193 protein-coding genes and 8 tRNA genes (2 of these 201 cut by a window edge) are annotated in these 223,896 nt (G+C 70.6%); 96 read left to right on the plus strand and 105 right to left on the minus strand.

What is annotated here, in order from left to right; translation table 11 throughout:
- Nucleotides 1-46, minus strand: the start of a protein-coding gene (gene recC, locus TMZ1T_RS09160; protein WP_041589640.1) for an exodeoxyribonuclease V subunit gamma. The gene continues 3,599 nt to the left of window position 1, outside the view; the window shows 46 of its 3,645 coding nt (coding positions 1-46); it begins with the start codon at nucleotides 44-46; the stop codon falls past the left edge of the window.
- A gap of 383 nt (nucleotides 47-429) precedes the next feature.
- Between recC and TMZ1T_RS09165 the strand changes: the two genes are divergently transcribed.
- The 7 genes from TMZ1T_RS09165 (at nucleotide 430) to TMZ1T_RS09195 (ending at nucleotide 7,274) form a co-directional block, all read left to right on the plus strand.
- Entirely contained in the window at nucleotides 430-1,473 is a 1,044-nt protein-coding gene (locus TMZ1T_RS09165; protein ID WP_004308542.1) for an ArsJ-associated glyceraldehyde-3-phosphate dehydrogenase, read from the plus strand.
- A 3-nt stretch (nucleotides 1,474-1,476) separates the two neighbouring features.
- Complete coding sequence (arsJ, locus tag TMZ1T_RS09170) at nucleotides 1,477-2,808, plus strand: organoarsenical effux MFS transporter ArsJ (RefSeq protein WP_012585221.1); 1,332 nt, start codon at nucleotides 1,477-1,479, stop codon at nucleotides 2,806-2,808.
- Between the two features lie 23 nt (nucleotides 2,809-2,831).
- Entirely contained in the window at nucleotides 2,832-3,728 is an 897-nt protein-coding gene (locus TMZ1T_RS21780; RefSeq protein ID WP_012585222.1) for a metalloregulator ArsR/SmtB family transcription factor, read from the plus strand.
- Between the two features lies 1 nt (nucleotide 3,729).
- The gene (gene arsB, locus TMZ1T_RS09180) at nucleotides 3,730-4,794 is read left to right on the plus strand and encodes an ACR3 family arsenite efflux transporter (protein ID WP_004308547.1); all 1,065 of its coding nucleotides are present in this window, start codon (nucleotides 3,730-3,732) and stop codon (nucleotides 4,792-4,794) included.
- A gap of 36 nt (nucleotides 4,795-4,830) precedes the next feature.
- Nucleotides 4,831-5,385, plus strand: a complete 555-nt coding sequence (locus TMZ1T_RS09185) for a sigma-70 family RNA polymerase sigma factor (protein WP_004308549.1) — start codon at nucleotides 4,831-4,833, stop codon at nucleotides 5,383-5,385.
- Between the two features lie 174 nt (nucleotides 5,386-5,559).
- A complete protein-coding gene (locus tag TMZ1T_RS09190; RefSeq protein WP_012585223.1) occupies nucleotides 5,560-7,029 on the plus strand; it encodes a permease in 1,470 nt (489 codons plus the stop codon).
- 2 nt (nucleotides 7,030-7,031) lie between these two features.
- Nucleotides 7,032-7,274, plus strand: a complete 243-nt coding sequence (locus TMZ1T_RS09195; protein WP_012585224.1) for a thioredoxin family protein — start codon at nucleotides 7,032-7,034, stop codon at nucleotides 7,272-7,274.
- A gap of 63 nt (nucleotides 7,275-7,337) precedes the next feature.
- Here the strand turns inward: TMZ1T_RS09195 and TMZ1T_RS09200 are convergent, their stop codons facing one another.
- The 29 genes from TMZ1T_RS09200 to TMZ1T_RS09330 all read right to left on the minus strand — a co-directional run bounded on the left by TMZ1T_RS09200 (nucleotide 7,338) and on the right by TMZ1T_RS09330 (nucleotide 45,996).
- Nucleotides 7,338-8,399 (minus strand): NAD(P)-dependent alcohol dehydrogenase, encoded by a 1,062-nt coding sequence (locus TMZ1T_RS09200; protein WP_012585225.1) that lies wholly within the window; start codon nucleotides 8,397-8,399, stop codon nucleotides 7,338-7,340.
- 358 nt (nucleotides 8,400-8,757) lie between these two features.
- Nucleotides 8,758-10,110, minus strand: coding sequence for a UDP-glucose dehydrogenase family protein (locus TMZ1T_RS09205; protein ID WP_004308556.1), 1,353 nt, complete (start codon nucleotides 10,108-10,110; stop codon nucleotides 8,758-8,760).
- A 328-nt stretch (nucleotides 10,111-10,438) separates the two neighbouring features.
- Entirely contained in the window at nucleotides 10,439-11,017 is a 579-nt protein-coding gene (locus TMZ1T_RS09210) for a YceI family protein (protein WP_004308558.1), read from the minus strand.
- Nucleotides 11,018-11,102: 85 nt separating this feature from the next.
- The gene (locus TMZ1T_RS09215) at nucleotides 11,103-11,663 is read right to left on the minus strand and encodes a YceI family protein (RefSeq protein WP_004308560.1); all 561 of its coding nucleotides are present in this window, start codon (nucleotides 11,661-11,663) and stop codon (nucleotides 11,103-11,105) included.
- Between the two features lie 35 nt (nucleotides 11,664-11,698).
- Nucleotides 11,699-12,235: a cytochrome b gene (locus tag TMZ1T_RS09220; RefSeq protein WP_004308561.1), complete on the minus strand. Its 537-nt coding sequence runs from the start codon at nucleotides 12,233-12,235 to the stop codon at nucleotides 11,699-11,701.
- 229 nt (nucleotides 12,236-12,464) lie between these two features.
- Entirely contained in the window at nucleotides 12,465-15,725 is a 3,261-nt protein-coding gene (locus TMZ1T_RS09225; protein WP_012585226.1) for an eCIS core domain-containing protein, read from the minus strand.
- A 115-nt stretch (nucleotides 15,726-15,840) separates the two neighbouring features.
- Complete coding sequence (locus TMZ1T_RS09230) at nucleotides 15,841-18,111, minus strand: eCIS core domain-containing protein (RefSeq protein WP_012585227.1); 2,271 nt, start codon at nucleotides 18,109-18,111, stop codon at nucleotides 15,841-15,843.
- The gene (locus tag TMZ1T_RS09235; protein WP_012585228.1) at nucleotides 18,108-20,144 is read right to left on the minus strand and encodes an ATP-binding protein; all 2,037 of its coding nucleotides are present in this window, start codon (nucleotides 20,142-20,144) and stop codon (nucleotides 18,108-18,110) included. Before TMZ1T_RS09235 ends, TMZ1T_RS09230 begins: the two co-directional genes overlap by 4 nt.
- Complete coding sequence (locus TMZ1T_RS09240; protein WP_012585229.1) at nucleotides 20,141-21,829, minus strand: hypothetical protein; 1,689 nt, start codon at nucleotides 21,827-21,829, stop codon at nucleotides 20,141-20,143. Before TMZ1T_RS09240 ends, TMZ1T_RS09235 begins: the two co-directional genes overlap by 4 nt.
- 5 nt (nucleotides 21,830-21,834) lie before the next feature.
- Nucleotides 21,835-23,727 carry a hypothetical protein gene (locus TMZ1T_RS09245; RefSeq protein ID WP_004323128.1) on the minus strand — a complete coding sequence of 631 codons (1,893 nt, stop codon included), beginning with the start codon at nucleotides 23,725-23,727 and terminating at the stop codon, nucleotides 21,835-21,837.
- Nucleotides 23,724-25,463: a hypothetical protein gene (locus tag TMZ1T_RS09250; RefSeq protein ID WP_004323129.1), complete on the minus strand. Its 1,740-nt coding sequence runs from the start codon at nucleotides 25,461-25,463 to the stop codon at nucleotides 23,724-23,726. Before TMZ1T_RS09250 ends, TMZ1T_RS09245 begins: the two co-directional genes overlap by 4 nt.
- A 768-nt stretch (nucleotides 25,464-26,231) precedes the next feature.
- Nucleotides 26,232-27,710, minus strand: a complete 1,479-nt coding sequence (locus TMZ1T_RS20240; RefSeq protein ID WP_012585231.1) for a hypothetical protein — start codon at nucleotides 27,708-27,710, stop codon at nucleotides 26,232-26,234.
- Between the two features lie 9 nt (nucleotides 27,711-27,719).
- Entirely contained in the window at nucleotides 27,720-28,658 is a 939-nt protein-coding gene (locus tag TMZ1T_RS09260) for a hypothetical protein (protein ID WP_004323132.1), read from the minus strand.
- 22 nt (nucleotides 28,659-28,680) lie between these two features.
- Nucleotides 28,681-31,110 carry a hypothetical protein gene (locus TMZ1T_RS09265; RefSeq protein ID WP_012585232.1) on the minus strand — a complete coding sequence of 810 codons (2,430 nt, stop codon included), beginning with the start codon at nucleotides 31,108-31,110 and terminating at the stop codon, nucleotides 28,681-28,683.
- A 14-nt stretch (nucleotides 31,111-31,124) separates the two neighbouring features.
- Nucleotides 31,125-33,317 (minus strand): putative baseplate assembly protein, encoded by a 2,193-nt coding sequence (locus tag TMZ1T_RS09270; protein ID WP_012585233.1) that lies wholly within the window; start codon nucleotides 33,315-33,317, stop codon nucleotides 31,125-31,127.
- Nucleotides 33,318-33,434: 117 nt separating this feature from the next.
- Nucleotides 33,435-33,824, minus strand: coding sequence for a GPW/gp25 family protein (locus TMZ1T_RS09275; RefSeq protein WP_004323173.1), 390 nt, complete (start codon nucleotides 33,822-33,824; stop codon nucleotides 33,435-33,437).
- Nucleotides 33,825-33,843: 19 nt separating this feature from the next.
- Nucleotides 33,844-35,496, minus strand: coding sequence for a hypothetical protein (locus TMZ1T_RS09280; protein WP_004323174.1), 1,653 nt, complete (start codon nucleotides 35,494-35,496; stop codon nucleotides 33,844-33,846).
- Nucleotides 35,490-36,128 carry a phage baseplate assembly protein V gene (locus TMZ1T_RS09285; protein WP_004323175.1) on the minus strand — a complete coding sequence of 213 codons (639 nt, stop codon included), beginning with the start codon at nucleotides 36,126-36,128 and terminating at the stop codon, nucleotides 35,490-35,492. Before TMZ1T_RS09285 ends, TMZ1T_RS09280 begins: the two co-directional genes overlap by 7 nt.
- 13 nt (nucleotides 36,129-36,141) lie before the next feature.
- Entirely contained in the window at nucleotides 36,142-37,191 is a 1,050-nt protein-coding gene (locus TMZ1T_RS09290) for a phage late control D family protein (protein ID WP_012585234.1), read from the minus strand.
- Nucleotides 37,178-37,342, minus strand: coding sequence for a hypothetical protein (locus tag TMZ1T_RS21315; protein ID WP_004323177.1), 165 nt, complete (start codon nucleotides 37,340-37,342; stop codon nucleotides 37,178-37,180). The genes TMZ1T_RS09290 and TMZ1T_RS21315 overlap by 14 nt, the downstream gene beginning before the upstream one ends.
- Nucleotides 37,342-38,061 carry a CIS tube protein gene (locus TMZ1T_RS09295; RefSeq protein WP_004323179.1) on the minus strand — a complete coding sequence of 240 codons (720 nt, stop codon included), beginning with the start codon at nucleotides 38,059-38,061 and terminating at the stop codon, nucleotides 37,342-37,344. The genes TMZ1T_RS21315 and TMZ1T_RS09295 overlap by 1 nt, the downstream gene beginning before the upstream one ends.
- A 14-nt stretch (nucleotides 38,062-38,075) precedes the next feature.
- Nucleotides 38,076-38,540 (minus strand): phage tail protein, encoded by a 465-nt coding sequence (locus tag TMZ1T_RS09300; protein WP_004323182.1) that lies wholly within the window; start codon nucleotides 38,538-38,540, stop codon nucleotides 38,076-38,078.
- On the minus strand, nucleotides 38,533-40,140 hold the full coding sequence (locus tag TMZ1T_RS09305) for a hypothetical protein (protein ID WP_012585235.1): 1,608 nt from the start codon (nucleotides 40,138-40,140) through the stop codon (nucleotides 38,533-38,535). The genes TMZ1T_RS09300 and TMZ1T_RS09305 overlap by 8 nt, the downstream gene beginning before the upstream one ends.
- Before the next feature lie 4 nt (nucleotides 40,141-40,144).
- Nucleotides 40,145-40,603, minus strand: a complete 459-nt coding sequence (locus TMZ1T_RS09310) for a phage tail protein (RefSeq protein WP_004311674.1) — start codon at nucleotides 40,601-40,603, stop codon at nucleotides 40,145-40,147.
- 17 nt (nucleotides 40,604-40,620) lie between these two features.
- On the minus strand, nucleotides 40,621-42,795 hold the full coding sequence (locus TMZ1T_RS09315; RefSeq protein WP_004311672.1) for a phage tail sheath family protein: 2,175 nt from the start codon (nucleotides 42,793-42,795) through the stop codon (nucleotides 40,621-40,623).
- A gap of 44 nt (nucleotides 42,796-42,839) precedes the next feature.
- Complete coding sequence (locus TMZ1T_RS09320) at nucleotides 42,840-43,607, minus strand: hypothetical protein (protein WP_004311671.1); 768 nt, start codon at nucleotides 43,605-43,607, stop codon at nucleotides 42,840-42,842.
- A complete protein-coding gene (locus TMZ1T_RS09325; protein WP_012585236.1) occupies nucleotides 43,604-44,200 on the minus strand; it encodes a DUF4255 domain-containing protein in 597 nt (198 codons plus the stop codon). The genes TMZ1T_RS09320 and TMZ1T_RS09325 overlap by 4 nt, the downstream gene beginning before the upstream one ends.
- Before the next feature lie 89 nt (nucleotides 44,201-44,289).
- Nucleotides 44,290-44,979 (minus strand): glutathione S-transferase family protein, encoded by a 690-nt coding sequence (locus TMZ1T_RS21415; protein ID WP_222702385.1) that lies wholly within the window; start codon nucleotides 44,977-44,979, stop codon nucleotides 44,290-44,292.
- A 117-nt stretch (nucleotides 44,980-45,096) separates the two neighbouring features.
- On the minus strand, nucleotides 45,097-45,996 hold the full coding sequence (locus tag TMZ1T_RS09330; protein ID WP_012585237.1) for a LysR family transcriptional regulator: 900 nt from the start codon (nucleotides 45,994-45,996) through the stop codon (nucleotides 45,097-45,099).
- 279 nt (nucleotides 45,997-46,275) lie between these two features.
- Between TMZ1T_RS09330 and TMZ1T_RS09335 the strand changes: the two genes are divergently transcribed.
- Complete coding sequence (locus tag TMZ1T_RS09335; protein ID WP_004311667.1) at nucleotides 46,276-47,103, plus strand: dioxygenase family protein; 828 nt, start codon at nucleotides 46,276-46,278, stop codon at nucleotides 47,101-47,103.
- Nucleotides 47,104-47,112: 9 nt separating this feature from the next.
- Complete coding sequence (gene ypfH, locus TMZ1T_RS09340; protein ID WP_004311665.1) at nucleotides 47,113-47,733, plus strand: esterase; 621 nt, start codon at nucleotides 47,113-47,115, stop codon at nucleotides 47,731-47,733.
- Nucleotides 47,734-47,887: 154 nt separating this feature from the next.
- Here ypfH and TMZ1T_RS09345 read toward each other — a convergent pair.
- The 6 genes from TMZ1T_RS09345 to TMZ1T_RS09370 form a co-directional block, all read right to left on the minus strand.
- A tRNA-His gene (locus tag TMZ1T_RS09345) sits at nucleotides 47,888-47,963 on the minus strand.
- Nucleotides 47,964-48,006: 43 nt separating this feature from the next.
- Nucleotides 48,007-48,083 (minus strand) — tRNA-Arg (locus tag TMZ1T_RS09350).
- Between the two features lie 27 nt (nucleotides 48,084-48,110).
- Nucleotides 48,111-48,187, minus strand: a tRNA-Pro gene (locus TMZ1T_RS09355).
- Between the two features lie 71 nt (nucleotides 48,188-48,258).
- On the minus strand, nucleotides 48,259-49,557 hold the full coding sequence (locus tag TMZ1T_RS09360) for a hypothetical protein (protein WP_004311663.1): 1,299 nt from the start codon (nucleotides 49,555-49,557) through the stop codon (nucleotides 48,259-48,261).
- Nucleotides 49,554-49,772, minus strand: a complete 219-nt coding sequence (locus TMZ1T_RS09365; protein ID WP_004362914.1) for a DUF2249 domain-containing protein — start codon at nucleotides 49,770-49,772, stop codon at nucleotides 49,554-49,556. The genes TMZ1T_RS09360 and TMZ1T_RS09365 overlap by 4 nt, the downstream gene beginning before the upstream one ends.
- Nucleotides 49,769-50,227: a hemerythrin domain-containing protein gene (locus TMZ1T_RS09370; RefSeq protein ID WP_004311660.1), complete on the minus strand. Its 459-nt coding sequence runs from the start codon at nucleotides 50,225-50,227 to the stop codon at nucleotides 49,769-49,771. The genes TMZ1T_RS09365 and TMZ1T_RS09370 overlap by 4 nt, the downstream gene beginning before the upstream one ends.
- A gap of 182 nt (nucleotides 50,228-50,409) precedes the next feature.
- On the opposite strand from TMZ1T_RS09370, the gene TMZ1T_RS09375 reads away from it, so the two are divergent.
- Nucleotides 50,410-51,678, plus strand: a complete 1,269-nt coding sequence (locus TMZ1T_RS09375; RefSeq protein ID WP_261789189.1) for an MFS transporter — start codon at nucleotides 50,410-50,412, stop codon at nucleotides 51,676-51,678.
- A gap of 169 nt (nucleotides 51,679-51,847) precedes the next feature.
- Nucleotides 51,848-55,648, plus strand: coding sequence for a DUF748 domain-containing protein (locus TMZ1T_RS09380; protein WP_012585239.1), 3,801 nt, complete (start codon nucleotides 51,848-51,850; stop codon nucleotides 55,646-55,648).
- Nucleotides 55,649-55,980: 332 nt separating this feature from the next.
- On the opposite strand, the gene sufT is transcribed toward TMZ1T_RS09380, so the two are convergent.
- The 7 genes from sufT to TMZ1T_RS09415 all read right to left on the minus strand — a co-directional run bounded on the left by sufT (nucleotide 55,981) and on the right by TMZ1T_RS09415 (nucleotide 62,628).
- Nucleotides 55,981-56,550: a putative Fe-S cluster assembly protein SufT gene (gene sufT, locus TMZ1T_RS09385; RefSeq protein WP_012585240.1), complete on the minus strand. Its 570-nt coding sequence runs from the start codon at nucleotides 56,548-56,550 to the stop codon at nucleotides 55,981-55,983.
- Between the two features lie 18 nt (nucleotides 56,551-56,568).
- Nucleotides 56,569-57,033: a Fe-S cluster assembly sulfur transfer protein SufU gene (gene sufU / locus TMZ1T_RS09390; protein WP_012585241.1), complete on the minus strand. Its 465-nt coding sequence runs from the start codon at nucleotides 57,031-57,033 to the stop codon at nucleotides 56,569-56,571.
- Entirely contained in the window at nucleotides 57,030-58,313 is a 1,284-nt protein-coding gene (locus TMZ1T_RS09395; RefSeq protein WP_004311650.1) for a cysteine desulfurase, read from the minus strand. Before TMZ1T_RS09395 ends, sufU begins: the two co-directional genes overlap by 4 nt.
- On the minus strand, nucleotides 58,310-59,674 hold the full coding sequence (gene sufD, locus TMZ1T_RS09400; RefSeq protein ID WP_012585242.1) for a Fe-S cluster assembly protein SufD: 1,365 nt from the start codon (nucleotides 59,672-59,674) through the stop codon (nucleotides 58,310-58,312). Before sufD ends, TMZ1T_RS09395 begins: the two co-directional genes overlap by 4 nt.
- On the minus strand, nucleotides 59,671-60,456 hold the full coding sequence (gene sufC / locus TMZ1T_RS09405) for a Fe-S cluster assembly ATPase SufC (RefSeq protein WP_004312930.1): 786 nt from the start codon (nucleotides 60,454-60,456) through the stop codon (nucleotides 59,671-59,673). The genes sufD and sufC overlap by 4 nt, the downstream gene beginning before the upstream one ends.
- 148 nt (nucleotides 60,457-60,604) lie before the next feature.
- Nucleotides 60,605-62,113 carry a Fe-S cluster assembly protein SufB gene (gene sufB, locus TMZ1T_RS09410; protein WP_012585243.1) on the minus strand — a complete coding sequence of 503 codons (1,509 nt, stop codon included), beginning with the start codon at nucleotides 62,111-62,113 and terminating at the stop codon, nucleotides 60,605-60,607.
- Nucleotides 62,113-62,628 carry an SUF system Fe-S cluster assembly regulator gene (locus tag TMZ1T_RS09415; protein ID WP_004312934.1) on the minus strand — a complete coding sequence of 172 codons (516 nt, stop codon included), beginning with the start codon at nucleotides 62,626-62,628 and terminating at the stop codon, nucleotides 62,113-62,115. Before TMZ1T_RS09415 ends, sufB begins: the two co-directional genes overlap by 1 nt.
- 540 nt (nucleotides 62,629-63,168) lie before the next feature.
- On the opposite strand from TMZ1T_RS09415, the gene TMZ1T_RS09420 reads away from it, so the two are divergent.
- Nucleotides 63,169-63,354 (plus strand): hypothetical protein, encoded by a 186-nt coding sequence (locus tag TMZ1T_RS09420; RefSeq protein WP_004312935.1) that lies wholly within the window; start codon nucleotides 63,169-63,171, stop codon nucleotides 63,352-63,354.
- Nucleotides 63,347-63,898, plus strand: coding sequence for a sterol desaturase family protein (locus tag TMZ1T_RS09425; protein ID WP_004312938.1), 552 nt, complete (start codon nucleotides 63,347-63,349; stop codon nucleotides 63,896-63,898). The genes TMZ1T_RS09420 and TMZ1T_RS09425 overlap by 8 nt, the downstream gene beginning before the upstream one ends.
- A gap of 82 nt (nucleotides 63,899-63,980) precedes the next feature.
- Here the strand turns inward: TMZ1T_RS09425 and TMZ1T_RS09430 are convergent, their stop codons facing one another.
- The 5 genes from TMZ1T_RS09430 to TMZ1T_RS09450 all read right to left on the minus strand — a co-directional run bounded on the left by TMZ1T_RS09430 (nucleotide 63,981) and on the right by TMZ1T_RS09450 (nucleotide 70,337).
- The gene (locus TMZ1T_RS09430) at nucleotides 63,981-64,355 is read right to left on the minus strand and encodes a DUF423 domain-containing protein (protein ID WP_004312939.1); all 375 of its coding nucleotides are present in this window, start codon (nucleotides 64,353-64,355) and stop codon (nucleotides 63,981-63,983) included.
- 168 nt (nucleotides 64,356-64,523) lie between these two features.
- Nucleotides 64,524-65,129, minus strand: a complete 606-nt coding sequence (gstA, locus tag TMZ1T_RS09435) for a glutathione transferase GstA (protein ID WP_004312941.1) — start codon at nucleotides 65,127-65,129, stop codon at nucleotides 64,524-64,526.
- 172 nt (nucleotides 65,130-65,301) lie between these two features.
- Entirely contained in the window at nucleotides 65,302-65,775 is a 474-nt protein-coding gene (gene dtd, locus TMZ1T_RS09440) for a D-aminoacyl-tRNA deacylase (RefSeq protein WP_004312942.1), read from the minus strand.
- A gap of 141 nt (nucleotides 65,776-65,916) precedes the next feature.
- Nucleotides 65,917-67,188: a bifunctional O-acetylhomoserine aminocarboxypropyltransferase/cysteine synthase gene (locus TMZ1T_RS09445; RefSeq protein ID WP_004312943.1), complete on the minus strand. Its 1,272-nt coding sequence runs from the start codon at nucleotides 67,186-67,188 to the stop codon at nucleotides 65,917-65,919.
- A 107-nt stretch (nucleotides 67,189-67,295) separates the two neighbouring features.
- Nucleotides 67,296-70,337, minus strand: coding sequence for a diguanylate cyclase (locus TMZ1T_RS09450; RefSeq protein WP_012585244.1), 3,042 nt, complete (start codon nucleotides 70,335-70,337; stop codon nucleotides 67,296-67,298).
- A gap of 154 nt (nucleotides 70,338-70,491) precedes the next feature.
- Here TMZ1T_RS09450 and TMZ1T_RS09455 point away from each other — a divergent pair, with 154 nt between their 5' ends.
- Entirely contained in the window at nucleotides 70,492-70,992 is a 501-nt protein-coding gene (locus TMZ1T_RS09455; protein ID WP_004312945.1) for a hypothetical protein, read from the plus strand.
- 47 nt (nucleotides 70,993-71,039) lie between these two features.
- Here TMZ1T_RS09455 and TMZ1T_RS09460 read toward each other — a convergent pair whose 3' ends face one another.
- Nucleotides 71,040-71,684: a pyridoxamine 5'-phosphate oxidase family protein gene (locus TMZ1T_RS09460; protein WP_012585245.1), complete on the minus strand. Its 645-nt coding sequence runs from the start codon at nucleotides 71,682-71,684 to the stop codon at nucleotides 71,040-71,042.
- 93 nt (nucleotides 71,685-71,777) lie between these two features.
- On the opposite strand from TMZ1T_RS09460, the gene pdxR reads away from it, so the two are divergent.
- The 13 genes from pdxR (at nucleotide 71,778) to TMZ1T_RS09525 (ending at nucleotide 83,620) form a co-directional block, all read left to right on the plus strand.
- On the plus strand, nucleotides 71,778-73,262 hold the full coding sequence (gene pdxR, locus TMZ1T_RS09465; protein WP_004312947.1) for a MocR-like pyridoxine biosynthesis transcription factor PdxR: 1,485 nt from the start codon (nucleotides 71,778-71,780) through the stop codon (nucleotides 73,260-73,262).
- Between the two features lie 106 nt (nucleotides 73,263-73,368).
- On the plus strand, nucleotides 73,369-74,559 hold the full coding sequence (locus tag TMZ1T_RS09470) for a class I SAM-dependent rRNA methyltransferase (RefSeq protein WP_004312949.1): 1,191 nt from the start codon (nucleotides 73,369-73,371) through the stop codon (nucleotides 74,557-74,559).
- 580 nt (nucleotides 74,560-75,139) lie between these two features.
- Nucleotides 75,140-75,460: a PepSY domain-containing protein gene (locus TMZ1T_RS09475; RefSeq protein ID WP_012585246.1), complete on the plus strand. Its 321-nt coding sequence runs from the start codon at nucleotides 75,140-75,142 to the stop codon at nucleotides 75,458-75,460.
- 3 nt (nucleotides 75,461-75,463) lie between these two features.
- Nucleotides 75,464-76,129 carry a response regulator transcription factor gene (locus TMZ1T_RS09480; protein WP_004312952.1) on the plus strand — a complete coding sequence of 222 codons (666 nt, stop codon included), beginning with the start codon at nucleotides 75,464-75,466 and terminating at the stop codon, nucleotides 76,127-76,129.
- A 27-nt stretch (nucleotides 76,130-76,156) separates the two neighbouring features.
- Nucleotides 76,157-77,512 (plus strand): sensor histidine kinase, encoded by a 1,356-nt coding sequence (locus TMZ1T_RS09485; protein WP_012585247.1) that lies wholly within the window; start codon nucleotides 76,157-76,159, stop codon nucleotides 77,510-77,512.
- Between the two features lie 123 nt (nucleotides 77,513-77,635).
- Complete coding sequence (locus TMZ1T_RS09490; protein ID WP_012585248.1) at nucleotides 77,636-78,238, plus strand: TetR/AcrR family transcriptional regulator; 603 nt, start codon at nucleotides 77,636-77,638, stop codon at nucleotides 78,236-78,238.
- A complete protein-coding gene (locus TMZ1T_RS09495) occupies nucleotides 78,235-79,389 on the plus strand; it encodes an efflux RND transporter periplasmic adaptor subunit (protein ID WP_012585249.1) in 1,155 nt (384 codons plus the stop codon). Before TMZ1T_RS09490 ends, TMZ1T_RS09495 begins: the two co-directional genes overlap by 4 nt.
- Nucleotides 79,386-80,591 carry an ABC transporter permease gene (locus tag TMZ1T_RS09500; protein WP_012585250.1) on the plus strand — a complete coding sequence of 402 codons (1,206 nt, stop codon included), beginning with the start codon at nucleotides 79,386-79,388 and terminating at the stop codon, nucleotides 80,589-80,591. Before TMZ1T_RS09495 ends, TMZ1T_RS09500 begins: the two co-directional genes overlap by 4 nt.
- Nucleotide 80,592: 1 nt before the next feature.
- A complete protein-coding gene (locus tag TMZ1T_RS09505) occupies nucleotides 80,593-81,327 on the plus strand; it encodes an ABC transporter ATP-binding protein (RefSeq protein WP_012585251.1) in 735 nt (244 codons plus the stop codon).
- A 157-nt stretch (nucleotides 81,328-81,484) separates the two neighbouring features.
- Nucleotides 81,485-81,982, plus strand: coding sequence for a hypothetical protein (locus tag TMZ1T_RS09510; protein WP_004305383.1), 498 nt, complete (start codon nucleotides 81,485-81,487; stop codon nucleotides 81,980-81,982).
- A 48-nt stretch (nucleotides 81,983-82,030) separates the two neighbouring features.
- Nucleotides 82,031-82,627, plus strand: coding sequence for an RNA polymerase sigma factor (locus tag TMZ1T_RS09515; protein WP_004305381.1), 597 nt, complete (start codon nucleotides 82,031-82,033; stop codon nucleotides 82,625-82,627).
- Nucleotides 82,628-82,691: 64 nt separating this feature from the next.
- Complete coding sequence (locus TMZ1T_RS09520) at nucleotides 82,692-83,159, plus strand: anti-sigma factor (protein WP_261789190.1); 468 nt, start codon at nucleotides 82,692-82,694, stop codon at nucleotides 83,157-83,159.
- Nucleotides 83,156-83,620, plus strand: coding sequence for a periplasmic heavy metal sensor (locus tag TMZ1T_RS09525; protein ID WP_012585253.1), 465 nt, complete (start codon nucleotides 83,156-83,158; stop codon nucleotides 83,618-83,620). Before TMZ1T_RS09520 ends, TMZ1T_RS09525 begins: the two co-directional genes overlap by 4 nt.
- Here the strand turns inward: TMZ1T_RS09525 and TMZ1T_RS09530 are convergent.
- From TMZ1T_RS09530 to TMZ1T_RS09545, 4 genes are all read right to left on the minus strand, one after another.
- On the minus strand, nucleotides 83,617-84,945 hold the full coding sequence (locus TMZ1T_RS09530) for a ferredoxin reductase family protein (RefSeq protein WP_012585254.1): 1,329 nt from the start codon (nucleotides 84,943-84,945) through the stop codon (nucleotides 83,617-83,619). The genes TMZ1T_RS09525 and TMZ1T_RS09530 overlap by 4 nt on opposite strands.
- Nucleotides 84,946-84,960: 15 nt before the next feature.
- Entirely contained in the window at nucleotides 84,961-85,452 is a 492-nt protein-coding gene (locus TMZ1T_RS09535; protein WP_004305375.1) for a diheme cytochrome c, read from the minus strand.
- A 21-nt stretch (nucleotides 85,453-85,473) separates the two neighbouring features.
- Nucleotides 85,474-85,890, minus strand: coding sequence for a DUF1924 domain-containing protein (locus TMZ1T_RS09540; protein ID WP_004305373.1), 417 nt, complete (start codon nucleotides 85,888-85,890; stop codon nucleotides 85,474-85,476).
- A gap of 175 nt (nucleotides 85,891-86,065) precedes the next feature.
- Entirely contained in the window at nucleotides 86,066-87,406 is a 1,341-nt protein-coding gene (locus TMZ1T_RS09545) for a ferredoxin reductase family protein (RefSeq protein ID WP_012585255.1), read from the minus strand.
- On the opposite strand from TMZ1T_RS09545, the gene TMZ1T_RS09550 reads away from it, so the two are divergent.
- The 7 genes from TMZ1T_RS09550 (at nucleotide 87,396) to TMZ1T_RS09580 (ending at nucleotide 93,600) form a co-directional block, all read left to right on the plus strand.
- Entirely contained in the window at nucleotides 87,396-87,584 is a 189-nt protein-coding gene (locus TMZ1T_RS09550) for a hypothetical protein (protein WP_041589642.1), read from the plus strand. The two genes, TMZ1T_RS09545 and TMZ1T_RS09550, sit on opposite strands and share 11 nt — an antisense overlap.
- A gap of 48 nt (nucleotides 87,585-87,632) precedes the next feature.
- Nucleotides 87,633-88,085: a hypothetical protein gene (locus TMZ1T_RS09555; protein ID WP_012585256.1), complete on the plus strand. Its 453-nt coding sequence runs from the start codon at nucleotides 87,633-87,635 to the stop codon at nucleotides 88,083-88,085.
- A gap of 4 nt (nucleotides 88,086-88,089) precedes the next feature.
- The gene (locus tag TMZ1T_RS09560) at nucleotides 88,090-89,007 is read left to right on the plus strand and encodes a cation diffusion facilitator family transporter (RefSeq protein WP_004305368.1); all 918 of its coding nucleotides are present in this window, start codon (nucleotides 88,090-88,092) and stop codon (nucleotides 89,005-89,007) included.
- A 23-nt stretch (nucleotides 89,008-89,030) separates the two neighbouring features.
- Nucleotides 89,031-89,699, plus strand: coding sequence for a response regulator transcription factor (locus TMZ1T_RS09565; RefSeq protein ID WP_004305366.1), 669 nt, complete (start codon nucleotides 89,031-89,033; stop codon nucleotides 89,697-89,699).
- Between the two features lie 43 nt (nucleotides 89,700-89,742).
- Entirely contained in the window at nucleotides 89,743-90,987 is a 1,245-nt protein-coding gene (locus tag TMZ1T_RS09570; RefSeq protein WP_012585257.1) for a sensor histidine kinase, read from the plus strand.
- Nucleotides 90,988-91,100: 113 nt separating this feature from the next.
- Nucleotides 91,101-92,849, plus strand: coding sequence for a phosphoethanolamine transferase (locus TMZ1T_RS09575; RefSeq protein WP_012585258.1), 1,749 nt, complete (start codon nucleotides 91,101-91,103; stop codon nucleotides 92,847-92,849).
- A 4-nt stretch (nucleotides 92,850-92,853) separates the two neighbouring features.
- The gene (locus TMZ1T_RS09580; RefSeq protein WP_012585259.1) at nucleotides 92,854-93,600 is read left to right on the plus strand and encodes a phosphatase PAP2 family protein; all 747 of its coding nucleotides are present in this window, start codon (nucleotides 92,854-92,856) and stop codon (nucleotides 93,598-93,600) included.
- Between the two features lie 36 nt (nucleotides 93,601-93,636).
- Here TMZ1T_RS09580 and TMZ1T_RS09585 read toward each other — a convergent pair whose 3' ends face one another.
- Together TMZ1T_RS09585 and TMZ1T_RS09590 are read right to left on the minus strand one after the other, a co-directional pair.
- Entirely contained in the window at nucleotides 93,637-94,194 is a 558-nt protein-coding gene (locus TMZ1T_RS09585; protein ID WP_004305357.1) for a cytochrome b/b6 domain-containing protein, read from the minus strand.
- A gap of 63 nt (nucleotides 94,195-94,257) precedes the next feature.
- Nucleotides 94,258-94,515, minus strand: coding sequence for a PepSY domain-containing protein (locus TMZ1T_RS09590; RefSeq protein ID WP_012585260.1), 258 nt, complete (start codon nucleotides 94,513-94,515; stop codon nucleotides 94,258-94,260).
- Between the two features lie 199 nt (nucleotides 94,516-94,714).
- Here TMZ1T_RS09590 and TMZ1T_RS09595 point away from each other — a divergent pair, with 199 nt between their 5' ends.
- The 12 genes from TMZ1T_RS09595 to TMZ1T_RS09650 all read left to right on the plus strand — a co-directional run bounded on the left by TMZ1T_RS09595 (nucleotide 94,715) and on the right by TMZ1T_RS09650 (nucleotide 105,764).
- Nucleotides 94,715-95,383 carry a thermostable hemolysin gene (locus TMZ1T_RS09595; RefSeq protein ID WP_004305353.1) on the plus strand — a complete coding sequence of 223 codons (669 nt, stop codon included), beginning with the start codon at nucleotides 94,715-94,717 and terminating at the stop codon, nucleotides 95,381-95,383.
- Nucleotides 95,367-96,887, plus strand: coding sequence for an AMP-binding protein (locus tag TMZ1T_RS09600; protein WP_012585261.1), 1,521 nt, complete (start codon nucleotides 95,367-95,369; stop codon nucleotides 96,885-96,887). Before TMZ1T_RS09595 ends, TMZ1T_RS09600 begins: the two co-directional genes overlap by 17 nt.
- Nucleotides 96,884-97,537, plus strand: a complete 654-nt coding sequence (locus TMZ1T_RS09605; RefSeq protein WP_012585262.1) for a TenA family transcriptional regulator — start codon at nucleotides 96,884-96,886, stop codon at nucleotides 97,535-97,537. The genes TMZ1T_RS09600 and TMZ1T_RS09605 overlap by 4 nt, the downstream gene beginning before the upstream one ends.
- Before the next feature lie 11 nt (nucleotides 97,538-97,548).
- Complete coding sequence (locus TMZ1T_RS09610) at nucleotides 97,549-98,355, plus strand: SDR family oxidoreductase (RefSeq protein ID WP_012585263.1); 807 nt, start codon at nucleotides 97,549-97,551, stop codon at nucleotides 98,353-98,355.
- Nucleotides 98,352-99,068, plus strand: a complete 717-nt coding sequence (locus tag TMZ1T_RS09615; RefSeq protein ID WP_004305345.1) for a tetratricopeptide repeat protein — start codon at nucleotides 98,352-98,354, stop codon at nucleotides 99,066-99,068. Before TMZ1T_RS09610 ends, TMZ1T_RS09615 begins: the two co-directional genes overlap by 4 nt.
- A gap of 61 nt (nucleotides 99,069-99,129) precedes the next feature.
- Nucleotides 99,130-99,789, plus strand: coding sequence for a response regulator (locus TMZ1T_RS09620; protein ID WP_004305343.1), 660 nt, complete (start codon nucleotides 99,130-99,132; stop codon nucleotides 99,787-99,789).
- On the plus strand, nucleotides 99,789-101,333 hold the full coding sequence (locus tag TMZ1T_RS09625) for an ATP-binding protein (protein ID WP_012585264.1): 1,545 nt from the start codon (nucleotides 99,789-99,791) through the stop codon (nucleotides 101,331-101,333). The genes TMZ1T_RS09620 and TMZ1T_RS09625 overlap by 1 nt, the downstream gene beginning before the upstream one ends.
- Before the next feature lie 124 nt (nucleotides 101,334-101,457).
- Complete coding sequence (locus tag TMZ1T_RS09630) at nucleotides 101,458-101,976, plus strand: pyridoxamine 5'-phosphate oxidase family protein (protein ID WP_012585265.1); 519 nt, start codon at nucleotides 101,458-101,460, stop codon at nucleotides 101,974-101,976.
- Nucleotides 101,973-102,920 carry a radical SAM protein gene (locus TMZ1T_RS09635; RefSeq protein ID WP_012585266.1) on the plus strand — a complete coding sequence of 316 codons (948 nt, stop codon included), beginning with the start codon at nucleotides 101,973-101,975 and terminating at the stop codon, nucleotides 102,918-102,920. The genes TMZ1T_RS09630 and TMZ1T_RS09635 overlap by 4 nt, the downstream gene beginning before the upstream one ends.
- Nucleotides 102,921-103,065: 145 nt before the next feature.
- Nucleotides 103,066-103,599 carry a hypothetical protein gene (locus TMZ1T_RS09640; protein WP_086014416.1) on the plus strand — a complete coding sequence of 178 codons (534 nt, stop codon included), beginning with the start codon at nucleotides 103,066-103,068 and terminating at the stop codon, nucleotides 103,597-103,599.
- Between the two features lie 375 nt (nucleotides 103,600-103,974).
- The gene (locus TMZ1T_RS09645; protein WP_004305335.1) at nucleotides 103,975-105,156 is read left to right on the plus strand and encodes an MFS transporter; all 1,182 of its coding nucleotides are present in this window, start codon (nucleotides 103,975-103,977) and stop codon (nucleotides 105,154-105,156) included.
- Nucleotides 105,153-105,764, plus strand: coding sequence for an acyl carrier protein phosphodiesterase (locus TMZ1T_RS09650; protein ID WP_012585268.1), 612 nt, complete (start codon nucleotides 105,153-105,155; stop codon nucleotides 105,762-105,764). The genes TMZ1T_RS09645 and TMZ1T_RS09650 overlap by 4 nt, the downstream gene beginning before the upstream one ends.
- Nucleotides 105,765-105,850: 86 nt before the next feature.
- On the opposite strand, the gene TMZ1T_RS09655 is transcribed toward TMZ1T_RS09650, so the two are convergent.
- Together TMZ1T_RS09655 and TMZ1T_RS09660 are read right to left on the minus strand one after the other, a co-directional pair.
- Complete coding sequence (locus TMZ1T_RS09655; protein ID WP_012585269.1) at nucleotides 105,851-106,099, minus strand: hypothetical protein; 249 nt, start codon at nucleotides 106,097-106,099, stop codon at nucleotides 105,851-105,853.
- 74 nt (nucleotides 106,100-106,173) lie between these two features.
- Nucleotides 106,174-109,401, minus strand: a complete 3,228-nt coding sequence (locus TMZ1T_RS09660; RefSeq protein WP_012585270.1) for an error-prone DNA polymerase — start codon at nucleotides 109,399-109,401, stop codon at nucleotides 106,174-106,176.
- A 195-nt stretch (nucleotides 109,402-109,596) separates the two neighbouring features.
- Between TMZ1T_RS09660 and TMZ1T_RS09665 the strand changes: the two genes are divergently transcribed.
- From TMZ1T_RS09665 to gltX, 4 genes are all read left to right on the plus strand, one after another.
- On the plus strand, nucleotides 109,597-110,568 hold the full coding sequence (locus TMZ1T_RS09665; RefSeq protein ID WP_012585271.1) for an ABC transporter substrate-binding protein: 972 nt from the start codon (nucleotides 109,597-109,599) through the stop codon (nucleotides 110,566-110,568).
- A gap of 98 nt (nucleotides 110,569-110,666) precedes the next feature.
- The gene (locus TMZ1T_RS09670; protein WP_004323767.1) at nucleotides 110,667-111,557 is read left to right on the plus strand and encodes an ABC transporter permease; all 891 of its coding nucleotides are present in this window, start codon (nucleotides 110,667-110,669) and stop codon (nucleotides 111,555-111,557) included.
- Between the two features lie 3 nt (nucleotides 111,558-111,560).
- Nucleotides 111,561-112,355: an ABC transporter ATP-binding protein gene (locus tag TMZ1T_RS09675; RefSeq protein ID WP_004323766.1), complete on the plus strand. Its 795-nt coding sequence runs from the start codon at nucleotides 111,561-111,563 to the stop codon at nucleotides 112,353-112,355.
- A gap of 115 nt (nucleotides 112,356-112,470) precedes the next feature.
- A complete protein-coding gene (gene gltX / locus TMZ1T_RS09680; RefSeq protein WP_012585272.1) occupies nucleotides 112,471-113,889 on the plus strand; it encodes a glutamate--tRNA ligase in 1,419 nt (472 codons plus the stop codon).
- Between the two features lie 340 nt (nucleotides 113,890-114,229).
- Here the strand turns inward: gltX and TMZ1T_RS09685 are convergent, their stop codons facing one another.
- The 5 genes from TMZ1T_RS09685 to lysS all read right to left on the minus strand — a co-directional run bounded on the left by TMZ1T_RS09685 (nucleotide 114,230) and on the right by lysS (nucleotide 120,128).
- The gene (locus TMZ1T_RS09685; RefSeq protein ID WP_012585273.1) at nucleotides 114,230-114,670 is read right to left on the minus strand and encodes a phasin family protein; all 441 of its coding nucleotides are present in this window, start codon (nucleotides 114,668-114,670) and stop codon (nucleotides 114,230-114,232) included.
- Nucleotides 114,671-114,807: 137 nt separating this feature from the next.
- Nucleotides 114,808-115,470 carry a response regulator gene (locus TMZ1T_RS09690; RefSeq protein WP_012585274.1) on the minus strand — a complete coding sequence of 221 codons (663 nt, stop codon included), beginning with the start codon at nucleotides 115,468-115,470 and terminating at the stop codon, nucleotides 114,808-114,810.
- Complete coding sequence (locus TMZ1T_RS09695; RefSeq protein ID WP_012585275.1) at nucleotides 115,467-116,591, minus strand: PAS domain-containing sensor histidine kinase; 1,125 nt, start codon at nucleotides 116,589-116,591, stop codon at nucleotides 115,467-115,469. Before TMZ1T_RS09695 ends, TMZ1T_RS09690 begins: the two co-directional genes overlap by 4 nt.
- Nucleotides 116,588-118,522: a bifunctional tRNA (5-methylaminomethyl-2-thiouridine)(34)-methyltransferase MnmD/FAD-dependent 5-carboxymethylaminomethyl-2-thiouridine(34) oxidoreductase MnmC gene (gene mnmC / locus TMZ1T_RS09700; protein ID WP_012585276.1), complete on the minus strand. Its 1,935-nt coding sequence runs from the start codon at nucleotides 118,520-118,522 to the stop codon at nucleotides 116,588-116,590. The genes TMZ1T_RS09695 and mnmC overlap by 4 nt, the downstream gene beginning before the upstream one ends.
- Nucleotides 118,523-118,586: 64 nt before the next feature.
- Nucleotides 118,587-120,128, minus strand: coding sequence for a lysine--tRNA ligase (gene lysS, locus TMZ1T_RS09705; protein ID WP_012585277.1), 1,542 nt, complete (start codon nucleotides 120,126-120,128; stop codon nucleotides 118,587-118,589).
- 323 nt (nucleotides 120,129-120,451) lie between these two features.
- Here lysS and TMZ1T_RS09710 point away from each other — a divergent pair, with 323 nt between their 5' ends.
- A complete protein-coding gene (locus tag TMZ1T_RS09710) occupies nucleotides 120,452-122,248 on the plus strand; it encodes a methyl-accepting chemotaxis protein (RefSeq protein ID WP_012585278.1) in 1,797 nt (598 codons plus the stop codon).
- 107 nt (nucleotides 122,249-122,355) lie between these two features.
- Here TMZ1T_RS09710 and TMZ1T_RS09715 read toward each other — a convergent pair whose 3' ends face one another.
- The 5 genes from TMZ1T_RS09715 to prfB all read right to left on the minus strand — a co-directional run bounded on the left by TMZ1T_RS09715 (nucleotide 122,356) and on the right by prfB (nucleotide 129,431).
- Nucleotides 122,356-125,148: an AAA family ATPase gene (locus TMZ1T_RS09715; RefSeq protein ID WP_012585279.1), complete on the minus strand. Its 2,793-nt coding sequence runs from the start codon at nucleotides 125,146-125,148 to the stop codon at nucleotides 122,356-122,358.
- Nucleotides 125,149-125,169: 21 nt separating this feature from the next.
- Complete coding sequence (gene trmA / locus TMZ1T_RS09720; RefSeq protein ID WP_012585280.1) at nucleotides 125,170-126,276, minus strand: tRNA (uridine(54)-C5)-methyltransferase TrmA; 1,107 nt, start codon at nucleotides 126,274-126,276, stop codon at nucleotides 125,170-125,172.
- Nucleotides 126,277-126,280: 4 nt separating this feature from the next.
- The gene (locus TMZ1T_RS09725; RefSeq protein ID WP_004322461.1) at nucleotides 126,281-126,991 is read right to left on the minus strand and encodes a hypothetical protein; all 711 of its coding nucleotides are present in this window, start codon (nucleotides 126,989-126,991) and stop codon (nucleotides 126,281-126,283) included.
- 33 nt (nucleotides 126,992-127,024) lie between these two features.
- On the minus strand, nucleotides 127,025-128,308 hold the full coding sequence (locus TMZ1T_RS09730) for a hypothetical protein (protein ID WP_012585281.1): 1,284 nt from the start codon (nucleotides 128,306-128,308) through the stop codon (nucleotides 127,025-127,027).
- An 18-nt stretch (nucleotides 128,309-128,326) separates the two neighbouring features.
- Nucleotides 128,327-129,431, minus strand: a protein-coding gene (gene prfB / locus TMZ1T_RS09735) for a peptide chain release factor 2 (protein ID WP_012585282.1) whose coding sequence is annotated in 2 segments (ribosomal slippage) — nucleotides 128,327-129,349 and nucleotides 129,351-129,431 — 1,104 coding nt in all. Because the reading frame shifts where the segments join, the coding sequence is not laid out codon by codon here.
- A gap of 248 nt (nucleotides 129,432-129,679) precedes the next feature.
- On the opposite strand from prfB, the gene TMZ1T_RS09740 reads away from it, so the two are divergent.
- A complete protein-coding gene (locus TMZ1T_RS09740; RefSeq protein ID WP_012585283.1) occupies nucleotides 129,680-132,334 on the plus strand; it encodes a bifunctional diguanylate cyclase/phosphodiesterase in 2,655 nt (884 codons plus the stop codon).
- A gap of 8 nt (nucleotides 132,335-132,342) precedes the next feature.
- Here the strand turns inward: TMZ1T_RS09740 and TMZ1T_RS09745 are convergent, their stop codons facing one another.
- The 6 genes from TMZ1T_RS09745 to TMZ1T_RS09770 all read right to left on the minus strand — a co-directional run bounded on the left by TMZ1T_RS09745 (nucleotide 132,343) and on the right by TMZ1T_RS09770 (nucleotide 139,494).
- Nucleotides 132,343-133,455, minus strand: coding sequence for a dihydrolipoamide acetyltransferase family protein (locus TMZ1T_RS09745; protein ID WP_012585284.1), 1,113 nt, complete (start codon nucleotides 133,453-133,455; stop codon nucleotides 132,343-132,345).
- Nucleotides 133,452-134,432 carry an alpha-ketoacid dehydrogenase subunit beta gene (locus TMZ1T_RS09750; RefSeq protein ID WP_004300082.1) on the minus strand — a complete coding sequence of 327 codons (981 nt, stop codon included), beginning with the start codon at nucleotides 134,430-134,432 and terminating at the stop codon, nucleotides 133,452-133,454. Before TMZ1T_RS09750 ends, TMZ1T_RS09745 begins: the two co-directional genes overlap by 4 nt.
- Entirely contained in the window at nucleotides 134,425-135,528 is a 1,104-nt protein-coding gene (gene pdhA / locus TMZ1T_RS09755; RefSeq protein ID WP_012585285.1) for a pyruvate dehydrogenase (acetyl-transferring) E1 component subunit alpha, read from the minus strand. The genes TMZ1T_RS09750 and pdhA overlap by 8 nt, the downstream gene beginning before the upstream one ends.
- A gap of 189 nt (nucleotides 135,529-135,717) precedes the next feature.
- Nucleotides 135,718-136,398 (minus strand): histidine phosphatase family protein, encoded by a 681-nt coding sequence (locus TMZ1T_RS09760; RefSeq protein WP_012585286.1) that lies wholly within the window; start codon nucleotides 136,396-136,398, stop codon nucleotides 135,718-135,720.
- 16 nt (nucleotides 136,399-136,414) lie between these two features.
- Nucleotides 136,415-138,106, minus strand: a complete 1,692-nt coding sequence (recJ, locus tag TMZ1T_RS09765; RefSeq protein WP_012585287.1) for a single-stranded-DNA-specific exonuclease RecJ — start codon at nucleotides 138,104-138,106, stop codon at nucleotides 136,415-136,417.
- A gap of 317 nt (nucleotides 138,107-138,423) precedes the next feature.
- Entirely contained in the window at nucleotides 138,424-139,494 is a 1,071-nt protein-coding gene (locus tag TMZ1T_RS09770) for a hypothetical protein (RefSeq protein ID WP_012585288.1), read from the minus strand.
- Nucleotides 139,495-139,674: 180 nt separating this feature from the next.
- Here TMZ1T_RS09770 and TMZ1T_RS20245 point away from each other — a divergent pair, with 180 nt between their 5' ends.
- Complete coding sequence (locus tag TMZ1T_RS20245; RefSeq protein WP_012585289.1) at nucleotides 139,675-142,986, plus strand: AMP-binding protein; 3,312 nt, start codon at nucleotides 139,675-139,677, stop codon at nucleotides 142,984-142,986.
- Between the two features lie 44 nt (nucleotides 142,987-143,030).
- The gene (locus tag TMZ1T_RS09780) at nucleotides 143,031-144,815 is read left to right on the plus strand and encodes an acetate--CoA ligase family protein (RefSeq protein WP_012585290.1); all 1,785 of its coding nucleotides are present in this window, start codon (nucleotides 143,031-143,033) and stop codon (nucleotides 144,813-144,815) included.
- Between the two features lie 18 nt (nucleotides 144,816-144,833).
- On the opposite strand, the gene TMZ1T_RS09785 is transcribed toward TMZ1T_RS09780, so the two are convergent.
- The gene (locus tag TMZ1T_RS09785; protein WP_012585291.1) at nucleotides 144,834-145,748 is read right to left on the minus strand and encodes a class I SAM-dependent methyltransferase; all 915 of its coding nucleotides are present in this window, start codon (nucleotides 145,746-145,748) and stop codon (nucleotides 144,834-144,836) included.
- On the minus strand, nucleotides 145,745-146,722 hold the full coding sequence (locus TMZ1T_RS09790) for a tripartite tricarboxylate transporter substrate binding protein (RefSeq protein ID WP_012585292.1): 978 nt from the start codon (nucleotides 146,720-146,722) through the stop codon (nucleotides 145,745-145,747). The genes TMZ1T_RS09785 and TMZ1T_RS09790 overlap by 4 nt, the downstream gene beginning before the upstream one ends.
- Nucleotides 146,723-146,810: 88 nt before the next feature.
- Here TMZ1T_RS09790 and TMZ1T_RS09795 point away from each other — a divergent pair, with 88 nt between their 5' ends.
- The 4 genes from TMZ1T_RS09795 to TMZ1T_RS09810 all read left to right on the plus strand — a co-directional run bounded on the left by TMZ1T_RS09795 (nucleotide 146,811) and on the right by TMZ1T_RS09810 (nucleotide 150,381).
- Nucleotides 146,811-147,338, plus strand: coding sequence for a tripartite tricarboxylate transporter TctB family protein (locus TMZ1T_RS09795; protein ID WP_012585293.1), 528 nt, complete (start codon nucleotides 146,811-146,813; stop codon nucleotides 147,336-147,338).
- The gene (locus TMZ1T_RS09800; protein ID WP_004300026.1) at nucleotides 147,326-148,813 is read left to right on the plus strand and encodes a tripartite tricarboxylate transporter permease; all 1,488 of its coding nucleotides are present in this window, start codon (nucleotides 147,326-147,328) and stop codon (nucleotides 148,811-148,813) included. Before TMZ1T_RS09795 ends, TMZ1T_RS09800 begins: the two co-directional genes overlap by 13 nt.
- 144 nt (nucleotides 148,814-148,957) lie before the next feature.
- A complete protein-coding gene (locus TMZ1T_RS09805) occupies nucleotides 148,958-149,473 on the plus strand; it encodes an invasion associated locus B family protein (protein WP_004300025.1) in 516 nt (171 codons plus the stop codon).
- A gap of 35 nt (nucleotides 149,474-149,508) precedes the next feature.
- Nucleotides 149,509-150,381 carry a hypothetical protein gene (locus TMZ1T_RS09810; RefSeq protein WP_012585295.1) on the plus strand — a complete coding sequence of 291 codons (873 nt, stop codon included), beginning with the start codon at nucleotides 149,509-149,511 and terminating at the stop codon, nucleotides 150,379-150,381.
- On the opposite strand, the gene TMZ1T_RS09815 is transcribed toward TMZ1T_RS09810, so the two are convergent.
- Nucleotides 150,342-151,235 carry a hypothetical protein gene (locus tag TMZ1T_RS09815; protein ID WP_012585296.1) on the minus strand — a complete coding sequence of 298 codons (894 nt, stop codon included), beginning with the start codon at nucleotides 151,233-151,235 and terminating at the stop codon, nucleotides 150,342-150,344. The genes TMZ1T_RS09810 and TMZ1T_RS09815 overlap by 40 nt on opposite strands.
- Nucleotides 151,236-151,452: 217 nt before the next feature.
- Here TMZ1T_RS09815 and TMZ1T_RS09820 point away from each other — a divergent pair, with 217 nt between their 5' ends.
- The 5 genes from TMZ1T_RS09820 (at nucleotide 151,453) to TMZ1T_RS09840 (ending at nucleotide 160,909) form a co-directional block, all read left to right on the plus strand.
- Nucleotides 151,453-152,070 (plus strand): ESPR domain-containing protein, encoded by a 618-nt coding sequence (locus TMZ1T_RS09820; RefSeq protein ID WP_012585297.1) that lies wholly within the window; start codon nucleotides 151,453-151,455, stop codon nucleotides 152,068-152,070.
- Entirely contained in the window at nucleotides 151,983-155,783 is a 3,801-nt protein-coding gene (locus TMZ1T_RS09825; protein ID WP_144312154.1) for an autotransporter outer membrane beta-barrel domain-containing protein, read from the plus strand. The genes TMZ1T_RS09820 and TMZ1T_RS09825 overlap by 88 nt, the downstream gene beginning before the upstream one ends.
- Nucleotides 155,784-155,919: 136 nt before the next feature.
- Nucleotides 155,920-156,657, plus strand: a complete 738-nt coding sequence (locus TMZ1T_RS09830; protein ID WP_261789191.1) for a class I SAM-dependent methyltransferase — start codon at nucleotides 155,920-155,922, stop codon at nucleotides 156,655-156,657.
- Nucleotides 156,658-156,743: 86 nt separating this feature from the next.
- Nucleotides 156,744-158,648 carry an ATP-binding protein gene (locus TMZ1T_RS09835; RefSeq protein ID WP_041589835.1) on the plus strand — a complete coding sequence of 635 codons (1,905 nt, stop codon included), beginning with the start codon at nucleotides 156,744-156,746 and terminating at the stop codon, nucleotides 158,646-158,648.
- Nucleotides 158,649-158,848: 200 nt separating this feature from the next.
- Nucleotides 158,849-160,909: a YgiQ family radical SAM protein gene (locus TMZ1T_RS09840; RefSeq protein ID WP_041589836.1), complete on the plus strand. Its 2,061-nt coding sequence runs from the start codon at nucleotides 158,849-158,851 to the stop codon at nucleotides 160,907-160,909.
- On the opposite strand, the gene TMZ1T_RS09845 is transcribed toward TMZ1T_RS09840, so the two are convergent.
- Nucleotides 160,906-162,825 (minus strand): CHASE domain-containing protein, encoded by a 1,920-nt coding sequence (locus TMZ1T_RS09845; RefSeq protein WP_012585302.1) that lies wholly within the window; start codon nucleotides 162,823-162,825, stop codon nucleotides 160,906-160,908. The genes TMZ1T_RS09840 and TMZ1T_RS09845 overlap by 4 nt on opposite strands.
- A 227-nt stretch (nucleotides 162,826-163,052) precedes the next feature.
- Here TMZ1T_RS09845 and TMZ1T_RS09850 point away from each other — a divergent pair, with 227 nt between their 5' ends.
- The 3 genes from TMZ1T_RS09850 (at nucleotide 163,053) to TMZ1T_RS09860 (ending at nucleotide 167,134) form a co-directional block, all read left to right on the plus strand.
- The gene (locus tag TMZ1T_RS09850; protein WP_012585303.1) at nucleotides 163,053-164,309 is read left to right on the plus strand and encodes a lipoprotein-releasing ABC transporter permease subunit; all 1,257 of its coding nucleotides are present in this window, start codon (nucleotides 163,053-163,055) and stop codon (nucleotides 164,307-164,309) included.
- Nucleotides 164,302-165,003, plus strand: coding sequence for a lipoprotein-releasing ABC transporter ATP-binding protein LolD (gene lolD / locus TMZ1T_RS09855; RefSeq protein ID WP_004325086.1), 702 nt, complete (start codon nucleotides 164,302-164,304; stop codon nucleotides 165,001-165,003). The genes TMZ1T_RS09850 and lolD overlap by 8 nt, the downstream gene beginning before the upstream one ends.
- Before the next feature lie 106 nt (nucleotides 165,004-165,109).
- Nucleotides 165,110-167,134 (plus strand): methyl-accepting chemotaxis protein, encoded by a 2,025-nt coding sequence (locus tag TMZ1T_RS09860; protein ID WP_012585304.1) that lies wholly within the window; start codon nucleotides 165,110-165,112, stop codon nucleotides 167,132-167,134.
- Nucleotides 167,135-167,240: 106 nt separating this feature from the next.
- Here the strand turns inward: TMZ1T_RS09860 and TMZ1T_RS09865 are convergent, their stop codons facing one another.
- Entirely contained in the window at nucleotides 167,241-167,777 is a 537-nt protein-coding gene (locus tag TMZ1T_RS09865) for a DUF2062 domain-containing protein (RefSeq protein WP_004301288.1), read from the minus strand.
- 170 nt (nucleotides 167,778-167,947) lie between these two features.
- On the opposite strand from TMZ1T_RS09865, the gene TMZ1T_RS09870 reads away from it, so the two are divergent.
- Both TMZ1T_RS09870 and TMZ1T_RS09875 read left to right on the plus strand, forming a co-directional pair.
- Complete coding sequence (locus TMZ1T_RS09870) at nucleotides 167,948-170,395, plus strand: DNA internalization-related competence protein ComEC/Rec2 (protein ID WP_041589643.1); 2,448 nt, start codon at nucleotides 167,948-167,950, stop codon at nucleotides 170,393-170,395.
- Between the two features lie 82 nt (nucleotides 170,396-170,477).
- Nucleotides 170,478-171,449, plus strand: a complete 972-nt coding sequence (locus TMZ1T_RS09875) for an alpha/beta fold hydrolase (protein ID WP_012585306.1) — start codon at nucleotides 170,478-170,480, stop codon at nucleotides 171,447-171,449.
- 33 nt (nucleotides 171,450-171,482) lie between these two features.
- Here TMZ1T_RS09875 and rsgA read toward each other — a convergent pair whose 3' ends face one another.
- Both rsgA and TMZ1T_RS09885 read right to left on the minus strand, forming a co-directional pair.
- Nucleotides 171,483-172,427: a ribosome small subunit-dependent GTPase A gene (rsgA, locus tag TMZ1T_RS09880; protein WP_012585307.1), complete on the minus strand. Its 945-nt coding sequence runs from the start codon at nucleotides 172,425-172,427 to the stop codon at nucleotides 171,483-171,485.
- A gap of 5 nt (nucleotides 172,428-172,432) precedes the next feature.
- Nucleotides 172,433-173,719, minus strand: a complete 1,287-nt coding sequence (locus TMZ1T_RS09885) for a M48 family metallopeptidase (RefSeq protein WP_004301279.1) — start codon at nucleotides 173,717-173,719, stop codon at nucleotides 172,433-172,435.
- 185 nt (nucleotides 173,720-173,904) lie between these two features.
- Between TMZ1T_RS09885 and orn the strand changes: the two genes are divergently transcribed.
- Nucleotides 173,905-174,453, plus strand: a complete 549-nt coding sequence (orn, locus tag TMZ1T_RS09890) for an oligoribonuclease (RefSeq protein ID WP_004301277.1) — start codon at nucleotides 173,905-173,907, stop codon at nucleotides 174,451-174,453.
- Between the two features lie 16 nt (nucleotides 174,454-174,469).
- The gene (locus tag TMZ1T_RS21320) at nucleotides 174,470-174,631 is read left to right on the plus strand and encodes a hypothetical protein (protein ID WP_004301276.1); all 162 of its coding nucleotides are present in this window, start codon (nucleotides 174,470-174,472) and stop codon (nucleotides 174,629-174,631) included.
- A 248-nt stretch (nucleotides 174,632-174,879) separates the two neighbouring features.
- On the opposite strand, the gene TMZ1T_RS09895 is transcribed toward TMZ1T_RS21320, so the two are convergent.
- Nucleotides 174,880-176,538: an ArnT family glycosyltransferase gene (locus TMZ1T_RS09895; RefSeq protein ID WP_004301274.1), complete on the minus strand. Its 1,659-nt coding sequence runs from the start codon at nucleotides 176,536-176,538 to the stop codon at nucleotides 174,880-174,882.
- Nucleotides 176,539-176,720: 182 nt separating this feature from the next.
- Nucleotides 176,721-176,939 (minus strand): 50S ribosomal protein L31, encoded by a 219-nt coding sequence (gene rpmE / locus TMZ1T_RS09900; RefSeq protein ID WP_004301272.1) that lies wholly within the window; start codon nucleotides 176,937-176,939, stop codon nucleotides 176,721-176,723.
- 181 nt (nucleotides 176,940-177,120) lie between these two features.
- Here rpmE and TMZ1T_RS09905 point away from each other — a divergent pair, with 181 nt between their 5' ends.
- The 4 genes from TMZ1T_RS09905 to TMZ1T_RS09920 all read left to right on the plus strand — a co-directional run bounded on the left by TMZ1T_RS09905 (nucleotide 177,121) and on the right by TMZ1T_RS09920 (nucleotide 180,365).
- On the plus strand, nucleotides 177,121-178,131 hold the full coding sequence (locus TMZ1T_RS09905) for a tRNA dihydrouridine synthase (RefSeq protein ID WP_004301270.1): 1,011 nt from the start codon (nucleotides 177,121-177,123) through the stop codon (nucleotides 178,129-178,131).
- A 10-nt stretch (nucleotides 178,132-178,141) separates the two neighbouring features.
- Nucleotides 178,142-178,819: a tRNA (guanine(46)-N(7))-methyltransferase TrmB gene (gene trmB / locus TMZ1T_RS09910; protein ID WP_004301267.1), complete on the plus strand. Its 678-nt coding sequence runs from the start codon at nucleotides 178,142-178,144 to the stop codon at nucleotides 178,817-178,819.
- Between the two features lie 78 nt (nucleotides 178,820-178,897).
- Complete coding sequence (locus TMZ1T_RS09915) at nucleotides 178,898-179,668, plus strand: YecA/YgfB family protein (RefSeq protein WP_041589837.1); 771 nt, start codon at nucleotides 178,898-178,900, stop codon at nucleotides 179,666-179,668.
- Nucleotides 179,669-180,005: 337 nt separating this feature from the next.
- Nucleotides 180,006-180,365 carry a YkgJ family cysteine cluster protein gene (locus TMZ1T_RS09920; RefSeq protein ID WP_004301263.1) on the plus strand — a complete coding sequence of 120 codons (360 nt, stop codon included), beginning with the start codon at nucleotides 180,006-180,008 and terminating at the stop codon, nucleotides 180,363-180,365.
- A 22-nt stretch (nucleotides 180,366-180,387) separates the two neighbouring features.
- On the opposite strand, the gene TMZ1T_RS09925 is transcribed toward TMZ1T_RS09920, so the two are convergent.
- Nucleotides 180,388-181,374 (minus strand): ATP adenylyltransferase family protein, encoded by a 987-nt coding sequence (locus TMZ1T_RS09925; protein WP_004301262.1) that lies wholly within the window; start codon nucleotides 181,372-181,374, stop codon nucleotides 180,388-180,390.
- A 79-nt stretch (nucleotides 181,375-181,453) separates the two neighbouring features.
- Here TMZ1T_RS09925 and TMZ1T_RS09930 point away from each other — a divergent pair, with 79 nt between their 5' ends.
- The gene (locus TMZ1T_RS09930; protein WP_004301260.1) at nucleotides 181,454-181,678 is read left to right on the plus strand and encodes an RNA-binding S4 domain-containing protein; all 225 of its coding nucleotides are present in this window, start codon (nucleotides 181,454-181,456) and stop codon (nucleotides 181,676-181,678) included.
- Between the two features lie 77 nt (nucleotides 181,679-181,755).
- Here the strand turns inward: TMZ1T_RS09930 and TMZ1T_RS09935 are convergent, their stop codons facing one another.
- From TMZ1T_RS09935 to acnA, 4 genes are all read right to left on the minus strand, one after another.
- Nucleotides 181,756-183,495: an NAD-binding protein gene (locus tag TMZ1T_RS09935; protein WP_004301258.1), complete on the minus strand. Its 1,740-nt coding sequence runs from the start codon at nucleotides 183,493-183,495 to the stop codon at nucleotides 181,756-181,758.
- 25 nt (nucleotides 183,496-183,520) lie between these two features.
- Nucleotides 183,521-183,904 carry a DUF6394 family protein gene (locus tag TMZ1T_RS09940; protein WP_004301257.1) on the minus strand — a complete coding sequence of 128 codons (384 nt, stop codon included), beginning with the start codon at nucleotides 183,902-183,904 and terminating at the stop codon, nucleotides 183,521-183,523.
- A 208-nt stretch (nucleotides 183,905-184,112) separates the two neighbouring features.
- Nucleotides 184,113-184,502, minus strand: a complete 390-nt coding sequence (locus TMZ1T_RS09945) for a YchJ family protein (protein ID WP_012585309.1) — start codon at nucleotides 184,500-184,502, stop codon at nucleotides 184,113-184,115.
- 100 nt (nucleotides 184,503-184,602) lie between these two features.
- Nucleotides 184,603-187,302 (minus strand): aconitate hydratase AcnA, encoded by a 2,700-nt coding sequence (acnA, locus tag TMZ1T_RS09950; RefSeq protein ID WP_012585310.1) that lies wholly within the window; start codon nucleotides 187,300-187,302, stop codon nucleotides 184,603-184,605.
- A gap of 407 nt (nucleotides 187,303-187,709) precedes the next feature.
- Here acnA and acnB point away from each other — a divergent pair, with 407 nt between their 5' ends.
- Nucleotides 187,710-190,307: a bifunctional aconitate hydratase 2/2-methylisocitrate dehydratase gene (gene acnB, locus TMZ1T_RS09955; protein ID WP_004301251.1), complete on the plus strand. Its 2,598-nt coding sequence runs from the start codon at nucleotides 187,710-187,712 to the stop codon at nucleotides 190,305-190,307.
- A gap of 128 nt (nucleotides 190,308-190,435) precedes the next feature.
- Here acnB and TMZ1T_RS09960 read toward each other — a convergent pair whose 3' ends face one another.
- Nucleotides 190,436-191,152, minus strand: a complete 717-nt coding sequence (locus TMZ1T_RS09960; RefSeq protein ID WP_012585311.1) for an RES family NAD+ phosphorylase — start codon at nucleotides 191,150-191,152, stop codon at nucleotides 190,436-190,438.
- 12 nt (nucleotides 191,153-191,164) lie between these two features.
- Nucleotides 191,165-191,560 carry an MbcA/ParS/Xre antitoxin family protein gene (locus TMZ1T_RS09965; protein WP_012585312.1) on the minus strand — a complete coding sequence of 132 codons (396 nt, stop codon included), beginning with the start codon at nucleotides 191,558-191,560 and terminating at the stop codon, nucleotides 191,165-191,167.
- Nucleotides 191,561-191,865: 305 nt separating this feature from the next.
- Between TMZ1T_RS09965 and TMZ1T_RS09970 the strand changes: the two genes are divergently transcribed.
- The 9 genes from TMZ1T_RS09970 to TMZ1T_RS10010 all read left to right on the plus strand — a co-directional run bounded on the left by TMZ1T_RS09970 (nucleotide 191,866) and on the right by TMZ1T_RS10010 (nucleotide 197,574).
- Nucleotides 191,866-192,675, plus strand: coding sequence for an ABC transporter substrate-binding protein (locus tag TMZ1T_RS09970; protein WP_004301246.1), 810 nt, complete (start codon nucleotides 191,866-191,868; stop codon nucleotides 192,673-192,675).
- A gap of 252 nt (nucleotides 192,676-192,927) precedes the next feature.
- Nucleotides 192,928-193,179 (plus strand): hypothetical protein, encoded by a 252-nt coding sequence (locus TMZ1T_RS09975; protein ID WP_004301244.1) that lies wholly within the window; start codon nucleotides 192,928-192,930, stop codon nucleotides 193,177-193,179.
- A gap of 144 nt (nucleotides 193,180-193,323) precedes the next feature.
- A complete protein-coding gene (locus tag TMZ1T_RS09980) occupies nucleotides 193,324-193,908 on the plus strand; it encodes a DUF5610 domain-containing protein (protein WP_004301243.1) in 585 nt (194 codons plus the stop codon).
- Between the two features lie 218 nt (nucleotides 193,909-194,126).
- On the plus strand, nucleotides 194,127-194,399 hold the full coding sequence (locus TMZ1T_RS09985) for an HU family DNA-binding protein (protein WP_004301241.1): 273 nt from the start codon (nucleotides 194,127-194,129) through the stop codon (nucleotides 194,397-194,399).
- Nucleotides 194,400-194,438: 39 nt separating this feature from the next.
- Nucleotides 194,439-194,514: transfer RNA gene (locus TMZ1T_RS09990), tRNA-Val, on the plus strand.
- Between the two features lie 370 nt (nucleotides 194,515-194,884).
- On the plus strand, nucleotides 194,885-195,991 hold the full coding sequence (locus TMZ1T_RS09995; protein ID WP_004301239.1) for an HPP family protein: 1,107 nt from the start codon (nucleotides 194,885-194,887) through the stop codon (nucleotides 195,989-195,991).
- Between the two features lie 76 nt (nucleotides 195,992-196,067).
- On the plus strand, nucleotides 196,068-196,418 hold the full coding sequence (locus tag TMZ1T_RS10000; RefSeq protein WP_004301237.1) for a cupin domain-containing protein: 351 nt from the start codon (nucleotides 196,068-196,070) through the stop codon (nucleotides 196,416-196,418).
- Nucleotides 196,419-196,510: 92 nt separating this feature from the next.
- Complete coding sequence (locus tag TMZ1T_RS10005; protein ID WP_004301235.1) at nucleotides 196,511-196,723, plus strand: DUF3079 domain-containing protein; 213 nt, start codon at nucleotides 196,511-196,513, stop codon at nucleotides 196,721-196,723.
- Nucleotides 196,724-197,025: 302 nt separating this feature from the next.
- A complete protein-coding gene (locus TMZ1T_RS10010; protein WP_004301234.1) occupies nucleotides 197,026-197,574 on the plus strand; it encodes a phasin family protein in 549 nt (182 codons plus the stop codon).
- 135 nt (nucleotides 197,575-197,709) lie between these two features.
- Here TMZ1T_RS10010 and TMZ1T_RS10015 read toward each other — a convergent pair whose 3' ends face one another.
- On the minus strand, nucleotides 197,710-198,150 hold the full coding sequence (locus TMZ1T_RS10015; protein WP_004301232.1) for a GatB/YqeY domain-containing protein: 441 nt from the start codon (nucleotides 198,148-198,150) through the stop codon (nucleotides 197,710-197,712).
- Between the two features lie 295 nt (nucleotides 198,151-198,445).
- Here TMZ1T_RS10015 and TMZ1T_RS10020 point away from each other — a divergent pair, with 295 nt between their 5' ends.
- The 3 genes from TMZ1T_RS10020 (at nucleotide 198,446) to TMZ1T_RS10030 (ending at nucleotide 201,848) form a co-directional block, all read left to right on the plus strand.
- Nucleotides 198,446-199,846: a sigma-54 interaction domain-containing protein gene (locus tag TMZ1T_RS10020; RefSeq protein ID WP_012585313.1), complete on the plus strand. Its 1,401-nt coding sequence runs from the start codon at nucleotides 198,446-198,448 to the stop codon at nucleotides 199,844-199,846.
- A gap of 265 nt (nucleotides 199,847-200,111) precedes the next feature.
- Nucleotides 200,112-200,627 (plus strand): ubiquinol-cytochrome c reductase iron-sulfur subunit, encoded by a 516-nt coding sequence (gene petA / locus TMZ1T_RS10025; RefSeq protein WP_004301228.1) that lies wholly within the window; start codon nucleotides 200,112-200,114, stop codon nucleotides 200,625-200,627.
- A 204-nt stretch (nucleotides 200,628-200,831) separates the two neighbouring features.
- Nucleotides 200,832-201,848, plus strand: coding sequence for a TIGR01212 family radical SAM protein (locus TMZ1T_RS10030; RefSeq protein ID WP_012585314.1), 1,017 nt, complete (start codon nucleotides 200,832-200,834; stop codon nucleotides 201,846-201,848).
- 226 nt (nucleotides 201,849-202,074) lie between these two features.
- Here TMZ1T_RS10030 and TMZ1T_RS10035 read toward each other — a convergent pair whose 3' ends face one another.
- A complete protein-coding gene (locus TMZ1T_RS10035; protein WP_004301224.1) occupies nucleotides 202,075-202,533 on the minus strand; it encodes a c-type cytochrome in 459 nt (152 codons plus the stop codon).
- A gap of 237 nt (nucleotides 202,534-202,770) precedes the next feature.
- Here TMZ1T_RS10035 and TMZ1T_RS10040 point away from each other — a divergent pair, with 237 nt between their 5' ends.
- The 3 genes from TMZ1T_RS10040 (at nucleotide 202,771) to TMZ1T_RS10050 (ending at nucleotide 207,227) form a co-directional block, all read left to right on the plus strand.
- On the plus strand, nucleotides 202,771-205,416 hold the full coding sequence (locus tag TMZ1T_RS10040) for a PEP/pyruvate-binding domain-containing protein (protein WP_012585315.1): 2,646 nt from the start codon (nucleotides 202,771-202,773) through the stop codon (nucleotides 205,414-205,416).
- A gap of 70 nt (nucleotides 205,417-205,486) precedes the next feature.
- Nucleotides 205,487-205,942, plus strand: coding sequence for a hypothetical protein (locus TMZ1T_RS10045; protein ID WP_012585316.1), 456 nt, complete (start codon nucleotides 205,487-205,489; stop codon nucleotides 205,940-205,942).
- A gap of 25 nt (nucleotides 205,943-205,967) precedes the next feature.
- Complete coding sequence (locus tag TMZ1T_RS10050; protein ID WP_004301220.1) at nucleotides 205,968-207,227, plus strand: hypothetical protein; 1,260 nt, start codon at nucleotides 205,968-205,970, stop codon at nucleotides 207,225-207,227.
- A 1-nt stretch (nucleotide 207,228) separates the two neighbouring features.
- On the opposite strand, the gene TMZ1T_RS21325 is transcribed toward TMZ1T_RS10050, so the two are convergent.
- The 3 genes from TMZ1T_RS21325 to pgi all read right to left on the minus strand — a co-directional run bounded on the left by TMZ1T_RS21325 (nucleotide 207,229) and on the right by pgi (nucleotide 210,263).
- Entirely contained in the window at nucleotides 207,229-207,399 is a 171-nt protein-coding gene (locus TMZ1T_RS21325; protein ID WP_187282999.1) for a hypothetical protein, read from the minus strand.
- A gap of 115 nt (nucleotides 207,400-207,514) precedes the next feature.
- Complete coding sequence (locus tag TMZ1T_RS10060; protein ID WP_004301217.1) at nucleotides 207,515-207,907, minus strand: DUF6858 family protein; 393 nt, start codon at nucleotides 207,905-207,907, stop codon at nucleotides 207,515-207,517.
- A 703-nt stretch (nucleotides 207,908-208,610) separates the two neighbouring features.
- A complete protein-coding gene (gene pgi, locus TMZ1T_RS10070) occupies nucleotides 208,611-210,263 on the minus strand; it encodes a glucose-6-phosphate isomerase (RefSeq protein ID WP_004324893.1) in 1,653 nt (550 codons plus the stop codon).
- A 206-nt stretch (nucleotides 210,264-210,469) separates the two neighbouring features.
- On the opposite strand from pgi, the gene pgsA reads away from it, so the two are divergent.
- The 5 genes from pgsA (at nucleotide 210,470) to TMZ1T_RS10095 (ending at nucleotide 212,820) form a co-directional block, all read left to right on the plus strand.
- Nucleotides 210,470-211,042, plus strand: coding sequence for a CDP-diacylglycerol--glycerol-3-phosphate 3-phosphatidyltransferase (gene pgsA, locus TMZ1T_RS10075; protein ID WP_012585317.1), 573 nt, complete (start codon nucleotides 210,470-210,472; stop codon nucleotides 211,040-211,042).
- Nucleotides 211,043-211,114: 72 nt separating this feature from the next.
- Nucleotides 211,115-211,190: transfer RNA gene (locus TMZ1T_RS10080), tRNA-Gly, on the plus strand.
- A 72-nt stretch (nucleotides 211,191-211,262) separates the two neighbouring features.
- A tRNA-Cys gene (locus TMZ1T_RS10085) sits at nucleotides 211,263-211,336 on the plus strand.
- Nucleotides 211,337-211,408: 72 nt separating this feature from the next.
- A tRNA-Gly gene (locus TMZ1T_RS10090) sits at nucleotides 211,409-211,484 on the plus strand.
- 148 nt (nucleotides 211,485-211,632) lie between these two features.
- The gene (locus tag TMZ1T_RS10095) at nucleotides 211,633-212,820 is read left to right on the plus strand and encodes an alkaline phosphatase family protein (RefSeq protein WP_012585318.1); all 1,188 of its coding nucleotides are present in this window, start codon (nucleotides 211,633-211,635) and stop codon (nucleotides 212,818-212,820) included.
- A gap of 84 nt (nucleotides 212,821-212,904) precedes the next feature.
- Here TMZ1T_RS10095 and TMZ1T_RS10100 read toward each other — a convergent pair whose 3' ends face one another.
- The 11 genes from TMZ1T_RS10100 to TMZ1T_RS10150 form a co-directional block, all read right to left on the minus strand.
- Nucleotides 212,905-213,363 carry a DUF1178 family protein gene (locus tag TMZ1T_RS10100; protein ID WP_004324898.1) on the minus strand — a complete coding sequence of 153 codons (459 nt, stop codon included), beginning with the start codon at nucleotides 213,361-213,363 and terminating at the stop codon, nucleotides 212,905-212,907.
- A 69-nt stretch (nucleotides 213,364-213,432) separates the two neighbouring features.
- Nucleotides 213,433-213,517 (minus strand) — tRNA-Leu (locus TMZ1T_RS10105).
- A 9-nt stretch (nucleotides 213,518-213,526) separates the two neighbouring features.
- Complete coding sequence (minE, locus tag TMZ1T_RS10110) at nucleotides 213,527-213,787, minus strand: cell division topological specificity factor MinE (RefSeq protein WP_004324900.1); 261 nt, start codon at nucleotides 213,785-213,787, stop codon at nucleotides 213,527-213,529.
- Between the two features lies 1 nt (nucleotide 213,788).
- Complete coding sequence (gene minD, locus TMZ1T_RS10115; protein WP_004324902.1) at nucleotides 213,789-214,601, minus strand: septum site-determining protein MinD; 813 nt, start codon at nucleotides 214,599-214,601, stop codon at nucleotides 213,789-213,791.
- 31 nt (nucleotides 214,602-214,632) lie between these two features.
- The gene (gene minC, locus TMZ1T_RS10120) at nucleotides 214,633-215,409 is read right to left on the minus strand and encodes a septum site-determining protein MinC (RefSeq protein WP_012585319.1); all 777 of its coding nucleotides are present in this window, start codon (nucleotides 215,407-215,409) and stop codon (nucleotides 214,633-214,635) included.
- 96 nt (nucleotides 215,410-215,505) lie between these two features.
- Entirely contained in the window at nucleotides 215,506-216,369 is an 864-nt protein-coding gene (gene hslO / locus TMZ1T_RS10125; RefSeq protein WP_012585320.1) for an Hsp33 family molecular chaperone HslO, read from the minus strand.
- Nucleotides 216,366-216,758, minus strand: a complete 393-nt coding sequence (locus TMZ1T_RS10130; protein WP_004318245.1) for an arsenate reductase — start codon at nucleotides 216,756-216,758, stop codon at nucleotides 216,366-216,368. Before TMZ1T_RS10130 ends, hslO begins: the two co-directional genes overlap by 4 nt.
- A gap of 10 nt (nucleotides 216,759-216,768) precedes the next feature.
- Complete coding sequence (locus TMZ1T_RS10135) at nucleotides 216,769-219,156, minus strand: Tex family protein (protein ID WP_004318243.1); 2,388 nt, start codon at nucleotides 219,154-219,156, stop codon at nucleotides 216,769-216,771.
- A 223-nt stretch (nucleotides 219,157-219,379) separates the two neighbouring features.
- Nucleotides 219,380-220,228 carry a D-hexose-6-phosphate mutarotase gene (locus tag TMZ1T_RS10140; protein WP_012585321.1) on the minus strand — a complete coding sequence of 283 codons (849 nt, stop codon included), beginning with the start codon at nucleotides 220,226-220,228 and terminating at the stop codon, nucleotides 219,380-219,382.
- Between the two features lie 3 nt (nucleotides 220,229-220,231).
- Nucleotides 220,232-222,919, minus strand: coding sequence for a bifunctional acetate--CoA ligase family protein/GNAT family N-acetyltransferase (locus TMZ1T_RS10145; protein ID WP_004318240.1), 2,688 nt, complete (start codon nucleotides 222,917-222,919; stop codon nucleotides 220,232-220,234).
- A 198-nt stretch (nucleotides 222,920-223,117) separates the two neighbouring features.
- Nucleotides 223,118-223,896, minus strand: partial view of a sensor histidine kinase gene (locus TMZ1T_RS10150; RefSeq protein WP_261788880.1) — the 3' portion only. It continues 733 nt past the right edge of the window; 779 of the gene's 1,512 nt are visible here — the last part of the coding sequence; its start codon lies beyond the right edge, outside the window; the stop codon is at nucleotides 223,118-223,120.

Here is a 223,896-nt window from a genome sequence, read left to right on the forward strand (position 1 = left end):
CGATGAAGCCGGGGGGGAGGGAGGCGGCGGGGGCAGGGGCGGTCATCTTGGAGGGCATCGTTCAGTGCGCAGCCGTGCGGGATGGTTTGGCGTATTCGTCCGCATGCGCCGCGAGTCGTGCGCAGATTATGCCTCGTCCCACCGGACCGGCTGGGGGCGGCGCAGTCCGGTGCATCGCGACTCGCGTCGCTCCTGCGGAGAGTCGTGGCGTGACGGCAAGAGCCTTGATCGCGACTTGCGTCGCTCCTGCGGAGAACTGCTGCGACTGCGGAGGTCGTTGCAGGCGCGACGCGCGTCGCGATCACATGCGCCGCGCGTACGCTTCGCCTCAAGCGCCTTGACGCTTCCGCCTCCGAATCTTCACACCGTCGTAACGTCGCCTCGTTATAATTCAACAATTCTAAAAATGTTGATCAGTAGGGGTGCGAGATGAAAGTCGGCATCAACGGCATGGGTCGGATCGGTCGCCTGGCGCTGCGCGCCGCAATGGGCGCGGCGGAGCGGCAGGCGGACGACCCGCGTGCGGACAATCGCCTCGAGGTGGTCCATCTGAACGAGATCAAGGGCGGCGCGGCGGCGAGCGCGCATCTGCTCGCCTTCGACAGTGTGCAGGGACGCTGGCGGGCGGACATCCGCGCCGACGGCGAGGACGCGATCCGCATCGACGGCCGGCGCCTGTCCTTCTCCGCCCACGCCAGCCCGGCCGACATCCCCTGGGGCGAGCTGGGCGTCGATGTCGTGCTCGAATGCACCGGCAAGATCCTCACCCCCGAGGCGCTGCAGGGCCACCTCGACCGCGGCGCCAGGCGCGTGATCGTCGCGGCCCCGGTGAAGACCGGCGGCGTGCTCAACATCGTCGTCGGCATCAACCACGAACTCTACGATCCGGCGCGCGACCGCATCGTGACGGCGGCCTCGTGCACCACCAACTGCCTCGCGCCGGTGGTCAAGGTCGTGCATGAAAACCTCGGCATCCGCCATGGCCAGATCACCACCATCCACGATCCCACCAACACCAACCTGGTGGTCGACGCGCCGCACAAGGACCTGCGCCGCGCGCGCAGCTCGCTGCTGAGCCTGGCGCCCACCACCACCGGCAGTGCCACCGCGATCGCGCTGATCTACCCGGAGCTGAAGGGCAAGCTCAATGGCCACGCGGTGCGCGCGCCGGTCCTCAACGCCTCGCTCACCGACTGCGTGTTCGAGCTGCGGCGCGCGACCACGGTGGAGGAGGTGAACGCGCTGTTCAAGGCCGCGGCGGAAGGCCCGCTCGCCGGCATCCTCGGCTACGAGGAGCGCCCGCTGGTGAGCATCGACTACGCGCGCGACACGCGCAGCGCCATCGTCGACGCGCTGTCGACCATGGTGACCGACGGCACGCTGCTCAAGGTGTACGCCTGGTACGACAACGAGATGGGCTACGCCTGCCGCATGGTGGATCTGGCCTGCCACATGGAAGCCGTGGGCCTCTGAAACATGAACGAGCCCCCACGCGCGCTGCGTTCGCTGCCCCCCGAGGGGGCTGGATCCTCCGTGGGGCGGCCCGGCGGAGGCCCGCAACACGCCGCGCGCAACTACGCCGTCGTCACCGCCGCCTACTGGGGCTTCACGCTCACCGACGGCGCGCTGCGCATGCTGGTGCTGCTGCATTTCTATCGCCTGGGCTACTCGCCGTTCACGCTCGCCTTCCTGTTCCTGCTCTACGAGGCGGCCGGTGTGCTGGCGAACCTGGTCGGCGGCTGGCTGGCGACGCAACACGGCATCGCGCGCATGCTGGCGGTGGGGCTGGTCACGCAGATTCTCGGCTTTGGCCTGCTGTCCGCGCTCGACCCCGGATGGACAGCAACGATGGCGGTGGCCTGGGTGGTGGTGGCGCAGGGCATCTGCGGCGTGGCCAAGGACCTGACCAAGACGGCCAGCAAGTCGGCGATCAAGCTCACTCAGGCCCAGTTCCAGGCCGAGGCCAACGAGCAGGGCGCGGGCCAGCTCTTCAAGTGGGTGGCCTGGTTCACCGGCAGCAAGAACGCGATGAAGGGCATCGGCTTCTTCCTCGGCGGGGTGCTGCTGGAGGTGCTCGGCTTTCGTGGTGCGCTGTGGGCGATGGCGGGCTTGCTGGCGTTGGTGCTCGCTGGCGTGCTGCTGGCGCTGCCGCCGATGATGGGCAGGAAGAAGGCGTCGGGCTCGGTGCGCGAGCTGTTCGCCAAGAGCCCCGGCATCAACGCGCTGGCCGCGGCGCGCGTGGCGCTGTTCGGCGCGCGCGATGTGTGGTTCGTGGTCGGGGTGCCGGTGTTCCTGTACTCGGCGGGGTGGACCTTCACGATGGTCGGCACCTTCCTCGCCGGGTGGACGATCGCCTACGGCCTGGTGCAGGCGCTGGCGCCGCAGATCGTCCGCCGCAGTGCCGATGGCCTGAGCCGCGAGGTGCCGGCGGCACGGCTGTGGTCGGCGCTGCTGGCGCTGATTCCCGCCGCGCTCGCGGTGGCAGTGTGGCTGCAGGTGCCCGGCCTGGAGTGGGTGGTGGTCGGCGGCCTCGGCCTGTTCGGCTTCGCCTTCGCGGTCAACTCCTCGGTGCATTCCTACCTGGTGCTGGCCTACGCGGGCTCGGAGAAGGCGGCGGAGGACGTCGGTTTCTATTACGCTGCGAACGCGCTCGGGCGCTTCATCGGCACGCTGCTGTCGGGACTGCTGTACCAGTGGGGCGGCTTGCCGTACGCGCTCGTCGGCTCGGCGGCGATGCTGCTGGGGTGCTGGCTGGTGACGCTGGCGTTGCCGCTCGAACGCCATGACGCCGCCCGGGCGGCCCCCTGACTCCGCTTGACGAAGAGATCCGAATGGACAAGAAAGCCGCAGTTTCCGCCTTCGAGGCGCTGTCCTCGGGCATCCGCCTGGATGTGTTCCGCCTGCTGGTGCGTGCCGGGCCGCAGGGCAGGGTGGCCGGCGAGCTCGCCAGCGCGCTCGGTCTGCCGCCGACCAACCTGTCCTTCCACCTCAAGGCGCTCGCGCAGGCGGGGCTGGTCTCGGCCGAACAGGAAGGGCGCTTCCAGCGTTATCGCGCCGACATGGCGCGGATGCGCGGGCTGATCGCCTACCTCACCGAGGAATGCTGCGGCGGTGCGCCCGCACTGTGCGGGCTGGATGGCAGCGCTTCCACGACCGGATCCACCACGCCCGCCGCGCGCCACGCGGCGGGCCAGACACGACGACCGGGGTCTTCCATGTCCGACGAGTGCTACAACGTGCTCTTCCTGTGCTCGGCCAACTCGGCGCGCAGCATCATCGCCGAGGTCATCCTCAACCGGATCGGCCAGGGCCGCTTCAAGGCCTGCAGCGCCGGCAGCGCGCCGCGCGGCGAGGTGCACCCGATGACCCTGCAGGTGCTGCAGGCGCAGGGCTACGACACGAGCCTGCTGCGCAGCAAGAGCTGGGACGAGTTCTCCGATGCCGATGCGCCGCAGATGGACTTCGTATTTACCGTGTGCGACACGATCGCCGGCGAGACCTGCCCGGTGTGGCCGGGTCAGCCGCTGACCGCGCACTGGGGTGTGGCCGACCCGGTGAAGGCCGAGGGCGGCGAGCAGCGCCGGCTCGACGCCTTCAGCCTGACGCTGAACCAGCTCCTCGATCGTCTGCGCCTCTTCACCAGCCTGCCGCTGGCCACGCTCGACCGCCTCGCGGTCCAGCACGAGATCGACCGCATCGGCCAGATGCCGGCCGCAGTGGAGGCCTGAGATGGGACTCTTCGAGCGCTACCTCACCGTCTGGGTGGGGCTGGGCATCCTCGCCGGGGTGGGCCTCGGGCTGCTCGCGCCCGGGGCCTTCCAGGCCATCGCCGGGCTCGAGTTCGCGCAGGTGAACCTGGTGGTGGCGGTGTTCATCTGGGTGATGATCTACCCGATGATGATCCAGATCGACTGGCACGCCGTTCGCGATGTCGGCAAGAAGCCGCAGGGACTCGTCCTGACCCTGGTCGTGAACTGGCTGATCAAGCCCTTCACGATGGCGGCGCTCGGCGTGCTGTTCTTCCAGCACCTGTTCGCGCCCTGGGTGGATCCGGCTTCGGCCAGCGAGTACATCGCCGGCATGATCCTGCTCGGGGTGGCGCCGTGCACGGCGATGGTGTTCGTATGGAGCCAGCTGGTGAAGGGCGACCCCAACTACACCCTGGTGCAGGTGTCGGTGAACGATCTCGTCATGGTGTTCGCCTTCGCCCCCATCGCCGCCTTCCTGCTCGGCGTCACCGATCTCGTCGTGCCGTGGGAGACCCTGCTGCTGTCGACCGTGCTCTACGTGGTGCTGCCGCTGCTCGCCGGCATGGCGACGCGGCATGTGCTGGAGCGTCGCTCGGCGCAGGCGGTGGCCGGGTTCGTCGCTCGCCTCAAGCCCTGGTCCATCGTCGGTCTGATCGCCACCGTGGTGCTGCTGTTCGGTTTCCAGGCGCGCACCCTCGTGGAACAGCCGCTGGTGATCGGCCTGATCGCCGTGCCGCTGCTGGTGCAGAGCTACGGCATCTTCCTCATCGCCTATCTCGCCGCGAAGGTGATGAGGCTGCCGCACGAGGTCGCCGGCCCGGCCTGCCTGATCGGCACCTCGAATTTCTTCGAGCTCGCCGTGGCGGTGGCGATCTCGCTGTTCGGGCTGAATTCGGGGGCGGCGCTGGCGACCGTGGTCGGTGTGCTGGTGGAGGTGCCGGTGATGCTGTCGCTGGTGGCGATCGTCAATCGAACGCGGCATTGGTTTCCGTCCGCGGCAGGGCCGCAGGCGGCTCTCGACCGACCGGGTGGCGCGCGTGGCTGAGCGAGGCGTCGAGCTGCCGCGCGCGGGAGCGCCGGCGTGACCGTCCCCTGCCTGCTCGACGCCTGGTCGGCGCACGAGGCCGAGCTCCTGCGCTACCTGCGCCATCACCTCCGCCAGCCGGGAGAGGCCGAGGACCTGCTCCACGACCTCTTTCTCAAGGCGGTGCGCCAGCGCGAGCGCTTCTGCGCCGTCGGCAACCCTCGTGCCTGGCTCTTCGCGGTGGCGCGCAACCTGGTGATCGACAACGCGCGACGCACGCACGCGAGCGTGCCCCTGCCGGACGATCTCGCCGCGCCGGCGCCCGACCTCGCGAGCGAGGACGGCCCGGCGCCGGTCGACCTGCTCTCGGCCTGCCTGCCGCGCGTCCTCGGCGAGCTCGCCGCGGAGGACCGCGAGGCGATCGAGCGCTGCGACATCGGCGGGATGACGCAACAGGCTTTCGCCGAACTCGAGGGCCTGTCGCTGTCGGGCGCCAAGTCGCGCGTGCAGCGCGCACGGCAGAGGCTGCGCGCGCAGCTGCTGCGCGCCTGCCAGGTGCAGCTCGACGAGCACGGGAAGGTGTGCTGCTTCGTGCCGCGCCCGCCGCTCTAGCCCCCGCCTGCATCCCCCGCCTGCATCCCGCACCTGCGCCTGCATCCTTTTCACCACTCGTGCGTCTTCATGGTTGGAGCCGCTTGCCGGCGACCGCGCAGGCGACTAGGTTTCGTCTTTAGGTCGATCCGATCGCATGGCGGGATGCAGGTTTCTCGAGCTGGAGTTCGTGTCATGGATGCGTTGTCTTCCTGGGTCCTCCCCGTCTTCTATGGCGGCTTGGGCAATCTGGCCGCCTATCTTGCGGCGCACGTGCTGCTGTGCCTGCTGCCGGCCTTCTTCATCGCCGGCGCGATGTCGGCGCTGATCCCGAAGGAGACCATCACCCGCTTCCTCGGGCGCAACTCCAGCAAGACCGTGTCCTACCCGGCGGCTGCCGCGGCGGGCTCGCTGCTGGCGGTGTGCTCGTGCACCATCGTTCCGCTCTTTGCCGGCATCTACAAGAAGGGCGCGGGCCTCGGCCCGGCGATCACCTTCCTGTTCTTCGCCCCGGCCGCCAACATCCTCGCGCTGGTCTACACCGGCGGCATCATCGGGCCCGACCTCGCCGTCGCGCGCTTCCTGCTGTCGCTCACCTTCGGCATCGGCATCGGCCTGATCATGGCGCTGCTCTTCCGTGCCGACGACGCCGCGCACGACCTCGCCACCGACAGCGCCTTCGGCGCGCAGGGGGCGGGGATGGGGCGGATGGCGCTGGTGTTCCTGTTCGTGTGGGTGGCACTGCTGCTGGCCGGCACGCTGAAGCTGGACGTGCTGACCGGGACCTACCTGAACTTCCAGCTTCCGATCGGCGACGCGCAGGGCTGGCAGGCCGCGCTCGACCGCCTGGTGCCCTACGACGCCGCCAAGGGCGAGGAGGGCGTGTCGGTGCAGGGCGTGGTGCTGATCGCGCTGCTGGCCTCGATCGGCTATGCCGCCTGGCGCGGCCTGGAGAACATCGCCGACGGCGCCAACGCGTGGACCTGGGTCAGCCTCGCGCTGATCGCGGCGACGCTGCTGGTGGCGGCGCTGGCGGTGCAGCCGGTGGATGGCGGGCTGCGCATCGGACTCACCGGCAAGTTCTTCGCCGTCGCCGCCGCGCTCGCGGCGCTGGCTTTCATCGTGCGCCACCGCCTGAGCGAGGACGAACTGCGCGACTGGCTGTGGGAATCCTGGCGCTTCGTGAAGCAGATCTTTCCGCTGCTGGTGGTCGGCGTGTTCGTGGTCGGCATGATCCGCGTGCTGATCCGCCCGGAGTGGATCGAGATGCTCGCCGGCACGAACTCGCTCACCGGCAACCTGGCCGGCGTGGTGTTCGGCGTGTTCATGTACTTCCCGACCCTGGTCGAGGTGCCGATCGCCAAGATGTTCCTCGAGCTCGGCATGCACCGCGGCCCGCTGCTCGCCTACCTGATGTCCGACCCCGAGCTGTCGCTGCAGAGCATCCTGATCATCTCGGCGATCATCGGCCGCAGGAAGACCTTCAGCTACGTCGGCCTGGTGGCGCTGTTCAGCGCCGCCGCCGGCCTCATCTACGGCGCCTGGATCGACGGCGCTTCGTTGTTCTCGCTCGCGCTTTACCTGGCGGGCTTCATCGCGGTGCTTGCGGTGTTGCTGGCGGTCGCCAGCCGGCGCGCGACCGCCTCTACCCTCAAAGGAGTCTGATCATGCTCGACATCAAGGTTCTCGGCCCGGGCTGCGCCAACTGCCGCAAGCTCGAAGAGATCGTGCACGAGGCCCTCGCCGCCACCGGCGTGGAGGCGGAAGTCACCAAGGTCACCGACATGGGGCAGATCGTCGCCTACGACGTGCTGAAGACGCCCGGGCTGGTGATCAACGAGAAGCTGGTGTCGTCGGGGAGGATTCCGACCGCGGCGACGATCGCGGAGTGGATCCGCGCGGTGGGGTAGGCGCCGTGCTCGACATGCCGTAACGCGTCGAGCACGGCCTCTTCAGCGGATGAGCGGGGCCGCTCAGGCGGAGCCTTCCCCCGCCAGGCTCGCGCTGTCGATCACGAAGCGGTACTTCACGTCGCCCCTCAGCATGCGCTCGTAGGCCGCGTCGATCTGTTCGGCGCGGATCATCTCGATGTCGGCGACGATGCCGTGCTCGGCGCAGAAGTCGAGCATCTCCTGGGTTTCGGGGATGCCGCCGATCATCGAGCCGGCGAGCTTGCGGCGCTTCATGATGAGGTGGAAGACCTGTGGCGAGGGATGGGGCGAGGCCGGCGCGCCAACCAGGCTCATCGTGCCGTCGCGCTTGAGCAGCGCGAGGTAGGCGTCGAGGTCGTGGGGGGCGGCGACGGTGTTCAGGATGAAGTCCAGCGACTTGCGGCGCGCCTTCATCGCGTCCTCGTCGCGCGACACCACGACCTCGTCGGCGCCGAGCGCGAGCGCGGCTGCACGCTTGGACTCGGAGCTGGTGAAGGCGACCACGTGCGCGCCGAGCGCGTGGGCGAGCTTGACCCCCATGTGGCCCAGCCCGCCGATGCCGACGATGCCCACCTTCTGCCCGGGGCCGACCTTCCAGTGGCGCAGCGGCGACCAGGTGGTGATGCCTGCGCACAGCAGCGGCGCCACCGCGGCAAGCTGGGCTTCGGGGTGGCGGATGCGCAGCACGTAGCGCTCATGCACCACGATGCGCTGCGAGTAGCCGCCCAGGGTGTGGCCGGGGGCGTCGGCAATGGGGCTGTTGTAGGTGCCGACCATGCCGTCGCAGTAGTTCTCCAGGCCGGCGTCGCAGTCCTCGCAGTGCTGGCAGCTGTCGACGATGCAGCCCACGCCGACGAGCTCGCCGGTCTTGAAGCCCTTCACGTGTGCGCCCACCGCCGACACGCGGCCGACGATCTCGTGGCCGGGCACGCAGGGGTAGAGCGTGCCCGGCCACTCCGAGCGCACCTGGTGGAGGTCGGAGTGGCATACGCCGCAGAAGGCGATCTCGATCTGCACGTCGTGCGCGCCGGGCGCGCGGCGGGTGATTTCCATGGCTTCGAGGGGCTGGTCGCCGGCATGGGCGCCATAGGCTTTGACGGTCATCGGGGGGGCCTCGGGTTGGGTTGCGGGATGATAACCAGAGAAAGCCTTCCGGCTCCGGTGTTGTCCCCAGCCGATGGGGAAAGGCATGTGGGCGGGGCTGTGGACAAACGCGCGCAAGCCTCGAGGCACAAGGGTTGCGGGCGATTGCCTCATTGTGAGGCAGAAGGCCCCCGCCACCTCCGGCGGGCCCGACGGTTCTTGCCGGAGCGAGGGGAGGCGGGATCGTGGCTTGCAGCCTGCGCGATCGTTGGCCCGCACGCCGTATCGCGACTCGCGTCGCTCCCACAGCCAGTGCCGCCGTGCCCGGTGGCCCGGCGGTTCTGTAGGAGCGACGCAAGTCGCGATGTCCACGTCTGTTCTACGGGACTGCGGCTTGGGGGCGCTCGGGTCGGCCGATGCCGTAGTAGTGCCAGCCGGCGGCGCGCAGGCGGTCCGGTGGGTACAGGTTGCGCCCGTCGGCGATGACCTTGGCCTGAAGCAGGGACGCCATCTCGTCGAAATCGGGCGCGCGGAACTGCTGCCACTCGGTGCAGATCGCCAGCGCGTCCGCGCCTTCGAGCACGCTGTACTTGTTGCTCGCCAGCGCCAGGTCGGCGCGCGGGCCATAGAGCCGCCGCATCTCGTCCATCGCCACCGGGTCGTAGGCCTGCACGCGCGCGCCGTGTTGCCACAGCGCCTCGATCAGGCTGCGGCTGGGGGCTTCGCGCAGGTCGTCGGTGTTGGGCTTGAAGGCGAGGCCCCAGACCGCGATCGTGCGTCCGGCGAGTCCGCCGGCGCCGCCGAAGTGGTCGGCGAGCTTGGCGAACAAGGTGTTCTTCTGGCGCTCGTTCACGGCCTCCACCGCCCGCAGCAGCGGCGCGTCGTAGCCTACCTGCTCGGCGATGCGACCGAGCGCCCGGACGTCCTTGGGGAAGCACGAGCCGCCATAGCCGCAGCCGGGGTAGATGAAGTGGTAGCCGATGCGCGGGTCGGCGCCGATGCCCTTGCGCACCTCCTCGATGTCGGCGTCGAGGCGCTCGGCGAGGTTGGCGAGCTCGTTCATGAGGCTGATGCGGGTGGCGAGCATCGCATTGGCGGCGTACTTGGTGAGCTCGGCGCTGCGCACGTCGGTGAACAGGGTGCGCTCGTGGTTGCGGTTGAAGGGCTCGTAGATCTCGCGCATACGCTCCTGCGCGCGCGCCGAGCGGGTGCCGACGAGGATGCGGTCGGGCTTGAGGAAGTCGGCGACCGCCGCGCCCTCCTTGAGGAATTCGGGGTTGGAGACGACGTCGAAGGCGACCGTCTCGCCGCGCTCGGCGAGTACCTGCGCGATGCGCTCCTGCACCTTCCCGGCGGTGCCGACGGGTACGGTGGATTTGTTCACGATCACCCGGTAGCCCGGCATGTGACGGGCGATCTCCTCGGCGACCGCGAGCACGTACTGCAGGTCGGCTGAGCCGTCCTCGTCGGGCGGGGTGCCGACGGCGATGAACTGCACCTCGGCGTGGCGCACCGCCTCGGCCGCATCGGTGGTGAAGCGCAGGCGGCCCTCGGCGAGGTTGCGCTCGACGATCGGCTGCAGGCCGGGCTCCCAGATCGGGATGGTGCCGGCGCGCAGCTGGTCGATCTTGGCCTGGTCGACGTCCATGCACAGCACGTCGTGGCCGACTTCCGCGAGGCACGCGCCGCTGACCAGGCCGACGTAGCCGGTACCGAAAATGGCGAGCTTCATGAAGGACATCCCTGTTTGCGCGAATGCGCCAGAAGCTAGGGAGTCCGCGTGAAGCGGTCGTGAAGCTTGCGTGAAGGGGAGGTTGCGAAGCGCCCCGGGAGCGCGTCGGTCGCCGCATCGGCGGATTCGCGGCTTGCGCCGCTCCTACAAAGGATGCGTCGAGTTACGCGGGAATGCCAGGCGCGGATTCTGCGGCCGAGCTCGGGAGCCGCATCGGCCGCGTGCCGGTTCATGCAGGCGCGGCGGCAGGCGCGAATTCGGCGGTCGGGCAACCGATGCAGCTCACCCTCCCGATCGCCGAATTCGCGCCTGCCGCCGCGCCTGCAGCTTAGTTCTGGATGGCTTCCAGCGAGACGGTGATGGTCACGTCGTCGCCCACGTGCGGGGCAAACTTGCCGGCGTTGAACTCGCTGCGCTTGATCACCGTGCTGGCGTTGGCGCCGATGGTGTCCTTCTTGAGCATCGGGTGCGGCATGGTGACGAAGTGGCTCACCTTCAGCGTCACCGGCTTGGTCACGCCCTTGATGGTCAGCTCGCCGTCGATGGTGGCCGGCTTGTCACCGTCGAAGCTCACCTTGGTCGACTTGAAGGTGGCGGTCGGGTACTTGGCGGTGTCGAGGAAGTCCTCGCCCTGGATGTGGCCGTTGAAGGTTTCGTAGCCGGTGTTTACCGACTTCATGTCGATGGTGATGTCGACCGCGCCGGTCTTCGCTTCCTTGTCCAGCGTCACGGTGCCGGTCGTCTTGTCGAACTTGGAGAGCTGGGTCGACAGGCCGAAGTGGCTGTACGAGAAGCTCGGGAAGGTGTGGGTGCCATCGACGACGTAGGTCTGGGGCGCGGCCAGCGCGGGCGAGGCGGCAGCGGCGGAGACGAGGAGGGCGGCGGTGAGGCGGGCGATACGGTTCATGTGGTGGTCCTTTGTGGAGGGCAGATGGGTGGAACGGAAGGGTTGGAACGATGGCGCGGGAACGATGCTGCCCGGCTGCCGCGGCTCAGCGTGCCGCGGCGGTGATGCGGAAGCGGATCACGACGTCGTTGGCGACCACGTCGAAGGCCTTCCAGGCGCCTTCGCCGATCGAGAAGTCGCCGCGCCGGATGGTCAGGGCGCCCTCGAAGACGCCGCTGCCGCCCTGCGGGGTGAAGGTGGCGGGGACCACGACGTCCTTCGTCGTGCCCTTGATGGTGAGCTTGCCGGCGACCTCGTACTGGTTGCCGCCGAGCGGTTTCACCGTGCTCGACTCGAAGCGCGCGACCGGGAAGCCCTTGGTGTCGAACCAGGTCTTGCGGGCGACCTCGTCGTCGCCTTCCTCGCTGCCGGTGTCGACGCTGGCGAGCTCGACCTCGATGCGGGCCGAGGCGGTTTGTGGCGCGGCGGGATCGAAGCGCAGCGCGCTGGCGAACTTGCCGAAGGTGCCCTGCATCGCCACCCCCATCTGCTGGTAGTCGAAGGCGATGCGGCTCTTGTCGGGCTGGACCTCGCCGTATTCCACCGCGTGGGCGGTGGTCGCGGCGAAGGCGAAGGAGGCGAGCAGGGCGAGGGCGATGCGTTTCATGGCGCGGGTTCCTGTGTGCGATGGAGGAGGCCGGTTCAGCCCCGGCGGCGCGGCAGCATGCGGGTCAGCACGTCGTCGCGGTCGATGAAGTGATGCTTGAGCGCGGCGCCGACGTGGCCGAGCAGTACGGCGATCAGCGTGAAGTTGAGCGCCACGTGCACGGTCTCGAGCAGATTGCCGAGCGCCTTGTCCTTGGCGAGCAGGTCGGGCAGCGGCAGCACGCCGAACCACACCGTCTGGAAGCCCTTGGCCGAGCTCATCAGCCAGCCGCTGAGCGGGATCGCGAGCATCAGCAGGTACAGCAGGTGGTGGCCCGCATGCGCGGCCAGGCGCTCGATGGCCGGCATGTGCGCGGGCAGCGCCGGCGGGCGGTGGCCGATCCGCCAGGCCAGGCGCACCAGCACGAGCAGGAACACCGTCACGCCCGCCCACTTGTGCCAGGAGTAGAGCTCCAGCTTGGTGGGCGACAGGTCCAGACCCGTCATGTAGAAGCCGAATCCGAGCATGCCGAAGATCATCAGCGCGATGAGCCAGTGCAGCAGCTTGGCGGTGGCGGTGTAGTGCGTGTCCATGTGCTTGGTCCTTCGGCCGTCGATCGGGGGCGCCGGCCAGATGTTCGTGTTGGTTGCACTTTAGACTCATCCACAAGGCTTAAACAGCCGAAGTCGGGCAAAGGTTCGTTGCTGATTTGGCAACAATTGAGCCTGTTTTCCGCCGAGGCCGGGCCTCGGGTTGCGCGATTCGCTCCCTCCGAGCGGGGGATGGGGTCGGGGCGCTTTCACCTCCCGCCCTCTCCGCGAATCAGAAGATCGTCTCCCCCAGCTGCCTGATCATCGCCGCCGGATCCACCTCGGGGACCTGGAACTCGAGGTCGTCGAGGGAGAGGTCGAAGGGTTCTCCCTCACGGTAGGTGACGGGGAAGCGGACGCCGAACTCGAGGCCAGAGCCGAGCTCATAGGCGGCGAGCTCGATGCGCTCGTCGTAGAGGCTGGCGCCGAGCACGGTGACGGCGACGTAGCCGGAAACGTCGAAGCGGAAGCGCGGCTGGGCGTGGAGCGCGGCCTCGGCGTCGATCTCGAGGCCGCGCGAGGGCATCCAGTCGATGCGCACGCCAGCCTCGGCAGCCCCTGCGATGCCGAGGGCGCCGCCGATCTCGAGGCCCCCGGTGGCACTTGCGCCGGTGATGCCGAGGCCGACGCCGGCACGCGCGCCGAGCCGCAGGCCTGCCTGCGCCGGAACCTCGAGGTGGGCCTCGCCGGTGACGTGGGTGTCATCCTCGTGTGCGGGGTTGTATTCGATGCGGACAGCGAGCCGGTCCAGTGCCCCGGGGCCGACGCTGGCGTTGGCACTGAGATTGCCGCCGACCTCGGCGACCACGCCGGGGACGATGGGGATCTGCGTCGACATGCCGAACAGGCGCTTGTCGTACTCCAGCCGGGAGAAGATCTCCAGCGAATCGGGCAGGGCGATCTCGCCGGACACGGTGAGCTCGCCGTCGGGAGCGACCCGCAGGCCCGCGCTGCCCTGCAGCCAGGGGGCGATCCGCACGGTCGCGGAGCCGCTGCCGTAGACCACGATGGGCGCATCCGGAGCGCTGGGCGGGCCGCCGGGGCTCCCGTCCGCAGCGACGGCGCGGTTGGTGGCGCCGACGCTGAGCTGGCCGGAGAGCATGCCGCGGCGGAAGGCGCCGGAGAAGCGCGCGTCGAAGGCGCCGTCCGCATAGGTGACGGCGAGCTCCGCGTCGACGCCGGGGATCGCAGGCTGAGCGGTGCCGCTCGCCGCGACCTTCCACTCGCCGTCGGTCTGCGCGCATTCGACGTGCAGGGTGCCGGAGCGGATGGCGGGGTTGGTGGCGAGGGCGACGTCGCCCGCGAGCTCGAGTCCGCCCTCGCCCTGGCGGATCGCGATCGAGGCCTGGCTGAGACCGGGCACGGAGAGTTCGGCACTGCCGTTGAACGACCAGCGCCCTTCATCGACACGGACCGAGGCGGTCGCGCTGCGGATGCCACGGATCTTGTCCGGGGTATCGATGCCGATCGTGCCTTCGGCGCCCAGGCGACCATCACGCCACCAGGCGCGGACGCGAGCGCGGTCGAAGAGGGCGGGATCGAAAGTGAAGCCGCCCTCGAAGGCGACGCCCCCGCCGGTCGAGACCGAGGCGCCGAGCTCGCCGCTGCCTGCCCCCTCGATCGAATACAGGATGTCGCCTCCCACGCCCAGTCCGCGGGTGGTCGAATAGAAGACGCTGACCCAGGCGTCGTCGATCGTCGTGCGCGGGATCGGCAGGCTGACCTGTTCCGGACCGTAGTCGAGCGCGAAGCCGAGCTCGCGTCCGCGCAGTTGCACCGTCAGCGGAGCTGCGAGGATGGGGATCGAGGGCGTGAGCGTGCCCTCGGCGTACAGCTCGCCGTCTTCGGTGGAGATGCGGGTGAAACTCACCGGGCTGAGATGGCGGTACTCGAGATCGAGGCCGGGAAGCGCCGACGGGTAGCCGCGGTACTCGCCATCGCCCTGGAGCGAGATCGTGATCGCAGGATTGGCGGGTTGCCAGTCGGCGGGCAGGTCCCATTCTGCCGAGAGCGTACCGACGGGGCCGTCGGGCGTGCCGGTAAGGTCGGTGAGCGCGATCGCCGTGATGCGCAGGCCGGCGAGCGCGCGCGCCTGGGTGGCGCCGATCGTGGGCGCGGCACCGGGGCTGTGGCGGAAGCGGCCCACGGCGATGCCGCCGGGGGCGGCGCTGAGGATGAACTCCTCGGCGCTGCCGGCGCGGTCGCCGTCTTCGGCGGCGGTGGGGGCGCTCGCGGTGCCGAGGGTGTGGGCCTGCTCGATCTCGGCCCTGGTCCACCACGCCGAGCCCGTCGCCGCCGAGCCCGCGCCGGTTGCTGCGACGCTGGTGAAGACGAGGTCGTGTCCGCGCAGGAAGCTTGCTCGGTCGGGTCGAGGCTCCAGGGTATCGAGGAAGCCGTCGAGCTTGCGATAGATGCTGCTGCGGATCGTGCCGCCCGAGCTCGAGTTCGAGGGCTGGTCGAGGAGCTCCATGTTCTCGACGCTGTTGCCCACCCCCGAGCCCATCTGGCCGGAGACCTGCAGTTCGACGATGTGGTCGACCTGGAAATCGCGCCTGCGGCCCTCGCGGTCCCATTCGGGGATGCGCAGCAGGGTCTGCAGCTCGGACAGGCGTTTCGACGTCGTACGTGCGCCGCGATGCAGTTTCAGGCGTACGCGGCCGCTGGGGTCGGCGGGAACCGGGATGCCGCGTTCGGTCAGGCGTTCGCGCACGGCGTCGGCGCCGACCTCGACCTGGCGGCTCCATACCGAGCGCTGGTCGGCGCCCTCGCGTCCGTAGCCACGCACGCGCTTGAGCTGGTGCGCCTGCGCGAGGCCGCTGTAGAGCGGCAGGTGGCGCGCCTTCACCGCGGGGATCTCGAGGCGATCCAGTGCGGCGAGGGCGGCAGCGCTGCGCTCGGTCTCGTGGTAGCGGGCCGGAGGGGGCGGTTCGATCGCGCGCGCGAGTGTCGCCGCGGCCTGGCCATCCTGCTGCACGACGTGGGCGAGTTCGTGCGCGAGGAGGTGACGCCCCTCCTCGGTGTCGGAGGCGACGGTGCCCGGTGCGAGGTAGATGTCGCGCCCCGACGTGAACGCGCGTGCGCCGAGCGCAGCGGTGAGGCGCGCCGCTTCGGCGTCCGAATGGAGGCGCACGTCGGCGAAGTCGCGACCGAAGTGGTCCTCGAGCGGGGCGCGGGCATCGGCCGGCAGCGGATCGCCGCGCCCGCGGCGCGCTTCGACACGGCCGGCGGCATAGGCGGGAAGGCGCGCGGAGGGCGAGTTCGCGTCGGCGGAGGCGGAGGCGGATGCGGGTGGGGGGGTGGAGCCGACGTTCGCAGCCGAGGACGCGCCCGCGCTGTCTTCGGTGCTGCGGGTCGGTACTGGCGCGGGGGCCGAGTCCGGCGTCGGATGGGGCGAGTTCGTCGGGGCGACGGCGGCGGCGTGCGCCTCGGCCTCGCGCTCGATGTTCTCGCCGGGCTGGCTCACGCGTGCGGGGGGACGTGCGTAGGCCGGCATGGACGGTGGAGGCAGGCGGCTCGCGGCCGTCGCGGGTGCCGCCGGGCCGGCACGGCCGGTCGTGGCTGCAGGTCGGGTGGCCGGCGCGGGCCGTTCGGCAGGCCGGTGCGCGAGCTTAGGCGACGGCGCTTCCATCGTCGTTGCCCGGGGTGGTACCCGGCACCGGATTGGCGGGGCCGGCGCCGGGAACCGGCCGGGCCGGGGCCGGCACCGGCCAGTCGCCCGGTGGCGAGGGGGCGCCGCATTCCATTGCAACTTGCCATTTCGGCTTGTGCAATCCCAGCGCCCAGGGCGACTGCGCGGTGACGCTGGCGAGTGCGTGATGGAAGGTCGCGTAGTGCTGCGGACGCACCTCGTTGCCGAAGGACATGATGCCGCCGTTGTGTTCCTTGATCGCACCGGGCAGATGGACGCCGTTGGCGTCGGTCATCGCCCGGGTCATCGCGTCGTGGTCCACCGGGTCGCCGACGCGGGTGGCGCCGGTCACGTACTCGTCGTCCAGGCCGAAGGCGTGTCCCCACTCGTGGGCCGCCGTCACCATCCGCCCGCCGCCATCGACGACGAGGTCGGCGCGCTGGTCGCTGGCGCGTCGGGGCTGCGTCGGATCGGCCTCGGCCTCGCCGCGCGCGCGGATGTGCACACGGTTGGCGGTGTTCGCGAAGCCGTGGCGCTCGAGATGCGTGCGCACGGCCTCGGCGCGCCGTCGCGAGAGGTCGACGTTGTAGTGCTCGCTGCCGGCGGCGCTGGTGTGGCCGACGATCTCGACGCGCACCTCCTGGTGGGCAGCGTTGCCGACTGCACCGTTGAAGCGTGCGATGAAGCCGTTGAGCGTTGCGATCGCGGTGCCCGTGAGCGCGTCCGAGTCGTAGTCGAACTCGACGGACTGGCGCAGCAGGTCGTACTCCTTGGGGCCGGCCGTGGTGCTGGCGAGCCGCATCGTCTGGTCGGCAGGGTCGGTCGTGCTGCCCGAACCGACCTCGTGCGAGATGTCGAAGCTGCGCAGGCTCTCGCCTGGCGGGGTCTTGTAGATCTCCACGACGAGGTGGTCGGTGGCCGCCTTCGCGCGCTGGCCGATGTCGAGGTCCACGCGCACTTCGGCACCGAGCCAGTTCCATCGTGGCCTGTTGAGGAAGAAGCTGTGCCGGCCGCCCCAGGTCGTCTCGATCAGCGATTCCAGGCGGACGAGCCAGGGCGCCTGCTCCGCAGGCGTCCACTGGTAGCGTGCGAGCAGCGCATTGCGCACCACGGCGACCGGGATCGCGTTCATCCGGCTGGCGAGCGTGCGGATCTCCGGCGTGGCGGGGAGGTCGGGGTGCGGCGCGATCACGCCCGCGTTCCGCACCAGGGTGTCCTTGAACTGTGCGGCCACGCCTTGCTCGATCGCGAGCACGCCGTCGCCCGCGAGCGGGTCGGCACGGTACTGGGCATCGAAGCCGCCGATGCCGCCCGCGCCGACGATGCCCCGGGGCGCTGCAGGGTAGGGGCCGGCCGTCGCCCATTGCGCCGACGCGTCGAGCTCTCGACGGCAGCCCGCCATCGGATCGACGGGTGCGCGGCTGTCACCGAAGAGCGTGTCCCAGAAATCGCGCTGCAGCTTGGGCGCGGCACTCTGCGGGCCGCCGGCATCGGCCTGCTGGCCGACGTGGGCGAGCTCGTGGGCGAGCAGCTCGAGGCCGGTGTCGCTCGCAGGGGCGTAGCTGCCGGCGCAAAAATAGACGTCGTTGCCGACCGTGAAGGCGCGTGCCTGCATGCTGGCGCACATCGAGTCGGCTTCGGCGTCGGTGTGGATCCGCACCGCGGACAGGTCGCGACCGAGTCGGGTCTCGAGCTGTGCCCGCAGGCCGGGGTCGAGGGGCGCGCCCTGGCCGCGGCGTGCGGCGATGCGTTGTTCGGTCGCGACGGGCACGTGATGGGGGCCCGCGTCCGCACCCTTCGTGGCGGAAGCCGGGGCAGTCCCCGCAGCGCTCCCTGGCCGGGTCTTGCGCATCAGCCTGGGGGCGAGGGTCGGCTTTCGCGGTGGGGTGATCGCCGGTTCGAGGCTCCCGTGCGGAGCCTCGCCGCTGCAGTCCCTGCACTCCCGCCCGGAAGCGCTGCGGGCCGGCGTGCGCAGGGCGCGGGAGACCTCGCCCGCGATGCGGTCGGCCTCGCGCTCCTCGGCGTCCTGCGGTTGGCTGACGGCGAGCCGGGCCTGCAGGTAGCCGGGCGCACCCGGGCGTTTGCCGGCGGCGCTGTGCGGGGTCCGCTCGGTCACGGCGTCGCCGGCGTGGTCCTGTCGGCTGGCAGGAGCGGTGGCCGCGGACGCGGGGGGGCTGTCCGGCGACTTGTGGGCAGGAGCCGTCTTGTCTGCCGGCGCGAGGCGTTGCGCGGTGGCGGTGGGGTGGTTCATGGCGCACTCCGTGCGTTCAGGAGCTGGGGTGGAGGTGTGCGGCCGATCTTGCGGTACTCCTCGAGCAGCGCCGCCACCAGCCGTTCCGCGGCGATCGGGCGGGCCGGGGCGCCGGCGCCCGCGTCCCCGACCGGATCGAGCGCGGCCGCCTGCAGCACGGCGTTGCGGATGTGGCCGCCGGGGAGCGTGCAATAGCTGGCAAGCTGCCGGCATAGCGCGGCGTCGGGGGCGCGTCCTCCGAGATGCGACTCCCAGAGGCGCAGGCGTTCGTTCGCGCCCGGCGGAGGAAAATCGATGATCACGTCGAAGCGACGGGTGAAGGCGCTGTCGATGCGGCCGCGATTGTTGCTCGTCAGCACGACGATGCCTGGGTGCTGTTCAATGCGTGTGAGGAGGAAGTTGGTGAGCATGTTGGCGTAACGCTCGCCGGTCTCCTTGCCCTCGCCGCGGCGGCCGAAGAGGGCGTCCGCTTCATCGACCAGCAGGATCACGTCCAGAGCCGCGGCTTCGTCCAGCAGGCGTCCGAGGTTCTTCTCGGACTCTCCGATGTACTTGTTCATCACCGCGGACAGGTCCACGCGGAAGAGCGGTGCGCCGAGGATGGTCGCCAGCCGGCTTGCGGCGAGCGTCTTGCCGGCTCCGCTCTCGCCGCAGAACAGCGCCCGCACGCCGCGTGCCGGCTCGGCAAGACTGCTGCCGAGGCCGTCCGAGAGCGTTTCGCGCTGGCGGCAGCGCGCAACCAGGGCCGCGAAACGCTCGAGCAGGTCGTCGGGCAGCACCAGCGCATCGTCGGGCACTTCGCGTGCCACCGGCTGCGCGAGCTGGCGCAGGCGCTCGCTGCCAAAGCCGGCGCGCGCCCGGCGCAGGTGGCCGAGGCCGGGCGCCTCGCCGCGCACCCTGGCGTCGAGGCGCATGCGCCCGGCGAGGGTGCGCACGCTCGGGCCGTCAAGGAGCGCATGCTCGGCGAAGCTGCGCAGGCGGTCCTCGTCGAGGCAGGGGCTGCCGTCCCCGTCCTCGCTGGCGAGGGCTTCGCGCCAGGCCTCGCGGCGTTCCTGGGCGCTGAGCGGGGGAAGGTCGATCTCGATCAGTGCGGACGCCTCGATCGCGCCGTCGCGGCCGCCGACCAGCAACATGGGGACGGCGAGCGCGGGATGCTCGGGAAGGACGTGGCGTTCGCCGGGCCCGAGCTCGAGGGTCAGCACCGGCAGCCAGCCTGCATAGCGGCAGGCGGCGGCGAGGGCGGGCTGGCGTGTCCAGGTCGCCGCCTCCATTTGCAGCGGCGGGCGTCCCGCCGCCGCTGCCAGGCGCGCGGCGGCGGCAAGTCCGGCCGCGCGTGCGCCGCGGAACATCACGTGGCGGGTGGCGCCGCTGCGCAGCATGGTCGCGAGCGTGGGGATCTGTTCGCGGAAGCCGCGCGGCAGCATGGTGTCGCCATCGGCGAGCGGCGCGGTGTCGCGCCACGCGGTGGGGTCGCCGCAGAGCAGCGCCCACAGCTCGGGGGCAACCGCCAGGCTGCGGGTGGGCATCGGCCCCTCGCCCACGATCTCGAGGACCCCCGCCCGCACGAGGCGGTGGTTGGGCAGCGCGAGGGGCGCGAGCGGAGCGCCGAACAAGGCCGCGCTCGCGGCGGAGAGGAGATGAAGGCCGGGGCGGAGCGCACCGGGCGACTGCAACTCGGCGAGCGCCAGGTTGAGCAGGTAGCTCGACTCGTTCTCGCCGCACAGCGCCATGGCGAACCACTCGTGCAGCTGCAGCTTCAGGTCGGCAAGCAGGCGCCCGAGGGGGCCGTGCAGCTCCGGCGCGGCTTGCGCGAGTGCGATGCAGGCGGCTCGCCAGTCCTGAGGCGGGGTACCGAGCAGGGTGGCGAGGTCTTCGCCCCCCTGGCTCGCCGCAAGCGCCTCGAAGACCGCGGACGGGGCGCCGACGCTGAGGCGGGCGAACTCGGCGATGCCGGCATGGACGAAGGCGCGTGACAGGCGCGCGCCCTCGCTCGCCGGGGCGGATTCCGGGCGCAGGCTGGCGGGGGCGTTCATGGTGAGGATCCTCCGCGATCGGCGGCATCGCTGCGGTCGTAATGAAAGCGCACCACCCGCCCTAGCCAGGGCAGCCAGCCAGGGTCGAGGTCGAGGCCGCCCCGACGCAGCTCCAGGTCGACCTCGGCGAGGCGCAGGTGGACGTCGACATGGCTCGGACTTGCGCGCACGCGAGCGGGGCGCTCGGCGTGCAGCGCGCGCAGGGCCGCGTCACCGACGTGACGCAGCACGGCCCGGTCGACCGCGACGGGATCGGCGCGCGCGGGCAGCTTCGCAAGGCCCGCAAGCTTGGCGACGGGGTCTTGCTCGCCCTCCAGTGCGCAGGCCTCGGCCAGGAAGCCGGTGAGCGGGGCGTCGGGAGCGAGCTCGAGCCGGAGCGCGAGACGGACGAGTTCGCGCCAGCCGGCGTGGGGTTCGTGCAGGGTGCCCCGCCAGGCGCGCAATCCCGGATGGTTCAGCACGTTGAGCAGGAAAAAAAGCCCGCCGCGGCCGGTGTGGAAGTCGACCTCGGCCTGCGTCGCCGTCACCGTCACCGCGAACGGGTCGGTGACTTCGCTCGGGGCTCCTGCCCGGGGCGGAGCGGCGGGGCGCGCGTTTACCGCAGCGATGGCGCGGGGAGAGGCTCCGACGCGGATGGAAGCGGGGGGTGCGAACCCTCGGGAGGCGGGGGAGCCGGCGGGTATCGAACCTGCACCGGCGTCGCGCCGCCGTCTGGCGTCGGGTAGGTCCCCGCCTGCAGTGCGCGCGCGACCAGGTCCGGATGCCCGTGCCGTCGCCGACTCCGCATCCTGCCCGCCGCCGAGTTCCGCCAGGGCTGCGGCCGCGCCGCGCAGGACCTCGCCCCCCTGCGGTCCCGCCAGCGCTGCGGGGGTACAGCGCCACAAGGTGAGCAGGGCCTCCAGCACGACGAGCGGATCGCTGGCGGGCAGCGTGCCATGCGCCGCCGCGCCGGGCGGGGCTGGCCGGCGCGGCGAACCCGCCCTTGTCGCCGCCGGCCCGGTGGGCGGGGGCGACGGGCCGGGCTCGGGGCCTGGGCGGATTTCGTCTCCGGATATGCGCTCATGGTGGGTTTGGGCCTCCGTCATGAGGTCCGCGCCGCTCCCTGCCGCCTCCGCGGCACGAGAAGCGAGCGCGTCCGAGATGGCGCCGTGCCAGCCGGTCGCGGCCCCGATCGCGCGCAGGAGGCTGCGTGCCGCGGCGGCATCGAGACGGCACCACAGGGTCGGCAGGCACGCGCGCAGCGGCGGGTGCTCGAGCAGCGCGGGGAGTGCGAGGGCATCCTCGCCGAGCAGCTCGGCAAGCGCGGTCGCGGTGGGGTGGGCGAGAAGGGCCGCTCGATGACGCCATAGCCAGCGGCGTGCGGCGGTGCCGGCGAGGAGGTCGCGAACGAGGCAGGCGCGGTAGTCGCGTGCGTCGCGAAAGCGCACCACCTCGGCGCCATCGGCGCCCGGAGTCCACGGATCGACCGCCCGGCCGGCAAGCTGTCCGGCAAGCGCAGCGGCGCGCGCGGGCAGCTCGGTGCCAGTGCCGCCGACGGCGATGCGCCGCACGACGAGGATCGCTTCCTCGTCGGGCCAGCGCGCGCGGGCGAGTGCGGGCGGCAGGGTCGCGCGTGCGTGCGCGATCGCCGTGGCGCTGCCGCGCAGCGTCAGGCGACCGATGTGGAGGTCGGCGAGCGCGATCATCGGGCTCAGCCTCGATCGACTCCGCTGATGTGCAGTCCCGTGGCGAGCACGGCGCCGGGGTTGCGTTCGAGCTCGGGGTCGAGGATGGAGGCGACCGAGGCGACGGTGCCCTGGTCGTCATGGTCGTCGACACGCAGGGTCGCGATCACGCGCTGGTCGTCGTCGAAGAGCTGGAGCAGGGTGCCGGGCGCGGCCTCGCGGTCGAGCTTCAGGCGCAGCGCCTCGCCGAGGCGGAAGCGCCCCGGGATGCTCTGCAGGCGCCCCTGCACGAGCTGTTGCGGGTCGTCGCTGGCCGCGAGCAGCAGGCAGGCGCGCACCAGGTTGCGCATCGCGCCGTGCGCGGCGGCGGAGGCGTCGGCATCGAGCTGGCGGAACCACCAGGCGACGAGCTCGACCAGCGTGCGCACGCCGTTGAAGTCGCGCTCCTCCGCCTCGGCGAGGCCGGGCCAGCGCTCGGGGGCCTCGACGGCGAGCCGGTCAGCCTCGGCCGCGCTCGCCCAGTTCAGCCGGATCGAGGGAGAGATCGTGCGCAGACGCTCGAGCAGGCAGCCGGCGGCGGTATCCAGGCGCTGGTGCAGGGCACGCGCCGGGTCGCGCAGCTGTGGCGAGGGGATCGCGAGCAGGTCGTCGAGGGCGAGGATCGCGCCTGCCTGGCGCTGCAACTCGCCGAGTGCGCCGGCGCTGAAGGGGCGCGCGGCGATGTCGCGCACCAGGGCCCTGTTCTGCTGCACCAGGCCGGACAGCAAGGCGAGGCCGGCGTCCGGGGGGCGGTTCAGGCGCAGTGCGAGCTTCTGGCGGCGCATCTCGACCAGGCCGGCGAGGATCGTGCGCCCCGGCAGCAGGTGGCCGAGTGGCCGCAGGTGTGCCCAATCGGCCGCCGGGATGTCGTACACCGCCTCGATGAAAGGCGCGAGCGCAGCCGGCAGCGCGGTGTCGCGTCCTGCGCAGCCGGGCACGAGCTCGTCGGGGCTGCTCGGGCGCAGCTCGAGCGGGTCGGGCAGGCTGCGGCCGAGCGGGGTCTCGCGCACCTTCACGTAGAAGAGGCCTTGATGAGCCTCGATGATTCGCCGGCGCTCGGCGTGGGCGGCTTCGACCTCGCGCCAGTGTTCGGCCAGCAGGCGTTGTGCAACCGCGTAGTCGTCCAGGGTCTCGGTGCGTTCGCGCTCCAGGACGTCGAGCCGGCGAAGCTCGCCGGGTAGCTCGGCCTCGAGTGCGACCAGGCGGGTGCGCAGGTCCTCGAGCGCCTCCTGATGGCGGCGGCGCAGCGTGGTCAGGGCGCCGCGCAGCGCCTCGACCTGGCGGATGTCGTCGGCAACGACCTTACCGGCATGGAAGAGCGCCGATTCGTCGTTGTGCTTGACGCCTTCGATGTCGTCCTCGCCCGGGCGGGGAAGGGCGAGGTCGAGTCGGGGGCGCAGCAGCACGCCCTCGGCGTTGTGCAGATCGGGCGCGACGAGCAGGCGGAAGGGACGTGCCTGGGCCTCGTCGTCGATGACGCCGAGCCGGCGCAGCTCTTCCGGCTTGAGATAGTCGTCGAGGAAGTCGCACACGCGGTCGATGAGCGATTTCGCCTGATTCTGGCGAGCGTTGGCCCTGGCGCGCAGCTCGAGGAGGTCGCGGCGCACGTTGAGGAAGCTGTCGTGCACCCGCTCGACATGCGCCAGCATTCCCCTGCCTGTGCTCGTTGCCTTGCTGAAGACCGGCTCGGTGAGCGGCTCGTCGGGCGCGGCCTTCGGCTGCAGGTCGGCGAGGGCGGCCAGCATGCCGGCGGAGATCGTGGCCTCGCCCCGGGTCGCGTCGGCGAGATCGACCGCGGCTGCCGTGCCCTTCGCGTCCACGAACTTGAGTTCGGTGAATGCGCTCGCGTCGGTGGTGAAGCGCTTGAGGATGTCGCTCATGACGGGTTCTCCGTGGGGGGCTTGGGCACGAAGTTCGCCTTCGCCGTCCACCTGACGAGCTGCGAACCGAGGCCGTCGCCCGGTACGCCGCCCGCAAGCGTGCTGAACGACACCGTCAGCGCGTCGAGTTGCTGGCGCTGCAGGCCGAGGAAGTCGCCGACCTCCTCGAGCAGGCGGAAGCTCTTGTCGAGCGCGGCCTCGAGGTGGCGGATGTCGGCGCGCAGCGCCTCGCGCCGGTGCAGCAGGCCGTTGCCGGCGGGCTGGATGTCGGGGACGGGCTGGTAGTCGTCCGGGGCGGGGTGGGGGTCGGCGAGGTGGCTGGCGTAGGGTTCGGGCAGCGCTGCCGTGCCCTCCGTGGCGAGGTCCGCGAGGGGATGGGACGTCGTGCCCTGCGGAGCGGGCCGCAGCGTCTTCGCGCGGTCGGTGACCAGCTTCGTGCGGTATTGCCCGGGCTCGGGGGGAGCCTTGGTGAGCAGCACCGGCGCGCGCAGCGCCTCCAGCTGGGCGCCGCTCAGACCGTGGAAGAGCGCATACCACCGCGCCTTCCACGCTTGGTAGGCGTGCGCCGCGCGTTCGCCGCGGCGGAACAGTTCGTCTTCGAGCCGGGTGTCGCGCTGTGGCAGGTCGAAGAGGTCGCGGCGGTAGTCGAGATCGGGGATTGCCAGCAACAGGCGGAGATGTTCGCCGAGCCCGTGGATCAGGTCGACGGGACCGCGCCCGAGCTCGCCGACGACCACCTCCTCCACGGTGCCCGCCGGCACCGGCGCGAGCTCGACGCGCAGGTCGCCAGGCAAGAAGGCGAGGCTCGGGCTCCGCGCGGCGGGGTCGCGCAGCAGCGCGGCCGGGAGCGGGCCGGCAGCGGGAAGGAAATCGAGCCCGAGGAGTTCGTCGAGCGTCTGCGTCGCCACCGCGGGGAGGGGGGCGGGATGCGCGCGCTGCCAGGTCTCGAGCGTGGCGACGGCATGGGCGAGCAGGCTATGGGCGGCCGCATCCGGCTCGGCGAGCAGGCGTCCGGCGCACGCGTCGAACCAGACCGGCAGCTTGCCGACGATCTTCGCGAGTCCGAGCGGCACGCCCCCCGAGTCCGCGCGGAAGGGCGATTCGCGCAGCAGGCGGACGCCGATGCGGTTGGCGGCGCGCGCCTGCGGCATCGCCATCATGCGCGGGCTGCCCGCGATGCGCTGCAGGCCCAGCAGGCTGACCGTCTCGATGCGGCGCTCGCGCAGCGGATCCGGTTCGCTGCGGGTGCAGGGTTCCGCTGCGGTCGCATCGTCGATCTCCTCGACCGCGCTGCGGATGGTGAGCAGGAAGAGGCCGTCGCGCAGCGGGGCGTCCTGGTCGCGCTCGGCCTGGGCGACGAGCTCGTTCCATGCCTGGTCGAGCGGGTAGAACAGGCGTACGAGCTGGCCGGCCGCGCCGACGGCGAGGCCAGGCCCGACGCGTACGCGGGTGTCGGTGCCGGTGCCGAAGAGCGCGCACGCCAGGCCCTCGACGATGCCTGGCGCGAGGCTCGCCAGCAACGGTGCGATGCGATCGTCGACGTAGGCCTGCAGGCGCTCGAACTCGCGCTCGCCGAGCGCCCGCCCGGGGAAGAGGTTGATCCGGCGCGGGTCGTCCGGGCGTCGCTGCGGCTCGTGCAGGCGGATGGACGGTGGCGTGCGGGGCAGCAGGGCCGCGGCCGGTCGCGACGCGAGCGCGGCGAGGAGGCCGGGCGGGATGAAGGACAGGGTGGCCATGATTGCTCAACGCCTCGTGTGGGTTCGGGATGCGGCGCCCGGAGTGTCCATGGTCGTCAGCCGAGGACGCGTTTCCAGAGTTCGAGGAGCGCACCGGAAAGACCGAGGCCGGGGCCTTCCTCGAGGAAGAACTTCGCAAGATCGAGCTGACCGGCCGCGGCGAGGAAGTGGTCGCGAAGCTTCACGAAGACGGCGGGGTCGAGTCGCGCCAGCGCTGGCAGGGTCGGCCACAGCGCGGGGTCGAGGCGGCGGTCCGCCATGCCCACGATCTGCACTGCGGCGATGCGCGCCCGCGCGTCGGCGCCGATCAGCTTGTCGGCGCCGGTCGCGGCCTTGATGCCGGCGTCGTCCGCGCCGCGGGCCTGTGCGAGCAGCGCGAGGGGAAGCTGGGTGGCGAGGTCGCCGGCTTGCGCAGCCTCGCGCTCGAGCCTGCCGATGGTGGCCTCCGCGACCGCGAGCCGGGTGGAGAGCGCCGTGCGTTCCTGTTCCAGTGTGGCCGCCCGGGTGCGCTCGCTGCCGAGTGCGGCGACGAGCTCCTCGATGCGCGCCTCGAGGGTCTCATCGACCGGGGCGCTGGCGGTCTTCAGGCGCTCGATCTCGGCATTGGCGGCGTCGAGCGCGAGCTTCAGCGCGTCGATCCGGTCGCTCGCCGCCTCGAGCGCGTTGGCGAGGATGGCGGCGTTGCGGTCTTCGGCCTCGAGCGCGGCGATCTCCTTGCGGGCCGTCTCGAGCGCGAGCCCGAGGCGCTCCACCTCCGCGAGCAGGTCGTCAGGTAAGTCGGTGCCGGTTGCGGCGAGGGCCTTCTCGAGCTCTGCGATGTGCAGCCTCAGGCGCGCCGCCTCGTTCTCGAGCGTGGTGCGCGCCTGCGCGGCGGCGTCGACCGCTTCGAGGGCCGCATCGAGCCGTTCCTCGAGTGCTGCGACGTCGGGCGGCAGCGCGCTGCCGGGCGGCGGCAGGCTCGCCCCGAGGGCGAGTACCAGCGCGCTCACCCCGGTTTCCGCGGTGCGCGGCGGGCGGCGTACGTACATCAGCTCGGCCGGATCCGCTTCGGGCCCAGATCGCGCGCCACACGTCCGCGTCGGTGTCCACGCGGTGGATCGGCGGGCGCGGGAGGATGCGCAGGGCGAGGCGGTCGAGGTTGGCGAGCCGCCCGAGGGCGCGCGGGCGGAACTCGGCCGGTGCCTCTAGCTGGCGGGCGCGCAGCGCGAAGGCGCTGTCGCTCATCGGCACGAGCACCATCACGTCGCAGTCGGCGTCGCGTTCGAGGTCGATCGGTGCGAGCCGGGCGGAGTCGGCGAGCACGGCGGCGAGCTCGCTGCGCCGCACCGGGGCGATGGCGACCTCGTAATCCTGCGGGAAGAACTGCTGGCGGCCGCCGACCGGGTCGATCGCTTCCTGCGGCAGCGGCCCCCAGGGGGGGAGCACGCGGAAATACTGACCGGCCGCGAAGGCTCCGCGCAGGCCGGCGCTGCGGCGCGCCGCGAGCACGGCCTGCATCAGCTCCTGATAATGCGTGGCGAGGTCCTGCTGGATCGCGTCGGGGGTGTTCGGCGGGCGCTGCGGCCGGCGCAGCAGGCCGCGGTCGAGCCACAGGATCCGTCCGCGCTCGACCGCGATGAGGCCGAGCGCGACGGCGTCGTCCGAGGGCAGCGCGAGGCGCTCGCCACCGGAGAGCAGCTCGCGCGCGAGGCTGGCGCGCACGGCGATCTCGTCCTGGCGTGGCAGCGGCAGCGGCAGCGGCATCAGGCGCAGCTCGACGCCCTCGGCCCATGCCGCGACATGAGGAACCCGCGCGGTGGAGAGGTCCTTGGGGAAGGCCTCGGCGACGCCATCGACGACCTGGGTGTGGGTCAGCGCGAGGGCGTGTAGGCCGCGTGCGGGGCCGCGGAAGCGGCCGTCGTTGAGGGTCGCGATCAGGCCGCTGTCGAGCAGGTCGATCCTCAGCGCGGTGTTCGAGAGTTGCAGCACGCGGCCCGAGGGCGCGATCGCGATCCCGGGAGAGACTTCCAGCAGGTGGCCCGAATGCAGGCTGGGTTCGAGGCCGCGCACGATGCCGGCGCCGAAGACCTGGCCGAGCTCGAGCAGGCGTTCGTCGAGGTAGATCTGGTCGCGTGCGAGGTCGGCCGCCTTCAGGAGCTGGCCGTCGAAGTAGTTCGTGCGCGACAGCAGGGGATCGACGCTGGAGATGCGCTCGCCGGCGGCGTTGCTCGTGCCGATCCGGAGCGGGGTGAAGTGGATGTTGGCCATGGCGGTTCCTTAGGCGCGGATCAGGCGAGCAAGCGCGACGGCGTTGAAGAGGAAGGGGCGCACGAGGTTGTCGATCTCGATTCGGCGCGGATTGACGATCAGGTCGGGATCGGGCGCGGGCGGCGCGAGGCGGATCGCAATGCGCGCGAGCAGGGTGCGAGCGAGTGCGGCCGGGTCGGTCAGGAAGGCCTGGCGTGCGACCAGGGCCCGGTTGTCGTCGCCTAGCGAATGCAGCAGGCGGGCGCCGAGCTCGAGCTGCGCGCGCGCGCCGCCGGTGGCGGCCTCGACCTGGGCGCGTTCGCGCTCGCCCAGCTTGTCCTCGATCTCGTCGTAGGGGCGGATGCGTGCGTGGGCGGCAAAGAGGTGCTCCTCGGCCGGAGCGTCGTCGGGGCGCTCGGCGACGAGCTCGAACAGCACGCAGTCGGCGACGCGGCTCGGCTGCACCGGATCGGTGCCCGCGTTGAGCTCGGTTGCGAGCACCGGCTGCAGGCCGCTCGCGCAGTCCTGGTAGCGCATCGTGACCTTGAGCCACAGCAGGTTGTCGTCTGCGGCGTAGCCGTCGCGGATCAGCGCGTTCCAGCGCTCGGGCTCCTCGTGCTGGGTGGTGAGCCAGGCGCCGAGATCGACGCAGTAGGGCTCGGCCACGCTCAGCTCGCGTCCGAGGCCGTCGACGCCGATCCCGGGGCTCACCACCAGGCGCACGCGCACGTTTTCGGTGTCGTTGCCGGGATCCTTCGACTGCAGGCTCACGCGCAGACCCGCGACGGTGCCGGCGCCATGCAGCCAGTAGCCGTGGCGGGTGGCGCGGCGGCGGTGGTAATCCTGTTCGGCAAGCGTCGCCTCGATGCCGAGCAGCATGCCGGGTGCGTAGTTTACGCGCTTCAGCATTTCCTCGAAGCGGCCGTCGCTGGCGAGGCTCGTGTCGCGCTTGTCGTCGGGCTCGCTCATGGCCCTTCTCCTGTGTTGTCCTTCACGGTGCGTCCAGGACGGTCGCGTCGATCGGCACGGCGTGCTCGGGGTCGAGGGCGACCGGGTTGTGCAGCAGGTCACCGCGACCCAGCCGTGTGCGGTCGAGCACCACGGGCCGCGCTGGTGGCGAGGCTTCCAGCCAGGTGTCGATGCCCAGCAGCGGCGACAGACCCGGCACGAAGGGGTGCTCGCTGCTGCGGATCGCCCATTGCACGGTCGCGGGCACGAGCGCGGGCAGGGCGTCGCGCACGACGGCTGCGAGCCGTCGCGCCGGTCCGTGCAGGATCACCGTCATGCGCCGCGCGGCTTCTTCGAAGAAGCGTTCGACCACCGCGGCCTCGCCCTTCGCTTCGGCAACCTCCGGGGCGAAGAGGGCGAGGAACTCGCGGGCGAGGTCGTCGGACAGGATCAGGCTGTCACCGACGAGGCTGTTGCCGGAAAGACCGGTGCCCAGGGTCAGCGGGTGGTCGCGGTCATCCATGTCCACACCGAGGATCGTCGCCATCGTGCGGCGCAGGCGGAAGTGCTCGACCGGGATCACCGCGCCCCGCGCCACCGCTCCATCGGTGAGGATGTCGAGCGCGAGCAGCAGGCCGCGGTAGCTGCCGTGGCTCTGCTGAAGCATGCCCTGCGCGCCCAGCCAGCGCCGGCGGCGTGCTTCCGGCCAGTGGGGCGGCAGCGTGGTGCCGAGCATCGCGGCGAGGCCGGGCAGGTGCGCCACGGGCGCGACCGCGGGGTCGAGCAGGATCTCGGCTGCGGCGATGCGGTCCTCGATCGGGGTCAGCAGACCCTCGAAACTCGCCAGCAGACGCTCGCGGAAGTCGGCGCCGTTCGCCTCTGCCTGGTTGGCCTCCGCGCTCGCGAGCGGACGCTCCTGCTGCTGGAAATGCTCGGGGAGGTAGTGGGTCTGCCAGGAGAAGCGCGGGTACTGCACGCGCAGCGCGAAGATCGCCGGGCTGTGGCGGCCGTCGCCGTGCATCGTGATGCGCAGGCGCAGGTAGCGCCCGCGCACCTCGCGCACCGCGCCGCTGGCGCGCTGGATCAGCAGCTCGAACAGGCCGGAACGATCTGCGTGATCCCCACTCCCGGGTGCGCGCCCGGACGCGAAGGGTAGCTCCGACGACACCGCGGTCAGCACCGGCTGCGGCTGCGCGATCCACTCCGCGGGCAGGTTCTCGCGGTCGTCGCCTGCCTGCACGGCGAAATCGATCCGGCAGCCGGGGGGGATGCAGGCGTCGATGAAGATGCGGTCCCACAGCGTGTCGGGCATCGCCGAGTCGAGCGGCGTGCTCAGCGTGACCGTGCCGTTGGGCGCGAAGCGGGCCTGCGCGAGGCGGTAGAGCCGGACCGGGCCGTCTGCGCTCAGGGCGCGTGGCCGGCCGTCGCGGTGTCGCACGAAGCGGTCCGCGGCGGGCAGCGCTGCGGCGGGACGGCGCGGCCAGCGCTCGGGCACCAACTCTGCGGTGGGCGCGTCCTCGCGCAAGGAGATGAGCGGGCAGTCGCGCCGCGTTCCAGGTTCCGCGCCTTCGTCGATGGGCGGCAGGAGCAGGAGCCGGCCCTCGCCGGCCGCGGCGAGGTCGGTCGCGAGCGGCAGCCCGTCCGGCAGGCGCCGGATGTCGAAGCCCTCGCCCGGTGCGGCGCCGAGCGCACGCATGAAGATCTGCATGCGCGGGGCGTCCGCCGTGCTGTCGGGGGTTTCGCCGAGCACGAAGAGATGGTCTTCGTCGGTGCACAGCCCGAGCAGCCCGCCGTGGGGCGGCAGGGCCAGCGTCCACGCCAGGCGCAGCGGATCGGGATTGGTCTGCAGCGGCTCGAAGCGCTCGGGGCGGCCGCGGTAGGGCTGCGGCAGGGGCGCCCCCACGGCGAGGCCCAGCTGCGTCTCGCCGAGCAGCCACACGCGGTCGGTGCCGCTGGCGGCCTCGACCCAGGCGCGGCGCGGCGCGAAGGGCAGCGCGCAGCGGGCCTGCCAGCGCCGGCGCAGATGCACCGCGGTGAGACCATGCTGTACGCCACCGTCGCTCCACGGCAGCACGACCAGGCCGCTGCCGCCGAAGGCGAGGTCGGTGAAGCGGCCCGCCGGCGCATCGACCGGATCGAGCACCAGCACCTCGAGGGCGGAGGCATCGGCGTGCGTTTCGTCGAGCGTGGCGCGCACCGGCTGCCAGGTGCGTGGCGGCCAGGACGGCGCGCACTCCAGGCGCAGGCCGTCGTCCGACAGGCGACCGAGCTGGCCGTGCTCGTCGAGCATCCAGGGCGTCGCCGCGAGCAGGCGCTCGCGTGCGCGCGCGGCCGCCAGGCGTGGCAGGCGCGGGGCGTCCTGGCGGGTCAGCGTGAAGGCGCGCTGCTCGTGGTCCCAGCTGCATTGCCGGCTTGTGTTGTGGAAGTCGGCCGCGCCGTCGAGGAGCAGGAAGCGGGTGCCGTTGCTGTTCATGGACGTGGCCTCGATCAGCACAGATCCGGAATCACCGGTACCGGCACCGGGCGCGGGCCGTCCGCTGCCGCGCCCGCCTCGGGTCCGAAGCCGCGCGGCGGGGCGGGGCGGTCCTCGCCGGGGCGGATGGAGACCGCCATCAGCTCGGGGAGTTCGAAGTCGAGCAGCGTAAGTGCCTGCGCACCGGTGAGCTCGCGCCAGCTCGGCGGGTCCTGCTCCGTCGTCCGGTAGAAGAGGCGCAGCGCATTGACCGCCTCCACGCCCTCGACGCGCCCGGCCTGGGTGCGCAGCTCGTTGATCTCGACGGCCTTGCCGCGTGGCCAGCCCGCACCGCGCGGCCCACCCGGCGGCAAGGCCCACAGGTAGCGCAGCAGGGCGCGCTCGACCTCCGCATGGACCTGCTGCTCGCTCGTCGGATCGACCACCTCGAGCGAGAGTGCGAGCGCGATCGGTACGAAGCGTGGCGAAAGCACGTAGAGCTCGGTGCCGAGCATGCAGCGCGCCGAGAGGTACGCGTGCACGTCCGCGAGCAGCCCGGCGTTCGGACGCGGTGCGGCCGCCATCGCCTGCGGTGCCGGCGGCATCACGAATACGCTGACGACGCCGGGGACGTTGCGCCGCACCGCGGCGAGGCTTGCGCCGGGGAAGAATCCTGCCACGGCCTCGGCGCGCGCGACCGGGTTGATCGGGTTGTCGCGCGCGAGCACGGCGAAGTCCTCCGCCGTGACTGCCCGGTCGCGGTGGGACAGGAAGGCCGGGATGCGGCGCTCGGCTTCGTCCAGCGACTCGGCGTCGACGCCGCCGCGGGTCGGCCACTCGTGGCGTACCGCGAGCTTTTCGCTCGCGCCATGGAGTTCCCGGATGCTGCCGGGTGGAAGGTTTCCGCCGCTGCCGCCGCCGTGGCGGTAGAAGGCGGCGCGGATGCGGGCCCCGGCGGGCGGACGCATGCCGCGGACGCCGTCGCCGAAGTGCACGCTGCGGTCGGCGGAGTCGACGACGAAGACGGTGTCGTCGGGACCGCTGCCGGCGAAATGGGCGACCCGGGTCCAGGCGCGAAAGGCGCGTCGGGCCTCCACCTCGATCTCGACGCTGCGCTCATCCACGTCCGGGTCGGGCAGTTCGAGGCGCTGGTCGGGACGGCCGGTGCCGGCGCCGAGCAGGACGTCGCGCGCGATGCCCTGGCCGATCACCTCGACCGCGTTGAGGCCGAGGTAGCCGAGCGTGAGATCGGCCTCCTCCGCGCAGGACAGGCGCAGCCAGAACAGAAGCTGATCGGGGCGCAGGTCGGCGGGTGCCTCGGGCGGCGTGTCGCCGAGTCCGGCGAACTGGGGATCGAGGGCGCTCGTCGCGCGCAGCATCTCCGCGTCGCGCGGCAGGCGGAGACGTGCGACGCCGGTCCTGCGTCCGCCCGCCGAACTGTCGGCGACGACTTCGAGCGGGAGGTACTGCACCCTTTGCGGTGCATCTTCGGGGTCGGGCCACCATGCCAGCTCCCACGTCAGCCTGCGCGCACGCAGGCCGGTGGCGAGCCCGCCCTCCAGCTCCGTGTCCGGCGCCAGCCCGACGTTCAGGAGGACGCCACCGAGCGCCCGGCGCACGCGTTCGGCCTGCGTCGCCGGGGCTGGTCTGGCGAGGCAGATGCCCAGATGCAGTGCGCCGTCGCAGGTCCCGGCTGCGCTCGGCCGGTCGCGCCCGGGGTGCAGCGTCACCGGCCGGAAGGCGGCCGGCTCTACCCCGTACTGCGCGCGCAACTGGTCGAGGCTGATGCCCTCGGCGGCAAGCGCGGCCTCGTCGAGCCTGCGCTTGACGACGATGCGCAGGGTGAGTGGCGTGGGCTGCACCTCGCCAATGGTCGAGAAACTCGTCGTCCCCGCCTTGAGCAGCGCCTCGGGTGGAATCGGCAGCGGCAGCGCGTGCGCGGTCGAGTCGATGCTGACGATGCCGCTCGCCGGGCGTGCCGGGCGCAGGGGAATCTGCAGCAGGTTGAGGAAGGCCAGGCGCTGGCGGTCCGGAATGCGGTTGGCGCGATAAAGGATGGTTTCGGTGAGCCAGGCGAACAGATCCACCAGCGCGAACACCGGGTCGCCGGGCGCGAGCGGGGCGAGTTCCGGCACGTGGCGCGCGAGGCGTGCCTGCAGTTCGGCGACGAGTTCGTCGAAGCGGCGGTCGTCAAGGTCGGGGACGGGGAACGGCTTGGGGGGCGACATTTGTTCGGTTCCCTCAGGATTCGGGTGCGCGGCGGGCGTGGGCGAAGGCAGCACCCTTCGCCTGGCGGCGTCGAGACGGGGTGGGGGCGATCGACCGGCGTGCGGCGTGCATGGCAGTCATCCCAGGTCCAGCGCCAGTTGCAGCGTCTCGCGCCGCTCGTCGGCAAGCAGCCGGTAGCGCACCTCGAGGTTCACCTGCGACAGGCGCTCGGGGTCGGCCACGGCGCGCACCGCCTCGATGCTCACGCGCGGTTCCCAGCGCCGCAGCGCGCGCAGCGCGGCGTCGGCGATCAGCGCGCGCGTGGTCTCGTTGTTGGGGTGGTGGATGAAGCTGCGGATGCCGGCGCCGAACTCGGGCCGCATCAGGCGCTCGCCGGGGCGGGTCAGCAGGATGTTGAGCATCACTTCGCGCACGCTCGCGTTGCCGGTCTGCCAGTGCTGGCGGCCACCAGCGACCGGGCTGGCGAGGAGGGGGAAGCTCGTGAGCAGGGACTCCGGGGTCGGCATCGCGGTCTCCTCGTTGGTCTCACTTGCCCCGGAGCGCCTTCAGGCACAGGCGCGGCAGCGCGAGGAATACCCGCGGCAGCCAGCCGAGGAAGAGGTTCAGCAGGTTGATCACGACCATCAGCAGCATGGTCGCGCACAGCGTGATCGCCGGCAGGCTGAAGCTGAAGCTCCAGCACGCGCCGCTGCGGTTGCCCGGGCCGTCGCCCTTCATGTCGGCGTCCGGACTGATCTTGCGCAGCACGTCGGCGAGCGACTTGGGCGCCAGCATCGCCACGCCGCGCGGAAGCCCGCGCTTGAGGTCGTCGAGCGCGGGCAGGACCACCGTGGTCGGACGCTGCGCCTCGGGGTCGAAGGGCGAGGCGACGCGGAAGACGTGGCTGGCCGGGCCCCAGGCGACGCGCTCGCAACCGCACTCGTCGTGCCAGCGGATGAAGGGCAGGGCGGTGAAGCGGTCGTCGTCGCCCTGGCCGTAGCGCGGCATGGGCAGGCCGTCGTCGAAGCGCACCTGGGCGCGCGCCAGGCGCAGCCCGACCAGGCTGCGCAGGTTCTCGGCCTGCTGTTCGGAGAGCAGCAGGCGGTCCTTGCGGCTTCCGCCCGTGCCGTCGGGCAGCGCGGTGCGGCCGGCGACGAACTCGCCGCGGTCGATGCGGGCGAAGAACTCGACCAGGGCCGCCGCGCTGCGGTCCAGCCATTCGAGTGCCGTGTCGCCGAACACCGGCACCCGTTGCGGGAAGCCTTCGCCCTCGACGAGGCGGACCTCGAAGTGGTGGAAGCGCATCTGGCCGAGCAGGGTGCGGAGGCCGGCGTTGTCGGGGTCGGTGGCGTCGTCGATGCGGAACTGCGCGACCAGGGTCTGCAGCAGCTCGACGAAGCCGACGCTGGCGACACCCTCGGTGACGACGAGGCCGTCGCCGTCCACCCAGGGCCTGGCGTCGCGGGTGCCGAGCGGCCATGCATGCTCCAGCCCGAAGTCGGGGGCGTCGCCGCCGTCGGTCTGCGGCAGCGGCGCCTCGGCCTGCACGCGGGCGCTGCCCGAGAGCGGCAGGTAGCCCCACAGCAGGGTGTGCTTGCGCTCGACTCCGCGTGCGTCGCGGCGGGTCGCCAGCAGCGTGTGCAGGGGGGCGACCTCCTCTCCGGAATAGGGCGGTTCGGGGAAGCGCACCGGCAGCAGCCCGCGCGCGCGGAGGCGGTGCACGTCGTCGGGGTCGTGATCGGGGATCCTGCCGTCGCGCCAGCCCAATGGCTGGCCGTCGGCGATCATCCAGCGCTGCGCCGAGCCGTCGGCCGCTACCCGGCGCACCACGAGGCCGGCGCCGAGGATCTTGCGCGGATCGAAGGCGGGGCCGCCTGCGGCCATGCAGCGCACCTCGGCGCACACGAGGTAGAAGCAGCGGTGCAGGGGCAGGCGCAGGGTCGGCTCGGCGCCGAAGCGGCCGAAACGGTCGGCGCGGAACCATGGCTGCGCGGCAGTCCCGGTGAGCCGGCCAGCCTGGGCGTCGTTGAGGAAACGCGCGACGAAGTCCTCGTCGAAGTAGCGATGCAGGGTCAGCCCCTCGCCTTCGCCGGCGAAGAAGGGGGCGATGACCTGCGGCTGGTGGGGAGCCGCGGAGGGGGCGCCGCGGGCGGGACGCATCGGGCGCTCGGCGCGCAGGGCGGAATCGATGCTCACCATAGGTTCCCCGCTCCCGGCGAATAGCTCGTCGACACCACCGCGTTGCTGATCAGCGTGTCGCACTGCACGACGCCGGAGAACTTGCTCAGGCCGGCGTCGACCTTGACCAGGCCGGCGGAGATCGTGACCTGGGCGGCCTCGATGCTGACGATCCCCGAGCCGGTGAGCTTGACCGTGCCCGGCGCGATGTCCACCCGCTCGCCGCCCTGTTCGATCGTGACCTTGCCGCCGCCCTGGTCGGTGATCACGAGGCGGTTTCCGGCCGGGGTCTCGATCGTCACGCTCGGCTGCCGGTCGTCGAGCAGAACCTTCAGGCCGGCAGGGCTCTGCACGAGGTAGCGTTCGTCGACCGGGCGCGCGTCCTCGGGCTGGCTGGCGCCACCGCTCCACACCGCGCCGAGCACGATCGGCAGGTCGGGACCGACGAAGGCGACCACGACCTGTTCGCCCACGCGTGGCAGGAGGCTGACGCCGTAGCCGCCGCCCGCGCTCGGCACCATCACGGCGGCCCAGGTCTCCAGGCCGGTCGCCGCCAGGTGCAGCTTCACGCGACCGCGGTCTTCCGGGTCGTCGTTGTCGAGGACGACGCCGAGGTGCAGTTCCTGCAGCGGACCGGGGCTATGGCGCGACATGGCGGGCGCTTCCTCAGGGGGTCCAGTCCGGCCGTTCGACGCGCAGTCGTGTCGACAGGCCCTGGGTGTTGTCGAAGTGATGCCAGCACTCGGCGATGCGGTAACGTCCGGCGAGCCGCGGCGATACCCCGGTGAGTTCGAGCTCGCGCCCGACTCCCAGCTCGGGCGTGCCGGTGCAGACGATCTCGCCGTGGAGGAAGCGTCGTGCATCGCGGCGGAACGCGCCACGCGCGAGCGATTCGGCCTCGGCCTGGGTGCGCGGGAAGGGGTGGGGGCGTGGCGAGCGCCCCTCCCAGCCGAGCTCGGCCAGCGTCGTCGCGGCGCTGCGTCCGGGGGGGGCGGGCGCGAGTGCGGCGCTGCTGCCCTGGGTGCTGGAGTCGGTGGCGAGGTTGTAGCCGTGTGCGAGCACTTCCCGTGGCTGCTGGTTGAGGTCGGCGATGATGCGGATGCGGCGCGCGTTCGCTCCGGCGTCGATGCGGACCGGGTCCGGGTCCGCCTCCTCGGCGCGCGCGTGCAGGCGCCCGTCCTGGATGCGCAGCGGGATGTCGTGCGGGCCCAGCACGCGCAGCAGGAAGGCGAGGTCGCTTTCGTTGTGCTGCAGCCAGTCCGCACTGCCGACCTCGATGCCTACGTCGGCCTGCAGTCCGGCGTCGTCGGCGATCGCACGGACGACCGCGGCCAGGCCACGGTTCTCGAACACCCGGCTGGCGCGCCGGCGCGCCAGCCGGTGCAGCGCATCCTCGGCGAGGATCACGAGTTGCGGCGCGCCGTCGCCGTAACGCTCCTCCAGCGCGGTGATCTCGCCAACGAAGACGGCGCCGCTGGCGTGCTCCCCGAGGAGGATCTCGATGCTGCTGCCCAGGCGCAGATCCTGGAACGCGAAGTCCGGTGCCGCGCCTTCCCCCGCGGCCCAATTGACCACGCGCGCCTCGGCGCTCGCCATGCCGCTCGCGGGCAGATGCACCGAGAGCGCCTGCACCGCGGTGCCGAGCGCGGGGCGGTCGTCTCCATCGACGCGCATGCGCGGACGGACGCTGAGGAGCGCGGCGCTAGTCGATGGCAAGGCGAGCCTCCCGTTCGCCGGCCAGGGCAAGCAGGTCGAGCAGGGTGTCGCCGGGCGGACCGGCCGGTGGGCGCGCCTCGGTGGCCGAAGCTTGCGCGGGGTTCGGCTCGGCCTGCACCTCGGCGACGAGTTCGTCGATGATCAGCGGCATCAGGTGCCTCCAGTCGGAATCAGCAAGGCGCCCGGAACGGTGAAGCGCGGGTTGTCGAGGCGGTTGAGTTCGGCGATGACGCGCCAGTCGCGCGGATCGCGGCCGGCAGACTGCGCGGCACTCGCGGCATCACGGCCTTCGCCGCCGGCAGCGAAGCCGGGCATCGGGCGTGCGTCTGCACGCACCGTGGGGTCGAGCGCGAACTGGTAGCGGTCCTCCTTGAAGGTGAGGGCCAGGGTGGCGCGCAACGGGATGCCCTCGGGCGCGAAGAAGTCGAGGGTCTCCGAGTAGCTCGACAGCATTCCGGTGAACTGGAAGCTGCCCCACTGGAAACGGCAGCGCCCGGGGGCCCGCGGGCGGTTCGACCCGGCGTCCTGCGGCTTCATGAAGGTTTCGGCGATACGTTTGGTGAGCGTCCTCACGTCGCTGTCGGCGGCGACCGTCTCGCGATTCGCCCGGGCGTCGGAGCCGAGCTTCGCGGCCACGCTGGTGTCGAACACGAGCTCGACCGCGAGGGTCGATTCGCTCTTGTCGATGTATTGCGCCGCCGCGCCGCTGCCGCCGCTGCCTGCCCGGTTGTCGGCCTTCAGCGTGTTCGACAGGGTCACGCGCAGCGTCGCAGGGTTGAACTGGACGTCGATGTGCTTCGATTCGTCGGTCTCGACCTGGTCGCCGTTCATCGGGATCAGCTTGGCACGGGCGATCTGCGGGGCAGGCATGTCGTCGTCTCCATTCAGCCGCGCTCGAGCTCCAGCCCTTCGTGTACGAGCTGAAGCTCCTCGATCGCGACCTGGCTCGCGGTGGAGGACAGGTCGGGGCCCTTGAAGCGGGTCGGCAGGGCGTTCGTGATCCGCCAGCGCAGCAGCGGCTTGTCGGGGTCCTGCGGGTGATAGACGTCGATCGTGCCGGACAGGCGCAAGGCATGGTTAGACTGGCGCGTGCTCACGTCGAACCAGTTCCACAGGTCCGCCACCTCGGTGATGCCGCGCTTGAGGATGACGGGCGCGAAGCTCGTGGGGCCGGCGAGCTGCACCTCGCCCCAGTTGCGCCCGCCTTCCCGCAGGGTCTTGGGCGCCATGGTGGCCTCCAGGCCGCTGACCTCGCTGAAGGCGCCGCGGCACAGCAGCCGGCCGCCTTCGCCGTCGTAGAGCGCGACGCGGAAGCGGAAGGGGATGAATTCGCCGGCGGAGTCAGCCATCGATGGCCTCGATGCGGGTTTCCGTCACGGCCGCGTGGCGGTCGTGCAGGAAGGTCAGGCGCAGGTGGTCGATCGGGTAGGCCGGCGCGATCTCGATCTCGAACGCGATCGCGGAATCGACGGCCGGCAATTCGCGGATGCGGTAGGCGTGCTCGGGCTGCGCGCCGCGCAAGGCGCCGGCCTCGTGCAGGCGCCCGAAAAAGCCGCGCAGGGCGAGCTCGGGCCGCGGGTCGCCCGGATCGGTGTCGAACAGCAGCCGCTCGCCCAGGGCCTGCAGCTCGCGCCGCAGCCAGCCCATGAAGCGCATCACCTCGGCCGAACGCCAGTGCTCCAGCCCGCGTTGCGCCTTCGTCATGCGCTGCAGGTCGGCGCCGGGCAGGCAGGGCACGCATAAGGCCTCGTCGTCCACCTGCAGCCGGCCCGCGCGCGTCAGCACCACGGTCGCGCCGGGCGTTGCGCGCAGGGCGGTGGCCGCTTGCTGCGTCGGTGGCGGCCACGGCAGCGCCTTGCCGGGCAGCGGGCGCCCGGCGATCGAGCGCCAGGCGCCGTACCGGAGCGAGACCGCGGCCTGCATGCCGGCGATCAGCCCGCAGGCCGGTGCCAGCGGGCGGTCCGCGCTGCGCAGGTAGGGCCACAGCAGCTGCAGATGGCGCAGCTTGCCGGCCAGCTCGGCGTGCGGAGCGTCGTCCGCTTCGCCCGCGGGTTCCGCGCCGGCGTCGCCGACGATGCGGGCGACGTGGGCGAGGAAGCCGCGCGCGGGCGCGGGCAGCTCGTCCTGCGGCTGGTGGTCCAGCGGCAGGGTCAGCAGGCACTGCACGTCCGGACGCAGCCGCGCCAGCGTGCGCAGGATGGGCGGGACGATGTCGGCGGGCACGCGGGGCGTTTCAGCGGGCGGACGCTCGCCCGCGCGGCGGCGCTCGCGATGGGTGTCGTCGACTTCGGTGCCGCAGGGCAGGAACGCGGGCTCGGGGTTGGCCAGGCGCACGCGCGGCAGGTCCGGCAGGGCGTGCGGGATCAGCAGCCGCTCGAGGTCGGGGAGCGCGAGGATGCCGGCGCGCTCCACCAGCAGCGCGCGTTCGAAGGCGCCCAGCCCGGCGGGCTCGGCCAGGCTCGCGTCGGGGCGTGGCAGGAAGGCGGCGAAGCCCTCGGCCTCGGGCACACGGATCACCCACAGCGCGCGCGTGTCCTCGAAGCCGCGCTCGTCGGTGGCGAAGAAATCCTGCACCGCCATCGGCAGCCACGCCGCATCGCCCGCCAGGGTGCTGCGGTAGCCGCAAGCGACCGCGAAGGCCTCGGGGAAGAGCACCTGGAAGTGGCCGAGCGAGCGGATCGGGATCGGCAGCCGATACAGGGCGAGCAAGGCCTCGTCGCCGGCTTCGCCCGCGGTGGCGCCCGCCGCGAGGGCGCGCAGGCGCTCGACCTCCGCGCCGAAGCCCAGCGCCGCGATCTCGCCGAGCACGGCGGGGTCGCGCGCGAGCCTGTCCCAGCGCGCACGCCCGTCGAGCGAGGGGCAATGGCCGATCAGCACGACCTCGACCGGCGCCAGCCGCCGCGCCGTGGGACGTGCATCGAGCTCGATGCGCTTGTCGGCGAGCAGCACCGCCTCACTCCTGCTCGATGGTCTCGACCGAGAGGACCAGTTCCTCGATGGCGATGTCGCCGCCGCCCTTGGCGGTGAGCGTCGGGCCGGTCCACTTGATCGGCATCGCGCCGCGCAGCTTCCAGCTCACCACGGTGCCGGCGCGATCCTCGGATTGCAGCTTGACGACGATGTCGCGCTTGACCTGGGCGAGCTTGCCGGTGCGCCCGAGCTCGAGCCACTCGTAGAGGTTCTGCGCGCCGATCACGCCGCGCTTGAGGGTCACGTCTCCCGCCTTGTGGATGCCGGGTACCTTGCGCACGTAATTCACGCGGTCGTTTCCGGCACGGTACTCGGCGACCGTGATCTCGGCGTTGAGGCCCGAGACCTCGGAGAAGCCGGCCTGCACCTCTTCGCCTTGCCCGGGTTCGAGGTCGACGAGGAAGTTGAATGCCGAATACGGGGTTTCGCGAAACACGGCCATGACGATCTCTCCTTGTCTCAGGCGTCGGCGGTCTTCTGACCGATGCGGAAGATGACGAATTCGGCGGGCTTGAGCGCGGCGACGCCGACGAGGCACACCATGCGGCCGTTGTCGATGTCGTTCTGGGTCATCGTCGAGCGGTCACAGCGCACGAAGAAGGCCTCCTTCGGCGTGGCGCCCAGCAGGCGACCGTTGCGCCATTCGGCGAAGAGGAAGTCCTCCACGCTGGAACGGATGTTGGCCCACAGTGCCTCGCCGTTCGGCTCGAACACCGCCCACTGGGTGGATTTCTCGATCGAGCGCTCGAGATAGAGGAAGTAGCGCCGCACGTTGACGTACTTCCATTCGGGATCGCTGGAGAGCGTGCGTCCGCCCCACACGCGGTGGCCGCGTCCGGCGAAGGAGCGCAGGCAGTTGATGCCGTTCGGATTGAGGAGCTCCTGCTGGAAGGCGTTGATCTGCTGGTCGAAGCGCAGCGCACCCATGACGATCTCGTTCGCGGGCGCCTTGTGCACGCCGCGGTCGACATCGGTGCGCGCATACACGCCGGCGATGAAGCCGGCGGGCGGCACCGTGATGTCGCGCCGGGTGCGGGTCGGGTCGGGGATCACCACCCAGGGGTGGTAGAGCGCGAGGCGGGAGTCGTCGAAGTTGCCGGCGAAGGCGCGCAGCTCGCCGAGGCTCTGCCCGGCGCGCGCGTCCACGATGCCGATGCGGTAGCGCATGCGCCGGCAGTGCTTCTGCACCTCCATGACGACCGCCTTGTGCACGTCCTCGGCGCTGCCCGCGGCTGCGGGCGTCATCACGATGGCGACGTCCTCGACGTCCTCGAGCGCCTTCAGTCCGGTGCTGCCCTTGGTCTCGTCGGCTTCGCCGGCGTAGTCGATCGCGCCCGGCTCGTCGCCGTCGCTGCCGCCCTCGAGCTCGATCAGGTAGCGCGGTTCGTCGAGCGAGGCCTCGCCCGGGTCGCGCGCGGCGGGGGCACAGATGGACAGCAGCGCGGCGAGGATCGCGTCATCGGTCGCGTTCGCGGCGAGGCGGCAGGCGACCGGCGAGCTCAGCGCCTCGGCGCGACGGTCGGGTGTGACCGCAAGCCCGGCGGCGAGGCTGGTCGGCCCCGTGGCGGCGGTCGTCAGGCCGGGGTAGGTGCGGATCACTTCGCCGTCCTTGCCGCCGTTGCGCACATCGACGTCGAAGCTGCGCAGCACGAACAGCGCGCGCGCGGCACCGGGCGCCGCGGCGAGTGCGGCGAGGGGCAGCGTGACGGCTTCGGCGAGGCCCGGATTGAGCGCGGGTGTGGCCGTGAAGACCTCGCCCGCGGCATTCAGTGTGCCGCGCACTGCCTTGCGGCTGCCCCAGCCCGCACCGCCGGTGAAGGCGGCGAGATCGACGACCTCGGCCAGGCGCAATTCGGCCGGCGTGCCCGCCGCCAGTGCGCCGGATGCGGGCGGACGCGCGAACACGCGGGTGAGCCTCGCGCCGGCGGGCAGCTGGGCCGGGATCAGGCTGGTGATCTGGTTTGCCGCGAGCGCCGCGGGGGCATCCTCGTCGGCCCTCGACACGATCGTGGCGCGCCCGTCCTGGATCGCCAGGTTGGCGCCGTCGAGCCGGACGATGGCCCGCAGGTCGACCGGGAAGGCCGCGTCGTCGATCGGACCGGCTGCCTTCGCGGCGAGCGACACGCCCCGCGCCTCGAGGAAGTAGAGCGCGCCTGCGCGGGCACTTGCCGCGGTCTCGCTGCGCAGCAGGTTCTCGCTGTCGCGCCAGCGCAGCTCGAGGGTGTACCGTCCCATCCGGCCCGGAAAGCGGCTGAAGAACCTCAGCGTGTTTCCGGCGTCGGCCTTCATGGCGGCACCGGGCCACACGCCGGCCGCGTCCGCCGCGAGGCCGTTGACGCCCTGCATGACGCGGGCGACGAAGAGCTGCTTGCCGCCGTTGTCGAAGAAGGCGCGCGCCGCGTGCGCGGTGTGGTTGAGCACGGCCTCGCCGTCCGCGCCGAAGGCCAGGTCGTGCGCGTCGCCGTAGATGCGTTCGAAGTCCGCGTAGCTCGTCAGCACCTCGGGGAGACCGCGGAGCGGGCCGCTGCGGGTGGGGCCCACCAGCGCGGCGACGCTGGTGCCGACCCCCTCGATGGATTTGTTGCGGAAGCTCGTCTCTTCGACAAAGACGCCTGGAGCGAGGTACTCGGGCATGTCGCTTCTCCTTCGTTGCCGGTGAGGCCTGTCCACCCGGCGGGTCAGGGAAACCGCAGGACGAGGGCTTCCCGTCCCGGGCTGGCCAGGGTGGCGATGCGCCCGGGCGCAATGTCCACCACGAGTTGTGTCTTGAATGCGCCGTCGCCGCTGCCGTTGCCGCGGATGCGCGCGACGGGGAGGGTGTCGGGGTTGGTGCCGGCGGCGGCGGCGCGCACCTCCAGCAGGCCGGGGTAGCTCGCCGCCGGGGCGTCCTTGGTGAGCGCCGGGAGCCGCTCGAGCGCCAGCCGGAACTCGCCGCGCGCGTCGCTCTGGGCGACAAAGTCGAAGGGGGGGGCCAGCGGCGGGGTCACGCGGAGCGCGAGCAGGGCCCAGGGCACCGCGCTGCCGTCCTCGAGTGCGGTGCGTCCGACGAGCCCGCCAGCGCGACCGAAGCGCGTGCCGAGCGGCGAGCGGTACAGCCGCAGCTTGTGAGCGGTGCGGCGACCGGCATCGAGCGCGAAACGACGCGGCAGGTAGTGCCCCGCGGGGTCGAGCAGTGCTCCGCTGAGCGCATAGAGCGGCTCGTCCGGAGGCTGCAGTGCCCCCGCGTCCGCTTCACCGTCGATCACCTGCCGCAGCCCGGCCGGCACGCGGCGCCACAGGGCCGTGCCGGTGTTCTTGTGGACCAGCTCGAGATCGGCCGGCGCGTCGTCGAACTGGATGCGGAACGCGCGCACGCACACCGGCCGCCGTGCTCCCCCTTGGGCGCCGCTCGCGTCTTCCCATTCGATGAAGTCGCTGGCATGCAGCACGAGGGTCTCGACGATCATCGCGCGCTCCCGTCGGGCACGTGCATCGGGAAGACGAGGGTCTTCACCGGCGGTCCCTCCTCGCGCTCGAGATCGGGGGCGAGACGCACGGTCTTTACCAGGTAGGGGGCGGACAGCCGGTAGTCGTCCGGCAGGCTGTCCCACAGCCGCATCAGGTCCTCGGTGCTCATCTCCTCCGGGAGCACCTGCACAACGTCCTCGGACCCCCAGTCCGGATCCGCGAGGCTCATGTCGGCGCTCTCGAGCACGAGCCCGGCGCCGATGATCTGGATCGCGGCGGCGAGGTATTCGATCTCCTGCTCGGTGTGCGTGCACCAGGCCACCAGCAGCACGTGCAGATTGACCGGAAGTTCCGGGCGGGGAAGGTGGCGTCCCGGCTGCGGCGGAAGGTGGCGGTTGCGGCTGAAGGGATCGACCGAGATGCGATGCAGATAGAGCCCCAGCGTGTCGGTGTTGGCCTGCGGCTTGCCGGCGAGCGTCTGCGAACCCAGGATCTCGACTTGCGGGTTGCCGCCGAGGCGCACGGCCATGCGGATCGCCAAGCGTTCCCGCAATGCCCGCAAGGCCGACAGGATTCCGAGATGCGACGCCACGCTTACCTCGCTTCGAGGCCGGAGCCTTGGGGGGACGGCGTTGCCGGGTGCAGATCACCGATCAGGAAGGGACCGGCCTGTTCTGCGATTCACTCTGAAACGTGGCACATCGCGCGAAGCGCGCTAAAGGACGAAATGTAAGTAAATGTTTTCAGAGCGGCCTCGCCCGGCCGGGACCTGCATCCGGGCGGGCGTTCGTGCCCACGGCCGGGAAGGTGTCGCGCCGCGGCCGCGCGAAGCTTCAACCGGCTCCGCCGGTGCTGCGCCAGGCGACCTGAGCAAGCCGGGCCCCGAGCCGAGGCTGCAGGCGCACGGTGACGTCGGTTTCGCCCTGGGCGGCTTGACGATCCTGCTCGAGCCGCTTGCCGGACCCGGCGGCGGCCCGGACCAAAAGGCAGGGCGTCATCGCGCCGTGCTCGGGGAAGCGCACTAAGGCTGCCCGCGCAGAGATCGTCGAGGAGCGGCCCTGCCGGCACGATGCCCGTCGGGTTCAGCGCCCGGATGGAGTAATACCCGGCCTTGATGTGATCGGCTCGCGTGCTGCCGGCAAACGCGGGCAGCGCCAGCAAGCGGCGCAGGTAGGCCATCATGTTCGGATCGGCGGAGAGGGGGCGCAGGTCGATGTCGTTGTGTGCCAGGGCGCCGAAATCGCTGTTCAGGATCTGCAGGATGTCGGCAGACTCGTTCTTGACGATGGTGTGGCGCGACCGGTCCCGCAGTACGGGCACGGTTGCACGTCCCGTGTAGGCCGGGTCCGCGCGGGGGTACAACTCGTGCATGTGATGCGCAGCCTTGACGTCGTCGAGGTCGTTGCCGAGTTCTCCGCTGAAGGCCCAGCCCTGTCCGGCGGATGGACTGTTCCGCCGAGCGCAACGACCGCGGCGATCTGCGCGGCCTCACCAGCCCGGCGGCGGCGCGGCGAAGCGTTCGGCGAGGAAGTCGACCAGCGCGCGCACCTTGGGCGGGACGAACTTGCGCGTCGGGTACAGAGCATAGATGCCGAGCGTGACGGATCGATATGCGGGCATCAGCTCCACCAGCGCGCCCGCCGCCAGATCTTCGGCGACCAGGAATCCGGGCTGCAGGATCACCCCTTGGCCGGCGAGTGCCATCGCGCGGCAGGTGTCGCCGCTGTTGGTGTGTACGGCGGGTCTCGTGCGCACGCTCACGCGCCCGTCCGGTCCGTCGAACTGCCACTCGTCGCCTCCGGACCAGTAGCTGTAGGCGATGACCGTGTGGCTGGCGAGGTCTGCCGGCAGCCGGGGCGCGCCATGGGCTGCCAGATAGGCGGGCGCGGCGCACAGCACGATGCGCGTGCGGGCGAGCTGCCGGCAGACGAGGGTGGAACTGGGCAGCGCAGCGATCCGGATCGCGATATCGAAGCCTTCCTCGACGAGATCGACGGTACGGTCCGCCAGCGTCACCTCGAGCCGCACCTGCGGGTGCAGGTCCCGGAACGCGCCCCACAGGGGCGCGAGGTGCCGGATGCCGAAGGTGACCGGGGCGTTGATGCGCAACAGCCCGCGTGCCGCGCCACTGCGCGAATGCAGCTCGGCTTCCGCTTCCTCGAGCCCGGCGAGCACTTCCCGGCTGCGGGCGTAGAAGCGTTCGCCGTCCTCGGTCAATGACAGGCGCCGGGTGGTGCGGTGGAGCAGGCGCACACCGAGTCGCGTCTCCAGTTCGCCCACATAGCGCGAGGCGGTCGCCTTCGACAAGCCGAGCGCCTCGGCCGCGCCCACGAAGCTGCCGGCATCGACCACCGCGCAGAAGGTCTGCATCTCGACAAATCGGTCCATTGTCTCTTCATGTGGAACAGTTTCTCGTCTGGATGGCTGTTTATCTCAATCGCGATGGCCCGTAAAGTGTTGCCATGGTCAGTTCATCGCAACAGGACGCCAGACCCGCACAAGGCGACGGAACCCGCGGAGAAACACCATGACGCCTCGCCCGCTCGAGCGCCTGTTGCCCACCTACGCCGGCTGGGCCGCGCACGCGCTGCGTATCCGGGCCCCCGGGGGCCCGGCACGACAGCGGCCGGTCGGCCCGCGTCATCGCCGTCCGCCTGGAGACCTCTGATGCAAATGCTGCCTACCCTGTTCGTCTCGCACGGCGCGCCCACCTTCGCGCTCGACCCCGGCCTCGCCGGCGCGAATCTCGCCACGCTCGGCCGCCGGCTGCCGCGTCCGCACGCGGTGCTGGTGGCGTCGCCGCACTGGATGACGCGCCAGCCGCAGGTCACGCTGTCGCTTCGGCCCGCGACCATCCACGATTTCGGCGGCTTCGATGCGACCCTCTACACGCTGCAGTACCCGGCCGAAGGCGCCCATCTCGCTGCGCGCCGTGCGCTCGAACTGCTGCAGGCGGCGGGTCTGCCCGCCACCCCGAATGCCGATCGCGGCCTCGACCACGGTGCCTGGGTGCCCCTGTCGCACCTTTACCCCAAGGCCGACATCCCGGTGTTTCAGGTATCGCTGCCGGAATGGCTCGACGCCGATGGCGCCTACGACTACGGGCGGGTGCTCGCGCCGCTGGCCGGCGAAGGCGTGCTGATCGTGGGCTCGGGCAGCCTGACCCACAACCTGTACGAGTTCCGCCTCGGTGATCCACGCGCCCAAGCCTATGCAGCGGAGTTCGCGCACTGGGTGCGTGACGCGGTGCTGGCGGGCGACCACCCGCGCCTGCGCCAGGCGCTCGAGATCGCACCGCACGCCCGCCGTGCGCATCCCACCGCCGAGCATTACCTGCCGCTGCTGGTGGCCGCCGGCGCGGCGGCGCAGGCCGTGCCCGCGAGCGTCATCGAAGGGGGCATCGTGCATGGCGTGCTGTCGATGGATTCCTTCCTGTTCGGTGCCGACCTCGCCGCGATGAAGGGTGCCGACGCAAACCAGGCATTGGCCGACTGAGGCGCGACCATGTCCGATCAGGATCTCATCGTTCAACAAGCGTCCGCCCCGGCGGCGCGCTTGATCCTGCTTTTCCATGGTGTGGGATCACGCCCCGAGGATCTCGTGCCGCTCGGCCGCCTGCTCGCCGAGGCCGACCCGGGCGCCTGGGTGGTCAGCGTGCGCTCACCCGACCCCAGCGACCTGGGCGGCGGCTGGCAGTGGTTCTCGGTACGCGGGGTGACCGAGGACAGCCGCCCGGCGCGTATCGCCGAGGCCATGCCATCGTTCGTGCGCCTGGTGCGCGACTGGCAGGCGAGGGCAGGGGTGGATGCCGCCGCCACCACGCTGGTCGGCTTCTCGCAGGGTGCGATCATGGCGCTGGAGTCCACCCAGTTGCCGGAAACGGTCGCCGCGCGCGTCATCTCGATCGCCGGCCGCTTTGCCTTGCCACCGCGCATGGCGCCGGCGAACACGCAGGTGCATCTGCTGCACGGCGAGCAGGATCCGGTGATCGATGCGCGCTACAGCCTGATGGCCGCCGAGACGATGCAGGCGCTCGGTGCGGCCGTCAGCGTCGAGTTCTTCCCGGATCTGGGGCATGGTGTGGATGCTCGCGTCGCCGGTCGCGTGAAGGCCTTGGCTGCCTGAGTGGCCCGGCGCTGCTCCATGGGGCATGGATGCGGTAGCGAACAGCGTGTCCGGAAACGAAAAAACCCACCGCTTCGGGTGGGTTTTCATGCTTGCAGCGTACCTTTCGGGACTCTTCCGACGTTGGCCGGGTCCCGTCGGGACATCGAATCGATGGGGCGACATACCGGAATCGAACCGGTGACACCTGGAGCCACAATCCAGTGCTCTACCAACTGAGCTAATGCCGCCACTGTGGGACCCCGGAAAACCGGAATCCCGAAAAACTTTTCCTGGCCTGCCCGGCAGGGATCGAACCTGCAACCCCCGGCTTAGAAGGCCGGTGCTCTATCCAATTGAGCTACGGGCAGCTTCCGGCGGGCAGTCGGGATGTGAGCTGGTCGGGGTGGAGGGATTCGAACCCCCGACATCTTGCTCCCAAAGCAAGCGCGCTACCGGACTGCGCTACACCCCGAGAGCCGCGAACTATACAGATGCCTTTTTCGTTCGTCAAACAAAATTCGCGCGTCGCAAAAAAAACCGGAATCACGCGCTGGCGTGGCTTCCGGGGCGCGGCCCGGCGTTTTTCGCTGCATCGCGGCGGGCGCGCACCACACGCAGCAGGTTGGCGAAGAGCCAACCGAACTCGACCGCCAGCACGACGCCGGCGAGCGGGGCGAGCACCGGCACGAAGACCGCGACGCAGAGCGTGGCGAGACTCGTGGTGCGCACGCGCAGCTGGCGGCGGATCGGGGTGTCGGGCAGCAGCTTCTTCATGTTCGGTGCCTTCAGCCCGGCCTGGGTGAGGTGCAGCCAGGCGAGGAAGGGCACGATCTTGTAGAGCATCGCGGTGATGGTGCCGCCGAAACCGCCGTGCAGGATCAGCACGCCGGCGAGGATCGGCCAGCAGTCGGCGTCGGACCACAGCGAGATCGCCAGCACCAGGACGCCGGCGAGCGCCGAGTACATAGCCTCGCGGAAGGCGAGGAAGGGCGTGTCGGGCTTGCTGCGCCGCGAGTGTGCCTGCAGGTACAGCGTGGTGCCCGCGTAGCCGGCGCCGAGCAGCCCGAGTGCGAGGATGGCGATGAAGCGCGCGGCATCGATTGCGAGATACTCGGCGAGGGTCCACAACACGAGGGTGGCGGTGACCGCCGGTGCCCACAGCGTGGTGAAGCGCTGCGGGTAGGCAGCGGTGATCTGGAACATCGGTACCACGACCCAGCTCGCGGCGGCGAGCAGCACTGCGGCCCAGCCCATCCAGCCCCAGCCGGCGTGCAGGTTCACCACGGTCGGCAGCGGCACCGGCAGGGCGACGCCGCGCGTGAGCACGAGCACCAGGCTGAAGCCGAGGACCGCGGTGACGACGAGGCCGGCGAAGGCCATGCGCAGATCGCGCGGGGTGCGGGTGTTGTTGCCCGTGCGTGCGCCGCGGCTGAGGCCCAGCGCGGCGGCGGAGAGGAACACGAAGAGTCCGCCCACGAGCAGCACGGCGCCGCCGAGCAGGACGCCGGGTGCGCCGGCACCCAGTCCGAAGGCGAGCCCCGCGGCGCCGAGCGCCATCGCCAGGTGAGTGATGCCGGCGATGCGCAGCGGCGCGGGCATGCTCGCGCCCGCCACCACCGGCATGACCTGCAGCAACGCGCCGAGCATCACCTGCAACATGAAGCCGGCGGCGAAGAGGTGCGTGATGGCGAGTGCGCCGGGCGTCCACCGCGAGACGAGGATCTCGCCGCCAAAGATCAGCGTCAGCCCCGCCGCCACGCCGAACAGCGGGGCGGTGAGGAAGAAGCGGATCGGTGCCGAGAACGGCGGCGTGTCGTCGTAGGAGAGGCCCGGCCCCATCATCGCTGGCGGATCCGGATCTCGACCGCGCCGTCGTCGCGGAAGGCCTCGGCGTGGCGGTAGCCGTCGCGATCGAGGATGCGTAGCAGCGGGTGCGGCATGCGGTCGAGGATGAGCAGCATTTCCTCGTCCTTGCCGAGGGCCATCAGGCCCTCCATGGCACGCTCGAAGGGCTCGGGCGGCTCGAGGCCGCGGGCATCGACGACACGTCCGCTCATGCTGCGCGGGCCTCGCCGAGGTGCTTGCCGACCGAGGCCGACAGGCGCTCCTGCTCGTCGCCGGGCAGGCGGCTGTCGAGCATCGGGTAGATCACGCTCTCTTCTTTCATGTTGTGCTGCTGCATCATGATCAGCAGCGTCTCGGCCTCGCCGGCGAAGTCGTCGGCGTCCTGCTTGTCGAGGGCGTACTGCAGGGCGGCCAGGGTGTCGCGCATGTTCTGGTGTTCATGGCGCATCACCATGGTGGGACCTTGCGTCATGCCCGTCGCCTGCTCGAAGGCGGGAAAGAGGGTGCTCTCCTCGGCGTCGAAGTGGGCGTTGAGCGCGTCCGCGAACTTCTTCAGCGCTTCGGCAGCGTCGGCCCAGTCGCCGTCGGAGGCGAGCTCCTCGGCGCGGGCGAAGATGCCGTCGCAGTCGCGGTGGTCGTGGGTCATGAGTTCGGAAATGGTATTCATCGGAGTCTCCTCTCTGGCGGGTGTATCGAATTCTCCGCAGGGGGCGACAAACGGCATTGATGCAGGTCAAGGGCATTCCGACTGCGTTGGATTGACAACTGTTTGCCGTGCATCAAAGTCCGCATCGCTTGGGCGGCACGGCGCTTGCAGGCACAATGCGCGCTTTTTCGCAGGGGACGCGGGTGGTCCGGACGAGGCGGTCGGGCGGGGCGGAGAACGGCTGCAAGGGCGGCTCGACGAGCGGCTGGGTACGGGTGTTCGTGCCGTTCGCGCTCGGCTATTACCTGTCCTACCTGCTGCGCACGGTCAACGCGGTGATCTCGCCGCGGCTCACCGACGAGCTCGGCCTGTCGGCGGCCAGCCTGGGCCTGCTGACCAGCGCGTATTTCCTCGCCTTCGGCGCGGCGCAGATTCCGGTCGGGATCGCGCTCGACCGCTTCGGTCCGCGGCGGGTGGAGGCCGCGCTGCTGTTGCTCGCGGCGCTCGGCAGCGCGCTGTTCGCCATGGCCGACTCGCTCGGTGCGCTCGCGGGCGCACGCGCCATGGTGGGCCTGGGGGTGTCGGCTTGCCTGATGGCGGCGCTGAAGGGGTTCACGCTGTGGTATCCGCCCGAGCGCCAGAGTTCGATGATCGGTTTCATCATGGCCTCGGGCTCGCTCGGCGCGCTCACCGCCAGCGTGCCGCTCGCGGCGGTGCTGCCGGTGCTGGGCTGGCGCGGGGCGTTCTGGATCATCGCCGCGGTGTCCCTGTTTGCCGCGGTGCTGGCGCTGCGCGCGCTGCCCGATTCGCCAGCTGCGCGTAGCGAGGCCTCGCTGGCGGCCGCGCTGCGCGTCGTGGCGGGCATCTTCGCCGCGCCCGCCTTCCTGCGCCATGCGGCGGCCTCGGTGTTCTTCGTCGGCGGCTTCATGGCGCTGCAGAGCCTGTGGGTGGTGCCGTGGGTGATGAACGTGAACGGCTTCGACATCGCCGGTGCGGCGACGGTACTGGTGGCCCTCAACCTCGGCAACCTCGCCGGACAGCTCGCGGTGGGCGTGTTCGGCGTGCGCCTGGCGCGAGCCGGAGTCCAGCCGCTCGGCCTGCTGCGCGCGGGCTACGGCATGATGCTGTTGGTGCAGGCGCTGATCCTGTGGTCCGACCTGCCGGTGCTCCCGCTATGGACCGCATTCGGCCTGCTCACCGCGGCCAACTCGCAGATCTACCTGTCGGCGGCGCGCGCCTTTCCGCCCGCGCTGTTCGGCCGCGTCAGCACCGCGCTCAACCTGATGGCGTTCGCCGGCGCCTTCTGCGTGCAGTGGGGCTTCGGCATCGGCCTCGATCTCATGCGAGGCATGGGTGTGGAGCTTGCGCGCGCGCTGGCCTGGGGCTTCGGAGCCTTGCTCGCGCTGCAGGCGCTCGCCTATCTGCCGCTGCTCGGACGCCCGGCGGCGAGGCCGTCCAAGGGCGAGGCTTGAATGCCCGCATGGACCGTCTCACCGTGTTGCGTGTGCACAGCTTCCTTACCCGAGCGCCACAAAGCGGCGCAAAATAACGCCCGGCCGGGCTCCGGCGCATGCCAGGCGGGCTCCCGCCGCATGATGTCCGGGCAGTTCCGGCGACGAATTCATCCTGATGGAGTTTCCCATGTCTGAACCCACGACCGACTCGACCGTGCAGCCGCCTCGGCGCAAGGGGCTGCGTCGGACGTTGTGGACGGTCGCGATCCTGCTCGCGCTCTCGGCCGCCGCTTATCTCGCCGTGCCGCCGGTGGCGCGGCACTACGCGCAGAAGCTGCTCGGCGAGACGCTCGGGCGCGAGGTCGTCGTCGAGCGCGTGCTGATCAACCCCTTCCGCCTTACTGCCGAGGTGGGCGGACTGCGCATCATGGAGGCCGATGGTAGCGCCGAGGCGCTCGGCTTCGAATCGCTGCGCGCCAACCTCGAGCTCGAGTCGCTGCTGCGCAAGGGCATCGTGCTGCACGAGCTCGCCCTCGACAAGCCGCGCGTCCATGTCGCGCTCGAAGCCGAGGGTCGCCACAACTGGACGGACGTGCTCGAGCGCATCGCCGCGCTCGGTGGCGAGGAACCCGCCGAGGACACGCCGCCGACGCTGTTCTCGATCGGCAACATCCGCATCAGCGACGGCCTTGTGCGCGTCGACGACCGCGTGCGCGGCATCACCCACGAGCTCTCCGAACTGGGCGTCGGCGTGCCCTTCGTCTCCAACCTGCCGGTGCGGGTGGATGTCTTCGTGCAACCCTCGCTCTCGGCCAAGCTCAACGGCGACGCGCTGCTGCTCAATGCGCGCACCAAGCCCTTCGCCGAATCGCAAGAAACCATCCTCGACGTCTCGCTGAAGGAGTTCGACCTCACGCCCTGGATCGCCTACCTGCCGATCGAGCCGCGCTTCCGCCTTCCTTCGGCGCTGCTGACGACCAATCTCGAGCTCTCGTTCAGCCAGACGGTGGAGGGTGCGCCGGTGCTCTCCCTGCGCGGTCCGCTGCAGGTTCACAAGCTGGTGCTGCAGGATCGCGAGGGCGCGCCGGTCGCGACCGCGGACGAGGTGGAGCTCGAATTCGCCGACGTGCAGCCGATGATCGGGCGCTGGCACTTCACCCGGCTGCGCCTGGCACGTCCGGAGCTCGACCTGGTGCGGCTGAAGGACGGCGGGCTCAACGTGCTCGGGCTGATATCGCCTCCGGCCGCCGAAGGCGCCAGGAAGGCAAAGGGCAAGGCTGCGAAAGGGGGCAAGGCCGCCGCGCAGGTCGCGCAGAAGGCGGCTTCCGGACCTGCCGCGGGTGCAGCCCAGGCAGACGCAGGCGTCACCACGCCGGCCGCCCCGGCGGACGGCAAGACGGTGGCCGATGCCCGCGACGCAACCCCGGCCGGAGCGGATTTCCTGCTCGCGCTCACGCGCATCCGCGACGGGGTAGTGCGCTTCGAGGACCGCGGCCTGGCCGAGCCCTTCCGCGCGCGCATCGAGGCGATCAACCTCGACATGCGCGATCTCGCCACCGAGGGCGAGCTGCCGGCCGAGATCCGCCTCGATTACGTCACCGATGCCGGCGAGAAATTCACCCACGAGGACGTGCTGCGCCTGGCGCCCTTCGAGTACTCGGGCAGCCTGCAGTTCGAGTCGATCCGCCTGCCGCGCTATGCGCCCTACCTGGCGGCGGCGATGCCCGGCGCCTCGATCGGCGAGGGCAGTCTCAGCGGCGGTGCGCAATACCGCATGACGCTCGGCAAGGACGGCGCGCCGGCGGTGCAGGTCAGCGCCGAGGCGCTCGCACTGCGCGATTTCGCGCTGCTGCTGAAGGATGCGAAGACGCCGGCGCTGAGCCTGCCGGCGCTCGACGTGCGCAGCGCCACGGTCGACCTCGCCGGGCGCAGCGTGCGCATCGGCGGGGTGGCGCTCCAGGGGGCGGCGGTCTCCGCCGTGCGCACCAAGGATGGCGAGTTCGACCTCGTTAGGGCGCTCGTGCCGCCGCCGGCGAAGGGGGCAGCTTCCGCGCCGGCGGCCAAGGACAAGGCCGAGCCCGACTGGGTGATCGCGGTGGACAAGTTCGCGCTGCGCGGCGCCTCGGTGCGGCTGGACGATCGCAGCGTGGCGCGGCCGGTGCTCACCACGCTCGAGGGCATCGACTTCGAGCTCGACGGCTTCTCCACCGCGAAGGGCGACGCCATCCAGTTCAAGCTCGACTCCATGCTGAACAAGCGCGGCAAGGTGGCGGCCTCGGGGCCGCTGACGATCGCGCCGCTCAAGGCCGATCTCGCCCTCGATCTACGCAACGTCGACCTGCTGCCGCTGCAGCCCTACGTGCTCGAGCAGACCAAGATCGCGATCTCGCGCGGCAACCTCACCACCAAGGGCCGGCTCAAGCTCGACACCGACCGCCGCGGCAAGCTGCTCGCGAGCTTCAGCGGCGACGTCGGGGTGGCGAACTTCGCCTCGGTCGATCGCTTGAACGCGACCGACTTCCTGCGCTGGCGCACGCTCGCGATCGGCGGTATCGACGCGCGCCTTGAGCCCCTCTCGCTCGGCGTCAAGCGCATCGCGCTCGACGATTTCTACACCCGCCTGATCCTCGACAGCCAGGGCCGCCTGAACCTGCGCGAGATCGGCGGCGTCAAGGGTGAGTCCGAAGCGGCCGCGAAGCCGGCGGCTGCCGTCGCGCACACGAAGGAGGTCGAGCAGGGCGAGATGCAGGGTGGGGCGGCCGCCGACGGCCAGCGTACTGCCCCGATCGCGCCCCCAGGCCCGCCGCCCCCGCCGGTGCGCATCGACCGCATCGAGCTCAAGCGCGGCAACGTCGCCTTCAGCGACCGCTTCGTCCGCCCCAACTACGACGCCAACCTGACCGGGCTCGCCGGCACCATCACCGGCTTCTCCACGAGTTCGGACAAGCTCGCCAGGGTGGAGATCGTCGGCAAGGTGGACAAGAGCGCGCCGCTGTCGATCACCGGCGAGCTCAACCCCTTCCGCCAGGATGCCCACCTCGACATCCTCGCCTCGGTGAAGGATTTCGAGCTCACCGGGCTGTCGAGCTACTCCGGCAAGTACGTCGGCTACGGCATCGCCAAGGGCAAGCTGTCGGCGGAGCTCAACTACAAGATCATCGACCGCCAGCTCACCGCGACCAACCGCATTTTCCTCGACCAGCTCACCTTCGGTGACGCGGTGGACAGCCCGGATGCGGTGAACCTTCCGGTGCAGCTGGCGGTGTCGCTGCTCAAGAACAGCCGCGGCGAGATCGACCTCAACCTGCCGGTGAGCGGCACGCTCGACGATCCGCAGTTCAGCGTGTTCGGCCTGGTGATGAAGATGCTGTTCAACCTGATCGGCAAGGCGATCACCTCGCCCTTTGCGCTGCTCGGCTCGGCGCTCGGCGGCGGCGAGGAGCTCTCGCAGCTCGACCTCGCCGCGGGCACGGCCACCCTGGGCGAGGCGGAGCAGGGCAGGCTGAAGACGCTCGCGCAGGCGCTGGTCGATCGCCCCACCTTGCGCCTGGACATCGTCGGCCGTGCCGACCCCGCCTCCGACCTCGACGGCCTGCGCCAGGCGGCGCTGACCAACGCGGTGCGCGCGCAGAAGCTCAAGGCGATGATCGCCAAGGGTCAGGCCGCGCCTTCGATCGAGGAGGTCGAGGTGGGGGAGGCGGAGTACGCCGAGCTGCTGAAGAAAGCCTACCGTGCCGCCGACTTCAAGAAGGAGCGCAACCTGGTCGGCATGGTCAAGGACATTCCTGTGCCGGTGATGGAGGCGCTGATGCGCGCCAACGCGAAGGTCGGTGACGACGACTTGCTGGCTCTGGCGCGCGCACGTGCGCAGGTCGTGCGGGATTGGCTGGCGGGCGAGGGGGGCGTGCCCGGCGAGCGCGTCTTCGTGCTCGAGCCGAAGGTGGAGGCGCTCGGCGAGGGCGGCGAGGTGCAGTTCTCGCTACGCTGATCGGCCGTGGAAATCGCGACTTGCGTCGCTCCTACGGGAGGGTGTCCAGGCGTGACGCCTTCCCGACGCGGAGGTTTTCCACGCGCGTGCCGTTTCCTCCATGCGTGCGATGTCTTTTCCACGCTCGATGCTTTCTCCCCGCGCGACGTTTTCGTAGGAGCGACGCAAGTCACGACGCCGCAGTCACGACGCCGCAGGAGCGACGCAAGTCACGATGCCGTAGGAGCGACGCAAGTCACGATGCCGTAGGAGCGACGCAAGTCGCGATGCGGGCATTGACGCAGTGACGACCGACTTCACTCGTACGAACGCCCGAATGCGCCTTGCTGCCCTCAGAACATCCCCATCTCCAGCCGCGCGGCCTCGCTCATCATCTCGCGGCTCCACGGCGGGTCCCAGACCAGGCTGACCTCGGCATCGGCGACGCCGGGAATCTGCAACAGCTTGTCGCGCGCCTCGTCGGCGATCAGGGTGCCCATGCCGCAGCCGGGCGCCGTGAGGGTCATCGCCGCGGCGATACGGAACCTGCCGTCCGCCAGCGGCTCTGCCGTGCATGCATAGACCAGGCCCAGGTTCACGATGTCGATCGGGATCTCGGGGTCGTAGCAGGTGGCGAGTTGCGCCCACGCCGCCTGTTCGACGCGCTCTGCGGTCTGCTCGCCGTCCGCGTCGGCCGGCGGGGCTGCCGACAACTGCGGCTCGAGGCCGAGCGCGTCGGCGTTGCGCTCGTCGATGCGGTAGAGGTTGCCCCCGCTCATCACCGTGATCGAGCCGCCCAGGCGCTGGGTCACCAGCGCGTAGGACCCCTCGGGGAGCGTCTCCGCCTTGCCCCAGGGCACGCTCACCGCCGCGCAGTCGCGCTGCAGCACGCGGGAATCGGTTTCGCCGTAGTGGTCGCCCATGATGTGCTCCTCGAGGTCTTATTCGGTGTGTGCGGTTTCGTGCTCGCCGACGAGCGCGTTGTGCAGGGTGTGCCAGGCGAGCGTGGCGCACTTGACCCGCGCGGGAAACTCCTTGACCCCGGAGAGCACTTCCAGCTTGCCGAAGTCGCGCGCCGGGTCGGTGGCCTCGCGGCCTTCGGTGAGCAGCGCGTGGACGTCGCGGAACAGCGCCTCGACCTCTGCGACCGGCTTGCCCTTGACCGCCTCGGTCATCAGCGACGCCGAAGCGGTGGAGATCGCGCAGCCGTGGCCGACGAAGCTCGCGTCGCGCACGATGCCGTCCTCGACCTGCAGGTACACCGTGAGCTGGTCGCCGCACAGCGGGTTGTGGCCGTCGGCGTGGTGATTGGCGGCGGGCAGCAGGCGGTAGTTCCGCGGGTTGCGGTTGTGATCGAAGATCACCTCCTGGTACAGCTCGCGCAGCGAATCCTGCATCCCGCTCATGCCACTCTCCCGTTGCCAGACGCCGTGCCGCCGCGCGTGCCGAACAGTTCCTGCGCCTTGTGGATCGCCGCGACCAGCGCGTCGAGGTCGGCGAGGCCGTTGTAGAGGCCGAGCGAGGCGCGCGCGGTGCCGGGGATGCCGAAGCGCGTCATCAGTGGCATCGCGCAGTGGTGCCCGGCGCGGATCGCCACACCCTCGGCGTCGAGGATGGTGCCGAGGTCGTGCGGGTGGATGCCGTCGACCAGGAAGGACAGGATGCCGGCTTTGCGCTCCGCGGTGCCGACCAGGCGTACCCCGGGGATGGCGGCGAGCGCGCGCGTGCCGTAGTCGAGCAGGGCCTGCTCGTGGACGTGGATGCGCGCGAGCCCGACGCCTTGGACGTAGTCGATCGCCGCAGCCAGCGCGATCGCCCCGGCGATGTTGGGCGTGCCGGCCTCGAAGCGCTGCGGCGGCGGGGCGAAGGTGGTGTTGTCGAAGGCGACGGTACGGATCATGTCGCCGCCACCCTGCCAGGGGGGCATGTGGCGCAGCAGCTCGGCGCGGCCGTAGAGCGCGCCGACGCCGGTTGGGCCGTAGAGCTTGTGGCCCGAGAAGGCGTAGAAGTCGCATCCGATCGCCTGCACGTCCACCGCCTGGTGGGCCACCGCCTGCGCGCCGTCCACGAGCACGACCGCGCCCATCTCGTGCGCGCGCCGCGTCATCTCGGCCACCGGATTGACCGTGCCGAGCGCGTTCGACACATGGGTGATCGCCAGCAGCCGCGTGCGCTCGCCGAGCAGGCCCGCGAAGGCCGCCATGTCGAGCTCGCCGTTGTCCCGCACCGGAATCACCTTGAGCACCGCGCCGGTCTGCTCGCACACGAGCTGCCAGGGCACGATGTTTGAGTGGTGCTCCATGGTGCTGAGCAGGATCTCGTCACCGGCCGCGAGCCGTGGCCGGCCCCAGCTCTGCGCCACCAGGTTGATCGCCTCGGTGGTGCCGCGGGTGAACACGATCTCGTCGGCGCGCGCGGCGTTGAGGAAGCGCTGCACCGTGGCGCGGGCGCCGTCGTAGAGTTCGGTGGCGTGCTGCGACAGCCAGTGCACGCCGCGGTGGATGTTGGCGTTGGACTCGCGGTAGAAGCGCGCCTCGGCCTCGATCACCGCGGCGGGCTTCTGCGTGGTGGCGCCGTTGTCCAGGTAGGCCAGGCGGCGGCCATGCAACGGCCGCGACAAGATGGGGAAGTCGGCGGCAAGGTCCAGGATGGGCGTCTGCGCGCCGGGGTCACACGGAGCGTTCACAGCAGTTCCTCCAGTCGGGCGCCATCGGGCAGGCGTTCGAGCAGCGCGGCGCGGCCGAACGCGCGCAGCGGCGCGTGGGCGATGCGGTCGAGCACCTCGGCGGCGAAGGCGTAGGTCAGCAGCTGGCGTGCGTGCACCGCGTCGACGCCCCGGCTGCGCAGGTAGAAGAGGGCGTCCTCGTCGAGCTGGCCGACGGTGGCGCCGTGGGCGCACTTGACGTCGTCGGCGTAGATCTCGAGCTCGGGGCGGGCGTCGGCCTCGGCCAGGCGGGACAGCAGCAGGTTGTCGCAGCGTTGCATGGCGTCGGTGCGCTGGGCGTCCTGGGCCACCAGGATGCGCCCGGTGAACACCCCGCGCGCGCTGCCGTCGATCAGGCCGCGATAGAACTCGCGGCTGGTGCCCTGCGGGCGGGCGTGGTCGATGCGGGTGTGGTGGTCGACATGGCGGCGGCCGTCGGCGTGGTAGAGGCCGTTCAGCAGCACCTCGGCGCCCTCGCCAGCGAGCCGGGTGCGGATGTCGTTGCGCGCCAGGCGGGCGCCGAAGGACAGCGAGTGCGAGGCGAACACCGCGCCGCGGGCCTGCTCGGCTTCGATCGTCGCCAGGTGGATGGCTTCGGGCGCCTCCTGCTGCAGCTTGAGGTGGGTGACGTGGCTGTCCTGCGCGGCGAGCACGCGGGTGACGGCGGTGGTCAGCGTGCTGCCGGCGGCGCCGGCCGGGTAGTGCTCGACGATCGTTGCCTGCGCGCCGGGCTCGGTGACGACGAGGTTGCGCAGGTGCTGGTCGGCGACGGTCGCGGTGAGGAAGACGAGGTGTATCGGCGGCTCCACGGCGACGCCGCGCCCCAGGCGGATCCAGGCGCCGTCGGCGGCCAGCGCGGCGTTGAGCGCGGCGGGGGCCTCGCCGTCGCCGGCCTGGCCGAAGGCGGCCTCGACCGCCTCGGGGGTCTGCCCGAGCGCATCGGCCAGGCTGCCGATGCGCACGCCGCCGGGAAGCCCGCCGATGGCGGACAGCGCGGGGGCGAAGTGCCCATCCACGAAGACCACCCAGTGGCCGTCGTCGCCGGCGGACTCCACGGCCTTCCGCGCGGGGTCCTGTGCTGTGCCCAGCGCTGCCCGGTAGCGCGCGCGCAGGTCCGCCACGACCGCCTCGGGCGCGACCGTCTCGCGCACCGCCAGCGCCTGCTGCGCCATGAAGGCGAGCGAGGTGTGTCGCCAGTTCTCGCGCCGTGTCGTCGGCCAGCCTTCGTCGGCGAAGCGGTCGATGGCGTCCTCGCGCAGGCGGACGAGCCAGGGCAGGTCGGCGCCGGGCAGATCGGCAGCGGTGTCGCGCTGGCGTCCGAGCCAGAAGTCGATCGCGCTCATGGCCGCGCTCCCGCGGACGCGCCGCCGGCCTTGTCGCCCTGCGCCGCGTCGATCCAGCCGTAGCCGTGCTCTTCCAGCTCGAGCGCGAGCTCGCGCCCGCCCGAGCGCACGATGCGGCCCTGCGACAGCACGTGCACCTTGTCCGGAACGATGTAGTCGAGCAGGCGCTGGTAGTGGGTGATGACGATCATCGAGCGCGCGGGCGAGCGCAGGCGATTGACGCCCTCGGCGACGATCTTCAGCGCATCGATGTCCAGGCCCGAGTCGGTCTCGTCCAGCACCGCGAGCCTGGGCTCGAGCAGCGCCATCTGCAGCACCTCGTTGCGTTTCTTCTCGCCGCCGGAGAAGCCCTCGTTCACCGAGCGGTAGAGGAATTCCTCCTTCATTCCAACCGCCTTCATCTCGGCCTTCACCCGCGCTAGGAAGTCCATCGCGTCGTATTCCGGCAGCCCGCGGTGGCGGCGCACCGCGTTGACTGCGGCCTTGAGGAAGTAGGCGTTCGACACGCCGGGGATCTCGACCGGGTACTGGAAGGCGAGGAAGAGCCCGGCGCGCGCGCGCTCCTCGGCGGGCAGGGCGAGCAGGTCGGCGCCGTTCCAGTCGACGCTGCCGTCGGTGACGGTGAAGGTCTCGCGTCCGGCCAGTACCTGGGCGAGCGTGCTCTTGCCCGAGCCGTTGGGACCCATGATCGCGTGCACCTCGCCGTCCGCGACCTCGAGGTTCAGGCCCTTGAGGATCGCCTTGCCGTCAATCGCGGCGTGCAGGTTGTTGATTTTAAGCATGTTTGTTCTCCGGATTTCCATCTCGATGTCGCAAGTGGCGCCCCCGTAGGAGCGACACAAGTCGCGATCGTGCTTCTCGGGCCTTGGATCGCGACTTGCGTCGCTCCCACGAAAAAACGCACGGCCCTGTTTCCATGTGGGCGCCGGCTCAGCCGACGCTGCCTTCGAGGCTCACGCCCAGCAACTTTTGTGCTTCCACCGCGAATTCCATCGGCAGCTCCTTGAACACCTCGCGGCAGAAGCCATTGACGATCATCGACACCGCGTCCTCGGCGCTGATGCCGCGCTGCATCGCGTAGAAGAGCTGGTCCTCGCCGATGCGCGAGGTGGTGGCCTCGTGCTCGACGTGCGCCGTGGGGTGGCGGACCTCGATGGTCGGGAAGGTGTGCGCCGCACAGCGGTCGCCGATCAGCAGCGAGTCGCACTGGGTGTAGTTGCGCGCGCCCTCGGCCTTGGGGGTGATCTTGACCAGGCCGCGGAAGGTGTTGCTGCCGCGCCCGGCCGAGATGCCCTTGCTGAGGATGGTGCTGCGGGTGTTGCGCCCCATGTGGATCATCTTGGTGCCGGTGTCGGCCTGCTGCAGGTTGTTGGTCAGCGCCACCGAGTGGAAATCGCCCACCGAATCGTCGCCGCGCAGGATCACGCTCGGGTACTTCCACGTGATCGCCGAGCCGGTCTCGACCTGGGTCCAGGAGATGTGCGAGCGCGCGCCGCGGCAGTCGCCGCGCTTGGTGACGAAGTTGTAGATGCCGCCCTTGCCGTCCTTGTCGCCCGGGTACCAGTTCTGCACGGTGGAATACTTGATCTTGGCGTCGTCGAGCGCGATCAGCTCGACCACCGCGGCGTGGAGCTGGTTCTCGTCGCGCATCGGCGCGGTGCAGCCTTCGAGGTAGCTGACCGAAGCGCCTTCCTCGGCGATGATCAGCGTGCGCTCGAACTGGCCGGTGTCGCGGGCGTTGATGCGGAAGTAGGTGGAGAGCTCCATCGGACACTTCACCCCCTTGGGGATGAAGACGAAGGAGCCGTCGGAGAACACCGCGGAGTTGAGCGCGGCGTAGAAATTGTCGCCCGGCGGCACCACGGTGCCGAGGTACTTGCGCACCAGCTCGGGGTGTTCCTTCACCGCCTCGGAGAAGGAACAGAAGATCACGCCGTGGGCGCCCAGCTCCTTCTTGAACGTGGTCGCCACGCTCACCGAGTCGAACACCGCATCCACCGCCACGCCGGCCAGGCGCGCGCGCTCGTGCAGCGGCACGCCGAGCTTCTCGAAGGTGCGCAGCAGCTCGGGGTCGACCTCGTCCAGGCTCTTGGGGCCGTCCTTCTTCGACTTGGGTGCGGAGTAATAGACGATGTCCTGGAAATCGACCGCCGGGAACTGCACCGCGGCCCAGGTCGGCGGGCTCATCGTCAGCCAGTGGCGGTAGGCCTCGAGGCGCCAGTCGAGCAGCCATTCGGGTTCGCCCTTGCGCGCGGAGATCATGCGGATGACGTCTTCCGACAGACCCTTGGGCACGGTGTCGGTGTCGAGCGTGGTCTCGAAGCCGGCGGCGTAGTCCTGCTCGAGGAAGGCACCGATCGCATCGCCGCGGCGGGCAGGGGAGGCGATGGAGGCCGAGGAAGGGGTCGAAGTGGGGGCAGAGGTGGGGGCGTTCATCATCAGATCTCCTGTTCGTCTGCGCGCGCTGCGGGGAGGCAGGCCGCGGCGCTGCGCGCGGGGCCATGCATGCGGTGTTCGGTGGTGTGCGGGGCGGGGAAGGCGGCGCCGTGGACGGGGTGGACCATGTCGGCAATATTCACCGCCTGCAGCGCCTGGCGCACCACGGTGTTGATCCGCATCCAGTTCTCGCGGATACGGCAGTCGGACTCGATCGCGCACACGCCGCTGCTCGAGCTGCACTCGGTGAGCCCGAAGGCCTGCTCCTCGAGCGCGTCGATCACGTCGGCCACGGTGATTCGGTCGGGCGGACGGGCGAGCGCGTAACCGCCATGCGCGCCGCGCTGGCTGCTCACCAGCTCGTGGCGGCCGAGCGTCTTGAGCACCTTGCTGACCGTGGGCAGACCGAGGCCGAGCGCTTCGGCGAGGCCGGCGGCGCTGTGCAGTCGATCCGGATGCCCGGCCATGTGGGTCAGGATCAGGGTGCCGTAATCGGTGAGTTTGCTGATGCGCAGCATGTCGATGTGCTCGCGTGGGTGGTGTCGGAATTAAAAGTACCAAAACGGTACTGTATAGTCAAGCCGTGGCATCTCGACTGCGGGGACCACGACTTGCGTCGCCCAGGCGTCCCGCGCCCTGCCTGCCGTAGGAGCGACGCAAGTCGCGATTGCAGCGCACCGGGTCTGCGCCAGCGCCGCGGGGCCACCCGATCGCGACTTGCGTCGCTCCTACCGGACGCCCCGGGGCGCGCCGGGGGCTGGAGGTGCGACGGCTTTCGTGGGAGCGACGCAAGTCGCGATCGGGCGGCGCAGTCATGCCCTTGCGCTCGCTCCGCCGCTGCAAGCGCGACTTGCGTCGCTCCTGCCGGACGCCCCGGGGCGCGCCGGGGGCTGGAGGCGCGACGGTTTTCGTGGGAGCGACGCAAGTCGCGATCTGCGCTGCAATCCCCCGCGCAGTGGTTCAGGGGTGCGTCGCGCTGGCGTGGTGGTGCAGCGCGGCTATCATTCCATCAGGGCGCGCGCTTGCGCCGGCATGACGATTGCGAGGACTTCGACACCATGGAACCCGTCGGCGGCTGCAGCTATGTCATCCGCCTGTGCAGCGGCGAACTGCGCCGGTGGCGCTTTGAAGGCGTGGATCAACGCGGATTCGGCTGGTGGCTGGACGAGGAGACCGGACTCGGCTTTTCGGACGCGAGCCTGATGTACGCCTGGGAAATCCTGGAGCGCGCCGACGATGGCTGAACCCTGGACCTTGCGCCTGGCGCTCGCCTATCCGGCCTCGTTGGTGGTGCCGTGCGCCGGTCTGGTCGTGCTGGCGATGAGTTCGCAGCCGACCGCCGCTGCGGGCCCGGGCCTCGCCGCCGTGCTGGTGGTGGCGGGCTTGGCCGCGTGGACGCTGATCGAATACGTCCTCCACCGCTGGATGCTGCATGGGATCGAGCCCTTCCAGCGCTGGCACCTGGCCCATCACCGCCATGCCGGGGTGACGATCCGCGTACCGGTGCTGTTCAGCGTGCTGCTGGTGCTGGCAGTGGTCGGCTTGCCGGCGCTGATTTCCGGTGGCAGCGCATACGCGGCGCCCTTGTCGGCGGGCATGCTGCTCGGCAACCTGCTGCAGGAGGCGGTGCACCACCGCCTGCACGACACCCGCCCGGCGGGGCGCTGGCTGGAGGCGCGGCGGCGGCTGCACGGCTTCCACCATTTTTGCGACGAGCGCCGCGGCTACGGCACGGTGACGGATCTTTGGGACCGCGTCTTCGGCACGCTGCCGCCGCCACACCGCTGAAGAGCGGGCGCTGCAAGCCGCTGCGGCGGCTCCCAAAGTGCCCGTGTCCTTGAAAGACGCTTTCCAAGCTGCGGCCGTGTCCTCAGCGCCGCGGGCGCGCCACTCGCCAGACCAGCACCAGCCAGCCGGCGATCATCAGGCTGCCGCCGATCGGGGTGACCGCCCCCAGCCAGCGCGGCGCACCCAGCGCCATCGCGTAGAGCGTGGTGCAGAAGATCAGCGTGCCGCCGGCGAGCAGCGAAGCCGGGAGGCTGCCGCCCTGCACGCGCGCCGCGCCGATCGCGAGCAGCCCGAGCGCGTGCCACATCTGGTACTGCACCGCGGTCTGCCACCAGCCTTGGGCGGCGGCATCGAGCGCCCCGCGCAGCGCATGCGCACCGAAGGCGCCGAGCGCGACGCCGAGGGCAGCGAGCAGGGCGCCGGCGAGGAGGGGAGCGCGGGAGGCGGGATCGGTCATGGAGAGGGGTGCGAGCTAGCTGTGACGGTGGCGATCATCGAGCCGATGCGAGAGAACGATGGCGGTCTTGGCGCCTTGCGGCGCTCCTGCAGAGACATCGCGGCGTCGGCCCCTGCAGGAGCGCCGGCAGCCGCGCATTCACGATCTGCTGGCGATGCTTCGCGCCACTCAGGCCAGGCCTTCCGCCTTCAGCGCCGCCTGTACCGCCGGACGCGCCGCCACGCGGGCCTGAAAGGCGCTCAGGTTGGGCCACTTCGCCAGGTCGATGCCGACGAACTTCATCCAGCTCAGCACGGTGAACAGATAGCCGTCGGCGACGCTGAAGTCCTCGCCCAGCAGGTAGGACTTGCCATCGATCTGCTCGTTTACATAGCCGAGGCGGCGCTCGAGGTTGGCGCCGGCGATCTCCTTCCACTCCTTGCCCGAGGCCGGGTTGAAGAAGGGGCTGCAGGACTTGTGCAGCTCGGTGCCGATGAAGTTGAGCCATGACTGCAGGCGGTAGCGCTCGATCGTGCCGTTGGCCGGCGCGAGCTTCTTCTGCGGCGCCTGGTCGGCGATGTACTGCACGATCGCCGCGCCTTCGGTGAGCAGCTCGCCGCTGTCGAGCAGCAGCGCCGGGACGTAGCCCTTGGGGTTGCTTTTCCAGAAGTCGGCGCCGCTGGCGGTCACCTTGGTCTTGAGGTCGACCGACTCGGTCTCGTAGGGCAGGCCGGATTCTTCCAGCGCGATGTGGGGCGAGAGCGAGCAGGCACCGGGTTTGAAGTAGAGCTTCATGTTGTCTCCTGGTCGAGGGGTTGGGAGCCACGATTATGCCACGACGCGCCATGAAACAGTCGCGCGCCGCCGGTGGGGCGGGGGGTAGGAGCGACGCAAGTCGCGATTGCAGCGTTCGGACTCCCGCCGGCGTCCTTCGCAGCAGCGAGGCCGATCGCGACTCGCGTCGCTCCTACGCAAAACCGCGGGGGTCGTCCGCTGCGGTCGGGGCGATGCGCAGCGGCACTGTGACCGGGCCGTCGTTGATGAGTTGCACCTTCATGTCGGCGCCGAAGCGGCCGGTCTCCACCTGCGCGTGGGCGGCGCGGGCACGGGCGACGAAATGCTCGTAGAGCGCCTGGCCGGTGTGCGGGTCTGCGGCCTTGGTGAAGCTCGGCCGGTTGCCGCCCGAGGTGTCGGCGGCGAGGGTGAACTGGCTCACCACCAGCAGCCCGCCTCCGACGTCCTGCACCGAGCGGTTCATCTTCCCGGCTTCGTCGGCGAAGATGCGCAGCTTGAGGATCCTGGCGAGCAGCTTGTCGGCCTCGGCGGGCGTGTCGCCGCGCTCGGCGCACACCAGCGCGAGGAGGCCGGGGCCGATCTCGCCGATGGTCTCGCCATCGACGATCACACGCGCTTCGGAGACGCGCTGCAGGACTGCGAGCATCGGGGTTTCTCGTGAAAGCGGTGGTCTGTGCGGAAAGCCGCGGGAAACGGGGAAGGGAAAGGAAACGGGAGGAAACGGGGACAGACCACGATTTCGCAGGAAATGCGCGGTCTGTCCCGGACAGACGCATTAAGAACTACGTCAGACCGCCGCCAGCGCCTGCTCCAGATCGGCAACGATGTCGTCGATGTGCTCGATGCCGATCGACAGTCGCACCATGTCGGGCGACACGCCGGCCTTGGCGAGTTCGGCCGGCGAGAGCTGGCGGTGGGTGGTGGAGGCCGGGTGGCAGGCGAGCGACTTGGCGTCGCCGATGTTCACCAGGCGGGTGATGAGCTTCAGCGCATCCTGGAAGCGGCCGCCGGCTTCAAAGCCGCCCTTGACCCCGAAGGACAGGATGCCCGAGGCGCGCCCGCCCATGTACTTCTGCACCAGGGCGTGGTCGGCGTGGTCGGGCAGGCCGGCGTAGTTCACCCACTCGACCTTGGCGTGCTTCTTCAGGTACTCGGCGACCTTGATCGTGTTGGTGCAGATGCGGTCCATGCGCAGCGCCAGGGTCTCGATGCCCTGCAGGATCAGGAAGCTGTTGAAGGGCGAGATCGCCGCGCCGGTGTTGCGCAGCGGCACCACGCGCGCGCGGCCGATGAAGGCGGCTGCACCCAGAGCCTCGGTGTAGCACACGCCGTGGTAGGAGACGTCGGGCTCGTTGAGGCGCTTGAAGCGCGCCTTGTGCTCGGCCCAGGGGAACTTGCCCGAGTCGACGATCACGCCGCCGATCGAGTTGCCGTGGCCGCCGAGGTACTTGGTGAGCGCGTGCACCACGATGTCGGCGCCGTGCTCGAAGGGGCGGCACAGGTAGGGCGAGGGCACGGTGTTGTCCACGATCAGCGGCACGCCGGCCTTGTGCGCGATCTCGGCGAGACGGCCGATGTCGGTGACGTTGCCGAGCGGGTTGCCCACCGATTCGCAGTAGATCGCCTTGGTACGCGCGTCGATGAGCGCGGCGAAGCTGTCGGGGTCGCGGTAGTCGGCGAAGCGCACCTCGATGCCGAACTGCGGGAAGGTATGCGCGAACAGGTTGTAGGTGCCACCGTACAGCGTCGACGCCGAGACGATGTTGTCGCCGGCTTCGGCGATGGTCTGGATGGCGTAGGTGATCGCCGACATGCCCGAGGCCACGGCGAGCGCGCCGATGCCGCCTTCGAGCTGGGCCACGCGCTGCTCGAGCACCGCGGTGGTCGGGTTCATGATGCGGGTGTAGATGTTGCCCTGCACCTTGAGGTCGAAGAGGTCCGCGCCGTGCTGGGTGTCGTCGAAGGCGTACGAGGTGGTCTGGTAGATCGGCACCGCGACGGCCTTGGTGGTCGGATCGGGCGAGTAGCCGCCGTGCACGGCGATGGTCTCGAGCTTCATGGGTCAGGTCTCCCCTTGGGTGAAAGTGGCGGGGAGTATAGCCAGCGCGGGCGGGATGGCGGAACCGCCGCATGCGCGTGGTGCTTCGATGCCGGCGGCGCGCTGGTCTATCCCGGGGTGCGAACTGCGACGCAGACACGGTTGCGGCCGCCGCGCTTGGCACGGTAGAGCGCGGCATCGGCGTCACCGAGGACGCGGGCGGGATCCCCTCCCGACACGAGGGCAAGACCGAGGCTGATGGTGAGCGACACCGCGCCGGCCGCGGTCGCCGCGGGCGCCGCCTCCACGCTACGGCGCAGGCGTTCGGCGAGGGTGAGGGCGGTGTCGGTGTCGGCGTCGACGTCGTCGAGCAGCACGGCGAATTCCTCGCCGCCGAGGCGGCCCGCCCGGTCGTGCTGGCGCAGGCCGCCGCGGATCAGCCGTGCCGCGTGCTGCAATACCTCGTCGCCGACCGGGTGCCCGTGGGTGTCATTGACGTGCTTGAAGTGGTCGATGTCGATCATCAACAGTGCGCTGCCGCGCGCGGGCTCGCGCCGGGCGTCGTCGAGCGCGGCGTCCAGGCACGCCAGGAAGCTGCGCCGGTTGGGCAGCCCGGTCAGCGGGTCGGTGGCGGCGAGCTCCGCCAGCCGGCGTTCGCGCTCCTTGCGCTCGGTGACGTCGCGCAGCAGCCACACGCGGCCGAGGCGTCGCCCGTCGTGTTCGATCGGCAGCCAGTCGATCTCCAGCGTGCGCCCCTTCACGCCCTCCACTTCGACCGTGGCGCGCTTCTCCGCCGTGAGGTCGGCGTCGGGCCGATGCAGCCACCCCATGCGCTCCGTACCCAGCCGCTCGCACAGCGCCGCGTGCGTGAGGCCGATCAGTTCGTCCGGGGCGGCCGCGAGACCGAGCAGTTCGCAGAACCCCCGGTTCACCGAGCTGATCAGGCCGTCCTGGTCTTCCATCAGGACGCCGCCCGGGAAGCGCTCGAGCACCGTCTTCAGGCGCAGGCGCTCGGTGGCGAGCGCCATCCGCGTGCGGTACTTGTCGGAGATGTCGACCAGGGTCCAGACGGTGTCGCTGTCGGGGTCCTCCGGGTCCAGCATCACGCCATGTACGTCGAACCAGCGTTTCTTGCCACGATTGTCGCGCAAGGGCAGTTCGATGTTGACCTGTCCGCCGGCCCGCAGCGCCGCGTAGTGCTGCGGGATGAAGATGGCCTGGTCCTCGTGCAGGGCGAGGTCGGTGAGCTTGAGTCCGCCGATCGGGGTCGAGGGCGGCGCGAAGATCTCGTGGGCGCGGCTGTTGGCTTCGAGGATGTCGAGGTCGGCGTCGAGCATGGCGATGGCGGCCGCGCTGTGGTCGAGGAGGGCCCGACGCAACTGCGTGGCGGCGACCCGTGCGGTGATGTCGGAGAAGGTGCCCACGAGACGCCGCGGGCCACCCTGCGCGTCGGTCTCCACGACGCTGCCGCGGGCGTGGATCCAGACCCAGCGCCCGGACGCGGCGCGCAGGCGGAGGTCGCCCGCCACGGGAGCGTCGGGCGTCGCGCTCGGCACGGCGCGCAGCATCGCGTCCTGGCGCTGGCGATCGGCCGGATGGACGAGCGCGCAAAAGTCGTCGAAGCACATCTCCGAGCCCAGTTCCGGACGATCGAGCATCTCGAGGATGCGCTCGTCGAGCGCGATGCGGTCGCGGGCGAGATCCCACGACCACAGGCCGTCGCGGACGGCGTCGACCGCCTGGCGCAGGCGCGCCTCGCTTTCGCGCAACTGCTGCGCAGCCACCTGGCGCTCGGTGATGTCGTGCACATAGCCGTGCCACAGCGTGTCGCCTTCGGGCGTGCGCTCGGGGTTGGCTTCGCCGAGCAGCCAGCGCAGCCGGTCGCCCTCGCCCCGCACGCGGAATTCGCATCGCCAGGGCGCGAGGTTCGCGGCCGAGCGGAGGATGCTGTCGCGCAGACGGTCCAGATCGTCGGCGTGGACGCGCTCGAACAGGCGCATCGCCGAATCCTGCAGCCCCTCGGGCCCCACCCCGTAGAGTTCGCGCACGCCCGGGCTGCAGTAGGGCATGGAGGTGCTGCCGTCCGCACGCAGCAGGAACTGGTAGGCCATGCCCGGAAAGTGACCGACCAGCTTCTCCAGCCGCCTGCGGGCGCGGCCGAGCTCTTCGCCCTGGCGGGCGTGGCGGCGCCAGAGCAGGCTGATCAGCAAGGCCGCTGCCAAGAGCAGCAGCGAGCCCAGGCCGCTGCGGAGGCGGTTGTCGCGGATCGTGCCGCGCACCGGGGCGAGCGCGTCCGCCTTGCTCAGCCCGAGCGCGGCGACGACGGGAAAGCCCGCAACGCGGTGCCAGGCGTAATAACGCTCGACGCCGTCCAGTGGCGCGGTCGCATCGAAGTTGCCCTGCAGCGCCACGCGATCGAGCAGATAGGGGCGGTCGGACGGCACCGAGCGCCCGATGGCTCCCGCGGTCCGGTTGGAGTGGGCGAGGAAGTGACCATCGTCGAGCACGAGCGCCGCCACGTCCGAGGTCCCCGGATAGAGTTCCCTCAGTGCCCGGGTGAGATGGGCGACCGACACCGACAGGACGATCACGCCGCGCAGTCGCCCCTCCTCCACGAGCGCACGGGAAAACGGCACGATCCAGGCGCCGGTCATGCGTCCGCGGTAGGGCTGGCCGATGAAGAGGCCCTTGTCCCCTTCCAGATGGACGCGAAAATGCCCGAAGTCCGCGATGCCGTAGCGCTCGAGTTCGAGCGGCAGGCGCTCGCCGACGGTGGAGTAGAGGAGCCGCCCCTCGGCATCGGCGACGTCGATGCCGACCAGGGCGTCTTCGGGAAGCGCAAGGTGCGCACGCACGAGGGCGTCGCGCGCGCCCTGCGGACCTTCCTTCAGCCAATGCTCGCCCAGGTGCAGGGAAAGATAGTCGAGCTTGCGGAACAGCGCTCCGGTGTGCAGCGCCAATGCGTGTGCGGTCTGCAGGGCACGCAACCGGGTCAGGCTCTCGGCCTGGGAGACGAGCGCGGTGTGCGAGTGGTCGAGCTGCAACCAGTAGCCGCCGAGCAGTACCGTGAACGCCAGCCAGGCAACCACCAGCCTGCCCGCGATCCCGTCACTGCGAACGAGGGCGGCGACCGTGGCGCGCGAACGATACAGGAGGGAGGAGAGGGGCAAGTCGGTTTCACCGATCTGTAGTGGTTCAAGTCTATCAAGTTGCGAGGAAATCCGAGCGGACGATTGTTACGCGGCACGACGACTTCCCTTGCGCCGGATCGCCGCGCCTCGGGCATCATGGCGCGCTTCACAACCCGAGAGGCAGGCAAAACCCATGTACCCCATCCACGACACCGACGCGCAGTTGCTGCTGGCGACCCTGATCGCCGCAAAGAGGCGACCCGCCGCGCTGGCCGATATCGTCGCGGCCGCCGAGTTCATGGGCTTTCCGGTCACCGCCCCCGCGGCGTGGGCGGTGGCCTTCGAGCGCTTCGTCACCCACGGCCTGTTGACCACGGCGGGCGAGGGCTACGTGCTGACGCCGCTGGCCGTGCAGCTGGTCGAGGGCCTGCCGAGGAAGGCCGAGGCCGATGAGCGCGTGTTCCTGCTGCGCGAGCGCCTGTCGGCGTACAAGCCGGCCACCGAGCATGCGGCAATCGCGATCGGCGCCGAGCACTTCGAGGCGGCGCTGCGCGAGCATGCCAGGCTGGCGCAGCAGGGCGGCAAGAACCTGCTGATGCCCAAGCCCAAGCGTGACGACGAGGACGAGCGCAGGCGTCCGTACGGCGGCCGGCCCGGCGGCGGCCGCTTCGGCAATGCGCGGCGGCGTCCCTGATGGCGTAGTGGCGGTCCGCGCGAGGCGCTCGCCGCCCGGTTCTTGCCTTAACCGAAGCGGGTCGGCGGTACCGATCGCGCCACGCTGTCGGGCTCGGTCACCGGCTCGCCAGCCAGCGTGCGCAGCGGGATCACGCCCGCCCACACCGGCCAGTCCAGGTCTTCCTCGTCGTCCTTCACGCCCCAGTCGCGCACCTTGGCCGACGCCTCGTCGAGCGCAATCCGCAGCACGCTGGTGGCGTTCAGCTCCTTCTCCGTGATCGGGCGCAGCGTGTCCCAGCGTCCGGGGTAGAGGCCGTCGATGAAGGCGCGCAGGCTGGCGAGCTTGTGTGCGGGCTCGGTCACCGCCTCGAAGCGGCCGTAGACCACCACCGAGCGGTAGTTCATCGAGTGGTGCATCGCCGAGCGCGCCAGCACCAGGCCGTCGGCGAGTGCGATCGTCACGCAGGCCTCGCCCTCGGTCAGCGCCTTCAGCATGCGCGAGGCCTTGGCGCCGTGGAGGTAGAGGTGCCCGCCCTCGCGCCAGTGGATCGTGGGAATGGCATGGACCGCGCCGTCGAGCTGGAAGGCGACGGTGCACAGCATCGCCGCATCGACGATCGCGGCGATGGTGTCGGCGTCGTAGTGCGCGCGCTCGGGCAGGCGGCGCACGCGGGTGCGCGGGGAGGGGGCAGGTCGCGTGGGGCGGGGCATGGCGTCGAGGCTCCGAGGGGTTCGATCACCTTATCCTAGGTTCGTGGTGGTACCTTTCGTAGTGCCACAAGGACCTTCCAGATTGGAGCCACGATGGAGCTCGACTGGCTGCTCGCCCCACCCTTGCCCGCGGCGGTGCCGCGCCAGCGCGTGCTCTATCTCCGCCTGCGCGAGGCCATCCTGTCGGGCCGGCTGGCGGCCGACACGCGCCTGCCCGCCAGCCGCAGTCTCGCGGCGACGCTCGGCATCGCACGCAACACGGTGCTGTTCGCCTATGAGCAGCTCGTCGCCGAAGGCTGCCTGGTGGCGGATCGCCACGGGACGCGGGTGGCACAACTGCCCGCCGCACCGGGCGCCTCGCAGCCCGTGTCCCGCACACAGGGGCCGCCGCCGGTGCTGTCCGCGCGCGCGGCTGCGGCGCTGCAACGCGAGCCGGCGCGCGACGCCGAAGCGCTGCCGTTCTCGCCCGGCGTGCCGGACTTCGGTGCCTTCCCCTTCCGTGCCTGGCGCGCCTGCCTCGAGCGCGCGTGGCGCGACGCCGGCTGGCGTCAGCTCGGTTACGCCGCGCACGGTGGCGATCCGAGCCTGCGTGCGGCGCTCGCGGCCCACCTCGGCAGCGTACGCGGCCTCGCGGTGGATGCCGCGCAGCTCCTCATCACCAGCGGCACGCAGGCGGGGCTCGACCTGTGCGCGCGCCTGCTCGCCGATCACGGCGACACGGTCTGGGTGGAGAACCCGGGCTACCTCGCCGCCCGCGTCGCCTTCGGGCTCGCCGGCCTGCAGGTGCACGACGTCATGGTCGATGACGAGGGGCTGGCCCCCGGCGCGGAAGACTGGCTGCGCCATCCGCCGCGGCTGATCATGACCACCCCCTCGCACCAGTACCCCAGCGGGCGGGTGATGTCGCTGCCGCGCCGGTTCGCGCTCATCGAGCGTGCCCGTGCGGCTGGCACCTGGATCGTCGAGGACGACTACGACAGCGAATTCCGCCGTGCCGGTCCGGCACCGCCCGCGCTGTTCGGCCTGCAGCCCGGCGCCACGGTCGTGTACGCCGGCACCTTCAGCAAGACGCTGTATCCGGGCCTGCGCCTGGGCTATCTCGTCCTGCCGCGCACCATCGCGGCGGACTTCATCCACGCTGCGGCGCGCGCCACGCGCGCCGGGCAGGGCATCGAGCAGCGCGCGCTCGCCGACTTCATCGGGCGCGGGCATTACATCACCCATCTCCGTCGCATGCGGGCGCGCTACAACGCCCGCCAGGCTGCGCTGCGTGCCGCCCTGCGGCAGGCCTTCGGTCCCGGGCTGCTGCTGTCGGGCGGAGAAGCCGGGCTGCATCTGGTGATGTGGCTGCCCGACGAGCTGCCCGATGTCGCGGTGGCGCAGCGCGCCGCGCAAGTGGGGCTGGGCGTGCGCGCGCTGTCCGCCTACGCGCGCCCGCCGGTGCGCTGCAACGGGCTGGTGCTCGGCTATGGGAACCTGGACGAGGGCGCGGTCGAAGGGGCGGTGGCGCGGCTGAAGCGGGCGGTGGAGGATGCGTCTGCAGGGCCGAGGTCGCCGATCGGGGCTGCCCGATGCTGAAAGTGAGCGGCTCTTCGTTTCCGAACTTGGGCGCCGGCCTTGGGTGCGACGATGCGCAGCCGTTACACTCCGCGCCCTGACTCGTTCGCACTCTCCGGAAGCTCCCATGGCCCAACTCGTCCTCCACCCCGGCAAGGAACGCTCGCTGTTCCGCCGCCATCCCTGGATCTTCGCCGGCTCGGTGGACCGGCTCGAGGGCCGCGCGCGGCCGGGCGACACGGTGACCGTGGTGACGGCCGAGGGCAAGGCGCTGGCGCGGGCGGCGTGGTCGCCGTCCTCGCAGATCCGCGCGCGGGTGTGGAGCTTCGATGCCGAGGCGGCGATCGACCACGCCTTCTTCAAGCGCGCGGTGGCGGCCTCGGTGGCGCGCCGCGCGGCGATCCCGGCGCTGCGCGGGCAGGAGGGTGTGCGCCTGATCCACGGCGAGTCCGACGGTCTGCCGGGCGTGATTGCCGACCGCTACGGCGAGGTGGTGGTGCTGCAGCTCACCAGTGCGGGCGCGGACAAGTGGCGCGAGGCCATCGTCGCCGGGCTGGTGCAGGCCACCGGCTGCGCGGCGGTGTACGAGCGTTCCGACTCCGAGGTGCGCGGGCTGGAAGGTCTGGAGTCGCGCACCGGCTGCGCGCATGGTGCGCTGCCGGCGGGCGGGCTCACCATCGTCGAGAACGGCGTGCGCATGGAGGTGGACGCCGAGGGCGGGCACAAGACCGGCTTCTATCTCGACCAGCGCGACAACCGCCTGCTCACCGGCCAGCTCGCGGGCGGGCGCACGGTGCTCAACTGCTTCTGCTACACCGGCGGCTTCTCGCTGCAGGCGCTCGCCGGCGGGGCGGCCTCGGTGCTGTCGATCGACTCGTCCGGCCCGGCGCTGGCGTCGGCGCGGCGCAACCTCGCGCTCAACCCGCAACTCGACGCCGAGCGCGCCGAGTGGCTGGAGGCGGACGTGTTCAAGGCCCTGCGCGCGCTGAAGGACGAGGGCCGCAAGTTCGACCTGATCGTGCTCGACCCGCCCAAGTTCGCGCCCTCGGCCGCGCACGCCGAGCGCGCCGCGCGCGCCTACAAGGACATCAACCTGTTCGGCTTCCGCCTGCTGAACCCGGGCGGCATCCTGATGACCTATTCGTGCTCGGGCGGCATCGGGCAGGAGCTGTTCCAGAAGATCGTCGCCGGCGCGGCCATCGACGCCGGGGTGGATGCGCGCATCCTGTACCGCCTGTCGGCCGCGCCGGACCATCCGATCGGGCTGGCCGTGCCGGAGGGCGAATATCTCAAGGGGCTGGCCTGCCAGGTGGGGTGAGCGGGACTGCCCTGTGGCGCGGCGGGTGCGGCAGGAATCGCATGCTCGCGTTTCTTCACGGTCCGGATCGCGACTCGCGTCGCTCCCACGGCACGCCTCATAGGTGCGGTCGTCCTTGTAGGAGCGACGCCAGTCGCGATTGCGGCCGCCCGGGCGGCGACCGACGGCGGCGAGGGCCGGACGGGGGAATCGCGACTTGCGTCGCTCCTACGGCGCGCTGTGGAGCCGCGGTGGTTCTTGTGGGAGCGACGCCAGTCGCGATTGCGGCCGCCCGGGCGGCGACCGACGGCGGGGAGGGCTGGACACGGGAATCGCGACTTGCGTCGCTCCTACGGCACGCTTCATAGGCGCGGTGGTTCTTGTGGGAGCGACGCCAGTCGCGATCGGGCCGCTGGGCGGCGACCGACGGCGGCGAGGGCCGGACGGGGGAATCGCGACTTGCGTCGCTCCTACGGCGCGCTGCGGAGCCGCGGTGGTTCTTGTGGGAGCGACGCGAGTCGCGATCTGCGTGCTCGTGTTCAGCTTGCATTCAGATTGCGGCGGGCACACTGTCTGCGTCGAAACCCGCCGGAGAATGAAGATGAAGACGCGATTCCGTTCCCTGCTGGCCGCCGCCGCGCTCCTTGTCGCAGGTGGCCTGTCCGTGTCCGGCGCGAGCGCGGGCGAGCGCGTGCGCGTGGAGGAGATCCGCCAGCTGCGCGAGAGCGGGCAGATTCTCTCCGCCGAGGACATTCTCGCGCGCAGCCGCGCCATCCAGCCTGGCCAGGTCGTCGGTCTGGAGCTCGAGCGCGAGGACGGACGCTGGATCTACGAGGTCAAGCTGATCGACGAGCGCAACCGGGTGCACGAACTCGAGCTCGACGCCGCCAACGGGGAAGTGCTCGAACGCAAGGAGAAGTGAGCGATGCGCCTGCTCGTGGTCGAGGACGATGCGGCGCTCGGCGAGCGCCTGCGCACGCGGCTGGTCGCCGAAGGCTATGCGGTGGACCTCGCGCGCGACGGCATCGACGGCGCCCATCTGGGCGCGACCGAGCCCTACGACGCGGTGATCCTCGACCTCGGCCTGCCCGGCAAGCCGGGGCTGACCGTGCTGCGCGAGTGGCGCGCGGCGGCGAACCGCGTGCCGGTGCTGATCCTCACCGCGCGCGACGGCTGGGCCGAGCGTGTCGAGGGCCTGCAGGCCGGCGCCGACGACTATCTCGGCAAGCCCTTCCATGTCGAGGAGCTCCTCGCCCGCATCCAGGCCCTGCTGCGCCGCGCCGCGCCGGTGCCCGACACCGAGTTGCGCGCGGGCGACTGGCGGCTGGACGAGGCGCGCCAGTGCCTGGTCGATCGCGCCGGCAACGAGCAGGCCCTGACCGCCACCGAGTTCCGCCTGCTGCGCTACTTCATGCGCCACCCCGACGAGGTGCTGTCGAAGACGCGGCTCTCCGAGCACGTCTATGACTACGACGCCGAGCGCGACAGCAACGTCATCGAGGTCTACGTCCGCCGCCTGCGCGGCCTGCTCGGCAACGAACGCATCGAGACCCGGCGCGGGCAGGGCTATGTGTTCCGCAGCGGCGACTGAGGCGCGTGCGCGGGGGCGGGCCGGAAGATGAACTCGATCCGCCGTCGCCTCTCGCTCACGCTCGCCCTGGTGCTGCTCGCCGCGGGCGTCCTGCTGGCCTTCGCACTGCGCGACTTTCCGCGCCGCATGGTCGAGGAGCACGTGCTCGCCCGCCTCGACCACGACGCCGACCTGCTCTACGTGCATCTGCTCGACGCGCTCGCACGCCAGGACGGCGAGGCGGGGATGGACAGCGCGCTGATGGGCGCGGCCGGGCCGGCCTACGACCTGCCGCTGTCGGGGCATTACTTCCTCGTGCGCCTCGGCGATCGGCAGTGGCGTTCGCGCTCGACCTGGGACGCCGACCTCGACCTGCCGGAGGGGGCGGAGGGGCTTGTGTCGCCTCGCCTGGCCGGCCCTGCCGGGCAGGCGCTGCTGGTGGTCGCGAAGCGCTTCCCCGACAGCGCCGACGGCCGCGCGGTGAGCATCGCGCTCGCCGAGGACGTCGCCGCGATCGATGCCGCGATCGCGGCCTTCCGCGCGCAGGCGCTGACCGTGCTCGGACTGGCGCTGCTCGTGCTGCTGGTGCTGCAGCGGCGCGTGCTGCTGCGCGGGCTGGCACCGCTGGACGAGGCGGTGGACGCCTGCCGGCGGCTGGAGCGCGGCGAGGCGGTGCAGTTCGAGGCCGACGCGCCCGCCGAGGTGCGCCCGCTGCTCGCCGCCGTCGAGCGCCTGTCGCGCCATCAGGCCCAGCGCCTCGGACGCATCCGCCACGCCGCCGGCAACCTCTCCCACGCCCTCAAGACGCCGCTCGCGGTGCTCGGCCACAGCGCGGACGCGCTTGCGGCGCGTGGCGACGGGGAGGGCGCGGCGGCGATCCGCACCCAGCTCGAGACCATGCGCGCGACCATCGAGCGCGAGCTGCGCCGTGCCCGCCTTGCCGGCGGCGCTGCGGGCGGCGCCGGCTTCGCGCTGCGCGCCCAGCTCGGCGCGCTGGTCGAGGTGTTGCAGCGCCTGCACGCCGGGCGTGGCCTGCGCATCGAGCTGGAGGCGGACGAGCGCACCTGGCCGGTGGATCGCGAGGACATGCTGGAGCTCTTCGGCAACCTGCTCGACAACGCCTGCAAGTGGGCGCGTGCGCGGGTGCGGGTGGTTGTGGCGCCCGACGCGGGGACGGCGCGGCTCGCCTTCAGCGTGGAGGACGACGGCCCCGGCGTGGCGCCCGAGCTGCTCGAGCGCCTCGGCACCGCCGGCCTGCGCGCCGACGAGTCCCGCCCCGGCCACGGCCTCGGCCTGGCGATCGTCGGCGACATCGTCACCCAGTACGGCGGCACGCTCCGCTTCGGGCGCGGCAGCGTGCTCGGCGGCCTGCGCGTGGACGTCGAGCTGCCGCTGGCAGTGTAGGGGCGACCCGTCGGGTCGCCCCTACGTCGGCTACGGATGCGTCGTGATCCGAATAGAAGGGTTTCCCGAAGGACTTTCCTTAGCTAAGATAGTAAGCAATTACTCACTAAAGAGAGCGTTGCCGTGCGTGCCAAACCCCTCCCCGCCGAGACGCGTCGGGCCGTCACCGTCGAGGCGGTGATCGAGCTGGCAGCCGAGCGTGATCCCGGCGAGATCACCACCGCGGCGATCGCCAGCCACATGAAGCTGACGCAGGGCGCGCTGTTTCGCCACTTCCCGAGCAAGGACGCGATCTGGGAGGCGGTCATGGAGTGGGTCGCCGAGCGCCTGCTGGCGCGCGTCGACCGTGCCGCGGCGCAGGCGGCGTCGCCGCTCGCGGCGCTGCAGGCGATCTTCCTCGCCCATGCGGACTTCGTCGCCGAGCATCCGGGCGTGCCGCGCATGCTGTTCGGGGAGCTCCAGCGTGCCGAGGCGACGCCGGCGAAGCGGCTCGCGCGCGCGCTGCTCGAGCGCTACGGCGAGCGCATCCGCGGCCGCCTCGAAGCCGGCAAGGCGGCAGGCGAGGTGTCGGCGGCGCTGGACATCGATGCGGCGGTGATCCTCTTCGTCGGCACCCTGCAGGGGCTGATCATGCAGTCCATGCTCGCCGGCGACCTGCTCCGGATACGGCGGGACGCGCCGCGCGTCTTCGCCATCTACCTGGCCGGGATCCGGAGCGCGACATGAGCCTGCCCAGGATGAAGGCGCGTACGCTCGCGCTGGTCGCGGTGATCGTTCCGCTGCTGGCCGTGTTCGCCAACGTGGCAATGCGCTCGGGTCCGCTCGCCCCGCTCAAGGTGACGGTGGCGCGGGTGGAGGAGGGCGTGGTGTCGCCGGCGCTGTTCGGCATCGGCACGGTGGAGGCACGCCACGTCTACCGGATCGGCCCGACGGCGGCTGGGCGGGTCAAGCGCGTCGACGTCCAGGTGGGCGAGCGTGTGCGCGTCGGGCAGGTGCTCGGCGAGATGGACGCGGTGGATCTCGGCGACCGCATCCGCGCCCAGGAGGCTGCGCTCGAGCGCGCGCAGGCGGCGATGCGCGAGGCCGAGGCGCGCCAGGGCTTCGCGCGCACGCAGGCGCGGCGCTACGACAAGCTGGGCAGCCTGCAGGCCGCGAGCGAGGAGCTTGCGCTCACCCGCCGCCAGGAGCTCGAGGTCGCCGAGGCCGGCCTCGCCGCCGCGCGCGAGGAGCGCACGCGCGCCCGCGCGGAAGGCGCCGCGCTGCAGGCTCAGCTCGCCAACCTGCGCCTGGTCGCGCCGGTCGATGGTGTGGTCACGCTGCGCGAGGTGGAGCCGGGCACCACGGTCGTGGCGGGCCAGGCGGTGCTCGAAGTGATCGACCCGGCGACCCTGTGGGTCGACCTGCGCCTCGACCAGGTCAATGCCGGAGGCCTGGCCGCCGGCTTGCCGGCCCGCGTCGTGCTGCGCTCGCGCAGCGGCGAGGCGCTCGCCGGGCGGGTGCTGCGCGTGGAGCCGAAGGCCGACGCGGTGACCGAGGAGCTGCTCGCCAAGGTGGTCTTCGACCGGCTCCCCGAGCCGATGCCGCCGCTCGGCGAGCTGGCCGAGGTCACCCTGGCGCTGCCGCCGCTGCACGCCGCGGCGGTGATCCCCAACGCCGCGCTGCGGCGCGAGGCGGGTGCGGTCGGGGTGTGGCGGCGCGCGGGGGAGGGCGGTCTGCGCTTCGTGCCCTTAAAGCTGGGCGCGAGCGACCTCGACGGGCGCGTGCAGGTGCGCGAGGGCCTGGCGGCGGGCGACGAGATCGTCGTGTATAGCGAGGCCGGGCTGCGCGCAGGCCGCCGCACCGAGGTCGTCGCGGCACTGGACGGAGCGGGCAAATGATCAGCCTCGCCGGCCGCGACATCCTGCACGGCTGGGGCAAGTTCGTGTTCACCGGCGTCGGCCTGGGGCTGCTGATCGGCGTCACGCTGGTGATGGCGGGCGTGTATCGCGGCATGGTCGACGACGGCAAGGCCTTGCTCGACAACAGCGGCGCCGACCTCTGGGTGGTGCAGCGCGACACGCTCGGCCCCTATGCGGAGTCGTCCAGCGTCCACGACGACCTCTACCGCAGCCTGCTCGGCCAGCGTGGCGTGGCGGGCGCGGCGAACATCACCTACCTGACCATGCAGGTGCGCAAGGGCAGCGAGGACGTGCGCGCGATGGTGGTCGGCATCGCCGCCGGCCGGCCGGGGGCCACGCCGGGCTGGCCGCCGTATCTGGTCGCGGGGCGGCAGATCACGCGCGGGCATTACGAGGCGGTGGCCGACGTCGCCAGCGGCCTGCGCCTCGGCGAGCGCGTGGGCATCCGGCGCAACCAGTACACCGTGGTCGGGCTGACCCGGCGCATGGTGTCCTCGGCCGGCGACCCGATGGTGTTCATCCCGCTCAAGGATGCGCAGGAGGCTCAGTTCCTCAAGGACAACGACGCCATCCTGCAGGGTCGCCGCCGCACTGCGGCCAACCCGGCGCTCAACCGCCCGGGCGTGCCCGGCCTGCTCGACGCGGTGCTCGCCTCGCAGAGCACCAACCCCTATGTGAATGCCGTGCTGCTCACGCTCGCGCCCGGCCACGCGCCCGACGAGGTCGCCGAATCCATCCGGCGCTGGCAGCGCCTCACCGTGTACACCCGGGCGCAGATGGAGGGCATCCTCGTCGGCAAGCTGATCGCCACCTCCGCGCGCCAGATCGGCATGTTCCTGGTCATCCTCGCGGTGGTGAGCGCGGCCATCGTCGCCTTCATCATCTACACGCTGACCATGGACAAGATCCGCGAGATCGCGGTGCTCAAGCTCATCGGCACGCGCAACCGGACCATTGCCGCGATGATCCTGCAGCAGGCGGTGGCGCTCGGGCTGATCGGCTTCGTCGTCGGCAAGATCGCCGCCACCTGGTCGGCGCCCTTCTTCCCCAAGTACGTGCTGCTGGTGCCCGCCGACACGGTGGCGGGCTTCGCGGCGGTGATGGCGATCTGCGTGCTCGCCAGCCTGGTGTCGATCCGGCTCGCGCTGCGCGTCGATCCGGCCGAAGCGATCGGAGGCTGAGATGGACCGACCGACGCGCGCCGGCAAGGGCATCCTGATCGAAGGCCTCACCAAGCGCTACGGCAAGGGCGACACCGCAGTGGATGCCTTGAAGGGCGTGGACATGCGTGTCGCCCCGGGCGAGGTCGTCGGCCTGATCGGCCCCTCGGGCTCGGGCAAGAGCACGCTGCTGAAGTGCCTCGGTGCGGTCATCGACCCTACGGCGGGGCGCATGACCCTGGGCGAGGAGTGCATCTTCGACAACGGCTGGAAGGTGCGCGACCTGCGCGCCCTGCGCCGCGACCGCATCGGCTTCGTGTTCCAGGCGCCCTACCTGATCCCCTTCCTCGACGTCACCGACAACGTCGCCCTGCTGCCCATGCTCGCCGGCGTGCCGAACGCCGCGGCGCGCGCGCGGGCGCAGGAATTGCTGAGCGCGCTCGACATCTCGCACCGTGCCGCGGCCATGCCCGCGCAGCTGTCGGGCGGCGAGCAGCAGCGCGTCGCCATCGCCCGCGGCCTGGTCAACCGCCCGCCGGTGATCCTCGCCGACGAGCCTACCGCGCCGCTCGACAGCGTGCGCGCGATGGCGGTGGTGCGCATCCTCAACGACATGGCGGCGCAGTTCCAGACCGCGATCATCGTGGTGACCCACGACGAGAAGATCATTCCCACCTTCAAGCGCATCTATCACATCCGCGACGGGGTGACGCACGAGGAGGCGGGCGAGGGGCGGCTCGTGCGCGAAAGCGCGTGAGGACCGCTGCGCGGGCCGCCCCGCCGCGCTGCGATGGGGTCGGGCGGCACGGAATGTTCTTGCACCGGGGCATGGAACATTTTCCGCGGCGCTTCGTTTCATTGTCCAGGAAGGCGATTCCGCCCTCTCGAAACCATCACGAAAGGACCTCTTCGACATGCAATCCCGCTCCACCCCCCGTCTGCTCGCCTTCGGCGCCGTCGCGATCCTCGCCGGCCTTCTTGCGGCCGCTCCCGCCACGGCGGCCGACAGCCATCGCCATGACACCCACACGGCGGTCCTCCAGCTCGACCAGGGGGCCAGATGGCAAACCGACGCCGCGCTCCGGACCGGCATGGAGGCGATCCGCGACGCGCTCGCGCGGGCCATCCCGCAGGTGCATGCGGGGCGCTTCGATGCGGCGCAGTATCGTGCGCTGGCCGAAGGGGTCGAAGGGCAGGTCGCCTACATCGTGCAGAACTGCAAGCTGAAGCCTGAGGCGGACGAGGTGCTGCACGCGATCATCGGCAGGCTCGGCCAGGGCGTCGAGGTGATCGGCGGCCACGCCGCCGGAACGAAGCCGGAGGAGGGCGTCGTCCACCTCGCACAGACCCTCGACGACTACGCCGCGCACTTCGACCACCCGGGCTGGAAAGGGCTGGAGACCGGACACTGATTCGACAGCGGCAGCGGAGGAAGGCCTGGTGACGGATCTCCCGCGCGCATGATCGGCGAGCGCCCGAGCAGCGGGGCGGACGCGGGCGCGGACACGGGTGAGGTGCGCGAGCTCGCCCGCGCCCGCGCCGGCGACGTGGCCGCCTTCGGCGCGCTCGTCCGCCGCCATCAGGAGCGCGTGTTCCGCTTCCTCCACCGCATGCTCGATGCCCGCGAAGAGGCGATGGAGCTGACCCAGGACGTCTTCGTCAAGGCCTGGCAGGCCTTGCCCGACTGGCGCCCCGAGGCGGCGTTCTCCACCTGGCTGCTGCAGATCGCGCGCAATGCCGCGCTCGACCAGTTGCGGCGCCGGCAGCTCGTGCGCTTCGCGCCGCTGGAGGAAGGCCTCGAGGTCGCCGACGACGCTCCGGGACCGGAGGCCCGCTATGCCAGCCGACAACGCCAGGCGCAACTGGAGCGGGCGCTGCAGCGGCTTGCCGCGGAGCACCGCGAGATCCTGCTGCTGCGCGAGGTCGAGGGCCTGGCCTACGGCGAGCTGGCCAGCGTCCTCGGCATTGCCGAGGGCACGGTGAAATCCCGGCTCGCACGCGCACGCAGCGCCTTGCTCGAACACTTCGACCCGCACACCGGAGCCTCCCATGAATAGCTCTTGCCCCACAGGATCTTGTGCCCCCGGGCCGTGTCCTCCCGACGAGGCGCTGTCGGCGCTCGTGGATGCGGCCCTGCCCTCCGAGGCCGGCGCCGGACTGCTCGCGCACTGCGCGGGCTGCCCGCGCTGCACGCGCCGGCTCGCCGAATTGCGCGCCCTCAGCGACGCCTTCGCGGCCCTACCCGCGATCCGCCTCGAGGTCGATCTGGCCGCGCAGCTTGTCGACCGCCTGCAGGCGGGCGCCCCGGCGGCCGCGCGCAAGCGCGGGCAGGGCCCCTGGTGGGTGCGCTGGATGGATCGTATCCGTCCGCCGACGCCCTGGCGCTTCGCCTTCTCGCCGTTTGCCGGATCCATTGCGGCCGTCGGGCTCGGGTTGTGGCTGGGCGGGATGCTGATGGAGCTCGAGGAACCGGTGTCGCCGCCTGCGGCGAACACGACGCTGGCCGCCATGAGCGTGTTCGGTTCCGTCCCACCGGGAAATCTCTGTCCGCGGGCCGGGGCCTGCGGCGCAAGCGGGAACGCGCGATGAAAACCACCAAGCCTGGAATGGCGCTGCTCCTGTCGGTCGCGCTCAACGTCGGCGTGCTCGGTGCCGTGGTGCTGGATCGGCTCGGGCCGGGGGCGTCCTCGACATCGGCGCCGCCCCTCCATCGCATCCTGGAACTCGACGAGGCGCAGCGCGCGCGCTGGGACGCGGTCGAAGCGCCCTTCCTGCAGCAGTTCCACGCTGCCAGCGGCCAGTTGGAGGCGCATCGGCGGGCACTCGTCGAAGCCCTCTTTGCCGAGGCGATCGATCCGCTGCGCATCGAGACCGCGCGCGCGGCGATCGCCGAGCTGCAGCAGGACCAGCAGCGCCTGATCATCGAGCAGCTGATCGCCGAGCGCGAGATTCTCGACGCGCGCCAGCGCCAGCAGCTGCTCGGCCTGCTCCTTGCCCAGCCGCCGGCACGCACCACGGTCGAGGACCTGCACGCGCGCCCGACGCGCTAGCGCATCTCGAACGCCTCCTGGTGGAAGCTCGCGCCGCCCATGCCGAGGCCGCGCAAGCCCTTGCGCAGGCTGGTGGCGAGGCCGCGCGGCCCGCAGAACCAGATCTCCGGCGCCGCGCCCGCGCGCGGGCGGTCGCGCAGCGTCGCCGCGGTGAGGCGCTCGTTGCGGGCGCCGCTGATCACGTGCAGGCGCACCGCGGGCAGGTTTGCGCACAAGGCCTGGAGGCGGGCGACGAAGGGGTCGGTCGCATGCTCGCGCACGCTGTAGTAGAAATCGACGTCGGGCGCCTGCTCCGGCCTCGCCTGCAGCGCCTCGAGCCAGGCGAGGAAGGGGGTCACGCCGATGCCGCCGGCGATCCAGATCTGCTCCCGCCCGTCCAGCGACTGCGGCAGATCGAAGCATCCATAGGGGCCTTCGACCTGCATGGGCCGACCCGGCTGCAGGCGCTGCGCGAGGCCGCGGGTGTAGTCACCCAGTGCCTTGATCTGGAAGCGCACCCGACGGTCGCCGCGGTCGGCGCCGGCGATCGTGAAGGGATGCGCGCCCTCCAGACGATCGAAGGTCGCGAAGGCGAACTGCCCCGGCCGGTGTCCGCGCCAGCCCTCGTCGAGCCGGCAGACCACCTCGGTGACGCCCGCGCCGGCGTCGCGGACCGACTCCACCACGCCGCCGACGCGGCGGTCCTGGCCGATGCGCCCGGCCAGCACCCGCACGCTGGCGACGCTGCCGGCGGCGATCAGGCCCGCCAGCAGCACGCCGACCGGTTGCGTCCAGTAGTCGAGCGGCGCGAGGAAGGCGGCATGGAAGGCGAGCGCCAGGTACAGCACCGGCATCCCCTTGTGAACGTAACGCCAGATCCGGAACGGTAAGCGCTTCCACAGCGTCAGCACCAGCATCGCCAGCAGCGCGTAGATCGCGAACTCGCCCAGCTCCTCGGCGACGTCGCGCATGGCTTCGAGCAGGCCGCCGCCGTGATCCTTGGGCAGGCGCCCCTCGCGCCCCCACAGCGTCTTGATGAGGTCGTCGGAGAGCTCGACCAGCCAGTGCAGCACCGCGAAGCCGACCGCGAGGATGCCGGCCCATTTGTGCACACGGTAGATGCGGTCCATGCCGCCGAAAAAACGCTCCAGCCGGGCCGGACGGGTGGCGAGCACCATCGCAAGCGACATCAGCGCGAAGGACCCCAGGCCGGTGAGCGTCAGCGCGTGCTCGCGCACCGCCCAGGGATTGCCCGGCGCGCTGGCGACGGCGCCCGTCGCCGACAGCATTTCCACGCCCCAGGCCAGGCCGACCAGGGCGATGAAGGCGGACAGAAAGCGTTTCATGATCCGGTCCCTCCTTCAGTCGTCCTCGAAGTAGCCCTTCGCGGCGTCGATGTGGCACGCGGTGCAGTTGGCCTTGCTGCCGACGTCCTTGCGGGTCCACTCGGAGCGCGGGACCTCGTCGTGCTCGCGCACCCACTTCGGCAGTTCGGTGATGCGCAGGGGGGCATCGCCGGGGCGCAGGCCGCGCAGCAGCTTGCCCGGCTGCCCGCGCGCGTCGCCGGCGTGATCGACGAGGTAGCGGGTGATCGCGGCGGTGGTGTCGGCATCGACGCTGGCGTCGTCGCCGAAATGATTCTCCAGTTCGCCCATCATGCGTGTCCACGACGCCGCGGGCAGCATCGACGCAGGGAAGGCGATGTGGCAGCTCGCGCACTCCTGCACGGTGAGCGGGTCGGTGACCGGCGGATAGAAGTCGTCGTCGCCGGCCTGGGCGCGGCCGAGCAGCATGAGGGTCACGGCGATCGCGGCGGCACCGAGGGTGAGGGGGCGAAGGGCGGGGGTCTTCATGGCGGGTCTCCGGGGTGGCGCTTACTGGGTGCTCATCCAGGCGAGCCAGTCGCCCTTCTCGCGTGCGCTGCACTCGCGGCCGAGCACCTCGTTGCAGTTGCGCTTGAACCATTTTTCGACCTTCGCCGGGTCGCCGTAGCGTGTGGCCGACACCGACACCGCCATCGGCTCGATGGCCTTGCCGGTGCGGGTCTGGCCGGCTGAGCGCGCGTTCTCGCCATGGCAGGAGGTGCAGGCGGGCGTGTCGGGCTTGCCGAGGCCGTGGCGGGTGCGGTGCAGGGCTTCGCCGCGTGCGGCGGAAAAACCGGCGAAGGCGGGGTCGGTGGCGCGCGCCTCGGCGGCGTAGCGCTCCAGGAGGGCGGCGCTCGGGGCGGCGAGCGCCCCGGCACTGGCGGCGAGGCCGCACAGCAGCGCAAACGCGCGGAATTGGCTGTTCATGGTTCGTTCCTTGATCCGGGCTGAGGACTCGACCGGACGGGCATCGCGGATGCCAGTCGTCCGGAATCGCGAGCCCAGTGTGCAAGCGCGCCACTGAATCGAACCTGAACGGAGAAAGCGCGTGCGCCAAGGAGCGGCGGGGGCGGGCGCCGATGCGCCCGCGCGCTGCCCGCGCTCAGCGCATGTCGAAGAGTTCCTGGTGGAAGTCGGCCGCCGGCAGGCCCCGGGCGACGAAGCCCTCGCGCAGGGACTGGCCGAAGCCGCCCGGTCCGCAGAACCAGACGTCGGCTTCGGCCCATCCCGGCACGGTGTCGCAGATGCGCGCCACGTCGAGGCGGCCGTCGCGCGCGCTCACCAGCACGTGCAGCCTCACCCCCGCCGCCTGCGCATCGCGCTGCAGGCGGGCGATGAAGCCCTGGTCCGGTTCGGCCGTGCTGTAGAACAGATCGACCTCGCGCCCGTCGGGCTCCACCGCGAGCGCCTTCATGCGGGCGATGAAGGGGGTGATGCCGATGCCGCCGCCGACCCAGATCTGGCGGCGCTTGCCGCTGGTGCTGCCGCTGGCGAAATCGAAGCGGCCATAGGGGCCTTCGACGGTCACGAGGTCGCCGACGCGGAGCAGTTCGGGCAGGCGCGCGGTGTAGTCGCCGATGCCCTTGATCAGGAAGAACAGGCGGCCGTCCTCCTTCCAGCCCGAGGAGATGGTGAAGGGATGCGCGCCTTCGTCCCTGGAGAAGGTCACGAAGGCGAACTGGCCAGCCTCGTGCCCCGGCCAGCGGTCCTTGAAGCGGATCGCCACCTTGAGCACGCGGTTGTCGGGGAAGGGCACCAGCTCCTCGATCTCGCCGACCGCCTTGCGCCGGTGGCCGACACGGCCGGACAGGGACACCACGGCGGCGACGCTGCCGCCGGCCATCAGCACGGCGAGCACGATGCCCATCGGCTGCGTCCAGTAGGCGAACGGCGTCAGCAGCACCGAGTGGAAGACCAGCGCCAGGTAGGCGAGGGCCAGCAGGCGGTGGGTCTTGAAGAACAGCCGGTACGGAAAGCGCTTGGCGAGCGCGATCACGATCAGCACCACCGCCGCGTAGAAGGCCCACTCGCCGACCGATTCCGCCAGGCCGCGCTGTGCGCGGAAGAAGCTCTCGACCGGGTCGGTGAGCGGCGGCTTCGGCCCCCGCTCGGGCTTGACCAGCCAGCCCCAGCCCACCGCCCACTTGGTGCCCTGCGCCCACAGCCAGTGGATGACCGAGAACACCAGGCCGGTGATGCCCAGCCACTTGTGCAGGCGATAGGTCTTGTCCAGCCCGTCGAGCAGCGGCTCGACCCGCACCGGGCGCAGCGCCAGGATCATCCCCACGCTCATGACGCCGATGCCGATCACGCCGGTGTAGTTGATCGCCACCGTGCGCAGGGCGAAGTATTCGTAGCCGGCAGGCAGCAGCGGATCGGCCATCCACCACAGCAGGCTGAGCAGCAGCAGGAGTCCCGCGTACGCAAATCGGATGTTCTTCATCGTGCTCTCCCTCGGATCGCATTTCGGCGCCCGCGGCAAGGCGCGGCCCGCACGCCGCGTGGAGCGCCACCTGCGCCGAGTATCCGCGAAAAGCCAGCGGCCCGCCTTGTCGCCGCGCAAGGCCGCCGCGCACCGAATGGCGACGCCGTTCTGGGGCTGGCCGTTCAGGTTCGGTTAAGGATCGCGGCCCCATGCTGCGGGTTGTCCCGACCACGGAGCCTTTCCAATGATGACCAAGAGCTTGATTCCGACGCTGCTGCTGGCGCTTGCCGCCGGGATCGCTACCCACGCCCGCGCCGCCGGGGACGAACCGACGGCGCTGTCGCCGCAGGCCTGCCAGGCGCTGCACCAGGAGCTCGACGCAGTCGCGGCCCATGTGCGCGAGGCGCGCGCGAGTGGCGCCGCACACGCGGACGCGCCCGATCCCTACCCGGCGCTGGCGCAGGCACTGGAGGCCCACCTCGATGCCTTGAAGGCCGGCCTGCCGACGCCGGCGACACCGCGCGCGCAGGCTGGCGAGTTGTTGAGCGACATGCGTGACGCCCTGGTCCTGGTGCGCGGCGCCACCCACCTCGAAGCCCGCCTGCTCGCGGTGCAGCGCCTCGAGGACGATCGACGGCTCTACAATCGCGTCCTGGAGACCCTGGGGTGCTCCGCCACTCGACCCACCGCACTTTGAACCGATGACCTCGATCACGCCGCGCCAGGCCCTGCTGCTCTCGCTCGCCGCAGCGCTGAGCACCATCGCAATGAAGACCGGCGCCTGGTGGCTGACCGGCTCGATCGGCTATCTGTCGGATGCGCTCGAATCGGTGGTCAACCTGGCGGGCGCGGGTTTTGCGCTGTGGATGGTGTCCTACGCGCAGCGCCCGGCGGACGAGGATCACCAGTACGGTCATGGCAAGGCCGAATACTTCTCGGCCGCGTTCGAGGGCGGGCTGATCTTCATCGCCGCGCTGATCATCCTGATCACCGCCGGGGAACGCCTGCTCCATCCGCAGGCGATCGGCGACCTCGGGCTCGGCACCTTGCTGTCCGTCGGCGCGAGTCTGATCAACTTTCTCGTTGCGCGCGTGCTGCTGCAGGTCGGTCGCGCGCACCGCTCGCTCGCGCTCGAGGCCGACGCGCGCCACCTGATGGCCGACGTATGGACCACCGCGGGCGTGGTCTGCGGTGTCGGCCTCGCGGGCGCCACCGGCTGGAGCTGGCTCGACCCGGTGGTCGCCGGTGCGGTCGCGCTCAACATCCTGCGCGAGGGCTGGGAGCTGATGCGGCGCTCGATCGACGGCCTCATGGACCGCGCGCTGTCCGAGACCGAGGTGGCCGCGATCGAACGTACCCTGGCCGAGGCCTCGCCGCCGGGCTGCTTCCACGGCAGGCTCGCCACGCGGGCCGCGGGTGCGCTGCACTTCGCCCACGTCGAGCTGTGCGTTCCCGGGGAGTGGACCGTCGCCGAGGCCCACGCGGTGGCCGATGCACTCGAGGGCATCGTGCTCGAGCGCACCGGCACCCGCCTCTCGACCCACCTCGAGCCCCTCCCGCCGAACCTCCCGCAGGGCGCGGGCGTGGACTTGGGCCGCGTGCCCGACGAAGGGCCATAGACGAACGAGACCCCATCCCGCCGATGCACCTGCTCATCATCGAAGACGACCGCACGATCGCCGAGAACCTCTACGAGTACCTCGAGGCGCGCGGCCACCAGTGCGACTATGCCGGCTCGATCGCGGCGGCTGCGGCCTTGCTCGCGTGCACCGCGTTCGACGCCCTGGTGCTCGACCGCAACCTGCCCGACGGCGACGGGCTCGCGCTCGCACGCCGGCTGCGTGCCGAGGGACGTGCGATGCCGATCCTGGTGCTGACTGCGCGCGACGCGCTCGAAGACAAGCTGCTCGGCTTCGAGGCGGGCGGCGACGACTACCTGGTCAAGCCGTTCGCGCTGCAGGAGCTCGAGGTCCGCCTGCTGGCACTGGCGCGGCGCAGTGCCGTGCGGCCGGCCGACCCGGTGTTGCGCCACGGCGCGCTGGAGTTCAGGGCCGCGACCCAGGAGCTGCGCCTGCAGGGCCGTCTTCTCGCCCTGCCGCCGAAGCCCTTGCGCCTGGTCGCCGAACTGCTTGCCCAGCCCGAGCGCGTGTTCTCGCGCCGCGAGCTCGAGATCGCGGTATGGGGGCACGAGCAGGACAGCAGCGACAACCTGCGCAGTGTGCTGCACACCCTGCGGCGCACCCTCGGCGACGACGCATCCACCCAGGTGGTGAATGTCCATGGCCTCGGCTACAAGCTCGTCAGCCGCTGACTGCGGCGCGCGCCGCGGCGGCCGGCGTTGGCTGCCGGACGGCATGCGGATCCGCATCGCGGTGTCGGTCACGGCCGTGCTGGTCGTGCTCATCGTGGCGCAGTCGCTCGCCCTGGTGCGGCTCAACGAGGAGATGGAGGAGGAGTTCATCGACGGCACACTCGAGGAGCAGCTGCACTACAGCATCGAGCATAGCCGCCGCCTCGGTACCCTGATCGGGCCGCAGACTCCGAACATGACGCTCTACCGCTTCGCGCCGGGTGCGCTGCCACCGCAAGGGCTGAGCCCCGCGCTGGCCGGACTCGCGGTGGGCAATCACGAGGAATGGTCCGCCGGGCGTGAGCTGCACGTTGCAGTGCGAGAGGCCGATGGCCAGCGCTACGTGCTCGTGTACGACGAATCCGAGCATCGCAAGCGCGAGTCGGCCGTGGTCGCCACGGTCGTGATCGGCGGCCTGGTGCTGAGCGCCTTGTCCTTTCTCCTCGTCTACGCCATCGCCGCACGGCTCACGCGCGGGCTGGAGACGCTGGCCGAGCGCGTCGAGGAGGGGGGCGACGGCACGCCCTTCGCCGAGGACGGACTCGAGGCCGAGCTCCGCGTGGTGGCGCGTGCGCTGGACAGGGCCGAGGCGCGCCAGGCCGCCGTGCTGGCGCGCGAGCGCGATTTCAACGCCAATCTGTCGCACGAGCTGCGCACCCCGCTCGCCGGTATCCGAAGCGATGCCGAGATGCTGCTGAACGATCCGGTCCTGTCCGACAAGGCCCGCCGCCGTGCCGAGCGCATCATCGCCACCACCGACCGCACCACCACGCTCGCCCAAAGCCTGCTGCTGCTCGCCCGCGAGGCGCGGCCGCAGGTGCTCGAACCGATCGACCTGAGCGCGGCGGTGCGCGACGCCTGGACGCGCTTGCACCCGGCCGGCGCTGCGGCCGCAGCGCCCAGCATCCGTGTCGACCCCCAGGCCGAGCTCGTCGCCGACCCCGGCCTGCTGGCGCTCGTGCTGCGCAACCTGCTGGAGAACGCCCTGCGTCATGGCGAGGGGCGCGCGATCGAGGTGGTGCTGGAAGGGCGTCGCCTCGAGGTGTGCGATCGTGGCCCCGGCTTCGGCGACGAGGACCCGGCGCGCTGCTTCGAGCGCTTCCGGCGCGGCGGGGCCAAGCCGGGACACGGCCTCGGCCTGGCGCTGGTGCGGCACATCTGCACCGCCTGCGGCTGGGAGGCCCGCGCCGCCAACCGGCCCGACGGCGGCGCCTGCCTGACGATCGACTTCGGGCCCGCGTCGAGATAGCGCGGCTGGCGTGGTTCCGGCTGCCCGCGCTCACACTTTCCTCACACCCGCATCACGCTTTCCTCACGCCCGCCTGGGTAGATTGCGCCGATCCTTTCCGGCTCCGCGCGATCATGTTCAAGTTACGTCTTTCCCACGTCCCGCCCTTCGCTCCCTCGGCCGGCGCATCGACGCCCGTCGGGCGTCGCGCTCTGGGCGCTTCGGCGTTCGCCGCCGCCTGGTCCGGCGCGCGCAGCTGGCGCCCCGAGGTGTCGGGCGAGGGCTTGCTGGTCGGGCTCGGCCTCTATTTCGCGCTCGCCTGCAATACGCCCTTCTGGCGTGCGCTGCTCGCGAGCCGTGGCGGCGAGGGCGGCGGCCTCTTCTATGTGCTCGCGCTCGGCGTGGCGCTCGCCGCGCTCAACGTCGCGCTGCTCGCGCCGCTGCTCAACCGCTGGACGACCAAGCCGCTGCTGGGCGGCCTGATCCTCGTGGCCGCGGTGTCGAGCTACTACGCCGGCCACTTCGGCGTGTACTTCGACCCGAGCATGCTGCGCAACGTGCTGCGCACCGACCTCGCCGAGGCGCGCGAGCTCCTCACGCCCGGCTTCTTCCTGCAGGTCTCCGCGCTGGCCCTGCCGCCCCTCGTCTTTCTTGCGCGAGCGCGCGTGCGCCGGCGTCCGCTGCGGCGCGCGCTGGCGATCCGGGCCGCCGCCGCCGTGCTCGCGCTGCTCGTGGCCGTCGCGGCGCTCGGTAGCGTGTTCAAGGACTTCTCCGGGCAGATGCGCAACCACAAGGAGCTGCGCTACCTGATCACCCCCGCCGCGCCGCTGTGGTCGCTCGCGCGCGTGCTGAGCCGCGACGCGCAGGCGGCCAATCAGCCGCGCCGGCCGGTCGGCGCCGATGCCCGCCTGGGAGCGAGCTGGGCGGCGGCGAAGAAGCCGACCCTGTTCGTGATCGTGGTCGGCGAGACCGCGCGCGCCGCCAACTGGGGCCTGGACCGTGGGGCGGGGCAGTCGCCCGCCCACGACACCACGCCCGAGCTCGCCCGCCGCGCGGTCATCAACTTCCCGGACGTGACGAGCTGCGGCACCAACACCGAGGTGTCGGTGCCCTGCATGTTCTCGCTGCAGGGGCGGCGCAACTACGACGAGGATGCCATCCGCGGCAGCGAGTCCTTGCTCGATGTGCTGCGTCACGCCGGCCTGCGGGTGGTGTGGAACGACAACCAGTCCGGCTGCAAGGGCGTGTGCGCCGGGGTCGAGAGCCTGCGCCCCGACCCCGCCGCCTTGCCCGCGCTGTGCGACGGCGAGCGCTGCCTCGACGAGGCCTTGCTGGAGAGCAGTCGGGCGCTGCTGCGTGATCCGCAAGGCAACCTCGTGCTGGTCCTGCATCAGCTTGGCAACCACGGTCCGGCCTACTTCCGCCGCTATCCGGAAGCCTTCCGCCGCTTCACGCCGACCTGCGACGACGAGGACCTGTCGAAGTGCACCCGCGAGCAGGTGGTCAACAGCTATGACAACGCGCTGAGCTACACCGACCACGTGCTCGCCCGCGGCATCGACCTGCTGAAGGAGCTGGAGCCGCGCTACGACGCCGCGCTGCTGTATGTCTCGGACCATGGCGAGTCGCTCGGCGAGAACGGCCTCTACCTGCACGGGCTGCCGTACTCGATCGCGCCCGCGGAGCAGACCCGCGTGCCGATGCTGATGTGGCTGTCGTCCGGCTTCGCCGCGCGCAACCGGGTCGATGCGGCGTGCCTGCGCGGGCAGGCCGCCCGGCCCGCCAGCCATGACAACCTCTTCCATACCGTCCTGGGCCTGCTCGACGTGCGCACCGCGGTCCGCGACGACGCACTCGACCTGACCGCCCCCTGCCGGAGCTGAGCACATGCACGCCAGCGAACTCTTCACCCCGCTGCCGGTGCCCGCGCTCGATGCGTCGCGGCGCTGGCTGCTCGCGCAGTCCGCACTGCTCTTCCTCGGTGCACTGCTGCTCTACGGGACATTCGAGCGAACCGATCTGGATCGCCGCCTGGCGCACGCGCTGTTCGATGCGGAGCTCCGCCTCTTTCCCCTGAGGCACAGCTGGTTCCTCGAGGCGGTGATGCACAAGGCGGCCAAGCAGGCCACCTACGTGCTGGTGGCGGCCAGCCTGTACCTGTGCTGGCAGGGCTGGCGCGGCCGGCTGGCGTGGCTGCCCGCGCGCAATGCACTGCTCGCGGCGATCGGCATGCTCGCGATTCCGCTCGCGACCTCGACCGCCAAGCTGCTGACGGCGCGCTACTGCCCCTGGGACCTCATCGACTTCGGCGGCTACGCACCCTATCTGGGCCTGTTCGAGGCTGCGCCGCCGGGGCTCAAGGCGGGGCAGTGCTTCCCGGCCGGGCACGCGTCGACCGGCTTCCTGTGGATCGTCTGGGCGGTGGCGCTGAAACCGGCCGGGCCGCGTGCGGCGCGCGCCGCGCTCGTGGCGGGCGTGCTCGCCGGCGGCGTCCTCGGTACGGCGCGCATGCTGCAAGGTGCGCACTTCCTGTCGCACACGCTGTGGACTCTGTGGTTGGCGTGGGCCGTGAGCGTGAGCCTGGCGGTGCTCGTGCGCGCCGACCTCGGTCTCGCGGGGCGGCGCGGCGCATGACGCGTCCGCGCTGCGGCGGACCGCAGCGCTGCTCCGTCAGCGCAGGTCGACGCGGCCGCCCCGCGTGCGCTTGATCCCGGTGATCATTGCGCCGACCAGGTTCACCCGCTCCAGCCGGCCCATCACGATGGCCGCCGCGGCATGGATCCCGGCGAGTGCGATCAGGGTGGCGGCGAGCGCCTCGTGGATCTCCTCCAGCCATTCCTCGCCCCAGAACGCGTCCGTGGTCTGCAGGAAGCCGGTGAGGCCGAGTGCGAGGACCAGCGCCATCAGCGCGAGCATCATCAGCGCGCCCAGGGGATTGTGGCCGGGCTGGAAGTCGCGCCTGCCGGTGCGCATCGCCGCGAGGTGGGCGCGCAGCCGCACGGGGGTCGGGAAGAAGTTGGCGAAGCGCGCGTATTCGCTGCCGACGAAGCCCCAGACCAGGCGGGCGACGACGAGACCCGAGGCGGTGTAGCCGACGAACTGGTGCAGCGTCTCGCCGTCATCGACGACGAAGAAGTTCAGGATGACGCAGCTCACCAGGCTCCAGTGGAAGACGCGCACGAACGGGTCCCAGACCCGCAGGGCAAGTTCGGAATCGGGCGGGCGCATGGCAGAGGCTCCTTGTCGGGTGGAGGAGGGCGGCGCGCGGCCGCGCACCGCCCCGATGGCAGGTCACTTGCGTTCGAGTTCGGCGCCGGTCTCGGGATTGAAGTAGATCTCCACCTTCTTTCCGTCCTTGTCGAAGCCGTAGATCTCGTAGCAGTCGTTCTTGGTCACCTTGAAGTTCTTGATCTTGTAGCCCTGGGCTTCGACCTTGGCCTTGAAGTCGGCCTCCTTCATCCACTTCTCCTTGGGGGCGGTGCAGGTCGGGCCGGCGAGGGCCGAGGTGGAAACGAGCGCAGCGGCGGCGAGGGCGAGAATGCGGTTCATGTGTGTTCTCCTGTTTGTCGATCGAGCGCGCCCCGATCCGGAACGCGACCGCAATTTAAGCTTCCGTACATGAAGGGAAGCTGAACAGGCAGGGGCGGTGATCCGGTGCGCGACGCCCGCGGTTGGTTCCTCCTTAAGCTGCACTTAAGCCAGCATGGTCAGGATCCGGTGCAGTTCTCATCAACGGACCCCGACACACATGGACCTCCCATGGCTCGACCACCCAGCCCGCCCAGCGCCGGGCGCACAGCCCGCGGCGCGCAGTCTTCGCCTGCTCGAGGTCGATGACGCCCGCCGCCCCGCCGTGGAGCACTTCGTGCGCGAACGCTTCGCGGCGCATTACCAGGCGCGTGTACGCCACTTCATGCCGCGGCTGTTCGCACTCGAAGCCGCCGACGGCAGCCTGCACGGGGCGGTCGGCTGCCGTGGCGCGGCAGACCAGGGGCTCTTCCTCGAACGCTATCTCGACGAGCCGGTCGAGCGCGTCATCACGCGGCGGGCGGGAGAGCGGGTGGCACGCGACGGGATCGTAGAGGTCGGCAACCTCGCCGCCCACGGGGCCGGCACCGCACGCCTGCTGATCATCGCGCTCACCCGCATCCTGGCCGCTGAAGGCCTGCGCTGGGTGTGCTTCACCGGAACGCCGGCGCTGATCAACAGCTTCCGCCGCCTCGGCCTCGATCCGCTCACGCTCGGCCCTGCCGATCCGCGCCGCATGGGTGCCGAGCTGCCGGAGTGGGGCAGCTACTACGACGCCGGCCCGCTGGTGATGGCGGGCGAGATCCGGGGCGGGGATCGCACCCTCGCGGGCGCCGGCCGCGAGCTCCAATCCGGGCGTGGAGGGCAGCTCCGTGCCGGATGCGTCTGAGTCCTTCCTGGCCGGCCTCGCCCGCCATGGCGGCCGGCCCGCGCTGCGTGGCGAGAGTGGGGAGATTGCCTTCGACCGCCTGCCCGAGGCCGTCGCCGCGTGCAGGGGTGTGCTCGAGTCGGTGGCTGCGCGCCGTGTCGCGCTCGCGCTCGACAACGGCCTACAGTGGGCGCTCTGGGATCTCGCGCTGCTTGCCGACGGGCGGGTGTGCGTGCCGCTGCCGGGCTTCTTCTCGCCGGCGCAGCAGGCTCACGTGCTCGACAGTGCCGGCGTCGATACGCTGATCGTCGACCCAGTGGCCGCCAGCGCGAGCGCGGCGGTGTTCCCGGGCTTCGTGCCGGTCGCACCCGGGATCCTCCGGCGCGTGCCGGCGCAGGTTCCGGCGCTGCCCACGGGCACGGTGAAGATCACCTACACCTCCGGCACCACCGGCCAGCCCAAGGGGGTTTGCCTGAGCGCGGCGGCGCAGCTCGCGGTGGCGCGCAGCGTGGCGCGGATCGGCGAGGCTGGCGCGGTCGAGCGTCATCTGGGCGTGCTGCCGCTGGCGACGCTGCTCGAGAACATCGCCGGCTTGTACGCCGGCCTGCTCGCTGGCGCCTGCGTCGAGTTGCTGCCGATGCGCACGATCGGCTTCAGCGGGGGCGGGGGCTTCGATCCGGCGCGCTTCCTGCAGACCCTGCATGCCCGTCGACCGCACAGTCTGATCCTGTTGCCGCAGATGCTGCTCGCCTTGGTCGGGGCCGCCGAGCAGGGCCACGCGCCGCCCGCCGGGCTGCGCTTCGTCGCGGTCGGTGGCGGGCAGGTGTCGGCGCGGCTGCTGCAGCGCGCCGAAGCGCTCGGTCTGCCTGTGTACGAGGGCTACGGCCTGTCCGAGTGCGCCTCGGTGGTGTGCCTCAACACCCCGGCTGCGCGGCGCGTCGGCACGGTGGGGCGGCCCTTGCCCCATGCCGCGCTGCGCATCGCCGACGATGGCGAGGTGCAGGTGCGCGGCGCGCACATGCTGGGCTACCTGGGCGAGGCGCCGCTGGCAGACCAGCTGGTGGCAGGCGAGTGGCTGGGCACCGGCGACCTCGGCCATTTCGACGATGGTTTCCTCGTTCTGCACGGGCGCAGGAAGCACCAGTTCATCACCGCCTACGGGCGCAACGTGAATCCCGAGTGGGTCGAGGCCGAACTCGTCCAGCAGGGCCCGATCGCCCAGGCCTGGGTGCATGGCGAGGCGCTCGCCGAGAACCTCGCCGTGCTCGTGCCGCGCCGCGCCGACTGCAGCGACGCCGAGCTCGACGCGGCGGTGGCCGCCGCCAACGCGGGTTTGCCCGACTACGCGCGCGCCGGGCGCTGGCTGCGCGCCGACGCGCCCTTCACCCCGGCAAACGGCCTCCTCACCGCCAACGGCCGCCTGCGCCGCGCCGCGCTCGCGGCGCACTACCTGCCACGCAGCGGCGCCGACGGCGCCGCCTCCTGCGCGACCTTCACCTCCTTCAGCGACGAGATCGACACATGAGCTTCTTCCAGCAACTCCAGGACCAGACCGCGGCCGAGCGCGAGACGCTGTTCGCCGCACCGATCATCCAGCAGGCGCTCGCCGGCAAGGTCGCGCTGCCGAGCTACGTCGCCTTCCTCACCGAGGCGTATCACCACGTCAGCCACACCGTGCCGCTGCTGATGGCCTGCGGTGCACGCCTGCCGGCGCGGCTCGAATGGCTGCGCGGCGCGATCGCCGAATACATCGACGAGGAGTACGGCCACCAGGAGTGGATCCTCAACGACCTCGCCGCCTGCGGTGCCGACCCCGAGGCGGTGCGGCGCAGCCAGCCGGCGCTGCCCACCGAGCTGATGCTGGCCTACGTCTACGACCGCATCGCACGCCACAATCCGGTGAGCTTCTTCGGCATGGTCAATGTGCTCGAAGGCACCAGCATCGCGCTCGCCACCCGCGCGGCGGGGACGATCCGCAGCAGCCTGGGCTTGCCCCCCGAGGCCTTCAGCTACCTGAACTCGCACGGCAGCCTCGACCTCGAGCACATGGATTTCTTCGCGACCCTGATGAACCGGCTCGACGAGGATGACGACCGCGCCGCGGTGGTGCATACCGCGCGCGTCGTCTATCGCCTGTACGGCGACATTTTCCGCAGCCTGCCGCTGGCGGCCTGAGGAGCGGCGCGATGGAACTGAACGGAACCCGCGTGCTGGTCACGGGCGCGAGCGGGGGCATCGGCCAGGCGCTGGTCGAGCAGTTGTGCGCAGCGGGCGCGCAGGTGCTGGCGGTCGGTCGCGACGCGGATCGGCTCGCGGACGCACAGGAGCGCTTTCCGCAGGCGTTGCGCCGGGTCGTCGCCGATCTCGCCACGATCGCCGGCGTCGACGCGGTGGCCGCCGCGGCGCGGGAACTCGGGGGCGTCGACTGCGTGGTCCAGGCCGCCGGCCTCAACCGCTTCGGCCTCGTCGAGCAGCAGGACGACGACGCCATCGCGACCCAGGTCGCGCTCAACCTGGTGGCGCCGATGCTGCTCACGCGGCGCCTCCTGCCCCTGCTGCGCGAACGTCCGCGCGCGCTGCTGCTGTTCGTGGGCTCGACCTTCGGCGCGATCGGCTATCCCGGCTTCGCACCCTACAGCGCGACCAAGTTCGGCCTGCGCGGCTTCGCCGAGGCGCTGCGCCGCGAGCTCGCCGACGGCCCGGTGCGCGTGCTCTACCTGGCGCCGCGCGCCACGCGCACCGCGATGAACGCGAGCGCGGTGGTCGCGATGAACCGCGCGCTCGGCGTGGCGATGGACCCGCCGCAGCAGGTCGCGGCCGCGATCGTGCAGGCGCTGCGCGACGAGTCGCCCGAGCGCCATCTCGGCTGGCCGGAGAAGTTCTTCGCCCGCCTCAACCGGCTGCTGCCGCGCGTGGTCGATCGCGCCCTGCGCGGGCAGCTGGCCACCATCCGGCGTTTCGCCCATTCCGAATCGGAGGAAATCCGCTCATGAAGATGCCCGCCCAAGAAACGTTCGCCAGCGGGACGCTCCGGCTCGCCCGCCGCGTGGCGCTCCCGCTCGCCTTCCCGCTCCTCTCCCTGGTGGCCGCGCCGGCCGCCTTCGCGCTCGCCGACGCCGGCAAGCTCGAACTGCAGGCAGTGCAGGGGCGCTGGGCCGAAATCCACTACGGGCTGCCCGAGAAGCAGCGCGAGGCGGCCTTCGCCGAACTCGCCGAGCGCGCCGCCCGGGCGGTTGCCGCGGAGCCGGAGGCGGCCGAGCTGCGCATCTGGCACGGCATCGTCCTGAGCACATTGGCGGGGGCGAAGGGCGGCCTCGGTGCGCTCGGGCTCGTCAAGGAGGCCAAGGCCGAGCTCGAGACCGCCCTGCGGCTCGACCCTCAGGCGCTCGACGGCTCGGCCTACACCAGCCTCGGCAGCCTGTACTACCAGGTGCCGGGGTGGCCGGTGGGCTTCGGCGACGACGCGCAGGCCGAGAAGCTGCTGAAGCAGGCCTTGGCGATCAACCCCGGCGGGATCGATCCCAATTACTTTTACGGCGACTTCCTGGCGCGGCAGAAGCGCTACGCCGAGGCGCGCACGGCGCTGGAGAGGGCGCTCGCCGCCCCCGATCGCCCCGGACGTGCGAGCGCCGACGCCGGTCGGCGCGCGGAAGCGCGGCGCCTGCTCGAGCAGGTGGCCGCGAAGCTGGCGCAAGGCGCGCAGTAGGCGTTCAATATGCGGATGAATGCAGTGCCCATGATTGCCGGGATCACAGGGGAGGAAGGGGATGCGCATCCTGCTCGTCGAGGATGATGCCGCGCTCGGCGAGGGCATCCGCGTCGCGCTCAAGCCCGAGGCCTATACGGTCGACTGGGTGCAGGACGGTGCGAGCGCGCTGCATGCGCTCACCCACGAGGACTTCGCGCTCGCCGTGCTCGACCTCGGCCTGCCGCGCATGGATGGCCTGCAGGTGCTGCAGCGCCTGCGCGCCGCCGCCAACCCGGTGCCGGTGCTGGTGCTCACCGCGCGCGACGCCACCAGCGACCGCATCGCGGGACTGGACGCGGGGGCGGACGACTACCTCGTCAAGCCCTTCGACGTCGACGAGCTCAAGGCCCGCATCCGCGCGCTGCTGCGACGCAGCGCCAATCGTGCGCAGCCGGTGCTGCACCACGGCGAGGTCGTCCTCGATCCGGTGAACCAGCAGGTCAGCTACCGCGGCCAGCCGGTGGTCCTGCAGCGCAAGGAGTTCCTGCTGCTGCACGAGCTGCTCACCCAGCCCGGCCGCGTGCTGACCCGCGATCGGCTGCAGCAGGCCTTGTACGGCTGGGGCGAGGAGGCCGAGAGCAATACGCTCGAGGTGCATATCCACCATCTGCGGCGCAAGCTGTTTCCCGAGCTGATCCGCACCGTGCGCGGCGTGGGCTATCTGGCGGACAAGGCCTGATGGGCTCGATCCGCCGTCGCACCTTACTGCTCGTGCTCGGCCTGCTCGGCGTGGCGCTGGGTGCGATCTCCTACCTCGGTTATCGCGATGCCCGCCACGAGGTGCGCGAACTCTTCGATGCCCGTCTCGCCCAGCAGGCGCGCCTGCTCGCGGGCATGATCCCGGGCGGGATGGCACCGGATGCACGTGCGGCGCTGCAGGACGCGCTCGATGCGGGGGGGCTCGGTGCGGCCGTGGGGGAGGGGACGGACGCGGAACGCGAGGACGGTGACGAGGCGCTGCCGCTGGGCCACGAGTACGAGGGCAAGCTCGGCTTCGTGGTGGTCGACGACCAGGGGCTGGCCTTGCTGCAGTCCGCCGCGGCGCCGATGGGTGCGCTCGACCTGCTGCTCGGCGCACGCACCAGGGGCGCCGAGCAGCAGGGGCTCGGCGAGGTGGGAGAGGATCTTGCGGGCTATCACACGGTGAGTCTGCACGATGGCGCCTGGCGGCTCTTCCTGCTCCGGGATGCGCGCGACCGCCAGTGGATCCTGGTCGGCGAGCGCGAGGACGTGCGGGGAGAACTCCTGGGCAGGATCACCTTGCGCAGCGTGCTGCCCGATCTCGTCGGGTTGCCGTTGGTCGCCGTGCTGGTGTGGCTGGCGATCGGCTGGGGCCTGCGCCCGCTCGCGCGCATCGTCGAATCCTTGCAGGCGCGCGGGCCGGACGACCTCTCCGCCCTCGCGCTGCAGGACGTGCCGCAGGAGCTCGAGCCGATGGTGGCCGCGCTCGACCGCCTGCTGCATCAGGTCAACGAGCTGCTCGAACGCGAGCGCCGCTTCCTCGCCTATGCCGCGCACGAGCTGCGCACGCCGCTGGCCGTGCTGCGCATCCATGCCCAGAATGCGCTGCAGGCGCCTGATCCGGCCGATCGCGAGGAGGCGCTCCGGCTGCTGGGCTCGGGCATCGAGCGTGCCACCCGGGTGGTGGCGCAGTTGCTGACGCTGGCCCGCCTCGAACCCGACGCGAGCCGGCCCAAGAGGCTGCCGATCGAGCTGCTCGCGCTTGTCCGCGAGCAGCTCGCCGAGCTGACCCCGCTCGCCGACGAACATGGTCAGGACCTCGCCCTCGAGGCGGACGAGGGGGCCGACTTCCACCTGCTCGGCGATGCCGGCAGCCTGGGCATCCTGATGCAGAATCTGGTGGGCAACGCGGTGCGGCACACGCCGCCCGACGGCTGCATCCGCGTGCTGCTTGAGGCCACGCCCGCAGCCATCGTGCTGCGGGTGCAGGACAGCGGCCATGGCGTGCCGCCGGAGCTGCGCGAGAAGGTGTTCGAGCGCTTCTTCCGCGCCGGTGGCGGGCAGGGGGCGGGTCTCGGGCTGGCGATCGTCGCGCGCATCGTCGAACTGCATGGCGGCACGATCGCGCTCGACGGCTGTGCGCTCGGCGGGCTGGAGGTGCGGGTGGTGCTGCCGCGGGATGCCGCCGCGCCGCGCCGGGTGCAGGGCGATGAGGGGAAGGTGCCGCCGTGCTCCGCGTCCGGCGGAGCGGCCCGCCCTTAAGCGTCGCTTAAGACGGCGTCCTTACCGTGAACCTGCGCTCCGCGTGGGAGCGCTCGTCGGGTGCAAGTCGGCCCTCCGGCCGTTGCCGAGCGCCCGGCGTGAACCTGCGAGCGGGGACGGGAAGATGCCATCGAATGAAGATTTCCATGCCAGCGAGCGCGCCCTGCAGCAGCGCTGGGGCACCGCATCGCTGTGGGATGCGGCGCGCCGGGAGCGGCTGCTGTGGGATCACCTCCCGGACTGGGTGCAGCCCCGCCTCGCGGCGGCCCCGTTCTTCTTCCTCGCCACCAGCGATGCCACGGGGCGTTGCGACTGTTCCTTCAAGGGGGGCGGCCCCGGCCTGGTGCGCATCCTCGATGCGCGCCGCTTGGCGTTCCCGGATTTCGACGGCAACGGCGCGTTCATGAGCCTGGGCAACCTGCGGCAGAATCCGCAGGTCGGCTGCCTGTTCATCGACTTCGGCGACGGCGCCCGCCTGCGCGTCAATGGACGGGCGACGCTGCTCGAGGGCGAGGCGGCGGCCAGGCTCTTCCCCGGGCAGGACCGCGCCGTGGTGGTGGACGTCGAGCAGGTCGTGCCCAACTGCGCCCGCCACGTCCCCACACTGCACCCCCCCACTGCCGACGCGCGGGGCGCTGCATGAAGATTCCCTACCGCATCGCCGCCAATGTCGAGTGGACCAGCAAGTGCAACGCCGCGTGCGCGATGTGTCCGCGCGAGGCCATCGACCGCCCGCAGTCGATGAGCATGGCGACCTGGCGGCAGGTGCTCGATCGCCTGGCGCCGGACGAAATCTTCCGGGTCGTGCTGGCCGGTTACGGTGAGCCGACCACGCATCCCCGTTTCTTCGAGTTCATCGACGAGCTGCGCCCGCACCCGGTGCGCTTCGACATGGTCAGCAACGGTCACCTGCTCGACGTCGAGCGCCTGCGCCACCTCGACGGTGCGATCGACCTGCTGATGGTGTCGTTCTCCAGCATCGACCCGGACGTCTATGCCCGCGTTCACGTCAATCTCGACCAGCGCCGCGTGATGGACAACCTGCAGGCGGCGAGCCGCGTCCTGCGCCGCACCCGGCTTGCGATCAGCCTCACCCCGATGCCCGACTGCCTGCCCGCGCTGGGCGACACCATCGCGTGGTTGCGCGCGCATGGGATCGAGCGGCTGACCATGTCGCCCACGCTCTACAACCGCGGCGGCAAGCTCGAGGCCCATCGCCTGGCGAGCGCGGAGCTGCGGCGGATGATCCGCCAGCACGGGCTGCGCTCGCAGGAACTCGACTTCGTGCCGAGCGCGGCCGAGATCTTCCGCCAGTGGCGGCGCAACCGCTTCGGCTGCATTCCGCGCAATGTCGACCTGTTCGTCGCCGCGAGCGGTGACTATCTCTACTGCTACAACGATGTCGCGCACCGCCACCCGATCGGCCATGTCGCCGCCGATCCGGTGGCTGCGGTGTTGCGGCGCCGCGAGGGCATGGCGGCGCTCCCGACCTTGTGCGAGGGCTGCAACATGCGCCATCGCTATGGTCCCCGCGAGCTGCTGCGGGCAGGGGTCGGGTTTGCCCGGGCGCGCCTGCGGGAGGGATGAAGGTCTGGCGGGCGGACGTCGTGGCAGTAGTGTGGCGGCTGCCGGGACGGCGATACACTGCGGTACACACGCCCCCCGCGGGAAGACTACATTTGACGCGGACGAGCCTGAGAGCTGCCATGCCCTCCGGGAGGGCCGGCGAGCAATGTCCAACGTCGTAAAGGAGAAGACCATGAAGACGCGTACGCTGATGGCAACGGCAATGGGTGTCCTGTGCGCAGGGCTGACCTTCGCCCAGCAACCCGTCGCGGCGCCGGGGGAGGAGGCGCCCGTCTTCGGCGCCCAGATCATGACCGAGCAGGAGCGCGTGGAACATCGCGAGCGCATGCGTGCTGCGGGTACGCCCGAGGAACGCGAGCAGCTGCGGCTCGAGCATCACAAGCAGATGGTCGAGCGTGCACGCGAGCGCGGCGTCACCCTACCCGACGAGCCGCCGATGCGCGGCGGCATGGGGGCGGGCGGTGGCATGGGGGCGGGAGCCGGGATGGGGGCGGGCGGTGGCATGGGGCCGGGCGGTGGCATGGGGCCGGGCGGAGGACGGGGACCCGGAGCGGGTATGGGGCTCGGAGGGGGGATGGGTCCGGGAGGACGCATGGGATCCGGAGCGGGGATGGGATCCGGAGCGGGCATGGGACCTGGCGGCGGCGCCGCGCCCGGAGGAGACGTTCCCGCGCGTTGAGGCGCGGTCTGCGCCCAAGTCCTCGAGCTGCCGCCCTGCAAGCCGGGGCACGCCAGGCTGGCCCACGAGGGCGCGATCGTGCGCGATCCTGTCGAAACCGCCCTGGCCGTCGGCTTCGAGCCGGGAGCGGGGGGCGGCCGATCGCGACTTGCGTCGCTCCCACGAAAATCGCAGGCGCCGCATGCACGAGATGCGCGAGGGCTCCCGTGTAGGCGCGATGCAAGTCGCGATCATCGCGGACGGATCTGCATGGCGCCGACTGGCAACGCCACGGCCGCCTCCGCGCCGAGCCACCGCTTGGCTTGCGCGCTTGCGGAGGCGTGGCTCGGACAGAACGAGTAGAGTTCAGCCTCTCGTGTACATAAGCATTCAACGATGAAGAAGAATCTCTGGCTGCTCGCGATCGCGCAGGGCCTGTTCCTGACCAACAACGTGGTGTTCATCGCCATCAACGGCCTGGTGGGCTTCAGCCTGGCGCCGGTGGGCTGGATGGCGACGCTGCCGGTGATGGGCTACGTGGTGGGCGGGGCGTTGTCGACCGGGCTGGTGGCGCGCAGCCAGCGGCGCTGGGGGCGGCAGGTCTCCTTTCAGCTCGGCCTGCTGGTGGCCTTCCTGACCGCGCTGCTGTGCGCCTTCGCGCTGTCGCTCGGCAGCTTCTGGCTGCTCGTGGCGGGCACGGTGGTCGCCGGCTACTACAGCGCCAACGGCCAGCTCTACCGTTTCGCCGCCGGCGAGCTGGCGCCGTCGTCCTTCCGCGAGAAGGCGGTGTCGCTGGTGCTGGCAGGCGGCCTCATCGGTGCGGTGATCGGTCCCAACCTCGCCAACCACACGCGCGAGGCGATGGCCGTGCCCTTCCTCGGCTCCTATCTCGCGCTCGCGGTGGTGGCGCTGGTGTCGATGGCGGTGATGGCCGGAATCCGGTTTCCGCCGCAGCCGGTGAAGAAGGCGGGTGCCGACGGCGGACGGCCGCTGGGCGAGATCCTGCGCCAGCCGGTGTTCATCGTGTCCGTGCTGGCCGCGGCGATGAGCTACGGCGTGATGAACCTGCTGATGGCGGCCACGCCGCTGGCGATGGACGTGTGCGGCATGCCCTTCTCGGACGCGGCGCTGGTGCTGGAGTGGCACGTGATCGGCATGTTCGCGCCCGGCTTCTTCACCGGCCACCTGATCAAGCGCTTCGGCGTGCTGCGCATCATGGGCGTGGGCGTGGTGCTGAACTTCGCCTGCGTGGCGGTGGCGCTCTCGGGCCAGGACCTGCACCAGTTCCTGCTCGCGCTCTTCCTGCTCGGCGTGGGCTGGAACTTCCTGTTCACCGGCGCGACCACGCTGTCGATGGAAGCCTACCGGCCGGAGGAGAAGGACAAGGCGCAGGCGGCGATCAATTTCGTGGTGTTCGCGGTGATGGCGTTTACTTCTTTCGCCTCGGGCGCGCTGGTGACGACGCAGGGCTGGAATCTGCTCAACGTGGGCTCGATCGCGCCGCTCGCGCTTACCGCCGCGGCGCTGGGGTGGCTTGCGCTGCTGCGGCGGCGTGCGGCGGACGGGCAGGGCGCATGAACTTCCTCGCCCACGCCTGGCTCGCCGGAGAGTCGCCCGCGCTGGTGGTGGGCGGGGTCTTCGGGGACTGGGTCAAGGGGACACTTCCGGGCGCGCTGCCCGCCGACCTCGCGCGCGGGGTGGCGCTGCACCGCGCGATCGACGCCTTCGCCGAGACCCACCCGGCCTTCCGCGCCAGCCGCGCCCGCGTGTCGGCGGCGCGGCGGCGCTACGCCGGGGTGCTGGTCGACATCTTCTGGGACCACCTGCTGGCGCGCGACTGGGCGGAGCATGGGGAAGGGGCGCTGGCGCCCTATTGCGCCGGGGTGTACCGGCAGCTCGCGGCGCGCAGGGCGGACCTGCCCGCGCCGGCCCACCTTGCGCTGGAGCGGATGGCGCGCGAGGACTGGCTGGGCAGCTACGCCGGGCTGGAGGGCATCGCCGACGTGCTCGCGCGCATGGGCCGGCGGGCGCGCCAGCCCAACCCGCTCGCGGGCGCGGAGGTGGAGTTCGTGGCCGACCCGGCGGGCTTCGCGCAGGATTTCGCCGATTGGGTGCCGGATGCCCGGCGTTTCGTGGCGGAGTGGCGGGACGGGCGCGAGCGCGTGGAGGGCGCCGGGCCGGCTTGAACGACGCGGCGTGAGCGAAGTGCTGCGAGCGAGGTGGGGCGAAGCCACGTCACCACGCGAACTGGGCCGGGTGGTGTCGCGCCGCCTCAGGTCAGGTGCACCGGGCGCGCGGCGAAGGCCTCCGCCAGGGTGGCGAACTCGCGGCTGCGGTCGGCGCTGAGGCGATAGAAAACCCGGTTGTCCTGCGTGCGCCCGCAATAGCTGCGGATGACGACGCGCTCGATGCCGGGGATGCCGCGGTTGGCTTCGACGGTCTTGATCGCTCCCGTGCCGGTGTCGTACACGCCCGGGTGTTCGCGGAATCCGAAGGGGTCGTCGATCTTGTGCGCGTTCATGGAAGAGGCTCCTCGAACCGGAATCGCAACGGGGGAAAGGATAGCACCGGCGGGTAGGAGGCGCGTACGGGCCGTCAGTGAAAATCCCGGCTGCGCGCGGCGAGGCTGCCGAGCAGGGGCGAGTGGTCGACCACCCGGCTCGCCACCAGATGCACGACCCGGCCCTGACGGCGGATCTGGCCGAACACGCCCATCAGGCGCGCCCCGAGCAGGATGCGGCGCTGCTGTTCGAAGAGCTCGGGGCGGACGATCACGTTGGTGAGCCCGGTCTCGTCTTCCAGGGTGAGGAAGAGCGTGCCCTTCGCGGTGCCGGGGCGCTGGCGGCAGGTGACCAGGCCGGCGCCGCGGGCGAGCATGCGGTCGGGCGCGGCGGTGATGTCGGCGGCGGTGAGAAAGCGCAGGCGGGCGAGCTGCTCGCGCACGAAGGCGAGCGGGTGGCGACCGAGGGTGAAGCCGAGGCGGGCGTAGTCGGCGAGCAGGTCTTCGGCCTCGGCGGGGGCGTCCAGCGTGGCGGCGACGTCGCCGCCAGGGGCTTCGGCGAGCAGGCCGGGCAGGGGCGCGGCGCCGCTCGCCTGCCACAGGGCCTGGCGGCGATGACCGGCGAGGCTGGCGAGGGCACCGCCGGCGGCGAGGGTGCGCAGCTCGCCGGTGTCGAGCCGCGCGCGCGCGGCGAGGTCCCGGGTGTCGGCGAAGGCGTGTTCGCCACGCGCGGCGGCGATGCGCGTGGCGGCCTCGCGGCCGAGGCCGCGGATCATGCGCAGGCCGAGGCGCACCGCGGGCTGCGCGCCGTCGGCGGTCTCCAGCATGCAGTCCCACGCGCTGGCGCCGACGTCCGCCGCGCGCACCTCCACCCCATGGCGGCGGGCGTCCTGGATCAGCTGCGCGGGCGCGTAGAAGCCCATCGGCTGGCTGTTCAGCAGCGCGGCGAGGAAGGCCGCGGGCGCGAAGCACTTGAGCCAGGCCGAGGCATACACCAGCAGCGCGAAGCTGGCGGCGTGGGATTCGGGAAAGCCGTAGCTGCCGAAGCCCTCGATCTGCTGGCACAGGCGCTGGGCGAAGTCGGGGTCGTAGCCGTTGTTCGCCAGCCCGTCGAGCAGCTTCTGGCGGTAGCGCTCGAGCTCGCCCTTGCGCCGCCAGGCACCCATCGCGCGGCGCAGCTGGTCGGCCTCGCCGCCGGTAAAGTCGGCCGCGACCACCGCGAGCTGCATCACCTGCTCCTGGAAGATCGGCACGCCCAGCGTGCGCGCCAGCACACCGCGGATCTCTTCGCGCAGGCCGTCCAACGGATCCTCGCCGCGCGCCGCACGCTCGCGCGCCTGCAGGTAGGGATGGACCATGCCGCCCTGGATCGGGCCGGGGCGCACGATCGCGACTTCCACCACCAGGTCGTAGAAGCGTTGCGGCCTCAGGCGCGGCAGCATGGTCATCTGCGCGCGCGACTCGACCTGGAACACGCCGACCGAATCGGCGCGCGACAGCATTTCGTAGACCTCCTTTCGTTCGCGCGGGATGGTCGCCAGCGTCAGCGCCTCGCCGCGCCATGCCGACACCAGGGCGAGGCCGCGACGCAGCGCCGACAGCATGCCGAGCGCGAGCACGTCGATCTTCATCAGGCCGACCGCGTCGAGGTCGTCCTTGTCCCACTGGATCACGGTGCGATCGGACATGGCGGCGTTCTCCACCGGCACCAGCTCGTCGAGCCGGCCGCGCGCGATGACGAAGCCGCCGACGTGCTGGGAGAGGTGGCGCGGAAAGCCGATGAGTTCCTCGGTGAGTGCGACCAGCCTTTGCGTGACCGGGCTGGCGGGGTCGAGCCCGGCCTCCGCGAGGCGCTCGGGCAGGATGTGGCGGCCGTCGAACCAGTGGTGCTCGCGGGTGAGGCGCTCGATCTGCGTCTCGTCGAGGCCGAGCGCGCGGCCGACGTCGCGCAGCGCGCTGCGTGCGCGGTAGCGGATCACGGTGGCGGCGAGCGCGGCGCGTTCGCGGCCGTACTTGCGGTAGAGGTACTGGATGACCTCCTCGCGGCGCTCGTGCTCGAAGTCGACGTCGATGTCGGGCGGCTCGTCGCGCTCTCGCGAGATGAAGCGCTCGACCAGCATGATGCCCAGCTGCGGATCGACCTCGGTGATGCCCAGTGCCCAGCACACCACCGAGTTGGCCGCCGAGCCGCGGCCCTGGCACAGGATGCCGCGCTCGCGGGCGAAGCGCACGATGTCGTGCACGGTGAGGAAGTAGGGCTCGTAGCCGAGCTCGGCGATGAGCGCGAGCTCGTGCTCGATCTGCGCGCGCACCGTGGGCGGGGCGGGGTCTTCGGCCGGTGGCGGTGCGGCCGCGATCGTGGCAGGCGCGGCTGCGCGGCGCTCCTTGCCGGCCTTGCCGTAGCGCCAGGCCAGCCCGCCCTCGACCAGCCGGCGCAGCCAGCGCGTCGGGGTCTCGTCCGCGGGGACGAGCTCGGCGGGGTACTCGTAGCGCAGCTCGTCGAGGTCGAAGCGGCAGCGCGCCGCCACCGCCACGGTCTCGGCGAGCAGCTCGGGAGGATGGCGGCGGGCGAGGGTCGCGCGCTCGTGCAGGCGCAGCTCGGCATTGGGCGCGAGCGCCAGGCCGGCCTCGGCCACGCTGCAGTGCAGGCGCAGCGCGCTCATCACGTCGGCGAGCGGGCGCCGCGCGGCCTCGTGCATGAGCGCGCCGCCGGCGGCGACCGCAGGGACGCCGGTGGCCTGGGCGATGCGCAGGATCCAGTGCAGGCGGGCGGGATCGCGTCCGTCCAGGCGCGGGGTGTGGGCGATCCAGGAGCGTCCGGGGAAGCGCTTCGCCAGCCAGCGCGCTTCGCTGCGCAGGGCGACGGCCGCGTCGCCGGCGGCACCCGGCGGCGGGAATTCCTCGGGTGGGATCAGCAGCGCCAGGCAGCCGGGCAGGGCTTCGGCGGCCGCCTCGTCTGCGCGGGTGGCGTCGAGCATCGCGCGCGTGAGGTGGTAGCGGCCCTTGTCGGCGCTCCGCCTGGCCTGGGTGAGCAGGCGCGAGAGCCGGCCGTAGCCGGCGCGATCGGCGGCGAGCAGGACGAGGCAGGGCCCGTCGGCGAGGCGCAGCTCGCAGCCGACGATCAGGCGCGGCCGGCCGGCTTCGGGCAGGGCCTGCAGCGCGCGGTGGGCGCGCACCACGCCGGCGAAGGAGCATTCGTCGGTGAGGGCGATCGCGCTGTAGCCGAAGGCTGCCGCCTGCGCGACGAGCTCCTCGGGGTGCGAGGCGCCGCGCTGGAAGCTGAAGTTGCTCAGGCAGTGGAGTTCGGCGTAGGCGGGAAGCATGTTTTGACTGTATAAAAATACAGTTCATCAGGCAAGTCGGGCGAGTGTCCTCCACGGCGATTGCGGGTCCACCGCAATCGCGCAATCCGGACCTGCTGTTAAACTCGCGTCCTTTGCAACACCGTGCTGGCCAAGATGCCGGCCTGGTGCCTTTTTCGAAGAATTCCCGGCCGCAAGGCTGCCAAGGAGACCTCCATGTCCTTCCCCCTGTCCCGCAAGGTCCTGTTCGGCGCGCTGGCGCTCGCGTTCGCGATGGCGATGCCGGCGTACGCACAGCAGAAGTCGGTCGCCATCACCGCGATCGTCGAGCATCCCGCGCTCGATTCGGTGCGCGACGGGGTCAAGGAGGCGCTGGCCGCGGCCGGCTACGAGGACGGCAAGAACCTGAAGTGGCAGTATCAGAGCGCCCAGGGCAACACCGGCACCGCGGCGCAGATCGCACGCAAGTTCGTCGGCGACAAGGCCGACGTGATCGTCGCGATCGCCACCCCCTCGGCGCAGGCCGTCGCGGCCGCGACCAAGGACATCCCGCTGGTGTTTTCGGCGGTGACCGATCCGGTGGTGGCCAAGCTGGTGCCCTCGATGCAGCCCTCGGGCACCAACGTCACCGGGGTGTCGGATGCCCTCGAGCTCGGCAAGCAGGTCGAGCTGATCAAGCGCGTCGTGCCCGCCGCCAAGCGTGTCGGCATCGTCTACAACCCGGGCGAGGCCAACTCGGTGGTCGTGGTCGAGCAGCTGCGCGAGCTGCTGCCCAAGCACGGCCTGAGCCTGGTCGAAGCCGCGGCGCCGCGCTCGGTGGACGTCGGCTCGGCGGCGCGCAGCCTGATCGGCAAGGCCGACGTGTTCTACACCAGCACCGACAACAACGTCGTGTCGGCCTACGAGGCCCTGGTCAAGGTGGGCATGGACGCCAAGATCCCGCTCGTGGCCGCCGACACCGACAGCGTGGCGCGCGGTGCGGTCGCGGCCTACGGCATGGACTACAAGGCGCTCGGCGTGCAGACCGGCGAGATCGTGGTTCGCATCCTCAAGGGTGAGAAGCCCGGTGCGATCGCCTCCGAGACCAGCAACAAGCTGTCGCTGCAGGTGAACCCGGCTGCGGCGCAGAAGCAGGGCATCACCCTGGCGGAAGACCTCGTCAAGTCGGCTGCCAAGGTCGTCCAGTAAGCGGGTCGCCCGCATCCCCGCGCGGCCGTCGATGCCCGGCCGCGGGGGACGCGTCCCGGCGCGCGTTCCGCTCGATCCTCACCAACGGTAATCCCCCAATGTCGCTCTACACCTTGCTCGGGGCGCTGGAGATCGGCCTGATCTTCAGCCTCGTCGCCCTCGGCGTGTACATCTCCTTCCGGCTGCTGCGCTTTCCCGACCTCACCGTGGATGGCAGCTTCCCGCTCGGTGGCGCCGTCGCCGCGACCATGATCGCCGCCGGCCACGACCCCTTCACCGCGACCATCGCGGCGACGCTCGCCGGCGCGATCGCCGGGCTGATCACCGGCTGGCTCAACGTCAGCCTCAAGATCATGGACCTGCTCGCCAGCATCCTGATGATGATCGCCCTGTACTCGATCAACCTGCGCATCATGGGCAAGCCCAACGTGCCGCTGATCACCGAACCCACCGTGTTCAACCTGCTGCAGCCCGAGGCGCTCGCCGACTACGTGTTCCGGCCCTTGCTGCTCGTCTTCGTGGTGCTGGCGGTCAAGCTCGCGCTCGACGGTTTCTTCGCCACCCAGAGCGGCCTGGCGATCCGCGCGACGGGCTCGAACGCGCGCATGGCGCGCGCGCAGGGCGTCAACACCGGCATGGCGATCCTGGCCGGCATGGCCCTGTCGAACGCCTTGGTGGGCCTGGCCGGGGCGCTGTTCGCGCAGACCCAGGGCGGCGCCGACATCTCGATGGGCGTGGGGACGATCGTCATCGGTCTCGCGGCGGTGATCGTGGGCGAGAGCCTGCTGCCCTCGCGCAAGCTCTACCTGGCGACGATCGCGGTGATCGTTGGCGCCATCGTGTATCGCTTCTTCATCGCGCTCGCGCTCAATTCCGACTTCATCGGCCTGCAGGCGCAGGACCTCAACCTCGTCACCGCGGTGCTGGTGACGGTCGCGCTGGTGGTGCCGCGCCTGCGCGCGCACTGGTCCGGAAAAAGGGTGAGCTGAAATATGTTGAAAGCAACCGACCTTCGTCTCACCTTCAACCCTGGCACGCCGATCGAGACCCAGGCCCTGCGCGGCATGTCGCTCGAGATCCCGACCGGGCAGTTCGTCACCGTGATCGGTTCCAACGGCGCCGGCAAGTCGACCTTCCTGAATGCCGTCTCCGGCGAGCAGAAGGTCGACAGCGGCACGATCGAGATCGACGGCATCGACATGACCCGCCAGCCGGTGTGGGGGCGTGCGCGCCACGTCGCGCGGGTGTTCCAGGACCCGCTCGCCGGCACCTGCGAGGATCTCACCATCGAGGAAAACATGGCGCTCGCCAAGATGCGCGGTGAGCGCCGGGGTTTTTCGTTCGCGGTCAAGCCGGCGCTGCGCGAGGAGTTCCGCGCGCAGATCGCCACGCTGGGTCTCGGCCTGGAGAATCGCCTCTCGGACCGCATCGGCCTGCTCTCCGGTGGCCAGCGCCAGGCGGTGAGCCTCTTGATGGCGGCGCTGCAGCCCTCGCGCCTGCTGCTGCTCGACGAGCACACCGCCGCGCTCGATCCGCGCACCGCGGCCTTCGTACTGGAACTGACCGTGCGCATCGTCGCCGAGCACAAGCTCACCACGATGATGGTCACGCACTCGATGCGCCAGGCGCTCGACGTCGGCCAGCGCACCGTGATGCTGCACCAGGGCCGCGTCGTGCTCGACGTCTCCGGCAAGGAACGCGAGGGCCTCGACGTGCATCACCTGCTCGACATGTTCGAGAAGGTGCGCGGCGAGAAGATCGACGACGACGCGCTGCTGCTGGGCTGATTCCCCGGGTCGAGTCTCGGGGCCAAGAGCCTGGGGCGGGGCCTCTTCCGCGCACCGGCTGGCCAAGCGACCCGCCTGATCCCCGAATTCAAACGAAACACGACCGAAAGCAACGATGACCTCCGCTTCCCGCCCCGTCCGTACCCCCGTGCGTACCCGCTTCGCCCCCAGCCCCACCGGCTACCTCCACATCGGCGGCGCGCGTACCGCGCTGTTCTCGTGGGCCTTCGCGCGCCGCCATGGCGGCACCTTCATCCTGCGCATCGAGGACACCGACGTCGCGCGCTCCACGCCCGCGGCGGTGCAGGCCATCCTCGACGGCATGCAGTGGCTGGGCCTGGAACATGACGAAGGCCCGTTCTACCAGATGCAGCGCATGGACCGGTACAAGGAGGTCATCGGCCAGATGCTGGCGGCCGGCACCGCCTACCACTGCTACCTGTCGCCCGAAGAACTCGATCGCCTCCGCGAGGCGCAGCGCGAGCGGGGCGAGAAGCCGCGCTACGACGGGCGCTGGCGTCCCGAAGCGGGCAAGGTCCTGCCGCAGCCGCCCGCGGGCGTGCAGCCGGTGGTGCGCTTCCGCAATCCGGCCGAAGGCGTGGTGAGCTGGGACGACCTCGTCAAGGGTCGCATCGAGATCGCCAACGCCGAGATGGACGACTTCATCATCGCGCGCGCCGACGGCACGCCGACCTACAACTTCTGCGTGGTGGTGGACGACTGGGACATGGGCATCACCCACGTCATCCGCGGTGACGATCATGTGAACAACACCCCGCGCCAGATCAACGTGCTGCAGGCGCTCGGCGCCGAGGTGCCGCTCTATGCCCACCTGTCGATGATCCTCGGCGACGACGGCTCCAAGCTCTCCAAGCGCCACGGCGCGGTCAGCGTGATGCAGTACGACGAGGAAGGCTATCTGCCGGAGGCGGTGATCAACTACCTGGCGCGCCTGGGCTGGAGCCACGGTGACGATGAAATCTTCGATCGTCGGCAGTTCGTCGAATGGTTCGACCTCGACCACATCACGCCCTCGGCCGCGCAGTTCAACACCGAGAAGCTCAATTGGCTCAACGCGCAGTACATCAAGAAGGCGGACGACGCCTTCCTGGCCGCCGAGGTCGCCAGCCGCCTCGCGCGCCGCGAGGTGAACCCCGAGACGGGGCCGAGCCTGGAGGCGGTGGTGGCGCTGTACAAGGACCGCGTCGCCAACCTCAACGAACTGGCGGATGCCGCGGAGTTGTTCGTCGCCGACGTGCATCCGGCACCGGAGGTGGTCGGCCAGCACCTGACCGACGTCGCCAAGGCCGCCCTCGCCAGCCTGCGTGGCCGCCTGGCCGCAGCCGAGTGGAACAGGGCCGCGCTGAGCCAGGCGATCAAGGACACCATGGCCGAGCATGGCCTGAAGATGCCGCAGGTTGCGATTCCCCTGCGCGTGGCGGTGCTCGGCGTGCCCCAGACCCCGGCGATCGACGCCGTGCTGGAGGTGCTCGGCCGCGGGCGCGTGCTCGAGCGCCTCGACCGCCGCCTCTGAACGCAGCCGCAGGCGCGAGTTCGTGCGCCGTATCGCGACTTGCGTCGCTCCTACACGCCCCCTTGGAACGACGTGTGGGAGCGACGCAAGTCGCGATCATGTCGGCGCGGCTGCGACGGGTGTCGGCGGGGCATTGCGGGCGCGAATCGCGACTTGCATCGCTCCCACAGGCGCGTCCGCCAGGGCAGCGGGCTGCGTAGGCGTGACCCCAGCGGTGTGCGTAGGAGCGACGCCAGTCGCGATTGCAGCGGTGAAAGCGGGCGCGGGCGCGTGTCCGTGCGCTGCTCCCGCAAAAACAAACCGCCGCGAGTGCGGCGGTCGGGATGGCGGTGCAGGGGGCTCAGGCGGCCTTGCGGATGGCGCGGCTGCGCGGCTCTTCGGCGGCTTCGGACTGGACGACCTCGACGCCGCCCAGCTTGCGCGCCTGTTCCAGCATCGACTGCATCGAGGCCTGGAAGTCCTCGAAGTGGCGGCTGCCGAGTTCGAGCAGCTCGTTTTGCGCGCCCGACACCACCTCGTTCACCTGCTGCAGGTAGTTCCCCAGTTGCTCGAGCACCTGACCCTGGGTCTCGCGCTGCTTCGCGAAGCCGGCCTCCAGGTCGCTGCCCGGTTGGGCGATCGGCGCGGCCGAGGCGGCCTCGCACAGCGCGCGCGCGGCGCCGAAGTTGAGCGCGCACAGCTTCTCGGAGGCGTCGAGCGCGATCAGGGCATAGGCCTGGAACTGCTCGAAGCCGTTGCGGGTCGAGTGGGCGAACTGCTGGAAGGCCGGATGGGTGTTCATGGCGAAGTCTCCGCTAAAGGATGCCGGGTGGATCTCTCAGCCTGTGATGTTAAGCGGCCCCCCGTTTCGGGCATATACAGCGTTCGCAGTGTTTGGACTACCGGTTTCAGGGTAGTCGCGGATGCGGGCGGAGGCGTTCAAGCCGCGCCGCCCGGGCTCGCGCTCGGGCTGATGCCGCTGTGGATCGCGTAGCGGGTGAGTTCGGCAACGTTGTGCAGGTCGAGCTTGCGCATCAGGTTGCGGCGGTGCACCTCGACCGTGGAGGCGGCGATGTGCAGGCGATCGCCGATCTGCACCGAGGTCAGGCCTTCGGCGATCAGCTGCAGCACCTGGCGCTCGCGCGCGGTGAGCCGGGGTGCGGCGGCGTACACCCCGGGGCTGTCGCGCAGTGCATCCGCGACCGTCGCCGCGACCTCGGGGCACAGGTAGCTGCGCCCCTCGCACACGGTGCGGATCGCGCGCAGCAGCTCGTCGCCGGCTTCGCCCTTGGTGATGTAGCCGCGCGCGCCGGCGGCGAGCAGGTCGGTCACGAACTGGCGGTCGGCGAAGGCCGAAAGGCCGATCACGCGCAGCGCCGGATGGCGGGCGAGCAGGCGGCGGGTGGCCTCGATGCCGTCCATGCCCGGCATGGCGATGTCCATGCACACGAGGTCGACCGGCTGGGCATCGGCGATCGCGAGCACCTCCTCGCCACTCGCCGCCTCGGCGACCACTTCGAGCTCCGGGTCGCGGGCGAGCAGCGCCCGCAGCGCGTGGCGGAACATCTGGTGGTCGTCGGCAAGCAGGATGCGCAGGCTCATCGGTTCGTTTCCGCGGGGTGGAGCTCGGCGGGCAGCCGTACCTCGATGACGGTGCCGTCGCCGGGGCGGGTATACAGTCGGAAGTCCCCGCCGGCGAGCTCGACGCGCTCGCGCATCGTGATCAGGCCCAGCCCCGGGGTGCTGCCCGCTTCGCCGAGACGGGAGAGGTCGAAGCCGACGCCGTCGTCGCCGATCTGCAGCAGGACCCCGCCGGCGCAGCCGCCGAGCCCGATGCGCACGCTGCCGGCGCGAGCGTGCTTGGCGCAGTTGGTGAGCGCCTCCTGCACTAGGCGGAAGCAGAGCGTCTGCGTCGCGCGGGAGAGGGCGCACGGGGGGCTGCCGGACGCAGCGTCGACGCGCACGTCCAGCCCGGTGCGGGCGCGGAACTGGGCGACGTATTCGCGCAGTGCGGGTACCAGGCCGGCGTAGTCGAGCGTGGCCGGGCGCAGGTTGGTGCAGATCTCGCGGATGCCGGCGGTGGTGTCGGCGAGCAGGGCCGAGGCGTCCTCCAGCAGCGGGGCGAGCTCATCGCGGGCGGATTCGGGGAGGGCGTCGGCCAGGCTGGAGAACAGGATCTGCAGCGCGGCTAGGTTGGGGCTGGCGCGGTCGTGCAGCGCGCTGGCGAGTTCGCGGCGCTCGCGCTCCTCGATCTCGACCAGGTGGCGGGAGAGCTCTTCGAGGCGTTCCAGATGCTCCAGGCGCTCGGCCTCCAGGCGCCGGCGTTCGGTGATGTCCTGCACCGTACCGTACAGGCGGAACACGCGCCCGGTCTCGTCGGCGACCGGCACGATCACGGTGAAATGGCGACGCTCCTCGCCCGAGGGCAGCAGGACCTCCTGCTCCAGGGCGCAGCGTCGGCCGCTGTCGATCGCCTCCCAGAACAGGTCGCGGGTGCGATTCGTCGACTCCAGGCTGAAGTAGCCGAGCGCCTCGTTGAGGTCGGGCACGCCGAGCGCTTCCGGGCGCTCGAAGAGGCGGAAGAGTTCGCGCGACCAGTACATCCGCCCGGTGTGGCGGTCGAGCTCCCAGTCGCCGACACGGGCGAGGTCCTGGGTGGCGGCGAGGCGGAACTCCGCCTTCTCGAGCGCGCTGCGCAAGGCTTCGAGCCGGGGCGACCTCATTCGCGCACCGCCGTCCTGGCAAGCGGGCGCAGCACGAAGCGCGCCGGATCGATCGCCTCGACCAGGTCGCGCTCGAGCGGGGCGGGGTCGCCTTCGAGCGCGCTGGCGAGCAGCTCGGCGGCGAGCACCGACCACACCAGGCCGCGCGCGCCGTAGCCCGAGAGCGCGTACAGCCCGGGCCGGCGCGGCAGCTCGTCGAGGCCGCGGGCGGCCGAGGCGGGAGGCCGGTCGGGCAGCGGGAGGGCCCCGACCATCGGCAGGCGGTCGGGTGAGGCAGGCCGGAACCCCACCCGGCCATCGAGCCGATCGGGGTCGAAGCCCGCGCCCAGGCCGGCGCCGAAGCCGGGAATCATGGCTTCCAGGCGCTGCAGGTTCTCGGCATGGTCCTGCGGGCGCAGGCCGGGGTCGGGGTCGTCCACCGCGAAGGTGGCGCCGGCGCAGCGCAGGCCGTCCACCGCCGGGCTCACGTAGCCACCGCGGCACACCACCACCCGCGGCGCGCTGCCCGCGACCGCGGGCAGATGGGAGACCTGGCCGCGCGCGCTCACCACCGGCAGGCTGGCCTGCTCGAAGTCGGCGATGCCGGTGCCGGGCGCGAGGATCGCCACGGGGGCGCTCGCGATCGTGCTGCCGTCGGGCCCGTGCGCGTGCCAGGCGCCGCCGTCGTACCCGAGCCGCGCCACGGTGTGGCCGAAGTGCCCACGCAGGCGCCCGCCCGCCGCCTCCAGGCTGGCCGCACACAGGCTGGGCGGCTGCACCCAGCCGCTGCCGGCGAACCACCAGCCGCCGTTGGCGACCGCGCAGCCGGCGATTTCCGCCGCCTCGTCGACGCCGACGAAGCGCAAGTGTTCTGGCGGCAGCGCGAGGCGTTCGACCACCGCGCGCATCTTGACTTCCTGTGCAGCGTCGCGCCCCAGGTGCAGCACGCCGCAGTCGTCGGCGCGCAGCGCCAGGCCGCGCGCGCGCAGCTGATGAATGCGCCGCCAGGCGTACAGGCTGCCGGCGCGGGTGAGCCGGCTCATGCGGTTGTCGTCCAGGCTGGGCAGCGGGCGCAGCACGCCGGCGAGGTTGCCCGAGGCGCCCGTGGCCGGCGCAGGGGCACGGTCGATCAGCTCCACCGTCCACCCGCGCCCGGCGAGGCGCTCGGCCACGGTGCAGCCGGCAATGCCGGCACCGAGCACCAGCGCGTGGCGACCGCTGGTCGCGGCCTCCGGTACAGCGAGCGGGCGGGCCTCGCGTGCGAGGCGGCCGCGCAGCATCTGCCACTTGGTGCCGAAGCCGGGCGCCTTTTCGGTCGTGAAGCCGGCGCGGCGCAGGCCTTCGCGCACCTGGCCGGCGACCGACCAGGTGGCGAGCGTCGCGTCCGGGGCAGCGAGGCCGGCGAGCAGATGGAAGACGCGCTCGGACCACAGCGCGGGATTCTTCGCCGGGGCGAAGCCGTCGAGATAGAGCGCGTCGGCGCGCGCGTCGATGCGCGCGAGGCCGTCGGCGGCATCGCCGAGGAAGAGCGTCAGGGTGACGCGGCCCGCGTCCAGGTTCAGTCGGTGCAGCCCGGGCGCGAGCACCGGCCACTGCGCGCGCAGCTCGGCCGCAAAGGTGGCGAGCTCGGGCCAGGCGGCGTGGATGCGGGCGAGATCCTCGCGGCAGAAGGGGTGCAGCTCGCAGGAGACGAAGTGCAGGCGGGCGCTGCGGCAGGCATCCTCGCGCCACGCCGCCCAGGTGGCAAGGAAGTTCAGTCCGGCGCCGAAGCCGGTCTCGACGATGGTGAAGCGCTCACGCCCCTGCCAGCGCTGCGGCAGGCCGTTGCCCGCAATGAAGACCGCGTGCGCCTGGCCGAGCGCATTGTCGCGCGAGTGGTAGACGTCGCCGAAGGCGCCCGAGTACAGCACGCCCTCGGGCGTGCGCTCGAGGCGGGCGGGATGGATCGGCATGGCGAGGGCAAGCACAGGGCGCCGGCGCGGAGCGTGGGGACGCTCCGCGCGGCGGACGCCGGGATCAGAGCTCGGGTTCCGGGATGACCAGGCCCGCAGCGGCCTCGGGGCGCATCTGCGGGAACAGGATCACGTCGCGGATCGCCGGCGCGTCGGTGAGCAGCATCACCAGGCGGTCGATGCCGATGCCGCAGCCGCCGGTCGGGGGCAGGCCGTATTCGAGCGCGCGGATGTAGTCGGCGTCGTAATACATGGCCTCCTCGTCGCCCGCTTCCTTGGCCTCGACCTGGGCGCGGAAGCGCGCGGCCTGGTCCTCGGGGTCGTTGAGCTCGGAGAAGCCGTTGGCGATCTCGCGGCCGACGATGAAGAGCTCGAAGCGCTCGGTGATCTCGGGGTCGGTGTCGGACGCGCGCGCCAGCGGCGAGACCTCGACCGGGTAGTCGATGATGAAGGTCGGCTCCCACAGCTCGGCCTCGGCGCAGGCTTCGAAGAGCTGCAGCTGCAGGCTGCCCAGGCCGCCCGGCTTGACCTTCTCGCCGAAGGCGACGATCTTTTCCTTCAGCCACGCGGCGTCGGCCAGTTGTTCCGCGGTGAAGCCCGGGTGGTACTTGCGGATCGCCTGCACGATGGTGAGGCGGTGGAAGGGCTTCGACAGGTCGAGCTCGCGGCCCTGATAGACGAAGGATTCGGTGCCCAGCGCCTCGCGCGCGGCGTGGCGGATCAGGCCCTCGGTGAAGTCCATCAGCGTCTTGTAGTTCGCGTACGCCTCGTAGAACTCCATCATGGTGAATTCGGGGTTGTGGCGCGGGCTGAGACCTTCGTTGCGGAAGTTGCGGTTGACCTCGAAGACCTTCTCCAGGCCGCCCACCACCAGGCGCTTGAGGTAGAGCTCGGGCGCGATGCGCAGGAAGAGCTCCATGTCGAGCGCATTGTGGTGGGTGGTGAAGGGCTTGGCCGCGGCACCGCCCGGGATGGGGTGCATCATCGGCGTCTCGACCTCGAGGAAGCCGTGGCCGGTCATGTAGTTGCGGATCGACTGCACCATGCGGCTGCGCGCCACGAAGGTGAAGCGCGACTGCTCGTTCATGATCAGGTCGACATAGCGCTGGCGGTACTTCTGCTCGACGTCGGTGAGGCCGTGGAACTTGTCGGGCAGCGGGCGCAGGCTCTTGGTGAGCAGGCGGATCTCCGCGGCCTTGACGGTGAGTTCGCCGGTCTTGGTCTTGAACACCGTGCCCACGCAGCCGACGATGTCGCCGATGTCCCAGGTCTTGAACTGGGCATAGACGTCCTCGCCCACGCCGTCGCGCTGCACGTAGAGCTGGATGCGGCCGGAGAGGTCCTGGATGGTGACGAAGCTCGCCTTGCCCATGATGCGCTTCAACATGATGCGGCCGGCCACCCTGACCTCGACCGGCGTCGCTTCCAGCGCCTCGGCGTCCTTGTCGCCGTAGAGCTCGTCGAGCTTGCCGGCGGTGTTCTCGCGCGAGAAATCGTTGGGGAAGGCACCGCCGCTCGCGCGCCAGGCGGCGAGTTTCTCGCGGCGCTCGGCGATGAGGTGGTTTTCGTCCTGGGGCTGGGGCGTGGTCTGCGTCTGGTCGGACATGATCTGGGTGTCGAAGCTCTGAAAGGGGATGCGCCGCAGCGGGCCGCGTGCGAAAGGCGTGATTGTGGCAGGGCCGGCAAGGCGGGGCAATTGCGCAACGCGCCCCGGACCCACGGAATCTTCTGGAGATGTCCGCGAATCCGCGGTCCCGCCCCAGGATCGTCCCCGTTTCGAGAGTCTCCGGCAGGCGCGACGCAAGTCGCGATCGGCTGCGGCGGCGTCCATCCGCAGCATGAGTCGGTGATCTCCCGGGCCCGATCCTAAAGTCCCCATTGCGGGGACCGATAAGACAGAGGTCGATTCAAACTCCCCGCGGAACCCCCATGAGCACCTTCCGGCAAATGTACGAAGGCATCGAGAAGACCTTCTGGAACTCGCTGACCAAGAAACTCTTCAGCTTCCTGCTGTTGTTCGCGATCAACCTGGGCTATCTCGTCATCTGGCAGGACCGGCGCGAGGCCGTGGAGAAGGCGCTTGCCAAGGGTACGGTGGCGCCGGAGGTCCTCTCGTCGGTGGTCGCGACCTTCGACGCCGGCCTCTACGCGATGCTTGCGCTCTCGGCCTTGGCGCTGGCGATGCTGCTCGGCCAGATCCTCTATCTGCGCCACCTGGTCGTGCGGCCGATCCGCGTCATCACCGCCATCTTCGACGAGATCGCGCGCGGCGAGGGCGACTTCTCCCGCGACCTCCCGCTCACCACGCACGACGAGCTGCGCGAGCTCGCGGCGAGCTACAACCGTTTCGCCGCCAAGATGCGCGAGATCATCGGCAAGGTGCGCTCGATGAGCGTCAACATCGCACGCGAGGCGGTGCAGGTGAAGCTGGGCGTGGAGAACTCCGCGCGCGATGCGCAGCGCCAGGGCGACATGACCGACACCGTTTTCGAGGCCAGCACGCGCTCGACCGAGGCGATCGGCGAGGTGTCGGTGAGCGCACGCGCGATCGACGCCTCTACGCTGCGCAACCTCGAGATCGCGCGCGAGTCGCTCGGCGAGGTGCAGAACGTCGCCGCCAAGATCCTCGCGGTGAGCGAGAAGCTGCAGCGCTTCAACCACACGGTGGACGAGCTCTCGCAGCGCTCGGAGAGCGTCAAGGAGATCGCCGCGCTGATCCGCGAGATCGCCGACCAGACCAACCTGCTCGCGCTCAACGCCGCGATCGAGGCTGCACGCGCAGGCGAGGCCGGGCGCGGCTTCGCGGTCGTCGCCGACGAGGTGCGCAAGCTCGCCGAGCGGGTCAACAAGGCCACCCAGGAGATCGTCGGCAACATCAACGGCATGCTCGAGCTGGTGGGCGACACGCGCGCCGAGAACGACGTGATCAACGACGACGTCGAGCAGACGCGCGACGTGGTGACGCGCTCGGCCACGCAGTTCGAGCACATGGTGGGCGAGTTCGAGCGCACCGGCGGGCAGCTCTCGCAGATCGCCGCCGGCATGGCCTCGCTGACCGAGACCAACGCCCATGTGCACGCCAACGTCACCGACATCCACCGTCTGTCCGCCGAGGTGGCCGGGCGCATGGAGAACTGCGAGCAGCGCACCCTCGCGCTCACCAAGTCGACCGAGGCGGTGCAGGAGCTGGTGTCGCGCTTCAAGATCGGCACCGGGGTCTTCGACCTGCTGGTCAACGAAACGCGCGGTTTCCGTGACGGCGTCCAGGCTGAACTCGAGCAGATGGCGGCTGCGAGGGTGGACGTCTTCGATCGCACCTACCGCCCCGTGCCGGGCAGCAACCCGCCCAAGTTCCGCGTGGCCTGGGGCGAGGAATTCACCCGCCGCTGCCAGCGCCTCCTCGACGAGAGCCTGGAACGCGCGCGCGGCGCGGTGTTCGCGGTCGCGGTCAATACCGACGGTTACCTCTCCGCGCACAACAGCCGCTACTCGCAGCCGCTGACCGGCGATCCCGCCAAGGATCTGGTCGGCAACCGCACCTGCCGCAAGTTCGAGAACCCCGCCGAGCTGCGCGCCGCGCGCAACACCGAGCCGATGCTGCTGCAGACCTACCTGCGCGACACCGGCGAGGTGCTGTGCGACCTCGCCATGCCGATCGTGATCGGCGGGCGCCACTGGGGCAACGTGCGCGTCGGCATGCCGGCCGAGGCCCTGCTGGAGCGCTGAACGAGCGCCGTGTTCGCGCCTGGCGGCGCTCCTGCGTGAAACAGCGCCCCCTGCAGGAGCGGCGCAAGCCGCGAACGCGGCCGCAGGGTGCTCGACGGCCTTGTCCTTCAATCCACCGCGCGCTGCAGCACCCCGATCGGCGGCGCCCAGTCGGTGCCGGGCTGCTTCTTGCGCGTGACCAGCGTGAGCTGGGCGGGCGCGAAGACGTTGGCGTTGTGGGTCACCGGCGTGGTGATCAGATACTGCGCGCGGGTGGCGCGCAGGAAGGTGCCGACGCGGTCGATGTTGGCGACGTCCAGATGTGCGAAGGGCTCGTCGATGAAGACGAAGCCGCCGGGGCGGGACTCGTCCATCAGCAGGCCGATCAGCAGGATCAGCGACTTCATGACCTGCTGGCCGCCCGAGGCCTCGCCGTCGTTGAGGCCCACCGCGCCCTTGCGGTCGAAGTCGAAGCGCACCTCGAGCCCGGCCTGGGCGAGCGAGAGGTCATCGTTCTCCAGGTGCGGGGTGGGGCAGTCGACGCTGACGTTGGCGAGCTCGCCGAGCGCCTTCAGGTTCTTCGCGTACTGGCGCACGGTGGCGCGCAGCTTGGCGATGTAGGCGGCGCGGGCGTTGTCGGAGTGCAGCCGCGCGGTGGTGCAGTAGCCCTGGCGGTTGAGGTAGTCGCGCTCGCGCAGGGCGACGTCGGCGCCGAGACGGTCGCGCACCACCAGCACGGCGGGGTCGGTGATCCACTCGCCCTCGTCGAGGTGGCGGCGCAGGCGGTCGAGCTGCAGGCGGGCGCCGCGGGCGTCGCCGTATCTTTCGGCGAGCAGGGCCAGCTCGCCGGCGTCCAGCCAGTGCGCCGGCATGCCGCGCCGGCGCCGGCGCAGGGCGAGGATGCGCTCGGCCTGGGCGCGGCGGCGCGGGCCGTGCTCGCGCGCGATGTCGGCCAGGCGCAGGTCGATCGCCTTGAGTTCGCGGGTGCGGCGGTCGAGCTCGATCTGGATGCCGTTCGCCTTCTCGGCGAGGCGGTCGATCTCGCCGCGCGTGTCGCTGCGCTCGGCGATCGCCTCGGTGAGCGCCTTGCGCGCGGCGGGCAGCTCGGCCTCCGCGCTGGCGTAGGCCTCGGCGCGGGCGGCGAGCAGCTGCGCCGACTGCAGGCCGAGCAGGCGCTGGCGCAGCGTGGTGAGGCGGGCGCTCGCGGCGTCGAGCCTGGGGCGCAGGGCCTGGAGCTGCTTGTCCACCCCGCCGATCTCGTCCTGCAGCGCGGCGATGCGCGCCTGGCGGGCGAGCTCGCCGAAGTGGAACTCCTGCGGCCGGCCGAGGTGGCGGGCGCCGCGGCGCTCGCGGTGGTAGCCGTCGCGGGTGATCCACTCCTGCTCGCGCGGCAGATCGCGCGCGGCCTCGGCGTCGTCGACGCGGCGGATGCGGTTCAACAGGTCGGCGAGCCAGCGCGGCACCGGCGCGCCGAATTCCACCACCTCGGCGAGGCTCATCGGGCGCGGCGGAGGTGCGCTCTCGCGCTCGGCCACGATGAAGTGGCGGAAGCGCTCGCGCTCGCCGAGCGCCCAGGCGGCGTGGCGGTCGGCTTCGCGTTCGAGCAGGACGAGGTGGCGGTAGGGGCGCAGGATGGCTTCGAGCGCGGCCTGCCAGGCGGGGTCGGTGACCTCCACCACCTCGGCGAGGCTGCGGTGGGCGATGCCCTCGGCGCTCAGCCGGACGCGGAAGCGCGCGACCTCGGCGTCCCCCGGCGCGCCGGCGCGGTTACGCTCGCCGCGCAGGGTCTCGCTGCGCTCCTCGAAGGCGGCGACGAGCTCGCGCTCCTTGCGGCGCAGCGCGGCGAGCGCGGCGTCGGCCTCCTCGTGCTCCTTCTCCAGCGCCACGGCGTCGGCGCCGTGCTCGCTGGCGAGCTGGGCGCGCAGCATGTCGCGCTCCTCGAGCAGCCTTTCGAGGTCGCGCACGCGGTCGTGGGCGGCGAGGTAGCGCTGTTCGGAGGCGCGGTCGTCCTCCTTCAGGCGCTTGCGCTCGGCCTGCACGGACTCCTGCTCGGCGCGCACGATCTCCAGGCGCTGGCGCGATTCGCGCTGCTCGACGAGCTTGTCGGCGCGCTCGTGGCCGACGCGGAACAAGGTCTCGCGCTCGGCGGCGAGCGCGCGCTCGAGCTCGGCGATCTCCAGGCGCGGCACGATCCCGGCCTCGAGCGCGTGGATCTCGTCGGCGAGCTGTTTCCATTCCAGGAAGCGGTTGGCCTCGGCCTTCTTCTCCTCGGCCTGGGTCTTCAGGCGATCGAGGTCGATGCCGAGCTCGCCGAGCTCGCGCTCGGCCGATTTCTGCTCCTCGCGCGCGGCCTGGTAGTTGTCCAGGACCTCCTTGTCGCCGAAGACGTCGAAGACGAGCTCGAGCAAGGCCTTGGGCGAGTATTCGCACAGCTTGTCGGTGTCGCCCTGCTCGAGCGCCAGCACCTTGGTGATCGCCGGGGTGAGGCCGCCCCAGGCCAGGCGGTGCTGGTAGTCGCGCAGGCCGATCCAGTCGTTGGTGGCTTCCAGCGCCTCGATCGGCTGGTTGCCGTCGACGATGGTGTAATCGCGGATCCAGTCGCCGCCGGCCTTGCGGATGCGGCAGGCGAGCGTGACCTCGTCGGCCAGGCAGGGGAAGAAGGGACGCTTGCCGGTGTGGCCGGGCTGGTTGGCGACCACCGCGCGGATCCACGCGAAGCTGCGGTCGGCGCGGCGCACGTAGCGGCGGAAATCGCGCTTGCCCGAGCAGCGCAGCGCGAAGAGGGTGCGCAGGGCGTCGAGCAGCGTGGTCTTGCCCGAGCCGTTGGGGCCGACGATGGTGATGATCTGGGCATCCAGCGGCAGCGTGAAGCGCCGCCAGAAGTCCCAGTGGACGAGCTCGAGGGTCTTGATGTGGAACATGGGCCGGGGTCGCGGTGAGGCTCAGCGCCGCTGCAGCAGCAGCCCGCATTCGAGGTGGTGGGTGTAGGGGAACTGGTCGAAGGCCGCGGCCGCGGCGATGCGGTGCGTCGTCGCCAGCGCGGCGACGTTGGCGCGCAGGGTCTCCGGGTTGCAGGAGATGTAGAGGATGTGCTCGAAGCCCTTCGCCAGCGCGATCGTGCCTTCGTCGAGGCCGGCGCGCGGCGGGTCCACGAAGAGCGTGGAGAAGCGGTAGCCGGCCAGGTCCACGCCCTGCATGCGGCGGTATTCGCGCCCGCCGGCGAGGGCGTCGCTGATCTCCTCGCTCGCCATGCGCACCATGGTGACGTTGGCGACGCCGTTGTCGGCGAGGTTGGTGTGCGCGGCGCGCACCGAGGTCTTGCTCATCTCGGTCGCGAGCACGCGGCCGAACAGCGGCGCCAGCGCCACGGTGAAGTTGCCGTTGCCGCAGTAGAGTTCGAGCAGGTCACCCGGGCCTTGCGGACGCGCGCCCACGGCCTTCGCCTGCGCGCGCGCCCAGGCCAGCATGTGCTGGTTCACGCCGCCGTTGGGCTGGGTGAAGCTGCCCTCGAACTGCTGGTAGCGCAGACGCTGGCCGTCGACCTCGAGCACCTCCTGTACCCAGTCGCGCTCGAGCACGATCTTCTGCTTGCGGCTGCGCCCGATCACCTGGATGTCGAGCGCGGCGGCGAGCGCGCGCGCGGCGGTTTCCCAGTCTGCGTCGAGCGGGCGGTGGTAGACCAGGCTGACCAGGCACTCGCCGCTCAGGGTGGCGAGGAAGTCGACCTGGAAGATCTTGCGCCGCAGCGCCTCGCTGGCCTGGAGCGCGTCGCGCAGGCGCGGCATCAGCTTGGCGATCGGTTCTGCAGCCGCGGGGAAGGTCTCGAGCAGGATGGGCTGCTTCGGGTCCGCGCTGTCGAACATCGCGTAGTCGATGCGGTCCTCGTGATGCCACAGGCGGAACTCGGCGCGCAGGCGGTAGTGCAGCGGCGCGGAGCGGAAGACCGCCGGCTCGGGCAGGTCGAACTCGGCGAAGTCGCTGCGGTAGCGCGCGAGCTTGGCGGCGAGCTGGTCCTCGTAGCGCGCGGGGTCGATGCAGGGCAGGGGCATGGGCTCAGTCTTCCTCGTCGAGGGCTTCAGCTTCGTCGGGCAGGACCTCGGCGAGTTCGAAGGCGTTGCTCTCCGGCGGCGCGTGGCCGGCGGCTTCGAGGATCTCGCCCAGGGTGCCGTGGATGATGCGGTCGGCCATCACGCGGTAGTCGAGCGCGAGGTCGAGCAGTGGTCCCTCGGTGACGAGCCCGTTGCGGCGCTCGATGAAGCCGAGGCGGGCGAGCTTGCCGAGCATGAAGTTGCGCACCTTGGTGCGCCCTCCCAGGCGCGGGCCGAAGTCGGCGATCAGGGAGGCCTCGGTGAGCGTGCCCGAGACGGCATCGCCATGCGCCACCGGCTTGTCGCCACCGAAGAGATCGGTCTGGCCGTCGTCGACGAGCTCGCGCCGGGTCACCTGGCGCTGCCGCTTGGGCAGCACGATCAGCGCCCAGAGGATCACCAGCAGCGCGACCTCGTCGCGCGTCAGGCCGAGGTTGCTGGCCGCGTACTCGCGCCCGGCGCCGAACACCGGTTCGGCGAGTTCGGGCTGCAGCGCCACGCCGACGTGGGCGGCGTAGGGGTTGTCGAGCAGGCGCAGGCCGACGTCGGCCAGCCGCCGGTCGAGTTCGAGGCGGAAGGTTTCATCCACCAGCGCGCGTCGCACCAGCTTGTCGCCGCGCGGCAGCCAGCGCTGGGCGAGCAGGCGCGCGGTGAGGGTCTTGAGTTCGTGTTCCATGGAAATCCTGGGGGCTCGGGCCGGGGGCGGGGCTCAAGCCGCGGTGGTGGCGCGCGGGCGCACCTCGCCGAGCGTCATCGCGCCGATCTCGTCCTCGCCGACCGCGGTCAGCGTGTCGCCGAACTCGACCTCCACCGGCAGGCGCATGAAGCTGCTCACCGGGCCATCCTCCGGGCCGCCCTCCGGAGCGGTCTCCGCGCCGTCGGCGAGCAGCGCGAGCAGCGACAGGCGGTAGCTCGCCGGGGCGAAACCGCCGCCGGCAATCACGTGGTGCAGGGGCTGCGGCGCGGGCAGGGCCCCGAGACGATGGGTGAAGTGTTCGAGCATGCGCAGGTCTTCGGCCTGTGGGGCGAAGCCGGTCGCGGCGGCGTCGGCCGGGGGCAGGGTGGTGTCGGCCGGGGCCGCGCTGCCGCCGCCCTCGAGCAAGGATTCGGCGCGGTCGAGCAGCTCGTGCCCGCCGGCGAGCAGCGGCAGCTCCGGCACGCTAGCGCAGGCGTCCGCCGCCAGCGTGGCGAGCGCCGCGGCGTCGAGCCCGCGCAGCCAGGCGGCGACGTCCGAGGACGAGATGCCCGAGGCCCCCAGCGTCACGCGCTGCGCCTCGATCTTGTTCAGCGCGCGCTGGAAGGAGGCGTCGGCGCGCGCCAGGCGCGACTGCGCCAGCCCGATGCGCTGCGCGATGCGGGCGATGTCGAAGTCGACCTCGGGGTCGGCGAGCAGCTTGTCGAGGAGCTCGGTGCCGCGCTCGAGCCAGCGCCCGTTGGCAGACAGGCGGCGGCGGGCGTCGAGGATGCGGAACTCGGAGCCGGAGGCGATCGCCTCCTCGAAGTGCCAGGTGAGGTCGTTGAGCTTGGACAGCAGATGGCCGAGCGACTCGGCGGTGATGCCGCCGACTGCCTGCAGGCCGGCGAGCTGGGCGGTGAGGAAGCCGAGCTCGGCGTCTTCTTCCTCGCCGAAGCGCAGCAGCATCGCGATCGCCGCCACCGCGTTGCGACCATGGTCGGAGAGCGCGTAGTGGCCGTCCTCGCCGATCGCGAGCAGGCCGTTCTCGCGCAGGCGCTTCAGGACCGTCTCGAGCTTGACCGGGTCGAGATAGCTGAAGCGTGCGCGCAGCGCCTCGGGCGCCCAGCGCGGCGCGTCGGCTTCGCGGCCGATCTCGCGCAGCACCAGCAGGCGCATCAGCACCTCGGTCTCGGTGCCGCGGAACAGCGTGATGAAGGCGTCGAGCAGCGGGCGCGCCGAAGCCAGCGCCGCGAGCTCGGGCACTTCGTCGGCGTCCACGCCCGCGGCGAGGAAGTCGGAGAGGAAGGGGTCGTTCAAGCCTGCAACGCCCTTTCCTCAGACGCCCTGCTTGAGGCTTGCCCCGATGAAATCGTCGAGATCGCCGTCGAGCACGGCCTGCGTGTTGCCGACCTCGTAGTTGGTGCGCAGATCCTTGATGCGCGACTGGTCGAGCACGTAGCTGCGGATCTGGTGACCCCAGCCGATGTCGCTCTTGGAGTCCTCGAGCTTCTGCTGCTCGGACTGGCGCTTGCGCAGCTCGGCCTCGTACAGGCGCGCCTTCAGCATCGACATGGCCTCGGCCTTGTTCTTGTGCTGCGAGCGGTCGTTCTGGCACTGCACGACGATGCCGGTGGGCTCGTGGGTGATGCGCACCGCGGAGTCGGTCTTGTTGATGTGCTGGCCGCCCGCGCCCGAGGCACGGTAGGTGTCGATGCGCAGGTCGGCCGGGTTGATCTCGATCTCGATCGAGTCGTCGACCTCCGGATACACGAACACCGAGGTGAAGCTGGTGTGGCGGCGCGCGTTGGAGTCGAACGGCGACTTGCGCACGAGGCGGTGGATGCCGGTCTCGGTGCGCAGGTAGCCGTAGGCGTATTCGCCGGAGAACTTGATCGTGCAGTTCTTGATGCCGGCGACCTCGCCCTCGGTCTCTTCCATGAGCTCGACGGTGAAGCCCTTCTTCTCGCCGTAGCGCAGGTACATGCGCTCGAGCATGCCCGCCCAGTCCTGCGCCTCGGTGCCGCCGGCGCCGGCCTGGATCTCGATGAAGCAGTTGTTGGGGTCCATCGGGTTGCTGAACATGCGGCGGAACTCGAGCTTCTCGATCGCGCCCTGCAGCTCGACGAGGTCGGCCTCGACCGCCTCGAAGGTGTCGTCGTCGTCCTCGGCCTCGGCGAGCTCGAAGAGATCCTTGAGGTCGCGCGACTGCGCGTCGATCTTCTGCAGCGTCAGCACCACGTCCTCGAGCTGGCGCTTCTCCTTGCCGAGCTCCTGCGCGCGCTCGGCGTTGTTCCACACCGCCGGGTCTTCGAGCGCGCGATTGACCTCTTCGAGCTTCGATGCCTTCACATCGTAGTCAAAGATACCTCCGTAGTTCGCGACCCCGGGCGGCGAGGTCGGCGAGTTTTTCGGCGATGGCGTTCTGGCGTTCGGCTTCCATGGCGAGGCTCCGGCGGAATCTGGGAAACCGCTCATTATACCGGTTACCGGAGCAGCGCCGTCGGCCGCAGCGCAGCTTCATGAGCAGGGACGTCCCGCCGACTCCGCGCAGACGCAGCGAGAGCCTCGTTCGCCTCCCGCTTCCAGGCTGGAGTACCTGCAGGCGGGACGGTTACAATTACGCCCAATTCAGGATCCGCGTGCCGTCATCGACCCGGGGAACGCGGTAGGAACTCGTCTGGCGGGCACATGCAGCACAACAGCAGGAAGATCCTCGGGGTATTGATCGCCACGGTGCTGGCGCTCAACGCATTCATTGCGGGACTGCTGGGCTATGCGATGCTGGAGGCGAAGGCACGCAAGGAGCGGGAGGTGCGCACCACGGTCGAGAACCTGGCCCTGCTCCTCGACCAGAGCGTCGGTTCCTCGGTGCGCGAGATCGACCTCCTGCTGCGCGGAGCGCAGAACCGGATCGAGCGTGCGTTGCGCGACAAGGGGCGCCTGGAGCGCGACGATTTCGACTCGGTGATCGACGTGCATCGCGACGGGCTGTCGCAGACCGCCCAGGTCCGGGTCAGTGATGCCACCGGCACGGTTGTCCTCGGCGACCAGGTGACGGCCGAGACGCGTACAAGCTATGCCGACCGCCCGTTCTTCATCGATCATCGCGCGCTCGACGATGGCGAGATGCAGGCCAGCAAGCTGCTGCACGGGCGCATTTCAAATACGTGGATCGTGGTGTTCTCGCGCCGCTACAACGCGCCCGATGGCGACTTCGCGGGCGTCGTGACCGCAGCCGTGCCGGCCGATCATTTCCAGCGCCTGCTTTCGGGCCTGCAGCTCGGGCCGCATGGCATCGCCCTGGTGCGCGACCTCGACATGACGCTGATCGCGCGCTGGCCGCGTCTCGATGCCCCGGCCGGCGTGATCGGCAGTCGCGGCGGGTCGCAGGAGCTCAACGAGATCGTCGCCTCCGACGTTCGCGCGCAGTCCTTCTACAGCGCGCGCACGGCCGACGGCGTGGCGCGCATCAATGCCTACCGCCGGCTCGAGCGCCTGCCGGCCTTCGTGGTCGTCGGCTGGGGCGAGAAGGACTACCTCGCGCAGTGGAAGGAGGACGTCGGCAAGGCCATGCTGCTGTGGGCACTTTTCCTCGGCGTGACCGGGCTGGCCGCCTGGCTGCTGTATCGGCTGGTCGACGCCAACGACCGTGCCAACGAGCGCAGCCGCATCCTGCTGCAGAACGCCAGCGACGGCATCCACATCACCGATGCGGAGGGCATCGTCATCGAGGCCAGCGACGCCTTCTGCCGCATGCTCGGGCGATCGCGCAGCGAGGTCATCGGCATGCGGGCGGGGAGCTGGGATGCCTGCCATCCGGAGCCCGACATGCGTGCGCTGATCAGCGAGCTGTTCGCCTCGAGCGAAGTGCACACCTTCGAAACGGCGCATCGGCGCAAGGATGGAAGCGTGTATCCCGTCGAGGTGACCGCGTTCCCGCTCGAGGTGGACGGCAGGACGGTGCTGTTCAACTCCGCGCGCGACATCTCCGCGCGCAAGTCGGCGGAGGCCGAGGTCAGGAAGCTGGCCTACTTCGACGCCTTGACCGGCTTGCCCAACCGGCGGCTGCTGATGGAGCGGCTGGAGCGGGCGCAGGCGAGCTGCGCGCGTCAGGGCACGGTCGGCGCCTTGCTGTTCATCGACCTGGACAACTTCAAGGCGGTCAATGACACCGTGGGCCACCAGGAGGGCGATCGGCTGCTCGTGCAGGTCGCCGCCATCCTCGTACGCTGCGTGCGCAAGGACGATACCGTGGCCCGGCTCGGTGGCGACGAGTTCATCGTCATGCTGGAGGAACTGGGCGGGGAGGGGCGGGAGGCGGCGGAACAGGCCGCGGCGGTGGGCAGCAAGATCCTCGCGGCGCTGAACCAGCGTTTCCAGCTCGGCAGTTCGGAACATCGCACCTCGGTGAGCATCGGCGTGAGCCTTTTCGGCGAGTTGGCCGACGAACCGGTCGACGAGCCCCTGCGACGGGCCGACATGGCGATGTACCGGGCCAAGCTCGGCGGACGCAACGCGGTGTGCTTCTTCGACCCCTCGATGCTGGCCGACGTGCGCGCCCGGGCCGACGTGGAGGCAGGGCTGTGGATCGCGCTCGAGCAGCGCCAGTTCGTGCTGCATTACCAGCCCCAGGTCGCCGCCGACGGTGCGGTGCTCGGCGTGGAGGCGCTGGTGCGTTGGCATCACCCGGTGCGCGGCCTGGTACCGCCGGGTGAGTTCATTCCGCTCGCCGAAGAGTGCGGGTTGATCCTTCCACTCGGGCGCTGGGTGCTCGAGGCCGCCTGCGCGCAGCTGGCGGCGTGGGCGGACGACCCGTGGCGCAGCAGGCTGGTGATCGCGGTCAATGTCAGCGCACGCCAGTTCCTCCATGAAGACTTCGTCGCCGGGGTGGTCGCCGCGCTCGAGCGCTCGGGGGCCGACCCGGGCCGGCTCGACCTGGAGCTGACCGAGAGCTCGCTGGTGACCGACGTCGACAAGGTCAGCGAGAAGATGGAGGCCCTCAAGGCGCTCGGCGTGGGATTCTCGCTCGACGACTTCGGGACCGGCTATTCCTCGCTCGCCTATCTCAAGCGCTTGCCGCTGGATCAGTTGAAGATCGATCGCAGCTTCGTGCGCGACATCCTGGTCGATCCCAACGACGCGGCGATCGCGCGCATGATCATCGTGCTCGCCGACAACCTCGGCCTGCGTGTGATCGCGGAAGGCGTGGAGTGCGAGGAGCAGCGCGACTTCCTCGCCCGCAACGGCTGCTCAAGCTATCAGGGCTACCTTTTCAGTGCCCCGCAGCCGATCGACGCGCTCGAGGCCTTCCTCGACGCCCGAAGGTCTCGGCCGGCGCGCTGAAGGAGCGCTCAGTCGGCGCGTTCCAGATCGTCGATCACCGCCTTCAGGAAGCGCGCGGCCTCGCCGCCGGTGACCACGCGGTGGTCGAAGGACAGGCTCAGCGGCAGCACGCGGCGTACCGCCGGGGCGCCATCGACCGCGAGCACCTGCTCGTGCACCCGCCCGGCGCCGAGGATGGCCACCGTGGGCGGCACCACCAGCGGCGAGGCGTACTTGCCGCCGATCATGCCGAAGTTGGACAGCGTGATGGTGTGGCCGCGCATCTCCTCGGGCGGAATCCTGCGCGCCCTGACGTCGGCGCGCATGCGCTCGAGGCCCTGGCGCAGGTCGTCGGGGCTGCGGTTGGCGACGTCGCGCAGCACCGGCACGAAGAGGCCGTCGGGCAGGTCGACCGCGATGCCGACGTGCACCTGCGGCACCAGCCGGCGCGCCATGGCGTGGCTCTCGTACCAGGCGTTGAGCGCCGGCGCGGCGCGGCAGCCGGCGACCAGGGCGCGGATCAGGCGCACGGTGACGTCGGTACCGGGCGGCCAGGCGTGGATCACCGCGTCGTCGATCACGGTGGCGCCGGCGACCTCGCTCTGCGCCAGGCTCATGTTCTGCGCCATCGCCCGGCGCACGCCGCGCAGCGCTTCGGCGGGGCCGGCCTCGGCGAGCACGCGCGCGGCGCGCTGCACGTCCTCGCGGGTGATCACGCCGTCGGCGCCGGAGGGCGTCACCATCTCGAGCTCGACCTTCAACTGGCGCGCCAGCGCGCGCACCGCCGGGGTGGCGCGGATCCCCGCTCCGCCGTGGGCTGCCGGTGCGAGCGCGGCCGGCGCCTCGGCGCGCACCTCCTGGCCGACCTGCATCTCGCCGACCACGGTGCCGGTGTCGGCGGTCTCGGCGCCGCCCTCGAAGCCGGCCAGCGGTGCGCCCACATGCACGAGCTGGCCGACCTCGCCGTACAGCTTCGCGACCCGCCCATCGTAAGGGGAGGGGATGTCCACGATCGCCTTGGCGGTCTCGACCGATACCAGCGGCTGGTCGGCGGCGATCTCGTCGCCCGCCTTGACATGCCATTCGACGATCTCGGCTTCCTGCAGTCCTTCGCCCAGGTCGGGCAGCTTGAAGATCTTCATGATGCCTCCAGGGTCTTGCGCGCCGCCGCGACGATGCGTTCGACGCTCGGCAGGTACTGGGTTTCGAGCCGCGACAGCGGCATCACCGTGTCGTAGCCGGTGACGCGCTGCACCGGCGCGAGCAGGGAATACAGGCCCTCTTCGGCGAGGCCGGCCGCGATCTCGGCGCCCAGGCCGGCGGTGCGCGCGGCCTCGTGCACGATCACGCAACGCCCGGTGCGGGCGACCGACTCCAGGATGGTCGGCAGGTCGAGCGGCTTGAGCGTGGCGACGTCGATGACCTCGGCCGAGATGCCCTCGGTGGCGAGCGCGTCGGCCGCGGCCTGGGTCTCGTGCAGCATCGCGCCCCAGCTCACCAGGGTGAGGTCGGTGCCGCCGCGCAGGGTGAAGCACACGTCCAGCGGCAGCGCCTCGCCGTCGTCGGCCACCTCCTGGCGGAACAGGCGGTACATCCGCGTCGGCTCGAGGAACATCACCGGGTCGGGGTCGCGGATCGCCGCCAGCAGCAGGCCGTAGGCGCGTGCGGGCGAGGACGGCATGACCACGCGCAGGCCGGGGGTGTGGGCGAGCATCGCCTCCGGGCTCTCGGAGTGGTGCTCGGGCGCATGGATGCCGCCGCCGCAGGGGGTGCGCACGACCAGCGGGCAGGTGAGCCGGCCGCGGGTGCGGTTGCGCAGGCGCGCGGCATGGTTGATCAGGTGGTCGATCGCCGGATACAGGAAGCCGGAGAACTGGATCTCCGCCACCGGCCTGAGGCCCATCGCCGCCATGCCGATCGCGGTGCCGACGATCGCGGTCTCGGCGAGCGGGGTGTCGACCACGCGCCCGGCGCCGAAGCGCTGCTGCAGCCCGACCGTGGCGCGGAACACGCCGCCGTTGGCGCCGATGTCCTCGCCGAGCAGCACGACCGCCTCGTCGCGCGCGAGCTCGTGGGCGAGGGCCAGGTTGACCGCCTCGACGAGATTGATCTCAGCCATGATCGCCTCCCGGTTGTCCGCCCGCCTTGCGCGGCGCGAAGCGCAGGGCCTCGTCGCGCTGGGCCACGAGCGCGGCGGGCAGGGTCGCGAAGAGGTGCTCGAACATCGCCGCGGTGGTGGGCGGCGGGGTGTTCAGATAGGCCTCGACCGCGGTGTTCACGGTCTCGGTACACTCGCGCGCGAGCGCCTCCTCCTTGTCCGGCCCCCAGGCGCCGAGCCCGACCAGGTGGTTGCGCAGCCGGGTCAGCGGCTCGAAGGACCACTGCTCCTGCACCACCGCAGGGTCGCGGTAGCGCGAGGCGTCGTCGGCGGTGGTGTGGTCGCCGAGGCGATAGGTGATCGCCTCGATCAGGGTCGGTCCACCGCCGGCGCGGGCCTTCGCCAGCGCTTCACGGGCAACGTGGTGCACCGCAACGAGGTCGTTGCCGTCGACCTGCACGCCCTCGACGCCGGCGGCGATGGCCTTCTGCGCCAGCGTGGCGGTGGCGCTCTGCGCGCTGCGCGGCACCGAGATCGCCCACTGGTTGTTGCTCACCACGATCAGCAGGGGCGCATTCCAGACGGCGGCGAAGTTGAGCCCCTCGTAGAAGTCGCCCTTCGAGCTGCCGCCGTCGCCGAGGAAGCACACCGCCGCGCGCGCCTCGCCGCGCAGCTTGAAGGCATAGGCCGCGCCCGCGGCGTGGCAGACCTGGGTGCCGATCGGCACGCAGTTGGGAAAGTCGTGGCGGGCCTGGGCGAAGTCGCTGCCGCGCTCGTCGCCGCCCCAGTAGCGCAGGCTCTCCTCGATGCGCACGCCGCGCACGAGCTGGGCGGCGTGCTCGCGATAGGAGGGAAACAGCGCGTCCTCGGCACGCATCGCGCTCGCCACCCCGACCCCGATCGCCTCCTGGCCGAGCGCCGACGCGAAGGTCCCGAGCTTGCCGGTGCGCTGCAGCGCGATCGCCTTGGCGTCGAAGGTGCGCGTGAGGTACATCGCGCGGTACATCGGGACCAGCTGTGCGGGATCGCGCGCGAAGTCGGGCAGCGGCCCGAGCGCCTCGCCCTGCGGGTCGAGGAAACGGACGTGATCGATGTGGAACCGGGCGACAGTGCTCATGGCGCGCTCCCTTCAGGCTCGGTCGGCCCCGCATGCCTGCGCGCCCCGGTCGGGGTTCGTCTCCTTTGGGCGCCGGTGGCATCCGGGCGTGGATGTCGTCGGCGACCGGGTGGCGGCGCCGCGACGTTTTCCGTTTGCGGGATTGGAGCGCGCCCGTGCGCGGATGTTCCCGACGCGGTTGCCGCTTCGTCAGCGCGCGCCGGTGAGGCCGCCGCGGTGGCGGTCGCGATAGCCGGCGTGGAGGCCGTCGTCGTCCTGCCAGAAGAAGGCGGCCTCGAGGTAGCCCGGCCAGCGCTCCGGGCCGGCCGGCGGCGGGCCGAGGAAGCGCGCCGCCGCGATCGCGAGCAGGATGTCGTGGGTGACGAAGACGTGCAGACCGGGCGAGCCCGCGGCGATCGCGAGCATGTGCATGGCGAGGTTCTGCGCGCCCACGCGCGCCGGACGCGTGCCGGGCAGGTCCTCGTCGGTCGTCGCCAACTGCTCCATGATCCCCTCGCTGCCGAGGCGCTTCCAGTTCTCGCCCGCCAGCGCGCGGTCGAGCACCCAGGCGCCGGGGTCGCCGAGCATGCGGTCGGTGACGATCGGTGGCGTGTCGCCGGCCACGCGCGCGAAGACCTCGGCGGTGTGCACACAGCGCTGCAGCGGGCTGGTGTGCAGGCTGCGCAGGCGTCCGTGCAGGCGCTCGCCAAGGCTGCGCGCGAGCTCGACGCCTTCGGCGTTGAGCGCGTTGGCGTAGCCGAGGTCGCCGGGCGGCAAGGGGTCGCGCACCGAATGGCGGACCAGCATGGCCACGCCGCGCTCGGCCGGCACCGCGTCCAGCCAGCGCAGGGTGGCGGCGGGGACCCGCCAGTCCGAGGCTTGCGCGCTCATCGCGATGGCGGCGGGCCTACGCCGCCTCGAAATGTTCGAGCATCAGCTGCACGCTGGCGACGCCGTTGTATTCATTGATGCCGAGGCGGAAGGCGGCGTGGATCTGGCCGGCGGCGCCCTCGGCGTGGTTGAAGCGGATGGCCTCGTAGCGCGTGCTGCCGCGCGCGAGCTCGAGCTTGAGGTGCTTGTCCTTCAACAGGCGCTGGCGCTCGACGCGGAAGACGTCGTCGAACAGCGGCGCCGGGAAGCCCTGGCCCCAGATCTCGTTGTCGAGCATGCGCGCGGCGTCGAGCGCGAAGTAGCCCGATTCCAGGCTGCCGTCGGTATCGATGCGGCGCTCGAGCTGGGCGGGCTCGAGCAGTTCGCCGACGACCTCCTCGAAGGCCGCGTCGAAGCGTGCGAGTTCCGATTCGCGGATGGTCAGGCCGGCCGCCATGGCGTGGCCGCCGAAGCGCACGATGAGGTCGGGCTGGCGCTTGGTGACGAGGTCGAGCGCGTCGCGCAGGTGCAGGCCGGGGATCGAGCGCCCGGAGCCCTTGAGTTCGCCGTCGCTCGCGCGCGCGAAGGCGATGGTGGGGCGGTGCAGCCGCTCCTTGATGCGGCCGGCGACGATGCCGATCACACCTTGGTGCCAGTCGGGTTCGAAGAGCGCCACGGTGGCGCGGTTGCCGGCGTCGAAACCCGCCAGGCGGGCGAGCGCTTCTTCCTGCATGCCGGCCTCGATGCTGCGGCGTTCGCGGTTGAGCTTGTCGAGCTCCTGGGCGATGTTCATCGCCCGGCCGGGGTCGTCGGTGATCAGGCACTCGATGCCCAGGCTCATGTCGGAGAGTCGCCCGGCCGCGTTGAGGCGAGGGCCGATCATGAAGCCGAGGTCCATCGTGCTGGCGCGCGCCGGGTCGCGCCCGGCGAGCCCGAACAGCGCGCGGATGCCGGGCTGCAGGCGCCCGGCGCGCATGCGCGCGAGGCCTTGCGCGACCAGGATGCGGTTGTTGCGGTCGAGCTTGACCACGTCGGCCACGGTGCCGAGCGCGACGAGGTCGAGCAGCTCGGCAAGGTTGGGTTCCTTGGCGCCGGCGAAGGCGCCGCGCTCGCGCAGTTCGGCGCGCAGCGCGAGCATCGTGTAGAACATCGCGCCCACGCCGGCCAGCGCCTTGCTCGGGAAGTCGCAGCCGGGCTGGTTGGGGTTCACGATCACGTCGGCTTCGGGCAGCACGTCGCCGGGCAGGTGATGGTCGGTGATCACCGTGGCCATGCCATGGGCGCGCGCGGCGGCGATGCCCTCGACGCTGGCGATGCCATTGTCGACGGTGATCAGCACGTCGGGCTCGAGGCGCGCGGCGATCTCGACCATGGCCGGGGTGAGGCCGTAGCCGAGCGTGACGCGGTCCGGCACGAGGTAATGCACGTCGGCACCGAAGGCGCGCAGCGCGCGCACGCCCACCGCGCAGGCGGTGGCGCCGTCGCAGTCGTAGTCGGCGACGATGACCATGCGCGCGCCGGCCTCGATGGCGTCGGCGAGCAGGATCGCGGCTTCCGCCGTGCCGGTGAGCGCCTCGGGCGGCAGCAGGTTCTTCAGGCTGGTGTCGAGCTCGTCGGCGCGCGCGATGCCGCGCGCGGCGTAGAGGCGGGCGAGCAGCGGATGCAGGCCGGCGTCGGCGAGGCGGGCGAAGGCTTGCTGCGGGATGGAGCGGGGCTGGATTCGGGTCATCGGTCGAAGAAAGCTTGTAGGTGGCCGGTGTTCATGCACAGGCCGCGGCGCGTCGGCGGCGCGGCAATCGCGGCTCGCGCCGCTCCTACGGAAAGCGCCGCGCATCCGGAGCCGCGGCAATCGCGGCTCGCGCCGCTCCTACAGAACGTGTCGCGCATCCGGACTGCCGCAGGAGCGACGCAAGTCGCGATCACCGGCCTTGCGGTCGGCGCCGCGCATCCGGAGCCGCGGCAATCGCGGCTTGCGCCGCTCCTACAGAACGTGTCGCGCATCCGGACTGTCGTAGGAGCGACGCAAGTCGCGATCATCGGCTGCGCCTATGGGGCGCCATGGGCGGGGCGCGGGGCGTCGGGCATCTGCATCGGCGCGGGGGCGATGGACTTCAGCAGCGCGTCGAAGGCGTAGGGCTTGCGCCAGAACTTCCAGCGTTCGCCGGCGCGCAGCTCGAGTTGCAGCGTGCCGCGATCGCCGGGGGCGGTCAGACGCAGGGTGTCGATGCGACCGGCGCGGAAGGCCTCGGCGAGCGGGCCGAACCAGTCGCGCTCCATCGCCTCGAGGCCGCGCCGCCAGGTGTCGAGGTCGAGCTGCTGTGCGGGCTTGCGCAGCTCGTCGAGGACGACCAGCGTGTCCTGCGCAAGCGCTGCAGCGGGATCCGGCGCACCGAACGCCACCCCGGCAGCGCGCGCGAGGCCGATGCTGACCGGATCGCTCGCCTGGACCTGGCGGGCGGGCGCCCGCGGCGGCGCATCGAGCGCGCCCGCGCCCCATAGCCAGACGCTGTTGACCGCGCGGTGGCCGGCCTCCTCGCGGGCGCGGCTGCGCGCATGGTTGTGCAGCACGATCTGCGCTTCGTTCATGGTGCGCTGCCACAACCGGGCATCTTCGCCTTCGGGCAGGAAGTGCTTGACCGGGCGCCCGGTCACGTCGTCGAGCGGGTAGAGCGTGACCGCGGTCGGGCGGTGCAGGCGCAGGTACCAGCGCGTGGGCGTGCAGGCTTCGAAGCGGCCGAGGTCGGCGAAGATCGCGTTGAGCTCGGCGACCAGCTCGGCGCTCTCCGCCGCGTCCAGCTCTTCGTCCGGAAAAGCCTGCAGCAGCAGGTGTTCGCGGGCGAACGACAGGTTCACCGGATCCGCGCACAGCCAGTGCCTGCCGGGCTCGGGCGCCGGCGCATCGGCCTCGCCCAGGCGGCGCAGGGTCGCCATCGGCAGGGTGTCGCCGTGCACGCCGAACAGGCGCGCGAGCTGGCGATCGTAAGGCTCGAAGGCGGTCAGCTCCCGGCGGCCGCGGCCGAGCAGGGTCGCGAGACCCTCGAGCGCGAGTCCGGAGGCCGGCCCGAGCAAGGTTGCGACAGGCCATAGCAGGCCGGGGATCAGGAGCTGGATCTGCATCGAGGTCGGGTGTCTGAAGGCGGCGCGAGTCTACCATGCGTGGCGCTGCGGGCTCTCCGCCGCGACGGGTCGCCTGCGGTGGCGGTCGCGGCACTCCACCCGGTGGAATGCGCATATGATCGGGCGCTCGGGCTGAGCCGCACGCAGCCTTGTTTTCCCGCTCAAGGATTCGCGCAGGACATGAATGTTGTCGATCTGCTTCTGCAGCAGGCTTCGAGTCGCCCGGAGGCCCTCGCCGTGCGCCATGGCGATGAAGTGCTCGGCTATGGGGCCTTGGGGCGGAGGGTGTGCTCGGTGGCCGCGGGCCTGGCGAACGCCGGAGTGGCGCGAGGGGACGTGCTCGCGCTATGTCTGGACGACCCCCTCGATCATCTGGTGGCGTCCTTGGCGGTCGCTCATCGGGGGGCGACGGTGGTGAGTGTCCCGCGCACCCTGCCCGATGCGTTGCGTGGGCGACTGTTGGCGCTCACGCGGGCTGGTCGGGCGCTCGCCGACGACGGTCGTCGAACTGGAGCGGACCTCGGCGGGCTCCCGGTCCTCGCCTGGTCCATGCTCGAGAGAAGCCCGCCGTCGATGACGCCCGAGCCGGCGCGCGAGGTGGCGGATCGGCCGTGGATCTATGTGACGGGCTCCGGCTCCACGGGGCGACCCAAGATCATGCCGGTCACGCACCGGCAGCAATGCCTGCGCTCGAGGCTGGGGCCGAGCTGGCTGCCCTATGGCGCGCAGGACGTCTTGTGCTCCATGGTGAGCATGCATTTCTATTCCGCGAAGCAGCGCTGCCTGGAGGCGATGGCGATCGGGGCGGGAATCTTCCTGGACACCCCCGGCCGCGTGGACCTTCGCCGTGAAGTCGCCGAGGGCGAGGTGACGGTGATCCACGCCATGGTCTGCCACATCGAGACCCTCCTGCGTCGGCTTCCGGCGGAGGCGACCGGCGCGTTCGCCCGGCTGCAGGCGCTGATGGTGGGGGGCTCGACGGTGTCGATGGCGCTGCGCGACGAGATCCGGCGACGCTTGACCCCCCGCATCCATGTCTTCTACGGGACGAACGAGAGCCACACCGCGACCCTGACTCGACTGGACGAGGTTCACCGGACGAGCGGCGGCGTGGGGCGTCCTTTTCCCGGCATCCGCATCGAGGTGGTCGATGAGCGCGGGCAGCCGGTCCCGGCAGGGGTGGACGGACGGGTGCGGATCGCCTCGCCGATGGTCATCGACGGTTATCTCGGTGACGAGGAGGCGAACCGCAAGGCCTTCGCGGAGGGCTGGTTCTATCCCGGGGACATCGGCCATCTGACGGCCGACGGACAGCTGGTGCACAGAGGGCGCATGGACGACATGATGATCGTCGGTGGCGTGAATCTCCATCCAGCCGAGATCGAGCAGTGCCTGCGGCGGCATCCGGGCGTGGCCGATGCGCTGGCCACGCCCCTGCGGCATCGCGTGCTGCAGGATGTCCCGGTCGCGCTGGTGGTTCCCGAAGCTGGAACGCATCCGAGCGCGCATGAACTCGTCGCCCATGTCCGCGCAGCCTTGGGGCGCCATGCCCTGCACGACGTGATCTGGGTCGACCGCATCCCGCGGAGCGAACAAGGCAAGGTGCAGCGCGAAGCGCTCGAGGCGGTTCTGGAGCGCCACGATTGGGCACACGAGGGCGGTCGGGCGCAAGGGGCGCGCCGCCACTGGTCGAGACCGCGTCAGTTGCAGACCCGCTTCGAGATCGAGTTCGCACCGCCGATCGCGCCAGCCACAAACCGTCTGGACGCCTGGATGGCCTTGCTGGGCGAGGACGCCCCACTCGGGACGAGGCCGTCCGAGGGGTGCGAAGACGCAGACACGGCCCGGTACTGGCTGCAGCAGGTCCTGCGTCTGGCGCGGCTGTTCCTGCAGTTGGTCCGCGTGCCGGTGTTCGACGTCTTCGAGCTCATCGACTGCGCTCCGGTCGACGAACATCGGCGGCGGTGGCGGGCGGCGTTCCTGTGTCCGGGACCCGAGTTCGTCTCCGCTACGGCGTGCATGGAGGTGGTCGGGATCGCATTCCGCATCGCACAGCTTGCACAGGGCGCGGATCCGGGCAGCCCGCAGGACCGCGAGCGTGTCTTCGTGGCCATCGGAGACGAGCTTCTGCAGCCCCATGGAAAGCTGATGCCCGCGGGAAAGTCGACCCTCGAGGTCTTGCGCGCAGCCTATCGGCTGGATATTCCCTTCCGGCCCCTTGGAAGGGGCGTGTATCAGCTCGGCTGGGGCAGCAGGGCGAGGCGTATCGAGCGCAGCACGACCGATGGCGACTCGGTCTTCGGCATGCGCTGGACGCACGACAAATGGATGGCGTCCGAACTGTTGCGTGCGGCCGGACTGCCGGCGCCGGTGAACCGGCTCGTCATGACGGCGGAAGAAGCGCGCGCGGCAGCCCGCAGCCTGGGTTATCCGGTGGTCGTCAAGCCCGTCGATCGGGATCGCGGCGAAGGGGTGAGCGTGGATGTGGGCGATGACGAGGGAGTGGCGCGGGCTTACACGACGGCTCGTGAATGCTCGCCGGGCAAGCGGGTTCTGGTGGAGCGACAGGCGCCGGGGGTCTGCCATCGGATCTTCGTTGCTGCGGGACGTCTGCTGTATGCCGTGAGGCGGCTCCCGGCCGGCGTGTACGGGAATGGCAGGACTTCGATCGGGGGCCTGGTCGATGCCGAGTGCGCGCGTCGGATGGGTTTGCCACCGTGGAAGCGCGCGCCGCTTTGCGCGCTGGACGACAGCGCGCTCGAGATGCTCGCGCGCCAGGGCCTGGGGCCGGAGGACGTGCCGGGTGCCGGCCGGTTCGTCGCCTTGCGTCGTATCGAGACCACGGCCTCGGGGGGCGTGGATGAGGAAGTCACCCATGCGCTGCATCCCGAGAACGTGCGTGCCGCGATTGCCGCCGCACGCCTCTTCGGCCTGGAGGTTGCCGGGGTGGACATGATCAGCCCCGACATCACCGCGCCGTGGCATGCCAACGGCGCCATCCTCAACGAGGTGAATTTCGCTCCCCTGCTGGGCGGTGGCGAAATATCGCGGCGCTACGTCGAGGAATACCTGTTCCGCCTGGTCGATGGGCGTGGGCGGATTCCCGTCGAGGTATTCGTGGGCGGGGCGGCCGCCTGGGAGGCGGCTGCAGCGCGCTGGCGGACCTTGCTCCAGGCCGGCATGGCCGCGGTCCTGAGCAGTGACGTGCGTACCCTGGGCGGCGACGGCCAACCCTTCGGCCTGGCGGTCGATGGGCTGCATGCAAGGGTGCGTGCCTTGACGCTGCGCGCCGAGGTGGGCGCGCTGGTCCTTGTCGTGCAGACGCTCGAGCTGCTGCGGACGGGGATCCCGCTGGATCGGGTCGACCGCGTCGTCGTGATCGACGGCGACATCCGGACGGCCGGTTCGCCAGCGCGGCAGGCCGCGGATGCGGAGGTGGCCGGGCTGATCGCCCTGTGCCGCGCCTGGGACGCCAGCGGGACTGCGTCTTGAACCGCCGGGGCGGGTGAGGATTCCATCGGACGGCAGGGGAGATCATGGTCGAATTGGTTCGGGTGGGCACCCGCTTCACATGGCTGCGCGGAGCCGCCTTCGGTTTGCAACAGGGCGCACTCGCCGGAGAACTCGTGTTGACGGACGAGGGGCGTGCCGGCATCGTCGAGGAGATGCTGGCGGCGTTCGCCGACGAAGCGTCGACAGGCGGGGAGCGGGCGGCGGGCGCCTCGGGCGTCGAGTGCCTGATCGACTGCATCCTTCGCTGCGTCGGCGCGTTGCAGCGACGAGCGGGAGTCCCGGTGTCGTGGAGAAGCCATCGTGCCCTGATCCGGACCGTGGCGGATGTGCGCGTCTTCAGGGTCGCGCTGCCGTCGGACCAGCCTGCGGCGACCGAGCGTGCGTTGCGTTGGGTGGTGGCCGAGGTGAATCGACGCGCGACCGGCGGGCAGGCCGGGAGCAAGGACGGGCGCAGCTCGCAGGAATCGCTGGAAGAGCTGGATCGCATGCTCGGCGCGCATGCGATCCCCGGCATCAACCCGATCAACATCGCACTTGCCGCTTACCGCGCCGGGATCCCTGTGGGGCGCCTCCTGCATGATGTACTGGTGCTCGGTCAGGGGCGGAAGGCGCGCTGGATGAGGAGCACGATCACCGACCGGACGTCCGGCATCGGCCTCGGGATCGCCCGCAACAAGGTGCATACCGCGGAAGTTCTCCGTGCCGCGGGCCTCCCGGTGCCGCAGCAGGTGGTCGTGCGCTCGCCGGAAGGCGCGGTCGAGGCCGCCCGTGCGCTGGGCTACCCCGTAGTGGTCAAGCCTGCGGACCAGGAGCAGGGGGCGGGGGTGCAGGCCGGGCTGTCCGACGATGCGATGGTCCGCATCGCGTATGACGCGGCCAGCGCCCTGTCGCGGACGATCCTCGTCGAGCGCCATGTCGAGGGCTACACGCACCGCCTGACCGTCTTCCAGGGCAGGGTGGTCCGCGTGATGCGCAGGGTGGCGGGGGGCGTGGTGGGCGATGGCGTGTCCGCTGTGGCCACTCTCGTGGAGCGGCGCCTGGAGGACGAGATCCACAGGCGGCGCGCGCAGCGCGCGGGGGCTCCCCTGCTGAGCCTGGACGCGGAGGCGCTCGATCTGCTGGCGCGCCGAGGCATGGGGCCCGCATCGGTGCCCGCAGCCGGCGAGTACATTCGCTTGCGGCGGCGCGACAACATCAATGCCGGTGGGGAAAACCGCCCCTGTGCGCTCGGCGACGTCCATCCGGCGAATCTGCAGCTCGCGGTGGACGCCGCGATGGCATTGCGGCTGGATCTGGCCGGCGTGGATCTGATCATCGAGGATGTCTCCAGATCCTGGCTGGAGGCGGGCGGGGCGATCTGCGAGGTCAACGGCCAACCGCAGATGGGGGGCAATTCCCACGCGGGCGTGCTCGATGCGGTGGTGCGCGAGCTCGTCGGGGGCGACGGACGCATCCCGGTCCACCTCGTCGTCTGTCCGGACCGCGAGGATTGGCACGCGGGCCTTTCGGCGCGGCTGCTGCAGCACGGCGAGGTCGATGGCGTGTCGTCGCGTCATGGCCTCGTCCTGCGCGGAGCTCGGGTCAGCATGCCGTTCGAGGACGCGCTGGCGGCGGCGCAGGCCCTGTTGTGCCGGGCCGATGTCGGCTCCGCGGCGTGCCTGATGTCGGCGCCCGACATCCTGCGACTGGGTCTCCCGAGCGACGTGCTCGACAGCCTTCGGGTCGCCGACGAGACGGCGATGAGCGCGGCCGAACGCGGCGCGCTCGCTGCGATACGGCCCATGATCGAGCCGCACCTGCGCCGGTGAGGGGCCTTGCCCGCGTGCTCAGGCGGGACGTCCCAGAGTAACGAAGAGGTATTCCGCTGCGCCGACTGTCGGCCCGGTCACCCCGGGCCGGGCTGCCTCGGAGCGCCGCCGGTCGCAGTCCAGCCAGAGCAGGCCCGCGGCTTCGGCGAGCCGGCGCAGGCTCGCTTCGCCATTGACCGGATACGAGGCGCAAAGGTCGGCGTAAGCGGCGGCGAGCTGCGCGGCTTCCCTCCGGTCCAGCCCGAGGCCGGAAAGCTCCGTCAGCGAGTCGACGACGGTGCGCACGAGCGCTTCCTTCTGGTCCGGCCCGAAGGGTACGAGCTGGTCTTCCGCGCCGGGACGGAGCCGGGTGGTGAAGATCAGGCGACCGCCCGGCGCGAGCAGCGCCGCGTAGCGCGAGAACAGCTCCGCGCGCCGGGCGGGGGGAAAGTAGCCCAGGAAGCTGCTGGTGAGGATCAGCTCGTAGCCTCCCGGGTGGCGATGGTCCAGGATGTCCGAGCAGACCGCAGCGAGGTCGCCGCCGTGCCGGCGTGCATACCAGCGACTCAGGATCAGCGGGGTCGCGCAGAGGTCGAGCGCGGTCACGCGCGGCTGCACCGACAGGCCGGCGCAGCCGGCAAGCACATGGGCGTAGGCGGAATAGTCGGCGCAGCCGCTGATCAGGACGCGAAACGAGGGGCCGCGATGGGTCTGGGCGGCCTGCCGGATCGCGGCGACGAATTCGGCGCTGAAGCCGCTCATCGTCTTTCCCAGCCCGAGCAGGCGAAGGTACTGCCAGAAGCCGTGGTAGGGCTGGCAGGAATCCCCTTGCGCGCCGCAGCGACAGGCGAAGCGCGAGATCTCGAGGGCAAAGGGAGCCGATTCGAGCACAGGTTCGGCGAGCGGACCGGTGCCTGCGGGCGCGAGCGGGCGGGGGGCCTGTGCATGGCTCATCGCGTCTGTTCCGGAAGGAGGGAAATCAGCCGGGCGAAGCGCTCCCGTTCGCGCTCGATCAGCGCGTCGAAGGCCGGCCCGGAAGTGAAGCTGGGGGAAATGCCGCCGTGCTGGCGGTCGAGTGCGGCGCTCGTTTGCGGACTGGCCATTGCCTCCTGCAGCAGTCCCCGCATCGCGTCCCGGATCGGTGCCGGCGTGCCCGCATGGCCGTACCAGCCGAACCAGAGCGTGCCGTCGAAACCCGGCGCCACCTCGGCGAGGCTGGGCAGATCCGGAAAACGCGGCGAGCGTTGCGGCGCCGCGACTGCGAGCAGCCGCAGCTTGCCCGCCCGCACGAGCGGGAGGGCGGAGGCGCCGGCGAACGCGACTCGCACGTCGCCGCGCGCGAGACCGGTCGCGGCGGCTCCTCCGCCCTTGTAGGGAACGTGGTTCAGCCGCAGTCCGAGGCGTGCCGCCAGGTCGGCCATGAGGAGATGGTGCATGCTGCCGATGCCGCCGCTCGCGTAGTTCAGTGGGCGCTCCGCCGCCCGCGCCTCGAGCACGAGCTCGGCCATGCTCCGGATCGGATCCTCGGCCCCGACCGCGAGAAAGAAGAAATTGCTGCCGACCTGGGCGACCGGTGCAAGACCGTGCAGCGGGTCGGCGGACTCGCGCGGGTAGAGCCGGGGATTCACCACGATCAGGCTGTCGGCCGCGATCAGCCAGGTGCTGCCGTCTGCCGGCAGGGTGAGAAAATCCGCCAGGGCCCGCTCGCCGTTGGCGTCCGGGAGGTTGACGATGCGTGCATGGATGCCGTGCCGGTCGGCGAGATGCCCAGCGATCGCACGCGCGACCGAATCGGGGCCGCCACCGGCGGCGACCGCGACGAGGAGGGTCGGCCGCTCCGGTATCATCCGGACGCCGTTTCCTTCTCCGGCTCGGGCGCGCGCTGCCGCGAGGCCGGCGAGGGCGCCGATGAAATGTCGTCGGTTCATGAATCACGCTCGGGAGGAAGTGGATGACCGCAGAGTCGAACTCTAGAGCCATGCGGCCCCCCGCGCCACCGTCGGGGGCGTGCCGGCCATGACTCCGACGCAGGACCGCCGCGTGCGGGGGCAGGGGCCGGATCGCCAAGCGCGCCTGTGGACGCTGGTGCTGCTTGCGCTCTCGGGCCTCGGTGCGTGGCTCGTGCTCGGGGGCGCCGCGCTGGGCCTGGGTTCCTTGCGACGCCTCGGGCCCGGGGCGTTCCCCGCGCTCGCGGGGGCGGCGCTGCTCATCGCCGCAGCCCTGGCGTGCTTGCGGCCATGGTCCATGTCGGCGGACGATTCCTCCACCCCGCGCGAGGGGGACGACGCGGGTCTGCGTGGCGTGTGGGCGGCGGTCGCCGGACTGGCGGGTTTCGCCTCGCTCGCGCCCGTGCTGGGTTATGTGCCGGCCGCCTTCGCGGCTGCGCTGCTTGCGAGCGCTGGGGATGCGCGCTGGGAGCGGCGTGGGAAGCTCCTGCAGGCAGTACTGCTGGCGGGCCTGGTGGCAGCGATGTTCGGCGTCGGGCTGGAGCTCCCCGCGGCGAGTTTCAGGAATCCTTTTGCGGGGGTGTCGTGGATGCCTTGAGCGGCCTGATGGCGGGGTTCGAGGTCGCGCTGTCGCCGGGCAATCTCTGGTTCTGCCTGATCGGGGTGGCGCTCGGAACCCTGGTCGGCGTGTTGCCCGGGGTCAGCTCGCTGGCCGCGGTCGCAATGCTGTTGCCATTCACGCATGCCTTGTCGCCAACCGCGGCGCTGGTGCTGTTGGCGGGGGTCTATTACGGCTCCGAGTACGGCGGGGCGATCGCGGCGATCCTGCTCAACGTGCCGGGAACGCCCGCTTCCGCGGTTTCATGTCTCGACGGTCACCCGATGGCGCGCGCGGGGCGTGCCCGCGAGGCGCTGATCCTGAGTGCGGGAGCGTCCTTCGGCGGCGCGGTCGTGGGCATCGGCATGATGCTCGCCATGGCCGCCCCGCTCGCCGGGCTCGCGTTCATGCTCGGGCCGGCCGAATACTTCGCGATCATGATCTTCGGACTGGTCTGCACGGCCGCCGTGGGCCGCGGGCGTCTGGCCGCGGGCATGGTGGCGATGCTCGCCGGGGTCGGCCTCGCGATGGTCGGTACCGACGCCCAGACCGGCGTGGCCCGTTTCACCCTCGGGCTGACGGAACTGCGCGACGGCATTCCGCTGGTGGTGCTCGCCATGGGGCTCTTCGGCGTTTCGGAGGTGATGCTGTCGATGTTCGGCGCCTTGCCTGTGGTGCGTGGCGGGATTGGCGAGCGCAGCGCGCTCCCGCGCTGGAAGGCGTGGCGCCGTGCAGCAGGGCCGGTGCTGCGCGGGGGCGTGCTGGGCGGATTGTTTGGTGCCTTGCCGGGCACCGGACCCACCCTGGCGTCGATCGCCGCGTATGCGCTCGAGCGTCGTCTTTCTGCTCGCCCGGAGTGCTTCGGCCGCGGCGCGATCGCCGGGCTGGCGGCCCCCGAGGCGGCCAACAACGCGGCGGCGCAGACGGCTTTCGTGCCCACGCTGGCGCTGGGCATCCCCGGCAGCGCAACCATGGCTCTCATGCTCGGCGCGATGTCGGCCCATGGGGTGGTGCCCAGCCCGCTGCTGGCGGTCGAGAATCCGGAGCTCTTCTGGGGGCTGATGGCGAGCTTCGTGATCGGCAACCTGCTGCTGCTCGTGCTCAACGTTCCGCTGGTGGGGGTCTGGGTTCGCATCCTGCGGCTGCCGCCCCAGCGACTCTATCCACTCGTCCTCGTGCTGATCGCGGTGGCGACCTTCGGTGTGCGCGGCAGTGCCTTCGACGTCTGGGCGGCCCTCGCCATCGGCCTGGTGGCCTACGGGATGAGGCGATCGGGGGTGCATCTGGCACCCGTGCTCATCGGCTTCGTCCTCGGGCCGCTGGTCGAGGACAACTTCCGCCGCGCGCTGGCAATTTCGCAGGGCGACTTTGCGATCTTCGTCTCCAGCCCGATCGCCCTCGCGGCGCTCGGCGCGGTCTTCGTGCTGCTCGCCGTCGCCGTCTGCCGGTCGATGCGCAGCGCAAGGGCCGCGTAGGGCGACGTGCCCGCTGCCGGCCGCCGGGAAGCGCGCCGCACGTGGCGTGGCGCTGGCGGGCGGGCTGCCGGATGTGCTGTACAGTGGCCGCGAGCTTCGGTAAGAATGAAAACACGCTTTCACCCCGACCAGAGGAGCTGTCCAATGCTCAAGGCCCGAGCCCCGCGCGCGATTCCGCTGCTGCTGTCCCTGTCGCTCTTGCTCGCCCCCTCCATGTTGCGCGCGCAGGTCGCGCAGGGGGAGCGTTTCGGCGACTGGGTCTACGAATGCCAGGCGCTTTCCGGTGCGAGCAAGGCCTGTGCGCTGGTGCAGGTGCATTCCTTCGGCGAGGGGGATAAGCGCTCGGTGCGCTTCAACATCAGCCGTCCGCCCCAGGGCGGTGGGGTCGGCATGAGTGTGGTCGTGCCGCTCGGCATTCACCTGCCCAACGGCATCCGGGGCGACGTCGATGGCAAGAACGGCTTCGCCATGACACCGCTGACCTGTGTCGCGCAGGGCTGCATCGCCACGGTGCCGCTCGACGCGGGCATGATCGAGGCACTGAAGGCCGGCCGCGTGCTCAACCTCGAGTTCTACGGCAACGCCGGCAGGCAGCAGGTGAAGGTGGCCGGCTCGCTGAAGGGCATCACGAGCGGCTTGCGGGCGAGCGGGCTGGATTGAGCCGGGCATGACAGGGACCGGCGGAGGCCTCGGGCATGGATGAGCTGATCCGCGCGCTGGGGGGGCTCGATCGGGTCGTCGGGGTTGGCATCGGCGGCTCGCGCGGGCTGCGGATCGCTTCCGAGGCTTCGGATTTCGATCTGGTGCTGTTCCGGCGTGGCGGCGAACGGGTCGATGCGCGGGAGATCCTCGACGCGCTTCGTGCGTGCGCCGGGGTTTGCGAGCTCAGGGATCCCGCGGGATTCGTGTCGGGGAGGCTGGGTACGCATCGATTCGAGATCTTCCAGAAGGATCTCCTGGCCATCGAGCGCGAGATCGGGCAGGCGCGGGAGGGCGCATTCACCTGGTCGATCCGGCAGCTCTTTCCGCATGGCGACTTGAGCACCGGGCTGATCAGCCATGTCGTCCATCTGATCGTGTGCAGCGACCCCGACGGACACCTGGAGCGCCTGCGCGCCGCCGCCACGCCTTTCCCGGTCGCGCTCAGGGCCGCGCTCGTCGATACCTTCCTCCAGCAGGCCGACATCACCGTCACGCATGCGGCGAAGATCTCCCGTCGGCTGGATCTTCAATACCTCGTCGGGCTGTGCTCGGGCTTCGTCTTCTTCGCCAACCTCCTCGTCTTTGCGGTGAATGGGGTGTATCCGGTTCTGGAGAAGGGGGGCAGCCTGGTCATCGCCCGCCTGCCGCAGCGTCCGGCGCACTACGAGCAGCGGATCGCGCAGCTCTTTTCTTGCGCGGCTGCGGGGGACTACCCGGCGGCGGTGGCGATGCTCGAGACCCTGCTCGGGGAACTCCGGTTCCTGGCCGTCGAGGGCCGTCGAGCGCTCGCCGCCGACGAGTCGGTGCGCACGCGACCGAACGAGGCTCAGCGCGCCGGGTCGGGGCGGGGGGCCGGATCCGGGTAGAGCGTCGGCCAGGCCTCGACCCAGCAGCAGTGATGGTCGAAGTCGGGAACCACTTGCAGGCGGGCCGCGCTGGGGGTGCGCAAGCGGCGCAGCCATCCTTCGGCGAGTTCAGCGGGCAGTTCGCGATCCTTCGCCCCCGCGAGATGGATCTGCTCCAGCTTCGAGAGCGCGGGCGCCACATCGACCGGATCCAGCGATCCTTCGAGCGGGGTGATCCGGTGCAGGCGTGTCCAGGCCGCAGGGTCGAGGTTGCCGGCGACGGTGATCAGACGTTCGACATCGCCGCGGCGCGCGGCGAGCAGCGCCGCGATCGCCCCCCCGCCCGAATACCCCACCAGTTCCAGCCCTTGCGCACCCTGATCCGCCTTGAGGCGATCGATCGCGCGGCTCATCGAATCCACGACCTCGCCGGCAAAGCGATGGGAGGTCCAGTATTGCTTGCTGCAGTTGCGGCGCTCGGGGTCGAGGGTGAATTGGCAGGGTCGGGCCAGATGTACCGCGGCCCCCGAGGGTTGGCGCAGCGCGAGGCCCAGGGCAACCGGATCGAGCGGCGTGGGGTCGCGCGATGGCTCCGAGCGACTCAGCCAGGCCAGCCCGTCACCCTCGATATAGACGCTAAGCGTGTCCACGCGCCGAACGGTATGGGGGCGGTGAGCGATCAGCACGAAGCGTCCGCTGTCGATCGCGACACGCTCCCAGCCTGCATGCGCGGCGAGGCTCCGCGCTTCGGTCCGGCGCGCTTCGAGCCCGGACGGCGCGCACGCGCTCATGGCGCCGGCTGCCATGAGCGCGAGTGCGATGCGCACGGGCGGAGGAAGGAGAGGATTCGCGAGTGTTGCGTTCATGCGTTGCATGTGAGGTTTCCGCCCATGCAGGGTATGCAATCGGATCTTGTTGCAGTATGTTTCTGGATAAGAGATCGTTTCTACACCTTGGTGCCGAAGAAGACTTAAAGTCGCGATGGGGGCGAGAAACAAGCGTGAAGACTGGCGCCATACGATTGATCCGGAGACCCCCTGGCTGGGTCGATGGACGTGTTTCTCGTGACTTCTCTAAGGGAGGCTTGACGTCATGAACAAGAGTCATCGTATCGTCTGGAGCGACGCGCGCAACGCGTACATCGTCGCTGGAGAGAATGCTTCGGCGAAGGGCAAGCCCTCGTCGGTCAGGAAGGCGCTGGCCACCGCGATCGCAGCGCTTTTCATGGGGCCCGGCCTCGCCGCAGCCCAGTCCTGTGAGGGGCAAAATCCGCTCACCGACGCGCAGACTTCGACACAATGCTACGAGAACGTCGATGTGACCGTCGCGGCCGGCGGGAGCGTCGTGGCCACTGGAACGACCGCGATCGGGGTCGAGGTGCAGGCGGCGCCTTACGCGCGCAACTTCGCGAACCAGGGCACGCTGGAGGCCGATGCCGAGGGCTACAACGCCTATGCTTATGGCGTGCTGTTCGAGGGCCGGGTTTCCGGTAGTGTCGTCAACGCGTCGACCGGCACGGTCTCCGTCTCTGCCACCGGCCAGGGAGATGGCTACGGCGACGGCTACGGTGTACTGATCAGGGGGATCTCGGCGGGAGTCTCGCAAACGCGGGCACGATCGAGGTGTCCGCTCAGAACGTCACGAGCAGTGGCTACCGGTACGCCGGGGCTTATGGCGTCTCGATCGATGGCGATGTGGATGGAACGCTGACCAACTCGGGTAATGTCCGCGCCGAGTCCCGGGCGGATAGTGCCGGAGGTTCGTCGTATTCCTTCACCGACTCCGAGAGCGTCCGCATCCGTGGATCGCTCAACGGGGCGCTCGCCAATAGTGGTGCCATCGAGGCCCATGCCCAGAGCGCTGAAGGCAGCAGCAACTACAACGACTACGTCCGCGCCTACGGGGTTTCCATCGGAGAGGATCTCACCGGCTCGCTCGAGAACACGGGCACGATTCATGCGACGGCGACGCGCTCGTCCGAGGGTGGCTATTCCTCCTACTCGGATTACATGTGGGCCGTCGGCGTGCATGTCGGCGATGATCTGACCGGAGAGTTGCTCAACTCGGGCGAGATCCTGGCCCGGACCGAGGTCAGCGGCGGCGACCAGTACGGCTACGCGAATGCCTACGGTGTGCGAGCCTACGGATCGATGAGCGGGACGATCGACAATGCCGGGACGATCCGCGCGGAATCCGTCCGGACCGCGGGCGAAGGCGGCTCTTCGACCTACACGAAGGCCTATGGCGTCGTCACCGGCGATCTGGTTGGCAAGCTCGCCAACAGCGGCAGCATCGGCGCCCGCAGCGAGGCCGAGGAGGGCTATGCACACGCCTACGGTGTTTCGACCTATTCCGGCGACCTGATCGGCACGATCCAGAACGACGGCGAGATCGCTGCCGAAGCCGTGAGCAAGGATGGCTACGCCGGCGCCTACGGGGTCGGCGTCGGCTACAACGTCTCCGGGACGCTGCAGAACAACGGTGAAATCTCGGCGCGCGCCGAGGCATCGACCGCACGTTCGCGTGGCGTATCGATCCGCTACGGCGATCTGAGCGGCACGATCGGCAACGACGGCACGATCGATGCCACTTCGATCACGCAGGATGGTTACGCAAACGCGGTGGGGGTCGGTTTCGGCACGGGTGAGGATTACGACGGCGAAGACTCTTACGGCAAGGTCTCGGGCACCTTGCGCAACGCGGGCACGGTGACAGCCACGGCTCTCGCGCAAGGCCGTGATTACGAGGCGGGGTACAGCCTGCTCGCGATGGAAGAGGAGCCGGCGCCTTCGACGAGCGTCGCGGTGCGCGCAGGTGGCACGTATGCCATCGGTGTGGGTACCGGGCTGGTGTCCTCGCAAGGGCGTATCGAGAACAGCGGCACGGTTGTTGCCGAGGCGCGCTCGGAAGCCGTCGCCGAGGCCGAGGATGAGGCCTACGCAGGGGCGTACGGCGCCGACGCCGCAGGTATCGGGAGCGCTGTGGTCGATGGCAAGGTCTCGAACACCGGGTCGGTGTCGGCCAGCGCCATCGTGTCTGCCTCGGCAACCGGTGATGCTGCGGCAGCGATGGCCAGTGAAGCATGGACCTCGGGTGTCAGCTTCGGCGGTGCCGGCGGGGACTTCGACAACGGCGGCAGCATCGTTTCGCGCGCGACGGTCACGGCCCTGGCGAATGGCGGCGCGAGCGCCAGCGCATATGCCGGAGGCGCCGAGGCGGCTGGCGTCGAGATCTGGGTTTCGGATCCGGGCGTCTACACCGGCAACTTCACCAACTCCGGAACCATCCAGGCAGAAGCCACCCTCTCGGCCGTCGCCACGGGCGAGGAGGCCGAGGCTCGATCCTACGACGGGGCGTCCGCATACGGCGTCGTGGTGGACGGCTTCGACGGTCGCTTCACGAACACGGGCACCATTCATGCATCCGCTTCCGCGACGGTCACCGCCAACGGCGAGAACGTCGAGGAGGCCGCAGGTGCAGGCGCGGTTGGTGTATTGGTCGTCCATGGCATCGGCGCCGACGGCGTGCTCGACAACCGTGGCACGATCAGCGCAGTTGCCGAGGCTGCCGCTACGGGCATGAGTGGCGTCGCAGGCGTCTTGATCGGCGCCGACGAGATCATGAGCGAGCCCACCCTGGCCGTGATGGTCGGCGAGGACGTCCCGGAGGATGGTTTCTACGGCACCTTGAACAACTCCGGAACCATCACCGCAGAAGGTCGTGGCGGCATCGAGTCGGCGGGGGTGTTTTCCGTCATCGCCTCGGGTGGCACCGGAACGGTCAATAACCTTCAGGGTGGCTTGATGTCGGGCCGCTTGTTCCTCGGTGGCGAGGTCGCCATGAACAACGCGGGAACGCTCGACATCCGCGACAGCGGTCGGTTGCTGAGTGATCAGTCCGAGGAGTCTGCCGAGGGCGAAGTCGAAATGGCTGCGATGGCCGCATCGCCCCTGGAACGCGGCGGTAGCCACGTGGGTGGCAACTTCACCCAGAGTGCGACCGGTGTGCTGAAGATCGACGTCGTGCCGGTCCGCGACGAGGCGGGCGCTGTCGTTGACAACGCTTATGGTGCGTTACATGTCGGTGGCACGGCCCAACTCGCCGATGGCACCGGCGTCCGCGTCATGGTCGACCCGGCCAGCACGCTCGCCAGCGGGGATGTGCTGCAGGACGTGGTGTATGCCGAGGGTGGCATCACTCGGGGTGCGGTGAAGGTGACGGACAACGTCCTGCCGCTGAATTTCATGGCGACTTCGGACGCATCGCCCAACGACCTCGATCTCTCCGTCGTGGGTACCGGCCTCACCACGATCTCCAACGCGGTGAATACGGCCGGCTTGAGTTCGGCCACGGGAGTCGCCGGTGTGCTCGACGGCCTGCTCGGATCGGCCGACTCGCAGCCGGGAGCCCTGGGTGACTTCCTCTTCGATGTGGCCGGTTCGGGCAATGCCCGCGAGGTCGCGGACAAGGTCGCCACGCTGCTTCCGCTCGCCAGCGGTGGCGTCACCACGGCGACGCTCGGTGCGCTGCACGGGGCGAATCGCGTGGTGCAGGCGCGGGTCGACAGCAACCTCGGGCGTTCGTCCGGCGACGGCTTCCTCGGCGACAAGCGCATGTGGCTGAAGGGCTTCGGCAGCTGGGCGGAGCAGGACGCGCGCAGCGGCGCTTCCGGCTACGATGCGGACACCGCCGGCCTCGCAGTCGGTGTGGATGCGATCGTGACCGATACCAACCGGGTCGGCGTGCTGTTCGCATATTCCGAGACCGACGTCGACAGCACCGGCGCGGCCAAGCAGTCCGCCGATGTCGACACCTACCAGCTCGGGCTGTACGGCAGCCACACGCTGGATGAACGCACCGACATCAACGGCATGATCGGCTTCGGTCGTCACAGCACCGACGGCACGCGCCATACGACGGGCGGCGTGGCCGCCTCCAGCTACGACAGCAGCAGCATCGTGGCTGGGGTCGGGATCGCGCGTACCTACCCGATGAGCGAGAAGACCACGCTCACGCCGTCGGTCCGCCTCGACTACGCCCGGATCAAGGATGACGCCTATCAGGAGCAGGGCGCGGGCGCGCTCGACCTCAGCGTGGGCAAGAACACCGTCAGCGAGCTGATCCTGTCGCTCGACGGCAAGATCACGCACGAGCTGTCGGACACGCTGACCTTCGTCGGTCATGCGGGGGTGGGTTACGACTTCGAGAACGAGCAGTCCTCGATCACCTCCACGCTCGCCGGCGCGCCGGGGGCTTCCTTCGTGACCCGCGGTGTCGATCCGAGCCCGTGGCTGGTGCGCGCGGGCCTGGGGCTGGTCAATACGCCGATCGAGTCCTGGGAGTTCTCGGCCCGCTACGAGGTCGAGGGCCGCAGCGACTTCCTCAACCACACCGCGTGGCTGAGGGCGCGCAAGGCCTTCTGATTCGACAAGCGCTGTCCTAAGCTCGAGCCACGGGTTCAACGCCCGTGGCTTTTTTTTCGATCGGCGGCGGGCAGTGCGGGTGACGGATCCCATGCGCCGCACACGGGGCGCCGCTGCAAGTGATGATGGCGAAATCTTGAGCAAGACCTACCAGGAACTTTTCGACCAGCGCGGCTCGGCCTACGACCGCGCGATGAGGCGTTACCCGGAGGCCCGCAGGCAGGAGTTCGAGCAGGCGATCGAGGCCGCAGCCCCGGCGCCGGGCATGGTGGTGGCCGACGTGCCGGCGGGCGGGGGCTATCTTCAGGCGTATCTGCCGTCCGGCTGCACCTGTCTGGGTCACGAACCCTGCGCGAGCTTCACGAACCATGGTGCCGTGGCGGGGCAGCCCACGCAGCTGCTGCCCTTGCCCTGGGCTCGTGCGACCGTGGATGGGGCGATCAGCCTCGCGGGGGTGCATCACCTCGACGACAAGCGACCGCTGTTCTCCGAGCTGCATCGGGTCGTCCGGCCCGGGGGGCGGCTCGTGGTGTCGGATGTCGCGGCGGCCTCGGCCGTGGCGCGCTTTCTCGACGGCTACGTCGGAGGACACAACAGCACGGGGCACGAGGGGGTCTTCCTCGACGAGCGCACGCTCCGCGAACTGGCCGAGGCGGGCTGGACCGTGGAGAACGCCGCGATCCGCGATTTTCATTGGGTTTTTCCGGATCGAGCCGCAATGGCGATGTTCTGTCACGAACTCTTCGATCTGCGCTCATCCACCCCGGCCGATACGCAGGCTGCGATCGAGGACCAGCTCGGGGTGAGCACGCTCGCCAACGGTGGTGCAGCCATGCACTGGTCCTTGATGACCATCTCGGCGCGGCGGACATGACCGGGCAGGAGCGGCAGGGCCGCCTGTTCGGGAGCGGGCCTTGCCGCCTCGTCCCCGGTCATGTTCGCGGCAGGCGCCAGCCCTGCATGCTGGTCAGCGTGCTGGCGGATGCCGATGCGATGGGGGCGCTGGATAGCGCCGACCCGGGACCTGTCTGGCAGGTTGTCGGACAGGCCTGGCGCAAGGCTCTGGGGGAGGATCTGCCGTGGCCGACCGAGCCGCCCACACCGGCGGCCTGGCGCGTGTGGGCGGCGTTGCTGGGTGCGTGCGCGGTCGCGCTGCTGCAGCGCGCAGGGCTGGCGGTATTCGAAGCCGCGGAGGTGTTGCAGCTCCCGAGGCGGGAGACGGGGCCGGCGGCGCGGACCACGCTGTTGCTCCCCGTGATGCCCGGACGCGCGGATGCGACCCGGCAGGCATGGTCGCTGGTGCTGGAGCTCTTCGAAGGCGCGTTCGAGGTCGCAGACCCGATGCGGCTGGAGCGCATGGAGGAACGCCTGCGCGCGGGCCTGGCGTCGCTGGGGCGGCAGGCCCCGCGCGGCGGCAACACGCCACGCTTCCTGCGTGCCGCGCACGAGCTCGGCATACCGGTGATGGCGCTCGCCTTCGAAGGCTTTCAATACGGCCACGGCAGGCGTGCCCAGTGGCTGGAGAGTACCTTGACCCTGCAGACGCCAGGTCTTGCCGTCGCCCTGGCGCGCGACAAGCTTGCCGCCGCTGCACGGCTGCGGCAGGCGGGCCTGCCGGTGCCCGTCCATCAGGCGGTGTTGGACGCGGACGAAGCCGTGCGTGTCGCACGGCGGCTCGGCTTCCCCGTGGTCGTCAAGCCGGTGGACCGGGATGGTGGCGTGGGCGTGTCGACCGGTCTCGAGACCGAGGAAGAGGTTCGCGCCGCCTATGCCCGTGCGAGCGCGGTCTCCCCTCGGGTGCTGATCGAGAAGCACGTCTTCGGAAGGGACTACCGGCTGACGGTGCTCGATGGGAGATTGCTGTGGGCCATCGAACGGATTCCCGCAGGGGTGACCGGTGACGGCGTCTCCACCGTCGAGGAACTCGTCGCGCGCGAGAATCGGGATCCGCGCCGCGGGGAAGGTCCTCACGCCGCGCTGAAAAGGCTGAGCCTCGATGACGAGGCAAGGCGCCTCCTTGCCGCGCAGACACTCGCCGCAGACGCAGTTCCTGCGCGCGGCCGGGAGGTCCGGCTGCGCCGCATCGCCAACGTGAACGGCGGTGGCAGGCCGGTGGCGGTGAACGAGCGGGTGCATCCCTACAATGCCGCGCTGGCGGTGCGTGCGGTGGAGGCCTTGAGGCTCGACCTCGCCGGGGTGGATGTGCTGATGCCGGACATCGCGCGCTCCTGGCTCGAGACCGGGGCGGCGATCTGCGAGATCAATGCGCAACCCCAGCTCGGTGCGACCACGGCGCCACATCTTTACGGTGAAATCCTGCGCAGGCGGCTCGGTGGCGATGGACGCATCCCGATCGTAGTCGTGCTGGGCGACGCGGGATCGCCGCCGTTGAGCGAGGTCCTCGTGATGCAACTGCGCCAGCGGGGTTGGGCAGTGGGCTGGTGCGACCGGCGCGGAGCCGGGATCGACGATGAATGGCTCGTGCGGGGAGGTGGCATGTTCGCCTCGGGGCAGATGTTGCTCACCCACCCGCGTGTGGATGCCCTCGTGCTCGCCATCCACGACGACGAGATCCTGCAGACGGGACTCCCAATGGATCGCTTCCAGTGGCTCGTCCTCGCCGGCACCGCGGTGTCGCCGCGCGTCGCGTGCGGACCGGGGGCCGGCACGCCCGGGCGCGGAAGCGAGGCCCTGCTCGACGAGTTGCTCGCATCCTTGGTGCCGGCGTGCTCCAACCGTGTCCTCGTCGTCGCCGGGTCGGGCTACAGCGGTGTCGGGCCGGCGCAAGGCGGCAAGGGGGCGGGCGCGTTCGAGGAGATCGGGCGCGCGGAGCTGAGCGTTGCGCTGGAGCAGTTCCCGGCGTGAAGCCAGGGGATCTCGGCGCGGGGAATGCGGGCGCGCGATCGGAGTCGAAGGAGACGTCGTCGACCCTCCTGCCCGATACAATGGCGCCCATCATGCCTTCACATCCCGACTCCGAAACCGCCCGGGCCGTTGCCGACCCGGTCGCGACCAGCCTCTTTGCCGGCGCCGTTCCCGGCTGCCGCGCCGCCCCCTTCCTGCCCATGTCGCGCGCCGAGATGGACGCGCTGGGCTGGGACGAATGCGACGTCATCCTCGTCACCGGCGACGCCTACATCGACCACCCGAGCTTCGGCATGGCCTTGGTCGGACGGCTGCTCGAGGCGCACGGTTTCCGCGTCGGCATCCTCAGCCAGCCCGACTGGCACTCGGCCGAGCCTTTCCGCGCGCTGGGGCGGCCGCGGCTGTATTTCGGCATCACCGCCGGCAACATGGACTCGCTGGTCAATCGCTACACCTCGGACCGCAAGATCCGCTCCGACGACGCCTACACGCCCGGCGCCGAGGCCGGCAAGCGCCCGGACCGCGCGGTGACCGTGTATGCCCAGCGCGCGCGCGAGGCGTACCCCGGCACGCCGATCGTGATCGGCAGCATCGAGGCCTCGCTGCGCCGCATCGCGCACTACGACTACTGGTCGGACAAGGTGCGGCGCTCGGTGCTGCCCGACTCCAAGGCCGACATCCTGCTGTTCGGCAACGCCGAGCGTGCGCTGGTGGCGCTGACGCATCGGCTGGCCGCGGGCGAGCCGATCGAATCGATCCGCGACCTGCGCGGCACCGCGTTCATGGTCAAGCCGGGCTGGCGGCCGGCGGACGAATGGCACGAGCTCGATTCGCGCGCGCTCGACAAGCCCGGCCGCATCGACGCCCACCCCGACCCCTACGCGATGGAGCCGGCCGCCGCCGCGCCCAGGCCCGCCGCCGACGGCGCCCAGCCGGTGCGCATCGTGCCGGCGGCCGAGCGCGTCGCGGCGCGCCGCGCCGACCGCGCGCGCACGGTGATCCGCCTGCCCGCGTACGAGGAGGTCAAGGACGATCCGGTGCTGTACGCCCACGCCTCGCGCGTGTTCCACCTCGAGTCCAATCCGGGCAATGCGCGCGCGCTGGTGCAGTGCCATGGCGAGGGCCCGGGCGCGCGCGACGTGTGGATCAACCCGCCGCCGGTGCCGCTCACCACGCCCGAGATGGACTTCGTCTACGACCGGCCGTTCGCGCGTGCGCCGCACCCGAGCTACGGCGGCGCGCGCATCCCGGCGTGGGACATGATCAAGTTCTCGATCAACATCATGCGTGGTTGCTTCGGCGGCTGCACCTTCTGCTCGATCACCGAGCACGAGGGCCGCATCATCCAGAGCCGTTCGCACGAATCCATCATTCACGAGATCGAGGAGATCCGCGACAAGTCGCCCGACTTCAAGGGCCACATCACCGACCTCGGCGGGCCCACCGCCAACATGTACCGCATGGCGTGCAAGAGCAAGGCGATCGAGGAGAACTGCCGGCGGCTCTCGTGCGTGTATCCGGGCATCTGCGAAAACCTCGACACCGACCATTCCTCGCTCGTCGAGCTCTACCGCAAGGCGCGCGCGGTGCCGGGGATCAAGCGCATCACCATCGGCTCGGGCCTGCGCTACGACCTCGCGGTGCGCTCCCCGGAATACGTGAAGGAGCTCGTCACCCACCACGTCAGCGGCCTGCTCAAGATCGCGCCCGAGCACACCGAGGAGAACACGCTCTCCAAGATGATGAAGCCGGGCATCGGCGCCTACGAGGAGTTCGCGCGCATGTTCGAGAAGTACTCGAAGCTCGCGGGCAAGAAGCAGCACCTGGTGCCGTACTTCATCGCCGCCCATCCGGGCACCACCGACGAGGACATGCTCAACCTGGCGCTGTGGCTCAAGGCGCACGACTTCCGCCTCGACCAGGTGCAGACCTTCCTGCCCACGCCGATGGCGCTGGCGACCACGATGTACCACTCGCGCAAGAACCCGCTGAAGAAGGTGTCGGCGGATTCCGAGTTGGTGGAGACCGCGCGCGCCGGCCGCATCCGCAAGCTGCACAAGGCCTTCCTGCGCTGGCACGACCCGGAGAACTGGCCGCTGCTGCGCGAGGCGCTGATCGAGATGGGGCGCGCCGAGCTGATCGGCAACGGTCCGCACTGCCTGGTGCCGCGCCAGCAGCCGGCACGGCTGGTGGCGGCGAAGGCCGGGGGCGGGCGCAAGCCGGGTGGTTGCGCGAAATCGCGGGCGAGGCGCGGGGCCTAGGAGGCGTTCAGCGTCTCGAGCCGGTTGCGTCCGCCGGCCTTGGCGCGGTACATCGCCTCGTCGGCCCGCCGCAGCAGTTCTTCGGCGCGCTGCTCGCCGCCGTCGAAGCAGGCGATGCCGATGCTGGGCGTGCTGTGATGACGCACTGCCCCGATTGCGTATGGCTCGTTGAGTGCGGCGAGGATGTTGCCGGCGATCAGGGCTGCCTTTTCGCCCGCCTCGGCTGTGGCGTCGCCCAGATCCTCCAGCATCACCACGAACTCGTCTCCACCGAGGCGCGCCACGGTGTCGCCCTCGCGCACCACCTGGCGCAGGCGCGCCGCGATCTCGCATAGCAGCTGGTCGCCGGCCTCGTGGCCGTAGGTGTCGTTTACGCGCTTGAAGTGGTCGATATCGATGAACAGCAGCGCCCCGTGGCGGCCGTGGCGGCGCGCGTTGGCCAGGCCCTGGCGCAGGCGGTCGAGCAGGAAACGGCGGTTGGGGAGCTGGGTCAGCGTGTCGACGAAGGCGAGATTGCGGATCGCTTCCTCGGCGGCCTTGCGTTCGGTGATGTCGATGATCACCCCGTCGAGCCGGAGCGGTTCATCATCGGCGTCGACCGCCACGCGGCCGCGCTCGCTGACCCAATGGACGCGCCGGTCGCGCCCGCGCATGCGGTATTCCACCTCGTAGTTGGTGTGACTGATGCGTGCGCTCTCGATCGCGGCGACGATCGTGGGGACGTCCTCATGCAGGATGAAGTCTCCGAACGACAATCGACCGGACATGAAATCCTCGGGTGTCGCCCCGGTGAGCGCGGTGATCCCGCGGCTGATGTGCATCACCCTCCAGGGCGGTTCGATCTGGCAGCGGAAGACGACGCCGGGCACGTTCTCGACCAGGGTGCGGAACTCGTCGCGGCTGTGCGCCAGGTGCGACGCGGCGGCACGCATGCGGCGGCGGTGGCGGGCGTTGCTGTGCATCACCGCGAACAGCATCAGGCTGAGAGCGCTGCCACCGTAGAGGATCAGGGCGGGTTCCGCGCTCGCGTGGTCGGCCTCGAAGGCCGGCGTGCTGCTGAAGCGGACCACCCATTCGCGCCCTGCGACCTCGACCGCGTGGGTGACGACGTAGTGCGCGGCGGCATTGCGCTCGGCCGAGGCGTAGAGCAGGGTCTGCGGCGATTCGTGCAGGTCGTGCAGTTCGATGTCGGCGTCGCGCAGGTCGTCGCGGAAGATGGCCTGCATCATGTCGTACGCGCGGAACGGCGCGTAGACGTAGCCCAGCAAGGCGGCGCGGCGCTGCTCCACGCTCGCGACCGGCATGGCCTTCGCGTACACGGGCAGGTAGATCAGGAAGCCGGGCTGCACCTCGGTGCCGAACTCCTGAACCAGGGTGACCCTGCCGCTGAGCGCGGCCGTTCCCGTGTCGCGCGCGCGCTCCATGGCCTCGCGGCGCACCGGCTCGGAATACATGTCGTAGCCGAAGGCGCGCCGGTTGCGCCCGTCGAAGGGCTCCAGGTAGACGATGCTGCTGTAGCGGTCGCGATACCCGGGCGGATGTACCGTGTAGTCGGGGAAGCCTTCGGCGCGCACCGCCGCGACGTGGGCCTCCAGCTGCGCCGGGAGCAGCATGACGGTGAAGCCGGTGCCCTGGATACCGGGCAGCGAGCGCTCGAGGTGGAGGGCTGCGACATAGGCCGCCCACTCGGACCGGCCGACGTGGTCGCTCGCGGCGAACAGCGCGGCGCCGCCATGCAGCACCTGCTCGTAGGCCTGCACGCGCGAGAGCAGGTTGTCGCGGGCCAGCGTGGCGTGCGTGGCGAAGCGGTCGCGCGTCCGCTCCTCGAGATGGGCGTCGACGTATCTCCACAGCACCGCCGTCAGGAGCAGGCCCAGGATGAGCGCGAGCCAGGCGGCCGTGCTGCGGTCGAGCATGGCGGCGGCGCGAACTTGCGCGGATCCTGCGTCCTGCGTCATGGGCGGGAGGGGTGAGGGGGTGGCCTGTTCGCGAGTGTTCCACGAATCGTGCGGAGCGGCCAGCCCGCAGGTGGGACCGCCGCCGCGGCCGGGCTTACATCCGCATGCGTTTCGAGGTCGCGCGCGCGACCGCCAGCGGGCACAATGCCGCCCTTGTCCTTCCCGGCCATCGTCGACAGCAAGCAATGCCATACGAAATCCTCGTCGGCCTGCGCTACACCCGCTCGCGCAAGCGCGCCCAGGGGCGCAACCGCTTCATCTCCTTCATCTCCCTGGTATCGATGTTCGGCATCGCGCTGGGCGTCGCGGCGCTGATCGTGGTGCTTTCGGTGATGAACGGCTTCCAGGAGGAGTTGCGCACCCGCATCCTCGGTGTCGCCTCGCACGTGCAGGTGCAGAGCCCGGAGGGCGGGCTCATGGCCTGGCAGCAGGTCGCCGACGAGTCGCTGCGCAACCCCTCGGTGCGCGCCGCGGCGCCCTACGTGCAGGAGCAGGGCATGCTCTCCTTCGACGAGGGCGTGCGCGGAACGCTGGTGCGCGGGGTGATCCCGTCCGCGGAGGAAAAGGTCGCCGATTTCGGCCGCTACATGCAGGCCGGCAGCTTCGATGCACTGCAGGCGGGCCGCTTCGGCATCGTGCTCGGACGCGACCTCGCCGCCGCGCTGCGCGTGCGCCTGGGCGAGAAGGTCACGCTGATCGCGCCGCAGGGCCTGGTGACGCCGGCGGCGGTGCTGCCGCGCGTCAAGCAGTTCGAGGTGGTGGGCATCTTCGAGGCCGGCATGTACGAGTACGACTCCAGCCTCGCGCTCGTGCACATCGCCGACGCCCAGGCGCTGTACCGGCTGGGCGACGCGGTGAGCGGCGTGCGCCTGAAGCTCGACGACCTCTTCGCAGCGCCGCGGGTGGCGCGCGAGCTGGCGATGACGATCAGCGAGCCGGGTTTGGTCGTCGCCGACTGGACGCGCAGCCACGCCAACTTCTTCCGCGCGGTCGCGCTCGAGAAGACCATGATGACGCTGATCCTCTTCCTGATCGTGGCGGTCGCGGCCTTCAACATCGTCTCCACGCTGGTGATGGCGGTGCAGGAGAAGTACGCCGACATCGCCATCCTGCGCACGCTGGGCGCGAGCCCGGTCTCGATCATGGCGATCTTCGTGCTGCAGGGCTCGGTGATCGGCCTGGTGGGCCTGGCCGCGGGCGTGGCCGGCGGGCTGGCGATCGCGCACAACCTCGACGTGGTGATCCCCGCGCTCGAGACGCTCACCGGGGCGACGCTGTGGAACAAGGAAATCTATTACATCAACGAGCTGCCTTCGAAGGTCCTGGGCTCGGACGTGAGCACCATCGTCACCGTTTCCTTCGTGCTGACCCTGGTGGCCGCGCTCTACCCGAGCTGGCGCGCCTCGAAGGTGAATCCTGCGGAGGCGCTGCGCTATGAATGAAACCCTGGATACCGGCGCGCAACCCGTGGTCGTCGCCTGCACCGGGCTGTCCAAACAGTTTCGCGAGGGCGCGGAGGCGGTGCGCGTGCTCGACGGCGTCGAGCTCGAGGTGCGGCGTGGCGAGCGCGTCGCGATCGTGGGCTCGTCCGGCTCGGGCAAGAGCACCCTGATGCACCTGCTCGGCGGACTCGACGTGCCCAGCGCGGGCAGGGTGCGGCTGATGGGGCAGGACTTCTCGACCATGTCGGAGGCCGCGCGCGGACGCCTGCGCAACGCCTCGCTCGGCTTCGTGTATCAGTTCCATCACCTGCTGCCGGAGTTCTCGGCGCTCGAGAACGTCGCGATGCCGCTCTACATCCGCCGCGTCGCGCGTGCCGAGGCGGACGAGCGTGCCGCGCAGATGCTGCGCGAGGTCGGCCTCGGCCATCGCCTCGACCACGCTCCGGGCGAGCTCTCCGGCGGCGAACGCCAGCGCGCCGCGATCGCGCGCGCGCTCGTCACACAGCCCGCCTGCGTGCTCGCAGACGAGCCCACCGGCAACCTCGACCGCCGCACAGCCGGTGCGGTGTTCGATCTCATGCTTTCGCTCAACGAGCGCCTGGCGACCAGCTTCGTCATCGTCACCCACGACGAGACCCTGGCCGCGCGCGCGCAACGCACGCTCCGCCTGGTGGACGGCCGGCTCGGCGCTTGAGGAAAAAATCCCGCGGCAACGCCCCGGGATGGGTCAAGTTCTACCGGAAACGACCGTATACAGGCTCGAAGACCATCCTGTCCGGCCCCGCGCCGGGAATCGAGCCATGAAAATCCTCTTCCAGCCTGCCGTCCGCCTGCTCGACCGCCTGAGCTATCCGCTCAAGTTCGGGCTCATCATCCTCGTCTGTGCCGTCGCCTCGGTGATCCTGCTCGCGCAGATCTTCACCAGCCTGCGCGAAGAGATCCGCGTGACCGAACGCGAGATCGCCGGCCTGCAGCTGTTCGACGCGGGCTTCGGCGTGATCCTCAAGACGCAGCAGCACCGCGGCCTGTCCGCCGGTGTGCTGGGGGGCAGCAGCGAGCTGGCGCCCAAGCGCGAGGCGAAGGCGGCGGAGTTGCGTGCCGCGCTCGGCGCACTCGACGCGGCAATCGACGGCGATGCCGGCTGGTCGGGCTTGCGCGCGGGCTGGCAGATGCAGCGGGCGGCGCTGGTACGCCTCGCCGACAGCGGGCTCTCCATGGCAGGCGCGGAGAATTTCCGCCTGCACACCGAGACGATCGCCGGACTCATGCGCTGGCTCGGCGAGCTCGGCGACGCCTCCGGGCTGTCGCTCGACCCCGAGCCGGCGAGTTCCAACCTGCTCGCGCCGCTGCTCGGCGCGCTGCCTGAACTCAGCGAGCGGCTCGGTCAACTGCGTGCCCGTGGCACGGCGCTGAGCGCCCGCCGCGAGCTTGCGCGCAGCGACGAGCACGCCCTGGTCGCGCTGCTCGCCGAGATCGGCCGCGCCGAGTCTGCGGTGCTGGAGCGCCTGCGCCGCACCGCGGCGGCCAACGCCAGCCTCGCCGCTAGCGTCGACGGCATGGGCCGCGAAATCTCCGAGGGTGTCGCGCGGGTGCGTGAGGCTACGGGGAAGGAGCTTCTCGACCAGCGCTTCGGCCTGAGCTCGGCGGCCTTCTTCGAACTGGTCACCGGCGCGATCGACACCGCGGTACGCAACTTCGACCAGGTGCTGCGCCCCGAGGTCGGCCGCCTGCTCGAGGCGCGCCGCGACCGCCTGAACCAGCGCCTGCAGACCCAGGTGGCGATTTCGGCGGTCGGCATGCTGCTCGCAGGCTATCTCTTCATCGGCATCTATCTCGCCATCGTGCGCTCGGTGCGCGAGCTCTCGGCCGGCGCGCAGGGCTTCGCCGCGGGCGACTATCGCAGCCGCGTGCAGTTCTCGGCGCGCGACGAGCTCGCCGAGGTGGCGCGCCAGTTCAATTCGATGGCCGATCACGTCGCCGGCCTCATCCGCGACATCCAGACCGGTGCCGCCCACGTCGGCGGCGCCGCCACCGAGATGTCGGCCTCCGCGCGTCGCGTGCTGGAGGGCTCCGAGACGCAGAGCGACGCTGCCTCCAGCGTGGCCGCAGCGGTCGAGGAGATGACGCGCGGGGTCGACGGCATCGCCCACCACGCCTCGACCGCGCAGCAGCTTGCCGAGGATTCGGGCCGGCTCTCGCAGGAGGGGCGCTCGGTCATGGAGCAGTCGGTGGCCGAGATGGAGCGCATCGCCGAGGCGGTGGATCTGTCGAGCGAGGCCATCCGCGAGCTCGGCGAGAAGTCGCGCCAGATCAACGCGATCGTCGACTCGATCCGCGACATCGCCGACCAGACCAACCTGCTCGCGCTCAACGCCGCGATCGAGGCCGCCCGTGCGGGCGAGACCGGGCGCGGCTTCGCGGTGGTGGCCGACGAGGTGCGCAAGCTCGCCGAGCGCACCTCGCTCGCCACGCGCGAGATCGGCGGCATGGTGGCGGCGATCCAGCAGGGCACCGAGCGCGCGGTCGACACCATGCAGCAGGGCGTGCAGCGCGTGCGCGACGGCGTGGAGATGAGCAACCGCGCCGGCTCCTCGATGGCGCAGATCAGCGCGGGCGCCGACCAGGTGCTCACCGCGGTGCGCGAGATCTCCACCGCCCTGCACGAGCAGAGCCTGGCGAGCAACGACATCGCGCGCAACATCGAGCGCATCGCCGACATGACCGAGCACAACAGCGTGACCGTGCGCGAGACCGCGGCCACCGCCGAGACGCTCGAGCAGCTCGCCGGCACCCTGCGCGAGCAGGCCAGCCGCTTCCGCGTCTGAAGTGTTCGCGGTACCCGCTGCGATCGATTCTCCATGAGCCCTGCGGCGATGCGAAGGCCGTGCCGCGCGCAGGGCTCGAATCTTGCGGACCGGACGCTGCGCCCGCTTATCGCCGTTGCCGTCGCTGCCGCCACTGGCGGATCAGCCACAGCCGCCAGCCCCAGCGCACCGCCAGATACGACACCATCGACAGGCTTGCCGCGAGCACGATCAGGCCGACCACCAGCGGGCGGCCCAGCTCGCCCGCCCAGGCTGCGAGGTCGGCCGCCCACTGCAGTGGATCGAAGCCGGCGAAGTCCGGCGGCGGGATGAACGCGACTGCACCATTTCCCGACATCAGGCTCCCGATCGCGAATGCCGCGACGTAGAGGGGGACGATGGTGAGCGGGTTGCTGTAGAGCGTGGTGATCAGCGCCAGCGGCAGGTTGACCCTGAAGAGCACGCAAAACAGCGCCGCGCTCGGCATCTGGAAGGGGCCGGGAATGAGGCCGCAGAACATTCCCACCGCCACCGCCCCGGCCGCCGAATGGCGGTTCAGGTGCCACAGGCGCGGATGCAGCAAGGTGGACGCGAACGGCCGCAGCCAGCGGTTCTCGCTGACGCTGCGGTGGTCGGGGAGGAAGCGTTTGAAGAGCTTGCGCATGGTTCAGGTCCGCGTGGGCGAGTCTAGCAGGAGCCCGGCCCATCGCGTCGTGGCATGCGCGGCCATCCTCGACGCGGCGGCCCGGGTCGCGATCGTCCGTCGAGGGCGGGATGGCGGCCGGCGATCACGGCGCCCGCCCTTCCGGGAATGCCTCAGGCATACTCGATGCCATGCGCATCATCGCTCTCGCCTTCCTCGCCGGCACCGTCCTCGTCCAGCGGTCGGCTGCGCTCGATGGCGTCGTGGCCGCGGCGGCGCTCGGCCTCGTCGCTGCGCTCGGCTTGCGGCTCGCGTTGGTGTTGGCGTGGGGCCGCGGGTCGGCGGCTCGGGCTGGGCGCTGGATCCCCATCGCCCTGGCCGCACTCGGTGCGCTCGCCGCCGGCGCGGGCTGGGCGGCGTGGCGGGCCGAGGTCCGGCTGAGCGACGAGCTCGCCGGCACCCTCGACGGTGTCGAGTTGCAGCTGCGGGGCAGGGTGGCCGGGCTGCCACGCGCGAGCGGGTCCGGCTGGCGCTTCGACTTCGAGGTCGAGCCCGACACGCCCGGCGTGCCGGGACTCGTGCAGCTGGCCTGGCGTCCCGAACGCACCGTTGTCGAGGCCAAGCTCGACGCCGAGGCCGATTCCGCGAGCCCCCTGCCGCTGGCGATGCCCCGTCCGGGCGAGCGCTGGGCGCTGACCGTGCGTCTGTGGCGGCCCCACGGTTTCGCCAATCCCTCCGGCTTCGACTACGAGGCCTGGTTGCTCGAGCGCGGGGTTCGCGCCACGGGCAGCGTGCGGGGGACGGGGCGGCTCCTAGACGAGCTTCCCGCCACCTGGATGCAGCACGTCCATCGCGTGCGCGCGACGGTGCGCGAGCGCATCCTCGCCGCCCTGCCCGACGGGGCGCACGCCGGCCTGTTGGTGGCGCTCGCGGTCGGCGATCAACAAGGCATCGATGCCGGGCAGTGGGAGATCTTCCGCCGCACCGGCGTCGCCCACCTGGTGTCCATCTCGGGCCTGCACGTGGCGCTGGTGGCGATGTTCTGCGGCGGTCTCGCCGGCGCGGCGTGGCGCCGGCAGCCGGCGCTGGTGCTGCGTGTTCCGGTGCAGCAGGTGCACGCGCTCGGCGGGCTGGCCGGGGCCACCGCCTATGCCTTGCTGGCCGGCATGGGCGTTCCGGTGCTGCGCGCCTGGCTGATGCTGCTGGTGGGCGCGCTGGCGCTGATCGGCGGGCGGCGCATACCGCCCTCGCGCGTACTCGCGATCGCATTGCTCGTGGTGCTGGTGGTCGATCCCTGGGCGGTGCTGTCGGCCGGCTTCTGGCTGTCCTTTGGTGCGGTGGCGGTGATCCTCGCCGTGCTCGGCGGCCGTGTCGCACCGTCGGCCGGCTGGCGCGCCGCGCTGCGCGTGCAGCTCGCGATCAGCTTCGCGCTGGTGCCGCTGCTGCTTGCGCAGTTCCAGGCGGTTCCGTTGCTGTCGCCGCTTGCCAACCTGGTGGCGATTCCGCTGGTGAGCTTCGTCGTCACGCCGCTGGTGCTGCTCGCGATTCCCTGGCCGATCCCCTTGCTGCTCGTGCCTGCCGACTTCGCCGCGGGGTGGATGATGGATTTCCTTGCGCCGCTTGCAGCGCTCGAGAGGGCGATGATCGAGCGCGCGGCGCCGCCGCCGTGGCTTTTCGGCGGTGCGCTCGCCGCCGTGGCGATCCTGCTGCTGCCGCGCGCAAGCCCGGGGCGGTTGGCGGCACCGGCATTGCTCGCGGCGCTGCTGTCCTGGCAGCCGGCGCGCCCGCAGGAGGGCGGTTTCCGCGCCTGGGTGCTGGACGTCGGCCAGGGTCTCGCGGTGCATGTGCAGACGCGTGCGCATGACCTCCTCTACGACAGCGGGCCACCCTTCGGCAGCGAGTCCGATGCCGGCGAGCGGGTGGTCCTGCCCTGGCTGCGCGCGGCCGGCGTGCGCCGGCTGGATCGGGTGGTGCTGTCGCATCCGGATTCCGATCATGTGGGTGGCGCGGCCTCGCTGCTCGCCGGCCTGCCGGTGGGCACGGTGCTGGCCGGACAGGCCGTCCATGCGCGCGAACGCGCAGCCTGGGCGGCCCGCCTGGCGCACGGGCGCGAGCCTGCGGACTGCGCACGCGTGCCCGCATGGGAGCGCGATGGCGTGCGCTTCGAGATTCTGCATCCGGCGCCCGTGCGCGCGCCGAGCGAGGAGCCGGCAGGCGCGGGCGCAAGTCCGCACGACAACGACGCCTCCTGCGTGCTGCGCGTCGTTGGCGCCGCCGGCGCGCTGCTGCTGACCGGCGACATCGGCACCGCCGCCGAGGCCAAGCTGATCGCCCGCCAGCCACCGGCAAGCCTTTCCGCCGCGGTCGTGGTCAGCGCCCACCATGGCAGCCGCTCGTCGTCCTCGGCCGCCTTCGTCGACGCGACCCTCCCGGAACACGCGGTCCACTCCGCCGGCAGCCGCAACAGCTTCGGCCATCCCCACCCCGAGGTGTGGGCGCGCTGGGCGGAGGCGGGGGCACGCAATTGGCGCACCGATGCGCAGGGTGCGATCCGGATCGACTTCGCGGCGGCGCCGGAGGAGGGCGTCCAGGTGAACGCCGAGCGCGAGATGCAGCCGCGCTACTGGCACGGTCGCTGAGGGCGGCGGGCTTGTGTCCCGGATCCGCCGCTTCGGGCTAGACTTGCAGCGACCCGAAACCCGTTCCGAGTGCCCGCCCCTCATGTCCCTGCTCGATTCGCTCAAGAAGTTCTTCAGCCCGTCCGCACCGACGACCCCGGCCGAGCGTGCCGCGGTGGAGCCGGAGCGTGTGCGCGCCGCGCAACCGCTGCTCCAGCCGCGCGCCCGGCATGTGCTGTGCAGCGGGCCGCACGGCCTGCACCGCGTGGCCTACACCGAATGGGGCGAGCCGACGAATCGGCGCGTGCTGGTCTGTGTCCACGGTCTCACCCGCAACGGCCGCGACTTCGACGATCTCGCGCGCGCGCTCGCCGGCGAGTACCGCGTCGTCTGCCCGGACGTGGTCGGGCGCGGGCGCAGCGACTGGCTGACGGACAAGGCGGACTACGGCTTCCCGGTCTACGTCGCCGACATGGTCACCCTGATCGCCCGCCTCGACGTCGAGGAGGTGCACTGGGTCGGCACCTCGATGGGCGGCATCATCGGCATGCTGCTCGCGAGCCTGGCCGGCACGCCGATCACCCGGCTGGTCTTGAACGACGTCGGTCCGGTGATCACCGCAGCATCCCTGCGTCGCATCGGCCAGTACGTCGGACGCGCGCCGCGCTTTGCCGACCCCGCGGCGGCCGAGGCCTACATCCGCGAGGTCGGCGCGCCCTTCGGCGCGCTCACCGACGCGCAGTGGCGCCACCTCACGGAATATTCGGTGCGTCGCATGGATGACGCCGAAGGGGGCTACGCGATGGTGTACGACCCCGGACTGGGCGAAGTCTTCCGGCTCAATCCGGTGCCGGTCGATATCGACCTGTGGCCGGTATATGAAGCGATACGTTGCCCGACCCTGGCGCTGCGCGGCGCAGAGTCCGACCTGCTGGAGCCGGCCACCTTCGCGGCGATGGGCGCGCGCGGGCCGAGGGCGCAGACGGTGGAGTTCCCCGGCGTGGGGCACGCGCCGATGCTGATGGATGCGGCGCAGATCGCCACGGTGCGGGAATTTCTGCTCGCCGGCGCCTGAGTTGCGCGTGCAGGCGCGTCGGGCGGGCGTCGCCTACCAGCCCGGATTGAGCCGTCGCGCCTCGGCGATCTCGCTGCGGATGGCGCGGAAATGCTCCCAGCGCCGCGGGTGGATGGCGCCGGCTTCGAGTGCTCCGAGCAGCGCGCAACCCGGCTCGCTGTCGTGGCGGCAGTCACGGAAGCGGCAGCGCCCCAGGTGCGGGCGCAGCTCGACGAAGGTCTCGGCGAGGTCCTCCGCCGCCAGGTGGGCGAGCCCGAACACCTGCAGGCCGGGGCTGTCGATCAGCCAGCCGCCGCGGGCTTCGTCGGCGGTCACCGGCAGGTGGTACAGCCGTGCGAAGGTCGTGGTGTGCTTGCCCGAGTCGAGCGCGTCCGAGATCTCGCGGGTGGCGGCCTGGGCCTCCGGCACGATGGCGTTGGTCAGGGTCGATTTGCCCATGCCCGACTGGCCCACGAAGATCGCCTGCAGGCCGGCCAGGCGAGCGCGCAGTGCATCCGCGCCCTGCAGCGCGGACACCTCGACGACCTCGTAGCCGAGCTTGCGGAAGGGCTCGAGCTGATGGCGGGCGGCCTCGAGGCGCGCGGCGAGGTCGGCCTTGTTGAGCACGATCAGCGGCACGATGCCCTGGCTCTCGGCCGCGGCGATGCAGCGCGACACCAGCAGATCGGAGAAACCGGGCTCGGTGGCGACCACGATCACCAGATGGCTGAGGTTGGAGGCGATCAGCTTCTCGCGGAAGGCGTCCGAGCGCCACAGCAGGTTGCGGCGCGGATGCAGGGTCTCGATCACGCCCTGGCCGTCGCCGCCGGGCACGAGCTCGACCTCGTCGCCGCAGGCGTAGCTGCTCTTCTTGCCGCGCGGATAGCACTGCAGGCGCCCGCGCGCGGTGTCGACCTCGTAGTGGCGGCCGAAGGCGGCCACGACCACGCCGTCGATGCGGGCTTCGGCGATCGCGCCGGCGTGGGTGCGCTTGCGCATGCCGCTCACCGTTGCAGCGCCTGCAGGCGCGCGATGCGCAGCGCGGCGGGCGGATGCGAGTCGTGGAAGCGCGAGTACAGCGGGTCGGGCGTCAGCGTGGAGGCGTTGTCGCGGTAGAGCTTGACCAGCGCGCTCACCAGCTTGCCGGCGTCGGCCTGGCGGGCGGCGTAGGCGTCGGCCTCGAACTCGTGCTTGCGCGACCAGTGGCTCGCGAGCGGCGCGAGCGGGAAGCTGAACACCGGCAGTACCAGCGTGAACAGGGCGAGCGCGCTCGCCAGGTCGGCGCTTTGCATGCCCAGCCCGGAGAAGAACCAGGGCTGCTGGGCGAGCCAGCCGAGCAAGGCGAGCACGCCCAGGCTGGCCGGGGCGAGCACCGCCAGCCGGCGCAGCAGGTGGCGGTGGTGGAAGTGGCCGAGCTCGTGCGCGAGCACCGCCTCGACCTCGTCGGCATCGAGCTTGTCGAGCAGGGTGTCGAAGAACACGATGCGCTTGGCCGCGCCCAGCCCGGTGAAGTAGGCGTTGCCGTGTGCCGAGCGGCGCGAGCCGTCCATCACGAACAGGCCCTTGGCGCGAAAGCCGCAGCGCGCGAGCAGGGCCTCGACGCGCGCCTTCAGCGTGGCGTCGGCGAGCGGGGTGAACTTGTTGAACAGCGGCGCGATGAAGGTCGGCCAGATCACCATCGCGAGCAGGTTGAAGCCGAGCCAGAACGCCCACACCCAGGCCCACCACAGCGCGCCCGTCGCCAGCGTCAGCCACAGCACCGCGGCGAGCAGCGGCAGCCCGATCAGCGCGGCGAGCGCGGCCTCGCGCACGGTGTCGGCGAGGTAGAGGCGCGGCGTCATGCGGTTGAAGCCGAAGGTCCTCTCGATGCCGAAGGTGCGCAGCAGCGCGAAGGGTAGTTCGAACAGCCAGCCGAGCACGCCCAGGCTGGCGAGCAGCGCGACGCCGTGGGCGAGCCCGCCGGCGGGCAGCACGTCCGCCCAGGCGTCGTGCATCGCCTGCAGCCCGCCGCCGAGCGTGAGCGCGAGCACGAAGCCGGCGTTGGCCGCGGCGTGGAAGGCGGACAGGCGCGCGCGCGCGACGGTGTAGTCGGCGGCACGCTGGTGCGAATGCAGGGGAATCGAGCCGGCGAAGGGCTGCGGCACCGCGTCGCGATGGCGGCGCACGTGGTGGGCGTGGCGATGCAGCAGACCGAGGCCGAGCACGGTACCGGCGACCAGGAAGGCCAGGAACAGGGCGGAAAGAGGCGGCAGGCCGAAGGGCGACAGCATGAATGGGGCGGGATCGGTCATTGCGAAGCGCGGGCGGTGGATGGAGGTAGGGCTGCGGGCAGGTGTGCGACCCGACCGGCCATGCGCTGCTGTCCGTGACAGGCTGGCGCGATCGCTGCTGGCCGAGGCCGGCAACGTACGCGATCTATGACACAATCGCGCCCTCATTGTTTCGCAGGAAGGCCCCGGAAAAGGGCGGACGGATTATGGCACAGGACCCGAAGACGCTGATATGGCTGGACATGGAGATGACCGGCCTCGAACCCGATCGTGACCGCATCATCGAGATCGCGATCGTGCTCACCGACGAGGCGCTCGAAGTGATCGCCGAGGCGCCGGTGATCGCCGTGCATCAGCCCGACAGCGTGCTCGACGGCATGGACGAGTGGAACCGCAATACCCATGGCAAGTCCGGGCTCACCGCTCGGGTACGCGCCTCCACGATGTCGGAGGCCGATGCCGAGGCGCAGGTGCTGGCCTTCCTGCGCGCGCACGTGCCTGCGCGCACCTCGCCGATGTGCGGCAATTCGGTGTGCCAGGACCGCAGGTTCCTCGCGCGCTGGATGCCGGAACTCGAGGCGTGGTTCCACTACCGCAACCTCGACGTGTCCACGCTCAAGGAGCTCGCGCGGCGCTGGCGTCCGGAGATCTACGCGGGTGTCAAGAAGGCGGGCAGCCACACCGCGCTCGCCGACATCCACGAGTCGATCGCCGAGCTGCGCCACTATCGCGACCACTTCCTGCGCCTGGACTGAGCGCGAGGAGCGCGACATGAGGATCGGTCCCGCCGGGCGGGTCCGCGGCCTCGTCGCCTGGGCGAGCCGTCACCGGCGCTGGTTGATCGTGCTCGCGCTGCTGTCGGTGTTCTTCAGCGTGCTGGGCTATTTCACCAACCCGGTATCGCTGCCGGGGATGTGCAGGATCTACGGCTGAGGGCCGTGCGCAGGCGCTGGCCCTCGACGTCCGTCGCAGCCGAACCGTCCGATCGCGACTTGCGTCGCTCCCACGAAAACCGACAGGGTGCCCCCGGGGTGACGCGGCGCCAAGGCGTTACGGGTTCCGGAAGGTGACGGGGGGACCGGCGCGTGAAGCGGCTTCGACGTCGGGTAGGAGCGACGCAAGTCGCGATTCGGGCAGGCGAGAATGCAAGGACCTCGCCGCAACGGCACGGATGCGTCGATTCAGCGTCCGGCGCGGCGCAGCAGCCGGAAGGTTTCGGCGCGCTTGCCGGCACCACGGCGGTATTCCCACACGGTTTCCCATTCGGGTGCGAGCGCGGCGGAGCGGCCGCGGCGCTCGACATGGACCAGCAGCAGAGCACACGGTGTGGCGTCGGCGTCGATCGGGCGTGCGCGCAGGCCGGCGAAATAGTCCATCGACAGCTTCATCGCGTCGGGCAGCCCGGTGGTGGCGATGCATTCCCTCGCCTGTGCGCCGCGCTCGCCGCGCACCGCGATATCGAGCGATTCCACCACCGTGCGGTAGCTGCGTCCCTGGTCGAACCAGGGCATCAGCAACACCACCGCCAGGCTCCACAGCATCACCAGGCCGATCGCCCAGTTCGCCGGCGCACGTGCGGGCGACCGGGGCAGGCGGGCGACGAGGAGGATCCACACCACGCTGATGGCGCCGCCGGCAAGCAGGCGCAGGTTGGCGTCCGGCGGCACGAAGCCGGGGGCGTTGCGCGCGACGTGGCGTGCGAGACCGCTCGGCCAGCCGGCGACCTGGGCGCTCCATGCCAGCCAGACGAGGATGCCGAAGACGGCCAGGCTCATCAGCGAGAACCAGTCGAGCGCGCTCGCGGCGCCGCGGCGCAGGCTGGCCACGCCGCCGGCGGCGAGCAGGGCGAGCGCGGGCACCAGCGGGATCAGCCGGGCCTGCGAGAGATCGTCGATCGCCACCAGCCAGGCCAGCACCAGTCCGGCGCTCGCCAGCGGCAGCAGGATCGCGAGCACGCCGGGCTGGCGGCGCGCGCGCCAGAGCGCCCACAAGGCCAGCGGCCACAGCGGCCACATGAACCAGGCGCCGAGCTCGAGCAGTCGCGGCAGCTCGGCCGGGCGCAGCATCGGGCCGACGATCCACTGCCACTCGTTGCGCAGCCACAGGCTCAGGAGTTCGGGGTGTTGCAGGTGGAGCACGAGCGGCCACAGCGCGGCGGTGGTCAGCGCGAGGCACAGTCCCAGCAGCACGGCGCCGCTCGCGCGCGGGCTGCGGCAGTCGGCGCTCAGCAGCATCGCCAGCGGCAACAGGGGAGCGCTCATCCACAGGCCGCCGAAGCCTGCGGAGAGGAAGGCCAGGCCGCTACCCATGCCCGCCTTCAGGCCCCCGGCGAGCGGGCGTGTCGGCAACTCCGCGAGGCCGGACAGGGTCAGTGCGAGCATGGCGAAGAGGGCGAGCAGGGGCTGCGTCTCGTGCGCATGCAGGACCAGGCCTAGCGTGCCGAGCGCGAGCAGCGCGGCGGGCGTGCGGGCGGCGCGACCATGCAGGGATTCGGCCGCGCGCGCCAGCCACCAGATCGCCAGCGCCACGAAGACGGCGCTCGCCAGGCGGGCCCCGGCGTGCGCCGGAAGAAAGGCCGCGGTGAGCGCGGAGAAGGCCGAGGCGACCCAGTAATACAGCGGGGGATGCTCCACCAGGGGTTCGCCGGCGAGCAGGGGAAACAGCCAGGACTCGCCGCGCAGCATCGCCAGCACGGGCCCGAAATGGCGCGCGTCGTCGCCGCGCCAGGGGTCGTGCGCGGTCAGGCCGACGAGCAGGTACAGGCCGACCAGCAGGGTCAGGCCGACCGTGCCGTAGACGCGGCGCTGGAACAGGGTGGGCGTGGCGGGATCGCGGATCATGCGGGCATTGTGCTTCGGAGTGGCTGCGCGGACCAAGCGCGGCGGAGTGGGCAGGACGGAGAGGGCGCGGGTGCCTGCCGGCGGCGGGGCAATAAAAAAGGCAGCTTGCGCTGCCTTCCTCGGTGCCTGCGGAATCCTGCCACGACCGCCCGGGGCGGTGCGGATCCCGGCTTTGCGACGGCTCAGCTCGCGCGCTGGACGTTGCCGTACTTCTGGCGGAAGCGCTCGACGCGGCCGGCGGTGTCGACGATCTTTTGCTTGCCGGTGTAGAACGGATGGCAGGCCGAGCACACCTCGACGTGGTACTGGGGCTTGCCCAGGGTCGAACGGGTCACGAAGGTGTTGCCGCACGAGCAGGTGACGTTGACGTCGGCGTACTTGGGATGGATGTCCGCTTTCATGGTGATTTCCTGAATCTTGCGGGCGGAGGTTGTGACCGCCCTGTGTCGTAAAGCGCGAGATTATCCGCCAGCCGCCCCGTCCTGACAAGGAAAAACACGTCTGCTGTCGTGCGCCGGGACGGTTTTTCGGGCGGCGACCGGTACAATCGCGCGCCTGATCAATCACCGACGAGGTTCCTGCGTGCGCCTGCTGCTCGCGCCCATGGAGGGCGTGGCCGATTTCGTGCTTCGCGACGTGCTGACCGCGATCGGCGGCTACGACCTCGCGGTGTCGGAATTCGTCCGCGTCTCCGGCACCCTGCTGCCGCGGCGCATGTTCGAGCGCATCTGCCCGGAGATCCTCGCCGGCAGCCGCACCGCCGCGGGCACGCCGGTGGCGGTGCAACTGCTCGGCAGCGATCCCGTCCTGCTCGCGGAGAACGCGGCGCGCCTGGCCGCGCTGAGCCCGCACGGCATCGACCTCAACTTCGGCTGCCCGGCCAAGGTGGTCAATCGCCATGGTGGCGGTGCGATGCTGCTCGACCGCCCGCGCCTGCTGCACGACATCGCCGCCGCAGTGCGTGCCGCCGTGCCCGCAGCGATCCCGGTGAGCGCCAAGATGCGCCTGGGCATCGCCGACCCCTCGCGCGCGCTCGACTGTGCGCAGGCGCTCGCGGACGGTGGCGCGCAGGCCATCGTCGTCCATGCGCGCACCCGCGAGCAGGGCTACCGCGCGCCCGCGCACTGGGAGTGGGTGGCGCGCATCGGCGACGCGGTGCGCGTGCCGGTGACCGCCAACGGCGAGGTGTGGAGCGTGCGCGACTGGGCACGCTGCCGCGAGGTCTCCGCAGCCGAGGATGTGATGATCGGCCGCGGCGCGGTCTCCGACCCCTGGCTCGCGCGCCGCATCCGCGGCGAACGCGGCACCGAGCCGGACGAGCGCGACTGGGTCGAACTGCACCCGCACCTCCTGCGCTACTGGGAGGGCGTGCAGGGGCGCGCCGCCCCGGTGCATGCCTGTGGCCGGCTCAAGCTGTGGCTGGGCATGCTGCGGCGCAACTACCCCGCGGCGGGCCGGCTGCACGAGGCGGTGCGCCGCGTCGTCCACCCCTCGCGCATGAACGAGGAACTCCGCCGCCACGGCATTCCCGCGTGCGACCACCCGCCATCTGCCCGGGCCGACGGGCCCCGGCCGACGAGTCCCGACCGATGAGAGCGGCCCGATGAGCTACGCCAACTCCCGCATCCCGCAGAGCGCCCAGCAGGGCGTCCACGAGGCGCTCGCCGAGCGCGTGCGCAAGCACCTCGAGCATCCCTTCCGCAAGCCCTGCACCGACTACAACCGTGCCGCGCTCGCCGAGGCGCTCGCCGGCTGGGGCCGCAGTGCGCCGCTGATCCTCGATGCCGGCTGCGGCGTCGGCCACAGCACCATCCAGATCGCGCGCCAGTTTCCCGACCACTGGGTGATCGGCGTCGACCAGTCCGCCGACCGCCTCGCGCGTCGCAAGCCCTATCCCGAGGCGCTGTTGCCGAAGAACATGGTCTTCGTGCGCGCCGACCTGGTGGACTTCTGGCGCCTGCTCGACGAGGCCGGGCTGCGCCTCGCGCGCCACTACCTCCTCTATCCCAACCCCTGGCCCAAGATCGGCCACCTCGGCCGGCGCTGGCACGCGCACCCGGTGTTCCCGTGGATTCCCCGCCTCGGTGGCGTGCTGGAATGCCGCAGCAACTGGAAGGTCTACATCGAGGAGTTCGCCTTCGCGCTCGGCCTCGTGCTCGGGCGCGAGGTCGCCTGGGAAGGCTTCGAGGCCGTCACGCCGCTGACCCCCTTCGAGCGCAAGTACCGCGACTCGGGGCAGCCGTTGTACCGCATCGGGCTGGATCTCGCGGCCGCGGGCTGATTCCGCAAGATCGTGCTTGCCCGCCGCGCCGCCTTGGGCCACCCTTGGCGCCGGTCAAAGGAGATTGCCATGAACGGTATGGAACAAAGGGGCGCGGACGCGTCCGCGCTGCGCACGATGAGCGACGAGGATTTCGAGGCGCTGGAAGAGATCCTCACCTCGGACATCGTGCCCGAGGACTGCATGGACCTCGAGATGCTCGACGGCTACCTCGCTGGCGTGATGATCTCGCCGCGGCCAATCCCGGCCGAGCGCTGGATGCCCGGCGTGTGGTCGGCGCACGGCGACGAGGTCGGCTTCGGCTCGGGCAGCGGCCTGCAGCGCGCGATCCGGCTGGTGAAGGCGTATCACAACGAGCTGCTCGCCACGCTCGGCCTGGACGACGAGGACGAGGCGTGCTGGGAGCCGTTCTGCTTCGCGGTCGCCGAGGGCGATGGGCTCAAGCTCGGCGAAGCCTGGATCGACGGTTTCGCTCAGGGCCTGGACCTGTGGCCCGAGGGCTGGGAGGAGGGGCTGGACGCCGAGGCGGTCGAGGCCGTGCGCGAGACCCTCGACGAGGTGCTCGCGCCCTGGGGCGAGGAGGACGCCGCGAAGGCCGACGACGAGACCCGCCTGGGCTGGCTCGCCGACGTGGGCGAGGCGGTCAACGACATCTTCGCCCACTGGCGCGATCTGGGTCTGCCGGCCGCCGAGCCGCTGTCCACCGAGGCTCCGCGCAAGCCCGCCAGCGCCGGCCCCGGCCGCAACGATCCGTGCCCGTGCGGCAGCGGCAAGAAATACAAGAAATGCTGCGGCGCCAACGGCGCCGAGCCCGAGCCCGAGCCCGAATCCGGCGAAGCCGAAAACTGAGCATCCCGGGCGTGCCGGCGCGCACAGGACCGTCGCGCCCGGGGATGCGCCGCCGGAGCGGCGCGAGTCGCGAGCGGGCGCCGGAACAGCGGACGAGCGTTGGCGAGCGTGGACAAGCCGTAGTCGCGACTTGCGTCGCTCCCACAAGGAACCGCCGCGCCCGGGGACGCGCTGCGGGCGCGATCCGATGCGAGCGGGTTTCCCGCTCCGGAAAATATTTCTCAAAATGATTTCAGGTTACTGAAAACAAAGCGCTTTGCACCACTTTCCGGCGCCTCCCGGCGGCGCTAGAATGCGCGCCCCACGGCCCTCGGCCGGTCCTTTCGGCGCTCCGTTCATGGACGAGTTCAACCCCTGCCTCGACTGCGGCATCTGCTGCACGCACTTTCGGATCTCCTTCTACTGGGCCGAGGCGGACGACGCGCCGGGCGGTTTCGTGCCGGCGGAGATGACCGAGAAACTCAACCACACCTTGCGCTGCATGAAGGGCAGCAACCAGGTGCCGCGACGCTGCAGCGCGCTCTCCGGCGAGGTGGGCCGGCAGGTCGCGCGTTCGATCTACGAGAACCGGCCCACCCCCTGTCGTGAATTTCCCGTCTATTTCGAGGACGGTACGCCCAACCCGAAGTGCGACGAGCTCCGCGCCACCATCGGCCTGCCGCCGCTGCCGCAGAGTCCGCTGCCGCGCGCGGCCTGATCGCCGGATACGTCTCGCCAGCCTATCCGCCGCGCGGCCGGCCCACCGCGGCGAGCACCTCGAGCGGGCCATGTCGGCGCAAGCCGTCGATCTGGGCGCGGTCGCGCACGAACAGCGAGCCGGCCCAGGCGAGCGAATTCAGCGACACGTCGTCCCATTTCTCGCGTGTGCGGGGCACCAGCAGCAGCGCGCCACGGCTGACCAGCAGGTTGTAGGGCGGCATCGGATCGGCGTCGCAGGGAAGCTCCAGCCGCTCGCAGGCCAGGCGGTAGGCGGCCAGAAGGACCGATCCGGCGTCGTCCGGGTGCGACCAGGCGGATTCGTCCATCCCCACCGCCGCGTGCGCCCAGGGCAGGGCGAGGTTCTCCGCTGCCGCCCCGGGATGCAGCGGAGGCAGGAAGTCTTCCAGCGCCGAGGCCTGCGCGGGCACCCACTGCAGGTGCTTGTGCGCCTGGCTCGCCCCCGCGATGCGGCCGCCGTTGTAGAAGCCCAGCCCGCCGTGCGCGCCCACTACCGCGGCGAGCGCGGCGAAGTCCGCGCCGCCGAGCGGCGTGCTCTGGTCTTCGAAACGGCGGGTCACGATGAGCAGGTGACGATCGATCACCGGGAACTTGTTCAGCACCACGAGGTGATCCGCGCCGAGGGCCGCCACCGTGAGCGCAGGCTCGGGCGGCAGGAAGGGGTTGAAGTCGGGCCGTCGGGCGGTGACCGTGTCGACCCGCGCCCGATCCTTGAGCGCGAGGGACGATACCCAACGCACCGAGAAGCGAAGGCCGTCCTGCTCCAGCCAGTCGAGCTCGGTACGGATCGGCTGCAGTGCGCCGCTGGCGAGCGCCGCGGCGATCACGTGGTCGGTGCGCTCGAGGAGGTCGTCCGCGCGCGAGCGGGCGCTCGACGGCGGATGGGCGGTGAGCGCTGCGGCGTCGGACGGAGAACGGTGGGCGGGCGCCGAGGCGCTGGCCGGGGCGGCGTCGCTTGCCGGATCGCGGGCGGTGGGCGTGCTGGTCATGGGCGGGCGTGCGGGAGACAATGCCGCCATTTTGACACGAGGCCCGCGCGCGCAGCCGTGGCGGGCAGGAGGGATCGCGATGGCGATACGGTTCGAAGTGCGCGGTGAATACATTCAGCTCGACCAGTTGCTCAAGGCCGCCGGTCTGGTCGAGTCGGGCGGTGCGGCGCATGCCGCGGTGGAAAACGGCCTGGTGAAGGTCGACGGCAAGCCCGAGTCGCGCAAGCGCGCCAAGCTGCGGCCGGGACAGCGGGTGTCGTTCGCCGGCGAGGCGGTGGAACTCGTGGAGGAAGGCGCGGGCTAGCAGGTCTCGCAGACGCGGCGCACGTCGCGATCGGCGCTCGAGCGGCGGGGCCGTGCCCCGGCAACGTGGGGAGCGGCTCAGGGCAGCTGCGGCGAGCGTTTCCCGTGCTTGCGCTGCGCGAGCATTTCCCAGACCCGTCCGCCGGGCAGGTCGCGGCCGGTGAGGATGTATTCGAGGGTGTGCTCGTTGGCGAAGATCAGGGCGACATCCTCGAGCGCGCGGCGGGTGCCGGCGAAGAGCAATTCGTCGCCGGGGCGGAGCTTCTCGTCGGCGGCGGGCGTCATCCGGTGGTCGTCGTCGTCGCGCTCGAGGTAGAGCACCGCGCAGTCGAGCGCCATCGAGCGGTCGGCGGGCGAGCGCAGCAGGCGTTCGAGCGTGATCGTCTCGCCGCGCATCAGGCGGCGATACAGCGCCGGCGCGCTCGACAGGTTGACGCGCTGGCTGCGGATCCGCGGAACCCTCCAGCCGAGGTGGCGGGTCAGGCGATGCAGCAGTGCGCCGCACCACTCCTCGTCACGGCGGCGGATTTCGGCCAGGAAGGGCGCGAGCAGCGGTGTGCTCAGGATCGCGATGCATTCGTGCGCGATCACCCGGCTCGGGACCACGGTGATGTCGGATTCGAAGGCCTCGAAGAGCGCGCGGTTGGATTCGTGGTTCTGGCGCAGGATCACGAAGAGCTCCTGGTTGAGCTCGCGCGCCGTCACCGCGATCGAAAGGTTGTCCACGTCCGAGCTGGTGCCGCACACGATCCCGGTCGCCTCGCGCACGCCGGCCTCGAGCAGGGATGCGGCACCGGTGCCGTCGCCCTGCACCCAGCGGTGAATGCCGTCGGGCTTGGGGTCGATGTCGATGATGGTCACCGGCACTGCCTCGGAGTCCATCGCATCGACCAGCAGGCGACCGAAGCGCCCGTGGCCGCAGACGATCCAGTTGCCGCGCGGCGGATCGCGGCGCTGCTCGACGTGGCTGCCGGGCAGGCCGGTGAGCCAGTCGAAGAGCTGCGAGGCCTTGGGCGCGTGCAGCGAGAGTGCGAGCGTTTCGCTGAAGCGCTCGAAGGGGTTGAGGATGTGGCGGGTGCCGAAGGAGGTCATGTTGGCCGAGGTCGCGGTGTGCTCGGCGCGGCACAGTGCGGGCACCTTCGGCGCCAGCAGGCGTGCGGCGATCGCGATCGCCAGGTTGGTGGCGTCGTCGTTGGTGAGCGCGATGACGCCGATGCAGCTCGCGTGGGTGAGGCCGCCGAACTGGAGCGTCTCGGGGTTTGCGGCGTCCGCGCACAGCGCGGGCACGTCGGCCGAATAGCTGTGCAGATCGAGCTCGCCGAGCTTGGTCTCGTCGACCTCGATCACCACGACGCGCAGGCCCATGCGGTCGAGCGCGTCGCAGATCAGGCGGCCGGTCTCGCCGTAGCCGCACACCAGGTAGAAGGGCTCGCGCAGCCGCCGCACCGCGCGCACGAAACCCTGCATCGCGATCGCCTGGCGCAGGCTGCGGTCGGCGAGCAGGCTGAACACCGAGCCCAGCGTATAGGCCCAGCCGATCACCGACAGGTAGATGCTGACGATCACCCACAGCCGCTGCTGGTCGGAGAAGGTGTAGGGAATCTCGCCGAAACCGATCGTGGTCGCGGTGTAGCTGATGAAGTAGAAGGCGTGGAAGAAGCTGAGATAGCTCGTCTCGCCGTCGACGACCGGGCCGGGCACCAGGGTGAGGCCGAGCACCGCGATCGCGAACAGCACGATCAGCAGGATCAGCGGTGCGCGCAGGCGACGCAGGATCAGCAGGAAGATGCTGTGGTGGCGGGCGAGGGCCTGCTGCACGGCGCGGGTCTCGGCGAGGTGGCGTTCAGCGGCGCTGCATGATGGTCTCGGCGATCAGGATGATCACCGACACCACGTTGGCGAAGAGCGCGCCGCCCGAGAGCGAGACCACGCGCGCGGTCATCTCCGGCGTCATCCCCGCGCCCGCGACGTGCGCCGAGTAGCCCCACACCATCGCGGCGGCGACCAGCTGCAGGTCGGCCACCAGGCTGGTGGACAGATGCACCGCGCCGATCTGGGTGCGGTCGCCGAACTTGAGCACGGTGGCGATCAGGCTGACCACCAGCGCGGCGAAGAGCTCGTAGACGTCGTGGTGGACCGGATTGTCGATGTCGCCGACGAAGAAGCCGAAGTTGAGCGTGGCCGCCAGCACGATGAAGAAACCGAAGATGACTTTTTCGAGGTTCATGATCTTCCGTTGGGTGCGCGCGATGACGATGGGGCAATTATGCGCGCGCCGGACCTGCGATGTCGCGCAGCGCCGACAGCAGGCCGGGTGGCCGCGCGGATTGCGGGGCGTTTTGGTCTTTGTGGGAGCGACGCAAGTCGCGATCGGGCGGTTCGCTCAGGCGCCGGCGGTGATCCCGGGCCGAGGCCGGCTGGCACGAGGGCGAGCCTCAGTCGTGGAGGTCGCCGTCGACGTAATACCAGCGCCCGTCCTCCTTCACGAAGCGGCTGGTCTCATGCAGGCGCCGGGCGCGGCCGCCGATGCGGCAACGGGCGAGGAATTCGACCTCCGCGCGGGTGTCGGCGAGCGGGCGGTGGGCACGCACGTCGAGGCCGAGCCATTTCGGCGGCGGCTGCTCGTCGAGCGCCAAGTCCTGCGGGCGGGTGGAGGGATGCCAGCTCGCGAGCAGGTAGGCGGTGTCGCGCAAGGTGAAGGCCGTGTAGCGCGAGCGCATCAGCGCCTCGGCGGTGGGCGCCGGGCGTTCGCCCGCGAGCACCGGCCCGCAGCACGCCCCGAATGCGCGACCGGAGCCGCAGGGGCAAGGGGTGGAGGGGATCATGGGGGGCGAGTATAGCGGGCCGAGGGGAGATGCGGACGCGGGGCCGGAGCGTGCTGCGGGGGGGGCTGCGACGACGCAGGTTGCGATCCGGCCGCGCGGCTCAGCTTCCGCCGAGGATCGCGCGCAGCACGTAGGGCAGGATGCCGCCGTGGCGGTAGTACTCGACCTCGATCGGGGTGTCGATACGGCACAGCAGGGGCACGGACTGCCTCGAGCCGTCGGCGCGCTCGATCTGCAGCGTGAGCGTCCGCTGCGGCGCCAGACCGGCGGCAATGCCTTCCAGCGTGAACTTCTCGCTCCCATCCAGCCCCAGCGCCTGCCAGCTGTCCTCGCCGATGAACTGCAGCGGCAGCACGCCCATGCCGACCAGGTTGGAGCGGTGGATGCGCTCGAAGCTCCTCGCCACCACCGCCTTCACCCCGAGCAGCGCGGTGCCCTTGGCAGCCCAGTCGCGCGACGAGCCGGTGCCGTATTCCTCGCCCGCGAACACGATGGTCGGCACGCCGCGCGCGATCCATGCGCTCGCCGCCTCGAACACCGTGGTCTGCTCGCCGTCGAGCAGGGTGTAGCCGCCTTCGACGCGGCTGCCGTCGGGGTTGGGCGGCAGCATCAGGTTCTTCACGCGCACGTTGGCGAAGGTGCCGCGCACCATCACGTCGTGGTTGCCGCGACGCGAGCCGTAGGAGTTGAAGTCCGTCTTCTCCACACCCTGCCCACGCAGCCAGCGCCCGGCCGGGCTGGTCTCGCGGAAGGAACCTGCGGGCGAGATGTGGTCGGTGGTCACCGAGTCGCCGAGCAGCAGCAGTGCGCGTGCGTCGTGAATGTCGCTCGCCGGCGGGGGCGTCATGCCGAAGCCCGCGAAGAAGGGCGGGCAGGCGATGTAGGTGGAGGGCGGCCAGTCGTAGGTCTGGCCGGTGGGCGCGGGGATCGCGTTCCACAGGTCGTGGTCGCGCGTGAAGTCGGCGTAGAGCCGGCGGTAGCTGGCCGGATCGGTGGCGAAGGGTAGTGCGGCGGCGATCTCGTCCGAGCTCGGCCAGAGCTCGCGCAGATACACCGGCCGACCGTCGCTGCCGGTGCCGAGCGGCTCGGTGTCGAGGTCGATGTTGACCCGCCCGGAGAGCGCGAAGGCCACCACCAGCGGCGGCGAGGCGAGGTAGTTGGCGCGGATGTTGGGGTGGATGCGGGCCTCGAAATTGCGGTTGCCCGACAGCACGGCGGCCACCACGAGGTCGTGCTCGACGATCGCCGCGTTGAAGTCGGGGGCGAGATCGCCGGCGTTGCCGATGCAGGTGGTGCAACCGTAGCCGGCGAGCGCGAAGCCGAGCGTGGCGAGCGGCTCGAGCAGGCCGGCCTTGCCGAGGTAGTCGGTGACCACCCGCGAGCCCGGCGCGAGCGAGGTCTTGATGTGTGGCTTCACGCGCAGCCCGCGCGCGGCCGCCTTCTGCGCGAGCAGGCCGGCGGCGATCATCACCGCCGGGTTGCTGGTGTTGGTGCACGAGGTGATGGCGGCGATCAGCACGTCGCCGTGGCCGAGGTCCACATCCTCTCGTCCGGTGGCGAAGCGGTCGTCGAGCCGGGCGGCCTCGCGGCCGAAGCCGTTCTCGGACACTGGCGCGGAGAACAGGCGCTCGAACTCGTGGCGCATGGCGGGCAGGGCGATGCGGTCCTGCGGGCGCTTGGGGCCGGCGAGCGCGGGCTCGATCGTGGCGAGGTCCAGCATCAGGCTGCGCGTGTAGTCGATCTCGCCCGCGCGCGGCACGCCGAACAGGCCTTGCGCGCGGAAGTAGCCTTCCATCAGCGCGCATTCGGCCTCTTCGCGGCCGGTGGCGCGCATGTAGTCGATGGTCTTCGCGTCCACCGGGAAGAAGCCCATGGTGGCGCCATACTCCGGCGCCATGTTGGCGAGGGTGGCGCGATCGGTGACCGACAGGCTGGCGGTGCCCTCGCCGAAGAACTCGACGAACTTGCCCACCACCTTCTCGCGCCGCAGCATCTCGGTGACGGCGAGGACCAGGTCGGTGGCGGTGGTGCCGCCGGGCAGGCTGCCGCGCAGCTCCACGCCGATCACGTCGGGGGTGAGGAAGTACACCGGCTGGCCGAGCATCGCCGCTTCGGCCTCGATGCCGCCCACGCCCCAGCCCACCACGCCGATGCCGTTGATCATGGTGGTGTGCGAGTCGGTGCCCACCAGGGTGTCGGGGAAGCACAGGCCATCGCGCGTGCGCACGCCGCGGAAAAGGTGTTCGAGGTTGACCTGGTGCACGATGCCGATGCCCGGCGGCACCACGCGGAAGCTGTCGAAGGCCTGCATGCCCCACTTCATGAACTGGTAGCGCTCGTGGTTGCGCTCGAACTCGATCTCCATGTTGCGGCGCAGCGCGTCGGGCGTGCCGTAGTGGTCGATCTGCACCGAGTGGTCGACCACCAGATCGACCGGCACGAGCGGCTCGATGAGCTTGGCCTCGCGGCCCTGCGCCACGGCCACGCTGCGCATCGCGGCGAGGTCGGCGAGCAGCGGCACGCCGGTGAAGTCCTGCAGCACCACGCGCGCGACCACGAAGGGGATCTCGGCGGTGCGTGGCGCGTCGGCCTCCCAGTTGGCGAGTTCGCGCACGTGCTCGGCGGTCACCTTGTGGCCGTCGCAGTGGCGCAGCACGGCCTCGAGCACGATGCGGATCGACACCGGCAGCCGCGAGATGCGGCCCACGCCGGCCTCTTCGAGCGCCGGCAGCGAGTGATAGGAGAGGCGGGCGGCGGACGCGGGCAGGGGGCGGAGCGTATCGAACGGGGTGGCAGACATCGTGGATCTCCTTTTCCTGTTGGGACCAATACAAACGATCGCTGCGCGGCGGGGAAGTTCCTGCAGGCGCAAGTCGTGCGTTCCCGTGGGAGCGACGCGAGTCGCGATGGCGTGGTGGCGACGGGCGACGGCGGGGTGCAGACGCTGCAATCGCGACTTGCATCGCTCTACGGCACACCCTCTGCGGGATCGTCCGCAAGACCCTGCCGGTCAGCGAACGCATGCCGCGCGCGGGGATATCCCCCGCAGCGTGACGAAGGCGTAGAATCTTCCGGCTCGAATGTCGGGCGACGAGCCATGGTGTTGCACTGCACCGCAAGTCTTATAAAAGACATATAATCTCGCCCGTTCCGGTGGGGCCGACCCGTCCGGAGTCCCGATCACCGTCACATAGTGAGGAAGTCGCCGTGCTTGAAGCCTACCGTGCCCATGTCGCCGAACGTGCCGCCCTCGGCATCCCGCCGCTGCCGCTCTCCAAGCAGCAGGCCACCGAACTCGTCGAGTTGCTCAAGAACCCCCCCGCCGGCGAGGAGGCCTTCCTCGTCGAGCTGCTCACCTACCGCGTCCCCGCCGGCGTGGATGACGCCGCCAAGGTCAAGGCCGAGTTCCTGGCCAGGGTCGCCAAGGGCGAGGAAGCCTGTGCCCTGGTGTCGCGCGCCAAGGCCACCGAGCTGCTCGGCACCATGCTGGGCGGCTTCAACATCAAGCCGATGATCGATCTGCTGGCCGACGCCGAAGTGGGCGCGGTCGCCGCCGAGGGTCTCAAGAAGACCCTGCTGATGTTCGACTACTTCCACGACGTCAAGGAGCTGGCCGAGAAGGGCAACGCCAACGCCAAAGCCGTGATGCAGTCGTGGGCCGACGCCGAGTGGTTCACCAGCCGCCCGGAAGTCCCCGCCTCGCAAAAGCTCACCGTCTTCAAGGTCACCGGCGAGACCAACACCGACGACCTGTCGCCCGCACCCGACGCCTGGTCGCGCCCCGACATCCCGCTGCACGCGCTGGCCATGCTCAAGAACCCGCGTCCGGGCATCACCCCGGAAGAAGCCGGCGTGCGCGGCCCGGTCAAGTTCCTCGAAGAGCTGCGTGCCAAGGGCAACCTGGTCGCCTACGTCGGTGACGTGGTCGGCACCGGTTCCTCGCGCAAGTCCGCCACCAACTCGGTGCTGTGGTTCACCGGCGAGGACATCCCCTTCGTCCCGAACAAGCGTTTCGGCGGCGTGTGCCTCGGCTCCAAGATCGCCCCGATCTTCTTCAACACCATGGAAGATGCCGGCGCGTTGCCGATCGAGATCGACGCCGGCCAGATGGACATGGGCGACGAGATCGAGCTCAAGGTCGACCACGCTTCCGGCAAGGTCACCGCGCTCAAGAACGGCGCCGTGATCTCCGAATCGCAGCTCAAGACCCTGGTCATCCTCGACGAAGTGCGCGCCGGTGGCCGCATTCCGCTGATCATCGGCCGCGGCCTCACCACCAAGGCGCGCGAGGCCCTCGGCCTGCCGCCCTCGACGCTGTTCCGCCTGCCGCAGGCCCCCGCCGATACCGGCAAGGGCTTCTCGCTTGCGCAAAAGATGGTCGGCCGCGCCTGCGGCATGCCGGAAGGCCAGGGCATCCGCCCGGGTACCTACTGCGAACCCAAGATGACCACCGTCGGCAGCCAGGACACCACCGGCCCGATGACCCGCGACGAGCTCAAGGACCTCGCCTGCCTCGGCTTCTCCGCGGACCTGGTGATGCAGTCCTTCTGCCACACCGCCGCCTATCCGAAGCTGGTCGACGTCAAGATGCACCGCGAGCTGCCGAGCTTCATCAGCACCCGCGGCGGCGTCGCGCTGCGCCCGGGCGACGGCGTGATCCACTCCTGGCTCAACCGCCTGCTGCTGCCCGACACCGTCGGCACCGGCGGCGACAGCCACACCCGCTTCCCGATCGGCATCTCCTTCCCGGCCGGCTCGGGCCTGGTCGCCTTCGCCGCAGCCACCGGCGTGATGCCGCTCGACATGCCGGAATCGGTGCTGGTGCGCTTCAAGGGCAAGATGCAGCCGGGCGTCACCCTGCGCGACCTGGTCAACGCCATCCCGCTGTACGCCATCCGCCAAGGCCTGCTGACCGTCGAGAAGAAGGGCAAGAAGAACATCTTCTCCGGCCGCATCCTCGAGATCGAAGGCCTGCCGGATCTCAAGGTCGAACAGGCCTTCGAGCTCACCGACGCCTCGGCCGAGCGCTCCGCCGCCGGCTGCACGGTCCACCTCAACAAGGCGCCGATCGTCGAGTACATGAACTCGAACATCACGCTGATGAAGTGGATGATCGCCAACGGCTACCAGGACGCCCGCACCCTCAAGCGCCGCATCAAGGCCATGGAAGACTGGATCGCCAACGGCACGCTGCTGTCGGGCGACGCCGACGCCGACTACGCCGCCGTGATCGAGATCGACCTCGCCGACATCAAGGAGCCGATCGTCGCCTGCCCGAACGACCCGGACGACGTCAAGCTGCTGTCCGAAGTCGCCGGCGACAAGATCGACGAGGTCTTCATCGGCTCGTGCATGACCAACATCGGCCACTTCCGCGCCGCCGGCAAGGTGCTCGACGGCAAGTCCGACATCCCGACCCGCCTGTGGATCGCCCCGCCCACCAAGATGGACGCGATGATCCTCAACGAGGAAGGCTACTACGGCGTGCTCGGCAAGTCCGGCGCCCGCATGGAGATGCCGGGCTGCTCGCTGTGCATGGGCAACCAGGCGCAGATCCGCAAGGGCAGCACCGCGATGTCGACCTCGACGCGCAACTTCCCCAACCGCCTCGGCATCGACACCCGCGTCTATCTGGGCTCGGCCGAGCTGGCCGCGGTGTGCGCGCTGATGGGCAAGATCCCGAGCGTTGCCGAGTACATGGCGCAGGTGGAGGTGGTGAACAAGAAGGCCGCCGACATCTACCGCTACATGAACTTCGACCAGATCGAGGAATTCCGCTCGGTCGCGGATACGGTGGAAGTCTGATTCGGTAAGCGGCTCGAGCGCCGGGGCGGCTGAGAGGCCGTCCTGGTGGAGAAACCCCTCGTCAGCGATGGCGGGGGGTTTTGCTTTTGGGGGCGCCGGTGCCCCGGGCAGCGGAGGCTGCTGCGCGATCAGCCCAATTCGGCGACCGCCGCGCTGATCCAGGTCTCCCCCGGGTGCTTTTCCACCACGATCCGCGCGCCCTCGAGGCGGTAGGTGAGCTGGCAGTGGTGCCTCGGGTTGGAAAGCACGCCCGGGTTGAAGATCGCCACGTTCTCGCCCCCGCGTCGGCGGACCGACTGGATGAGCAGGCCCGGGTGGCCTTCGCGATGAATCCGCGCGCCCACCGCCTGCGGGAAGGTGTAATCCGACGGGTGAAGCAGGTCGCTGTGCTCGGCGGTCGCCTTGCGAAAATCCAGCAGTGCGGCGCTGCAGGCCACCCGATAGACCTTGCGCTCGGCGATCACGGTCTCGCGCTCGAACCCGGCATCGCACAGCAGGCCCCGGTACCAGTGATAGGCCGACTCGAAGACCGTGGTCTCGACCGAGTCCGAGCCGTACCACACGCCGAAGGATCCGTCGGAAAACCGGCTTGCCTGCCAGTGCTTGAACGGCCACAGGATGGCGTTGAACCAGGCCGCATCTTCGAAGGGGCGGTCGATGATCGGCGTGTGCGAGCGGTACGACGGCGGCCGAACCTCCGCCTCCACCTTCTGCGCCAGCAACCACCCGGTCGGATCGTCCGTAAGGTCGTCGAACAGGTCCTGCGACTGGCGCAGCGACACGATGTTCCGCGCCACGTCCTGATGGACGTCGGCCAGCGACACCTGCGCGAACAGCGAATTCATCGTGCGCCCGGCTCACACGCCGCGGGCGCGGTCGAGATAGCTCCGCACCATCAGCAAGCCGGCAAAGCCCCATTCCTTGACCACCTCGACCGGGCTCAGGTTGTCGAAGGCCTTGTTGCGGGTGCTCATCCAGCGATAGGCGAGGTCGCGGTTGTGCGGAAAAAGCAGGCGCAGATTCTTATGGATGCCCAGCAGGTGGCCCACCCGGTCGTGCTGGTCGCGGCTGGTGCCGATCGGCTTGCCGCTGCGGTAGTTCGACAGCGCCGCCCGGTTGCTGGCGGCGATGCCGAGCAGCGCGGCCTGGTCCTCGGTGCTCAGGTTCCAGTGATCGAGCAGGGTCATGACCATCCTGGCCAGCGCACCGCGGTCTTCCGATGCGTTCACTTCGCGCTCGGCGATGGCGCTCATGGCGGGCTCCTCGCTTGGTGGTGATCGGTACTTCGAGGATAGTAGTCTGTTTTAAAGAAAACAAGAGGAGTGTTAAAGATAACGCCTGAAGCTAGGCCGCCGTTTCAAGTCGAGCGTCCTCCAGGTAGCGGAAAGGCCGTTCGCAATCGGTCGCCAAAGCCGACGATTCCGGATCGCACCGGTTTCTGCACGTGGGGATCGCGAAGCGGGTCGCTCCCAGCATGCAGGCCGCACGCGCGGCGGATGGGCGAGGAGCAGACCGGGGCTGAGCACGCGTGCCCGAGGGGATGCGCGATAATCCCGCCATGAACCCACGCCGCCTCCCCTCCCGCATCGTCTGCCTGACCACCGAGACCGTCGAAGTCCTCTATGCCCTGGGCGAGGAGGACCGTATCGCCGGCATCAGCGGCTACACAGTCATCCCGCCGCGTGCGCGCAAGGAGAAGCCGAAGGTGTTCGCCTTCTCCAGCGGCGACCTGGAGAAGATCCTCGCGGTCGCGCCGGACCTGGTGCTGGGGTTCTCCGACATGCAGGCGGACGTGGCGCGTGACCTGATCAAGGCCGGGGTGGCGGTGCATGTGTTCAACCAGCGCAGCGTCGACGGCATCCTGGCGATGGTCGAGACGGTGGGCCGGCTGGTTGGGGCGGAGGCGCGTGCGCTGACCCTGGTGGCCGAGCTCGAGGCGACGATGGACGCGGTACGCGCGCGGGCGGCGGCGCTGCCGCGGCGGCCGCGGGTGTATTTCGAGGAGTGGGACGAGCCGCCGATCAGCGCGGTGGGCTGGGTGTCGGAGCTGATCGGGATCGCCGGCGGTGAGGACATCTTTGCCGAGCGCGCGCGCCATCCGGGCGCGGCGCAGCGCATCCTCGCCGATCCGCTGGAGGCGGCGCGGGCGGCGCCGGATATCGTTGTGGGCTCGTGGTGCGGCAAGCGCTTCCGCCCCGAGCGTGTGGCTGCACGTGCGGGGTGGGAGGACGTTCCGGCCGTGCGCGACGACGAGCTGCACGAGGTGAAATCCGCGCTGATCCTGGCGCCGGGGCCGGTGGCGATCCGCGAGGGGCTGCCGGCGCTGGCGGAGATCGTCGCGCGCTGGGCGGCTCGGCTGCACGCCTGAAGCGGCGCGGTCGCGCAGCGCGGCGGGCAGTCCGGTACCGGAGTCGTCCGCACACGCCTTGCCGGGCAGCGTGGCGCCGAATTCGCCCACGTCATCGAGACCGGCCGACGAGGCAGTGCGTTCGCCATGTCTCGCTCGGCATGCGGGTGGCGTCCTTTCTCGGTGCGCTCGCGATGTTGGCGAGCGTGTTCTTCCTCTCCCGCCTGTTCCGGGGCTTCTTTCCCGAGACGGTGCAGGTGGCGATCCTGATCGGTGCAAGCCCCGCACCGGCGCCTCACGGGCTTCGTCACCAGCGCCCTGGCGATCTGGTTCGGCGCGCGCCGCGCGTGGAACGACATGGTCAACACCGGAATCGTGTTCTTAATGCTCTTCCGATACACCAAGCTCTTCGACAGGTGGTGGGACATCATGCCGAAATGGCTGTTCTTCCTCGTCGTCGCGCTGGCGGCGATCCTGGTCCTGCGGGTGCTGCGGCGCCCGTGCGGACGGGGGGTGCCGGCATGAGTCCGCGCGCGCTCACGCTCGCCGTCGGGGCGATGATCATCCCGGGCGGCTGCGGACTCGCGACGTTTGAGCGGTCTTGGCGCAGCGCGATGCCGGGCCGCTGTCTAGACTGGAAGTGAGAGAACAACGCCAAAGGAGTCCGCCATGAATACCGTCCTGATGAGTGCTTCCGTCCCCGCGGGTGCGTCCGTCCAGGCGGCGGATGCCGCGCGCCAGAACAGTGCGGCGGCGTCGCGCCTGCAGCGTCAGGCGCCAACCACCGAGTCCGAGTTGCGCAAGGATCTCCATATCGGCATCCTGCAGGCTTCGATACAGGTGTCGATCCGCTCGGGAGATCAATCACAAGCGCTGTTGTTGCGCTCGGCAATCGAGGGCATCAACGAGGCGCTTGCACCCACGCTGGGTCCGCAGGCCATCCAGAACTCCATGGACCAGGATCGTTCGGCCGAAGCCACCGCCGGGCGCATCGTGTCGATGTCGACCGCGTTCTTCGAGGCCTATGCCGCGCGGCGCCAGGACGATGCCCCCGAGACCGTGCTGCGCGACTTCATTGACGTGATCCGTGGCGGTTTCGAGAGCGGCTTCGGCGAGGCGCGCGAGATCCTCGAAGGCTTGGGCGTCTTCAAGGGCGCGGTCGAGGCCGACGTGATGAAGACGCGCGAGCTGGTGTTGGAGGGGTACGACCGCTTCATCCAAGAGCGCCTGCCCGCTGCGGCTGAGCCGCAGTAGGTGGTCTGGTGGAGATGCAGGCTCCGGCCATGCTGCACCGCACGCGCCGGAAGTCTCGTCGAATGTCCCACGGCGGCACTTCCTGCCGCGTTGACAGTGCTGAATCGCGCGCGCTATAAAATCGCGAGTTCCGCAGGTCATGTCGCAACCCGTGGTGCGCTCCGATCATTCCAAAGCCACGGTTCCACCCATTGCAGTACAAAACCGGAGGGGGTCAAGTGAATAAACAGGAACTGGTTGCAAGCATTGCGGAGAAGGCTGGCATGACCAAGGCGGATGCGGCGCGCGCGCTGGACGCGACCGTTGCCGCGGTGACCGAGGCCCTCCGTCAGGACGAAACGGTCACCCTGGTGGGCTTCGGCTCCTTCTACGTGGGCGAGCGCGCCGCGCGCACCGGGCGCAACCCGCGCACCGGCAAGAACATCAAGATCAAGGCGGCCAAGGTGCCGAAATTCCGCGCTGGCAAAGGGCTCAAGGATTCTGTAAACTAGCGGACTTTGCTGCTCCGGCATCCGCGCCGGGGAAAGCGCGGGTGCTTAGCTCAGTCGGTAGAGCGTCGCCCTTACAAGGCGAATGTCGGCGGTTCGACCCCGTCAGCACCCACCACCGAATGCGCCGATTTCTCGGCGAAACGAAAGGCCCGGACCGCGTACCGGGCCTTTTTGTCGTGGATGATCGAATGGTCGCGCGCCCTCCGTTGCGCACCCGCCGCCCATCCCCCATCCGTTCCCGCTGACTCCCGCACCCTCGCACCCATACATTTTGTAATGCCGCGAGTCCTCGCCGAATCCGGGATACGGTTTAAAATATCATTTTTTGATGTAATGACCGGCTCGTGCGGATGCGTGTCGATGCCGCAAGGGCGAGCGCCCACCCGCACGGTGCCGTGCTTGCCGGACAGTGCAGACGGGAGTCTGCCGCCTGCCTGACCGACCGGTGGGCACCCCTCGTTGCGCCTCGCCGCTGGAGCCTGCCGATGTCCCTCGCCCGACTGTTCTCCCTGCCTGCCGCCTTGTCTGCGGGGCGGCGCGAGATGGCACTGGGGACGCTGGGGGTGGCGGTAGGGTTGGGTTGCACCGAGTGGATCGGCTTCCTCGCGCTGGGCGGGCAGGAACCGTGGTTCATCCTCCCGATGGGGGCGTCGGCGGTGCTGCTGTTCTGTGTCCCGGCGAGTCCGCTCGCGCAGCCCTGGCCAAGCCTCGTCGGCAACCTGGTGTCGGCGCTGATCGGGGTAGGCTGCTATCGCTGGCTGGGCGAGACCGGGATGGCCGTCGCGCTCGCCGGCTGCCTGGCGGTGGGGGCGATGTTCCTGCTGCGCTGCCTGCATCCGCCGGGCGGAGCGGTGGCGCTGACGGCGGTGCTGGGTGGTCCGATGGTGCATGAACTCGGCTACGCCTTCGCGCTGATGCCCGTGCTCGTCAATACGCTGGCGATGCTGGTGGTCGCCTTCCTGTTCAACAACCTCGTGGGACGGCGCTATCCGCACCTTGCGCCCGCGCGTGCGCAGGCGCACGGCACGGCCGATCCGCTGCCGAGCAAGCGCGTCGGCTTTCGTGCGGAGGACCTCGACGCGGCGCTGGCCTCTTTCGGCGAGGTGCTCGACGTCGATCGCGACGACCTCGAGGAGATCATGGTGCGCGCGCAGATGAACGCGCGCCGGCGCACCTGGGGCGCGCTGCGCTGCGCCGACATCATGTCGCGCGACGTGGTGAGCGTGGGTCCGCAGGCCCCGGTGGGCGAGGCCTGGGCGCTGCTCGCGCACCACCGCATCAAGGCCTTGCCGGTGGTGGAGGAGGGCGGCCGGCTGGTCGGCATCGTATCGGTGCCGGACTTCTTCATCGACCGCCACAACCCCGAGCCGCAGCCGGTGCCGCGCATGCGCACCGCCCGCGTGGTCGCCGAGATCATGAGCGGGCGCGTGCACAGCGCCCGCCCCGGGCAATCGCTCGCCGACCTGGTGGGGGCCTTCTCGGACGGCGGCCTGCATCACCTGCCGGTGGCCGACGAGGACGGCAGGCTGGTCGGCATGATCACCCAGTCGGACGTGGTGGCGGCGCTCTTCGCCGGCGAGCGCGGGGCTTAGCGGACGCCGGCGGATCGACCCGCGCGCGCAGGAGTAGGATTGCAATGGAATGCCTGACAGAAGGGAGGAACCCGAAATGACGGATCGCACGAATGCCGCGAGCGGCGAAACCCGCGTCGAGAAGCTCAAGTCGATGCTCGACTTCCAGCACCAGGCGATCGTGAGCCGCATGCTGGTGAAGAATGCCGCCGGCAGCGTCACGCTGTTCGCCTTCGACAAGGGAGAGGGCCTCAGCGAGCACACCGCGCCCTTCGATGCGCTGCTGATCGGTGTGGAGGGCGAAGCGGAAGTGCGCGTCGACGCCGACATTCATCGGCTCGGCGAGGGCGAAACGTTGCTGATCCCCGCCGGCGCGCCGCATGCGGTGGCGCCGCGCGCGCAGTTCAAGATGTTGCTGGTGATGCTCAAGGGCGAGCGCAAGGCCTGAGCGGGGAGGTGGCGCACCCGGCCGCCTGCCGGGTGCCCGCGCGGGCAGTCGAGCGCGCCCGGAACCCGGGCAGCGTATTGGAGAGTGTGGTCATGGCGAAGAAATTTCCCCTTCATCCGAAGAACCCGGAGCGCATCTGTTGGGGGTGTGACAAATATTGTCCGGTCGATGCGCTCGGCTGCGGCAACGGCTCGGGACGCACCCAGCACCCGATCGAGCTGCTCGGCGACGACTGGTACACCTATGGCGACTGGGGCATCGACCCGGAGGATCCCGCGACGCCGGGCAAGAAGAAGGCGGCGTGAGCAGGCGGGCGAGGGCGCTGCGCTGCCTCTTTCATGCGCCTGAAACCTCGATGGAAGAGGATCAGGAGGATCGCGGCGAATGCGATTGCGAGCGGGATTTCCACCACTTGGCTAACGGGTGGCACAGCGAAATGTTGCGGTGCAACAAAAAAGTGTTGACGGTGGAATTCCCAACGCTATAATCGGCTCCATTGTGCGGTGCAGCAAAACGAAGCCGGAATGGTTTCGGGCAACAAGGCCGCATGGACCGCGAGTTTCTTTCGCATCATCGACTCCACTGCAACTCACCAAGGAAGCCAGCCATGACCAAGATCCAGACCCCCGAGCAGTTCGCCGCCGTCGGCCAAGCCAACCTCGAAGCCATGATGTCGCTCGCCAACAGCGCCATCGCCCGTGCCGAGCGCTTGGCCGAACTCAACCTCAACACCGTGCGTTCGGTGCTCGAGGACAGCGTCGCCACCACCCGCAAGCTGGCCGAAGCCAAGGACCCGCAGCAGCTCGCCAAGCTCCAGGGCGAACTGACCAAGCCGATGCTCGACAAGGCCGTCGCCTACGCCCGTAGCGTTCAGGAGATCGCCACCGAGGGTCAGCAGGAAGTGTCGAACCTGTTCGAGAAGCAGATCGCCGACCTCAACAAGCGCTTCCACGACATGCTCGAGCAGGCCGCCAAGCAGGCGCCCGCCGGTTCGGAAGGCGTGTTCGAGGCCGTCCGCTCGGCGATGAACACCGCCAACAGCCTGTACGACAACGCCAGCAAGGCCGCCCGCCAAGCCGCCGAAGTCGCCGAAGCCAACATGGCCGCCGCGACCGAAGCCACCGTCAAGGCCGTGAGCGCCGCGACCAAGAAGTGATCGCAGCGCGCGGAGAGGCGGTCGCTTCTCCACGCAACAGAAAAGGCCGCCCGGCATTGCCGGGCGGCCTTTCTTACATGGTGCCCGGCTCGCCGCATGGAAGCCGCAGCGGCCGGCCGGGCCTGCCGACGGGCCTCAAGCGGCCAGGGCTTCCTTGACCCAGGCGTTCGCCTGCTTGGCGTCGAAGCCGCTGCCGTATTTGGCCTTCAGCGCAGCCATCACCGCGCCCATCTGCTTGGGCGAGCGCTCGGCCAGGCTGGCGACCGCGTCGGCGATGAAGGCCTTCACCTCGGCCTCGGTGGCCATCGGCGGCAGGTAGGCCGTCAGCACCGCGCACTCGCGCTCGAGCACGGCCAGGCGGCCGCTGTCCCTGATCACGGCCGCGGCTTCCTGGTTGTTCTTGAGGAACTTGCGGATCGTCTGCTGCACCTCGTCGTCGGTGCTCTCGCGGTTGCCGGCGTTCTTGCCGACCATCTCGGCCTCGGCGATCAGGGTGGACAGCAGGGTGGCGCGCACGCTGTCGGCAGCCTTGCGCGCGAGCAGGGAGTCTTTCTTGAGTTGGGCCAGCAGGCTCATCGGGGTCTCCGGTGGAATCGAGCGGGGGAGGCGTGCGACGCAGGCCTCCGGTCACGGAGCGGCGTGCAGGACGCCGGTCGGGGGCCGAGTCTACCGCAGCCCGTACCGCCACAGCGCCCGGATCGCGCCTCGCAGCCTGCGGTTCCCGCTGACGCGGCGCACGTTGCCGAAGCACGCCTGCCGCAGTCGCGCCGCCCGCTCGCGCTGCCCAGGCCCGGCTCAAGGGGAGGCGATTGACGGCGCCGCCCCCGGGGACGCAGACTGCTGGCAGACCTTCCGCCAGATCTGACAGGACATGCCGCCCGACCCCCGCCCGCTGCCCGAGCTGGTCTCCTTCCTCGAGACCTTCCCCGAACCGCACATCCTGTGCGATCGCGACTACCGCATCCTCGCCGCCAACGCCGCCTACCGACGCTCATGGCCTGAGGCGCGCAGCGTGATCGGGCGCACCTGCTACGACGTGTCGCACCACTACAGCGTGCCCTGCGATCGCGCCGGAGAATCCTGCCCGCTCGCGCGCAGCCTGCAGTCGGGACAGCGCGAGCGCGTGCTGCACCTGCATCACACGCCGCGCGGCGAGGAGTACGTCGACATCGAACTCTCGCCCGTGCGCGACGCCGCTGGCGAGATCGCCTGGTTCATCGAGAAGATGGAGCCGCTGCACGTCGCCCGCGGGGTGTCCGACCGCCGCGGCCTGATCGGACGTTCGCCGGCCTTCCAGCGCATGCTCGAGCTGATCGCGCGGGTCGCGCCCTCGGACGCGAGCGTGTTGCTGCAGGGCGAATCCGGCACCGGCAAGGAGCTGCTCGCGAGCGCGGTGCACGAAGCGAGCCGGCGCGCAGAGGGGCCCTTCGTGGTGGTGGATTGTTCCGGCCTGCCCGAGACCCTGTTCGAGAGCGAGGTCTTCGGTCACGAGCGCGGTGCCTTTACCGGTGCGACCGCGCGCAAGCCCGGGCTGGTCGAGGCGGCCAGCGGCGGCACCCTCTTCCTCGACGAGGTCGGCGACATTCCGCTCGCCATGCAGGTCAAGCTGCTGCGCCTGCTCGAGACCGGCACCTACCGCCGCGTCGGCTCCACCGAGCTGCGTCGTGCCGACATCCGCCTGGTCTCGGCCACCCACCGTCCGCTCAAGCGCATGATCGCGGAGGGCGGCTTCCGTCAGGACCTGTACTTCCGCATCAACACTTTCCCGATCACCGTACCGCCGCTGCGCGAGCGTGAGGGCGACCTGCCGCTGCTGATCGACTCCCTGCTCGAACGTGTCGCGCCGAAGCGCAAGCTGTCGCTGAGCCCCGCCGCGCTGCGCGTGCTGAGCAACTACGCCTTCCCGGGGAACGTGCGTGAGCTGCGCAACGTGCTCGAGCGTGCCAGTCTGATGTGCGACGGCGAGCTGATCGGGCTCGAGCATCTGCCCGAGGAGGTGCTGCATCCCGAGAGCGAGAGCGCCGAGTCACGATTTGCCAGTGGAGGTCCGTTGGCCGCAGCGATCCCGGTGCGCGATCCGCTGGATCTCGAGGAGGTGCAGCGCCAGGCCATGTTGCGCGCCGTGCGCGCGCATCGTGGCAGTCGGCGCGAGCTGGCTCGCCGGCTGGGGATCAGCGAGCGCACGCTGTATCGGCGGCTGAAGTCACTCGGCCTGCTCGAGGGCCAGGCGATGCGCGGCGGGGATGAGGAGGGTGGGGGGGCGGCGCGCTGAGTGGGGGGGCGCGGGAAGCAGCACCGGATCGCGGCACTTGGTCGCGGAGGTGCCGGGTTGCTGTCAGCTGTGGCAGTACCATCGAGGGGGCGGCAGCCTTTGGCAGTATCAAGGCGCCCAAATACGACAACTATGCCCGACAGACCGGCCTTTTCTGGAGCTGGTACGCCGATTGCTTTGTAGAGCCCAGAGCGAAGCAGGCCGCGTCGTGATCGCTGCATGATCGTCCCCCCTCGACGGTCTTGCCCCTGGCAGCGCAGTTCCGATGGAGTGCCCCCCGGCCGCTTCGCCCTTTTTTCCGCCGCCCGCCCGGGCCGCCGGCGCGCCGGTCGAGGCCGACGTCTCCAAACTTGCAGTCGGCGACATGGTGACCGTGGAGTGGCGTGGCAAGCCGGTGTGGATCCTGCGCCGCACGCCCGAGATGCTCGCCACGCTCGAGCACAATAAGGCCCGCCTCGCTGACCCTGTCTCGGGCGAACCGCAGCAGCCCGAGTACGCCACCAACCGGCAGCGCTCGATCAAGCCGGAATACCTCGTTGTGATCGGCATCTGCACGCACCTGGGCTGCTCGCCGTCCGAGAAGTTCGCCATCGGCACCACCGAGGGCATGACCGCCGACTGGCCCGGCGGCTTCCTGTGCCCCTGCCACGGCTCGATCTTCGACCTCGCCGGCCGCGTCTATCTCAGCCAGCCGGCCCCCACCAACCTCGAGATCCCGCCGCACAAGTGGCTCTCCGACGGCCTCGTGCTGATCGGCGAGGACGACCACGGCATGGCATGAACGGGGCTGCCGCTCCTGCAGGGCTTCCGAAGCGCGGCACTTCCGCGCAAGCCATTCTGCTCCGCGGGGCGATTTCTCCAGCGGCCTGCGTTTGCGCACGGTCAAGGGCTGCGCGGGCGATCGGCGGCACACTCGCGCCTCGGCAACTTCGCCAGCGGCATCCGGCTGCGCCGCTTTCACCGTCCATCCACTTTCGCTCCCCGCATGAACCCGGTTCCCGCACTCGTCTCTCCCTGCGTTCACTCTCCGGTGCTGGATCCGGTCGATGAGCCGCACGCGGTTTCGCCCTTCGGCGAGCGCCGCTACAACGCCTGGAACGACCACGTGAAGCGGCGCTGGGGTGGGCGGGTGCAGAAGGTCTCGGTGGCGGCCGGCTTCACCTGCCCGAACCGCGACGGCACCCTGGGCAGCGGCGGCTGCACCTTCTGCAACAACGCTGGCTTCACCCCCGGCTACCTGGATCGCCGCGACCCGATCGGCGAGCAGATCGACGCCGGGCTGCGCTTCCTCGACCGGCGCTATCCCGGCACCGCGCGCTTCATCGCCTACTTCCAGACCTACAGCAACACCTACGGCGAGTTCGCGCGCCTGCGCGAGAGCTACGAGGCCGCGCTCGCGCACCCGCGCATCTGCGGGCTCGCGATCGGCACGCGGCCGGACTGCCTGCCCGACGTAGTACTCGACTACCTGGCCGAGCTCGCGCGCGAGCACATCGTGGAGCTCGAGATCGGCGTGGAGTCCTGCGACGACGAAGTCCTGCGCCGGATCAACCGCGGCCACGATTTCGCCTGCAGCGAGGAGGCGATCCGGCGTGCCGCGGCGCGCGGCCTGGGGGTGACCGCCCACCTGATCCTCGGCCTGCCCGGCGAGACGCGCGCCGGCATGCTGGAAGCCGCGCGCCGCCTGTCCGCGCTCCCGGTGGCGGCGCTCAAGCTGCATCAGCTGCAGCTGGTAAGGGGCACCGCGATGGCACGCGACTGGGAGCGCGATCCCGCGAGCGTACCCTTGCTCGCCGAGGACGAGTACATCGCGCTGCTGGCCGACTTCGTCGAGCGGCTTGCGCCCACGATCCTGCTCCAGCGCCTGGGCAGCGAGGTTCCCCCGGCGTTGAAGCTGGCGCCGCAGTGGAACATCCGCCTCTCCGAGCTCGCCCCGCGGCTGAGTGCAGAGCTGGCGCGGAGGGAAAGCTGGCAAGGCCGCCGCTACCAACCCGCTTGCTGAGTGTCGGCGGCAGGGCCAAGGACGGAAGCGACGCGAGTCGCGATCGGAGCGCATGAGGTTCGGGAACGCCCGGCGGGATCTCGTACGCTGGAATCGCACTTGCGCGAGACCGCGGCGTCTCCGGAAGCGCACCGTGGGAGCGACGCGAGTCGCGATCGGGCGCAGGAGATGCGACGACGCGCGGTGGGACCGCGGGTTCCGCAATCGCGCCTGCAGTCTTGCCGCCTCAGCGCCTGAAGTCGTTGTGGCAGGCCTTGCAGCTGTCCTGAACGGCTGCGAGGGCGGTGCGCGCCTGTTCCTCCGAGCGCGCCGCAGCGGCGGCGAGGAGGCGGTCGGTGGCGGTGATGAACTCGCTGCGACGGCGCTCGAACTCGGCGGGCTTTTCCCAGACGGCCGGGCGGGCCTTGGTGGGGGGGTAATTGCTGCCGGGGCCGAAGTGCTTCCACGGCGCGTCGCGCTTCGCGGCGAGCTGCTCGGCGAGGCTGGCGAACTGGTCGGCGTCGAAACGCCGGTCCTTGAGCATGGTGTTCATGGGCTCGGTGCTGCGCAGCATGGCCTTGAAGGCGTCGCGGCGCTGGGTGACCGGCTTGTCCGGGTGGGTATCGGGCGGCTCCGACGAACAGGCGAGCAGCAGGACGGCGGGCAGGGCGAGGAGCAGGATGCGGGCGAGGGGCTGTCGGGACATTTCGGGCGTGAGGAGTCGGGAGTGATGCGTCGGGTGCCGGTCTAGGCTCTTGCGGAACTCGAAGGCGAGGCGGGAAGGGGCGGATTCCCGGCACGAGGGCGCGCGGCCGCCGGCCGATGATGCCGCAGCACGATCGTTCGACGGTTTGCAAGGCAAGAAGAATGCCAAGCTGCGGGAAAGTTCCCGCGGGGCTTGCGCGCATAATCGCGCTCGCAGGCCTTGTCCGAGGAGCTCCTGATGAATTCTGCCGTTCCGACGTCGGCCGGACCCATCCCGTCCGATCTTCCCACGTCTCCCGCCAAGTCCGCTCCCACGCTCCCCGCCACCTTCGCCCCGACCACCGGCCTGCCCGACCTCGACGCCATGCTGCGTGGCGTGGCGCGCGGCGACAACATCGTCTGGCAGGTGCAGGCGCTGGACGACTACCGCGCGCTGGTGCTGCCCTATGCGGCCGCGGCGCAGGCGCAGGGACGGCGGCTGATCTATTTCCGTTTCGCCGCGCATCCTCCGCTGCTCGCCGGGGACAGCGGCGCCGAGCTGTTCACCCCGCGTCCCAAGGACGGCTTCGACGCCTTCGTCGATCAGGTGCATTCGGTGATCGAGGCCGCCGGTCGCGAGACCATGTATGTCTTCGACTGCCTTTCGGACCTCGCCGACGCCTGGCTGTCCGACCGCATGCTCGGCAACTTCTTTCGCCTCACCTGCCCGCGGCTCTTCGACCTCGACACGGTGACCTACTTCGGCGTGCTGCGCCATCGACATGCGCGCGCGGGCATGGACATGATCACCGAGACGACGCAGTACCTGCTCGACGTGTTCCGCTGCCGCGATCGGCTCTACATCCGGCCGATCAAGGTGCAGCACCGCTCGGCCGCGGCGATGAACCTGATCCACGCCTGGGAGCCGGGCGATCGCTTCCGCGCGGTCGCCGACAGCGGCACGGTGGCCGAGATCCTCGCGGGCTCGGGCTGGCAGGGGCTGGAGGACGAACAGATCCGCAGCCACTGGCAGCGCCTCTTCGATCAGGCGCGAACCTTCGCCGCCCTGCGCGCGGCCGGGGCGCCCGAGCTGGCCGGCGAGGCCGCCGCCTTCGCCCGCCTGGCGGGCCTGCTGTTTCCCGACGAGGCTGGCCTGCAGGAGCTGATCGCGCGCTACCTGAACCTCGACGACCTGCTCGCGGTGCGCGCGCGCATGATCGGCATCGGCACCATCGGCGGCAAGGCCGCGGGCATGCTGATCGCGCGCGCGATCGTGCGCCGCGACGCGCCTGCACTGCACGCCCGCCTCGAGGCGCACGACTCCTTCCATGTCGGCAGCGAGGTCTTCGATACCTTCTTCGTGATCAACGGGCTGTGGTGGGTGCGCCGCCGCCAGCGCGAGGCCGACTGCTTCCTCCAGGGCCTCGACGGAGAGGAGGGCGCCCGCGCACGCATCCTGCGCGGCCGCTTCCCCGAATCCACCCTGCGCCAGTTCGAGGGCATGCTGGATTATTTTGGCGAGTGGCCTTTCATCGTGCGCTCCAGTTCGCGCCTGGAGGACCGCTACGGCAACGCCTTCGCCGGCCAGTACGACAGCGTGTTCTGCGCCAACCGCGGCACGCGCGAGGAGCGCCTCGCCGCGCTGCTCGACGCCGTTCGCCAGGTGTATGCGAGCACGCTGTCGGAGTCGGCGCTGCGCTACCGCCAGCGCCGCGGCCTGCTCGACGAGCACGAGCAGATGGCGCTGCTGATCATGCGCGTCTCGGGCACCGCCGGCGGGCGCTGGTTCAACCCGCACGCGGCCGGCGTCGGGCTGTCGGTCAATCCCTACCCGTGGAACCCGCGCATCGACATGAAGGCGGGCGTGGTGCGCCTGGTCGCCGGTCTGGGCACGCGTGCGGTGGATCGCGCCGACGACGACTACACCCGCCTGATCGCGCTCGATGCGCCCGAGCTGCGCCCGGAGACCAGCTTCGGTGCGATCGCGCGCCATGCCCAGCGCCGCATGGACAGCCTCGACCTGGAGCGCGGCGAGGTGGTCTCGGGCCCCTTCGCCGAGCTGGTGCGCGGCCATGCGGATTTTCCGCACGCGCTGTTCACGACGCGCGAGGCCGAGGACCGTCCGGCCTTTCTGACCTTCGACGGGCTGATCGCCCACACCGATTTCGTCGCCGACCTGCGCACGCTGCTGCGCGCGCTGCACGCGGCCTACGCGCATCCGGTGGAGATCGAGTTCGCGCTCAATTTCGTTCCCGACGGCGGCTACCGCATCAACCTGCTGCAGTGCCGGCCGATGCAGGTGCGCAGCGTCGAGGGCGTGCAGGGCGTGGAGCCGCCGGCCGACGCGCCGCGCCTGGTGGAAGCGTGCGGTGCAGTGATCGGACCGAGCCGGGTGATTCGCCCCGAGCGCATCGTGCTGGTGCGCCCGGCTGCCTTCGCCGCGCTCGACCAGGCCCGCCGCCTGGCGGTGACGCGCGTGCTCGGCCGCCTCAACGCGCTTGCCGACGAACGTTGCGTGCTGATGCTCGGCCCCGGGCGCTGGGGCTCGAAGGACCCCTTTCTCGGCATCCCGGTGCTGTTCTCCGAGATCAATCACGTCGCCGCGCTGTGCGAGATCGTCGCCATGCACGAGCACCTGGTGCCCGACGTCTCGCTCGGCACCCACTTCCTCAACGAGCTGATCGAGGCCGACCTGCTGTACTTCGCGCTGTTCCCCCGGATGGCGGGCAACGTACTCGACGAGGCGGCGATCCTGCGTTGGCCCAACCGGCTCGGCACGCTGCTGCCGGACGACGCGGACTGGAGCACGGTGGTGCACGTGGCCGAGCCCGCGCAGGCACCCACGCTGTACGCCGATGCGCCCGGGCAACGTGTCGTCGTGGTGCAGGACACGGTGGCGGCTTGATTCAGTTCAAGCGCTTTCAGGGGCCGCCCGGGTAGGATGGCGACCGTTCGCATCCAACCGGAGATCGTGCATGCGCCTCGCCTTCCTGAGCGCCGCCATCGCGGCGCTGTGTGCCGCCCCTGTTCCCGTTCTCGCCGCCGACGACACACGCCCGCAACCCAGGCTGCAGGCATCGGCCGACGAGCTGCCGCGCCCCGCCGACGAGAAGCTGCGCGCCGGCATGCTGCAACTGCGCGAGACCGTCGCCGCACGCGTGTCCGACCCGGCCATGGACGAGGCTGCGCAGGTCGCGCTCGCCGGCGAGATCCTGCGCCAGGTCGCCATGATCAGCGAGGGGCGCGACTTCCACAGCCGTCCCGGCCGCCACCTGCAATGGCTGCTCGGCGACATCAGCGATGGCGCCGGGCTCATGCGCGATGCGCCGCGCCTGCAAGCCAAGCGGCTCGGCCTGCTGCGGGTCGCCGAGACGCTGAACTTCTACGGTCGCGAGTACGACCACCCGGGGTGGGAGCCGATCAGGCCGTGAGGGGCCGCGCGGAGGCGACGGCGCGATGAAGCCGGCGCTGCGCATCCTGGCTGGTCCGGCGGCGCGTGCGCAGTTGCGCGAGCGCGGCTTGGCGCCCGCCGACGTCCTTGCGATCCCCGGCGCGGCCGGCGGCCCCAAGGGCCTCATCCTCAATCCGCTCGATCGCTTCGTCTTCGGCCATTGGCTGGCGGGCGCGGGTGCGCCGGTGCACCTGCTCGGCGCCTCGATCGGCGCCTGGCGCATGGCCAGCGCATGCCTCGCCGATGCCGATGCAGCGCTCGCCGAAATGGCGCACCACTACGTCGAGGAGAGTTACCTCGACGCCGATGCGGTGGAGAAAGCGCGTGCCGGTGGCCGGCCCGTCCGTCAGCCCGGCGCGGCGGCGGTCAGTCGCGCCTTCCGTGCACGCCTCGCCACCCACCTGGGCGCGCGCACCGGCGAGCTGCTGCGCCACCCGCGCTTTCGCCTGCATCTCTTCACCAGCCACGGTGTGCATCCCTTGCTGCGTCGCGAGGGACGGCTGCGCACGCTCGCGGGCTACGCGGGTGCCTACGCCGCCAACCTGCACAGCCGTGCGCGCATGGGCGACTGGCTGGAGCGCGTGGTGTTCTCCGATCCGCGCGATGCCTTGCCTTTCGCGATGGACGACTACGCCGGGCGCACTTGTGCGCTGGGCCCCTACAACGCCTTCGAGGCGCTGGTGGCGAGTTGCTCGATCCCGTTCTGGCTGCAGGCGGTGCACGATATTCCCGGCGCGCCGCCGGGTGCGTACTGGGATGGCGGCATCACCGACTACCACCTGCACCTGGATTACGCCTCGGTGCTGCGCGGGGAGGGGAACAGCCTTGCGGCAGCGCAACGCGCGGGCGAGCGCAGTCCCGGCAGGATGGCCGGGAATGCGGGTAGCCAAGAGGACGGCGAGACGACGATGGGGCGGCGGCCGCGCGACGAAACCCGTGCAGAGGCGCCCCGGCTCGTGCTCTACCCGCATTTCCAGCCCAGCGTCGTTCCGGGTTGGCTGGACAAGTCGCTGCGCACGCGCCATCGCGCTACCGCGCGCCTGGACAACGTGGTGCTGCTGGTGCCGGACGCCGAGTGGATCGCCCGCCTGCCCAACGCCAAGCTGCCCGATCGGCGCGACTTCAAGACCTATGGCGCCGACCACGCAGGACGCGCGGTGGTGTGGCGGCGCGCGATCGCGGAAAGCGAGCGGCTCGCCGACGAGTTCGCCGCGCGCGTCGCGGGAGGCCGTCCGATCGAGGCGGAAGCGCTCGGCGAAACCTGACTCAGCCCGCGCCGACCATCAGCTGAGCGCTGGTGCAGTCGCACGGCGCACTGCAATCGGCCATGTCTGCCTGATGGACATGGGGCCGCAGCACATGGCACAGGCACAGGCTGCGCTCGCTGAGGAGGGCCAGGATGAGCTCGGTCTGGCGCGGGGGCGGGTCGATGACCACCGCCTCCTGCTCGTCGAGGTCGGCGAGCAGGTAGCCGATCGGGCCGGAGTCGGGGCTGTGCAGGGGATGAAGGTACGTGGCGGCGCGCGCCCGCTCCAGCGGGCGGATTCGGTTGTCAGGCGGCCTTGCGCAGGGCGGTGACCCACTCGATCATCTTGCGGTTGGCCTCGGGCATCGGCGCCTCGAGGAAGCTGATGACGAAGCGGTCGGGCAACTCGGCAAAGCCGATCGAGCGCGGGCGGACCGCCATCATGTTGGGATCGAGCAGCTTCACGCCGAAACAGAAGATGAGATTCTTCGCCGCCAGGATGTCGGGGCGAATCTCGCCGCCGATCAGCTTCGTGTGGCTCAGATGGTCGAAGGTCGCGATCAGGCGCACGGTGGGGTCCGCCTCGGCCTTGGCCTCGATCGCCGCGAGCAGGTCGTCGAGGCGGACGTGATCGGTTTCGTTCTTGCCGAGTTCGAGCACGTGGATCGGGTACTTGTCGGCGAGCAGCTTGTTCTGCATGGAACACTCCCTGGGGTCGGCGGGGGGGCGGATACGGCGGTGCCGCATTCCGGGGTGGATTGTCCGACGGGCCCGCTGCGCTCGCATGGATCGTGCGGGCCGCGCGAGCCTCGTCCCAAGATGACTAACAGGAATCGTGCCAGCGTCGTGCGATGGCGGAAGCGGCGTCGTTGCCGGCGATCCGGCGGTCGAGGCGGGCTCGCCGCGTGCCCACTTGCGCCAGCGTGGCAGCTCGGCTGGCGCTACTGGCAGCGCTGGCAGGCTAGTGTCGTCCTGCGCCCGCCCGCACCCTGCTCGCGACGGCGCTTGTCCGAACCTTCGGGCCTTGAAGTTGCCGGGCATCCGCACCGCGACGACTTCGCCGCGCGCGGCGAGCACGCCAGCGGCCCGCGGCCTTGGCCTCGACGATCACCTTGCGACCCTTGACCTCCTTGAAGCGCCCATGGATCTCGAGGACCGGGCCGAGCGGCGTGGGTCGAGGTCGTCGCCCCACAGCGCGGCGGTGATGAAGCGCAGCGGCGGCTCGCTGCCTCTCGGGCGCTTCTCGGGGTAGTCGTCCTGGAAGGCGAGCATGCGGGAGACTAAGGGATGGTGAGGGAAGGCTTGCATCCTGTGGCCGCGTATGGCCCTCGCCCATCGCGATCGAGGACGCGCGTCGCTCCCGCAAGAAAGGCCGCCCCGCAGGCACCTCGCGCCGCGGCGCTCAGCGCGGGCGGGCGCGGTAGCGCTCGATCAGGCCGCGCGTGCTGGCGTCGTGGGCGTCCGCCGAGGGGGCGGCCGCGTGCGGGTCGAGCTCGGCCAGCACGCGCGCGGCGAGCTGCTTGCCGAGCTCCACGCCCCATTGGTCGAAGCTGTTCACATCCCAGATCACGCCCTGGACGAAGGTGCGGTGCTCGTAGGCGGCGACCAGCGCGCCGAGCGTGAAGGGGTCGAGGCGCTCGAGCAGCACAACGTTGCTCGGCCGGTCGCCGGAGAAGACGCGGTGCGGGAGCAGGGCAGCGATACGTTCCTCGGGAACGCCGGCCGCGCGCATCTCGGCCTCGGCTTCGGCGGCGGTCTTGCCGCGCATCAGCGCTTCGGCCTGCGCCACCAGGTTGGCGAAGGCGATGCGGTGCAGGGCCTCGTCCTCTCGGCCGGGATCGAGCACGCCGATGAAATCCACCGGCACGAGCTGCGTACCTTGGTGCACAAGCTGGAAATAGGCGTGCTGGCCGTTGATGCCTTGCTCGCCCCACAGGATGGGGCTGGTGCGGCAATCCACCGGCGTGCCGTCGCGGCGCACCGACTTGCCGTTGGATTCCATGTCGAGCTGTTGCAGGTAGGCGGGCAGGCGGTGCAGGCGCTGATGATAGGGTGCGACGAGCTGGCTGGCGGCGTCGAGGAAATTCACGTTCCAGATGGCGAGCAGCGCCATCAGCACCGGCAGGTTGGCGGCAGGCGGGGCGGTGCGGAAATGCTCGTCCATCGCGTGCGCGCCGGCGAGCAGTTCGTCGAAGCGATCGGGGCCGAGCGCGAGCGCGATGGGCAGGCCGATCGCGCTCCATAGCGAGAAGCGCCCACCCACCCAGTCCCAGAAGCCGAACATGTTTGCGGTGTCGATGCCGAAGTCGCGCACCGCTGCGGCATTGGTCGACACGGCGACGAAGTGGCGCGCCACCGCGGCTTCGTCGCCGAGCGCGCCCACCAGCCAGGCGCGTGCGGCGTGCGCGTTGGCGAGCGTCTCCTGCGTGGTGAAGGTCTTCGAGGCGACCACGAACAAGGTGCTGCGCGGATCGCAGCGGCGCGTCACGTCGCCGATGTGCACGCCGTCCACGTTGGAGACGAAGTGCACGCGCGGGCCGTCGCCGGCGTGGTCCGCGAGCGCCTCGCACACCATCGCCGGACCGAGGTCGGAGCCGCCGATGCCGATGTTCACCACGTCGGTGATGCGTTCGCCGCCGTGGCCACGCCAGTCGCCACCGCGGACCTGCAGGCAGAACGTGCGCATGCGCGCCCGCACCGCATGCACCTCGGCAGCGACGTCCAGGTCCCCGACTGGCCAGTGTGCCCCCGGCGGGCAGCGCAGGGCCACGTGGAGGACGGCGCGGACCTCGGTGGTGTTGATGCGTTCGCCGCCGAACATCGCCCGGATGCGACTGGCGAGATCGGCCTCGTCGGCCAGGCGCAGCAACAGCACCAGCTCGTCGTCGTCGAGCAGGTTCTTCGAGTAATCCAGGGTGATGCCGCAGGCGCTGGCCTGCATGCGTGCGGCGCGCCCGGGATCGGCGGCGAAGCGCTCGCGCAGGGAGCGCGGGAGATGGGTGCGACGGCGCTGCTGGAGCGATTTCCAGGCGGCCAGGGAGCTGGGGGCAGGCATTGGAAGGGACCGGAACGGCCGATGCGAGGAAGATGGATGCTTGTCGAGGATCTTACCTAGCGCACGCGTGCCTGTGTGCACCGGAAGCGCCGCAGGGCGGGACTTTCGGCACGCTGCGCGCGCGCACGGAATGCGGCCGTCCCTACGCGCGTATGGGCGCTTGATATACTCGCCGCTTCCCGAACCTTTGCGAGTTGCCCTCCGGCATGCCGCTCAACATTCCGAATGCGCTGACCTGGGCGCGGATCGCCATGATCCCGGTCTTCGTCGGCCTCTTCTATCTCCCCGAGTCGTGGATGCCGATCGCGACCCAGAACCTCGTCGCCACGGTGATCTTCGTCGCCGCCGCGGTGACCGACTGGTTCGACGGCTACCTCGCCCGCGCGCTCGGCCAGACCTCGGCCTTCGGCGCCTTCCTCGACCCGGTTGCCGACAAGCTGATGGTGGCCGCCGCGCTGATCCTGCTGGTGCAGCTCGGTCGAGTGGATGCGCTGATCGCGGTCGTCATCATCGGTCGCGAGATCACCATCTCGGCCCTGCGCGAGTGGATGGCGCGGGTCGGCCAGTCGGCCAGCGTCGCCGTGGCCTATGTCGGCAAGCTCAAGACCACCGCGCAGATGGTCGCGATCCCGATGCTGCTGTTCGATGCCTCCCTGTACGGTCTCGACCTGCGCCTGGCCGGAGAAGTGCTGATCTACGTCGCCGCCGCGCTCACGCTATGGTCGATGGGGTACTATCTGCGGCGCGCGATGCCGCTGCTGCGCGAGACGGAAGAATGAAGCGGATCGCGAGAAAGCGCAGATAGGGGTTGACGAGCTAAGAATTGTGTCTATAATAGCGGTCTTTCCCGGGCGGGAATAGCTCAGTTGGTAGAGCGCAACCTTGCCAAGGTTGAGGTCGCGAGTTCGAGACTCGTTTCCCGCTCCAAAGAATTCGCAGGCTGGGCAGTGCCCAGCCAAGTGGCCCCGGGGCATTGGGGCAGCTGGCCGAAACGGTTGTGGCGCGATGGCAGAGTGGTTATGCAGCGGCCTGCAAAGCCGTGTACCCCGGTTCGATTCCGAGTCGCGCCTCCAGTAGTAAAAAAGTTGTAAAGAAGTATTGCGATGCGGTGCAAAAGAAGCTAGAATTTGCGCCCTGTCGTCAAAGCGGGAATAGCTCAGTTGGTAGAGCGCAACCTTGCCAAGGTTGAGGTCGCGAGTTCGAGACTCGTTTCCCGCTCCAGATTCTGAAAGCCGGATGTGCGCCCAGCGCCCATCCGGCTTTTGCATTGTGCCCCCGCGGTGCATGCCTCGCCGGCGGTTTGCCGGGCGCGGCCTTGCAGGGTAGGCTCGAAGCTCTCCCGGAGCTCTCTGCGATCCTCGCGCACCGCATGCCCTTCACCATCGACTCCACCTTGCCCCTCCCGGCCGGCGCCGTTCTTCCCGACTATGGCGACGGCGGGCTCTACGGCTTCGCGCGCGGGCTCCGCCACTGGCTGCACGACCGCAAGGCCGGGTGGCCTGCGGTCGAGGTCGCGCCGGGCGAGCGCGCGCTGGTCGTGCTGCTGGTCATCGACGGGCTGGGCGAACGCTTTCTCGACACGGTCGGGTGGGGCTCCGCGCTGCATGCGGCCAAGCACGCCGGCCTGAGCTCGGTGTGCCCGAGCACCACGGCGAGTGCGATCACCACGCTGGCGACCGGCGTCGCGCCGGTCGAGCACGGCCTCAACGGCTGGTTCATCCACGATCGCCGCTTCGGTGGCGTGATCGCGCCCTTGCCGCTGATCCGCCGCAGCGGCGAGCCGCTGGAGGCCTTCCGCCTGCTGCCGCGCCTGTTCCCGGTGGCGCCGATGTATCGCCACGCCTGCCGACCGGTCACCCTGGTCTCCCCCGTGCAGATCGCATTCTCGCGCTTCTCGCTGCACCATGGGCGCGGGGCACACATCGAGCCTTACGAAGGGCTGCAGGACTACGTGGCCGCCATCGTCGACATGGCCGATGCGCTCGCGCACAGTGGCGGGCTGATCCACGCCTATTACCCGGTGTTCGACATGCTGAGCCACCAGCACGGCTGCCGCTCGGCCGAGGCGGTCGCGTGCTTCACGCGCGTGGATGCCGCCTTCGTGTCGCTGCAGCAGGCGCTGGCGGGGCGCGACGTGCGTCTGCTGGTGACGGCCGACCACGGCTTCATCGACGCGCCACCCGAGCGCCGCATCGACCTCGCGCCCGACGGCGAGGTCGCCGCCATGCTCGCCGCGCCGCTGTTCGGCGAGCGCCGGCTGGCTTTCTGCCGGGTGCGCGCCGGTGCGCAGGCCGAATTCGAAGCGTGGGCTGCGGACGAGCTGCGTGGCAAGGCGGTGGCGGTGCGCGGCGAAGACTTTCTCGCCGCCGGTCTGCTCGGCCCGGGTCAGGTGCATCCGCGGCTGTCCGAACGCCTGGGCAGCCACGCGCTACTGATGGAGGCCGGGTGGACGATCGTGGATCACGTGGCGGGCGAGCACGAGCACACCATGATCGGCGTGCATGGTGGCCTCAGCGCGGACGAGATGCGCGTGCCGCTGATGCTGGCACGTACCTGAGGACGGGCACTCCACACGGCTGCGACAGGGCGGTGGACCTGGCGGTCCGTGCTCGGCACGCATCCCCGCCTGCGCCCTGGTTCTTCAGTGCAGGTCTTCCTCGGCTGGCGGGACCGGCAGCACCAGGATGCCCTCTTCGAGCAGGGACTCGACCTCGTCGGCGGAGGCCGAGCCGCGAATGTCGCGCGCCTCGGTTTCGCCGTAGTGGATGCGGCGCGCCTCCTCGGGCAGGCGCTCGCCCACGTTCTCCGCAACGCGCGCAAGGCTGCGCAGCTGCGTCATCAGGCGCGCGAGTCCTTCGGGAGCAGGAGCGGAGGGAGGGACGGCGCTCGCGGCCTGCACCTCACCGGCTGCGGGCGGCCTTGCCGAGGCGGACTGGCCGGTCTGGACGTAGGGCGCGCTCGGCAGGCGGCGGACCTCGGTGGCGCCGCAGATCGGGCAGTTCACCAGGCGGTCCGCGAGCTGCGCCTCGAAGGCTGCGGCGGAACCGAACCAGCCTTCGAAGCGGTGTGCATTGCTGCAGTGTAGGTCGAGTACGATCATGGCGAGGACTGTCCGGTCACTGTGCCGGGCAGGACGCCGCAGCAAGGATGGGACAATGGCTGAGCGGGATGGTGCCCGGGACGGGACTCGAACCCGTAAGGCTTGCGCCGGCGGATTTTAAGTCCGCTATGGTTACCGATTTCATCACCCGGGCGGCCGAGGCTCAGCGGTTCTGCTCCGGCAGCACGATATTGACCTCGAGCACCTCGTAGTTGTCCTGCTTTTCGAGCTGGACCTTGATGTCGTCGGGGTTGACCGCGACGTACTTCGAGATGACCTCGATCAGTTCGCGCTGCAGGTCGGGCAGGAAGTCGGCCCTGGGGCTGTCGCCCGCGCGCTCGTGGGCGATCAGCAGCGACAGGCGGTTCTTGGCGATCTCCGCGGTCTTCTTCTTTTCGCCGAAGAGGCGGGCGAGGAAGGACATGTCACTTGCCTCCGAACAGGCGCTTGATCAGGCCGGGCTTTTCGTAATTGACGTAGCGCAGCGGCAGGTCTTCGCCGAGGAAGCGGCCGACGACGTCGGCGTAGGCTTCGGCGACGTCGGTACCCTTGAGGTGGATCGCGGGCGTGCCCTGGTTCGAGGCGTGCAGCACGGACTCCGACTCGGGGATCACGCCGATCAGCGGCACGCGCAGCAGCTCCTGCACGTCCTTGTACGACAGCATCTCGCCGTCCTCGACGCGCTTGGGCGAGTAGCGGGTGATGAGCAGGTGCTCCTTGACCGGCTCGCCGCCCTCGCGCGCACGCTTGGACTTGCTCTGCAGGATACCGAGGATGCGGTCGGAGTCGCGCACCGAGGAGACCTCGGGGTTGGTGGTCACGATGGCCTCGTCGGCGAAGGTCAGCGCCATCACCGCGCCGCGCTCGATGCCGGCCGGGGAGTCGCACACCACGTACTCGAAGCCCATGTGCTCGAGCTCCTGCAGCACCTTCTCGACGCCTTCCTCGGTGAGCGCGTCCTTGTCGCGCGTCTGCGAGGCCGGGAGGATGAACAGGTTGTCGCAGTGCTTATCCTTGATCAGGGCCTGGTTCAGGCGGGCCTCGCCATTCACCACATTGACCAGGTCGTACACGACGCGACGCTCGCAGCCCATGATGAGGTCGAGGTTGCGCAGGCCGACATCGAAGTCGATGACGGCGGTCTTGAAGCCGCGCAGGGCGAGTCCGGAGGCGAATGCCGCACTGGTGGTGGTCTTGCCGACGCCGCCCTTGCCCGAAGTTACTACGATGACTCTCACGGTTTCCCCTTGTGGATGCGGTATGGCTGGCTCAGTCGAGCTTCAGCGCTTCGAGGTTGAGTGTATGGTCGGTGCCGTTCAGCCGCACCAAGGTGGGCTTGCCGGCAAAGGCTTCGGGAATGCCGCGCTCGAAGGTGCGGTACACGCCGGCGATCGATACGAGTTCGGGGCCGAAGTTGCTGGCCACGATGCGCGCCGCCTGGTTGCCCTGAGCGCCCGCGATCGCGCGTCCGCGCAGGGGGCCGTAGCAGTGGATGCTGCCATCGGCGATGACTTCGGCGCCGGGGCTCACGCCACCGAGCAGGACGAGATCGGTGCCGCGCGCATAGATCTGCTGGCCGGAGCGCAGCGGGCGTTCGACGAACATGGTCGGGGTGGCCGCAGCGGCGACCGGGGGCGGCAGCGGGGGCGGCGCAGCCGCGGGCGCGGGCTCCGCGGGAGCAGCGTGGCGCGCGGGCGCCTCGGCGGGCGGGCGGGCGGCGAGCTGCGCCGGATCGACCAGTGCGAGCCCGGCGCGCCGGGCGCCCTCGTGGTGTTCCGCCGCCAGGCGCATCACACCGATCGGCTGCAGGCGGTAGCGCCGCAGCAGCGACTGCAGGCCCGACCAATCGATACGCTCGGGCAGTTGCGCCACCCCGCCGAAATCGAGGATGAGCAGCTCGCCGCTGAAGAAGTCGGGCATGCCGCCGAGCATCTTGTGCAGCGAATCGGCAAGCGTGCTCGGTTCCGCCGCCTGCAGGACGGCGATGGTGGCGCCCAGGGTCGTGTTGTGGAACTCGATCGATCTTGCGGGCGCGCTGGCGGACATGTGCTGAACGGTCTTCAAAATCGAGCGAGTGTACTTAGGCGAACACGTTCGGGCAAGGCCGGCGGCGCAAGCCGGCCGGCATTGCCGGCTTCCGGCTCAATGCAGGGTGGGCGGGCGGAAGAGCGCGTCCACGTCGCTGCGATCGAAACGGTAGGTGTGGTTGGACAGATCGTCATGCACCACCACCTCGCCATGCTGGTCCAGGACCGTGCGTACTTCGTCCTCGCCGAGTGCGCGCAACATCTCGGCGATCTTGTCCGGATCGGCCGGCCATTCGTGGGTGACCGGACGCGCGTCGAAGAGGCGGATGTCCTCCTCGGCGAACAGGCGGCGCAGGATCTGCTCGGCGTCGAGGCCGAGCAGCTCGTCCTCGCGCACGGTGTGGGCCAGCTGCTGGACGCGCGACCAACCGTCGATGTCCTTGAGGTCGGCACCGGGCAGTTTCTGCACGAACAGGGCCACCGCCGCCTGCGCGCTGCACGCCAGCCACAGCCTGGCGGGCTGCTGCTCGGACTGGACGAGATAGTGCTCGAAGACCTCGGCGATGCTGTCGCCTTCCAGCGGCACCAGGCTCTGGTAGGGCTGATCGAGGCCTTCGATGTCGAGGGAGAGTTGCAGGCGCCCGTCGCCGACGAGCTCGACCAGCGTGCCCGCGGCGGGCGTGCCCTCGGCCTTGGCGTAACCGCGCAGGTTCAGGGTCTCGGCGCAGTCGATCACCAGCAGGCTGACGGGGCCGTGGCCGGTGATCTGGAAGGTCAGCCGGCCGGGCTGCTTGAGGTTGCCGGCGATCACGGTGGAGACTGCGCTCATCTCGCCGAGCAGTCGCACCACCGCGGGCGCATAGCCGCGGCCGTCCTGCATGGCTTCCCAGACGTCGGTGAGGCGCACGACCGCGCCGCGGATGTCGAGGTCCTCGAGCAGGAAACGTTGCACATAGCTGGTGGGGAGGGGCGTCTTCATCTTGGAGTGTCCGGTGTTCCTGCTGGCGGTTGGGCTCGGCCCCGGCTGTGGCGCTCGAAGGCCTCGGTATCCAGGCCGACGACGAGTCCGCCGTCGGCGAACTCGACCACCGGGCGACGGATCAGGCTGGGCTGGGCCTGCATCAGCGCGATCGCGGCGGCCGTGTCGGCGATCGCCTGCTGCTCGGGCGGGAGCCTGCGCCAGGTGGTGCCGCGCTTGTTGACGAGCGCTTCCCACCCGAGCTTCTCGCACCAGCGCGCGAGTGTGGCGGCGTCGACGCCGGCCTTCTTGTAATCGTGGAGTTGGTAGGCGACACCCGCGCCGTCGAACCAGGCGAAGGTCTTCTTCATGGTGTCGCAGTTCCTGATGCCGTGGATCGTCGTCGGCATGACGGCCTCCTCAGCGATTGCCGCGGGCGCGGGCGAATGCTTCGGCGAGTGCGTTGGCAGCGGCGGGGCGGGAAGCCTCCTGGCGCGCGCCACCCTTGCCCTGCGCGGGCGGGCGCCGGTTGTCACCGCCGCGCGGGCGCTGCTCGCTACGCGGGGCCTGACCGCCTTCCCCGCGCCGCGGCGCACCCTCGTCGCGCCGGGCGCCGGACTCGCCGCGCTTCGCAGTCACCTCGTCGCCCAGGCGCATGGTGAGCGCGATGCGGTGGCGCGGGATGTCCACCTCCAGCACCTTCACCTTCACCACCTGACCCGCCTTGACCACGCTGTGCGGGTCCTTGACGAAGGTGTTGGACAGCGCGGAGATATGCACCAGGCCGTCCTGATGCACGCCGATGTCGACGAAGGCGCCGAAGTTGGTGACGTTGGTGACCACCCCTTCGAGCAGCATGCCGGGCTCGAGGTCCTTCAAGGTCTCCACGCCCTCGCGGAAGGTCGCGGTGCGGAACTCGGGGCGCGGGTCGCGGCCGGGCTTTTCCAGTTCGGCGAGGATGTCCTGCACGGTGGGCAGCCCGAAGCGCTCGTCGGTGAACTCCTCCGGTTTCAGGCTCTTGAGGAAGCCGCCGTTGCCCATCAGTTCGCGCACGCTCTTCCGCACGCGCGCGAGGATGCGCTCGACCACCGGGTAGGCCTCGGGGTGCACCGAGGAGGCGTCGAGCGGGTTGTCGCCGCTGGGGATGCGCAGGAAGCCCGCGGCCTGCTCGAAGGTCTTGGGGCCGAGGCGGGGCACGTCCTTCAATGCGCTGCGGCTGCGGAAGGGGCCCCGGGTATTGCGATACTCGACGATGTTGCCGGCGAGCGTGGCGTTCAGACCCGAGATGCGTGCGAGCAGCGGTGCAGACGCGGTGTTCACATCCACGCCGACCGCGTTCACGCAGTCTTCCACCACGGCGTCCAGGCTCTTCGCCAGGCGGCCCTGGTTGACGTCGTGCTGGTACTGGCCGACGCCGATCGACTTGGGATCGATCTTGACCAGCTCGGCGAGCGGATCCTGCAGGCGGCGGGCGATCGAAACCGCGCCGCGCAGGCTGACGTCGAGCTCGGGGAACTCGCGTGCGGCGAGTTCGGACGCGGAATACACCGAGGCGCCGGCCTCCGAGACGACGATCTTGGTCAGCTGCAGCTCCGGGTAGCGCTTCATCAGCTCGGCCACCAGCGCGTCGGTCTCGCGCGAGGCGGTGCCGTTGCCGATGGCGATCAGCTCGACCGCATGCTTCTTCGCCAGCGCGGCGATGGTGGCGATCGACGATTCGCGGTCGCGGCGCGGCTCGAAGGGATACACGGTGGCGGTGTCGACCAGCTTGCCGGTGGCATCCACCACCGCGACCTTCACTCCGGTGCGGATTCCGGGGTCGAGGCCGATGGTGGCGCGCGTGCCGGCGGGGGCGGCGAGCAGCAGGTCGTGGAGGTTGCGCGCGAAGACGCGGATCGCCTCTTCCTCGGCGCGCTCGCGCAGCTCGCTCATCAGCTCGAGTTCGAGGTGGATGGAGATCTTCACGCTCCACGCCCAGCGCGCGGTCTCGGCGAGCCAGCGGTCGCCCGGGCGGCCCTGGCTGCGGATGCCGAAGCGCACGGCGATGCGGCCTTCGCAGGGATGCGGGGCGTCGGGGTCGGGGCGCTCGACGTCGAGTGCCAGGCGCAGCACGCCTTCGTTGCGCCCGCGCAGCAGCGCCAGCGCACGGTGCGAGGGCATGGTGGCGATCGGTTCGGCGAAGTCGAACCAGTCGCGGAACTTGGCGCCTTCGTTCTCCTTGCCCTCGATCACGCTCGAGCGCACCCGGCCATGTTCGTGCAGGTAGCTGCGCAGCTCGCCGAGCAGGGTGGCGTCCTCGGCGAAGTGCTCCATCAGGATCTGGCGCGCGCCGTCGAGCACCGCCTTGGTGTCGGCAAAACCGGCCTCGGCGTTGATGTACTTTTCGGCTTCGACTTCGGGCGTCAGGGTCGGGTCGGCGAGCAATGTCTCGGCCAGCGGGCCGATGCCGGCCTCGCGCGCGATCTGTGCCTTGGTGCGGCGCTTGGGCTTGTAGGGAAGGTAGAGGTCCTCGAGGCGCTGCTTGGTGTCGGCGTCCTCGACCTCGGCACGCAGCTCGGCGGTGAGCTTGCCCTGCTCCTCGATCGAGGCCAGCACGGTGGCGCGGCGGTCTTCGAGCTCGCGCAGGTAGCCCAGGCGCTCCTCCAGCGTGCGCAACTGCGTGTCGTCCAGGCCACCGGTGACTTCCTTGCGGTAGCGGGCGATGAAGGGCACGGTGGCGCCATCGTCGATGAGCTGGACGGCGGCGATGACCTGGCGCGGCGAGACGCCGAGCTCTTCGGCGATGCGGTATTCGATCGGGGGGAGCATGGGGAAGAGGCGGTGAAGCGCAGAAGATAAGGCCCGGATAGTGCAACAGGCGGCGCGGGGAGAGCAACCCGCGGACCGGTGTGGCGGCCGCTGCGGGGCGAAGCGAGTCGTGAGCGGGCGATCCGGCGACGGCGGCGCGGACTCCGGGCGCCGTGAGTGCGACTCGCGTCGCTCCGGCAGAAGGCAGCGAGGCTGCGGCGGCTCGTGCGTGCGCGACGCAGGCTCAGAGGGCGACCAGGGTCTGCCGCCCCCACCACGATTCGCCGGGCTGCACGCGTACCGGCTGGCGGGCGGCGGCGGCCTCGATGCAGAGCATGCGGCGGAAGCCGTCGTCCGGCAGGTCCGCGATCGCGGCGCTGCGCTCGATCCAGGGGTTCCACACCACCACGTCGGGGAAACCGTCGGCATTGACGCCCAGGCTGCGGTGGTATTCGCGCAGCAGCAGCGGGCGGCTTACCTCGTGATAGACGCGGTCGGTCTCGGACTCGATCACCAGGGCGTCCCCGCTATCGCGCTGGATGCGGTCGGCGTCGGTCTTGTCGCGATAGGAGAAGCCGTGCAGGCCTTCGATGCGCGATTCCTCGACCTCGCGTACCGCGAGGTAGGTGTGCAGCGCGGCGGTGAACTCGAAGGCCTCGTCGCCGGTGTTGGTGATCTCGAGTTCGAGGTCGAGCCGGCTGTCCTCGATCAGGATCGACAGTTCGGCCGAAAACGCGTACGGCCACAGCGCGCGGGTGGCTTCGTCGTCGGCGAGCGTCAGCCCCGCGAGGGCGAAGTCCTTGCCGCTGCGCTCGGTCGTGAGCGACCACCGCCGGTTGCGCGCGAAGCCGTGCGCGGGCAGGGGGCCCAGGTCGGCGAACTGCGGGAAGCACACCGGGATGCCGCCACGGACCGCGCTGTGCCCGTCGAACACTGCCTTCGGGCTCAGGTACAGGCGCTCCTCGCCACCCGGCGGCGCCCACGACAGCACCTGCGCGCCGTGCAGCGCCACCACCGCGCGTGCACCCGAAGCGGTGGCCAGGCGCAGCGCTGGCTGGCCGTGGAACTCGATGGGCTCGATCGTCGCGGGCATCGCTCAGTCCTGCAGCGCCAGAATGCCTAGCTTGACCGAGCTGTCTTCCGGGTCGTTGCTGAGCACGAAGCCGAGCTTCTGCACGAACTTGAGCATGCGCTCGTTGTTGGCGAGGAAGACGCCGTTCATGTACTGGATGCCACGGCTGCGCGCGGTCTCGATCAGTACGCCCATGAGCTTGCGGGCGAGGCCGCGGTGCTGCCAGTCGTCGGCCACCACGACCGCGAACTCGCAGGACTCGCCGTCGGGGTTCACCGCGTAGCGGCACACACCGATCTCGTTCTCTACGCCGTCGGCCTCGAGGGTGGCGACGAAGGCCATCTCGCGGTCGTAGTCGATCTGGGTGAGGCGGGCGACCATCGCGGGCGGCAGCTCGCGCATGGTGTTCATGAAGCGGTAGTACTTGGTCTCGGCCGACAGGCGGCGCACGAAGTCGACCTCGAGCTCGGCGTCCTCCGGCTTGATCGGACGGATCGTCACCGTGGTGCCGTCGGGCACGGTCCAGGTGCTGATCAGGTGCGACGGATACGGGTGGATCGCGACGTGGTCGTAGCGGTCCGCCGTCGGAGACACGTTTTCCACACTGATGTTCGCGTCGACCGCGACCACGCCGTTCTCGTCCACGATCAGCGGGTTGATCTCCATCGCGGTGATCCACGGCAGCTCGCAGACCATCTCGGAGATGCGCAACAGCACCAGCTCGAGCGCGTTCATGTCCACCGCCGGCATGTTGCGGAACTCGCCGAGGCGGGTGGAGATGCGGGTCGAGCGGATCATGTCCTTGACGAGGAAGCTGTTGAGCGGCGGCAGGGCCACCGCGACGTCGCGGTTCTCCTCGACCAGGTTGCCGCCCTCGCCGAAGGTGATCGCGGGGCCGAACACCGGGTCGCGGCGCACGCTCACCACCAGCTCGCGGCCGTTGCGCTTCTGGATCATCGGCTCGATCGCGATGCCGTTGATCACCGCCTCGGGCTGCACGCGCTTGACCTCGTCGAGGATCTCCTGATAGGTCGAGCGCACCGCGGCGAGGCTGCGGATGTTCAGGCGCACGCCGCCCACCTCGGACTTGTGCACGATGTTCGGCGAGTCGATCTTCATCACCACCGGCAGGCCGATCTCGGCCGAGAGCACCATCGCCTCGGCGGCACTGCGCGCGACCACGGTCTGCGCGATCGGAATGCGGAAGGCCGCGAGCAGCGCCTTCGACTCCATCTCGTTGAGCTTCTTGCGGCGCTCGGACAGGGCCATCTCGATCACCAGGCGCGCGCTCTCGATCGAGGGCGGCGGCAGGTGCGACAGCGAGGACGGCGTCTGCATCAGCAGCTTCTGGTTCTGGTAGTAGGCCGAGATGTGGCTGAAGAGCTCGACCGCCGGCTCCGGCGTGCGGAAGTGCGGGATGCCCGCGGCGCTGAACTTGGCGCGCGCCTCGGCGACGAGCTCCTCGCCCATCCAGCACACCAGCACCGGCTTGTCGGCGGTCTTCTCGAGCTCGATCACGACGTCGGCGACGCCGCTCGGGTCGGTCACCGCCTGCGGGGTCAGCATCACCAGCACGCCGTCGACGTTGGGGCCTTCGAGCACCGCCTTGAGCGCCGCGCGATAACGTTCCGGGCCGGCGTCGCCGAGGATGTCCACCGGGTTGCCGTGCGACCAGCCGCTGGGCAGGCAGGCGTTGAGCTTCTCGACCGTGCTCTCGGCGAACTCCGCGAGCGGGATGCCGATGTCGGCCGCGCGGTCGGCCGCCATGACGCCCGGGCCGCCGCCGTTGGTGATGATCGCGAGGCGGTTGCCGCGCGGGCGGAAGTGCGAGAACAGCGCGTTGGCCGCGGCGAAGAGCTGGCCCATGTTGTACAGGCGGATCACGCCGGCGCGACGCAGCGCGGCGTCGAACACCGCGTCCTCGCCCATCGGCGCGCCGCTGTGCGACAGGATCGCGCGCGAGGCGCCGGGGTGGCGGCCGGCCTTGACCAGCAGCACCGGCTTGACGCGCGCGGCGCCGCGCAGCGCGCTCATGAAGCGGCGGGCGTCGCGGATGCCTTCGACGTAGAGGAAGATGCTCTCGGTGCGCGGGTCCGAGATCATGTATTCGAGCACCTCGCCGAAGTCGATGTCGGACGAGGAGCCCAGGGACACCACGGTCGAGAAGCCGACGTTGTTCGGTTTGGCCCAGTCGAGGATGGCCGCGCACAGCGCGCCCGACTGCGAGATCAGGCCGATGCTGCCCTTGAGTGCGCTGGCGTGCGCGAAGGTGGCGTTGACGCCGAGCTGCGGCCGCATGACGCCCAGACAATTGGGGCCGAGCAGGCGGATGCGGTGGCGGTGCGCGGCTTCGACCACCTGGCGCTCGAGCAGCGCGCCGCGCGCGCCCGATTCGGAGAAGCCGCCCGACAGCAGGATCACCGCCTTCACCCCGGCGCGGCCGCAGGCCTCCATCAGCGCCGGGGTCTTCTCGGCGCGGATTGCCATCACCACCAGGTCCAGGCGCTGCGGCACGTCTTCCACCGACTTGTAGCAGGCGACCCCGTGCACCTTCTCGTGCTTCGGGTTGATCGCGAACAGCTTGCCCTTGTAGCCGGCCTCGAGCATGTTGCGCATGAGCACGCTGCCGAGGGAGGCCTCGCGTTCGCTGGCACCGATGATGCCGACGGAGCGCGGCTCGAGGAGCGGGGTCAGATAGTGCTTTTCTTTCATGGTGGCCACCTGAGGTCCGAGTGGTGTGCTGCAATGGTTTGGCGGGCGCAGGGCGCGCGCGGAATGGAATTCATTGTACTGCAGTGCACAACGGGCAGTTGAGACCTTTGTCTCTGCCGCCTGCGATTCGTGCCGCGGCCGACCGACCGCCGCTGTCCGGAGTGGGCTTTCCCGTTTCCGAGCGCGGCGTCGTCACCCTCAATGCCCCAGCATGAAGCAGAAGCGCGCGCCCTTGCCCGGTTCCGCGCTGGCCCACACCCGGCCCTCATGGCGGGCGACGATGCGTTGTACGGTGGCGAGCCCGATCCCGGTGCCGGGAAACTCGTGCTGCGCGTGCAGGCGCTGGAAGGGCTGGAAGAGCTTGCCCGCGTAGTTCATCTCGAATCCGGCGCCGTTGTCCTCGACGTGGAACACCGTGCGCTCGCCGTCGCGTTCCGCGCCGAAGACGATACGCGGATGTTCGCACTGGCTTGTGAACTTCCATGCATTGCGCAGCAGGTTGTCGAGCAGCACGTGCATCAGCACCGGGTCGGCGACCACCGTCATGTCGCTGGTGATCTCGACCGCGACCACGCGCCCGGGCGACTCCGCCTGCAGGTCGCGGATCACCGCATCGGCGATGCGCGACAGGTCGACCGGCCTCCTGCGCAACGGTTGCCGGGAGACGCTGGCGAGGTCGATCAGCGCATCGATCAGGATCGCCATGCGCTCGGCGCCGGCGCGGATGCGCACGAGCTGCTCGCGTTGGCGTTCGTCGAGCCGCGGCCCGGCCTCCTCGACGAGGATGCGCGCGAAGCCGTCGATGGCGCGCAGCGGCGCACGCAGGTCGTGCGAGACGGAATACGAGAAGGCCTCGAGCTCGCGCACCGCGGTCTCGAGTTCGGCGGTGCGCGAGCGCACCCGCGACTCGAGCTCCTGGTTCAGGTTGCGCAGGCTGAACTCGGCGATCTTGCGCGCCGAGATGTCGTCGATGGTGC

It is taken from the genome of Thauera aminoaromatica (assembly GCF_000021765.1).
Lineage (GTDB): Bacteria > Pseudomonadota > Gammaproteobacteria > Burkholderiales > Rhodocyclaceae > Thauera > Thauera aminoaromatica.

Bases quoted from the DNA above. Each gene is read 5' to 3' on its own strand.
- TMZ1T_RS09200 (WP_012585225.1), bottom strand. From the start codon at position 8,399: ATGACCGTCAAAGCCTATGGCGCCCATGCCGGCGACCAGCCCCTCGAA.
- TMZ1T_RS09850 (WP_012585303.1), top strand. From the start codon at position 163,053: ATGCCATACGAAATCCTCGTCGGCCTGCGCTACACCCGCTCGCGCAAG.
- TMZ1T_RS09460 (WP_012585245.1), bottom strand. From the start codon at position 71,684: ATGCCCCGCCCCACGCGACCTGCCCCCTCCCCGCGCACCCGCGTGCGC.
- TMZ1T_RS09615 (WP_004305345.1), top strand. From the start codon at position 98,352: ATGAAGATGCCCGCCCAAGAAACGTTCGCCAGCGGGACGCTCCGGCTC.
- TMZ1T_RS09790 (WP_012585292.1), bottom strand. From the start codon at position 146,722: ATGAACCGACGACATTTCATCGGCGCCCTCGCCGGCCTCGCGGCAGCG.
- TMZ1T_RS09415 (WP_004312934.1), bottom strand. From the start codon at position 62,628: ATGCTGCGCATCAGCAAACTCACCGATTACGGCACCCTGATCCTGACC.
- TMZ1T_RS09565 (WP_004305366.1), top strand. From the start codon at position 89,031: ATGCACCTGCTCATCATCGAAGACGACCGCACGATCGCCGAGAACCTC.
- TMZ1T_RS09940 (WP_004301257.1), bottom strand. From the start codon at position 183,904: ATGAACCTCGAAAAAGTCATCTTCGGTTTCTTCATCGTGCTGGCGGCC.
- TMZ1T_RS09315 (WP_004311672.1), bottom strand. From the start codon at position 42,795: ATGCCCGAGTACCTCGCTCCAGGCGTCTTTGTCGAAGAGACGAGCTTC.
- TMZ1T_RS09195 (WP_012585224.1), top strand. From the start codon at position 7,032: ATGCTCGACATCAAGGTTCTCGGCCCGGGCTGCGCCAACTGCCGCAAG.
- TMZ1T_RS09485 (WP_012585247.1), top strand. From the start codon at position 76,157: ATGAACTCGATCCGCCGTCGCCTCTCGCTCACGCTCGCCCTGGTGCTG.
- TMZ1T_RS09875 (WP_012585306.1), top strand. From the start codon at position 170,478: ATGTCCCTGCTCGATTCGCTCAAGAAGTTCTTCAGCCCGTCCGCACCG.
- TMZ1T_RS09630 (WP_012585265.1), top strand. From the start codon at position 101,458: ATGCCATCGAATGAAGATTTCCATGCCAGCGAGCGCGCCCTGCAGCAG.
- TMZ1T_RS09260 (WP_004323132.1), bottom strand. From the start codon at position 28,658: ATGAGCGAGCCCGACGACAAGCGCGACACGAGCCTCGCCAGCGACGGC.
- TMZ1T_RS10130 (WP_004318245.1), bottom strand. From the start codon at position 216,758: ATGCCGACGACGATCCACGGCATCAGGAACTGCGACACCATGAAGAAG.
- TMZ1T_RS09550 (WP_041589642.1), top strand. From the start codon at position 87,396: ATGTTCTTCATCGTGCTCTCCCTCGGATCGCATTTCGGCGCCCGCGGC.
- TMZ1T_RS09815 (WP_012585296.1), bottom strand. From the start codon at position 151,235: ATGCAACGCATGAACGCAACACTCGCGAATCCTCTCCTTCCTCCGCCC.
- TMZ1T_RS10000 (WP_004301237.1), top strand. From the start codon at position 196,068: ATGACGGATCGCACGAATGCCGCGAGCGGCGAAACCCGCGTCGAGAAG.
- sufC (WP_004312930.1), bottom strand. From the start codon at position 60,456: ATGCTTAAAATCAACAACCTGCACGCCGCGATTGACGGCAAGGCGATC.
- TMZ1T_RS09725 (WP_004322461.1), bottom strand. From the start codon at position 126,991: ATGGAACACGAACTCAAGACCCTCACCGCGCGCCTGCTCGCCCAGCGC.
- TMZ1T_RS09660 (WP_012585270.1), bottom strand. From the start codon at position 109,401: ATGCTTCCCGCCTACGCCGAACTCCACTGCCTGAGCAACTTCAGCTTC.
- TMZ1T_RS09540 (WP_004305373.1), bottom strand. From the start codon at position 85,890: ATGAACAGCCAATTCCGCGCGTTTGCGCTGCTGTGCGGCCTCGCCGCC.
- rsgA (WP_012585307.1), bottom strand. From the start codon at position 172,427: ATGCGCAAGCGCACCCACGCCGGCGCGATCGCCGAAGCCCGCATCGAC.
- TMZ1T_RS09655 (WP_012585269.1), bottom strand. From the start codon at position 106,099: ATGAACGCGCACAAGATCGACGACCCCTTCGGATTCCGCGAACACCCG.
- TMZ1T_RS09930 (WP_004301260.1), top strand. From the start codon at position 181,454: ATGGCGATACGGTTCGAAGTGCGCGGTGAATACATTCAGCTCGACCAG.
- minC (WP_012585319.1), bottom strand. From the start codon at position 215,409: ATGTCCGCCAGCGCGCCCGCAAGATCGATCGAGTTCCACAACACGACC.
- TMZ1T_RS09335 (WP_004311667.1), top strand. From the start codon at position 46,276: ATGCAAATGCTGCCTACCCTGTTCGTCTCGCACGGCGCGCCCACCTTC.
- TMZ1T_RS09995 (WP_004301239.1), top strand. From the start codon at position 194,885: ATGTCCCTCGCCCGACTGTTCTCCCTGCCTGCCGCCTTGTCTGCGGGG.
- TMZ1T_RS09365 (WP_004362914.1), bottom strand. From the start codon at position 49,772: ATGAGCGGACGTGTCGTCGATGCCCGCGGCCTCGAGCCGCCCGAGCCC.
- TMZ1T_RS09525 (WP_012585253.1), top strand. From the start codon at position 83,156: ATGAAAACCACCAAGCCTGGAATGGCGCTGCTCCTGTCGGTCGCGCTC.
- TMZ1T_RS09685 (WP_012585273.1), bottom strand. From the start codon at position 114,670: ATGAACACCCATCCGGCCTTCCAGCAGTTCGCCCACTCGACCCGCAAC.
- TMZ1T_RS10045 (WP_012585316.1), top strand. From the start codon at position 205,487: ATGCGCCTCGCCTTCCTGAGCGCCGCCATCGCGGCGCTGTGTGCCGCC.
- TMZ1T_RS10015 (WP_004301232.1), bottom strand. From the start codon at position 198,150: ATGAGCCTGCTGGCCCAACTCAAGAAAGACTCCCTGCTCGCGCGCAAG.
- TMZ1T_RS09710 (WP_012585278.1), top strand. From the start codon at position 120,452: ATGAGCACCTTCCGGCAAATGTACGAAGGCATCGAGAAGACCTTCTGG.
- TMZ1T_RS09210 (WP_004308558.1), bottom strand. From the start codon at position 11,017: ATGAACCGTATCGCCCGCCTCACCGCCGCCCTCCTCGTCTCCGCCGCT.
- TMZ1T_RS09270 (WP_012585233.1), bottom strand. From the start codon at position 33,317: ATGTCGCCCCCCAAGCCGTTCCCCGTCCCCGACCTTGACGACCGCCGC.
- TMZ1T_RS09770 (WP_012585288.1), bottom strand. From the start codon at position 139,494: ATGCAGATCCAGCTCCTGATCCCCGGCCTGCTATGGCCTGTCGCAACC.
- TMZ1T_RS09320 (WP_004311671.1), bottom strand. From the start codon at position 43,607: ATGATCGTCGAGACCCTCGTGCTGCATGCCAGCGACTTCATCGAATGG.
- TMZ1T_RS09715 (WP_012585279.1), bottom strand. From the start codon at position 125,148: ATGTTCCACATCAAGACCCTCGAGCTCGTCCACTGGGACTTCTGGCGG.
- TMZ1T_RS09590 (WP_012585260.1), bottom strand. From the start codon at position 94,515: ATGAACCGCATTCTCGCCCTCGCCGCCGCTGCGCTCGTTTCCACCTCG.
- recJ (WP_012585287.1), bottom strand. From the start codon at position 138,106: ATGACCCGAATCCAGCCCCGCTCCATCCCGCAGCAAGCCTTCGCCCGC.
- dtd (WP_004312942.1), bottom strand. From the start codon at position 65,775: ATGCTCGCAGTCCTGCAGCGCGTCTCCGAAGCGCGTGTGATCGTCGAT.
- TMZ1T_RS09740 (WP_012585283.1), top strand. From the start codon at position 129,680: ATGCAGCACAACAGCAGGAAGATCCTCGGGGTATTGATCGCCACGGTG.
- TMZ1T_RS09515 (WP_004305381.1), top strand. From the start codon at position 82,031: ATGATCGGCGAGCGCCCGAGCAGCGGGGCGGACGCGGGCGCGGACACG.
- TMZ1T_RS10030 (WP_012585314.1), top strand. From the start codon at position 200,832: ATGAACCCGGTTCCCGCACTCGTCTCTCCCTGCGTTCACTCTCCGGTG.
- sufD (WP_012585242.1), bottom strand. From the start codon at position 59,674: ATGAGCGCGATCGACTTCTGGCTCGGACGCCAGCGCGACACCGCTGCC.
- TMZ1T_RS10095 (WP_012585318.1), top strand. From the start codon at position 211,633: ATGCCCTTCACCATCGACTCCACCTTGCCCCTCCCGGCCGGCGCCGTT.
- TMZ1T_RS09885 (WP_004301279.1), bottom strand. From the start codon at position 173,719: ATGACCGATCCCGCCCCATTCATGCTGTCGCCCTTCGGCCTGCCGCCT.
- TMZ1T_RS09650 (WP_012585268.1), top strand. From the start codon at position 105,153: ATGAACTTCCTCGCCCACGCCTGGCTCGCCGGAGAGTCGCCCGCGCTG.
- TMZ1T_RS09380 (WP_012585239.1), top strand. From the start codon at position 51,848: ATGTCTGAACCCACGACCGACTCGACCGTGCAGCCGCCTCGGCGCAAG.
- TMZ1T_RS09595 (WP_004305353.1), top strand. From the start codon at position 94,715: ATGGACCTCCCATGGCTCGACCACCCAGCCCGCCCAGCGCCGGGCGCA.
- TMZ1T_RS09455 (WP_004312945.1), top strand. From the start codon at position 70,492: ATGTACCCCATCCACGACACCGACGCGCAGTTGCTGCTGGCGACCCTG.
- TMZ1T_RS09840 (WP_041589836.1), top strand. From the start codon at position 158,849: ATGTCGCGCGCCGAGATGGACGCGCTGGGCTGGGACGAATGCGACGTC.
- TMZ1T_RS09580 (WP_012585259.1), top strand. From the start codon at position 92,854: ATGCACGCCAGCGAACTCTTCACCCCGCTGCCGGTGCCCGCGCTCGAT.
- sufU (WP_012585241.1), bottom strand. From the start codon at position 57,033: ATGAGCGGGATGCAGGATTCGCTGCGCGAGCTGTACCAGGAGGTGATC.
- TMZ1T_RS09495 (WP_012585249.1), top strand. From the start codon at position 78,235: ATGAGCCTGCCCAGGATGAAGGCGCGTACGCTCGCGCTGGTCGCGGTG.
- lolD (WP_004325086.1), top strand. From the start codon at position 164,302: ATGAATGAAACCCTGGATACCGGCGCGCAACCCGTGGTCGTCGCCTGC.
- TMZ1T_RS09635 (WP_012585266.1), top strand. From the start codon at position 101,973: ATGAAGATTCCCTACCGCATCGCCGCCAATGTCGAGTGGACCAGCAAG.
- TMZ1T_RS09795 (WP_012585293.1), top strand. From the start codon at position 146,811: ATGACTCCGACGCAGGACCGCCGCGTGCGGGGGCAGGGGCCGGATCGC.
- TMZ1T_RS09980 (WP_004301243.1), top strand. From the start codon at position 193,324: ATGAATACCGTCCTGATGAGTGCTTCCGTCCCCGCGGGTGCGTCCGTC.
- TMZ1T_RS20245 (WP_012585289.1), top strand. From the start codon at position 139,675: ATGAATGTTGTCGATCTGCTTCTGCAGCAGGCTTCGAGTCGCCCGGAG.
- petA (WP_004301228.1), top strand. From the start codon at position 200,112: ATGGAGTGCCCCCCGGCCGCTTCGCCCTTTTTTCCGCCGCCCGCCCGG.
- TMZ1T_RS09750 (WP_004300082.1), bottom strand. From the start codon at position 134,432: ATGGCTGAGATCAATCTCGTCGAGGCGGTCAACCTGGCCCTCGCCCAC.
- TMZ1T_RS09280 (WP_004323174.1), bottom strand. From the start codon at position 35,496: ATGGTGAGCATCGATTCCGCCCTGCGCGCCGAGCGCCCGATGCGTCCC.
- TMZ1T_RS09745 (WP_012585284.1), bottom strand. From the start codon at position 133,455: ATGAAGATCTTCAAGCTGCCCGACCTGGGCGAAGGACTGCAGGAAGCC.
- lysS (WP_012585277.1), bottom strand. From the start codon at position 120,128: ATGTCCGACCAGACGCAGACCACGCCCCAGCCCCAGGACGAAAACCAC.
- TMZ1T_RS09330 (WP_012585237.1), bottom strand. From the start codon at position 45,996: ATGGACCGATTTGTCGAGATGCAGACCTTCTGCGCGGTGGTCGATGCC.
- TMZ1T_RS09845 (WP_012585302.1), bottom strand. From the start codon at position 162,825: ATGCTCGACCGCAGCACGGCCGCCTGGCTCGCGCTCATCCTGGGCCTG.
- TMZ1T_RS10060 (WP_004301217.1), bottom strand. From the start codon at position 207,907: ATGCAGAACAAGCTGCTCGCCGACAAGTACCCGATCCACGTGCTCGAA.
- TMZ1T_RS10100 (WP_004324898.1), bottom strand. From the start codon at position 213,363: ATGATCGTACTCGACCTACACTGCAGCAATGCACACCGCTTCGAAGGC.
- TMZ1T_RS09370 (WP_004311660.1), bottom strand. From the start codon at position 50,227: ATGAATACCATTTCCGAACTCATGACCCACGACCACCGCGACTGCGAC.
- TMZ1T_RS09240 (WP_012585229.1), bottom strand. From the start codon at position 21,829: ATGATCGCGCTCGCCGACCTCCACATCGGTCGCCTGACGCTGCGCGGC.
- trmB (WP_004301267.1), top strand. From the start codon at position 178,142: ATGAGCTACGCCAACTCCCGCATCCCGCAGAGCGCCCAGCAGGGCGTC.
- TMZ1T_RS09835 (WP_041589835.1), top strand. From the start codon at position 156,744: ATGCTGGTCAGCGTGCTGGCGGATGCCGATGCGATGGGGGCGCTGGAT.
- TMZ1T_RS09420 (WP_004312935.1), top strand. From the start codon at position 63,169: ATGGAACCCGTCGGCGGCTGCAGCTATGTCATCCGCCTGTGCAGCGGC.
- TMZ1T_RS09640 (WP_086014416.1), top strand. From the start codon at position 103,066: ATGTCCAACGTCGTAAAGGAGAAGACCATGAAGACGCGTACGCTGATG.
- gltX (WP_012585272.1), top strand. From the start codon at position 112,471: ATGACCTCCGCTTCCCGCCCCGTCCGTACCCCCGTGCGTACCCGCTTC.
- mnmC (WP_012585276.1), bottom strand. From the start codon at position 118,522: ATGCCGATCCATCCCGCCCGCCTCGAGCGCACGCCCGAGGGCGTGCTG.
- TMZ1T_RS09505 (WP_012585251.1), top strand. From the start codon at position 80,593: ATGGACCGACCGACGCGCGCCGGCAAGGGCATCCTGATCGAAGGCCTC.
- pgsA (WP_012585317.1), top strand. From the start codon at position 210,470: ATGCCGCTCAACATTCCGAATGCGCTGACCTGGGCGCGGATCGCCATG.
- TMZ1T_RS09860 (WP_012585304.1), top strand. From the start codon at position 165,110: ATGAAAATCCTCTTCCAGCCTGCCGTCCGCCTGCTCGACCGCCTGAGC.
- acnA (WP_012585310.1), bottom strand. From the start codon at position 187,302: ATGTCTGCCACCCCGTTCGATACGCTCCGCCCCCTGCCCGCGTCCGCC.
- TMZ1T_RS09215 (WP_004308560.1), bottom strand. From the start codon at position 11,663: ATGAAACGCATCGCCCTCGCCCTGCTCGCCTCCTTCGCCTTCGCCGCG.
- TMZ1T_RS09675 (WP_004323766.1), top strand. From the start codon at position 111,561: ATGTTGAAAGCAACCGACCTTCGTCTCACCTTCAACCCTGGCACGCCG.
- TMZ1T_RS09810 (WP_012585295.1), top strand. From the start codon at position 149,509: ATGGATGAGCTGATCCGCGCGCTGGGGGGGCTCGATCGGGTCGTCGGG.
- TMZ1T_RS09570 (WP_012585257.1), top strand. From the start codon at position 89,743: ATGCGGATCCGCATCGCGGTGTCGGTCACGGCCGTGCTGGTCGTGCTC.
- TMZ1T_RS10140 (WP_012585321.1), bottom strand. From the start codon at position 220,228: ATGCCCGCGACGATCGAGCCCATCGAGTTCCACGGCCAGCCAGCGCTG.
- TMZ1T_RS09865 (WP_004301288.1), bottom strand. From the start codon at position 167,777: ATGCGCAAGCTCTTCAAACGCTTCCTCCCCGACCACCGCAGCGTCAGC.
- TMZ1T_RS21415 (WP_222702385.1), bottom strand. From the start codon at position 44,979: ATGCACGAGTTGTACCCCCGCGCGGACCCGGCCTACACGGGACGTGCA.
- TMZ1T_RS09295 (WP_004323179.1), bottom strand. From the start codon at position 38,061: ATGCCTGCCCCGCAGATCGCCCGTGCCAAGCTGATCCCGATGAACGGC.
- TMZ1T_RS09555 (WP_012585256.1), top strand. From the start codon at position 87,633: ATGATGACCAAGAGCTTGATTCCGACGCTGCTGCTGGCGCTTGCCGCC.
- sufT (WP_012585240.1), bottom strand. From the start codon at position 56,550: ATGGGCGACCACTACGGCGAAACCGATTCCCGCGTGCTGCAGCGCGAC.
- orn (WP_004301277.1), top strand. From the start codon at position 173,905: ATGGCACAGGACCCGAAGACGCTGATATGGCTGGACATGGAGATGACC.
- TMZ1T_RS09300 (WP_004323182.1), bottom strand. From the start codon at position 38,540: ATGGCTGACTCCGCCGGCGAATTCATCCCCTTCCGCTTCCGCGTCGCG.
- TMZ1T_RS09510 (WP_004305383.1), top strand. From the start codon at position 81,485: ATGCAATCCCGCTCCACCCCCCGTCTGCTCGCCTTCGGCGCCGTCGCG.
- TMZ1T_RS09665 (WP_012585271.1), top strand. From the start codon at position 109,597: ATGTCCTTCCCCCTGTCCCGCAAGGTCCTGTTCGGCGCGCTGGCGCTC.
- arsJ (WP_012585221.1), top strand. From the start codon at position 1,477: ATGAACGAGCCCCCACGCGCGCTGCGTTCGCTGCCCCCCGAGGGGGCT.
- hslO (WP_012585320.1), bottom strand. From the start codon at position 216,369: ATGAAGACGCCCCTCCCCACCAGCTATGTGCAACGTTTCCTGCTCGAG.
- TMZ1T_RS09250 (WP_004323129.1), bottom strand. From the start codon at position 25,463: ATGGCCACCCTGTCCTTCATCCCGCCCGGCCTCCTCGCCGCGCTCGCG.
- TMZ1T_RS09230 (WP_012585227.1), bottom strand. From the start codon at position 18,111: ATGAACCACCCCACCGCCACCGCGCAACGCCTCGCGCCGGCAGACAAG.
- TMZ1T_RS10050 (WP_004301220.1), top strand. From the start codon at position 205,968: ATGAAGCCGGCGCTGCGCATCCTGGCTGGTCCGGCGGCGCGTGCGCAG.
- TMZ1T_RS09425 (WP_004312938.1), top strand. From the start codon at position 63,347: ATGGCTGAACCCTGGACCTTGCGCCTGGCGCTCGCCTATCCGGCCTCG.
- TMZ1T_RS09535 (WP_004305375.1), bottom strand. From the start codon at position 85,452: ATGAAGACCCCCGCCCTTCGCCCCCTCACCCTCGGTGCCGCCGCGATC.
- TMZ1T_RS09585 (WP_004305357.1), bottom strand. From the start codon at position 94,194: ATGCGCCCGCCCGATTCCGAACTTGCCCTGCGGGTCTGGGACCCGTTC.
- TMZ1T_RS09760 (WP_012585286.1), bottom strand. From the start codon at position 136,398: ATGAGCGCGCAAGCCTCGGACTGGCGGGTCCCCGCCGCCACCCTGCGC.
- TMZ1T_RS09925 (WP_004301262.1), bottom strand. From the start codon at position 181,374: ATGACCAGCACGCCCACCGCCCGCGATCCGGCAAGCGACGCCGCCCCG.
- TMZ1T_RS10135 (WP_004318243.1), bottom strand. From the start codon at position 219,156: ATGCTCCCCCCGATCGAATACCGCATCGCCGAAGAGCTCGGCGTCTCG.
- TMZ1T_RS09960 (WP_012585311.1), bottom strand. From the start codon at position 191,152: ATGAATTCGCTGTTCGCGCAGGTGTCGCTGGCCGACGTCCATCAGGAC.
- TMZ1T_RS09235 (WP_012585228.1), bottom strand. From the start codon at position 20,144: ATGAACGCCCCCGCCAGCCTGCGCCCGGAATCCGCCCCGGCGAGCGAG.
- TMZ1T_RS09530 (WP_012585254.1), bottom strand. From the start codon at position 84,945: ATGAAACGCTTTCTGTCCGCCTTCATCGCCCTGGTCGGCCTGGCCTGG.
- TMZ1T_RS09360 (WP_004311663.1), bottom strand. From the start codon at position 49,557: ATGATGGGGCCGGGCCTCTCCTACGACGACACGCCGCCGTTCTCGGCA.
- arsB (WP_004308547.1), top strand. From the start codon at position 3,730: ATGGGACTCTTCGAGCGCTACCTCACCGTCTGGGTGGGGCTGGGCATC.
- TMZ1T_RS09945 (WP_012585309.1), bottom strand. From the start codon at position 184,502: ATGATCCCCTCCACCCCTTGCCCCTGCGGCTCCGGTCGCGCATTCGGG.
- TMZ1T_RS09445 (WP_004312943.1), bottom strand. From the start codon at position 67,188: ATGAAGCTCGAGACCATCGCCGTGCACGGCGGCTACTCGCCCGATCCG.
- TMZ1T_RS09780 (WP_012585290.1), top strand. From the start codon at position 143,031: ATGGTCGAATTGGTTCGGGTGGGCACCCGCTTCACATGGCTGCGCGGA.
- TMZ1T_RS09245 (WP_004323128.1), bottom strand. From the start codon at position 23,727: ATGAGCGACATCCTCAAGCGCTTCACCACCGACGCGAGCGCATTCACC.
- TMZ1T_RS09225 (WP_012585226.1), bottom strand. From the start codon at position 15,725: ATGCCGGCCTACGCACGTCCCCCCGCACGCGTGAGCCAGCCCGGCGAG.
- TMZ1T_RS09695 (WP_012585275.1), bottom strand. From the start codon at position 116,591: ATGAGGTCGCCCCGGCTCGAAGCCTTGCGCAGCGCGCTCGAGAAGGCG.
- TMZ1T_RS09560 (WP_004305368.1), top strand. From the start codon at position 88,090: ATGACCTCGATCACGCCGCGCCAGGCCCTGCTGCTCTCGCTCGCCGCA.
- TMZ1T_RS09470 (WP_004312949.1), top strand. From the start codon at position 73,369: ATGGCCCAACTCGTCCTCCACCCCGGCAAGGAACGCTCGCTGTTCCGC.
- TMZ1T_RS09265 (WP_012585232.1), bottom strand. From the start codon at position 31,110: ATGAACAGCAACGGCACCCGCTTCCTGCTCCTCGACGGCGCGGCCGAC.
- TMZ1T_RS10145 (WP_004318240.1), bottom strand. From the start codon at position 222,919: ATGAAAGAAAAGCACTATCTGACCCCGCTCCTCGAGCCGCGCTCCGTC.
- TMZ1T_RS09920 (WP_004301263.1), top strand. From the start codon at position 180,006: ATGGACGAGTTCAACCCCTGCCTCGACTGCGGCATCTGCTGCACGCAC.
- TMZ1T_RS09500 (WP_012585250.1), top strand. From the start codon at position 79,386: ATGATCAGCCTCGCCGGCCGCGACATCCTGCACGGCTGGGGCAAGTTC.
- sufB (WP_012585243.1), bottom strand. From the start codon at position 62,113: ATGATGAACGCCCCCACCTCTGCCCCCACTTCGACCCCTTCCTCGGCC.
- TMZ1T_RS10010 (WP_004301234.1), top strand. From the start codon at position 197,026: ATGACCAAGATCCAGACCCCCGAGCAGTTCGCCGCCGTCGGCCAAGCC.
- TMZ1T_RS09285 (WP_004323175.1), bottom strand. From the start codon at position 36,128: ATGTCGCGCCATAGCCCCGGTCCGCTGCAGGAACTGCACCTCGGCGTC.
- pgi (WP_004324893.1), bottom strand. From the start codon at position 210,263: ATGCCTGCCCCCAGCTCCCTGGCCGCCTGGAAATCGCTCCAGCAGCGC.
- TMZ1T_RS09670 (WP_004323767.1), top strand. From the start codon at position 110,667: ATGTCGCTCTACACCTTGCTCGGGGCGCTGGAGATCGGCCTGATCTTC.
- TMZ1T_RS21320 (WP_004301276.1), top strand. From the start codon at position 174,470: ATGAGGATCGGTCCCGCCGGGCGGGTCCGCGGCCTCGTCGCCTGGGCG.
- TMZ1T_RS21780 (WP_012585222.1), top strand. From the start codon at position 2,832: ATGGACAAGAAAGCCGCAGTTTCCGCCTTCGAGGCGCTGTCCTCGGGC.
- TMZ1T_RS09310 (WP_004311674.1), bottom strand. From the start codon at position 40,603: ATGGCCGTGTTTCGCGAAACCCCGTATTCGGCATTCAACTTCCTCGTC.
- TMZ1T_RS09475 (WP_012585246.1), top strand. From the start codon at position 75,140: ATGAAGACGCGATTCCGTTCCCTGCTGGCCGCCGCCGCGCTCCTTGTC.
- TMZ1T_RS09220 (WP_004308561.1), bottom strand. From the start codon at position 12,235: ATGGACACGCACTACACCGCCACCGCCAAGCTGCTGCACTGGCTCATC.
- TMZ1T_RS09165 (WP_004308542.1), top strand. From the start codon at position 430: ATGAAAGTCGGCATCAACGGCATGGGTCGGATCGGTCGCCTGGCGCTG.
- TMZ1T_RS10020 (WP_012585313.1), top strand. From the start codon at position 198,446: ATGCCGCCCGACCCCCGCCCGCTGCCCGAGCTGGTCTCCTTCCTCGAG.
- minE (WP_004324900.1), bottom strand. From the start codon at position 213,787: ATGTCCTTCCTCGCCCGCCTCTTCGGCGAAAAGAAGAAGACCGCGGAG.
- TMZ1T_RS21315 (WP_004323177.1), bottom strand. From the start codon at position 37,342: ATGCCGCTGATCATCGACGAACTCGTCGCCGAGGTGCAGGCCGAGCCG.
- TMZ1T_RS09605 (WP_012585262.1), top strand. From the start codon at position 96,884: ATGAGCTTCTTCCAGCAACTCCAGGACCAGACCGCGGCCGAGCGCGAG.
- TMZ1T_RS09805 (WP_004300025.1), top strand. From the start codon at position 148,958: ATGCTCAAGGCCCGAGCCCCGCGCGCGATTCCGCTGCTGCTGTCCCTG.
- pdhA (WP_012585285.1), bottom strand. From the start codon at position 135,528: ATGAGCACTGTCGCCCGGTTCCACATCGATCACGTCCGTTTCCTCGAC.
- TMZ1T_RS09620 (WP_004305343.1), top strand. From the start codon at position 99,130: ATGCGCATCCTGCTCGTCGAGGATGATGCCGCGCTCGGCGAGGGCATC.
- TMZ1T_RS09480 (WP_004312952.1), top strand. From the start codon at position 75,464: ATGCGCCTGCTCGTGGTCGAGGACGATGCGGCGCTCGGCGAGCGCCTG.
- TMZ1T_RS09610 (WP_012585263.1), top strand. From the start codon at position 97,549: ATGGAACTGAACGGAACCCGCGTGCTGGTCACGGGCGCGAGCGGGGGC.
- TMZ1T_RS09625 (WP_012585264.1), top strand. From the start codon at position 99,789: ATGGGCTCGATCCGCCGTCGCACCTTACTGCTCGTGCTCGGCCTGCTC.
- TMZ1T_RS09690 (WP_012585274.1), bottom strand. From the start codon at position 115,470: ATGAGCCTGCGCATCCTGCTTGCCGACGACCACCAGATGTTCCGCCAC.
- TMZ1T_RS09645 (WP_004305335.1), top strand. From the start codon at position 103,975: ATGAAGAAGAATCTCTGGCTGCTCGCGATCGCGCAGGGCCTGTTCCTG.
- TMZ1T_RS09820 (WP_012585297.1), top strand. From the start codon at position 151,453: ATGAACAAGAGTCATCGTATCGTCTGGAGCGACGCGCGCAACGCGTAC.
- TMZ1T_RS10005 (WP_004301235.1), top strand. From the start codon at position 196,511: ATGGCGAAGAAATTTCCCCTTCATCCGAAGAACCCGGAGCGCATCTGT.
- gstA (WP_004312941.1), bottom strand. From the start codon at position 65,129: ATGAAGCTCTACTTCAAACCCGGTGCCTGCTCGCTCTCGCCCCACATC.
- TMZ1T_RS09895 (WP_004301274.1), bottom strand. From the start codon at position 176,538: ATGATCCGCGATCCCGCCACGCCCACCCTGTTCCAGCGCCGCGTCTAC.
- TMZ1T_RS10040 (WP_012585315.1), top strand. From the start codon at position 202,771: ATGAATTCTGCCGTTCCGACGTCGGCCGGACCCATCCCGTCCGATCTT.
- TMZ1T_RS09545 (WP_012585255.1), bottom strand. From the start codon at position 87,406: ATGAAGAACATCCGATTTGCGTACGCGGGACTCCTGCTGCTGCTCAGC.
- TMZ1T_RS09430 (WP_004312939.1), bottom strand. From the start codon at position 64,355: ATGACCGATCCCGCCTCCCGCGCTCCCCTCCTCGCCGGCGCCCTGCTC.
- rpmE (WP_004301272.1), bottom strand. From the start codon at position 176,939: ATGAAAGCGGACATCCATCCCAAGTACGCCGACGTCAACGTCACCTGC.
- TMZ1T_RS09870 (WP_041589643.1), top strand. From the start codon at position 167,948: ATGCGCATCATCGCTCTCGCCTTCCTCGCCGGCACCGTCCTCGTCCAG.
- TMZ1T_RS09970 (WP_004301246.1), top strand. From the start codon at position 191,866: ATGAACCCACGCCGCCTCCCCTCCCGCATCGTCTGCCTGACCACCGAG.
- TMZ1T_RS09785 (WP_012585291.1), bottom strand. From the start codon at position 145,748: ATGAGCCATGCACAGGCCCCCCGCCCGCTCGCGCCCGCAGGCACCGGT.
- TMZ1T_RS09190 (WP_012585223.1), top strand. From the start codon at position 5,560: ATGGATGCGTTGTCTTCCTGGGTCCTCCCCGTCTTCTATGGCGGCTTG.
- TMZ1T_RS09575 (WP_012585258.1), top strand. From the start codon at position 91,101: ATGTTCAAGTTACGTCTTTCCCACGTCCCGCCCTTCGCTCCCTCGGCC.
- ypfH (WP_004311665.1), top strand. From the start codon at position 47,113: ATGTCCGATCAGGATCTCATCGTTCAACAAGCGTCCGCCCCGGCGGCG.
- trmA (WP_012585280.1), bottom strand. From the start codon at position 126,276: ATGCCCCTGCCCTGCATCGACCCCGCGCGCTACGAGGACCAGCTCGCC.
- pdxR (WP_004312947.1), top strand. From the start codon at position 71,778: ATGGAGCTCGACTGGCTGCTCGCCCCACCCTTGCCCGCGGCGGTGCCG.
- TMZ1T_RS09965 (WP_012585312.1), bottom strand. From the start codon at position 191,560: ATGAGCGCCATCGCCGAGCGCGAAGTGAACGCATCGGAAGACCGCGGT.
- TMZ1T_RS09915 (WP_041589837.1), top strand. From the start codon at position 178,898: ATGGAACAAAGGGGCGCGGACGCGTCCGCGCTGCGCACGATGAGCGAC.
- TMZ1T_RS09275 (WP_004323173.1), bottom strand. From the start codon at position 33,824: ATGCCGACCCCGGAGTCCCTGCTCACGAGCTTCCCCCTCCTCGCCAGC.
- TMZ1T_RS20240 (WP_012585231.1), bottom strand. From the start codon at position 27,710: ATGGCCAACATCCACTTCACCCCGCTCCGGATCGGCACGAGCAACGCC.
- TMZ1T_RS10035 (WP_004301224.1), bottom strand. From the start codon at position 202,533: ATGTCCCGACAGCCCCTCGCCCGCATCCTGCTCCTCGCCCTGCCCGCC.
- TMZ1T_RS09205 (WP_004308556.1), bottom strand. From the start codon at position 10,110: ATGAAGCTCGCCATTTTCGGTACCGGCTACGTCGGCCTGGTCAGCGGC.